A 227672-nucleotide genomic window follows, 5' to 3' on the forward strand; every position below is an offset into this window, starting at 1 on the left:
CGCGACCTCGTCGCGGACCTCGGCCTCGGCCTCGTCCGGATGGAACAGCGCAGGCACCACATCGCGGAGGTCTTCCACTCCGGTCAGTCCGATCAAGCCGATGACGCCGATCACGCCGATCACGAAGCAGAGGGGAAGGAGGCGGTCCGCCATGGCGGTTGAGCAGACCCCGGCACGCGCCGGTGAACAGACCCGGATCCACAACATCGGGTATCGCAACTACGACGGTCCGCGCCTTGGCCGCGCCTACGCCACCCGCTCGCTCTTCTCACAGAGCCTGCGCGGCGCGTACGGCCTGGGCCGCTCTGCCAAGTCCAAGGTCCTCCCCATGATTCTCTTCGCGGTGATGTGCGTCCCCGCAGCGATCATGGTGGCGGTCACCGTGACCACGAAGGCGAACGACCTCCCCCTCGACTACACGCGCTACGCGATCGTGCTGCAAGCCGTCATCAGCCTCTACCTGGCGGCCCAGGCCCCGCAGACGGTCTCCCGCGACCTGCGCTTCAAGACCGTTCCGCTCTACTTCTCCCGGCCCATCGAGCACAGTGACTACGTACGCGCCAAGTTCGCGGCGATGGCATCGGCCCTCTTCATCCTCACGGCCGCCCCGCTGCTCGTGCTCTACGTAGGGGCGCTGCTCGCCAAGCTCGACTTCGCGGACCAGACAAAGGGCTTCGCCCAGGGACTCGTCTCCGTGGCGCTGCTCTCGCTCCTCTTCGCCGGCATCGGCCTGGTCATCTCGGCGATCACCCCCCGCCGCGGCTTCGGGATCGCCGCCGTCATCGCCGTACTGAGCATCTCCTACGGCGCGGTGTCCACGGTCCAGGTGATCGCCTACGAACAGGGCAGCATCGACGCCATCGCCTGGCTCGGCCTCTTCTCGCCGACCACGCTCATCGACGGCGTACAGACCGCCTTCCTCGGCGCGACCTCCGCCTTCCCCGCAGGGGAAGGCCCCTCGTCCGGCACGGGCGTGGTCTACGTGATCGTCGTCCTCGCCCTCATCGCGGGCTGCTACGGCGCGCTGATGCGCCGCTACCGGAAGGTCGGACTGTGAGCACCATCAACATCGATCACACCTCACGCTGGTTCGGCAACGTGGTGGCGGTCAACGACATCACGATGGACGTGGGCCCCGGCGTCACCGGCCTCCTCGGGCCGAACGGCGCGGGGAAGTCCACCCTCATCAACATGATGGGCGGCTTCCTCGCCCCCTCCACCGGCAGCGTCACGCTCGACGCCAAGCCGATCTGGCGCAACGAACAGATCTATAAGGCCATCGGCATCGTCCCCGAGCGCGAGGCGATGTACGACTTCCTCACGGGCCGCGAATTCGTCGTGGCCAACGCCGAGTTGCACGGTCTGGACGAGCGCGCCGCCCACCGGGCGCTCGCCACGGTGGAGATGGAGTACGCGCAGGACCGCAAGATCTCGACGTACAGCAAGGGCATGCGCCAGCGCGTGAAGATGGCCTCCGCCCTGGTCCACGAGCCGTCCGTGCTGCTGCTCGACGAGCCGTTCAACGGCATGGACCCCCGCCAGCGCATGCAGCTGATGGACCTCCTTCGGCGCATGGGGGACGAGGGCCGCACGGTCCTGTTCTCGTCGCACATCCTCGAAGAGGTCGAGCAACTGGCCTCGCACATCGAGGTGATCGTGGCCGGACGGCACGCGGCGAGCGGCGACTTCCGCAAGATCCGCCGCCTGATGACGGACCGCCCGCACCGCTACCTGGTCCGTTCCAGCGACGACCGAGCCCTGGCCGCCGCGCTGATCGCCGACCCGTCGACCGCCGGCATCGAAGTCGACCTCAAGGAAGGCGCGTTGCGCATCCAGGCCGTCGACTTCGGCCGTTTCACCGCCCTGTTGCCACGCATCGCCCGCGATCACGACATCCGGCTCCTCACGGTCTCGCCCTCGGACGAGTCCCTCGAGTCGGTCTTCTCCTATCTCGTCGCGGCCTGAAGGGAGCCACCGTGTACGACCCCACTGTCGCCCGGCTCACCTACCGGGCCCTGCTCGGCCGCCGCCGGGCTCTGATCCTGTTCACCCTGCCCGTCCTGCTGATCGTGATCGCCGCGGCGGTCCGCGGATTCAGCGGCGCCGACGATCAGGTCGCCGTCGACCTCCTGGGCGGTTTCGCGCTCGCCACGATGGTGCCGATCATCGGCGTCATCGCCGGCACCGGCGCGATCGGTCCCGAGATCGACGACGGCTCCGTCGTCTATCTCCTGTCCAAGCCGGTCAAGCGGCCGACGATCATCTTTACGAAGCTGATCGTCGCCATCGCCGTGACCATGGCCTTCTCCGCGATCCCCACCTTCATCGCGGGCATGATCCTGAACGGCAACGGCCAGCAGATCGCCGTGGCGTACACCATCGCCGCCCTGGTCGCCTCCATCGCGTACGCGGCGATGTTCCTGTTCCTCGGCACGATCACCCGGCACGCGGTGGTCTTCGGCCTGGTCTACGCCCTCGTCTGGGAGGCCCTCTTCGGGTCGCTGGTCTCCGGAGCGCGCACGCTCAGCGTCCAGCAGTGGTCCCTCGCCGTCGCGCAGAGGACCGCGGAGGGCGATCTGGTCACCTCGGACGTCGGCCTGCCCGTCGCCACGGTCCTCCTCGTCGGCGTCACGGTGCTCGCCACCTGGTACGCGGGACAGAAGCTGCGGTCGCTGACGCTGGCCGGGGAAGAGTAGCCGCCCGTTCGGTCTTGACGGCGTCTTCACCCTCCTGCCAGGACACTGGTGGGAGGGTGCGCTGTTTCCAGGGAGGTGCCGTGATGGCAGCGGAGCCTTCAAAGGAACCTTCAGAGAAGCCTTCGGAGGACTGGGACGAGATCGTCCTGGACGAGGACTTCATACGTTCCGCGGGGACCGCGGAGCCGTCGGCGCGGGCCCGGATGCTCAGCGCGCGATGGCGTAAGAGCGGCGCTCCCGAGCCGCAGCCGTGGCGCTCCGACGAGCCGCCCGCAGGGTGGTTCTTCAGCCGGGCGCGGCGGCGGTGGCGTCGGCGGCGCCGCTAGGGCGGATTAATCGGTGGCGGTGAACTTCCGGCGCGGGCAGAGTAGTTGATGTCACCGCGCCACAGCCTGGCGCTCACCTTCTGGGAGAGGAGCCGACGTGTCCATCAGCAGTAGTCCGTCGAGTTCCCAGCAGGGCAGCCCGCGGCAGGCTTCGGAGTAGTCACTCACTCCGTAGAGCCCCGCCCACGGGGGAGTTGCCCGGGGCGGCCGCTTCGAGCGCGCACTTCGCTGCGCGGGCCGCCCACCCGGAGGATTGGCCGAGTGGTAAGGCAGCGGCTTGCTAAGCCGTCGTCGGGACCGGAAATCCCGCGCGCGTTCGATCCGCGCATCCTCCGCCAGACGTTGCACTGGGCTTGGGCCCCATCCAGGTGCCCGGGGGAAACCCCCTCAGCCCAGCATCCGTTCCAGCACCGCCGCGATTCCGTCGTCCTCGTTGGACGCCGTCACCTCGTCCGCCACCGCCTTGAGTTCCTCGTGGGCGTTGGCCATGGCTACGCCATGTGCTGACCAGCCGAACATCGGGATGTCGTTGGGCATGTCGCCGAAGGCGATCGTGTCCGCGGCCTTCGCGCCCAGGCGGCGGGCCGCCAGGGAGAGGCCGGTCGCCTTGGAGAGGCCGAGCGGGAGCAGCTCGACGATGCCCTCGCCGGCCATCGTCACGCCGACCAGACCACCTGCCACCTCCCGCGCCACAGCGGCCAGCGCGTCATCGCTCAGGCCCGGATGCTGGACGTACACCTTGTTCAAAGGCGCCGCCCAGAGCTCGGCGACATCGGTGAACGGGACGGCGGCCAGCGGGCCGTCCTGGACCGCGTACCCGGGACCGACGATCACTTCGCCGTCGAGGCCGTCACGGCTCGCGGCCAGTGCCAGCGGGCCGATCTCCGCCTCTATCTTGGCGAGCGCGATGCCCGCAAGCTGCCGGTCGAGCGTGACCGACGTCAGCAGGCGGTGCTCGCCCGCGTGGTAGACCTGCGCGCCCTGCCCGCAGACCGCCAGGCCCTCATAGCCCAGGTCGTCCAGGATGTGCCGGGTCCAGGGCACGGCACGGCCGGTGACGATGATGTGCGCGGCGCCCGCCGCAGTGGCCGCGGTGAGCGCGTCGCGCGTACGCGCCGAGACCGTGTCGTCGGAGCGCAGGAGCGTTCCGTCGAGGTCGGTCGCGACGAGTTTGTACGGGAAGGACGGGACGTCGGGAGCAGGGTGGCTCACTTGTTGATGGGCTCCAGGATCTCTCGTCCCCCCAGGTACGGACGCAGTACCTCGGGCACCCAGACGGAACCGTCGGCCTGCTGATGATTCTCCAGGATGGCGACGATGGTGCGCGGGACGGCGCAGAGCGTGCCGTTCAGCGTCGAGAGCGGCTGCACCTTCTTGCCGTCGCGGACCCGGATCGAGAGGCGGCGGGCCTGGAAGCCGTCGCAGTTCGAGGCGGAGGTCAGCTCGCGGTACTTGCCCTGGGTGGGGATCCACGCCTCGCAGTCGTACTTGCGCGACGCCGAGGATCCGAGGTCACCGGTGGCCACATCGATCACCTGGAAGGGCAAGCCGAGGCCGGTCAGCCACTGCTTCTCCCACTCCAGGAGCCGCTTGTGCTCGTTCTCCGCGTCCGCCGGGTCGACGTACGAGAACATCTCGACCTTGTCGAACTGGTGCACGCGGAAGATGCCGCGGGTGTCCTTGCCGTACGTGCCGGCCTCGCGGCGGTAGCAGGGCGAGAAGCCCGCGTACCGCAGGGGCAGCTTGTCGGCGTCGATGATCTCGTCCATGTGGTACGCCGCGAGCGGGACCTCGGAGGTGCCGACCAGGTAGTAGTCGTCCTTCTCCAGGTGGTACACGTTCTCGGCGGCCTGGCCGAGGAAGCCCGTGCCCTCCATGGCGCGCGGGCGGACCAGCGAGGGCGTCAGCATCGGGATGAACCCGGCCTCCGTGGCCTGCGCGATCGCCGCGTTGACCAGGGCCAGCTCGAGCAGCGCGCCGACACCCGTCAGGTAGTAGAAGCGCGAGCCGGAGACCTTCGCGCCGCGCTCGACGTCGATGGCGCCGAGCGCCTCGCCGAGCTCCAGGTGGTCCTTCGGCTCGAAGCCCTCGGCCGCGAAGTCGCGCGGGGTGCCGATGGTGTCGAGGACGACGAAGTCCTCCTCGCCGCCGACCGGGACGTCCGCGTGGACGATGTTCCCCAGCTGCAGCAGGAGGCGCTTGGTCTCCTCGTCGGCCTCGTCCTGCGCGGCGTCGGCCGCCTTCACGGCGGCGGAGAGCTCGCCGGCCTTCTTCAGGAGCTCGGCCTTCTCGTCACCCGAGGCCTTGGGGATCAGCTTGCCGAGCGCCTTCTGCTCGGAACGGAGCTCGTCGAAGCGGAGCCCGGACGACCTGCGCAGCTCGTCGGCGGAGAGCAGGGCGTCGACGAGGGCGACGTCCTCTCCACGGGCGCGCTGGGAGGCGCGAACACGGTCGGGGTCCTCACGGAGCAGGCGAAGGTCAATCACCCCACAAGGCTACCGGTGCCCGCTTCCGGCCCACGACTTGATATTCCTTTCTGTGTAGTTATGTCCCATTTGCCGGAGTGTGAATTCCGGGAAGAGGTGCGGCCGGAATGGTTCGCCATGGGGCGACAAGTGTCGATCGGGTGTCGGTCGGGCGCCGGTCAATAAAAAGGGCGTCATTCCCCGAAACGGGGCAGAGGAGGCGCACTGCCTTGACTCGATCCCCTTGTGGGAAGCGGGACTTGAGGGTGCCGTTGTCCACAGGAATGGGCGCTCCGGAAAAGTTATCCACAGGGTGTGCGAAAGATCTGTGGATGCCGGAAGTGATCATTCCGAAAGCCGCATGTGCGACGAAGGATTCCCGTCCCAAACCATCTTCACACCCACTTTCGAGTGGAAATGGTTCACTCCAAAGAGTTGATCAAAGGAAAAGGGTGGACGGGGGGTGACGTGCTCGGCTGTGGATGGACTTGTGGGGTGTAGGGCGATTTGTCGACCATGTCATGGATCGTTGTCGACTTGTCCCCAGGTCGAGAACCCAGCCTGTGGATAACTTTGTGGACAACGTAAATCTGCAGGTAAGACCGGACGGGAACGGAAGGACGGTCCGGTCAGAACCGGCCGTCCTGGCACTGCGTCAGCCAGTCCGACGCCGCAAGGAACTCGCTGTCGGACGTACCGGGCCGCAGCGTGCGTACGTCGTCGGGTGCGACCCCCGCACGCGGGTACGAGCCGAGGAAGCGCACCTGTGGGCAGATCCGCTTCAGGCCCATCAGGGCCTCGCCCACGCGGCGGTCCGTGATGTGTCCCTCGGCGTCCACGGAGAAGCAGTAGTTGCCGATGCCCCGACCGGTCGGCCGCGATTCGATCCGCATCAGGTTGACCCCGCGCACGGCGAACTCCTGGAGCAGTTCGAGCAGGGCGCCCGGGTGGTCGTCGCCGAGCCAGATGACCACCGAGGTCTTGTCCGCGCCGGTCGGCGCCGCGGGGCGGGCAGGGCGGCCGACCAAGACGAACCGGGTCTCGGCGTTCGCCGCGTCGTGGATCTCGCTGACCAGCGGCTGAAGGCCGTACGTCGCCGCCGCGAACTCGCCCGCGAAGGCCGCGTCGAAGCGTCCCTCCTGGACCAGGCGGGCGCCGTCCGCGTTCGAGGCCGCCGACTCCCACAGGGCGTCCGGCAGGTTCGCGGCGAGCCAGTTGCGGACCTGGGGCTGGGCCACGGGGTGGCCGGTCACCGTCTTGATGTCCTTGATCTGCGTGCCGGGCCGCACGAGCAGCGCGAAGGCGATCGGCAGGACGACCTCGCGGTAGATCATCAGCGGCTCGCCCTTGGCGAGCTCGTCGACGGTGGTCGTGACGCCACCCTCGACGGAGTTCTCGATCGGCACCAGCGCGGCCGCCGCGTCGCCGTTACGGACCGCGTCCAGCGCGGCCGGCACGGACACCATCGGGACGAGCTCCCGGGTGGCAGCTTCCGGGAGCGTGCGGAGGGCGGCCTCGGTGAAGGTGCCCTCGGGGCCGAGATAGGTGTAGCGCATCGCCGACATACCGTCACCCTAATGGGCTGCACGTGGCGCGGCTCACGCGTCTCACGGAGCGGCACCCGTCCCGCGTACGAGAAACCGCACAAGTCCCGCGTACGAGAATCTGCACAAGGGGCAGGCCTACGCCTCCAGCAGTCGCTGCCCCACGTACTCGCCCTTCGCGGCCCCGCCCGGCACCGCGTAGAGCCCGCTCGACTCGTGCCGGATGAACTCCGAGAGCGCGTCCCCCCGGTCGAGTTTCCGCTGCACCGGTACGAAACCGCGGAGCGGGTCGGCCTGCCAGCAGATGAACAGGAGCCCGGCGTCCGGCTCGCCGTCCTTGCCGAAGCCGTCGTGGTACGAGAAGGGGCGGCGCAGCATGGCGGCGCCGCCGTTCTGGTCGGGCCGCGTGATGCGGGCATGCGCGTTGAGGGCGATGACGTACTCGTTGTCCGCGCCGGCCTTCTCCAGCTTCGGCTCGGTCGTCTCCGTGCCGCCGGTCAGCGGTGAGCCGTCGGACTTGTGCCGCCCGATGACCGCCTCCTGATGCTTCAGGCCCAGCTTCTCCCAGTCGTCGAGGAGCATCCGGATACGGCGTACGACGGCGTAGGAACCGTCGGCCATCCACGCGGGGTCCCCGTCGCCCGGCACATAGATCCGCTGGTCGAAGTCCTTCTCGGACGGCTTCGGGTTGTTCGTGCCGTCGATCTGGCCCATCAGGTTGCGGGTCGTCATGGGCTGCGCGGTCGCGCCGGGTGAGCGGTTGAAGCCGTCCATCTGCCAGCGGATCCGGGCCGCGTCGCCCGCGTCCTTCTGGACGGCGCGCAGGGCGTGGAAGGCGACGAGCGCGTCGTTCGCGCCGATCTGCACCCACAGGTCGCCGTCGCTGCGGGCCTTGTCGAGACGGTCGGAGGAGAAGTCCGGCAGCGGGTCGAGCGCGGACGGGCGCTGTTTCTCCAGGCCGGTGCGCCCGAAGAAGCTGCGGCCGAAGCCGAAGGTGACCGTCAGAGACGAGGGGCCCGCGTCCCGCGCGACATCCGTGTCGTCACTCGCGGCGGCCTCGCCCGCCATCAGCCGCTCGGCCGTCGCCGACCAGCGGCGCAGCAGGGCCGCCGCCTCCTTGCGGCCGGCTCCCGCTTTCAGGTCGAAGGCGACGAGGTGGCCGCGGGACTGGTTGGGCGTCGTGATGCCCGGCTGATGTTTCCCGTGAAACATGACCTCGTCCGCGCCCAGCGACGTCAACGACGCCGCCCGGGACGGGCTGTCCGACGGCGCCGCGGCATATCCGGCCGCGCCGCCCGCCGCCCCGAGCGCGAGACCGGTGGCGCCCGCGGTGCCGAGCAGCCGCCGCCGCGAGATGGTGCGGTGGTTCTCGACGCGGTCCGCCTCGCGGGTCGTCTCGTTGTCCGCCATGGTCGTTCAGCCGATCTGCGCGTTCTTGTTCACGGTCACTTGGTCGATGTCGGAGGTCCGCACGGTCACCGCGACCTTCCACTTGCCGGCCATCGGGAGCTGGACGCCGGTCGCGGTCCAGTGTCCGGTGGCGATGCGGTCTGGGGCGACCGGCAGCGGGCCGAGGTCCTTCGACTTGAGGGTGAAGGAGACCTTCACCTCCGGGACGTCGAAGGCGCTGCCGTTGGGCCGCTTCACGTAGAGGTGGAAGTCATTGCTGCCGGTGCGGCCGGGGTCGAGGTCGAGTCGGACCGTGCCCTTGCCGTCTTCGGCGCCCGTGTCGAAGGGGATGGTGAGGATGAGCGGCCCGGACCGCTGGGCGGTCTCGGCGGCCGTCTTCGAGGCGGCCGCTTCCTCCTCCGTGCGCCCGGGCTCGGTGGAGGTGAGGACCGTCGTCACGGCGAGCAGGACGACGGCGACGCCCGCCTCGGCGAGCACGGAGCGGCGCAGGCCCGATCGGAGCGGGTCGGCGTCGCGGATCCGCTTCTCGCGGGCGGTGTTCATGGCGGCCTGCTGGCGGGCGAGCTGAGCGGCGCGCTGCGAGTCCTTGGCCTCCTTGGCGGGGGCCTTCGACGCGCTCTTGGAAGATGAGGCGTTCTTGGAAGACGACGCGCTCTTGGAAGACGACGCGTCCTTGGCAGGCGAGGCATCGGAAGACGGGCTGTCGGAATCCTTGCCCTCTGTAGACGGCGCCTCCGAAGACGTGTCCTCCTTAGACGGCGCCTTCGAGGACGAGCTCTCCGTAGACGGCGCCTTAGAAGATGCGCTCTCCGAAGACAGCGTCTTAGAAGGTGAGCCCTTAGAAGAGGTGCCCTTCGAAGACGAGCCCTCCGAAGACGAGCCCTCCGAAGAGGTGGCCTCAGAAGAAGCCTCCTTGGACCCCGCCCCAGAGTCACCGGCACCCCCGACAGGCACCGTCACCGGCTTCCTCCGCGCCCGCTGCTCGACCACCGCGGCGGCCGCCGCCTCGGGCGCCATTCCGCCCGCCGTGCCCGCGATACGCGCCGTCCAGCGCCGCGAGATCCAGGCGATGCCGACAAGGACGACGACCAGGCCGATCTTGACGAGGAGCAGCTGTCCGTACGACGTACCGGTGAGCGCCGACCACGAACCGACCTGCCGCCAGGACTGGTAGAGCCCGGTCGCCGCCAGGGCGACGACGCTGCAGAACGCCACGCGCGAGAAGCGCCGCACCGCCCCGGAGTCCACCGACGGCGCGAAGTAGAGGGCGACGACCAGGGCCGCGAGCCCGCCGAGCCAGGCGGCGACGGCGAGCAGATGGACGACGTCCACGGGCATCGCGATGCCCGCCTGGATGCCGGTCGACGCGTGCTCGGCCATTGCCCAGGTCGCGGCGAGCCCGATGGCGACGACGGTGCCGCCGATCCCGAGCCCGAACGCGAGGTCCTTGCGCTCCTTGGGGTCGGTTCGCTTTTCGTACGCACCGAAAAGGACCGCAATGAAGAGGGCGGCCGCGGCGAGCAGCAGCAGCCGGGAGACCAGCGCGGCGCCAGTCTTCGTCTGGAGCACGTCGCCGAGCTTGGCCATGTCGAAGGCGTCGGCGATCTTCCCCGACCCGGTGTAGGGCGCGCGGAGCAGCAGCATCACGAGGGTCGACGCGGTGAGCGTGAGCCAGCCGGACACCACCAGGCGCTGCACGGGTCGCACCCCGGCGCCGCGCGGCCAGCAGCCGAGCACGAACGCCGCCCCGCCGACGACGAGGATGAATCCGGCGTACGAGAGGTAGCGCGCGAAGCCGTAGAGGCCGCCGACGAATCCGCCGCCCACCTCCTGGTCCGGCAGCGCGACCTTCGTGTCGGACGGGGCGCCCACGGAGAAGGTGAACGCCCCGGAGATCGGATGGCTGTCGGCGGAGACGACTTGGTAGGCGACGGTGAAGGTGCCGTCGGGCAGCCCCTTGTGCAGCTTCACGCCGTACGTGTTGGACCCGAAGTCACTGGTCTTGCCCGAGTCGACGCGCTTGCCGGACGGGTCGAGCACCCGCACCGAGCCGTCGGACATGGCGACGTTCTCGGAGAAGGACAGCGTCACCCGGTCCGGCGCCTTGTCGACCACCGCTCCCTGCTTGGGGTCGCTGCCCGTCAGCGCGGCGTGCGCGGAGACGGGCGTCGCCGCGGCAAGCAGGGCGCCGAGGAAGAGGGCGACGACGAGCAGGAGCCGCCCGGCACCGGGAGTGATCCCGAGCCGGGAGACAGCTCCGGAGTGGGCTCCGAAGCGGGGAGCGATGGTCCGCATCAACGATCAGTCCCTCAGTGCGCCGAGTGCTTGCCGTGCTCGGGGTTGTACGTTGCGGCCTTCACCGGAACCTCAACCTCGATCGGATCCGACTTCTCGAAGCGCAACAGCACCGCGATCTTCTCGCCCGGCTTCGGCTTGTGGTTGAGCTTCTCGAACATGAGGTGGTTGCCGCCCCGGGCGAAGTCCAGCTCGCCGTCGGCCGGTACGTCGAACGACTTCTGCTCCCGCATCGCGCTGTTCTTGGTGCTGTGCAGCGTGACCTTCTTCGCGAAGGAGCTGGTCACCGAGACGAGCTTGTCGGCGCCGCCCTTGTTCGTGAGGGTGAAGAAGCCGGAGGCCATGGTGTCCATGACGGGCTCGGGGATGTAGGCCCCGCTGACCTTGAGCTCGGGCTTGTCCGATGTCGACACCGATGCCTTGCCGGCGGACGAGTCCGAGCAGCCCGCGAGGGTGAGCCCCGCCGTCAGCGCCATGGCACCGGCGAGGAGGGCACGGCGGTTTGCGGGGGTCTTCACGGGGTCTCTCCCTTGATGAGCTTGGGGAGGTCCTTGACGTAGTCGTCCACGGAGGCGTCCTCGCCGTACAGGACGTAGCCCGCGTCGGTCTTCGGGGAGAACGCGATGACCTGCTTGCCGTGCATCGAGACGATCTTGCCCTTCTCCTTCTTGGGGGGCTCGATGCTGATGCCGAGGGTGCGGGCGCTGGCCTGGATGGTGTCGAAGTCACCGCTCAGGCCGATGAAGTCGGTGTCCTGGGCCTTGAGCCACTTGCCGAGGGCGGCGGGGGTGTCCCGTTCGGGGTCGGTGGTGACGAAGACGACCTGGAGCTTGTCCTGCTCCGCCTTGGGCAGCTTCTTCTTGGCGACGGCGATGTTGTTCATCGTCAGCGGGCAGACGTCGGGGCAGTTGGTGTAGCCGAAGTAGACGAGCGTCGGCTTGCCCTTGGTCTGCGCGCGCAGGTCGTACTTCTTGCCGTGGGTGTCCGTGAGGACCATGTCCGGCTTCTCGAACGGCTTGTCGAGGACGGTCGCGGCCTTGTCTCCGTCGGACTCGACGGAGACGTCCGCGACGGGCTTCTTGCCGTCGTCACCGCCGCCGCAGGCGGAGAGGGTGAGGGCGGCCGCGGCCAGCATGGCGGCGGCGAGCAGCTTCTTCTTGCGCATACGAAAATGTCCCAGATGTGAGGAGGCCCGGCCGCACCGGGGCGCTGGAGCGCCCGCGGTGCGGTCCGATGGGTTGGCTCAGCTGTTGGCGCGCCGGCGGCCGGCGAGCACTCCGAAGGCCACGCCCGCGGCGCCGACGACGATGCCGACGATGCCGAGGACGCGGGCGGTCGAGTCGCTGCTGTCGGCGGACGCGGTCTCGCTCTTGTCGTCCGACTTGGCGTCTTCCTTGGCGTCGTCGTGCGATGCGGCGGCGCCGTGGCCGTCCTCGGACGCGGCGACCAGCGCGAGGGCCGGCGCCGGGTGCTCCGGCTCCTCCTGGCCCTTCTGCTGGGGCTCGATCCAGCGGACGACTTCCTTGTTGTCGTACGTCTGGACGGCCTTGAAGACGAGTTCGTCCGCGTCCTCGGGCAGCGCGCCGATGGAGAGCGGGAACTTCTGGAAGGTGCCCGGCTCGACGCCCTTGCCGTCAGCGGTCCAGGTGACCTTGGAGACGGCCTCGTCGATCTTCTCGCCGTGCATCTCGAGGGGCTTGTCGAGCTTCGTCTTGGTGACCTTGGCGGTCCAGCCGGGGACGGGCTGCGTCATGACGGACGCGAGCGGGTGGTCCATCGGGAAGGAGATCTCGAGCTTGTTCGTCGAGGCGTCGTCCATCTCGTTCGGCACCTTGAAGTTGACCGTGGCGTACCCGCCCTTGGCGGCCTCGCCCTCGGCGGTGACGCTGACATGCGCGAAGGCGGGGACGGAGAGCAGCAGGACGGCGGTGGCGGCGACGCCACCGACGACGGAGACGCGGGAAGCCTTCACGGAGGACAGAGCAGACAGAGCAGACATGGCGGAACACTCCACTTTCGGCAGCGGTGATCAGTCGGGGAGGGGCGCGCGGCGACGAACGGAGCGGGCACGCGCGCGTGGGGGCCACCGGCCGCGATGCGCCTCTCCGTAGTACTGCGTTGAAGTGAGTACGAGGGTGGAGTGCGTCGCGTCAGGCGGCGAGTACGAGTGCGGCGGCCGTCGGCGGGCCGCGCCTGATCACCGTGTGCTGGAGCGCCGTGGTGTGCGGCTTCGGCGGTACGAGATGTCCGGTGCGCGGGGTCAGGGGACCCGTCTCGGGCGCCCCGGGAAGGCCTGCCCGCAGGGCGCGCACAAGAGCGAGGGCCCCGCGCAGGGAACGTACGAGCGCTCCTTCGGCGACTCCATGCGCCCCGTCCGCCGAGAGCCGGACGAGCCGGAGCAGCGCGATGTCGCCGCGGCGCAGCAGCCATCCGGCGGCGACCGCGGCGAGCACGTGCCCGAGCAGCATGGGCAGCGAGGGAAGCAGCGACATCGAGTCCATCGCGGCGTCCGCGGTGGCTCCGGTGTCGTTGTGCGTGGCGTGGGCGGTGCCCTGTACGCCGGCGTTCGCCAGGATCCGCTGGGCCTCGGCGGGGCTGAGGGTCGCCGCGCCCGCACCGCACACGAGCCGCGCGGCCCGCTCCATCAGGGAGGCGTCGGCGGACTGCGGCACGGCGCCGCCGTGCTGGCCGACGGCGAACAGCGTGTGCAGGCCCACCTGGCCCGCGGCGAGCGCGGCGGCGATGCCGGGCAGCGAACGCTCACGCCCGGCCAGCGGCGCCGCGACGGCGAGAACGGCGAGGAAGCCCGCCCCGAGCGTCCACAGCGGGACGCTCGCGCAGGAAGCGAGCACATGGCCCCCGGCGGACAGCACGACGCAGAGCACGGCGAACACCGCGGCTCTCAGCAGCCGTACGTCGAATCCGGCGCGCGCTTCGCGCTGGTGGGGGGCAGTCATGGCCGGGCCATCATCGCACTGGGCCCACCGGCCGCACACGGCAGGTCCACAAGATCCCGGGGATGCCGTTCGGCACCGTTCGGTTCCGATGAATGGTCATGAGGGGGGAAATGCGTACCTTTGGGTGACCCGGCTACACCGTTGCGCGCGGTCCGCGCGTCGGCCGTATGGGCGGCATCACTTCAACTAAGCGCTTATTGACGGGCGCTTGCGGCAATACGTATCGGTATGTCGAGCCGCGGCCAGGAGGCTGGAGCATGAGCATGTGGTGGTCTCTCCATTTGCGGCGCGAAGCTGCGAGCGTCCCGCTGGCCCGTCGACTGCTGATCGGCACGATGGAGACCGCGGGGGTGGATCCGGACGTCTCCTACGACCTGTCGGTGGCTCTCAGCGAGGCCTGTGCCAACGCGGTGGAGCACGGCGGGGCGCCGGCCCCCGGGGGGCAGGCCGGGGCGTACCGGGTCACGGCGTATCTGGACGGCGAGAAGTGCCGTATCGAAGTGGCCGATTCCGGCCCGGGGTTCGTCCCCGTCACGCTGCCCGCCTCCGAGACGGCCGAGCACGGCCGGGGGCTGTGCCTCATCCAGGAGCTGGCCGATCATGTGCACTTCGGCAACAAGCCGGGCAGGGGCGGCGCGGTGATCAGCTTCGACAAGATCCTCAAATGGCGCGAGGACACGCCACTGGTCACCGCCTGACGCGGTCTGCTGCGGTCTGCTTCAGTCGGGCGGCAGCGCCCTGCACAGCGCCTCAAGTGCCGCGCCGTACGCGTGCTCCGGAGGCGTCGAGTAGCCGACCACCAGCCCGTCCGGAGCGGGCATCGTGGCGTCCGGGTGGCGGAAATCGGCGAGGCCGTCCAGCGCGAGGCCCTGCCAGGCGGCCGCCTTGGCCGTGGACTGTTCGGTGCCCGGCGGCAGCTGCAGGACGGCGTGCAGGCCCGCGGCGACGCCGGTCGGGCTGATGTGCGGGGCATGCGCGGCCAGGGCGTCGACGAGCTGGTCGCGGCGCCGCCGGTAGCGCTGACGCATCCGGCGGATGTGGCGGTCGTAGTGGCCCGACTCGATGAGGTCGGCGAGGGTCAGCTGGTCGATCACACTGGCCCACGCCTCCCGTTCCCCCTTGGCCGCGAGTACGTCGTCGATGAGGTGTTCGGGCAGTACCAGCCACCCCAGACGCACCCCTGGAGAGAGGCTCTTGCTGACCGAGCCCATGTAGATGACGTGTTCGGAATCCAAACCCTGTACGGCGCCCACCGGCTCCCGGTCGTAGCGGAACTCGCCGTCGTAGTCGTCCTCCAGGACGAGGCCGTCCTGGGTGCGCGCCCAGTCGATGACCGCCGTGCGCCGGGTCGGGTGCAGCGGGCCGCCGGTGGGGAACTGGTGAGCGGGCGTGAGCAGCACTCCGCGGACGCGCTGTCCCTCGGTCAGTTCGTCGATCCGGGCGCCCTGTTCGTCGAGGCCGAGCGGGACCGTGCGGACGCCCGCTGTCTCCAGGATCGAGCGGTGGAAGCCGAGGCCGTACGACTCCACGGCCAGCCGCCCTCGCAGCACGCCGCCTCTTCCGGCGCCGAACAGCAGCCGCAGGCCATGCGCGAACCCGGAGCACACCACGATCCGCTCCGGATCGGTGCGCACCCCACGCGCGCGCCCCAGATACTCGGCGAGCGCCCGGCGCAGCTCCACGCGCCCCTGCGGGTCACCGGGCCCGAAGGCCTCGTTCGGCGCCGAGTTGAGGGCACGCCGGGCCGCGGCGAGCCACGCGGCGCGCGGGAAGGACGCGGCGTCCGGCTGGCCCTGGCGCAGGTTGTACGTCGGCATGGCGGGCCGCGCGGGCGCCCGCTTGGGGACGCGGGCCCGCTGGGGCGGCGCCGCGCGGTCGGCCACCTGCGTACCGGAACCCTGCCGCGCGGTCAGCCAGCCCTCGGCGACGAGCTCGGCGTAGGCGTCGGCGACGGTGTTGCGGGCGATGCCCAGATCGGCGGCGAGGGAGCGGTAGGGCGGGAGCCGCGTCCCCGGAGCGAGCCGTCCCTCGCGCACGGCGTCCCGCAGGGCGCGGATGAGGACGGCGCGGCGGCCCCCTGACCCGGAGAGCTCCAGGTGCAGATCACTGCCGAGACGCTCCGCCAAATTGACCCATGGTTCTGGCACAGGAATGCACCCTACCCAAGGTCTATCCGCCCCGTAGATTCATGGTCATGACGAACAACGAGAACGCCGCGCAGACCCTGACCCGCATCAACTTCGCCAAGGCCGCCCCGAAGGCTTTCAAGGCCCTCATCGGGTTCGACGCCGCTGCGCGCGACGGTCTCGACCCGGCCCTGGTCGAGCTGATCCAGATCCGCGCCTCGCTCCTGAACGGCTGCGCGTACTGCCTCCACATGCACACCTCCGACGCCCGCAAGGCGGGCGAGGACGAGGCCCGCCTGCACATGGTCGGCGTATGGCGCGAGGCCCGGAACTTCTTCACGGAGAAGGAGCAGGCGGCGCTCGCCCTCACCGAGTCCGTCACGCTCGTCGACCGGGGCGGTGTCCCGGACGACGTCTACACCCGCGCGGCCGAGCACTTCGACGAGGAGGAGTTGGCCCGCGTCCTGGCGCTGATCTTCACGATCAACACCTGGAACCGCATCGCCCTGAGCACCGCCAAGGTCGCGGGCGAGGACGAGCGCTGACCCCCTCCCCCTGGGGGCAACGCGAAAGGGCCGGGCATCCCGCAGGATGCCCGGCCCCTTCTTAAGAAGATGCTCGGTTTGAGAAGCGGACCCTCAGCCCTTGAGCTCAGCCATCCACGCCTCGACGTCGTCGGCACGCCGCGGCAGCGCCGCGGACAGGTTCTTGTTGCCGTCCGCCGTCACGAGAATGTCGTCCTCGATCCGCACGCCGATGCCGCGGTACTCCTCCGGCACCGTCAGGTCGTCCGCCTGGAAGTACAGGCCGGGCTCGACGGTCAGGCACATGCCGGGCTCCAGGACGCCGTCCGCGTACGTCTCACGCCGCGCGACCGCGCAGTCGTGGACGTCCATGCCGAGCATGTGACCGGTGCCGTGCAGCGTCCAGCGACGCTGCAGGCCCAGCTCCAGGACCCGCTCGACCGGACCCTCCACCAGGCCCCACTCGACGAGCTTCTCGGCGAGCACGCGCTGCGCGGCGTCGTGGAAGTCGCGGTACTTGCCACCGGGCTTGACCGCCGCGATGCCGGCCTCCTGGGCCTCGTACACGGCGTCGTAGATCTTCCGCTGCAGCTCGTTGAAGCGGCCGTTGATCGGCAGCGTGCGCGTCACGTCGGCCGTGTAGTACGTGTGCGTCTCCACGCCCGCGTCGAGCAGCAGCAGCTCTCCGGAGCGCACCGCGCCGTCGTTGCGCACCCAGTGCAGCGTGGTGGCGTGCGGGCCCGCGGCGCAGATCGAGCCGTAGCCGATGTCGTTGCCGTCGACGCGGGCGCGCAGGAAGAACGTGCCCTCGATGTAGCGCTCGCTGGTCGCCTCGGCCTTGTCCAGGACGCGGACGACGTCCTCGAAGCCGCGGGCCGTCGCGTCGCACGCCTTCTGCAGCTCGCCGACCTCGAACTCGTCCTTGACCAGACGGGCCTCGGAGAGGAAGACGCGCAGCTCCTCGTCGCGCTCGGCGGTGACCTTGTCGGTCAGCGCGGCCTCGATGCCGGCGTCGTAGCCGCGGACGACCCGGACGGAACCGGTCGCCTCGCGCAGCGCCCCGGCGAGCTCACGCACGTCGGACGCCGGGATGCCGTACAGCGTCTCGGCCTCGGTGAGGGAGTGCCGGCGGCCGACCCACAGCTCGCCCTGGCCGTCCAGCCAGAACTCGCCGTTCTCACGGTTGGAGCGCGGCAGCAGGTAGATGGTGGCCTCGTGGCCGCTGGTCCCGTCCGCGAAGTCGGTGGGCTCCAGGACGAGGACGCCGTCCTCGGTCTGGTTGCCGGTGAGGTACGCGTATTCGACGGACGCGCGGAAGGCGTACTCCGTGTCGTTCGAACGGGTCTTCAAATTGCCCGCGGGGACGACGAGCCGCTCGCCCGGGAAGCGCGCGGAGAGTGCGGCGCGGCGGGCCGCGGTGTGTGCGGCCTGGGCGATCGGCTGCAGATCGTGCAGCTCTGTGTCGGCCCAGCCGGACTTCATGTTCTCGGCGAGCTCGTCGGAGACGCCCGGGTACAGACCGTTCTTGCGCTGCTTGATCGGCTCTTCTTCGGACTCGATCTCCAGGGTTTCCGGGGTCTCCGGGTACTCCGGAATGAGCTCCTCCGACACGATCTGCCTCCTATGTACGACACTGGGCCCCCTCCATCGTACGGGCGTACGGAAGGGGGCCCAGGGCCGGAAGGCCTGTTACATGCCGTATTGCGGGGGTCACTGTGACCCCGGTCCGGGCGTCACTCGAACCGGGCCGCCAGGAGGACCACGTCTTCGTCGCTCTCGATGGCGTCGAGCCCGTCCGGCAGGACGGTCCGCAGCACATGGTCGACGAGCGCGTCCGGGTCGGCGCGGACGGATCTCGGCACGCTCGCGGCGGCCGAGTGCAGCCGCGCGAAGGCCCGGTCCATCGGGTCCCCGGTGCGGTGCAACAGCCCATCCGTATAAAGAAGCACCGTTTCTCCGCGCTCCGGCTGGATCTCCACGCTCGGCGCCTCCCAGCACGCGAGCATCCCGAGTGGCGCCGAGAGCGAGGTCTCCACGAACTCCGTGCGCCGCTCGCCGATCACGAGCGGCGGGCTGTGCCCGGCCCCGGCCAGGACGATCTTGCGCAGGGCCGGCTCGCAGAACGCGAAGAGGGCCGTCGCCGACCGGGCGGGTTCGGTGAGACGCAGCAGCAGCTCCAGATCGGACAGTACGGCGACGGGGTCCTCGCCCTCCATCACGGCGTACGCCCGCAAGGAAGCCCGCAGCCGCCCCATCGCGGCGACGGCGCTTGGCCCGGACCCGGTGACGGACCCGACCGCGAGGCCGAGCGCGGCGTCGGGCAGCGGCAGCGCGTCGAACCAGTCGCCGCCTCCGCGCGCGCTGGTGCGGTGCCGGGCGGCGAGCTGCACCCCGGCGACCCGCGGCAGTCGCGAGGGAAGCAGCTCCTCGCGCAGCGTGGCCTCCGTGGTGCGGGCCCGGTCCAGCTCGATCAGCCGCGCCAGGTGCTCGGCGGCGTGCCGGGTGTAGAGGCCGATGAGGTGGCGCTGGCGCTCGACGGGCGCCGCGGGCTCGTCGTACAGCCAGACCGCGGCGCCGACCCGGCCCGCGGCCTCGGTGGTCAGCGGCAGCGCGTAGCTGGCGGCGTAGCCGAGCCGGGTGGCGACCTCGCGGTGCCGGGGGTCGAGGCCGTCGTCGGCGAGCAGGTCGGCGTCGACGATCTCGGTCTGGGTGCCGGGCGGCGCGGGCGGGGCGTCGAGCAGCCGCCCGAAGGGGGTGGCGCCGCGGGGCACCGTCTCGATGTGGCCGAGGTCGGCGCGGGCCAGGCCGAGGCCGACCGTGGTGTCGGGGCCGAGGCCGTCGGAGGGCTCCAGGACGACGAGGCCGCGGCGGGCGCCGACCAGGGCCGCGCCGGCCCGCAGGAGCTCCTGCAGGGCCTCGTCGAGGGTGGCCGTGCGGCCCAGGCGTTCGGTGAGTTCGTGCAGTGTCGTCAGATCGGAGACCCAGCCCGCGAGCCGGTCCTGGATCATGACGGTCGGTGCGGCCGAGGCGCTTTGGGCGTGCGGGACAGGCGCGACAGTGTGGGCTGGTGGCGGAACAGTTGAATCGATTCCGGCCACTTTCGGGAGGTGCGGAGCGTTCATGGCTGACGGCTTTCCGGCCGGTGCGTATTGCTCAATAGCATCGCAAACCCCCATGTCATTCTGCGCCGCTAGCAATGTTCTCCACATCTACACGCACTGGAGAGGGGATGTCCAGCATTGTCCAGCTGGGATTCCTGGTGTCCGTGGGAATTCTGTGGCGTTCTGGCGATCTTGGTAACTTGGCTCAAAAGTGCCTGAGGCGACGGCATATTGCGGTCGACTGACATTGTTCAGCAAGGGGTACCTCCCAGCCCTCAGGCACGGGAGGCGCGTCACAGCGGCCGTGTTGGGTACGTACTCGGTGATGACCAGGGGCAGTTGAGATCCGCCCGGAACCTGGCGACGGACCCGGGCGTCTTAACTCACGACGACCGTGCCCCATCCTCCCGTGGGGGAGGCGGCGAGTAATACGCGGGACAGCAATCGCCAGGCACCGCCACCCCACGCCACGTTAACGCTCGGCCCATAGGGGTTCCCCATGCCGCAGGCTGGGGTGTGATGCGCCAGTTGTACGCACAGCGAAGTGATCCACACATGGTGTGATGTGGCCCGCCGTGTTCCTCGGCGTGTAAACGGAAAGGAACGAGCGCTCATGCGCGAGATCCTCGGAAGGCGACGCAGGCTCCTGTCCAGGCTCATTGGGCTCACCGGGCTCACCGGGCTCACCGGGTTCACCGGCAGGAAGCGTGACCAGAGTCCCGGTCTGATCGGCGCGGCCCTGACCTTCGCGACGGCATGGAAATGGCCGGTGCTGCCAGGTGTCGGTCTCGACCGGCAGGACGGCACCCGCTGCGCCTGCCCCGACCCCGACTGCACGGTGCCAGGAGCGCATCCCCTCGACCCCGGCCTGCTGGCCGCGACCACCGACGCGCGCATGGTGCGCTGGTGGTGGACGAACCGCCCGGCCGCGCCCATCGTGCTCGCCACCGGCGCCGGCGCCCCGTGTGCCGTCAGCCTTCCTGCGCTCGCGGGCGCACGCGCCCTGGCCGCGCTCGACGAGGCGGGCATCAGGCTCGGCCCGGTCGTGGCGACCCCGGCCCGGCTCTTCCTGCTCGTCGCGCCCTACTCCATGGAGCAGTTGGGCGAGCTGCTGTACGCCAAGGACTGGGTGCCCGGCTCTCTGCGCTTCCACGGAGAGGGCGGATATCTCGCGCTGCCGCCCTCCGAGACGGGACAGGGGCCGGTGCGCTGGGAGCGGGCTCCGCTGCCCGGCTCCGCGGCGCCGTGGGTGCCCGATGTCGAGGCCGTGGTGGACGCTGTGGTGGATGCGCTCACTCGTACGGGTGTGAGCGCGCCCGAGTTGTAGGGGAAATGGGCGCGCGGCGAGCCGTGCGCCCATCAATCGTCGTTAATGTCAGGGCCCATGAACCCCCGCCTGATCGCGCTCATGGGCGTAGTGGCCATCACGGTTCTCCTGCCGTTCGCCGGCGCGTCCGCGGGGCCCGTGGGCGACGACGACGCCGGCGCCGGGCAAGCGGAGCGGCCGACGGATCCGGCGCCGAGTCCTGACGCGAAACAGCCCTCCAAGGAGCGGCCGTCTTCGAACCGGTCCGCTCCGGAGAGGCCGAATTCGAACCAGTCCGCCACGGAGGAGCCGTCGCTCCTCTCGGGGCTCGGACTCAGCAACACCGCCCGGTGCGGCCCCGAGCTCACCTCTCCGGAGGGCATCGAGGCCCAGACCTGCGTCCTGACCCAGGGGAGCGACACCTGGGCGCGCACGTACTACCGCAACGCGACTGGTGATGAGCTCAGCGCCGTACTGACCGTTATGGCCCCGGGCGGGCGCACCGTGCAGATGCATTGCGCGGTGAGCGCGGAGGACGAGCCAGGCGCGTGCGAGACGCCACGGGAGCGCACTGCGGGGAATGCAGCGGCGTATTCGGCGGTGGTGGAGTTCGCTGACGGGAGTGGCGGGCCGTTGCTCCTGCGCTCGGGGAGCAACTCGGCGCGGCCGAAGGCCAGTTGATACCGCAGGTCAGACCCGATGCGGGGCCGGACATGGAAGCGCCCGGTTGCTGGCGACGGGGGATGCACCAGCAACCGGGCTACCTGAACGGTAACAAGAGATCTGCTCTTGGCAAATTCGATCTCGGTTATCCGGACAGGGATTTACCTGCGACGACGGGGAGTTGTGACAGGAGTCACCCATTCCCCTCCGGCTGACTGGTGGGTCAGCTCAAGGTCACCTGGCGGTTGGTGAGACCCCCGCGAGCCCTGCGCTCCTCCGGGGTCAGCGGGGCGTCCGTGGCGAGCGCCGCGGCCAGCCGCTCGGCGAACTCGGCGGCGGGCTTCTCGATGTCGTCCGCGCCCATCCCGGTCGGCAGATCCCACACCGGCACGGTCAGACCGTGCGCCCGGAAGGAGCCGACGAGACGGGTTCCCTCACCGAGGCTCGACGTGCCGGCCGCGTGCAGCCGGGCGAGCGCGTCCAGGAGCTGCTCCTCGGGGTGCGGCATGACCCAGCGCAGGTGGTTCTTCTCCGGGGTCTCGCACCAGTAGGCGGATTCCACGCCGGAGAGCTTCACGGTGGGGATGGCGGCGGCGTTCGCCCGCTCCAGGGACGCGGAGACTTCCGTGGAGGCGTTCTCCGAATCCGGCACCCAGAATTCGAAGCCCTCGTGCACGACCGGCTCGAAGGCGCCAGCGGGGTCGAGGATGTCCTGCAGGCGCGGTCCGTCCGCGGGCGCGCGGCGGGACTGCACCGGCGAGCCCGGCGCGGCGGCGAGCGCCCGCTGGAGGGTGTCGGCGAGGTCGCGGCTGATGTCGCCGGACGCCGTGTCGTTCTGCAGGCCGAGCAGGACCGAGCCGTCGTCGCGGCGCAGGGCGGGCCAGGCCATCGGCAGGACCGTCGCCAGCGAGACGGAGGGCACCCCGTCGGGCAGCCCGTCCTTGAGCGGCAGTTCGACGGTCGCCGCGGGGACGAGCTCGCGCAGCGCCACCCAGTCGCCCTCACCGGCCAGGCCCTCGAAGGGGCGGTGCACCAGCTCGGTCACCGCGTGCGCGGCGGCCCGGCCGTGACAGGCCTTGTAACGGCGGCCCGAACCGCAGGGGCAGGGTTCGCGGGCGCCGACGACGGGGACCTCTCCGTCCTTCAGCTGCGGCTGCTGCTTGCCCTTGGTCTGAGGGCGCTTCTTGGCCATCTTGGGTGTCTCCCGGATGCGGCTCTCTTGCGTGGCTCTTCGTACGTCTTGGGCGTACGGGCGCGAGCCTAGCCGCTCGCCCAGGGGGCGTCGGGAACACACCGGAACGGCTGTCGGGCGAGGGACCGTCAGTCGAGATCGTCGAACGGGTCCGCGTACGCGAGGTCGGGTATCGCGGCGGCCGACGGGGCCGCGACGCGCGTAGCGAAATCCTCATGGCGGTGCCCGGCATGTACGACGACCCACACCGTGACCTCGCCATGGGTGTCGTCGCGCACACCCCAGGCATCCGCGAGAGCCGTGATGATGTTGAGCCCGCGGCCGCCGTGCGCGGTGACCGAGGGTGTGGCCGGAACGGGGCGGGTCGGTCCTCCGCCGTCCGTCACCTCGACCGTCAGCCGGCCCGCCGCGTCCACGCGCCAGGCGGCCCGGACATCACCGTCGCCGACCAGTCCCTGGCCCAGCGGCCTGCCATGCCGGCAGGCATTGCTGAGCAGTTCCGAAAGGATCAGTACTGCGTCGTCGACGACCGAATCCGACACCCCGCTCCTGCGCAATTGCTCGCGCATCCGGTGTCTCGCTTCCCCCACGCCCGCCGGGCCATGGGGTACGGCCATGCTCGACGACGCGGGCACCTCCCGTGCCACCACCAACGCCACCCCCGAGACCTCCTTCGCCCCACGCCACGGTGTGAATGCCCCAATGGACTGGACCGGAAACCGGCCAATCCCTGTGCGGTGACGCACTCGTAACGATCGAATACGGACCGAACGCGCCGGTGCACACCCTGTAACCGAAGGGGCTCCCGTTAGTCGCGGCCCAGTTGAGACAGGACTTGCTTGGGGCGGTTGGTGATGATCGCGTCGACGCCGAGTTCTGCGCAGAGCTCGACGTCCTCGGGTTCGTTCACGGTCCAGACGTGGACCTGGTGGCCGGCGCGCTTGAGTTTGGCCACGTAGGAGGGGTGGTTGCGCACGATCCGCATGCCGGGGCCCGCGATCCGTACGCCCTCGGGCAGGCGGCCGTCGCGGTGGCGCGGCGAGACGAACTGCATCAGGTAGACCGTGGGCAGGGTGGGGGACGCGGCCCGCACCCGGTGCAGGGAGCGCGCGGAGAAGCTCATGATGCGCACCGGGGACGGGCCTTCGGTGGGTGGGGAATCCAGACCGAAGCGCTTCAGTAGAAGCAGCAGCCTTTCCTCGACCTGGCCCGCCCAGCGCGTGGGGTGCTTCGTCTCGATGGCCAGCTGGACGTTGCGCCCCGAGGCGTTGCTGTCGGCCACCAGCTCAAGGAGCCGCTCCAGGGTGAGGACGGAGGTGTCCTCCCAGTCGGGGCCTTCGTCGGCCTCGGCGTGGTTTCTCTTCCAGGAGCCGAAGTCCAGCGTGGCGAGATCGGCGAGCTCCAGGGCGGAGACGGCTCCTCGGCCGTTCGACGTACGGTTGACGCGTCGGTCGTGGACGCAGACGAGATGGCCGTCCGCGGTCAGGCGTACATCGCATTCGAGGGCGTCGGCACCGTCCTCGACCGCTTTCTTGTACGCGGCCAGCGTGTGCTCGGGAGCGTCTTCGGATGCTCCGCGGTGGGCGACGACCTGGATCTGTTGCTGTCGTGCGAGGGTCACCGCGTCATCGTGCCATCACGGGGTACGCACAGGCTCGCCCGAGGTCGGGTGTACACGGTGCACACAGCGCCGGATCCACAGGATCGGCTTATGGTGCCCTGACAGCCCATGGGAAAAGCTGACTGCAGACAGAATCACAGTTGGCCACAGCCAGGCCGTGACCGAGAACGACAGCGTGGACCGAGGAGAGAGCTGTGAGCACCGAGAACGAGGGCAACGAGGTACCCAAGGCCCCGTCCGCACCTCCCGTGCCGGTGGACACTCCCGCTGCTTCCGCCGATCCCGCGCCCCCCGCAGGACCGGCGCCGCACGCGTCGGGCGCCGCGGCCGGGGCCTGGCCGCCGCCCCCGCCCCCGCCCGCCGTTCCTTCGTACGCGCAGGGCGGAGGAGCGGGCTCCACGTGGGGCGCCTCGTACGCGGCGCAGCACCCCGAAGGGCCGAAGCCCGCGGGCCGGCGCGGTGGCCTGATCGCAGCGGTGCTCGTGGCCGCGCTGGTCGCGGGTGGAATCGGCGGCGGCATCGGCTTCTGGGCGGCTGATCGCAACGACGACGACGCCACGGACTCGACCACGGTCTCCGCATCGGACACCCCGGCCGACCTCAAGCGCGAGCCCGGCTCGGTCGCCGGCATCGCCAACAAGGCGCTCCCCAGCGTCGTCACCATAGACGCCCAGGGGGGCAACGGCGAGGGCGGTACGGGCACCGGCTTCGTCTACGACAAGCAGGGCCACATCCTCACCAACAACCACGTGGTGGCCTCCGCCGCCGACGGCGGAAAGCTCGCGGCGACGTTCTCGAACGGCAAGAAGTACGACGCCGAGGTGGTCGGCCGTGCCGAGGGCTACGACGTGGCGGTCATCAAGCTCAAGAGCAAGCCCGCGGACCTGAAGCCGCTGGCCCTCGGCAACTCGGACCGGGTGGCCGTCGGCGACTCGACGATCGCCATCGGTGCCCCCTTCGGCCTCTCGAACACGGTCACGACCGGCATCGTCAGCGCCAAGGACCGCCCGGTGACCTCCAGCGACGGTGCCAGCAGCAAGAGTTCGTACATGAGCGCCCTGCAGACCGACGCCTCCATCAACCCGGGCAACTCCGGAGGCCCGCTGCTCGACTCGCGGGGCGCGGTCATCGGCATCAATTCCGCGATCAAGCCCGCGGAGAGCGGCGGCGGCCTCGGCGGCAGCGGCCAGTCCGGTTCCATCGGCCTGGGCTTCGCGATCCCGGTCAACCAGGCCAAGTACGTCGCCGAGCAGCTGATCAAGAACGGCCAGGCGGTCTACCCGGTCATCGGCGCCTCGGTCTCGCTGGGCGAGGACACGGGCGGTGCCACGATCTCCCAGGAGGGCGCGAGCGGTTCGCAGGCGGTCACCCCGAACGGCCCGGCGGACCAGGCGGGCCTCAAGCCCGGCGACGTCATCACGAAGCTTGACGACACGGTGATCGACAGCGGTCCGACCCTGATCGGCCAGATCTGGACCCACAAGCCGGGCGACAAGGTCAAGATCACGTTCGAACGCGACGGCAAGGAGCGCACGGTCGACGTGGTCCTGGGCCAGCGCAAGGGCGAGAGCTGACCCGCTACTCTTGACCCCGCACCGCCCTGACCGGCGGTGCGGGGTGGGTTGCCCGAGCGGCCTAAGGGAACGGTCTTGAAAACCGTCGTGGCGCGAGTCACCGTGGGTTCAAATCCCACACCCACCGCTTGAGGGGCCTGTTGGGCCTGGTGAGAAGGGGCGTCCGGAAGTCTCCGGGCGCCCCTTCTTCGTGCCGTCTCGCGCCGGTTCATCGCGCCGGTTCCCCATGCCGTCCTCGCGCCGGGGGTGGGGCTGGCGACACCCCCAAGAGGCCGGGGCGCCGTATGTCGGCGGGCGCGCGGATTCGCGAACGTGGAGGACATCAGCACGGCACGTCCCCACCCTCATCGCCGCGAAGATTCGAGGCCCCGCCATGAGCACAAGCACCCTGCCGTACGCAGCCGCTCCCTCTGCTCCGTCCGCTCCGTTCGCCGCGGGTCCTGCGCGGTCCCCCGGCTTCTGGCGGGCGCCGTTCGCCGCCGCGACCTACCGGGAGATCGGCTACACCGTCGCCTCGCTGCCCATCGCCGTCGTCGGTTTCACCTTCGCCGTGACGATGTTCTCGCTCGGCATGGGGCTGTTCGTCACCGTGCTCGGACTGCCGGTGCTTGCCGCCGCGTTGGCGGGCGCGCGGGGGCTCGGTGCCGCCGAGCGGGGGCGGGCGCGGGCCGGCCTCGGGCTCGACGTCGCCGGGCCCGCCCCGGTGCGGACCTCGCCGGGAGAGGGGGCGTGGGCCGGGAGGCGCGCCCGGCTCGCGGACGCCGCGGGCTGGCGGGCGCTGCTCTTCCAGGTCGTGATGTTCCCCGCGCGCGTGACGTCCTTCGTGCTCACCGTGACCTTCCTGGTCACCGGCTGGGTGGTCGCGCTCCTGCCGGCGTACTCCTGGGTGTTCCCGCACTACCTCGACTGGCCGGGCTACCGGGTGTTCGACTACACATCGGGCGGCGAGCACCACGCGTACTACCTGGAGTCGCCGTTGCAGATCGCCGGTGCCTCCTTGCTCGGCCTCGCCATCGTCTTCCTCACCCCGAAGCTGGTCCGCGCCCTGACGAACATCGACCGCGCGGCGGTGCGTTCGCTGCTCGGGTAGCGGCCCCCTAAGCGTGCCCGGTGAGGCGGGCTGCCGACGCGATCGTCGAGCGGGCCTCGTGTTCCGTCAGGCCGACCCGGATTGCGGCATCGGTGAGTTCGCCCGACAGGGTCTCGCCGATGCCGTTCTCGTACGCGCGGCAAGCGGCCCAGAAGAGACGGGTGTTGCGCTGGCCCTCGTGCGCGGCGAGCACGAACTGGACGAGCCCCTGGCCGTGCTGGACCGGCGGCTTCGAAGGCCCCGTGTGTGCGCGGGCCGGCGGCATGAGCAGCCGCAGGAGCGCGGGCGGGCAGGCGCCGGGCGGGAGTTGAGCGGTGCCCGGCACGGTGCTGTAGACGCCGTGTTCGGTGCGCGAGCCGGGGCCGACGAGATAGCCGCCGGCGCCCCGGATGTCGATGCCGGGGGCGAGGCGGCCCGCGGAGTTGGGGATGACGGCGTCGGGCGGGCCCGAAAGCCAGATGTGGCGGCCGCCGCTCGGGGTCACCACGACGACCGTGGCCGGGATGGTGAACAGGTGGCGCAGCGCCAGTTCCCGCAGGGCGGCCGAGGCGTCCGTACCGGACTTGGTGTCCAGGTCGATGCCGATCAGATGGTGTGGGGGAAGCCCGCAGGCGATGCCGTATCCGCTGGCCCAAGGGGCGGCGGCGAAGAGCTCGCGGATACGGCGCGGGTCGGTCGACGCGTCGTACACGCCGTGTCCGGGGCGGCCGCATTCGCCGTGGCAGGGCGTCGGTTCGGGCTGGTCGTGGTGGGGGGAGCGCAAGGCAGGCAGCTTGGTGCGGGAGAGCGGGATGACGGCGAGGCCGCGCTCTGCGGCGGACAGGGCGTGGGCGAGTGCGAGCGCTGTGGCATGGCGGTCGATGGTGGCCATGCCGCCATTTTCGTACAAGTGTTCGAAGAAGGGAAGAGGGGGAGGCCTCGACACGCGCCGGAAGCGCGGATGGGAGCCCTCTTCTTCGGGGGACGCCGGAACGCTTCAGCGCTTGCGGCGCCTGGGTTTGGGCGGGTTGCACGGGGCTGAGCTGGGGCTTTGGCGGCGCGAAGCGTGTTTATCGACTTGTACTCACGCTTGCGGGGGAATCGGGGCTTCCGGGGTGGTTCGCCGGGGATTCGGTGGGCAACTCTGGACTCGCGACGTCGTGCAGAACCCGAGGTGGTCGGCCAACTGCCTTGGAACAAGCCGTACTTCCGGTGCTCCCGGCACATTGCCGGTGCGTACCTCCCGTTCTGGAGGAATTGACATGGCAAGCATCCGTACCGCCCGCGTCATCGCCGCCGCCGCGGCCCTGCCCTTGGCCGCCGCGCTCTTCTCCGGTGTCGCGATGGCTGACAACGGCTCTTTCGCGGACGACGGATCGAACGCGGGCGTGGCCACCGTCAACGGCAGTGGCGTCGGCGACGACAACAGCGGCAACTCGAACACGACGCAGCAGCAGGCGGTCGGCAACGGCGCATCGAACCAGAACAACAACGCTCAGGTGAACGGCTCCGGGTTCACGGCGATCGACCAGTCGAACGAGAACGTCGCGTTCAACTTCACCAACCTCTGGTGAGGTAACGGCCGTCTGGGGTTGCTCCTTGGGTCGGCTCGATGGGGTGTGTGACGGTCTGCGCGGCGGTGCGATGCACCGCCGCGCAGGCGTGTTCGGCCCCGCGTTGCCGCCGGGGGCCCGCCCTTCGTATCCGGGGTGATCTCTTGACACTCGCACGGTTTCTGACGGACAGTCAGAAACCCTTGTCGGTGCGACGCCCGTACGCGAAGGAGAGGCCGCCGCCGTGCACCTCGCCCCCACCGAACGCCAGCAGCAGCTGCGCTCCGAACTGCGCGCGTACTTCCGCGATCTGATGCCGGGAGGACCGCCCGAAGGCGACGACCTGGAGGGGCAGCGCCGCCTGCTGCGGCGCATCGGGGCCGACGGAATGCTCGGCCTCGGCTGGCCCGTCGAGTACGGCGGGCAGGGGCGGGGCGCCGACGAGCAGTTCGTCTTCTTCGACGAGGCCTATCGCGCGGGCGCGCCGGTGTCGATGGTCACGCTGAACACCGTCGGCCCGACGCTCATGAAGTACGGCACACAGGAGCAGAAGGCCTCCTTCCTGCCGCGCATCCTCAGCGGCGATCTCGTCTTCGCGATCGGCTACAGCGAGCCGTCGGCGGGGACGGACCTCGCCTCGCTGCGTACGCGGGCGGTGCGCGTCAGCGAAGGATCCGACGAGGCGTGGCTCATCGACGGGCAGAAGATCTTCACGTCGAACGCGCAGAACGCCGACTGGATCTGGCTCGCCTGCCGCACCGACCCGCAGGCGCCCAAGCACCAGGGCATCTCGATCATCCTCGTGCCGACGGCGGCGCCCGGTTTCTCGTGGACGCCGATAGAGACCGTGGGCGGGCTGACCACGACGGCGACGTACTACGACGGGATACGCGTGCCCGCCACGAACCTCGTCGGCGAGGAGAACGGCGGCTGGGGGCTCATCACCAACCAGCTGAACCACGAGCGGGTGGCACTCGCCGCGATCGGCATGCAGGCCGAGGACTTCTACGCGGCGGCCCTCGCCTTCGCGCGTACACCCGATCCGGTGACGGGTGAGCGTCGGATTGACGCTCCGTGGGTCCGTTCCAGACTGGCCGAAGCGCGGGCGCGGCTCGCGGCTACGCGCCTGGTCAACTGGCGTTTGGTGGGCGAAGTGGGGGCGGGCCGGCTGGCGCCCGGAGACGCGAGCGGCGTGAAATTCATGGGAACCGAATCGGCCGTGGAGGTGTACCGAATATGTCAGGAAGTCACGGGCGGCGCGGGTCTGGTGCGGGCCGGATCGCCCGGGGCCCTGGCGCTCGGCACGGGCGGTGAGGGGGAGTTGGAGCGGATGAACAGGGCGGCGCAGATCAATACGTTCGGCGGCGGGGTGAGCGAGGTGCAGCGGGAGATCGTGGCGACGATGCGCCTCGGGATGCGGAGGGGACGGCGGTGAGCGATCTTTCGTACGAGGCGCTGAAGGTCTTCGAGGGCAGGGCGGCCGCGACCTCGGGCGTGGGCAAGGACCGGGTCAACGAGCCGATGATCCGGCACTGGTGCGAGGCGATGGGGGACGCCAACTCCGCCTATTCCGGGGCGGATCCGATCGCGCCGCCGACCATGCTCCAGGCCTGGACGATGGGCGGGCTCTCCGGGCACCAGGGGCGCTCGGCCGCCCACGACGAACTGTTCGCCCTGCTCGACGGCGCGGGCTACACATCGGTGGTCGCCACCGACTGCGAGCAGGAGTATCTGCGGCCGCTGCGGCCGGGGGACGAGATCACCTTCGACGCGGTCATCGAATCGGTCTCGGAGCGCAAGACGACGAAGCTGGGCACGGGCCACTTCGTCACGACGCGGATGGATGTCAGGGCGGGCGGCGAACCGGCGGGGACCCACCGCTTCCGGATCCTCAAGTACGCACCCGCGCGGCGCAAACCGCAGGGCAAGCGACCCCGCCCGGTCATCAACAGGGACAACGCCGGGTTCTGGGAGGGTGTGGCGCGCCACCAGCTCCTGATCCAGCGCTGCGGTGACTGCCGGGCACTGCGCTTCCCCTGGCTGCCGGGCTGCAACGCCTGCGGATCGCTGGAGTGGGACATGGTCGAGGCGAGCGGCCAGGGCACCGTCTACTCGTACGTCGTCATGCACCATCCGCCCTTCCCCGCCTTCGATCCCCCGTACGCCGTGGCGCTCATCGACCTGGCGGAGGGGGTGCGCATGGTCAGCAATGTGGTGGGCGTGCCCAGCGACAAGGTGCGGATCGGGCAGCCCGTCCGGCTCGAATTCCAGCGGGTGGACAAGGAGTTGGAGCTTCCGGTGTTCCGGCCCGTCGAGGCCATGGAAGGGGGCGGGGTCTGACATGGACTTCACACCCACGGACGAGCAGACGGCCGCGCGGGAGCTCGCGGCGGAGATCTTCGGGGACCTGTCCACGCCCGAGCGGCTCGCGGCGGCGGGGACGGCATCGGACGCCGAGCTGTGGAAGGCGCTGTGCGCCGCGGGGCTGCCGGGTGCGGTGGAGGACGTGGGGCTGCTGGGGCTCGTGCTGCTGCTGGAGGAGCAGGGGCGGGTGACGGCCCAGGTGCCGCTGGCGGCGAGTTGTGTCTACGGCCTGCTCGCCGTGGCGGTCCATGGCACGGAGGAGCAGCGGGGGCGGCTGCTGCCGGGGCTGCGGGACGGCACGGCGGTCGCCACCGGGGCGTTTCCGGCGGGCGGTGGTGCGGTGGTGGCGTCCGCGCAGGAGGGTGCGACGGGGTTGGCGGAAGGGCCGGCGGGGTCGCCGGAAGCGCCGACGGGTTCGCTGACCGGAGCGGTGCCATGGGTGCCGTGGCTGCGGGATGCCACACACGTCCTGGTGGCTGTGCCGGATCGCATACGGCGGGGCGGCCACAGCCTATGGATGGTGCGGGTGGCCGACGCGGCGACCGAGCCGGTCGAGCTGACGGCGCCCTGGGCGGCCGGGCGGCTGGTGCTCGACGGGACTCCCGGGGAGCGGATCGGCGGGGTCGGGGCCCACGCCGATGTGCTGGCGAGTGCGCGGACGGCCTTCGCGGGGCTGCAGGCCGGTGTGTGCGCCGGATCGCTGGCCCGCGCGGTCGCCCACACCAACGAACGGGAGCAGTTCGGCCGGCCACTCGCGGCCAAGCAGGGGGTCCAACTCCGGGCTGCGGACGCCTATATGGACACGGAAGCGATACGCGTCACGGCGTACGAGGCGGCTTGGCGGCGCGACGCGTCGTTGGCGTACGGCGAGCATGCGCTGACCGCGGCGTGGTGGGCGTCGGAGGCGGGCAAGCGGGTCGTGCACGCGGGCCAGCATCTGCACGGAGGCATGGGCGCCGACCTCGACCACCCCGTGCACCGGCACTTCCTGTGGGGGCGCCAGCTGGACGCGTATCTGGGATGCGGGAGCGAAGTCCTCGCGGAACTGGGCGACTTGATCGCTGAAGAGGAGTCGGTATGAGAGGAGGCGGTGAGATGAGCGGGGGTGAGGGGATGAGCAGGGGCGTCGGGGTGAGCGTGGGCGACAGGCTGCCCGAGCTCACCATCCCGGTGACCCGGACGCTGATTGTCTCCGGTGCGATCGCGTCGCGGGACTACCAGGACGTGCACCACGACGCGGTGGCGGCACAGGAGAAGGGCTCCCCGGACATCTTCATGAACATCCTGACCACGAACGGCCTGGTCGGTCGGTACGTCACCGATCATTTCGGGTCCGGTGCCGTGCTCCGCAAGGTGGCGATACGGCTCGGGGCACCCAACTACCCAGGGGACACGATGGTGTTGATGGGCTCCGTCGAGCAGGTCGAGGGCGACACGGCCACGGTCAAGGTGGTCGGGGCCAACGGCATCGGCAAGCACGTCACCGGGACGGTCACGGTCTCGGTCACGGCGCCGGCTTCGGGTGGCGCGTCGGCAGGAGGCACGGCATGAGCGTGCGGACGCGCGATCGGCTCGGCGGGAAGGCGGCCGTCGTCGGCATCGGGGCCACCGAGTTCTCCAAGGACTCGGGGCGCAGCGAGCTCAGACTCGCCGTGGAGGCGGTGGGCGCGGCGCTCGACGACGCGGGACTCGGCCCCGGCGATGTCGACGGCATGGTCACGTTCACGATGGACACCAACCCGGAGATCACCGTCGCGCAGGCGGCCGGGATCGGGGAGCTCTCCTTCTTCTCGCGTGTCCACTACGGAGGCGGCGCGGCGTGCGCGACCGTCCAGCAGGCGGCGCTCGCGGTGGCGAGCGGAGTGGCCGAAGTGGTGGTCTGCTACCGGGCGTTCAACGAACGTTCGGGCCGCAGATTCGGCTCGGGGGTGCAGCATCGTGAGCCGTCGGCCGAGGGCGCGGCGCTCGGCTGGTCCCTGCCGTTCGGACTGCTGACTCCCGCGTCGTGGGTGGCGATGGCGGCCCAGCGTTATCTCCACACCTACGGCCTGACTCCGGACGCCTTCGGTCATGTCGCGGTCACCGACCGGAAGTACGCGGCGACGAACCCCGCGGCCTACTTCCACGGCAAGCCGATCACCCTCGCCGATCACGCCGAGTCCCGCTGGATCGTCGAGCCCCTGCGTCTCCTCGACTGCTGCCAGGAGACCGACGGCGGCCAGGCGATCGTTGTGACGAGCGTGGAGCGGGCCCGGGATCTGCCGCACCCGCCGGCCGTGATCACGGCAGCGGCGCAGGGTGCGGGGCGGGCACAGGAGCAGATGACCAGTTTCTACCGCGACGACCTGAGCGGGCTGCCCGAAATGAGCGTGGTGGCACGGCAGTTGTGGCGGAGCTCGGGTCTGGCGCCCGGAGACATCGACGTGGGCATTCTCTACGACCACTTCACACCGTTCGTGCTGATGCAGCTGGAGGAGTTCGGCTTCTGCGGGCCGGGCGAGGCGGCCGGCTTCGTCGCGGAGGAGCGGCTGCCGCTGAACACCCACGGGGGACAGCTCGGGGAGGCGTATCTGCACGGGATGAACGGGATAGCGGAGGCGGTACGACAGGTGCGCGGCACGTCCGTGAACCAGATACCGGGCGCCGCACGCACCCTGGTCACCGCGGGCACCGGCGTCCCCACATCGGGGCTGATTCTGGGGTCGGACGGCTGAACGCGGCGCGTGTCCCGGGTGGGGCGGGGGATCCGGGCCCTTCACTCGGCGTATGCGCTGCCGAAAAGCGATCATGGGACTTGTCCTCGCTCTCGCCCTGACCACGCTGGCCCTGTGCGCGGTGCCGACGGGCGCCACGAACAGACCTGACGGCACGTCGGAGGCCGGGCGCGGCCGGGCGGCCGCAAGGGTGTCGACGTTCCACGGGCGGGGCTTCGACACCTGCCACACCCCGCCCGTGGGCACCATGCGCCGCTGGTTGAGCTCCGACTACCGAGCGGTGGGCGTCTACTTCGGAGGCCGGGGCCGGGCGTGCAAGCGGCAGGCCCATCTGAGCCGTGACTGGATGCGTGCGGTGCGGGGGATGGGCTGGCGGGTGCTGCCGCTGTACGTGGGGTCGCAGTCGCCCTGTGTCATCGCGAAGAACAAGCGGGGCGTACGCATCGGACGGAACGCCTGGAGGCAGGGGACGGGCGAGGGGCGCGACGCGGTCAGCAGGGCGAAGGCGCTCGGGATGCTGCGGGGCAGCGCTCTCTACTTGGACATGGAGGCGTATGGATACCGGAACGAGAAGTGCGCGCGCACCACGCTCGCCTTCGTGCGGGCGTGGGACAGGAAGGTGCGCAGGCTGGGGTACGTGCCGGGGTTCTACAGCGGCGCGGACTCCGGGGTGCGGCACATGGAGATGGCGCGGCGTGCGGGGGTGCCGGACCTGCCGGCGGTGATGTGGTTCGCACGCTGGCGCACACCCCGGCACCTGTACCGTGAGCCCGCGCTGCGGCGGGACGCCTGGCGCCCCGCGCGGCGCATCCACCAGTACGCGGGGAACGTGCAGGAGCGGCACGGCGGACGTTCCCTGATGATCGACCGGAACCTCGTGCACGCGCCCGTGGCCCGGATCCGCTGAGCACCGTCTCAGGGATGAACCCTCAGGGGTGCGCTTCGTCTCCTCCACCTTCAGGAGGTGGGGCTACCACCCTTCCTACAACCTGAGGCGGACACCGCTTCGGGACCTGCGGCCGATCCGCTGAAGTAGGGGGCGCTTCTAGCGTGGAGCCATGACCGTATCCATGGTGCCCGTGTGCACCAGCGCATCGAAGGCCGCGACGCGGACGGCGCGTCCTTCGGCGTATCCGTCGTTCGCGTCCTACGTACGGGCACGTCAGCCCGTGTTGCTGCGCACCGCACGCTCGCTGACCGCGAATCCGAGCGATGCAGAGGATCTGCTGCAGACCGCTCTCACCAAGACGTATGTCGCATGGGACCGCATCGAGGACCACCGTGCCCTCGACGGCTATGTGCGCAGGGCCCTGCTGAACACCCGTACTTCGCAGTGGCGCAAGCGCAAGGTCGACGAGTTCGCATGCGACGAGCTGCCCGAGCCCGAGGTGACGCCGGTCGGGGATCCGGCGGAGCAGCAGGTGCTCCGGGACGCCATGTGGCGCGCGATCATGAAGCTGCCGGCGCGGCAGCGGGCGATGGTCGTCCTTCGGTACTACGAGGATCTCAGCGAGGCCCAGACGGCCGAGGTGCTCGGGGTGTCCATAGGCACCGTCAAGAGCGCGGTGTCGCGTGCGCTCGGCAAGCTCCGCGAGGACCCGGAACTGACTCCTGTCCGGTGATCCACGCTGCTCCGCCGGACCTTTCTTCTCCCGGACTAGTGACATACCGAGCGGTATGCGGCAAGAATCTGGCGAGCCCTACTGCCAGGTAGGTCATCCGGGAGCCGCCCCGGATGAATGCCGCGCGCCCACCGGGAGGACGCCGTGCTGAGCACGATGCAGGACGTACCGCTGACAGTCACCCGCATCCTTCGGCACGGGACGACCGTGCACGGGTCGTCGCAGGTCGCGACGTGGACGGGCGAAGCCGCTCCACAGCGCCGCAGCTTCCGCGAGATCGGTGAACGCTCGGCCCGGCTGGCGCACGCGCTGCGCGAGGACCTCGGGGTCGACGGCGACGAACGCGTGGCCACCTTCATGTGGAACAACGCCGAGCATGTCGAGGCCTACTTCGCGGTCCCCTGTATGGGAGCCGTCCTGCACACCCTCAATCTGCGGCTGCCCGCCGACCAGTTGACCTGGATCGTGAACCACGCGGCCGACCGCGTCATCATCGTCAACGGCTCCCTCATCCCCCTGCTCGCGCCCCTGCTTCCGCAGCTGCCGACCGTCGAGCACCTGGTGGTCTCGGGCCCCGGCGACCGTGCCCCGCTGGCCGGAGTCGCCGCGCAGGTCCACGAGTACGAGGACCTGATCGCCGGAAAGCCCACGGTCTACGACTGGCCCGAGCTCGACGAGCGCACGGCCGCCGCCATGTGCTACACCTCCGGCACCACCGGCGACCCCAAGGGCGTCGTCTACTCGCACCGCTCCATCTACCTGCACTCGATGCAGGTCAACATGAGCGAGTCGATGGGGCTCACGGACGCGGACACCACCCTCGTCGTCGTCCCGCAGTTCCACGTCAACGCCTGGGGCCTGCCGCACGCCACGCTCATGGCGGGCGTGAACATGCTGATGCCGGACCGCTTCCTGCAGCCCGCGCCGCTCGCCGAGATGATCGAGTCGGAGCGGCCCACGCACGCGGCCGCCGTCCCCACCATCTGGCAGGGCCTGCTCGCCGAACTCACCGCGAAGCCCCGTGACGTCAGCTCGCTGGGCCAGGTCACCATCGGCGGCTCGGCCTGCCCGCCCTCGCTGATGGCGGCGTTCGACAAGCTGGGCATGCGGGTCTGCCACGCCTGGGGCATGACGGAGACCTCCCCGCTCGGCACGGTCGCCCGCCCGCCCGCCAAGGCGATCGGCACCGACGAGGAATTCACCTACCGCCTCACCCAGGGCCGCTTCCCGGCCGGCGTCGAGGCGCGCCTGGTCGGCCCCGGCGGCGAACACCTGCCGTGGGACGGCGAGTCGGCGGGTGAGCTGGAGGTGCGCGGCCCGTGGATCGCGGCGGCGTACTACGGCGGGGCCGGCGAGGACGTGCTCAAGCCCGAGGACAAGTTCAGCGCGGACGGCTGGCTGAAGACCGGCGACGTCGGTGTCATCACCTCCGACGGATTCCTGACCCTCACCGACCGCGCCAAGGACGTCATCAAGTCGGGCGGGGAGTGGATCTCCAGCGTCGAGCTGGAGAACGCGATCATGTCCCACCCGGATGTCGCGGAGGCGGCGGTCGTCGCCGTCCCCGACGACAAGTGGGGCGAACGCCCGCTCGCCACCGTCGTGCTGAAGGAGAACGCGAGCGTCGACTACCTAGCCCTGCGCGACTTCCTCGCGGGCACCATCGCCAAGTGGCAGCTGCCCGAGCGCTGGGCGATCGTGCCGGCCGTGCCGAAGACGAGCGTCGGCAAGTTCGACAAGAAGGTGCTGCGCAGGCAGTACGCGGAGGGGGAGCTGGACGTCACCCAGCTCTGAACCGGGCGCCGGGTGTCGGGTGCCGGGTGTCGAGTGATGCCGGGCGGCCTCAGGCCTGACCCGGCCGCCGACCGGCTGCACGACACCGGCCCCGCGCGATACGCCGCTCTCACGTGGAGCGGCGTATCGCCGTGACCCAGCCCAGGGCCAGCCACACCGTCGCGACGACGCACACCCCGCCCCAGCCGCCGTGGGTGAAGGCGGTCCCGGCGAGGGCCGAGGCCAGCGCGCCGCTCGCGAATCCACCCACCACATAGGCGGTGTTGGCGGTGGCGGGCAGGCTGGTGGTGGTCAGTGCCAGGGTCTGGTTGGCGACATGGCTCGCCACGAGCGCCGCGTGGATCAGGATCCCGGCCGCGCACAGCGCCCACAACTGCCGCCCGCCGAGCCAGAACAGCGGCAGACAGACGGCTGCACCCGCATAGGCGGTCGCCGTCACGCGCGCCGCCCCGAACCGGTCGACGAGATCGCCGGCCAGCGGCGCGACCACGGTCGCGGAGAGCCCGAGGAGGCCGAAGAGCCCCGCGGCGCCCGTCGACATGTCGTACACATCGCTCGTGAGGAGCAGGGCGAGCGAGGTCCACACCGCGCTCCACGCGCCGTACATCCCGCCTTGGCGCAGGCACGCGCGGCGCAGCTCGGGCGACTCCTTCAGGACTTGGGGCAGCCGGGCAAGACCGGCCAGGGCCGGACCGCTGTGCCGCGGCCGGGTCTCGGCGGGCAGCAGGGCGGCGGTGGCAAGGCCGAGCACCAGGGTCAGCGCGGCCGCGCCCACGAAGACGACGCGCCAGCCGTGCGCCTGCGCCACAAGGCCGCCGAGCACCCGCGCGGCCACGACCCCTGCGAAGAGCCCGGCGATCACGGCAGCCACATGCCGGGCCCGGCGGTCGGCGGGTGCGCGCTCGGCGACGAGCGGCACGAGGAGCTGCGGTATGACGCTTGCCGCGGCGGCCACGAACAGGGCGCAGGCGAGCGCGACGGGTCCCGGGCAGACGGCGGCCGCGCCCATGGCCAGGGCGGCGGCGGCCGACAGTATGCCGACGAGGCGGCGGCGGTTGGCCGTGTCGCCGAGCGGGGCGAAGAACAGCAGCCCCGCCGCGTACCCGAGAAGGGAGACCGAGGCGAGCCAGGCCAGGGCGGAGGGTTCGCTGCCGAAGCCGTGCGCGATGAGGGGCAGCAGGGGCGCGGCCAGGTAGATGTTGGCGACGGTCACCGCGGTGCAGATCGCCACCATGGCGAGCAGCAGCCCGGGCGGGACGGCGCGTCCGGGTGGGACGGCTCGCCCGAGCGGTGCGTCCGCGTCCCGGGCGATCACCGGCGTCCGGCTCCTGGTGTCTGAGGGCGGCATGAGGGGCGGCATGAGGGGCGGCATGAGGGGGCACGACTCCTTGCGCCAAGAGGCAACCAACTGGTTGGTTGGAAAAAGTCTGCGCCCGCGACCAGCGCACTGTCAAGCAACCAACCAGTTGGTTACCCGAAAGGATTGGCTACCCTGTCCCCATGGCAGTGAGAGACCCCGAGGCCACCAAGGCCCGGATCTTCGAGGCGGCGGTGGCCGAATTCGCGCGGTACGGCATCGCGGGCGCCCGCATGGACCGCATCGCGACCGAGGCGAAGGCCAACAAGCAGCTCATCTACGCCTATTTCGGCAACAAGGCCGAGCTCTTCACGCAGGTCCTCGAGAAGCGCATGCTCGACATGGCGGTCAGCAACCCCGTCGACGCCGACGACATGGACGGCTGGATGGACCGGCTGATGGATTACCACGCCACCCATCCCGAACTGCTGCGGCTGCTCTTCTGGGAGGGCATCGAGTACGGCACGGACGAGCTCCCGGACGAGCGGGAGCGGGTCGACCACTACGACCGGAAGGTCGCCGTGCTCGCCGACGCCCAGGCCCGAGGCGTCATCAGCGACGAGATCCCGGCCGCCCACCTGCTGTTCATGGTGGTCGCGCTGGCCGGCTGGTCCACGGCCGTACCGCAGATGCGGCGGATCCTCGTCGGCGACGAGAAAGCCGACAAGGAACGGCTGCGCGCCAGTATCAAGGCCGCGGTGCGCCGCATCACCGCCTGAGAACCGGGCGCTGGTTCCGTACCGGGCGCTAGTTGGTACCGATCTTCGCCAGCAGATCCACGATGCGCCCCTGCACCTCACCGCTCGTCGAGCGCTCGGCGAGGAACAGCACCGTCTCCCCCGCCGCGAGCCGCGGCAGCTCCGTCTCGTCGACGGCTGCCGTGTAGACGACGAGCGGGGTGCGGTTCAACTGGCCGTTCGCGCGCAGCCAGTCGATGATTCCGGCCCTACGGCGACGCACCTGCATCAGGTCCATCACCACCAGGTTCGGCCGCATCTGCGCCGCGAGCGTCACCGCGTCCGCGTCGCTCTCGGCCCGCGCCACCTGCATCCCGCGCCGCTCCAGCGTCGCGGTCAGGGCGAGCGCGATCTCCTCGTGCTCCTCGATGAGCAGGACGCGCGGCGGGTGCTGCTCGCTGTCGCGGGGCGCGAGCGCCTTCAGGAGTACGGCGGGGTCGGCGCCGTACGCGGCCTCGCGGGTCGCCTGGCCGAGTCCCGCCGTGACGAGTACGGGAACTTCCGCGGCGACGGCGGCCGTGCGCAGCGACTGCAGGGCCGTACGCGTGATCGGTCCGGTCAGCGGGTCCACGAAGAGCGCGGCGGGGAACGCCGCGATCTGGGCGTCGACCTCCTCGCGCGAGTGCACGATCACGGGACGGTAGCCGCGGTCGCTGAGCGCCTGCTGGGTGGTGACGTCGGGCGCGGGCCAGACGAGGAGCCTGCGCGGGTTGTCCAGCGGCTCGGGCGGCAGTTCGTCGTCCATGGGCTGCGGCTGGGGCCGGTTGGCGACCTCGACCGCACCGCCGGGACCGTCCAGTGGCTCCGGGCCCTCGTCGGCGTCCTCGTCCGGAGCGCCGATCGCGTACGCACGGCCCGCGCCCTCGGTGGCGGATCCGATACGGGACTGCGGCTGGGCACCGGGAGCGGCACCCGGGGTTGAGGCGGAAGCGGGAGCCGGAGCGGCCTGCGGATGCGCGCGCGCCGCCGTCTCGGGGCGCTCATCGGCGGTCGGCTCCGGAGGCGTGGACAGCCGGCGCCGACGACCGGAGCCGCCGAGGGTGTGCCCCTGGGCCGACGGCTGCGCGGGAGCCTGCTCCGGAAGCGGGCCTGCGGCCGGGGTGCCCGAGGCGGTGGCCGGAGACGGAGCCTGGGGCGGCAGCGGCCCGGCAGCTCCGGACGCCTGCTTGGCCTGCCCCGTCGCGGACTTGGCCGGCCCCTGGGCAGCCTGAGCAGGAGCTTGCGGAGGCTGCGGCGCCTGCGGGATACGCGGACTCTGCGCGCCCTGCGGCGACGCCTGCTGGGCCTGGCCCTGCACCGCCCCCGGCTGATTGCGCTGCTGCTCGGCGATCTGCTGGCCGAACGGCACGCCCTGCCCGAGCGTACGCACGCTTATCGCGCGGCCCTGCGTCGAGTTGGGGTCGCCGGGCGCGGCCTCGGCGGGCAGCGGCTGCGCGGCACGTGCCTGCGTCCCGCGCTCGGGCGGCAGCGCAACGCCTCGGCCGGGCGTCGGAACACCCTTGGCGGCAGCGGAAGTTCCTTCGCCGTACGTGGTGGCCTGCGTGGGCACACCCGCGGCCGGGGTGCTCCGCGCGGCGGCCTCCCCGGCAGGCGCCGAAGCAGGCGCGGCGGGAGCAGCCGCAGCCGAAGCAGGTGCAGCCGAAGGAGCCGGCGCCGCTGCCGGACGCGACCGTCGGCGTCCCGTCGGCGCATCCGCCGGGTGCGGCTGCGGCGGGGTGTGATCGTCGCCCGGGTGGTGCAGCGCCGCCTCGTGCTGCCCGGTGTCGTCCTGGTCCGCCGCGGCGGGCGGCAGCGCGAACACGCGCCCGCTGGGTGCCTCATCGGCGGCGGCCCGCTCCTTGGCGGCGGCCAGCGCACGGCGTCGACGCCCGGTCGGACGCGGCGCGGCCTCGCCGGATTCACCGGCAGGCGCACCGGCGACGGCAACAGCGGTACCGGCCCCCTCGGCGGCCCCGGCATCCTGCCCACCGCCCGAAGGCAACGCGGGCAACGCCAACTGATCACCGTCACGCCGCGCACGCCGCCCCGAAGCCGAAGCCCTCGGAGCCGACGCGCCCGCGGGAACGGGAACGCCCTGCGGCGGCACCGTCTCCCCCAGCGCCGCTGACCCGGCCGCATGCTCGGCAGCGGTCACCACCGAACCGACGGCGCCCACGGACTCCACGGCACCCGTTGCCCCACCGGCACCTTCCACCGCACTGGGCCGCGCACGCCGCCGCCCCGTACCGCCGGAGCCGGGGCCGGAGCCGGGGCCGAGGCCGAGGCCAGAGCCAGCGCCGGTTCCGGAGCCGGAAGTCTGCGCCCCCTCGCCCTGCCCAGCCGCACCGGCCACCTCAGAAGCACCCGGCACCTCAGCCCCAGCCCCAGCAGCAGCCGCAGCCTCAACACCCTGCCCAGCCTCAAGAACCTGCGGAGCCTCAGCCGCACGCCGCCCCCGACGCCGCCCTGTACCGCTGGAGCCGGAAGCTCCCCCCGAGGTGCCGTCGCCAGGAACTCCACTCTCCAAGAACGCGTCCACCGAAGGCCCGGAAGCCCGCCGCGCCCGCCGCCGCCCGCCACCGGAAGTGGTGGCCGAGGCCTGCTCGGGCACGGTGACCCCCGCGCCCACCGAGGCATCGGCGGCCTCAGAAGCGACGGCAGCCGCGTCGGCAACCGCCCCGGCCCCCGCCCCGATAGGCACCTCAAGCACATACGCACTGCCGCTCATCCCCGGCACTTCATGCGTCTGCAGCACGCCTCCGTGCGCCCGCACGATGCCCCGCACGATCGGCTCGTGCACCGGGTCTCCGCCGGCGTAGGGGCCCCGCACTTCGATGCGTACGACCTCACCGCGCTGAGCCGCGGCCACGACGATCGTCGAGTCCACGTACCCACCGGCGGCCGGGGCCGAAGCGCCCGCGCCCGCCCGGGCGTTCCCCGTGGCGTCGATCCCCGCGACATCCGCGACCAGGTGGGCCAGCGCCGTGGCGAGCCGCCCCGGGTCGACCTCGACCTCCAGCGGCGGCGCGTGCACCGCGAACTGCGCGCGGCCGGGCCCGATCAGCTCGACCGCGCCCTCCACGCCGCTCGCGACGACAGCGTCGAGCATGACTTTCGCGCACGAAAGCTGATCCGCACCCGAGTCGAGCAGCTGGAACCCCAGCACATTGTCGACAAGCGTGGTGATCCGCGCGTACCCGGCCGAAAGGTGATGGAGCACCTGATTCGCCTCGGGCCACAACTGCCCGGCGTCATCCGCCGCCAGAGCCGACAGCTCACGCCGCAGCTCGTCCAACGGGCCCCGCAACGACGAGCCGAGCACGGCGAGCAGCTGCTCGTGCCGGGCGGCAAGAGCGTCGTACCGCGTCTTCTCGCGCTCGGTCAGTTCCTCGAACCGGTCCTTCTCGCGCTCGGCGAGCGCCGCGTACCGCTCCTGTTCGGCGGCGGCCTCCTCGGCGCGCTGCTCGGCGGCGGCGGCCAGTTCGGCGGCGTGCTTCTCGGTGGCGGCCCGCAGCTCCTCCGTGCGCCGTTCGGTCGCGGCCCGCATCTCTTCGGCGTGCTGCGCGAGCGCGGCCTCGTGCTCCTCGGCAAGGGCGTCGTAGGGCCGCCGGTCGGTGAACGTCATGACCGCGCCGACGAGCTGGTCGCCGTCCCGCACCGGAGCCGTCGTCAGGTCGACCGCGACCCGGTCACCGCTCTTGGACCACAGGACCTGCCCGCGCACCCGGTGCTTGCGCCCCGAGCGGAGCGTGTCGGCGAGCGGGGATTCGTCGTACGGGAAGGGCTCGCCGTCGGCGCGCGAGTGCAGCACCAGGTTGTGCAGCTCCTGCCCACCCAGATCGCTGGCCCGGAAGCCCAGTATCTGCGCGGCGGCGGGGTTGACGAGAACGACCCGCCCCTCGGTGTCGGTCCCGACGACACCCTCGGCGGCGGCTCGCAGGATCATCTCGGTCTGCCGCTGGGAACGGGCGAGTTCGGCCTCGGTGTCCACGGCGCCCGAAAGGTCGCGGACGACGAGCATGAGCAACTCGTCGCCGGTGTAGCCGTAATTGTCGTAGGCGTCCCGAATGTCCTCGAGGTTCGAGCTGGTGACCTCGACAGGGAACTCGCTGCCGTCCGTGCGCCGCGCGGTCATCCGCTTCGGCTTGGTCCGCCCGCGCTCGTCGATGGAGTCGGGCCTGCGCATCGATCCGGGAATCAGCCGGGAGTCGAACTCCGGCAGCAGATCGAGCAGCCCGCGCCCCACGAGGGCGGTGCCCGGCGCCTCGAACGCCTCCAGCGCGATCGCGTTCGCGTTCACGACGGTCCCGTTGGCGTTGACGAGGACCAGCGCGTCCGGGAGCGCGTCGAGTATCGCTGCGAGGCGAGCAGCGCCTCGGGATGGCCTGCTGCTCACGACGACGCTTCCTCCCTGATTACTGCTGCTTGCCGACCCGCTCAGGCCATCTTGCCCCTCGGCCCGTGGCGTGTCACGGGAGGGAGTCTACGGGGAGTGGTTGTGCGTGCGAGGCCGGATGAGAGGGAGGTCGCACGCAGAAGATGTGAGCGGGGAATGAAGACGGGTGAACGCAAGGCCCTCTTGAGCTAGGCCGTGACCTCGGGCAACACCGGTACGAGCCGGTCCCAGCGGCCGATCTCGCAGCCGTTGCTGCGGTTGAACTTCGCGTCGACGGGCCGCCCGTTCCAGGTCCCGGTGATGTGCGCGGTGGCCGGCCCGCCGTACTGCATGGTGCAGATCGAGTCGGCCGGCACGGGTGCGAACGTGTCCCTCCCCCACGTCCCCTCGTCGAGCTTCGCGCAGGCCTTCGCCGCGTCCCGGTGCGTGCCGCCCGTCGGGTGGCATTCCAGCTTGTACGTTCCGTCCCCCGCGCGTCCCGATTCGGTGACCTTCACGGTGAGCCGGTCGGGGGTCGGCTCCGTGAGCGGCGTCGACAGGTGCAGCGGACCCATGTCGGCGTGGGCGGCGGCGGGCACGGCGCAGAGCGCGGCGACGGACGCGGCGGCGGTGAGGGCGATGCGGCGCAACATGACGGGGCTCCACTGGGTGCGGGGTACCGGGTACGCGAACACGTACGGGCTCTACCGCCTCTAACGCCGCCCGGCACGCGACGTTGCGGGCGCGCGGGACGCTTTGCCCTGTGGGCCTGACCACTAGTACCGTGGAGTCCGCGATTGGTGACACACCGCTCGGCTGTGTCATCATCTGCACGCACCCCTCGCGCTCGCGCAGGTGTGCAAGCTGGAGGCGTCGCCTAGTCCGGTCTATGGCGCCGCACTGCTAATGCGGTTTGGGACTTAAATCCCATCGAGGGTTCAAATCCCTCCGCCTCCGCTTCATGATCCGAAGCCCCGGTCCTGCTGGACCGGGGCTTCGGTGCTTCCTCGCCGTGAAGCGCGTTTCCGCAGGTCGCAAGGGGTGCGGCAAACGGATTTCACATGGCGGCGGCGGTCATGTAATGTTCTTCCTGTCGCCGCGAGCGGGCCGAAAGGCCGGGGAGCGAAGGCAGACAAAAGAAAAATCAAGCACTCGTAGCTTAACGGATAGAGCATCTGACTACGGATCAGAAGGTTGCAGGTTCGAATCCTGCCGAGTGCACAGCAGACCAGAGGCCCAGTCGAGTAATCGACTGGGCCTCTGGCTTTTGCGTTGACAGCAACGATTGACAGCAACCGCCTCAGCTCGCGGCTTCTGCTTCTGTGCCGTCGTGGCCGCCGTCATCACGGTTGCTGTCATCGGCCGCGAGGGCGTCGCCTACGCGGTCGAACGCTGCCCGCTGGGTGTCGAGCCGCACGAACGTGTAGATGTCCATCGTCACGCGGATTGAGCTGTGCCCGAGGACTTCCATGATCGTGCGGGCGTCGGCTCCCTGTTCGTGCAGGAGCGAGGCGCAGGTGTGCCGGAGATCGTGGAAACGGACCTGGCGGATATTCGCGCGGTTGCTCAGGGCCTCGAAGGCTCGGTTCAGGTTCCGAGGCTCCACGGGGGTCCCGTAGCGGGTGGTGAAGACCAGGTCCGAGGCTGTCCACCTGGTGCCAGCGGCCAGCCGGTCGGCCCGCTGCTGAGCCCTTCGTGCCCTGAGCGCTGTTACGCATTCCCCAGGCAGCGCCACCCGCCGAGTGGACCGTCGGGTTTTCGTCGCTGACAGGGACAGCTCGCCTTTGACTCGCTGGAGGCTCTTGCGGATGTGCACGACGCCTTCCACAAGATCCACGTCCTGCCAGGACAGTCCAAGGATCTCCCCGCGCCGCAGGCCCAGGCGCACCGCTAACTCGTACGCGGCCCACAGGCGATCGCCTCGCGACGCTGCGAGTAGCTTCCTGCCCTCCTGGACCGACAGCGGTTCGATCTCCCGTTGGGTTCCCATGCTCAGCTCCACGTTCCGGGCCACGTTGCGTGGCAGGTCGTCTTCGTTGACTGCGTGCTGGAGCGCTGCGCGCAGGAGCACGAGGAGGAATCGCACCGTGCGGTCCGACGGGTATTTCGCACAGCACTTGTTGAGCGCACAGCACCGCCGCTTGCTCTCCGGGCGGGCCTTGTCCTTGCCCTGCGCACAGCACTGGCAGGTGCGGGAGGTCCTGAGAAGGAAGGCACGTATATCGCGTGCGGCAAGACGCGCCACCTTCTTCGTACCGAGGTCCGGAAGGATGTAATTGCGGGTCAGCGACTCGTAGTTCACCCAAGTACCGCGCCGGACCTTCGGCCGGGAGACGTTCTCCAGCCAGTACGTCAGGTACTCCGAAACGGTTTGCTTCATGACGGAAACCGGGACGCCGCTCTGCGAGTCCGCCTTGAGGCGCGTGATCTTTTCGTGTGCCTCATCCCACGAGTTTCCGTAGACGTAGCGACGCTTGTACGTGCCGTCAGAGGTGAGGACATAGGCCGAACCCGTCCAGCGTCCGTCCTGCCGGACGTAGATGGAGCCCTCCCCGTTGGCGTTCTTCTTCGCCATTAGGCGCTTCCTTCTTCCGAGAGACGTGCGAGGTATTCGTGCAGGGCCGCTTGGCTTATCCGCCGGGACCGGCCGATGGTGACCGAGGCCAGCTCCCGTGAGCGGATCAGGTTGTAGACCGTCCAGCGGCTCACCTGGAGGCGAGCGGCTACCTGGTCCACCGTGAGCAGGAGCGGCGGTGCTCTGTGATCGGGTAAGTCCACTAGATCCAGTCCTCCTCCTCTGCCCTGAGATCCGCGAGGGCCGCGCGGCCTTCAATTCGGTTTTCCTCGATGGCATCGCGAATCCCTTCAGCGATCTGCTCTTCTGTCTTGCTGGCATATCCGGCCTTAGCGAAGGAGAGTTCGGAATCGACGATCAACTCTCCGACGAGTCCAAGGTGTTCCCGTAACTGTTCAGTCTTGAAGTCCGTACGGGCCTGACGAAGCGCCGTCATGGTCGTGCTGTAACTGCGGCTCTTCGTGGAGAAATGGCCGCCGTAGCCGAATTGGTGAGCCCAGCGGCGGAGCTTCAGGTCGCGATATTCGGAGAGCCCGCCGAGCCGGGCAGCCGTGCCGACCATGGATCGTGCGTGCAGTGATCCAGGGAGTTCGGCGGGAGATATCCGAAGGCCCGACCCGTGGCAGCGGGGGCAGGCGCCGCCGAGACCTGACCCGTGGCATTCCTTGCAGTACAGGGGGCGGTGGACGATGCCCGCGTCTTCCACTCCCTTGGTCACGTACTTGGCGATGTACGAGGCCACGGCGTTCGGGATCTGCCCTTCGTCCGCTGTGTTGATCACCGGCATGGGCTGGACGTCGACTTGGGCGCCGAACCCCAGCTCCCATTCCCCAGCGGGGCTGTACGGCGTGGTGAGCCGCGCCAGCGAGGCCGCCTGGTGGACCGCCGCCGAGATCAGCTCATGAGTGGCCCAGCCGGGCACCGTCCCGTCGGCCGCCGCCGGGTCCAGGCGGATCACCGCGTGGAAGTGCACCAGCCCGCGCCGCTGGTACTCGGCGACCTTGAAGAACGACACCCGCACCGCACGCGCGAACTCAGCCCGCGTGATGCCCGCCGCTCGCGGCAGTTCCTGGCGTCGCATGAGGTCTGTGAAGCGATGCCACAACCGGCTCGCGTGTGCGTTCCACAGCACGGCCCCGGCGTAGTCGTAGCAGCCGGGGCACAGGGCTTGCCCGACCAGAGGTGAGTCAGGTGAGTGCTGCTCCCAGCACGCCAGCGGGCGACCATGCTCACACTGGCCGCTGCCGCGCCGGGGGTGACAGGGGTCGTCTTCCGACACGACATGCACCGGGCCGAACGACGGTGCCGTGAGCGTCACGAACGCGCGAGGGTGTTCGGCCACTGACTCCGGCATGCCCTTGCCGCCGACGAGGCCCGCCTTCACCAGGTGCCAGGTGTCCCACTGGTAGACCCGCGAGCACGGGGCGCACCACTCTCGGCGTCGGTTGCTGCAGGGGACCATCAAGGTCGTTCGGCCGCCGTTGCCGAGTTCGCGGACGATCTCGCCGGTGATCGAGTCGACCAGGCGTACCGGTCCCGTCAGGTGGATCGGGTGGGCGCAGCCGCCGATCCGCTTTACCTCCTCCTCCCACTGCCTGTAGTCGGGAGCAAGAACTCGCTCCCACAACGCTTTCTCTGCCGCCCATTCCTTGGCCGTGACACCGGCCGGGGGCGGACCTAGGTCAACATGTACTACATCTCGAAGCACATGTTGACGGTACATCGCTTGTGCTACATGTTGTAGGCCCTTTTGTTGGCTTGGAGGATCGATGACCGAGACCGAAGACCCGGGCCCGGCCTGGAAGTTGATCGCAGACGCCTTGCGGTCCGATGTGGCCGACGAGGTCTATCCGCCCGGCAGCCCGTTGCCTGGCGAGAACCAGCTGGCCGAGCGTCATGGGGTGTCTCGCCCTACCGTTCGGCGAGCGATCAACGTGCTTGTCGGAGAAGGTCTGTTGACCGCCTCGCACGGGCGAGGGACGTTCGTGCGGACACGGCCTGACAGGCGCGTGATTCTGATCAACTCGGGTGATCCGGTTGACCTGTTGGCGGAGGAGTACGACCCGCTGACGCGAGGGTGGCAGCCCGGGGAAGGGTCGCGGTACGCCGGTGAGCAGGGCCGAGGATTCGACCTGTCGTCCGGGGTCGTGACCGCAATCGGGCGGGGCGAGGCGGAAGCCTTGGGAGTCCGCACGCTGACTCCGGGATTCTGCCGCTACCAGGTCTGGCGACTGCGCCCCACGTACCAGGCCATCGCCGTGCAGTCGGTCATCCCCTCTCATCTGCTCGGCATCTTCAGCGAGCCGGAACCCGAGGAGCCCGCGGACCTGGACGAGCGGATGGAGGCGGGTACGGCCGATCCGGTTCGCACCGGTGAGGACGACGATCAGTACGCCCCCGACGACGTGGAGTTGGGGACTCCCGAGGAGCCAGCAGACGGTGAGGGCGAGGGAGGGGCGGAGTCCGATTACGCGCGTCTCGCCAGGCAGCGCGGACCGGTTCGGTTCGTCACGTCGGTGACCGCTCGCATGCCCATCGGCGACGAGGTGGGGGACCTTGACGTAGCCACCGGTACGGCAGTCCTGGAGATCCGCCGCGTCATGACTGACACGAATGGCAACCCCCTGGAACTCACCACGATCACGGCACCCGCCGACCGGTTCGAAGTGGCTAACGCACCGGAGTGGCTCGCCGCGACCCGATCCACCGGGGGCGACGCTGCGGCCGTGCTGAGGCTGTAGGTTCCGCAAAGTTTCTTTACAAGGTCAAGGCGCGCCTTCGGCGCGCCGGGCGGCCTTCGCCGCCTCGGCCGGGCGTGCGGCCTTCGGCCGGTCCCGTCCGGTCGGCGAACCGCCCGTACGCCGAGTCACCTTGCCTTGCAAGCAACCGCGGGCCTAAGCCTCAGCGTCCTGTCGTTCCCCTGTGGCCGGGGGCGGCAGGCCCTCACGGCTTTACCCACCTCCCCGGGTCGGGGCCCGCGTCGGGCAAGGCCAGGGGGCCACTCGTTCAAATTCCGGGCAGATCCAAAGCCTGCCCGAGTTGCCGGGAAGCGTACGGCCCCCTGACCATGCCCGACCCCAACCCGGGCAGGACACCGGCCAAAGCCGTGAGTGCCGGCCGCGTGGGTACGCGCGCCTGTACTTGGGCCGAGCTACGAGAACTGGGCAGTTCACGAGGCCGGAACGGGCTTGCCTGCCGGGTCGGCCATGCTGGCGGTGAAGTACTGGAACGCCCACAGTTCATAGCCGCCGTGCCCAGTGATCCCGGCGTGCTTGAGACACCACAGTTGGGCGTCATCTCCAGCCGCCGTGTCGGCACATCGCTCTGAGCATGTGAGGCACTTGCCGACGTAGCGCACGGCGGATTCCGGGTCGGCTTTCAGCGTCCATTCAGCGAAGCGATAGATGCCGCGTGAGAGGCCGCCCGCGCTCATCCGAAGGCCTCAGCGGGGAGCTGTGGGCCGTCGTCGTGATCGTCGTCCTCCGCGTCGACCGAGCCGGGATCGTCGTCCGGCGCGGGCAGCCGTGAGCCCCTGCTGTCCGCGATCCGCTTTGTGTCGCGCAGTGCCTGGCTCATGCAGGCCAGCGTGAACCGGAGCTGATCAGCAGTGGCCTTACCGTCGTTGAGTAACTCGGCAACATGGTCGAGCAGGTCGCCTGCCATGCCGAGTTGCACGGACTCAACGTTGTCCGCCACGCGGTCCAAGTAGCCGCTGCCGTCGCTGGACAGGTAGCACGGCTTGCCCTCGGGGGTCGACCAAGGAAGCAGCCGTGCCGTGTGCGTCGTGACCGTCACGCCATCACCTCCGTACTAGCGGCAGGATCGTCACTCGGAGTCTCGCTGTAGCTTGAGTCATGTCGTCAACCTCCTGGGTTGATGGCCATGCCCCCGGGCCGTCCACCACGGTCGCGGGGGTCCTTGTTCAGCAAGACCCTTGCGCTGAACACCTGTTGATCCCATCCCACGGCCCTATAGAGCCGCCCTATATTGGAGATATGGGAGACACTCCCGAGAACCTGTGGTCGCACCCGCAGCTGGCAGCGGCGGTCACCAGTGAGGACTGGGGCGCCGTCTTTCGCAGGTACCGCAAACTCACCGGCTTGAGCCAGACGAAGCTGGGGGAACGGGTCGGCCTCGCTCAGCCTGACGTGTCCGACATCGAGCGGGAGCATCGCCGGATCACCTCCGTCGAGGTGCGGCAGCGCATCGTGGCCGGGCTGGGGATTCCGGTGAACCTCCAGGCCGTATCAGCAGATGCAGGCCCGGCAGAGATCCCGGTTCCGGGGCTTTCGCTTCCGGGGGCCACGCCGGATGAGGATCTACTGACCCGCGTGACGAGCGTGGTCGACTCCTCCCACCGAGTAGACGAGGCCACCCTCGATTGGCTTGACCGACTGCTCGCCGAGCACCGTCGGGCCGAAGATCTCATCGGCTCACGACCGCTGGTGGACGTGATGCGCCAGCAGCTCCGTACCGTCGTGGAACTGTACGCAGGCGCCCGTGGCCCGCTGGCTGACCGAGTGGTTCGGCTGGCCGCCGAGCACGCCCAGTTCCTTGCGTGGATGGCGCAAGACCAGGACGACACGGCCGCCGCGTTGGCCTGGTACGACCGTTCTCACGAATGGGCGTTGGAGGCCGGGGACGCCAACATGGCTGCCACGACGCTCAATATGAAGGCCCACATGGCGTGGTCCAAGGGGCGAGCCACCCGGTGCGTCAGGCTTGCGGAAGCGTCACGCTGGTCAGCCCCCGGCACGTCGCTTGGCGTGCAGGGCATGGCTACGCAGATGGCAGCCCGCGGGCATGCGCTCCAGGGTGAGGACGACAGCGCCCGCCGTCTGCTTGACGAGGCGCAGGGGCTGATGAGTCGGGCGGCTGAATATCCCGAAGACGAGCCGGTGTGGATGTACTTCTACGACGAGACGTGGTTCACCCTGCAACGCGGCATGGCATCGCTGCACTTGCGCGACTGGCACGGAGCCGTGGATCAGCTCACCGTCGGGTTGAGCGTGCTGCCGGACGAGTACCGGCGTGACAAGACGTGGTTCCGTGCTTGTCTGGCGCATGCGCTCGCTGCGGCGGGCGAGTCTGCGCAAGCCGTCTCCGTGGCTGTGGCGAGCGTCCCCGATGCCGCCGCTGTCGGCCGCCCTCACTCGTGGAATGAGCTGCACACCACGGCCGCTGTGCTGAAGCGCCGAGGAGCCAAAGAGGGCGCACAACTAGTGGCCGCGCTCCGCGAGTACGACTGACGGGACCGTTGCCGTCTGCCTGGGAGCGACGGCAACCCTGACGGCAACGACCCCACACGGGGCTGCATCCTGGTCCACCTCGGCCCACAGATCAGCCGCCCGACAGGCCCCGTTGCAGGCCCCCGCCCCAACCTACGGATCAGAAGGTTGCAGGTTCGAATCCTGCCGAGTGCACACAGTCGAAAGGCCCCCGGAGATGATCCGGGGGCCTTTCGCGTTGCCCCGGGCTACTCTGAGCGCCGTCCGAGCTATCTGGGGGAGTCATGACAAGCAGGTTCACCGAGTTGACCGTTGACTGCCATGATCCGGAGAGGCTCGCGGCCTTCTGGTGCGCGGTTCTGGACTTCAAGGTGATCGACCGGGGCGAGGGCAGGGTCGAGATCGGCTCCTGGGTGCCGACCGTCGAGGACATTCGGGCCCGCCAGATGCCGCCGACCCTGCAGTTCATCCAGGTTCCCGAGGGCAAGGCCGTCAAGAACCGGCTCCACCTCGACGTCAGCCCGATCGACGGCAGCACCGAGGACGAGGTGACCAGACTGCTCGCCCTCGGCGCGACCACGACGGACGTGGGCCAGGGCGCAGACCGAAACTGGGTGGTCATGGCTGACCCCGAGGGCAACGAGTTCGACGTCCTGCGCACCCTGGCACCGCAGAAGTAGGCCGCGAGCGGGCACCCGCACCATGACTGGACCAGGGTCCGTCGCCTGGCCGCCTGCCCCGATCGAGACCGAGCGGCTGGTGCTCCGCGAGTCCGAGTCCCGGGACCGTGCGGCGTTCATCGAGCTGTTCGCATCGCCAGAGGTGGGCACCTACCTGGGCGGTCCTCGACCGCGTGCGGAGCTCGAACGCTCAGTTCCTGAGGTGCCCGGGCGGCGCCCCGGCCTTTTCGTGATCGAGCTCGACGGAGCGATGATCGGCACCGTCGAGCTCAACCGGCGCGACGCGGAGCGGCGGAGTCATGTCCGCCTGGATGCCGGGGAGGCCGAACTCGGCTACCTGCTCCTGCCGGAGGCATGGGGACGCGGGTACGCCGCCGAGGCGTGCGCGGCGGCGCTCGACTGGTTCGCCGACGCCCTTCCCGGCGAGCCGGTGGTGCTCTGCACCCAGACCGCCAACGACCGCTCGATGCGCCTCGCGGCGAAGCTGGGGTTCACCGAGGTGCAACGGTACGAGGCGTGGGGCGCCGAACAGTGGATGGGCGTGTGGTCCTCGGGCACGCCGTCCGGCTAGCGATCACGACCGTCGGCGATCACCCGGAGCGGCCGTCGAGCCGCCGCCCCATGATCGTCAGTGTGATCGCCGGCACAGCGGAGGCATTGGCCGGCGGAGTCACTTATTCCGCACATAGCGTGATCAACGACCAAGTAAGTCCTGCTTTATTGGAGGATCGATGCGCAAGGTTTTGACGGGGAAGCGCAAGCTGGCGGTCGTGGCGCTGACGGCTGTGGCCATCGGGCTGCCGGCCGTGGGTGCGGTCGCGGGGGAGATCAACGGGAGCAGGCTTCCGTTCTCCATAGCCACCGCGGGCAACAAGGAAGACGGTGACCGCTGGAAGGGCAAGAGCAGCGGTCACGCCAAGGCCTGTGGCGATGTGCCGGTGAACGACACTCGGACGTTCAGCGCGTACATCTACCAGGACAAGAGCTTCCGCCCTGACCCGCAGATCGCCGGCACCTCCCGCAGCTACAAGCAGGCGTACGGCTGTGGTGGCTACAAGGGCACCAGCACGGGTGGCAAGTACTACACCAAGGCCACCTGGGCCGGGATCCCCGGCAGCCGGGCCTACGGTTACGTGAACGCCCAGAACTGATCAGGAATCAGGATCAGTAATCAGGAATCAGGAATCACGTGACCAGTAGCAACAGCGCTGCCGCGGCCGGCTTCCAGCCGGTCGCGGCGGTCGCGGCCGTGACCGTCCGGTATGGGTCCACGGTCGCCCTCGATGACGTATCCCTTGAATTCCCCTCCGGGGTCACCGGGCTGCTCGGGCCCAACGGGGCGGGGAAGAGCACCCTGTTGTCGCTGTTGAGCACGGCGCGCAGACCCAAGTCCGGCTCGGTCAGCCTCCTCGGGGACGAGGCGCCCGGGCGGGCCAGGGTGCAGCACATCAGACAGCGGATCGGGGTACTTCCGCAGTCCTTCGGGTTCTATCCCCGTTTCACCGTCCTGGAGTTCACCGAGTACGCGGCCTGGCTGCGCAAGGTGCCCGCCGCCCGGCGCCGTGAGCGGGCCCGCGAGGCGCTGCGGCTCGTGGAGATGGAGAAGCACGCAGAGAAGAAGATGGGTGCCTTGTCCGGTGGCATGCTGCGGCGCGTCGGCATCGCCCAGGCCATGGTCAACGAACCGTCCCTGGTGCTCCTCGACGAACCGACCGTCGGCCTCGACCCGGCCCAGCGCGTCGGATTCCGGGGTCTTATCCGGGAGTTGGGCGAGCGGTCCGCGGTCGTGATGAGCACCCATCTCGCCGAGGACGTCGCCCATGTGTGTGATCGGGTCGCCGTGCTGTTGGAGGGTTCGGTCCGGTTCACGGGGACGGTCGGCGAGCTGTGCGCACTCCCGGACGGGGACGGGGACGCGGACGGCAAGGAAGTCGACGGGGGAGCCGTGGAAGCCGGGTATCTGCATCTGGCCGGGACGGAAGCGGTGGCGACCTGATGCGTGTGCTGCTGACCGAGATGCGGCGCGGCGAGGCCAAGTGGGCCGCCGCGCTCATGGGCGCGATCGGCGTGTACTACTTCACCGCCGAGAGCCCCGCCGAGAGCGACTGGATCGGCTGGTGGACCCAGACCAGCCTGCAGGTCCAGCTCTACGCGGTGATCGTGATGGGCTCGGTGATGAGCGCCGCGGCCGCCTGGGGAGCGGGCCGCGCCTTCCGGCACCGGACGCGGGTCTGGGCGGACACCGCGGCCCGCGGCGGCTGGGCGCAGGCGCTGCTGCTCTGGCTCGCGGTGTGGCTGTGGGCGTTGATCGCGTACGCCGTGCTGATCGGTGTGGCGTTCTCGCGGACCGCGGGGGTCAGTGACGTCGGCGGGCCCTCGTGGACGCCGTTGTTGCTCGGGGCCGCGATGCTGGGCCTGGAGATCGCCGTGGGGATCGCGATCGGGTCGGCGCTGCCGTCCCGTGTGGTCGCGCCCTTCGCGGGGATCTTCTGGTACGGGCTTTTCGTTCTTGTGGCGTTCGTTCCGGACACTCCGCTCGACAAGCTCTTTCCCGCGATCGACGAGTTCTGGAGCTCGGAGTTCGAGCCGAACACCACGCGCATGCTGATCGCCGTCGCCTGGTGTCTCGCCTTCGGTCTGCTCCTGACCGCGCTGCCCGCGCTGCGGCGCCGTGCCGCGCTCGCGCCGCGGCCCCTCGCCCTGGGCGCGCTCGCCGTGGCCGCACTCGTCGCGGGCGGCACGCTGGTGGGCTTCCGTACGCCGGTGCCCGATTCGTACTGGGCGGTGCGCAAGGCCCAGCCCGCGCAGCCGCTGTGCGCCACCAGCGGGCGTACGAAGGTGTGCCTCTGGCCGGACGACCGCCATCTGCTGCCGCAGGCCAAGGGCGCCGTGCGGACCGTCGACGAGCGGCTCGGCTCGCTGAAGGGGCTCAACCGCGCCTTCTACGCGACCGGCCTGGACAGGCCCAAGGGCCACACCGCCGAGCTGTCCCTGATGACGCCCGCGGAGACCGAGGCCGACCTGACCGACGCCCTGTTCGCGGCCTCCCTGCCGCAGCCCGAGGCCACGGACTGCGAACCGCCGGTGCTCAAGGAGACCGGCGGCTACCCGGGCACCTTCCTCTTCGAAGCCGTCATCCGTGCCCGCGCCGGCGCGCCGAGCGACTACTACGGAGAGAAGTTCGGGCGGGCCCTGGAGCGCATCACCAGTGCCCCGCGCGAGAAGCAGGACACGTGGATCGAGGCGGCGGCGCAGGACATCCGTGCCTGCCGTGCGCTTCCGGAGCTGCCGCGGTGACCCCTGTGCGGACCCTCCTCGCGCCAAGGAGTCCTCAGACGTGGGCCGTGCTCGCCTTCGTGCGCTGTCGGGGCCTGCCCCGGGCCACCGGCGTCGCGCTGATCGTCGCCCTGGTGGCGACCGCGTTCGCGGGGCAGCGGATGGCGGTGCCCGAGTTCCGCTATCTGGTCGACTTCAGCGTGCCGGTGGCCGAGGTCGTGCCGCTGGCCCACGCGGTCATCCTCGCGACCACGCTGTTCTCGCCGATGGCGGACCTGGAGCAGACGTCGGCCCAGCCGATGACCCGCCACCGGGGCCTGTACCTGGTGGTGCTGCTCGCCCTCGCGGTCGGCCTGAGCGCGCTGCCGCTGCTCACCGGGGCGACCGCGGAGGTGTTCGGCTCCGCGGCGCGCAATGTCGTCGGCTATCTCGGCCTCGGCATGATCAGCGCCCGCTTCTTCGGCAGCGGGCTCGCGTGGCTGCTTCCGCTCGGCATGTTCGGGCCCACGCTGCTGCTTGGCGTCGACAGCGACAACACGCCGGAGCCGTGGGCCTGGTCGCTGCATGCGTCGTCCAGTACGTCGGCCGCTGTTGTGGCGGTGGCGCTGTGGGTGATTGGCGTGGCCGCGGCTGCCACCGGACGGCCCCGCCAGACGGAGCGTGCGGAGCAGTAGCGCTCCGCTGGGTGTGCGGTCTTCGGCTGCGGGGCCGTTGTGGCTGGTCGCGCCCACGCGGCGGAGCCGCACGTGTCACAGCCCCGCGCCCCTTCGGGGCGCTCCCGAACGGCTGCGGACTTCGACAAGACTGTCCCCATGGAGTGGCGCAGTGCGGGGTTGAGCTGGGCGGGCGGGGAGCCGGTGCTTGGCTGGGAGCGAGGGGACGTCAGCCCGTTGGTGGTGGGGCGGCACCTCGGGTTCCGGGCCGCCGGGCCGCGGCGGTGCGTGGGGGCGCGGGGGAATCCGTGCCCCGATGCCGCCGTGGTGGCGGGGCGGGCGACGCAGGCCCGGTGTGCGGAGTGCGCGCGGCTCGACCGGGCGCACTCGGTGGCCGCCGACACCATCGCCGACGATCCGCGGACCTATCGCGTCTACCTGGCGTGGTTCGGGCCAGGGATGGTGAAGGTCGGGATCACCCGGGAGGAGCGTGGCGCCGCGCGGCTGCTCGAACAGGGGGCGGTGGCCTTCGCCTGGCTGGGACGGGGGCCTTTGATGGCGGCGCGGCGGGCCGAGGAGCTGCTGCGGGTCGCGCTCAAGGTGCCCGACCGCATCTCGTACGCCAGGAAGCGCGCGATCAGGTCCGCGCTGCCGGGAGCGGCGGCGCGGCGCGGCGAGTTGGAGCGGATGCACGGCTTCGCCGTCGCGCTCGACGGGTGGCCCGAATCGTTGGAGCGGCTGTCCGAAGGGACCGTGGATCACGGGGAGGTGTTCGGAGTGGAGCGGCTCGCGGGGACCCGTGGTTACGCCGTCACGGAACTCGTCGACGGCGGGGTGGTCTCGGGGGAGCTGGTCGCCGTGGCGGGGCCCGATCTGTGTCTGGCTGACGCGGGGCGGCTCGTCGTGCTCGACAGCAGGCTGCTGCGGGGGTGGCGGCTCGAAGGGGTGCGGGGCGCGACGCGTACGACGGTTCCGGTGCGGGAGGTGCCGGTCGAGCAGGGCGGGCTGTTCTGAGACGTATGCCGTACGCCGCCGAAGCTGACCGGAGGGTCAAGTCTCGCTGCCCGTACGGCAATGAAGGCGGGGAAGGGGTGGACAGTGCGGGGCGCGTGGCCGAGCCTGAGGGACATGAGTGATCTTCCCGTGGCGCCTGTCCCGCCCTTTGAACCGCCTTACTACACCGTCGTGTTCACCTCTCTGCGGACCGAGGCAGACCACGGCTACGACGAGACCTCCGAGCACATGGAGGAGCTGGTCGCGAAGATCCCCGGCTTCCTGGGCATGGACTCCGCGCACACGCCCGGCGGCCTCGGCATCACCGTCGGGTACTTCCGCGACGAGGACGCGATCAAGGAGTGGCGTGCCGTGACGGAGCACCGTGCGGCGCAGCGGCGGGGGCGCGAGGAGTGGTACGAGACGTACTCCGTCCATGTCGCCAAGGTGGAGCGGAGCTATGGCTTTGAGCGGGGCTGACTCGGCGAGCCCGGACGGTAGGGGGGCCGCCGGCGTCGTCCGCTTCTGGGAGCGGCTCGGGCTGCCCGGACTCGTCGACGTACACACGCACTTCATGCCCGAGCGGGTCCTCGCGAAGGTGTGGGAGTACTTCGATTCGGCCGGGCCGCTGGTCGGGATGAAGTGGCCGGTGATCTACCGGCACGAGGAGGAGCAACGGATCGCGCTGCTCCGGGAGTTCGGGGTGCGGGCCTTCACGTCGATGGTCTATCCGCACAAGGCGGGCATGGCGCGGTGGCTCAACGGCTGGGCGGCCGAGTTCGCCCGCCGGACGCCCGACTGTCTGCACACGGCGACGTTCTATCCCGAGCCGGACGTCGAGGCGTATGTGCGCGAGGCCGTCGACGCCGGTGCGCGGGTCTTCAAGTCCCATGTGCAGGTGGGGGGTTATGACCCGGGCGATCCGCTGCTCGATCCTGTGTGGGGGCTGCTCGCCGAGGCCGGTGTCCCTGTCGTGGCGCACTGCGGGTCGGGGCCCGCGCCGGGCAAGCACACCGGGCCCGAGCCCATCGGCCGGCTGCTCGCCCGGCATCCCCGGCTGCGGCTTGTCGTGGCGCACATGGGGATGCCCGAGTACGCCGACTTCCTGACGCTCGCCGAGCGCTTCACGGAGGTCCGCCTGGACACGACCATGGTGTTCACCGACTTCACCGAGCGGCTCAGCCCCTTCCCGCGGGCACAGCTGCCGCGGCTCGCGGATCTGGGGGAGCGGATCCTGCTGGGCACGGACTTCCCGAACATCCCGTACGGGTACGTCCATCAGCTCGACGCCCTCGAACGGCTCGGCCTGGGGGACGACTGGCTGCGGGCCGTCTGCCACGGGAACGGGGCACGGCTTTTCGGGCTGCCCGTCGTCTAGGGCTGCCCGCCTAGCCGGGGCGCGTTTCTCAGGGAATTCACAGGTTCCGGCAAGGGGTCTCTCAGGGGCGCGGCGCAGGCTGTCGGCCATGACTACGACCTCGCCCCAGGGGCGTACCGAACTGCTCAGGCCGGACGGGAGTCCCGTACGCGTGCTCGTCGTGGACGACGAGGTGTCGCTGACCGAGCTGCTGTCCATGGCCCTGCGTTACGAGGGCTGGCAGATCCGCAGCGCGGGCGACGGGGCCGGTGCGGTGCGGGCCGCGCGGTCCTTCAGGCCCGACGCCGTGGTGCTCGACATGATGCTGCCCGACATGGACGGCCTCGCCGTGCTCGGCAGGCTGCGGCGCGAGCTGCCCGACGTACCGGTGCTCTTCCTGACGGCCAAGGACGCCGTCGAGGACCGCATCGCCGGGCTCACGGCGGGCGGCGACGACTATGTCACCAAGCCCTTCAGTCTCGAAGAAGTCGTGGCGCGGCTTCGCGGGCTCATCCGGCGGGCGGGGGCCAGCGGCCGACGCAGCGAGTCCGTGCTCGCCGTCGGGGACCTCACCCTCGACGAGGACAGCCACGAGGTGACGCGGGGCGGGGACTCCATCCATCTCACGGCCACCGAGTTCGAGCTGCTCCGCTATCTGATGCGCAATCCGCGGCGCGTGCTCAGCAAGGCGCAGATCCTCGACCGGGTGTGGAGCTATGACTTCGGGGGCCAGGCCAACGTCGTCGAGCTCTACATCTCGTATCTGAGGAGGAAGCTCGACGCAGGACGCGAGCCGATGATCCACACGCGGCGCGGGGCCGGGTATCTGATCAAGGCCGCCCCATCGGTCGAGGGCGCGGCCGCGTCATGAAGCAGGTCTCATGACGCGGCGGCGGCAGCCGCGGTCGCTGCGGACGCGGCTCGTCGTCTCGGCGGTGGCGCTGATCGCCGTCGTCTGCGCGGTGATCGCGACGGTGACGACCATCGCGCTGCGGTCCCATCTGTACGACCAGCTGGACGGCTCGCTCGGCACGGTCGCGATGCGCGCGTCGGGTCCGCTGCCGAAGCCGGGGGCCGACGAACACGGTGAGCCTCCCGCGGACCAGGGCGATCCGCTGAGGTTCGTCTCCAAGGGGCCCCAGGAGGTCGGCACCATCGGGGCCGTCGTCGAGGACGACGGCTCGGTCGGCCAGGCCCTGGTCAGCAACGAGCCCGACAGCGGATCCTTCGAGCCGCGGACCGAACGGCTCGACGCGGCGCAGTCCGACGCGCTCGGCTCCGTGCCACGCGACGAGGATCAGCACAACGTCGACATCCCCGGCCTCGGCGAGTACCGCGTGGAGTACGCGACAGGACCCAACGGCGACTTCCTCGTCGGCATCCCCACCGCCAAGGTGCAGAACACCCTCGAAACGCTGATCATCGTCGAGGTCAGTGTCACCGCCGCGGGCCTGGTCGCGGCCTCGCTCGCCGGTGCCGCCATGGTCGGCGTGGCGCTGCGCCCGCTGCGCCGGGTCGCCGCGACCGCGACCCGGGTCTCCGAACTCCCCCTGCACTCCGGCGAGGTGGCGCTGCACGAGCGCGTCCCCGACGCGGATGCGAGCACGGAGGTCGGGCAGGTGGGCGCGTCCCTCAACCGGATGCTCGACCATGTGCACTCTGCGCTGCACGCGCGCCAGGAGAGCGAGACGCGGGTGCGGCGGTTCGTCGCGGACGCCAGCCATGAGCTGCGTACGCCGCTCGCCTCGATCCGCGGGTACGCCGAACTGACCCGCCGGGGGCGGGAGACCACCGGGCCGGACACGCGGCACGCCCTCGGGCGCATCGAGTCCGAGGCGCAGCGGATGACGGGGCTCGTGGAGGACCTGCTGCTGCTCGCCCGCCTTGACGAGGGGCGGGACGGCGGCCTTCCCGGCGCGGCTGGTGCCGCCGGGGCCGCCGGTGCTGCCGGTGGCGCCGGGGCGAGACAACCGCTCACGTACGAGAGCACTGATCTCTCACCCCTGGTCGTCGACGCCGTAAGCGATGCGCGCGCCGCCGGCCTCGAACACCACTGGAGCCTCGAACTCCCCGACGAGCCCGCCCTGGTGCTCGCCGACACGGCCCGCCTCCACCAGGTCGTCGTCAACCTCCTCGCCAACGCCCGCACCCACACACCGCCGGGCACGAAGGTCACGGCCCGCGTGCTGCGGGACGCCGGGCACGGCGTACGCCTGGAGGTCCAGGACGACGGCCCCGGCATCGCCCCCGCCCTCCTCCCCCACGTCTTCGAACGGTTCGCCCGCGGCGACGCCTCGCGCTCCCGCACCGCCGGGTCCACCGGACTCGGCCTCGCCCTCGTGCACGCCATCGTGGCCGCGCACGGCGGCACCGTGGCGGTGGAGAGCGTGCCGGGACGGACGGTGTTCACGGTGACGCTGCCCGCCGCGCACGCCGCGAACTGCGAGGTCACGGACTCACAGTCGGACCACAGGCTCACCACACAGCCCTGACAGACCACTTGACGAATGTCGGTGGCATGCAAACCACCGACTCTTCCCCGGGCGGCGCTTGCTCGGTCACCCTGCCGGCGCGGGCGCACCTTCCCGCCGGATGGCGCGATGTGCCCGTCCTGGACATCGTGATCCCCGTCTACAACGAGGAGAAGGACCTCGGGCCGTGTGTGCGGCGCCTGCACGACCACCTCGTCCGCACCTTCCCCTACCCCTTCCGCATCACCGTCGCGGACAACGCGTCGACGGACGCCACGCCCCAGGTGGCCGCGGTACTCGCCGCCGCGAGCCCCGAGGTCGAGTACCGACGGCTCGAACAGAAGGGCCGCGGCCGGGCGTTGCGCGCCGTCTGGTCCGCATCGGACGCCCCCGTCCTCGCGTATATGGACGTCGACCTCTCCACCGACCTCAACGCGCTGCTCCCGCTGGTGGCGCCGCTGATCTCCGGCCACTCCGACCTGGCGATCGGGTCCCGGCTCGCGCGCAGCTCACGCGTGGTGCGCGGTCCCAAGCGCGAGTTCATCTCGCGTACGTACAACCTCATCCTGCGCGGCTCGCTGCACGCCCGCTTCTCCGACGCCCAGTGCGGATTCAAGGCGATCAGGGGCGATGTGGCGGGGGTGCTCCTTCCGCTGGTCGAGGACACCGGATGGTTCTTCGACACCGAGATGCTGGTGCTCGCCGAGCGCGCGGGGCTTCGCATCCACGAGGTGCCGGTCGACTGGGTCGACGACCCGAACTCCACCGTCCACCTGGTCAAGACGGCCACGGACGACCTCAAGGGGGTGTTGCGGGTCGGGCGCGCCCTCGCGGTCGGCGCGCTGCCGCTTGACCGGCTCGCCCGCCCCTTCGGCGACGATCCGCGGGACCGGCAGCTGACCGGCGTGCCCGGCGGACTCGCCCGCCAGCTGGTCGGCTTCTGCGTGGTGGGCGCGCTCTCCACGCTCTTCTATCTGCTTCTCTACTCCGGCTTCCGTACGTTCACGGGGTCGCAGGCGGCGAACGCGCTGGCCCTGCTGGTCTCCGCGGTCGCCAACACCGCGGCCAACCGGCGGCTCACCTTCGGGGTGCGCGGCCGCGACCGTGCGATGCGCCATCAGGCGCAGGGCCTGGTCGTCTTCGCCATCGGCCTCGCCCTGACCAGCGGTTCGCTGGCCGCCCTAGGCGCGGCTTCCGGCGACCCCTCCCACTCCACGGAGCTCGCGGTGCTCATCGCGGCCAACCTCGCGGCGACGGTCCTGCGGTTCCTGCTGCTGCGGGCGTGGGTGTTCCCGGAGCGGCGCTCCGACACCACATCCGCCGCACCGCCCGAAGCCTCGTACGAACTCACGCACGCACCCGACCACGCACCCGACCACGCACCCGACCACGCACCCGACCACGCACCCGACCACGCACCGGACTACGCACCCGACCCGAGGAACGCACGATGACGACAACTGCCCAGGTGGCTCAGCCACTTCACGAGGCGCCGGGTGAACACGCCCACCGGCGCTCCCGCGGGCTGCCCGCGCGGCTCTGGCGCGGTCGCGCCGACGATCCCCGCTGGGCGCGCCCCGCGTTCCTCGGTCTGCTGCTCGCCACCGCCGTCCTCTACCTCTGGAACCTCAGCGCGTCCGGTTACGCCAACTCCTTCTACTCCGCGGCCGTCCAGGCGGGCAGCCAGAGCTGGAAGGCGATGTTCTTCGGCTCGCTCGACGCGGGCAACGCGATCACCGTCGACAAGCCGCCGGCCTCGCTCTGGCCGATGGCCCTTTCGGTACGCCTCTTCGGGCTCAACTCCTGGGCGGTCCTTGCCCCGCAGGTCCTGATGGGCGTCGCGACGGTCGGCGTGCTCTACGCGGCGGTGCGCCGCCGCTTCAGCCCGGTGGCCGGACTGATCGCGGGCGCCGTGCTCGCGCTCACCCCCGTCGCCGCGCTGATGTTCCGCTTCAACAACCCGGACGCGATGCTCGCGCTCCTGATGACCGTCACCGTGTACTGCGTGCTCCGCGCCCTGGAGCACGGCCGCACCAAGTGGCTGGTCTGGGCGGGCGTGGCGGTCGGCCTCGCCTTCCTGGTCAAGACGCTGCAGGCGTTCCTGATCCTGCCGCCGCTCGCGGTCCTCTACGCGGTGTGCGCGCCGGTCCGCCTTCGCAAGCGCTTCGGTCAACTCGCCCTCTCCGGGCTCGCGATGGTCGTCGCGGGCGGCTGGTGGGTCGCGATCGTGGAGCTGTGGCCCGCGTCGTCACGCCCGTACATCGGAGGCTCGCAGAACAACTCCTTCCTCGAGCTGACCTTCGGCTACAACGGCCTCGGCCGCATCAACGGCGAGGAGACCGGCAGCGTAGGCGGCGGCGGAGGCCCCGGTGGCGGTGGCGGCGGCGGTCAGTGGGGCGAGACCGGCATCGGCCGGATGTTCAACTCCGAGATCGGCAGCCAGATTTCATGGCCGCTGCCCGCCGCACTGATCCTGCTCGTCGGCGGCATCATCCTCACCTGGAAGGCCCGCAGGACCGACACCACGCGCTCGGCGTTCGTGGCGTGGGGCGGCTCGCTGCTCATGACGGCCGCCGTCTTCAGCTTCATGGCGGGCATCTTCCACCAGTACTACACGATCGCCCTCGCCCCCTACATCGCGGCGCTGATCGGCATGGGCGCCACGGTCCTGTGGGAGGAGCGCGCCAAGTGGTGGGCGGGCGCGCTGCTCGGCGCGGCCGTCGCGGGCACGGCCTGGTGGGGGTACGTCCTGCTCGGGCGGACCCCGGACTATGTGCCGTGGCTGCGCTGGGCGGTCCTGACCGGCGGCCTCGCGGGCGCGCTCGGCCTGCTGCTCGCCGCACGCCTCGGGCGCCAACTGGCCATCGCCGCCATCGGGTTGAGCTTCGCCGCTTCGGTCGCGGGACCGGTCGCGTACACGCTCTCCACCGTGAACAGCGCGCACACGGGGTCGATCGTGACGGCGGGTCCGGCGTCGGCGGGCGGGATGGGCGGCGGACCCGGCGGCGGCGGTGGCGGCGGCCGGCCCGGCGGTGGTGGCGGGATGCAGCCGCCGGGCCAGAACGGTCAGCAGAACGGCGGGATGCAGCCGCCCACCGGAGGCCAGAACGGCGGCGGCATGGGCCAGCCCCCCGGCGGCCAGCAGGGTGGCCAGGGCAAGCAGCAGGGTCAGACCGGTCGCCAAGGCGGCATGCCCGGCGGCGGAACGGGCGAGCGCGGCGGCATGGGCGGAGGCGGCGGCATGGGCGGCCTCCTGAACGGCGCCCAGGTCAGCGCCAAGGCGAAGAAGCTCCTGGAGGCGAACGCCGAGGACTACACCTGGGCGGCGGCCGCCATCGGCTCGCAGAACGCCGCGAGCTACCAGCTCGCCACCGGCGACCCGGTGATGGCGATCGGCGGCTTCAACGGCAGCGACCCGTCCCCGACCCTGGCCCAGTTCAAGCAGTACGTGGCCGACGGGAAGGTGCACTACTTCATCTCGGGCGGCCAGGGCGGCCAGGGCGGCCAGGGCGGAGGCGGCGGCATGGGCGGCGACAGCGGCACCGCGTCGAAGATCACCTCCTGGGTGGAGGACTCCTTCAAGAAGGTCACGGTCGGCAGCGCCACGTTCTACGACCTGACGCAGCCCAAAACCTGACGCAGCCCAAGAGCTGACGGAAACCTTCTTGTACGGCGTACGGGAAATGCCTTACGGTGTACATCGCTCACCTCCCATACGCCGTACAAGAAGAAGGAGAGGGTATGACGGCAACGACGACCGCCGAGACCCCCACCACCCCCCAGGCGCACCCTCAGCGCTGGCTGATCCTCGGTGTCATCTGCCTCGCCACGCTCACCGTCCTCCTGGACAACACCGTCCTGAACGTCGCGATCCCCTCCCTCACCAAGGAGCTGGACGCGTCCACGGCCGACATCCAGTGGATGATCAACGCCTACTCGCTCGTCCAGTCCGGCCTCCTGCTCACCGCGGGAAGCGCCGCCGACCGCTACGGCCGCAAGAAGATGCTCGCCGCGGGCCTCGCCCTCTTCGGCATCGGCTCGCTGGTCGCCGGTCTCGCCCAGTCCTCCACGCAGCTCATCGCCGCGCGGGCCGGGATGGGCATCGGCGGCGCGCTCCTGATGACCACCACGCTCGCCGTCATCGTGCAGATCTTCGACGACAGCGAGCGGATGAAGGCGATCGGCCTCTGGTCGACCGTCAACTCCCTCGGCTTCGCGATCGGCCCGCTGGTCGGCGGCGTCATGCTCGACCACTTCTGGTGGGGCGCGATCTTCCTGATCAACATCCCCGTCGCGGTCCTCGGCTTCGTCGCCGTCGTGAAGCTGATCCCCGAGTCCAAGAACCCGCAGGGCGACCGGCCCGACCTGCTCGGCGCGGTGTTCTCCACCATCGGCATGGCGTCGGTCGTCTACGCGATCATCTCCGGGCCCGAGCACGGCTGGACGTCGACGCAGGTCCTTGTCGCGGCCGCGGTGGGTGTCGTGGTCCTCGGCGTCTTCGTCTGGTGGGAGCTGCGCATCCCGTACCCGATGCTGGACATGCACTTCTTCCGCAACCAGCGCTTCATCGGCGCCGTCGCGGGCGCCATCCTGGTCGCCTTCGGCATGGGCGGCTCGCTCTTCCTGCTCACCCAGCACCTCCAGTTCGTCCTGGGGTACGAGCCGTTGGAGGCCGGCCTGCGGACGGCGCCGCTCGCGGTCACCGTCGTCGCGCTCAACTTCACGGGCCTCGGCGCACGGCTTCTTAAGAAGACGAGCACTCCGGTCACCATCTTCATCGGCATGACCCTGCTCTCCGCGGGGCTCGCCGCGATCGCCGTGCTCGGCGGCGACAACTACGGCGGGATGCTGACCGGGCTCATCGTGATGGGCGCGGGCATCGCGCTCGCCATGCCCGCGATGGCCAACGCCATCATGAGCGCGATCCCGCCGGAGAAGGCGGGCGTCGGCGCGGGCGTCAACGGCACGCTCGCGGAGTTCGGCAACGGGCTCGGCGTGGCCGTCCTCGGTGCGGTCCTCAACTCGAAGTTCGCCTCGCTGGTGGCCGTGTCCGCGGCCTCGCTGCCTGCCGCGCTCGCCGCGGCCGATACGGAGGGCGAGCGGGCGAAGATCGCCGACGCCTTCTCGTCGGGCCTTGAGACCAGTCAGCTGGTGGGGGCGGTGGCGGTGTTCCTCGGAGGCGTTGTCGCCGCCGCGTTGCTGAAGCGGGCGGAAAGGGCAGACTCTGCCAAGACGGCGTCCGCTTAGCATCGAGTGCGGGCGGCGGAGTGGCTCATTCCGGCCGGTCCGCCGCCCGCTCCGGACCATCGGATATCGGTCATCGGTCATCGGTCATCGGTCATCGTGACAAGAGCTCAGGACCAGGAAGGTGCGCCATGGTGAAGGCAGCCGACCGCGCGAAGCGCCCCGCGCGGACCAGCGTCTGGCTGGAGGGCAAGGCCCCCCGGAACGGCGCGGGCCGCAGGAGTGATCAGCCGACAGGCCTGGACCGTGACCGCATCACCGAGGCCACGGTCCGCCTCCTCGACGAAGAGGGCCTCGCCAAGTTCTCCATGCGGCGCCTGGCCGCCGAGCTGAACGTCACGGCGATGTCCGTGTACTGGTACGTCGACACCAAGGACGACCTGCTCGAACTGGCCCTGGACGCGGCCGCGGGCGAGATGAACCTGCCGGACGCCGAGTCGGTCACGCCCGAGCGGTGGCGCGAGACGCTGCGCGAACTGGCTTCGGAGTACCGGGGGTTGCTGGTCCGGCACGCCTGGGTGTCACCGCTCGTCGGCAACTTCCTCAACATCGGCCCGAACTGGCTCAAGTTCGCGCTGACCGTGCAGGACGTGGTGCGCAAGACGGGTCTTCCGACGGAGAAGCAGACCGGTGCGATCGCCGCGGTCTTCCAGTTCGTGTACGGATTCGGCACCGTGCAGGGCCACTACCTCGCGCGGTGCGCCGCGGCCGGGATGACGCCCGCGGAGTACTTCAAGGAAGCCATGGGCGCGGTCAGGTCCGATCCGGGCCTTGAGGAGACCCTGCACAGCGCCTCCGAGATGATGGAGGCGCGGGGCGGGAGCACGGTCGAGGAGATGTGGGAACTGGACTTCGCAGTCGCCCTGGACCTGCTGGTGGCGGGCATCGAGGCACAGCTGTAGCGGGGCCCTGGGCCTGCGCCGTTGTGGCGCGGGGCTCAGCCCTGCGGCAGTGAATCCCCCTGCACCGCCTGGACGTCCAGCTCCACCCGGAGGGTCGTGCCGATCGCCGAGATGCCCGCCTGCACCACCTGGTTGTAGTTCATCGCGAAGTCCTCGCGGCGCAGCTCCGCCGTGGCCCGGAAGGCCGCCCTCGTGCCGCCCCAGGGATCCGCCCCCGTACCGAGATAGCTGAGCTCCAGGTCGACCGGGCGTACGACACCGTGCATGGTCAGTTCGCCGTGCACCGTCCAGCGGTCGGAGCCTGCGGGCGTGAGACCGGTCGAGCGGTAGGTGAGCTCGGGGTACTGGTCGACGTCCAGGAAGTCGGGGGACTTCAGGTGGCCGTCCCGCATGCCGTTGCCCGTGTCGATGGACGAGGACTTGATGACCGCCTCGACCCGGGACTTCTCGAGGTCCTCGGAGATGTCGATCCGCCCGCCGAACTCCGTGAACCGGCCGTGCACGCTGGTGATCCCCAGGTGCTGGGCCGTCGCGCCCACGGTGGAGTGCGCGGGGTCGATGGTCCACGGCCCCGGCGGCGGCAGCTCCGTGCCGCCCTGCCGGGCGAGGACGACGCTGCCGACCTCGGCACGGCCGCTCGCGGTGACGAGCGCGGTCGAGGCCACGGGCGCGTAACCGACCGCGGTGACGATCACCGTGTACGGTCCTGCCGGCAGCGCCGTGGTGTCGCGCACCGCGCCCTCCTCGTCCGCCGCGGCCCGCAGCACCTGCGTACCCGTCATGTCGGTGAGGGTGACGACGGCGTGGGATACCGCCCAGCCGTCTCGCGTCCGGATGCGCGCTGTAAGTCCCGGTCCCATCCCGTTTATCTCCTTGCCAAGCCAAGCTTCAAAAGAGTGCGGCCCCCGGCGGCGGTGACCCGGCCGTCCCCTGCCGTGTACGTCACCACCACCCGGGGGCCCTTTCCACACCGGCCCGCACGCGCGCATCCGCTCGAGTACGCGCGCACGGGCCGGGGTCAATCACTCGCCGGGGTGGGCGAGTTCGATGTCGTGGCCGTCGACGCCTTCTCCGGCGACGGTCAGGCCCGTCGCCACCGGCGGGTAACCGGTCGCGATGACCGTGTACTCGCCGTTGTCCAGGTCGGTGAAGGCGTACGCCCCGTCCGACCCCGTGGTGGCGGTGGCGACGACGTTGCCCGCCGCGTCCACCAGCGTGACCCGCGCGTCGTTCAGCGGCCCGCCCTTGGCCCGCACGGTGCCGAGCACCTGCGAACCGGACTTCAGCTCGACCTCGACCCGGGTGACGCCGACCGCGCCGACCTCGACCGGCAGCGCCATCGGCCGGTGCCCCGCGGCGTTCACCGCGATGGTCACCTGTCCCGGCACCAGCTCGGCGAAGGTGAACTCACCCTGGTCGGTGGTGAGTCCGGTGGCCAGCACATCGCCGCGTACGTCCGTCACGATGACCATCGCGCCGCCGACCGGCAGCTTGCCGTCGGAGGCCCGCACCACACCGGTGAGGCCGCTCGTGCCGCTCAGCAGGATGTCGTACGCGAGCGCATCGTCGGCCACGACGATCGTCGAAGCCTGCGGCTGGAAGCCGTCGGCCGACGCGATCAGTACGTACGAGCCCGCGCCCGGGGCGTCCACGGCGTAGGACCCGTCGCCCTGCGCCACCGCACGCCCCAGCTGCCGTCCCCCGAGGGAGATCAGCGTGACGGCGGCCCGCGGCACCGGAGCACTCTCCGCGCCCCGCACGAAACCGCGCACCGGAGTGCCGCCGCCCGTGGTCTGCACCGGGGCGTCCCCGGTGGCGGACGAGGCGACCGCGGCGAGCTTCTGCGTGCCCTCGGGCCCCGTCTCGGTGTGCGCCGCGACGGAGGCGAGGAGCGGCTGCTCGCCGGCGACCTCGGTGCCGGCCGGAGACTCGGACGGCTCGGACGACTCGGCGGCCTGGGCGAGGGCACCCGACGTACGCAGCGGGACCTCCTTGATGAAGAGCGTGATCAGGAAGGCGATCAGCGCCATCGGCGCGGCGATCAGGAAGACATCGGCGATGCCGTGCCCGTAGGCGCTCTCCATCACCGTGCGGAACGGCGCGGGAAGGGCGTCCAGATCCGGGATGCCGCCGCCACCGGTGCCGCCGTGACCCATGGCCGCGGCCTTCGGACCGAGGTCCTCCAGGCCGTCCTTCACGTAGTCGGTGATGCGCGTGGACATCACGGCACCGAGCACCGAGACGCCCATGGCGCCACCGAGAGAACGGAAGAAGGTGACGACGGAGCTCGCGGAACCGAGGTCCTCGGGAGCGACCTGGTTCTGCGTGGCGAGGACGAGGTTCTGCATCATCATGCCGATGCCGAGGCCCATGATCGCCATGAAGATCGCGATGTGCCAGTACTCGGTGTCGTACCGCATCGTGCCGAGCAGGCCGAGCCCCGCGGTCAGCAGCACACCGCCCGCGACCAGCCAGGCCTTCCACTTGCCGGTCTTGGTGATGATCTGCCCTGAGACCGTCGAGGAGACGAACAGACCACCGATCATCGGGATCGTCATGACGCCGGACATCGTCGGCGACTTGTCGCGCGCCAGCTGGAAGTACTGGCTGAAGAACACCGTGCCCGCGAACATCGCGACACCCACGAAGAGCGAGGCGAGCGAGGCCAGGGTGATGGTGCGGTTGCGGAAGAGCCGCAGCGGGATGATCGGCTCGCTCGCCTTGGACTCGACGAAGAGGAAGACCGCGCCGAGCAGCACCGAACCGCCGACCATCGCGTACGTCTGCCAGGACAGCCAGTCGTACTTGTCACCGGCGAAGGTGACCCAGACCAGGAGCAGCGAGACGGCCGCGGAGATGAAGAAGGCGCCGGCCCAGTCGACCTTGACGTCCCGCTTCACGACGGGGAGCTTCAGGGTCTTCTGCAGCACGATCAGGGCGATGATCGCGAAGGGCACGCCGACGTAGAAGCACCAGCGCCAGCCGAGCCAGTCGGTGTCGGTGATGACACCGCCGAGCAGCGGACCGCCGACGGTCGCGACGGCGAAGGTCGCGCCGAGGTAGCCGGAGTAACGCCCGCGCTCACGCGGGGAGATCATCGCGGCCATCACGATCTGCGCGAGGGCGGAGAGACCGCCCACGCCGATGCCCTGCACGACACGGCAGGCGATGAGCATGCCCGCGTTCTGCGAGAGCCCGGCGACCACCGATCCCAGGACATAAATGATCAGGGCTATCTGTACGAGCGCCTTCTTGCTGAAGAGGTCGGACAGCTTGCCCCACAGCGGGGTGGTCGCCGTCATCGCAAGCAGCGATGCGGTGACGACCCAGGTGTAGGCGGACTGGCCGCCGCCGAGGTCGCCGATGATTTCGGGCAGGGCGTTGGAGACGATCGTCGACGACAGGATCGCGACGAACATGCCGAGCAGCAAGCCGGACAGGGCCTCCATGATCTGGCGGTGCGTCATGGGGGCGCCGTCATCACGCGCCCCGTGCTTGGCGTGGCTGCCCCGCACACCGGATGGTGTGGTTGTTGCCATGGGCTTCCTCTTCGTTACGCGGGTGTACGGGTGGTCTCTTCAGAGGGGTGGGGAAGCCGGGCCGAAGCCGCACGGCAGTCCCCGAAGCTGTCGCGCAGTCGCGCGAGCAGCGTGCTGAGCTGGACGACCTCGTCGTCGGACCAGTCATGCAAGTAGTGGGTGAGCGTCTTGATCGACAGGTCATTCAGCTCTTCGAGCTTGGCCTTGCCCGCCGGGGTCAGGCGCAGGATCCGGGAGCGTTTGTCGGCGGGGTCGGGATCCCGGTGGATCCACTCCTTCTCCGCCACATGGGCCACGTGCCTGCTGGTCACCGACATGTCCACGGCGAGCAGCTCGGCGAGCCTGCTCATCCGCATCTCGCCGTGCCGGTCGAGCAGGACGAGTACGGCTGCGGATCCGCCAGGGCAGTCGGCCGGGAGGCCACGTCCCAGGCCGCGCTTCACGGCACCGATCGCGCTGAGCTGTCGGGCCAGCTCCTCGTACTGACGCTGCGCGGCCACGGCACCTCCTATGTTGTTGCTTAGGGCAACGATAGAGACAGTTGGTTGCCGCAGGCAAACTAAAACCGGACCAACGCCCTAAAGAGTCGGCAAAGGTCTGGGACCACCCTCGTAAAGTCCCTGGCCAGAGGGGGTTGGGCCGGGAGCGGAGGATTCGCTAGGGTCCTTCTCCATGGCACACAACCCCCAGGGTCCCCAGGGCAACCCCGACCCCGCCGGCAGCACACAGATGTTCCGCGCCTTCGTGGACGAGGAGCCGCAGGGCCGCGGCCAGCAGCAGACGGCAGCTTCCGCGGGCCCGCGCATCGGCTTGATCATCGGAATCGTGGTGGCGATCGCGGTGGTGGCGGGCGTGGCTTGGCTGGCCCTCAAGTAATTCAAGCGGCGGGGGCGCCCCTTTAGGGGCGCGGGGCTGTGACATGTGCGGCTCCGCCGCGTGGGCGCGACCAGCCACACGCGACCCGCAGTCGAAAACCCCGCTACTTCCACTTCACGGAGACGTCCCGAGTCTCCACATGCATGCCCAGCGGCACCCGCCACGCGTCCACGCACACGGACCAGGTCTTCTCCACCCGCTTCCCCGCGCCGATGGGCGCAGGCAGCTTCTCGGTGGACTCAAGCGTCGCCCAGTCGACGCCAAGTGCCCCGATGACGTGCGTCTCAAAGGTGACCGTGCCCGAACGCACCGCCGTTCCCCCGGTGTTGCGGAAGGCGACGGTCACCTTCTCGCACCACCGCTCATCCGCAGGCTTCAGCTCAGGTTCGCCGACACTCAGCTTCGCGGGCCCCGCAGGCGGCGCACTGCTGCCGGGCGCGGACGGAGGAGCCGAAGGACTCTCCGTACGACCGGAGTTGTCACCGCCGCTGTCAGGGGCCGAACCGCCGGGCGAGGCCGGAGCATCCGAACTCGCGCCGCCGTCAGACGGCTTGCCGCCAGGCGAGTCACTACCGGGCGACTCACCGACAGGACCGCCACCTGAGGAGTCACTCCCCTCCGGCGCCCGGGAGGAGTCATCCTTGCCGCCGGGCGGCGCCTCACTGCCGTCCAGTGGGACCAGCTCCACGTCTCCGGTAGGTGCCACGCCAGGACCAGCCTTCGCAGGGTTCTCCGCCGCTGCCCCGGTGGCGACATAGCCGTCGCCGCCCCCGCTGCCGCAGGCAACAAGCCCACCGCTCAGGCTGCCGCCCAGGCATAGCGCAGCCGCTACGTTCCGTACGCCACGTCGCATCGCGCCAGTGTGGCTGACGGTCCGTCACTTAGGAACCCCGTCAGCAACACCGGCCACCCCGCGGCGAATTGACCACCGGCGACAACCGGTGACCACTGGCGATCACCGGCGACTCAGTCGGAGATCAGCCCTTCCCGAAGCTGCGAGAGAGTCCGGGTCAGCAGCCGGGACACATGCATCTGCGAGATGCCGACCTCCTCGCCGATCTGCGACTGCGTCATGTTCGCGAAGAAGCGCAGCATGATGATGCGGCGCTCGCGCGGCGGCAGCTTGGCGAGCAGCGGCTTGAGGGACTCGCGGTACTCGACGCCTTCCAGGGCGCTGTCCTCGTAGCCGAGGCGGTCCGCGAGGGAGCCCTCGCCGCCGTCGTCCTCGGGGGCCGGGGAGTCGAGCGAGGACGCCGTGTAGGCGTTCCCCACCGCGAGGCCGTCGACCACGTCCTCCTCGGAGACGCCGAGCGCCTTGGCGAGCTCGGGCACCGTCGGGGAGCGGTCGAGCCGCTGGGCCAGCTCGTCGCTGGTCTTGGTCAGCGCGAGCCGCAGCTCCTGGAGGCGGCGCGGGACGCGCACCGACCAACTCGTGTCGCGGAAGAAGCGCTTGATCTCACCGACGACGGTCGGCATCGCGAACGTCGGGAATTCCACGCCGCGTTCGCAGTCGAAGCGGTCGATCGCCTTGATCAGACCGATCGTGCCGACCTGGACGATGTCCTCCATCGGTTCGTTGCGGCTGCGGAAGCGCGCCGCCGCGTACCGGACGAGAGGGAGGTTCAGCTCGATGAGCGTGTCGCGTACGTAGACGCGCTCCGGGCTGTCTTTGTCGAGTGCGGCGAGCCGCAGGAAAAGGGAGCGGGACAGGGTGCGGGTGTCGATGGCTCCAGAAGCCGTTGTCACGGCTTCGGCTGGAAGCGCGTCGGGCGCGGTTTCGCTCTTCGTGAGCGTGAGCACCTTCGAGCTGCCCTGGTCTGCGGACATGCCACCCCCTTGAGGTCGCGGACGGTCACGGCGGACGCTCCCGTCGGAGGAACGCAGCCTCCACCTGAATACCGGACGCGGGGCTGCGGCAAACGCGGTTCCAGCAGAATGTCACATGTCGGCAACACGCTGTAGTTACATGTCGACAAAGAAGAGTGACATCACCGCAGGAGAGAGGGGGTGCGGGGGATGTGGACGCGAAGGAGTGTCGAGAGGCGCGCGAGGCGCGATCCACTCGATCCGGTTACGCCTCGATCCGGTTTGCGGATCGCAGTCGCGCGAAGCTTCTGGCCAGCAGTCTTGACACATGCATCTGGGAAACGCCCAACTCCGCGCTGATCTGTGACTGCGTCAGATTGCTGTAGTAGCGCAGCAGAAGGATCCGCTGTTCGCGCTCGGGCAGTTGGACGAGGAGATGGCGGACGAGGTCGCGGTGTTCGACACCGTCGAGCGCCGGGTCCTCGTAGCCGAGCCGGTCGAGCAGACCGGGCGGGCCGTCGCCCTCCTGGGCCGCCTCCAACGACGTTGCGTGGTACGAGCGTCCGGCCTCGATGCAGGCCAGGACCTCCTCCTCGCTGATCCGAAGGCGATCGGCGATCTCCCCGGTCGTGGGCGAGCGCCCGAAGGCCGTGGTGAGATCCTCGGTCGCCCCGGTCACCTGCACCCACAGCTCGTGAAGGCGGCGCGGGACGTGGATCGTTCGTACGTTGTCGCGGAAGTACCGCTTGATCTCGCCGACCACGGTGGGCATCGCGAACGTCGGGAACTGCACGCCGCGCTCGGGGTCGAAGCGGTCGATGGCGTTGATCAGGCCGATCGTGCCGACCTGGACGACGTCCTCCATCGGCTCGTTGCGGCTGCGGAAGCGGGCCGCCGCGTACCGCACCAGCGGCAGATTCGCCTCGATGAGGGCGCCGCGCACCCGGCCGTGCTCGGGGCTGCCCGGTACGAGCACCTTGAGCTCGGCGAAGAGCACCTGCGTCAGGGCCCGGGTGTCGGCGCCTCGGGTGCTCGGGGTGCTCGGGGTGCTCGGGGTGCTCGGAGCGCTCGGGGTGCTCGGAGCGCTCGCTTGGGGCGTCACGGGTGGTGCTTCAGGCGCAGTACTGGCCGGCACGGTCAACGCCACCCCTTCTCGGTCAAGCCCAGTCGAGCTCAGTCAGGATCAGCCGACCTCGTTCAACCTATCCGTCAAAAGCGGTCATAGCATCACAAGACATGTGCACTGTGTGCAAGCACCCGATAACTACGTGTTGAGGGCAAGTTGGGGCTTAAGACGCAGAAAAGCCCCTCACCGTTCCGGTGAGAGGCTCTTTTGGCTGACGGCTCAGAATTCGTAGTCCGCGATCACCCACGTGGCGAACTCCCGCCACAGGGCGACGCCCGCCTGATGGGCCGGGTGCTCGATGTACCGCTTCAGCGCATCGGTGTCCTCGACCGCCGAGTTGATGGCGAAGTCGTACGCGATGGGCCGGTCGGTGATGTTCCAGTCGCACTCCCAGAACGTCAGCTCCGGGATCTGCTCGCCGAGCGCGCGGAAGGCCTTGACTCCCTCGACGACGCGCGGCTCGTCGCGCTGTACACCGTCGTTGAGCTTGAAGAGGACCAGATGGCGGATCATGCGGGACTCCTGGGAAGGCGGGGACGCGCCGCTCAGTCCTTGCCGCCGTTGGCGACCCACGTCATGAAGTCGCCGATGCTCTGAGCGGCACTCGAGACCGCCTCGAAGCCTATCTGCACGTAGTCGGCGGCCTTGGCCGGGTCAGTGATGATCACGTACAGGATGAAGACGACGACCGCGAAGAGCCCGACCTTTTTCCACTGCACCGCCACGCTCTTCGGCCTCCCCTTACGCGCGTCCCGTGTGACCCCTGTGACGGGCGAGAGTCTAACCCGGCGTGTCCTCACAGGGCTTTTAAGGACCAACGGCCCCATGGCACAGGCCCTTTGCCGGACTCCCCCCGGTACCGGGGGGAGCAGGATGGGTGATGTGCCCCAGCGGATCTGGCAGGAATCCGCGGGGCACGGGACTGGCCCCACTGCGGGGTCACGCGCCGTCGGCTTCCCCCCGGATGACGGCGCTGACTTGAGGGTTCCAGTCCTCATCGGGGGGAGCGGCTTGTCCCCCCGATGCCGCTTCCCCCGGCCTGACTTTCACGGCACATTCACCATGAACGACGAAGGGCCCCGTCCAGTGGACGGGGCCCTTCGTGTTGAGAGCGGTAGCGGAGGGATTTGAACCCTCGGTGAGTTTCCCCACACTCGCTTTCGAGGCGAGCTCCTTCGGCCGCTCGGACACGCTACCGAGAGGAACTCTAGCCCAAAGGTGCCTGTGGTCTGAAATCCGTTTGGCTCAGCGTGTGCGGAAGAAGCGGGTGAGAAGCCCCGCAGCTTCCTCGGCGAGGACCCCGTGGATCACCTCGGGCCGGTGGTTGAGCCTTCGATCGCGTACGACGTCCCAGAGCGAGCCCGCGGCGCCCGCCTTCTCGTCACGCGCTCCGTAGACGACCCGGTCGACGCGCGACTGCACGAGCGCGCCCGCGCACATGGTGCAGGGCTCCAGGGTCACGACGAGCGTGCAGCCGGTCAGCCGCCACTCGCCCAGCGTCTCGGCCGCCCGGCGGATGGCGAGCACCTCCGCGTGCGCCGTGGGGTCGCCGGTCGCCTCGCGTTCGTTGTGGCCCGTCGCGAGCACCGTCGTGCCGTCCGGGGACAGCACGACGGCGCCGACGGGCACGTCGCCGCCCCGGACGGCCAGTTCGGCCTCGGCCAGGGCGAGCCGCATGGGCGCCCGCCAGCGGTCGCGTACGGGGTCGGGTGTCTGGTCGGTCTGGTCGGTCACACCGGGAACCTAGCGGACGGTCTCCAGCACCTCCGCCGCCCCGAGGATCTCGGCGATGTCGTTGAGCGCGTCACCGGCCTCCAGAGCGAGCAGCTCCTTCTCCGGTACGCCGAGGTCGGTCAGGAGCTCCGTGTCGCCGAGCGGCCCCGCGGGCACGGCGTCGCCGCCGGAGCCCTCGGCGTCGTCATCGTCGCCGTCGGATCCCGCGCCGGCCTCGGACGCGGCGGGTTCGCCGTCCTCCGTGCCGTCGAGGTCGAGGGCGTCCAGGTCGACGTCCGGATCGTCGGCGCCCGGCTCACGGCCGAGCATCTCGTCGGTGAGCAGGATCTCTCCGTACGAACTGCGGGCGGCCGCGGCCGCGTCCGAGACGTAGATACGAGGGTCCTCCTCACCGTCCACGCGGACGACGCCGAACCACGCGTCTTCCTGTTCGATGAAAACGAGCACTGTGTCGTCGTCGTATTCGGCCGTGGCTTCACGGGCCAGGTCGGCCAGATCCGCCAGGGTCTCCACATCGTCGAGCTCCGTGTCGCTCGCTTCCCACCCGTCTTCGGTGCGCGCGAGCAGTGCGGCGAAGTACACCGTGACTCTCCCACTGGTCATAGACAGTGCCGGTTGACGGTTTGGGTGTCCCCCCGGCGAGTTCGGGGAGCGGGGGAGTGGTTCAAGCCCCGCCCACTCGGAATCGTGGCAGAAACCACGGCCTAAGGAGAGGTCTTCCGCCCGCTGTGTCCGCGTCGCGTTTCACGGACGGCTCCCCGTTGCCTGCCTGAGAGGTGGTCGCTACCAGCGGAACGTGCGCATACGCATCTGCTGACGCATCCGTGCCGCCCGGGCGCGGCGCGGCTTCACACGGTCACGCAGTTCGCGCGCCTCGGCCAGTTCGCTGAGGAACTGGGCGCGCCGGCGCCGGCGCTCGGCCTCGGTGTCGAGGTCGCTCTCGTGGGCGCCGCGCGGCGCCGCGTCGGCCGCGCGCTCCGGCTCTTGCTCCGCCATAGGCCACACCACCCCAGGTCGTACGTCCACTTTCCCCCGGATGGCGGGTTTGATGCCACCGCGAGGCAGTCGGAGCGCGAGGGAGTCCGGGCGGTCCGGGGCGCGGTTACTGTTGAGGGCATGCGGATCCACGTCGTCGACCACCCGCTGGTGGCGCACAAACTCACCACGCTGCGCGACAAGCGCACCGACTCCCCGACCTTCCGGCGCCTCGCCGACGAGCTGGTCACCCTGCTCGCGTACGAGGCCACCAGGGACGTGCGCACCGAGCAGGTCGACATCGAGACCCCGGTCACGCCGACGACGGGCGTCAAGCTGTCCCACCCGCGCCCCCTGGTCGTGCCGATCCTGCGCGCGGGGCTCGGCATGCTGGACGGCATGGTGCGGCTGCTTCCGACCGCCGAGGTGGGCTTCCTCGGGATGATCCGCGACGAGGAGACGCTGCAGGCGTCGACGTACGCGACGCGGATGCCGGAGGACCTCTCGGGCCGCCAGGTCTATGTCCTCGACCCGATGCTGGCCACCGGCGGCACGCTCGTCGCGGCCATCCAGGAGCTGATCAAGCGCGGTGCGGACGATGTGACCGCCGTGGTGCTCCTGGCCGCGCCGGAGGGCGTCGAGGTCATGGAGCGCGAGCTCGCGGGCACGCCGGTGACGGTCGTGACGGCGTCGGTCGACGAGCGGCTCAACGAGAACGGGTACATCGTGCCGGGGCTCGGCGACGCCGGGGACCGGATGTACGGGACCGCGGAGTAGCGCTCAGTAGTCGTAGCGCTCAGCAGTTCTTCTTGCCGCTGGACGTCGAGGGCGTCGGCTTGGGCTTGGCGAGTACCGCCAGGGCCTTGTCGGCGTCCTCTTTCTTTGCCAAATCCTTGAACTGCGTGCCCAGGATGAGGTCGACCTCGCCGCTCTTGCGGGCGTCCGTGCGCTGCTCGGTGCCGGCGAGCTGGGTGCCGAGTACGGGGATCGCGGTGTCCGTGGCGGCCTTGGCGCCGAGCAGTATCCCGGTGCCCTTGACCTTCTTGTCGAACTCCTTCGTCGCGTTGCCCACCTTGCCGATGGCGAAGCCGCGCTTCTTCAGCTCGGCCGCGGTGTTCTTGGCGAGGCCGCCGCGGGGCGTGGCGTTGAAGACGTTGACCTTGATCTGGCCCGGTTTGGGCAGCGGCTTCGGCGCGGGTGCCTTGGCCGAGGGGGCCGCCTTGGGGTCGCAGCCGGCTCGCGGGCCCGCGGCGGTGGCCTTGTCGCCGCCCGTGAAGACGTCGATGAGCTGCAGGGTTCCCCAGCCGACCAGACCGGCGGCGACGACGGACGCGACGACCGCGAGCACGATCCTGCGGGGGCCGCGGTTCCGGCGCATACGCGGATATTTGGCCCCCGTGATGCGGTACTTGCCGCCCATGCCGGGGGGAGTGAGCATGCTCATGGGCGCAGCGTAGTGCGGTAACGCCGTGATGCCTACTAAATGATCATTGCCTCGGGCGCAGTCCAACCCGAAAGGGCCAATAGGGGACTGCCGCGGGCCCCGGCCCTGGGGCTCAGCCCAGTTCGAGGACGCGGGCGTGCAGCACCTGGCGCTGCTGGAGCGCCGCGCGGACCGCGCGGTGCAGCCCGTCTTCCAGGTAGAGGTCGCCCTGCCACTTCACCACGTGCGCGAAGAGGTCGCCGTAGAACGTCGAGTCCTCCGCGAGGAGCGTCTCGAGGTCCAGCTGGCCCTTGGTCGTCACGAGCTGATCGAGGCGGACCGGGCGCGGTGCGACGTCCGCCCACTGCCGGGTGCTTTCCCGGCCGTGGTCGGGGTACGGCCGGCCGTTTCCGATGCGCTTGAAGATCACACGGAAAGCCTACCGGTCAAGGCTCTCCGGGCGCAGCCATGGAGACGGAGTGCGACGCTGGGAAAAACCGCAGGAAACCGGCGCAAACCGGGAACACTCAAGCCGGGAACAGGGGCCGAAGTGAGCGACAGCAAGCCGATGCCGTCCACGACGGGGGTCACAAACCCCTCTAACGTGTCTTCGCCTGTCACGGGGGTGACGGCCGGAACGGGGGCTTCCGGTGAGGCTTCCGGCGGGGCGTCCGGCGGGGCGTCCGGCGGGGCTTCGGGCGGCGCTCTGGCTCAGGAAGCGCTGGAGATCGTCTCCGGGTACGCCTTCGCCGGGCCCGCGCTCGATCTGGGCGCGCTCCTGTGGGACGGGCAGTGCCTGGCCGACGCGCAGATCCGTATCCCGCTGTCGATGCTCAACCGGCACGGGCTCGTCGCTGGCGCCACCGGCACCGGCAAGACCAAGACCCTCCAGCTCATCGCCGAGCAGCTGGCCGCGCAGGGCGTTCCGGTGTTCCTCGCCGACATCAAGGGCGACGTGTCGGGGATCTCGGCGCCCGGCGAGGGCGGCGGGAAGGTCGCCGAGCGGGCGCGGGAAGTGGGGCAGACGTGGGAGGCGACGGCCTTTCCGAGCGAGTTCTACGCGCTCGGCGGGATCGGCGCCGGCATCCCGGTGCGCTCCACGATCACGAGCTTCGGTCCAGTGCTCCTGTCGAAGGTGCTCCAGCTCAACCGGACCCAGGAGCAGTCGCTCGGGCTGATCTTCCACTACGCCGACCAGAAGGGCCTCGAACTCGTCGATCTGAAGGATCTGCGGGCCGTGGTCACCTTCCTGACCTCTGACGAGGGCAAGCCGGAGCTGAAGGGCATCGGCGGCCTTTCGACGGTGACGGCCGGGGTCATCCTCCGGGCGCTGACCGCGTTCGAGGCGCAGGGCATGGGCGAGTTCTTCGGGGAGCCGGAGTTCGACACGAGCGAGTTCCTGCGGGTGGCGGAGGACGGGCGCGGCATCGTGTCGGTCCTCGAACTGCCCGCCGTACAGGACAAGCCGCAGCTGTTCTCGACGTTCCTGATGTGGCTTCTCGCCGATCTCTACAACGACCTGCCGGAAGTGGGCGACGTCGAGAAGCCGAAGCTCGTCTTCTTCTTCGACGAGGCGCATCTGCTGTTCAACGGGGCCTCCAAGGCGTTCCTGGAGTCGATCACCCAGACGGTGCGGCTGATCCGGTCGAAGGGGGTGGGCGTCTTCTTCGTCACCCAGACCCCGAAGGACGTGCCCGGCGATGTCCTCGCCCAGCTGGGCAATCGCGTCCAGCACGCGCTGCGGGCGTTCACGCCGGACGACCAGAAGGCGTTGAAGGCGACGGTGCGGACGTTCCCGAATTCGGCGTACGACCTTGAGGAGACGCTGACTTCGATGGGGACGGGAGAGGCGGTGATCACCGTGATGAGCGAGAAGGGCGCGCCCACGCCGGTGGCGGTGACGCGGCTGCGGGCGCCGGAGTCGTTGATGGGTCCGGTGGCCGCGGAGACGCTGGCGGCGGCGGTGAAAGGGTCTTCGCTGTACGGGCGGTATGCGGAGGCGGTGGACCGGGAGTCGGCGTTCGAGCGGTTGGCTGCGAGGCCGGCGAAGAAGGAGTCCGGGGGCGGGGGTGTAGTGGGCCAGGTCGCCGGAAGCGGGATGTTCAAGTCCCTGGCGCGATCGCTGGGGACACAGCTCGGCAGAGAAATCTCCCGCTCACTCTTCGGCACGGCGAAACGCCGGCGCTGATCCGGGCGTGGACGCCTTTTGTCCGATGTGCCTTTGTGCGCCGCGCCCCCTCGTCCCGCCCACCCACCCGACCGATCACCCTGCGGGGCAATCGGGTGGGTGGGCGGGAAAGGCTTCTTCGTGGAGGCGAGGCCGCAGGGTGCCGGACCGCGTTACTTGCCGGAGGCCTTCGCCGCGGCCTTGAGCTGCTGCTTGTGGGTGCGGACCTTCTGGAGGGACTCCGGGCCCGTGATGTCCGCGACCGAGCGGTACGCGTCCGCCTCGCCGTAGGCGCCCGCCGCCTCCCGCCAGCCGGCAGGACGTACGCCCAACTGCTTGCCCAGCAGGGCGAGGAAGATCTGTGCCTTCTGCTTCCCGAAGCCGGGGAGTTCGTTCAGGCGCTTGAGGAGGTCCTTGCCGTTCGCGGCGCCCTCCCACACGGCGGTGGCCTCACCGTCGTAGTGATCCACCAGGTACTGGCACAGCTGCTGGATCCGCTTGGCCATCGACCCGGGATAGCGATGCACCGCAGGCTTGGCGGAGAGCAGCTCGGCGAACGCCTCGGGGTCGTACGCCGCGATCTCGTGCGCGTCCAGATCATCGGCACCGAGCCGCTGCGCGATCGTGTACGGGCCCGAGAACGCCCACTCCATGGGCACCTGCTGGTCGAGCAGCATGCCGACGAGCGCCGCCAGCGGACTGCGCCCGAGCAGCTCGTCCGCGTCCGGCTGCTGGGCAAGGTGAAGGGTCACGTCCATGAGCCGATGATCTCCCGCGGACGATGGCTCCGCACGCCGGCTCCCGCTGCGGCCCGCCGCCAGCTGCGTGATCGATCCCCCGGCGATCCCCCGGCGATCCCCCGGCGGCGGGCCGCTGCTGTGCGGGGCGCGCTACTCGATCTCGACCGGGCCCTCGCTCTTGCCGCCGCCGTCCGCGTCCTGGCGCTGCGCGGGCGCACCCAAGTACCGCTTGAGGTCCACGGATTCAGCCGAGCCCGTGCCCGTCCCCGCCGGCGTCCCCAAGTTGTTCCGTACCGATTCCAGGATCGTCAGGCCCTGGCCGACGAGCCCGGCCGCGATCTCGCCGAGGCCGTCAGCCCCGTTCAGTACGTTGACGTTGGCGCCGGAGAGGCCCGTCGCCGCCTCCTTCACGATCAGCGGCAGCTGGTCGATCAGCATCCGGTCGAGCGCGACACGGTCGTACGACGCCGCCGCCTCCGCCTGGATCTTCATCCGCTCGGCCTCGGCGAGGGCAAGGACCCTGATGCGCTCGGCGTCCGCCTCCGCGGGCTTGACCACCTCGGCCACCAGCTGCTGCTGGCGCAACTGGGCGGCGCGCTCGGCCAGTTCGGTCCGGGCGTCGAGCACCTCCTGCTGGGCGTGCGCCTCCGCGAGGGGGCCCGCCTGGGCGGCCTTGGCCTGGGCGCGCTCGACCTCGGCGGAGTACTCGGCCTGCACGATCGCGGTCTGCCGCGCGTACTCGGCCTGGTTCCGCGCCGCCTCCTGCTCGGCCTCGGACGAGGCCTGGGTGGCCTGCGCCTGGGCGATCAGGGCCTGGCGCTGGATGGCGGCCTTGTGCGGGGCGGACATCGCATCGATGTAGCCGGTGTCGCCGTCGTCGATCGACTGGATCTGCAGCGAGTCCACATGCAGACCGATCTTCGCCATCTCCGACTTCGAGGTGTCCAGGACCTCGATGGCCAGCTTCTGCCGCTCCGTGACGATCTCCTCGACGGTCATGGAGCCGATGATGGAGCGGAGATGACCGGCGAAGATACGCCCGGTCAGGACGGACATCTGCCCCTGGTCGGAGAGGAAGCGCTGCCCCGCGTTGACGATGCTCTCCGTGTCGTTGCCGACCTTGAACGCGATGACGGCGCGCACGCTGAGGGCGATGCCCTGCCGGGTCACGCAGTTCTCGACTACCTCCGCCTCGCACATCGACAGGGTCAGGAAGCGGGTCTTGCGGAAGACGGGCAGCACGAACTTGCCATGCCCTGTCACCACACGGAACGGGGCGCCCCCGAGACCTCGCCTGCCACCCGAGATCAGCATCGCCTGGTCAGGGGCGGGAACGCGGTAACCGAACATGGATCGACTCTCCTCAACCTGCGTCGCCGGCACCGTCGCCGGTCAACGCGTCCAACGGGTCCAATGGATCAGCCCACTTGATGACATCGACCTGACGGCTGCCCCGCGACTCGATCACGAGCACGGCGGCGCCGTGCGGCAGCGGCTCGTCGGACCAGGCGAGAAACGTCTCGGAACCCCCGCGGATCCGCACCAGGACCTCGCCGGGCCCCGCGGATCCGCGGGTGCCGATGACGAGTTCACCGGTACAACCGATCACAGCCTCATCCGGCGCCACCATTTCGCGGCCGCCTCCCCCATGTCATGCAGGCTCTGTTCGCCTCAGACTTTACGCGCCCGGTGTGCCTGCGGCCCATGTGCTTGCATACGTCGATGAGTCCCGCCCAAGACCTTCGCATCCGTTCCCGTCACGCGTCCGACCTCGACGCCTGTGTGCGGGCCCTCGCCCAGGTGCACGCGCTCGACGGCTACCCGACCGACTGGCCGGAGCGGCCCGCCGACTGGCTGGCCACGCCCGGCCCCGTCGGGGCCTGGGTCGCCGAGCTCGACGGGCGGATCGCCGGGCACATCGTGCTCAGCCCCGGCGCGCCGGACGACGTGGCGCCCGCGCTGTGGGGCAAGCGCGCGAGCGGGGAGGCGACTGCCGTGGTCAGCAGGCTCTTCGTCGCACCGGATGCCCGTGGGCACGGCATCGGGGCGCGGCTCCTGGAGCGCGTGGTGGCGGAGGCCGGGGAGCTGGGGCTCCATCCGGTCCTGGACGTCGTCGCGTCCGACACCTCGGCGACAGCGCTCTACGAACGTACGGGCTGGCGCTTTCTCGGTACGGGTGAGCAGTGCTGGGGCCCGCAGCGGTGGGTCACGGTGCGGTGTTACGCGGCACCGGCTCCTGCCCCGTCCCCCAGCTGAGCCACCGCGTCCCGCAGCGCGCCGACAAGACCCCGCAGCGCGGGACTGTCCGGCGCACCGCCGCGCACCGCCGCGTAGATCGAGCGGATCGGCACCGGGTTGTGGACCGGGCGTACGACCACGCCGGAGTGGTGGGCGTCCAGGCCCAGTTGGGGGACGAGGCTGACGCCGAGACCGGCGGCGACGAAGCCCTGCGCCGTGGCGTAGTCGCCGCTCTCCACCACGAAGTCCGGGCTGTAGCCGGCCGCGCCGCAGGCTTCGAGGATCGGGTCGAGGCAGGGGCCCGGCGATTCGCTGGCGACCCACGGCTCCTCGGCGAGGTCCGTCAGTTCGAGCAGCGGCTTGGCGGCCAGGCGGTGTCCCGCGGGCAGCACCGCGTGGTACCGGTCGTCCAGGAGATGGATGAACCGCACGCCGTCCACGTCGAGTTGGCCGCCGGGACGGACCACGAGCGCGATGTCGGCCTGCCGGCCTTGCACATCCGGCATCGGGTCGTCCGGGTCGGACAGCTTCAACTCGACCTTCACCCGCGGCTGTTCGCGCCGCAGCGCGGCGATCGCGGGCGCCACAAGGGCCGTGCCCGCCGTGGTGAAGTACCGCATCGAGACCCGCCCCGTCCGCCCGGCCCGCAGCTCGGCGAGGGCGGTCTCCGCCTCGGCGACGTGCTTGCCGATCGCCACCGCGTACTCGGTGAGCAGCCGCCCGGCGTCCGTCGGCCGCACCCCGCGTCCGGTCCGCTCCAGGAGGGCGATGCCCGCCTCCTTCTCCAGGGCGGCCATCTGCTGGCTGACCGCGGAGGGCGTGTACCCGAGGTTCCGTGCGGCGGCGGTGACGGAGCCACTGGTGACCACCGCCCTGAGCACCTGCATGCGCCGGATATCAAGCATGTAGCCCAGCTTAATCCTGCCCCGGAACGATTTCGTACAACTAACGAGATCGATGCCCCGGCGCTGGATAGGGTCGGCGCCGGGTGCCACACAACTGCCCGTGTCACGAACGAAGGAGCGGAAGATGTCCTATCCGGAGCCGCGCTACCTCGGCGAAAAGGGCGAAGTCAACGCGGTGTTCAGGTCGGCCGACCAGGAGCCCGAACTGGTCGGCGCCGGCGGCAACCGCACGCACTACCTCGCGACGCACGCCTCGACCGGCGGCGAATTCGGCCTCTACAAGGTGGACTTGGGCCCCAGGTCCCCCGGCCCGAGCACCCACTTCCACAAGTCGATCTCGGAGTCCTTCTTCATCCTGTCCGGCCATGTGCAGCTCTACGACGGCGACCGCTGGGTCACCGCGGGAGCCGGCGACTTCCTCTATGTGCCGGTCGGCGGGCTGCACGCCTTCAAGAACGACAGCGACGACCCCGCCTCCATGATCATGCTCTTCTCGCCGGGCGCCCCGCGCGAGGAGTACTTCGAGAAGGTGGCGGAGATGGCCCAGAAGGGCGGCGAGGAATTCGGCGAGTTCCTCGTCAAGCACGACAGCTTCTTCGTCTAGGTATTCGTCTGGGCAAGTGAGAGCCGTCTCGGAATGAGAGCCGCCCTGCCCGTCCTGGTGCGGCCCGCCCAAATTGCGGGCCCCGTCGGCCGGCGGGATGCTGGAGAGGTCAGCTCTGCGGCTGACGGGGGGCGCCAGGACGCCGGCGCACGAGCTCGGGTGGGGCAGCGGTCCGCGTATCGGCGTATCGGCAAGGAGCGACCGTCATGGACGGCACCACCCTCGACGACATGAGAAACGCTCTGCGCGGCCCGGTGATCGGCCCGCAGGACTCCGCGTACGACGACGCCCGCAAGATCTACAACGCGATGATCGACAGGTATCCGGCCGCCATCGTGCGCTGCTCGGATGCGGCGGACGTGATGGCCGCCGTCGACTTCCTCCGCGAACGGGACCTGGAGCTCGCAGTCCGGGGCGGCGGCCACAGCGGCGCGGGGCTCTGCGAGGTCGACGACGCCGTCACCATCGACCTGTCGCCGATGCGCTGGGCCCGCGTCGACCCCGTCGCGCGGACGGCCCGCGTCGGCGGCGGCAGCCAGCTCGGCGACCTGGACCACGCCGCGCACGCGTTCGGCCTCGCCACCCCCACCGGAATCATGTCGACGACGGGCGTCGGCGGCCTCACCCTCGGCGGCGGCCACGGCCACCTCACCCGCAAGTACGGCCTGACGATCGACAACCTCATCGCCGCGGACGTCGTGCTCGCCGACGGCAGCTTCGTCGTCGCGAGCGAGTCGCAGCACCCCGACCTGTTCTGGGCCCTGCGCGGCGGCGGCGGGAACTTCGGCATCGTCACGTCGTTCCGCTTCCGCCTGCACCCGGTGGGCGACGTGGTCGTGGCGGTGACCCTGTGGCCGGCCGACCAGACCCGCGAGGTCCTGCGCTGGTACCGCGATTTCCTTCCCCAGGCGCCGGAGGACCTGAACGGCTTCTTCGCCGCACTCGCCGTCCCGCCCGCCCCGCCGTTCCCGGAGGAGATCCACGGCCACCGGATGTGCGGCGTCGTGTGGTGCTGGCTCGGCGACCCGGAGGACGCCGACGACGCCCTCGCCGCCGTGCACGAACCGGGAAAGCCGATCTTCCACTTCACGGCGCCGATGCCGTACCCGGCGCTGCAGAGCATGTTCGACGAGCTGATCCCCACCGGCCTGCAGTGGTACTGGCGCGGCGACTTCTTCGACCGGATCACCGACGGCGCCGTCGACGTGCACGCCAAGTACGCCGAGAACCTCCCCACCGACCTGTCGACCATGCACCTCTATCCCGTCGACGGAGCCGCCGCCCGCGTCGACGAGGAGGACACCGCGTGGGCGTACCGCGACGCGGTCTGGTCCGGAATCATCGGCGGCGTCGACCCCGACCCGGCGAACGCGGAGACGATCAGACAGTGGTGCGTCGACTACTGGGAAGAGCTGCACCCGCACTCGATGGGCGGCGCCTACGTGAACTTCATCGGCGACGGCGAGGGCCAGGACCGCGTGAAGGCCACCTACCGCGACCACTACGCCCGCCTCACGGGCATCAAGAACGCCTACGACCCGGCCAACTTCTTCCACGCCAACCAGAACATCGAGCCGGACCGGTGACGAGCCTGACGCCCGAGGACTGCGCGGTCGTCATCGGGCGCCCGGCAGCAACCATTCGCCAAGCGCTCATCACCTCGACTCCCGTACACGGGAGTTGGCGACCAGGAAGAGCGACAAGCGGTGGAGTCGCTCACACGGGCTGCCAACGCTGCCAACGATGAATTCGGACCCGAAGGACGCACGATGCGGACATGAACCGCCGGCTCACGCCTGCGCTGCCTCACGGAGCGAGGCGATGGTCTGGTCCCCGGCACGCCGGAGCGCACCGGGAGGGTGACGCTCCGTCAGACCATGTCGTGCACCGCGTGTGATGCCGGTTCACGGTGAGCGCGTTGCTCGCGGACCACTGTGAGGATGACGTCCCGCAACCGCTCGAAGTACAGCCGCATGTTCTTGTAGGCGGCGTCGGTTTCGGGGTAGCGACAGGCGAACCACAGGCCTTCTTGGAGTCGGTTGAGCCAGACGCACACCTGGTCGCCGTAGGACACCCTGATGAGTCCGTAAGCCGTCAGCTCGTCCCAGCGCTCCGACCCGGGGATGCCTCGCGCGTCGACGTACGAGACGATCGAGTACAGGTCGGGCGAGGTCGGGCGGAAGTCCGAGCCGAGCAGGCGCAGTACTCGGGCGAGAGGCATACGTGCCAGCGACCTGTTGGCCCGCAGCTCGGCACGCACGGCTGTCAGGGCAGCGGGGAAATCGAGTGCCTGGTCCATGGGGATCTCGATCGGCGCGCCACCGACGTACCAGCCCACGGAGTCGCACCACGTCGACTTCACCCGGGTGTGGAACGGCATGACGGCGCGGTAGACGGGCTGTCCGCCGATCTCGTGGACGATGAGGCTGGTGGCGGCCAGGATGCCGACGAGGCTGCCACCGAAGGGTCGGCAGTACTCCTCGAACTCCGCGGCGGTGTCCGCGTCGACGAGCATCTCGCGCATGAGCTTCTGCGTGGGCAGGGGCCCGCCGGGCTTCAGACCGAGTTCGACGGGGAAGTTGGGCAGCTTCCCGTCGCACCGCCGGATGAACTCCCGCCAGCGGCCGACGATCGCGTGAGTGTCGTCGATCCGGTCCGCTTCCGCCCGCTCGATCTCGCAGAAGTCGACGTAACTGCCGACGGGCGGCTCCTGCACGGGGCGGCCCTCGACGGCTGCCGCGTAGAGCTCGTGGATGTCGGCGGGGAGGCGTTGGATGGAGTAGGCATCGACGTTGCTGTGGTCGAAGGCCATGTACACGCTGGCGCCGTCGTCCCTGATGACCGCCGTGTAGAGGAAGTTGGGCCAGCTCAGCGCGTTCGCGGCGGCGTCGAAACGGTCCTGCAGGTGCTGGACGAGCTGCTCCGCGTCGGGGAAGTCGCCGACCACCTCGCGGTGGAGTGACACGGCCTCGGTGTCGAGCGTGAACCGGCGCATCTCGTCGCCGTCCCAGCGGAAGCCGCTGCGCAGCGTCTCGTGCCGGAGCGTCCAGCCGCGCAGCGCGTCCTGCAGTGCGTCGAGGTCGACCCTGCCCGGGATATCGAATGCCGTACCGAGCCAGGTCGGCACGAACAGGCCGTCCTCCCGCACGGATCGGGCGGTCCTGATGTGCGACTCCTGGACGTACGCCGGCGGCCGGGGGTCCTCCGGAAGGCCCGCCGCCGCCGTGACGGTCGCCGGACTGAGCGCCCACTCGACAAGCCGTCCGGGCCGGACCTCACAACGCTGGATGTCGGTCATTCGCACGGGCGTCTCCGTTCGCAGTTGGAGCCCTGATCGGGTGGACCCGATCAAGGGAATGCCGTGAATGCGAACAGAGTCTCCTGGAACATGATGTTTTCCCACCTTTGAGTGGATTAAGTGATCGGCGGGTGTGAGCCAATTGGGCTGCCTGGCAACCGGTGGGGTCGACCCAGGCGTTTCAGCCCACGAGCCGGTCGCGCTTGAGGGCGCGCAGTTCCTTCTGGCCCAGGCCGAGGGCCTACTTCTCGTACGCGGTGAGGGAGCCGTTCTTCGAATGGAACTCGTTGAACCCGGAGTTGAGGCACTCGGGGGGTGCCCCTACGGGTTTGGTCAAGCTGTTGGGGCGGGTTGCGGGTCGTAGCTTCGCCGGCCAGGTCGTCGTCGAAGCCGACGATTCGCCGCATGGTCAGGCCGGCAGATAGGCGACCGGGTAGCCCAAGTCCCGGGCCACCGCCAGCGGCAGAGCACCGATCGAGGCCGGTTGGTCCACGACTGCCATCACGGTCTGGTGCTTGGCCTGCAGCTTGCCGAAGGCTTTCTTCCCGGCCGGAGTGATGGCGGTGGCGTGGTGTTCACCCTTGCCCACGTCCAGCCCGAGGAAAGCGCCGATGTCGCCGATGTCGCTGACGTCGATCACGTGCGTCCTCCGGTCATCCTCACCCGGCCGTCCCACAGCATCGATCGCCACATCCACATGACGAAAATCCTCCCGACCTTCAGCGTCCCCGTATGCACCCAAGTCCGCGCTTGGACACGGGACATGCGCCAGCTTGGAATCCCCCGGATAACTACTGCTAGTGTTCGCCCGGTCACGGTAGGCAATCAGCCTCAACGTACAGGCAATGAAGGACCGAGGTTCCATGGGTAAGTTTCAGCAGGCAGCCATGATCGCAGCGGTAGCGGCCGGCGGTCTGTCCGCCATCGGCGTCGCCGCCGGTACCGCCTACGCCGACGGCAATGCGAAGGCGTCCGACCTCTACCGCCCCTACCAGGAGTGCAGTCCGCAGACGGGGGGCGAGGCCAACGTCCCGCTCGCCGTGCTCGGTCTCGCCGAGACCTTCGACACCACCTGCGGCCAGTACAACAACGCCTTCACCACTCGGCTCTCTGACTGAGGTCGGCGGCGTAATCGTGCACGACGCTCCGCGCGAGCGGGGTCGCCCCTGAAGGGGCGCGTCGCACGGCGGACGTCGCGGAAGTCGCCCTCTGCAGCATCGCGTTCCTCGGCGCCGGTACCTCCCGCACTGACGGAGGTACAGGCGGCGACTATCGGCTCGGCGCGAAATGGACCCGAACGTCCCGGACATGGGTCGGACGCCGGAGCCCGCCCCTCCGATATCCCCAGGGCCCGGCGCGGCCGGTTGGCCGCGCGGGGCGCCCGGGGTACCCCCCACAAAGGAAACGCATAAATGTTCAGCACGAAGCAGATCGCGGCCGCCTCGGGGCTACTTGGCAGCCTCGTCGTGACCTTTACCAGCGGCGCCCAGGCGTCTGCCGCGGGCGCCTGCCCTGTCGACAGTCAGGGCAACACCACCTGCGTCCAACGGACCATCGTGTCGCCCGAGGGTGAACGGTTCGTCATCCGCTCGGACAAGTGCACGCCGGTGCAGCCCTTGACGTTGCCCGTCGTCGGCCTTCTGAGCGGTGGGCAGACGCGGCTCGGGCCCGAGGTGACCTGTAACCCCAACTCGCCCAACACGACGCCGGCACCCGTCAACTCGGCACCCGAAAACAGTGACGAGGTTCCGGTGGGACTGGTGCGCCTGCTGGGCTGAGCCCCGGGCGGAACCTTCTGGCGCCTTCCTCACCTTTCAAGCAGCGGATGGCCGGACCGGGGTAACCGGGGCCGGTCATCCGCTGCTTCTGCGTCCGCGCGTCGGCGGGCAAACGGGTGACTGTCCCTCACCTCCCGTGACTCGACCCCGAGGCAGTGTCGTTTCAAGGGAGAGCGGTGAGCCCACGACCAGCAGCCTTACCAGCCGCCTCATCCCCCTTCGAGTCCGCGGCCGGGCGGACGGAGGGGTGCCTCGCAATAGGCCGACACGCACAAAAAGGACCCAAGATCCCAGATGGCTACGATGCGTGTGTATATGCTCACATTAAGTAGTCAAGCCAGGGCGTCACGCCCAGCTAAGAAAGGGTCAAACTATGCGCAAGTTTCAGCGGGCCGCGGTTGTAGCCGCAGCGGTCGCAGGGCTCTCCACCCTCGGCGCCGGCATCAGCTTCGCTCACGGCGGCGACGACGGTGGGATCACCGCGATTGCTTCCTCGCAAGCCAACGCCGTGGCCAACTGGGGCGGCCCGCAGGGTCACCCGCACGGTGGCCCCCAGGCGGCTCCGTGGTTCGCGCCGCAGAACGGTGTCAGCTACACGCCGCAGGGTCACCACGGGTAAAGAAGCGCCGAGGGCCCGATGCGCAAGTTTCAGCGGGCTGCGGTCGTAGCCGAAGCGGTAGCGGGGCGAGTGGCTCCGTACCCCACGCCACAGTGGGCCCCATAAGCCGTTTCGCAGGTTCCGCGCCGCAGCCCGCACGCTGGTCGGCCCAGCAATCAGTCGCCTTGCGGACCATCGCGTCGCGCATCGCCTCGGAGCGCCACAACAGGCGCATCGACGTCTGCCAGAACACGGTAGGCACCGTACGCAAGTCGCACGATCTGAATGTCCATGTCCTGGATCAGCTCGGGCGGCTCAACGGTGTGCTGGACAACACCCTCAACAGCAAGGCAGCCCGGGCGCAGCAACCCCACGAGGGTGCGCGCCCGGGCTGCATCAAATGCCGTCGCCGGACGCAGCTGAAGACGCGTCAGGCGCTGGATCCCGTTAGTCGGAAGTTTTCCACGGCTCGGGCGCACGCCGATCAACGGCCCTGGCGCCCGGGCCTCGATTGTAAGGAGCGCAGCACATGTTCAGTCGGCAGAAGATCGCAGCCGTCTCGGGGCTCCTCGGAAGTCTCGCCGTAATCTGCGTCGGCGCCGAGCAGGCGTACGCCCATGAACGCCCAGGCGACTGCAAGACCAACGTCGCCAAGGGCGAAACCATCTGCATTCGCAAGAGCGAGACCGTCCACACCGACAAGCACGGCAGGTTTGTCGTCAGGCAGACGCAGGAATGCGAGACGGTCAGCCAGCCGCCCTATCCGTTGCCCAACGACAACGCGCTGAGCAAAGGATCCAAGCACGTCGGGCCGATTCTGGAATGCTCCAACAAGGCGCCCCTGCCCAAGGGTTTCAAGCGACCTCACTTCACGTTCTGAGGCGCAATCGGCGAATGTCGGGCCGGGATCCGCTCCCGGTCCGACATTTTGGATTTCCGGGATGACGTTCGACCGGAACCATCCCGTTCCTCGGCGATATGGGCCAGGGATTCCCGGCGATATAAAAACCTCGGTGCCACGGCCCGTGGCCGCGGCACCGAGGAAGCTTCCGACTTACTTGCCTACGCTGTTGTCGCAGCCCATGCTCGAGCCCAGAGAGGTCTCCTGCGCGCCCGAGTTGCCCTCGCCGTTCAGCAGGTTGCCGCCCAGGCCGTTGAGGATGCCGACCTGACCGAGGACGTCGATGTTCTGGTCGTGCGACCTGCAGGTGGTGCTCTGATTGATCTTGAGGTCATTGCCGTGCTTGCCCGAGCCCAGGCCGCCCCCGCCATCGGCGTGGGCGGTGCCGACACTCAGGAGTCCGACGCTGCTGAGGGCAGCGACCAGGACGGCGGCCTTGCGGAGCTTGTGCATGTCATCTCCGGTGAAGTGAGGTGAGTGCGATCTGCGATAGATCGACTTCGTTCAATTACGGAGACTAATAAGAAATATCCCCACACCATCGTGCGGCGCGCCGAATTCGGGGAATCCTCACCACCTTGGCCGATGGTCGGGAAATACCGTGCCCCGTGAGTGAATCGCGTCATTGGCACCAGGCCCCGTCGGCTCGGCCGCCGCCAACAATGCCGACCTGCTTGTCATTTCGACACAGGCACAGAAGAAGGCCCCGGCGCCGCGCCTGGAGGCTTGGTGCCGGGGCCATTTTCCCGCTCTCGGCCGTCTATGCGACCGTCACGGGCTTAGAAGGCGCTGTTGTTGCAGCCCATGCTCGAACCGAGGTGGGTGTCCTGCGCGCCCGGGTTGCCCTCGCCGTTGAGCGCGTTGCCCAGCAGGCCGTTGAGCAGCCCGACCTGGCCGAGGACGTCGAGGTTCAGGTCGTGCGACTTGCAGTTGGAGCTCTGGTGGATGTCGAGCTTGCCACCCTTGCCGTGGCCGCCGCCGTCGTTGGCGTGGGCGGTGCCGGCGCTCAGGAGTCCGACGGTGCTGAGGGCAGCGACCAGGACGGCAGCCTTGCGAAGCTTTTGCATGTCATCTCCGGTGGAGTGAGGTGAACGCGATCTGTAACAGATCGACTTCGTACAGTGATGGGAGATTAGTACGAAATACCCGCAAAACGGACTGCGACGCGCCGGATCTCGCGATCTTGTCGCGGAAGCATCCTGAAGCCGCATCGCACAACGAACGGGCCCTTCGGGGGCGATCCATCCCCGAAGGGCCCGTGCTGGGCGTTGGTGTCCGGCCGTCCGGCTGCCCTAGCTTTGGGCGCTCGCGGCGGCGTTCGCCTGGCTGTTGGCCTGGGTGCAGTCGACACCCCGGGTCTCGGCGGCGGCGAGCAGGGCGACCGGGAGATTCGCATCGAGCAGGGACTGCGGGCTGCACTCCTGGTACGGACGGAAGAGGTTGTGCTGGTTCTGCCCCTGCGCCTGCGCCTGTGCCTGCCCCTGCCCCTGCGCCTGGGGCGGCTGCGAGGAGAGCTCCGGGCTGATCTGGGGGTTCAGTTGGGGGCTGACCTGGGGGCTGACCTCGGCGGGCCGCTGCGGCGCCGCCTGCTGCGGGGTCGACGAGCCGGAAGTCTGCACACTGGCCTGCGAGTTGGTCATCGAGGCGGCCTGGGCGTCCGGCTGCGTGGCGGGGGGCGGAACAGCACCGTTGTATGTAACGGGAGTGGCGCCGATGGCGGAACCGGCACCGATGGCGGACAGACCGCTGGCAGCTGCGACGACGAGCGCGACCTGTTGAAACTTGCGCATGGAACCCTCGGCCCTTCATTGACCTGTGTTTGGAACGTACTGAAATGCTGATGAGACCAGTGCAGTTGTTGCTGTTCTTGCTGCCTCGTGCGGCTGTGATGGACCATCGTTCTAGCCGAGTGGGGAACGAGAACAGTACGGGCCCAGTCACGGGAGCCGGGGTGTGGTCACCCATTTGCCACAGGGTGTGAACCATCAGCGGAACGCCGGTCAGCCGGGGCCACATCGGACGGGAACAAAGCCGTTAATCCGATCGATCGCAAACGGGTGACGGAGTTTTGGGTCCCGTGACCGAGCCGGAGGAAATGTCGTTGCCAACTGGGAGAGGGCAGCGATCACGAATCCAGCAGAGAGACTCTGTCGGCTCCGGCGTGAAGTCCACGTGACAGCCCAGGATTGCCCTGTTGGGGCGCAGTACGAACATCAGGCTGGGCGCACGCAGGGCTGCACTCAAATACAACGGATTTCCCTGCACAGGTATTGAAGGGCCGAGGGTTCCATGCGAAAGCTTCACAAGGCCGTGCTCGTCGCAGCAGCGGCCGGCGGTCTGTCCGCCATCGGCGCCGGCGTCAGCCATGCCGACTCTCCCGTCGGGTACAGCGGCGCTCCGGCGCCTGCGCCCGATTACCCGGCGCCCCAGGCGGCAGCGCCCGCACCCGTGTACCAGCAGCCTGCGCCCCAGGCGCCAGCGCCCGCACCCGTGTACCAGCAGCCTGCGCCCCAGGCGCCAGCGCCCGCACCCGTGTACCAGCAGCCTGCGCCCCAGGCGCCAGCGCCCGCACCCGCCCCGCAGTGGCAAGCACCCCAGGCGCCAGCCCCCGCACCCGCCCCGCAGCAGAGCGGTTACGCCTCCGCCTCGGCCGTGTCGAGTGGCACTGCACACGCCTCCGGCTCGCCGTACGCCGCGCAGCATGCCGCCCCTCAGCAGCAGCCGGCGCCGGTCCTGCCGCAGGCCGCCCCGCAGCCGGCGCCGCAGGTCAACCCGCAGACGTCGCCGCAGGTCATGCCGCAGGTAGCCCCGCAGGTCGCCCTGCCCCAGGCCTTCCAGCCGGAGCCCGCGCCGCGTGTCGCCCCGCAGGTGAACCCGCAGGTGAACCCGCAGGTGAACCCGATCATCAATCCGCTGCTCGCGCCCGGCGCACCGCAGGTATCCCCGGTCGGCCTCGGACAGGTCGCGGCGCCTCCGGTGGGCCAACTCGGTCTGCCCCGACTCGGCTGATGGCCTCCCCGCAGTTGTCCACCCTCCCAACTCGATCTGCTGCAGATCAGATCCGTTCGACCAATGGAGAAAGAATGCGCATGCTTCAGAAGGCCGTCATCGTGGGCGCCGTCCTCGGCGGTGTAGGTTCCTTCGGCGCCGGCACCGCCCTCGCACACGGCGAGGCGGGGGCACACGACGGTTTCGACGTCACGCAGGGCATCGAGTGTCGCTCGCACGACATGAACATCGACGTGCTCGGCAGCGTCGGCGCCCTCAACGGGGTGCTGGCCAACGCGCTCAACGGCGAGGGCAGCCCGGGTGCACAGCCCAACCACCTCGGTTCGGACATGGGCTGCAACAGCCAGGCGTTCTGAGCCAGCCGCGCTACACGCTCCTCCCTCAAGGCCCTCCCCTCTTCATGTTCTTTGCGGTCCTGCGAGAGGTCCGCTGACCTCCGGGCCCGGCATATGGCTGCTCCCCCGGCCGATCGGATGGCCTGGGGTGGTGTCACCGGGCCCGAGAGGTGCCGTGGAGACGTGATGAGAGGTTCGACTGCCGCCCGGCCAGGTCGCGGGCGGCAGGTCTATTTCCAACGCGGCTGGTGTGAGGTGGCCGCCTGGCCGAGAGCCCCTTGCCGGGAACGGGGTACGGTCCCCTAGGACTCGTCTGCGGGCACTTGCCCCAACCGCCCCGCCTTGAAGTCATCAAACGCCTGGGCCAGTTCGGCGTGGCTGTTCATCACGAACGGCCCGTAGTGCGCCATCGCCTGATCCATCTGCGGGCAGAAACGACCAAGTTTCAGCGGTTCAGGGAAGTCGCCTCCCGTCTTCCACCAGGTACTCGTAGAAGGAACGTACGGCCACCAGGCGTTGCTCGACAGTCGCGTTCGCCAGACCCATCTCCGGATGCAGCGGCGCCTTCGCTGATCGCTGGCAGGGCCGTTCGAGCATGTCCCCGATCCAGCCAGCGACCGTGTCAGTACCGGCCAGTACGGGATCAGCCACCGGCGGGCCTGTTGATGTTTGGCGAGCGTGGGGAACTTGCCCCACGGCATGGGGGCCATGGCGACAGGCCAGCCCCGCTCGGTTCCACATCAGGCGCTACCTGCTGCACGACTTCCTGCCGTACACCGCCGTGTACTACTACTTCTACTTCGGCAAGTGGCGCGATGACGGCACCGATCAGGCCATCCACGACCTGCTGCGCCGGCAGGTCCGCGAGTCGAGGGGCCGTCACGAGGACCCGTCCGCGATCGTGATGGACGCGCAGACGGTGCACGCCTCGGTCAACGAACCCAAGGAGACGACCGGGCTGGATCCGGGCAAGAGGAGGCCGGGCCGCAAGCGCCACCGATGTGCTCGGCCTGCTCATCGCCGTGATCGTGGTCGCCGCGAGCTCCACGACAACGCGATCGGAATCACGCTGCCGGACAAGCTGGCCGCGCCAAACCCGCCGGTGACCAAGGGCTGGGTGGATGCCGGGTTCAAGAACGCTGTCGTCGAGCACGGCCGGTCGCTGGGCATCACCCGCCAGACCGTCCTTGAGATCGTCGAGGACAGCGACCCCGGCCGCCCCGAGCCGCCTACCGGCAGATCCTCGCCCTGTTCGAGGACGACGAGCAGGGCCTGCGGGCCAAGGCCCTCTGCGAAGCCCTGGGCTCACAGAACGCCCACTGAGAATCGTCGAAGGGCCCCACCGCGAACGGTGGGGCCCTTCGATTCGTGCCCCGTGAGGCACTGGCGGAGGATACGAGATTCGAACTCGTGAGGGGTTGCCCCCAACACGCTTTCCAAATGTTCGTCTGGGGGTTCTGGGGTGTGCGGGAGCGTCCTGACCTGCGGTGGAACTGGGGGTGGTGGGGCTTCTGAACGGTCCCGGACGTATGTGAATGAGACCAGAACTGAGACCACGGATCAGCGTGTTCTGCCAGGTCAGTGGCCCGATGCTGCAGGCGGTCGTTGCCTGCTACGGCGAGGCTTGTCACCGTATCCCCGCGCGCTGCTTCAGCCGTATCCTCCCGGGGTGACAACAGCCGGGCATGCGTACGAGCTGGCGGAAGCACTGCTGAGTGAGAGCCTGCCGCGGAGGTGGGCGCACACGCAGGGGGTGGCCTCCTGCGCCGGGCGGCTCGCGCCCCTTGTGGGGAAAGGAGCTGAGACCCTGGAGGCGGCAGCCGTTCTGCACGACGTCGGGTACGCGCCGCCACGCGTCGACACCGGCTTCCACCCGCTTGACGGTGCGCGTCATCTGCGGACACTCGACGATGGCGTACTCCGCCTCGTGGCGAACCACTCCTTCGCCCTCCTGGAGGCCGAGGAGCGTGGGCTTCGCGCTGAGCTGGCCGACGAGTTCCCGCTACTCGACGATCCTCTGCTGGTGGACGCACTGGTGTACTGCGATATGACCACCACGCCGGACGGTGGGCGTACGACGTCCGAGGAGCGGGTGAGCGAGATTCTGGGCCGCTACGGCGCAGACAGCGTCGTCGGGCGGTTCATCCGCCGGGCCGCACCTGAGATCCACGCCAGCGTGGGACGGGTACGGTCGGCGGCGGACGAAGCGGGTCTCGCGCTCTGAGTGAGCACGAAGCGGCCCTCGCTACCCGGTCTCAAACTGGGCAGCGAGGGCCGCATTTTTGCGTTTCTGGGGTTTTGTTTCCTCGCCTGCCTGCCTTGCGACGCCCGGGCCAGCTGTAGCCCGGGCAGCACAGTGGAGCGGCTTGACGGGGTGGAAGTGAGGGGCGCCCAGGATGCGCCATTACGGCGGGACGCGCAGGGGGCGGTGCCGGCGCAGTCGGGTCCCCGCGAATGTGGCGAGCTCGGTCGCACCGAGAGTCTCACTTACAGCCCGTGGAGACAGCTCAGGAGCAGCGGCGTCCCATCTTCGCCGACCGCCGGTTGTCCCCCTTGGTGTCCCACCACTCTTCCAAAAGGCCACGCACGAGCTCAACGAGTTGGCGAAGACGCTCAGGATCAGGGGCAGACGAGGTGAGCACGTCCACAAAGGACTTGTCGTCCCACGGGAGTGTGAACACCCAGCATTCGTCGGCGTGACCCTTCCGCTCGATGATGAGCCGGTAGGTCAACGTGGCGCTGCGGTCCGGTTGGTGGTCTACCGTCAGGTCGGTGACGTTGAACCTGGTCGCGCCATCATCGGTGGTGTGTGAGCGAGCCAGGGCGCGCTCAGCCGGCGTGTGAGTCGCCATATGCACCTCTCACCTCGTCTACGAGTATCCCGTATTAGTCGCTAACAGCTGGCGGCGGCGAGGCTCGAGACCTGGTATGCGGTCCGCAGGTCGTTGCGACCAGCGGGCGTTCCGATCTTGGTGCGGAACTTCTCACGACTTGGGCACGAAGCGGTCCAGGTCGAGAACCCACCCCCGTTGAACTTGCCGGACCATATAGCGGCACTGATCTTCTTATTCATCGTGTTGTTCCAGCCGTGCCCCGCCTTGATGTGCTTCCAACCCCACGAGCTCTTGCCGCAGCGCAACGTGTACTTGGTAGGTCCACGGAAGTACGTGCGTACGATGTAGTTCTTACCGTGATGCCTGCAGGCGGTGTTGGGATCAACGGCCCTCACCGTCACGACCGGTCCGCTCGAAGAAGCAGCAGCGGATCCAGCTGTCGGAATGAGCAGAGCCGACGCAACGACGCCAGCGGTAAGCGCCGCCTTGACGTTGCGGGATGTGTTGCCGAGCAAAGAGTCCCCCTCTGTGGATGGCCTCCGTGGTCACGGGAGGCGTGATCGGCCTCGACTTCGAAACCGAGCGTGATCGGACCACGTCGCTCCGTACACCGTCAATCGAAATATGATCATTCAGGCCAAATATGCGGATAGGCGCTAGCCGACGGCGAGCCGTCTTGCGTCTCCGCCTATATGAAGGGCTGGGGCTTCGCCAGAAGTTCCTCCGGCGAGATCCCCTCCGCGAAGGTCGGACGGCTGCGCCGCGTCCCGGTCGAGGCGGTGAACGACATCCTCCAACGCCGCCTCACCCGTGAAGGCTTCGGCACCGCGGCTTGAGGGGACGTACAGCGACACTGACGAGTGGTGATCTCACGCATGGCTCCGACCGTTCATGGTCGGGGCCATGCGTGCTATCAGGAGGAGGTAAGGGCCTCTGACGAGATGGGTGCTGCGTGGACGTCTACCGAAGGCCATGGGCCGCGGCGAGATGGGGCTTTGAGGCCAGGAGCGCTTCGAGCTGGCTTTCAGGCCATAGCTCCACGTAGGGTGCGGCGCCGCTGTTGTTGTGCTGCTCTGCCCACTTCACAGCATCTGCAGAGAAGCGCCCGCTCGTCGCAGTGATCAGGATCCTGATCGCTGGCGGCTCCCATAGCTTCACCGCTGCCACCGTCTCGGAGACCGCCGGTAGGTTCACGGGCTTCTTCAACCAGTGCTTGGCCCGGACAATGACCCGTTCGGTGCGGGTGCCGCCGGTGCTGTCGCGGAGTACGCGTTCCATCGACAGGTCACGTCCGCGGTCCGCAGCCCGCGTATGCGAGAGCCACTGCACGTTCTGATGCTCAGGGAAACTCCGAAGCAGATCGAACAGCAGTCGTTCAAACCCGTCGGCATCCAGGCGGCGCCAAGCCAACGGGACAGCTGATTGGCTCAGGTTCTCTCCCGATGCACTTGCGTCTCCGACGGTTTGAGGGGGAGCCGTATCTGCAGAGGCGCTGGCCGTGGGTGAAGGCTTGGGGGGAGTCACTCGAACCTGCGGTGGTGCGTGCTGCGCCGTCTGCTGCTGAGGTTGCCAGTCAGATGTCGGGGCGCCGTGCTTATGAGTGGGGGGCCGCTGGGCTGGGCGGCGTCGATGCGCGCGATATCGCCGGATGCGCAACCGGAACCACGCAGGAACCACCCCGAAAAGGACCGTGAAGGTGATCACAGCCAAGAGGATGTCCAGCCATCTGGGTAGTGATGTTGGCTCGTTGCTTGTCCCGATGGCGAAAGCCGTCATGCAGGCCATGCCGACCGTCGTCCAGAATGCCCAGTCACGGTACAGAGGCTTGTCGTACAGCAGTAGCGCCGTATTGAGGTGCTTCCCCGGACGCGGTGGGGGGCCAGCCTCCCTGTTCATACATCTATGGTGCCCATGTGAAATGCGCCATGTGGAGCTGTTGCGGGTGATTCATGCAGTAAGTGACCCTCTGGTTGCAGTGCCGGACTGGCGGTCACCGAGCTGCAGCTTGGCTCCTCGTGAACGGACGGGGGCGAGGTGCTGAGGGCTGTGCTCGGGCAACGGCGCAACTGAGACCAAAAAAATGAGACCAGGCAACGACGAAGGTCCCGACCGGAAACCGGTCGGGACCTTCGTCTGCCCTGCTGGGCGAGTGCGGAGGATACGAGATTCGAACTCGTGAGGGGTTGCCCCCAACACGCTTTCCAAGCGTGCGCCCTAGGCCACTAGGCGAATCCTCCGCCGCAAACAATACAAGACGTTGGGGAGTGCTCGCGAACACGATCCCGAGGTCGACGTCGTGATCGTCCTCGGGGGCGATCACGGCCGGGACCGGCTTCGCTTCCAGGGCGGGGGATCGGCTACTGTGGGGGCCAGCCCCTCACGTGGCGCTATCTGACTGAACTCCCCCAGGGCCGGAAGGCAGCAAGGGTAGGTTGGCTCTGGCGGGTGCGTGGGGGGCGCTTTGCGTTGGGGCGGTCCGGGTTGTCAGTGGTCGCCTATAACCTCGTATGCGTGTCGTCTCTCGCGCTGTACCGCCGTTATCGCCCGGAGTCGTTCGCCGAGGTCATCGGGCAGGAGCATGTAACCGACCCGCTGCAGCAGGCGCTGCGAAACAACCGGGTCAATCACGCCTACCTGTTCAGTGGCCCGCGCGGCTGCGGCAAGACGACGAGCGCGCGCATCCTGGCCCGCTGCCTCAACTGTGAGCAAGGTCCCACGCCCACGCCCTGCGGCGAGTGCCAGTCCTGCCAGGACCTGGCGCGGAACGGCCCGGGGTCGATCGACGTCATCGAGATCGACGCGGCTTCCCACGGAGGCGTCGACGACGCCCGTGACCTGCGGGAGAAGGCCTTCTTCGGCCCGGCGTCCAGTCGGTACAAGATCTACATCATCGACGAGGCGCACATGGTCACCTCGGCGGGCTTCAACGCCCTGCTGAAGGTGGTCGAGGAGCCGCCGGAGCACCTCAAGTTCATCTTCGCGACCACCGAGCCCGAGAAGGTCATCGGCACGATCCGGTCGCGTACGCACCACTACCCCTTCCGCCTCGTGCCCCCCGGGACCCTGCGGGAGTATCTGGCGGAGGTCTGCGGCCGCGAGCAGGTGGCCATCGAGGACGGTGTGCTTCCGCTGGTCGTCCGCGCCGGTGCAGGTTCCGTGCGTGACTCGATGTCCGTCATGGACCAGCTGCTCGCCAGCGCGGCGGCCGACGGTGTGACGTATGCCATGGCGACGTCCCTCCTCGGGTACACCGACGGGTCGCTGCTCGACTCCGTGGTCGAGGCGTTCGCGTCCGGGGACGGTGCGGCGGCCTTCGAGGTCGTCGACCGCGTCATCGAGGGCGGCAACGACCCGCGGCGCTTCGTCGCCGACCTCCTGGAGCGGCTGCGCGACCTGGTGATCCTCGCGGCCGTGCCGGACGCCGCCGAGAAGGGGCTCATCGACGCCCCCGCCGACGTCGTCGAGCGGATGCAGGCCCAGGCGGGCGTCTTCGGAGGCGCCGAACTGAGCCGTGCCGCGGACCTTGTGAACGAAGGGCTCACGGAGATGCGGGGGGCGACCTCGCCCCGGCTGCAGCTCGAACTGATCTGCGCGCGCGTGCTGCTTCCGGCGGCGTACGACGACGAGCGTTCCGTCATGGCCCGGCTTGACCGTCTTGAGCGCGGCGGCAACTTCATGGCGGGCGGCGGCCAGGGTGCCGCTCCCGCCATGGCGTACGTTCCGGGGCCCGAGGCCCATGCGGGGATGCAGCCGCAGCCGGGCGGCGGGGCGCCGGTGGCTCCGGTGCCTCCGGGTGGCGGACCTGCCGCCGCGCGTGCGGCGGTACGGGGGCCGGGGGCGCCGCAGGGCGACCAGGCACCGGCGGCTCCGCCTGCCCCTGCTGCTCCCGCGGCACCTGTCGCTCCTGAGCCTGCCGCCCCTGCTCCGGCGGGGGAGCGGCGGCCCGGTGGCTGGCCGACGGCTTCGGCGCCGGGCAGCGGTCCGGCGGCTCCCGCTGCTGCCCCTGCTCCCGCTCCCGCTGAGGCGGCCCCGCGGCCGGGCGGCTGGCCCACTGCGGCCCCCGCGGGGAGCGGAGCCCCGGCCCCGCAGGCCCCCGCACCGACGCCGTCCCCGGCACCAGCGGCCGCGCCGGCACCCGTGGCTGCCCAGGCGCCGCCCGCGGGCGGCCCCGACCCGCGCAGCCTGTGGCCGAACATCCTGGAGGCGGTGAAGAACCGCCGCCGGTTCACCTGGATCCTGCTGAGCCAGAACGCCCAGGTGGCGGGGTTCGACGGGACGACGCTCCAGATCGGCTTCGTCAACGCGGGAGCGCGGGACAACTTCGCGAGCAGCGGCAGCGAGGACGTGCTGCGGCAGGCGCTGTCCGAGCAGTTCGGCGTGCAGTGGAAGGTCGAGGCGATCGTCGACCCCTCCGGCGGCTCGGCCCCGCCCCCGGCGGCGGTCAACTTCGGGGGAAGCGCCCCCGCGCCCCCGCGCCCCGCCCCCCAGCACCAGCCGACACCCCCTCCGGCAGCGGCCCCGCAGCCCCCGTCCCGGCCGGCACCGGCCCCGACCCCCGCCCCGGCGCCACAGCCCCGCCCGGCCACCCCGGACCACGTCTCTCCGGAGGACGACACCCCCGCCGACGACGACCCCGACCTGGTCGAATCGGCCCTCTCCGGCCACGACCTGATCGTCCGCGAACTGGGCGCAACAATCGTCGAGGAATACACGAACGAGCCGTGAGCCGCCGGGGCCTGATCTGCAGGGGCCCTGAGCAGCCGAGCCCTGAGCCGCCGCCCATCACGCCGCTCCGCGCCGGGCTTTTCCCGCCCGCCCGGTGCAGGGCTGGGGGCTGTGGGCGTCGCCTGCCCGCGCAGGCTGTGCGGCCGCTCCGCGCCGGGCCTTTCCCGTCCGCCCACCCGTTCACCCCGCAGCGCGCGGTCAGACGGCCGCCGCCGGCTCCCCGCCCCTCGCTGCAGGGCAATCGGGTGGGTGGGCGGGAAACATCCGCCGCGGAGCGGCGGCTCAGTCCGGACACGGCCCGCACCCGAGTACCGGCCAGCCCCCCGGCAGGGGACCCTCAGCTCTGGCGGAATGCAGAACCCTCCCCGCAGGGGGGGACAAAGCACCCCCAGTTCTGGAGGAACGTACGACTCCGCCCCAGGGCCCGCCTCGGCCTCCCGCACAATCGTGAGCCCCGCGGCGGATAGGCTGACCACCGTGAAGGTCCTAGTCATCGGCAGTGGTGCCCGCGAACACGCCCTGTGCCGCTCTCTGTCCCTCGACCCCGACATCTCCGCCCTGCACTGCGCCCCCGGCAACGCCGGCATCGCGGACGTGGCCGAGCTGCACCCGGTCGACGCCCTCGACGGCACCGCGGTGGCCGCCCTGGCCACCCGCCTCGGCGCCGAGCTGGTCGTGGTGGGCCCGGAGGCCCCCCTCGTCGCGGGGGTCGCCGATGCCGTACGCAGCGCCGGAATCCCCTGCTTCGGGCCCTCCGAGGAGGCCGCCCAGCTGGAGGGCTCCAAGGCCTTCGCCAAGGAGGTGATGGCGGGCGCAGGCGTGCCCACCGCCCGCTCCTACGTCTGCACCACCCCCGAGGAGATCGACGAAGCCCTCGACGCCTTCGGCGCTCCGTACGTCGTCAAGGACGACGGCCTCGCCGCAGGGAAGGGCGTCGTCGTCACCGGCGACATCGAGGCGGCCCGCGAGCACGCCCTCGCCTGCGACCGCGTGGTCATCGAGGAGTTCCTCGACGGACCCGAAGTCTCCCTTTTCGCCATCACCGACGGCGTCACCGTCGTCCCGCTCCAGCCCGCCCAGGACTTCAAGCGCGCGCTTGACGGGGACGCGGGCCCGAACACGGGTGGCATGGGTGCGTACTCGCCCCTCCCCTGGGCCGACCCGAAGCTGGTCGACGAGGTCATGGAGAGCGTGCTCCAGCCGACCGTCGACGAGCTGCGCCGCCGGGGCACCCCCTTCTCCGGGCTGCTCTACGCGGGCCTGGCGATCACCACGCGCGGCGTACGTGTCATCGAGTTCAACGCCCGCTTCGGCGACCCCGAGACGCAGGTCGTCCTCGCCCGTCTGAAGACCCCGCTGGCCGGAGTTCTGCTCGCCGCGGCCAACGGCACCCTCGTCGACCTGCCCCCGCTGCGCTGGAGCGACGACGCCGCGGTCACCGTCGTCATGGCCTCGCACAACTACCCGGACACGCCGCGCACCGGTGACCCCATCGAGGGACTCGGCGACGTCGTGGCGCAGGATGCACCGGACGCGTACGTCCTGCATGCCGGGACGAAGCACGACGGCGACGCGGTCGTCAGCGCGGGCGGCCGTGTGCTGTCCGTGACGGCCACGGGCGCGGACCTGACCGAGGCGCGCGAGCGCGCGTACACGGCGCTGTCCCGCATCCGCCTCGACGGCTCCCAGCACCGCACCGACATCGCGGCGAAGGCGGCGGCGGAGGCGTAACCAAGGTCGCCCACGCGCCACCCGCGAACAGCTCACAGGCCCCGGATCCGCCACTCGATCCGGGGCCTGAGCGTCATCCACCTTTACCCAAAGCCATTCCATCGAGTGACCGCTGGCCCATCCGGCTGACGATGCCCGGCACCCCAACTAGGGTGCGGCGCAAGCGGTTCAGGTGCCCATAGCCAAACAGACCACCGGCATTGCGATGTCAGTGGCGGGTGCCACAGTGGGGGAGTGAGCAAATCCATCGGCGGCTGCCGTCCGCCCCTCGGCACCGGTCCCCACCGGCGGCGGGGCAGCAGGCGGACCAGGCAGCAGGGGGTGACGTAGGTCGTGTCAGGTACGGGTGTGGAGGTGGGCGTGCAGTCCGCGCGTTCCCAGGCGCTCGCCGTGCTGCGCATCCGCAGCAGGGCCCTTGCCGTCGCACTGCTGCCCGCGGCCGTCGCCGTCGTGCTGCTCGCGGGCGGGGCCACGGGCCATGTCATCGGCGGGAGTTGGGACGTGGTGCGCGGCATCGTGACGGCCGTCGCCGCCGTCGTGCTGCTCGCCGCGGCGGGCATCGCGCTCGTCGTCGCCCGCGCCAGGCCCGCCGTCAGCCCGACGGTCCCGATCACCGAGAGCTCGGCCCCCGATCTGTACCGCCTGGTGCGGGATCTGGCCGACCGCCTGGACGTCCCGGCACCATCGGCGATAGCGCTCACTCCCGACTGCGACAGCTGGCTCGAGGACCGCACCCACCCCGCGCACGGACCGCCCGCGGAGGCCTCGCCCCCGTCGGTCGCCGAGAGCAACGGCGTACGGGACGGCCGCCCCGCCCCGCGCCGCCAGTCCCCCGCGGCCCCGGTGCTCGTCATCGGGTCGCCGTTCCTGTGGTGGATGCGGGTCGGTGAGCTGCGCGCGGTCCTCGCCCCGGTCGTGGCCGGTACGGGACCCTCGGCGCACCCCGACATAGCCGCGGCCCGGCGCTTCGTGCGCGGGCTCGACGCGGCGGTCGCGGTCACCTCCGCACCCGGCCGCGGCCCGCTCACGCGCACGGTCCTCGGCGGTGTCGGCTGGGTGGCCCGGCTGCTCCTGCGCAGCTGCCGGGGGCACGCGGGCGAGATGGAGCGTGGCGTCGCGGCAGCGGCCGCCGAGCGCGCCCAGGCCGTGGACTACGGAGTGCGGATCGTCGCCCAGGAGCAGGTCGGCCTGGCGTACGCAGGGTGGGACCGCCTCCTGACCAAGGTCGCGCTGCCCGCCTGGCGGATGGGCCGCTGGCCGTCACGGCTCGACGCGGGCGTGGTCTCCGCCCTCACTGAGCTGTCCCGCAGGGACCGCCTGGCCGAGGGCTTCGCGTCCCGCCTGGGCGAGCGCCCCGCCTGCGATCTCCTGGAGGAGCCGGGCTCGGTGGACGAGGCGGCTTCCCTCCTTGCCGCCCGCCTCTTCCACGGCGGGCCCGCCGAGCCGGGTCCTGGCTGGGCGCCGGTGGCCTGGCAGGAGTATCCGGACGAGGTCGTCGACCGCAAATGGCGTACGGACGCCGCCCGCCTCCACCGGGTCCTCGACTCCCTGGGCGTGGGCCACGCCACGGACCCGACGGCCCGCGACGCCAAGGGCCCCACCCTGGGCCGGGTCCTCGACCACCTGACGGCGCCGGACACCGAGGCCACGGAGTCTGCCGCGGCCCCGCCCGCCCTGGACCCATCAGTCAACCCGGCATCCGCCGACCCCGCGGACGACATCGCTCTCGCCCCCGACGACGAAGTGGCCCCCGAAAGCCCCGGCGGGCTCCTGGCCGCAGGGCTCACCGCCGAGCTGTCCCGCGAGGAAGCCGCGGCCCCGCCACGCCCCGCCCCGGCGGGACAGGGCCCGGACGACGCGCTGTGGGACGACGGCATGTTGCCGCTGTTCCCGCTCCAACCGGTGCGCACGGGCCGGGAGTTGCTCGCCGACCACGTGACCGCGCTGGTCTGCTGTGCGGCCGTGGACACGGCGGGTGCGGCACCCGGACTCGACTGGCTGGACGGCCCGTCCCTGCTGGTGGACGGCGAGCGGGCGGCGGACCTGACGCCGCACGTCCTGAGCCTGGTGGAGGACGGCGATCCGACCCCCCTGAAGGGCTGGCTCGCCCGGCTCGGCGTCCGCCCGGAGAAGCCGGTGCGGCTCGTCTGAGCCGAGTACAAGCACCGGCCCGAGCACGACCCCGGCTTGGCCCCGGCCCGAGCCCGGGCCCGCCCCGGCGACCCCGTAGCAGTCCCCCACCCCACCGGAAGGATCTCTTCCGTTCTCGTCGATTAGCGACGAACGGTGACGGAGTGCGTGCGTAATGTGATGTGCTGGGACCGACCGCCGGACCGGACATGTCAGAGGCAACACCGCACGGGGGCAACGGACGGCACAGCGCAGCGCAATCCCGGGGGAGTGAGGGAGGGGTACACACATGGGGCCGGAGCAGATCCGCAGGTGGGAATCGGGCGCACTGGCGCACGCCGTGACCGACCCCTTCGGCCAGGGCCCGCTCCCCTGGCTCCGGGGCGCCGAGCACTACTTCGACGACACGGGCCAGGTCGTCCCCTGGTACCTCGACCACGCCCCGGCCCCCGGCGCGCGCAACATCCCCGCACCCCACACCCGTACCAACGGGCCCCGCACGGCAGACGACGTACACGGCCAGATCAAGGGCTTCACCTCCACCGGCGCCGCGGCCCCGGGCGAGGCGATCGACTTCCACGTGACGGTGGACCCGCCCCAGCAGTTCAGCGTCGACATCTACCGCATCGGGCACTACGGCGGGGACGGGGCATCGAAGATCACCACGAGCCCGCGCCTCTCCGGCATCGTCCAGCCGCCCCCGCTCACCGCCGACCGCACGGTCTCCTGCCACCACTGGTGGCTCTCCTGGCGTCTGCAGATCCCGAGTTACTGGAACATCGGGGCGTACGTGGCGGTCCTCACCACCGTCGGCGGCTACCGCTCGCACGTCCCCTTCACGGTCCGCGACAGCCACCCGGCCGATCTGCTGCTCCTGCTCCCGGACATCACCTGGCAGGCGTACAACCTCTATCCGGAGGACGGCCGCACGGGCGCGAGCCTCTATCACGCGTGGGACGAGAAGGGCCGGCTCCTCGGCGAGAGCGAGGCCGCGCACACGGTCTCCTTCGACCGCCCGTACGCGGGGGCGGGCCTGCCCCTGCACGTGGGCCATGCCTACGACTTCATCCGCTGGGCCGAGCGGTACGGCTACGACCTCGCGTACGCCGACACCCGCGACCTGCACGCGGGCCGCATCGACCCGACCCGCTACCGAGGCCTGGTCTTCCCGGGCCACGACGAGTACTGGTCGTCGAACATGCGCCGCACCACGGAGCTGGCCCGCGAGCACGGCACATCCCTCGTCTTCCTCTCCGCCAACACCATGTACTGGCAAGTCGAGTTGGGCCCTTCCCCGTCCGGCGTCGAGAACCGCCTGCTCACCTGCCGCAAGCGCCACGGCCCCGGCAGGCCCGCCCTCTGGCGCGAGCAGGACAAGGCGGAGCAGGAGCTCCTCGGCATCCAGTACGCGGGCCGCGTCCCGGACCCCGCCCCCCTCGTCGTACGCAATGCCGACCACTGGTTGTGGGAGGCGACGGGCGCGCACGAGGGCGACGAGATCGGGGGTCTGGTCGCGGGCGAGGCGGACCGCTACTTCCCGCGCACCGCCCTGCCCGAGCATCAGGGCCGCATCCTCCTGGCCCACTCCCCGTACGAGGACAGCGAGGGCGTCACCCGCCACCAGGAGTCGTCCCTCTACCGCGCCCCGTCCGGCGCCCTGGTCTTCGCGTCCGGCACCTTCGCCTGGTCCCCGGCGCTCGACCGCCCCGGCCATGTGGACACCCGCGTCCAGCGCGCCACGGCCAACCTCCTGGACCGCATCTGCAAACGGGACTGAAAGCCGATCGACGCCCACCGGCATCCCCTGGCCAAAAGCTGTCTCCCCATACGGGAGAATCGAGAGCACTTGGCCAGAACCACGGGGAGGAACCGTGTCCGGATTCGTAGAAAAGCCCGAGCCTGTCGAGGTCCCGGGCTTGGTGCATGTGCACACCGGCAAGGTGCGCGACCTGTACCAGAACGAGGCGGGCGACCTCGTGATGGTCGCGAGCGACCGCATGTCCGCCTACGACTGGGTGCTGCCCACGGAGATCCCCGACAAGGGCAGGGTCCTCACGCAGCTCTCCCTGTGGTGGTTCGATCAGCTCGCCGATCTCATCCCCAACCACGTCATCTCCACCGACGTCCCGGCCGGCGCCCCCGACGACTGGGAGGGCCGCACCACGGTCTGCAAGTCCCTGCAGATGGTTCCGGTCGAGTGCGTGGCCCGCGGCTATCTGACGGGCTCGGGCCTGGTCGAGTACGACGCATCGCGCACCGTCTGCGGTCTCGCGCTGCCCGACGGCCTGAGCGACGGCTCCGAGCTGCCCGCGCCGATCTTCACGCCCGCCACGAAGGCGGAGGTCGGCGAGCACGACGAGAACGTGAGTTACGAGGAAGTGGCGCGCCAGGTGGGCGCGGACACGGCGGTCCAGCTCCGCCAGGCGACCCTCGCGGTGTACGGCCGGGCCCGTGACATCGCCCGCGAGCGAGGCGTCATCCTCGCGGACACGAAGTTCGAGTTCGGCTTCGAGGGCGAGAAGTTGATCATCGCGGACGAGGTCCTCACCCCGGACTCGTCCCGCTTCTGGCCCGCGGACGAGTGGCAGCCGGGCCGCGCCCAGCCGTCGTTCGACAAGCAGTTCGTCCGCGACTGGCTGACCTCGCCGGCCTCCGGCTGGGACCGCAAGAGCGAGCAGCCGCCGCCCCCGCTCCCGCAGGACGTGGTGGACGCGACGCGCGCCAAGTACATCGAGGCGTACGAGCGTCTGACGGGCACGGCCTGGTAGTCGGCGTACGAAGAAGGCCCCGGTCGATTGACCGGGGCCTTTCATCTGGAGCGGACGACCAGGTTCGAACTGGCGACCTCAACCTTGGCAAGGTTGCGCTCTACCAACTGAGCTACGTCCGCACTGCGCCGAAGCGCGAAGCCAACTATACCCAACCTCGCTCGCGTGCGAGACGCACCGCGGCATGACGATTCTCCGCCCCGATCTTGGTGGCGGCGGACGAGAGGTAGTTCCGGACGGTCCCCTGGGACAGCGCGGCCCGCTCGGCGATCTCCGCGACGGGCGCCCCGTCGGCGGCGAGTTCGAGCACTTCGGCCTCGCGGACGGTCAGCGGGGAGTCCCCCGCGGAGATCGCGTCGGCGGCCAACTCCGGGTCCACGTAGCGGTTTCCGGCGTGCACGGTGCGGATGATCTCGGCGAGCCGCTGCGCGCTGACTGTCTTCGGCACAAAGCCCCGCACCCCCACCGCGAGCGCCCGCTTGAGATGCCCCGGTCTGCCATGACTCGTCACGATCATGGTGCGGCAGTACGGCAGTTCATCGCGCAGCGATGTGGCGACACTCACACCGTCGGCGCCCGGCATCTGCAGATCGAGCACGGCGACATCGGGCTGATGGGCCCGGGCCATGGCGAGCGCCTCGGGCCCGGTGGCGGCCTCGGCGACCACCACAAGATCGTCCTCGAGCCCCAGCAGGGCGGCAAGCGCCCCCCGGATCAGATGCTCGTCATCGGCGAGCAGCACGCGAACGGTCACCGGACAGCCTCCGTCTGCTCGGGCCGCCCTTGCTGTGGGCAGGCGTTCCGCACGGCGAGTGGGGTCTCCCCTGCTCGAGCGGAGTCGAGAGCTTGGGGAAGGGTGGGCACAGCTTCAGCCTCCGGTTCCGACGAACCAGCCAGAGGAACCTCCGCAGAAAGACGGAACTTCCCCCCGCCGGACGCGAAGTCCAGCACCCCGTCCACGACAGCCAACCGCTCCCGCAGCCCCGCGAGCCCGGACCCCGCCCCGGAGGGGACAACATCCGGCACCCCATCGTTGGAGACGTCAAGCACAGCCCGCTCAGGCCCGACCCGCAGGGTCACCGCACAGTGCCGCGCGTCACCGTGGCGGAGCACATTCGTCGCCGCCTCCCGAACAACCCACCCGAAGGCGGACTGCACCGCAGCAGGCAACCCCGCAGGGGATCCCACCACCCGGCAATCGATGCCCGCGGCTTCAAGCACCCCCTGCGCACCGGAGAGTTCGACCGCCAGATCGACCTCCCGATACCCCCGCACCACCTCCCGCACCTCCCGCTGCGACTCCCGCGCGATCCGCTGCACCTCGACCATCTGATCGACCGCCTCGGCCCGCCCCCGCCGCGCGAGCTGCACCGCGAGCTCGCTCTTCAGCGCGATGACGGCGAGATTGCGCCCCATCACGTCGTGCAGGTCACGCCCGAAGCGCAGCCGCTCCTCGGCGACGGCCAGCCTTGCCTGTACGTCGCGGGTGTTGTGCAGCTCGTACATCACTCTGAGCACCCAGGCCGAGCAGCGCACGGAGTAGGCCAGCGCGCAGCCGGCGTACGCGACCGTGAAGAAGGTGGGGACCACGAGCTGGACGCCCCCGCCGATCAGCCAGACCCCCGTGCACACCGCGGCCGTCGCGAGCGACTGCACGAGGAAGCTGAACCGCAATGGGGCCAACAGGCAGTACGCGGTGAGGAACGGCATCCCCGCAGCGGCCAGAGCGACGCTGAGCTGGGGGAACTCCTTGGGTCCTGTGATGGCCGCCAGGGCGAGGACGCCCGAGAAGGTCAGCACCATGAGGCCCGCCCCGACGGCGATCCACCGCCGGGGCGCGGGGTCACCGTCGAGGTACTCGTCGAGCCCCGCCCCGAGCAGCTTCGTGGACCAGACGCCCTGGGCGGCCGCGGCCACGGCGACGGCGCAGATCAGCACCCAGGGCACGTCGGAGTGGCGCACCGGCCGGGTCACCGAGAGGGCGATCACCAGGGGTACGGAGACCCAGACCAGGATGTGTACGGACGCGCGTGTGTAGTAGTCGACCTTGTCGAGGCCGCTGCGCCGGCGCCACTTCCGTATCCGTCCGAACACCGTGCCGCTCCTCGCGTCAGCGCCGCGGTTCCCAGCGGAACCACCGTCGTACAGCAAACACCGAGACCACGGTCCAGGCCACCGCCGTGGCGACGGCGCCCAGCGCCTCGTACCCGGAGAGATTCCCGGTCCAGCCGCCCCGCACCAGCGTGATCACCGGACTCAACGGCAGCAGCTCGCAGACCGAGGCCAGCTTGTCGGGCATGACCTCGAAGGGGACGAAGAGACCCGAGCCGAACATCGACCCGAACGCCAGCGGCGCGGACAGCACCTGCGCCGACTCCACGGACCTGCTGAGACTGGCGGTGACCGCGGCGAGGGCGGCGAACATCACCAGGCCGAGCAGTACGCCGATGACAGCGAGATGGGGCGCGCTCGGCGCCCCCGCGTCGAGCAGCGCGACACAGCCGGCCGCCAGGACGACGGCCTGCGTCAGGCCGATGCTGACCGAGGGCAGCGCGGCCCCCGCGAGGATCTCCGCGTCCCGCAGCTCCCCGGTACGCAGCCGCTTGAGCACGAGTTCCTCGCGGCGGGCCGCGAAGACGGTGGTCAGCGACGTGTAGACGGCGAAGAGCACGGAGACGCCGATGGCGCTGGGCACGACGACGGACCCGACCGAGAGGCCGGTGCCCTTCAGGTCCATGCCGTCCGCGGCCTGGTGCAGGCTGAACGGCATCACGAGCGGCACGAACAGCGCCGCGAACAAGGTGCCCTTGGTGCGCCCGAGCAACGTCAGCTCGGCCCGCGCGAGCGCCCGCATCCGCCGCGCGGGGGTCGTCAAAGCGGTGGTCCCGCTCACCGTCACCGCACTCATGCCACCGTCTCCTTCTCCGCCACACCCGAACCTGAACCCGAACCCGCACCCGAGCCACCCTCGGCATCCCGCGCGATCCGCAGGAACGCCTCCTCCAGCGATGCCGCCCGCACATCGAGCCCCCGCAGCTCCACCTGGGCGTCCCGCGCCCACACAAGGAGCCCCGTGGCGGCCCGCTGCAGCTCGTGCGTCCGCAGCCGGACCCGCCCGCCGGTCACCTCGTGCCCGCTCACGCCGAGCTCGCCGAGCGGCGGCAGATCCCCGACGAAGTACCCGTCGGGCAGTTCGAAGGAGACGTGCGACGGCTGCGCGGCCACCACGTCGGCGACGCGTCCCTCGGCCGCGATCCGCCCCTCGTGCAGGATCGCGAGCCGGTCGGCGAGGTTCTCGGCCTCTTCGAGGTAGTGCGTGGTGAGCAGCACGGTCGTGCCGTTGTCGCGCAGGGCCCGCACCAACTCCCAGGTCTCGCGGCGCCCTTCGGCGTCGAGCCCGGTCGTGGGTTCGTCGAGGAAGAGCACCTCGGGCTGCCCGATGAGCGCCGTCGCCAGATCGAGCCGCCGCTTCTCACCCCCGGACAGCATCTTCACGCGGACGCCGGACCGCTTGCCGAGCCCCACGATCGCCAGGGCCTCATCGGCCGGCCGCGCCCCACTGGTGCACCCCGCCCACATCCGTACGGTCTCCCCGACCGTCAGCTCGGAGGGAAAGCCGCCCTCCTGGAGCATCACGCCGATCCGGTGCCGCACGGCGCTGCGCTCGGAGTAGGGGTCGTGCCCGAGTACGCGCACCCGCCCTCCGGCGGGTGCGGCGAGCCCTTCGAGGAGTTCGACGGTGGAGGTCTTGCCGGCCCCGTTGGTCCCGAGCAGCGCGAAGAGCTCACCGCGTCCGACGGAGAACGACACCCCCCGGACCGCCTCGAAACCGCCCCCGTACACGCGCCGAAGATCGGTCACGTCGATCACTTGGTCAGTCTTGGTCATGAGAAGAGCGTCCCCCGGCCCCGCGCGCCGGAGCAGTGCGCGCTGTCACCGGCTCACATGACAAATGTCAGAAGCCCGGCAGCCCTGAGACACGAAGAAGGCCCCGGTCGCGATGACCGGGGCCTTCTTCAATGGAGCGAACGACGAGGTTCGAACTCGCGACCTCAACCTTGGCAAGGTTGCGCTCTACCAACTGAGCTACGTTCGCATTGCCTCCGACCAGCTCTCACTGATCGGTGCGAGCACCAGCCTACCGCACCCAGAAGGGCGCCTGATCGGCGATGCAGAGCGGGTGACAGGAATTGCACACTGCGCCTTCCCCCTGGAAGGGGGATGTTCTACTACTGAACTACACCCGCAAGACTCCGTGTGGTTCGGCCTTTCGGCCTTGCCCCTCGGCGTGCTCCAGACTTTAGCCGACCGGCGGGGGTGCAGGTCAAGTCGGTTGCCGAGGGGCCCTCCTGGCCGGCTGTCCGTCCAGGTCGGCGCGGCCGCGGGCCAAGGCTCAGTTGGCCGCCTCGAACGCCTCGTAGACCTTCTTCGGGATGCGGCCGCGCGGCGGCACGTCCATCTGGTTCGAGCGCGCCCAGGCGCGGACGGCCGCCGGGTTCGCGGCCACCGTCGTGTGCCGGAAGGCCTTGCCGGACTTGGACTGCTTGCGGGCTGCGTCGAGGAACGGGGCGAGCGCCGTGCGCAGTTTCTTGGCATTGGTTTGATTGAGGTCGATCTCGTACGACTTGCCGTCAAGACCGAAAGCGATGGTTTCCGCCGCTTCCCCGCCGTCGATGTCGTCAGAGAGAGTGACCACGACACGCTGCGCCACGAATATCGGTCCCTTCGTGCGGCCTCGCCGCGTTGACGTGCGGTGATGCCGACTGTCCGGCTGTTAGGGGCACTGTTATGTGCAAAGCATCGGCTAATGCCATTTCCTTTGTACAGTGCCCGGCATTGCATTGTGAAGCCCGACTAAATCCCCCCGCGTGTCCGGGAGCAATGCCGATGCGTGATCTTTTCCTGGATTTTTCGCGAAGGTGCCCCGTTCGATACGTGGATGAGTGTGGGAACGTGACCGTCCTCACGTAGGTTTCTACGAATCTACGCGAGTAGAATTTTTGTGCAGGTAGTCTGAAGGGACCGCTCAGCCAGCACCACACACCGGGAGTGCCAGTGGCACGCGTCGTAGTCGACGTCATGCTCAAGCCGGAGATCCTCGACCCCCAGGGCCAGGCGGTGCAGCGTGCACTGCCGCGCCTCGGATTCAAGGGGATCGCCGACGTACGTCAGGGAAAGCGCTTCGAACTCGAGGTGGACGGGCCCGTCGATGACGCAGCCCTCGCCCGTATCCACGAGATGGCGGAAACCTTCCTCGCCAACACCGTGATCGAAGACTTCTTCGTAAAGGTGGAGGAAGAGAAGTGACTGCTCGAATCGGAGTCGTCACTTTCCCCGGAACCCTCGACGACCGCGACACCCAGCGCGCCGTCCGGGTCGCCGGCGCCGAAGCCGTGCCGCTCTGGCACCGGGACAAGGACCTCAAGCAGGTCGACGCCGTGGTGCTCCCCGGCGGATTCTCGTACGGCGACTATCTGCGGGCCGGGGCCATTTCACGGTTTTCGCCCGTCATGGAGTCGGTCATCGAGCAGGCAAAGGCCGGGATGCCGGTCCTCGGCATCTGCAACGGCTTCCAGGTGCTCACCGAGTCTCACCTGCTCCCCGGCGCGATGCTGAAGAACAACCACCTGCACTTCATCTGCCGCGACCAGAAGCTGCGCGTGGAGACGGCCGACACCGCCTGGACCGCCGACTATGACGCCGGCCAGGAGATCTCCGTACCGCTGAAGAACATCGACGGACGGTACGTCGCCGATGAGCGGACCCTGGACATGCTCGAGGCCGAGGGGCGGGTCGTCTTCCGCTACCTCGACGTGAACCCGAACGGTTCGCTGCGGGACATCGCCGGTGTCTCCAACGCCGCGGGCAACGTCGTCGGCCTCATGCCGCACCCCGAGCACGCGGTCGAGCCGCTGATCGGGACCGGCCGCACCGACGGCCTGGGATTCTTCACCTCGATCCTGAAGAAGCTGGTCAACGTCTGATGACTCTGGACACCGTCAAGCACGCCGCCGAGACCCCCGAGGTCAAGCTGCCCTGGGCCGAACTGGGCCTGAAGGAAGACGAGTACGCGCGCGTACGCGAGATCCTGGGCCGCCGCCCCACCGGCGCCGAGCTCGCCATGTACTCCGTCATGTGGTCCGAGCACTGCTCGTACAAGAGCAGCAAGGTGCACCTGCGCCAGTTCGGCGAGAAGGCCCCCGAGAACGACGCGATGCTCGTCGGCATCGGTGAGAACGCGGGCGTCGTCGACGTCGGCAACGGCTACGCGGTCACCTTCAAGGTCGAGTCGCACAACCACCCCTCGTACGTCGAGCCCTACCAGGGTGCGGCGACCGGTGTCGGCGGCATCGTCCGCGACATCATCGCGATGGGCGCGCGCCCGGTCGCGGTCGTCGACCCGCTGCGGATGGGCGATGCCCACCACCCCGACACCAAGCGCGTGCTCCCCGGTGTCGTCGCGGGCATCGGCGGCTACGGCAACTGCCTGGGCCTGCCGAACATCGGCGGCGAGCTCGTCTTCGACGCCTGCTATCAGGGCAATCCGCTGGTCAACGCCGGTGCGATCGGCGTGATGCGGCACGAGGACATCCACCTCGCGAAGGCGTCAGGACCCGGCAACAAGGTCATCCTCTACGGGGCCCGCACCGGCGGCGACGGCATCGGCGGCGCCTCGATCCTGGCCTCCGAGACCTTCGACGACACCAAGCCGTCGAAGCGTCCTGCCGTCCAGGTCGGCGACCCCTTCCAGGAGAAGCTCCTCATCGAGTGCACCCTGGAGGCCTTCGCCGAGAAGCTGGTCGTGGGTATTCAGGACCTCGGTGCGGCCGGACTCTCCTGCGCGACCTCGGAGTTGGCGTCCAACGGCTCCGGCGGCATGCGCGTCGAGCTCGACGACGTACCGCTTCGCGACTCCACGCTCACTCCCGAGGAGATCCTCATGAGTGAGTCGCAGGAGCGGATGTGCGCGGTCGTCGAGCCGGAGAAGGTCGAGCGCTTCCTCGCCATCTGCGAGAAGTGGGACGTCATCGCGACGGTCGTGGGTGAAGTGACCGACGGCGACCGGCTTGAGATCTTCTGGCACGGCGAGAAGATCGTCGACCTCGACCCGCGCACCGTCGCCCACGACGGCCCGGTCTACGAGCGTCCCTACGCCCGCCCGTCCTGGCAGGACGCCCTGCAGGCGGACGACGCCAACAAGCTGCCCCGCCCGGTGAGTTCGGACGAACTGCGCGACCAGATGCTCGCCGTCGTCGCCTCGCCGAACCAGGCATCCAAGGCGTGGGTGACGGATCAGTACGACCGTTTCGTGCAGGGCAACACGGTGCTCGCGCAGCCCGAGGACTCCGGCATGGTCCGCATCGACGAGGAGACCGGCCTCGGTGTCGCCCTCGCCAATGACGGCAACGGCCGCTACTCGAAGCTCGACCCGTACGCGGGCGCGCAGCTCGCCCTGTCGGAGGCGTACCGCAACGTCGCCGCGACGGGCGCACGGCCGCTCGCCGTCTCGGACTGCCTGAACTTCGGTTCGCCCGAGGACCCGGACGTCATGTGGCAGTTCGCCGAGACCACCCGTGGCCTCGCCGACGCCTGCCAGATCCTGGGCACCCCGGTGACCGGCGGCAATGTCTCGCTCTACAACCAGACGGGCGAGGCGGCGATCCACCCGACGCCGGTCGTCTCCGTCCTCGGTGTGATCGACGACGTCGCACGGCGCACGCCGATCGCCTTCGCCGAAGAGGGCCAGCTGCTCTACCTGCTCGGTGACACCTCCGAGGAGTTCGGCGGCTCGGCCTGGTCGCAGGTCGTCCACGACCACCTCGGCGGCCTGCCCCCGAAGGTGGACCTGGAGCGCGAGCGGCTGCTCGCCGAGATCCTGATCTCGGCCTCGCGCGACGGCATGATCGACGCCGCGCATGACCTGTCCGACGGTGGCCTGGCGCAGGCCGTCGCCGAGTCCTGCCTGCGGGGCGGGAAGGGCGCGCGCCTGATCGTCCCGGACGGTCTCGACGCGTTCACCCTCCTGTTCAGCGAATCGGCCGGGCGCGCGGTCGTCTCCGTGCCGCGGAGCGAGGAGCTGCGCTTCACCGACATGTGCGGGGCGCGGGGCCTTCCCGTGACGCGTATCGGTGTGGTCGACGGTGACGCCGTGGACGTACAGGGCGAGTTCACCCTCTCCCTGGCCGAGATCCGCGAGGCGCACGCGGGGACCCTGCCGGGGCTCTTCGCCTGATCCGCCGCTTCTCGAAGCCCCCGCCCGGACCTGGTCCGGGCGGGGGCTTCGGCGTTCCCACACCCCCATCGGCATCGCGCTCGACCTCGAGACGCTCACCGTGGGGGAAGGAGTCGTCCCGGTACCGTGACCTGCATGACTGAGGAGCTCGGGCTGCGCGAGCGCAAGAAGAGGCAGACCGCGTCGCGGATCTGGCGGGCGGCGGTGGACCTCTGCTCCGAGCGCGGTTTCGACCATGTCTCCGTGGCGGAGATCGCCGAGGCGGCCGAGGTGTCGAAGATGACCGTCTTCAACTACTTCGGCACCAAGGAAGGCGTGATCGTCAGCCCCATGGAGGAGCACGTCGGCGACGCCGCCGACGCGGTGCGCGCCCGCAGGCCCGGCGCCTCCGCGGTCACGGCGATGCGCGAGGTCTTCCTCGAACAGGTCGCCGCGCGCGACCCCGCGGTCGGCCTCAGCGGCGACCCGCGCGCCATGAAGGTGCGCCAACTGGTCGGCGATACACCGACCCTGGCGCATCGCATGGTCGTCTTCCACATGCGCGCCATGCAGCTCCTCACGGAGGCCCTCGTCGAGGAGACCGGTGACCGTGTCCTCGCGGGAGTCGCCGCCGCGCAGCTGCTCGGCGCCCGCAACGCGCTCATCATGGAGAACCACCGCCGCACCCTCGAAGGCGATCCGCTCGACACGATCGCCGAGGACTGCGCCGCCCACGCCGAGCGCGCCTTCGAGCAGGTCGAAAAGGGTCTCCAGGGCTACCCGGGACCGCATTAGGCTCGGCCTCATGCCACCGGCCAAGAAGCGCACGCGTACGTACGATCCCGCCAAGATCCGCACCGCCGTGCGCGCCCAGTTCGGGAACGTACGGGAAGCGGTCGCCGCCTTGGAGCCCGAGCAGCTCGCCCTGCCGACCCTGCTCGGGGACTGGACCGTCCGCGAGCTCGCCGCGCACACCACCATGGCGCTCGGCGCGGTCAGCAGGTTCCTCGCCATGCCGGAGCCCCCGGCGCGCGAAGTGGCCCTGCTGGACTGGCCGTTCGCGACCGCCTCGGCCGCCGCCCAGGTCGACGAGGCGTCGCGGGCCTTCGCCGCGCAGGACCTCGGCGAGCTGTACGCGCGGACCCTGACCGCCTATGACGAGGCACTGGACGGGGTCGTCGCCGGCCGTCTGACGCCGACCCGGTTCGGCGCGATGAGCCTCGACGACTTCCTGGTCACCCGCACCGTCGAACTGATCGTCCACACCGACGACCTGAACGACGCCGTGCCGGGCCTGGATGTCGCGTACGACCGTCAGGCCCTTGCCGCCTGCACCCGGCTGCTCGCCGACGCCCTCGCCGTGAAGGCCCCCGGCGGCGCCGTCGAGGTCAGGGTGCCGCCGTTCGCCGTGGTCCAGTGCGTGCAGGGCCCCCGGCACACCCGCGGCACCCCGCCGAACGTCGTCGAGACCGATCCGCTGACCTGGATCCGCCTGGCGACCGGCCGCACGGACTGGAAGTCGGCGCTCGACGAGGCGAAGGTCAGCGCGAGCGGGGAGCGCGCGGACCTGGCGGGGCTGCTGCCGGTCATGAGCTAGCCGCTGCCGGTGCTGTCGGCGGGACCGGGGGAACCAGAACCCCCACTTGTCCCGTCACAGCGGCATGCAGAAGACGCGACTGACCACCACCGCCATAGCTCTCGCCGCCGCGGGCCTGCTCACCGCGTGCGGCACCGAGACCGGATCGGGCAACGGCAAGAGCGACGGTTCCGTCGCGTCCGAGCTGCCCATCACCGGAGTGCACTGGAACGTCGAGAGCCTCACGGTGGACGGCAAGAAACAGCGGGCCCCGGGCGGCACCTACGTCACGATCGACGACAAGGGGAAGGCCAAGGGCAACTACGGCTGCAACGGCTTCTCCGCGGACGTCTCCGTCGACGGCGACAAGGTCGACTTCGGCAATGCCACGTCGACCGACATGGGCTGCGACAAGCTGGACTTCGAGGAGACGCTCACGCGCACCCTCGGCAACGGCAAGCTGAAGGCCGAGGCCGACGGGGACAAGCTGACGCTCACCACCGAGAAGGGGGACCGCGTGGCCTTCACATCGGAGCCCGACGCCCCGCTGACGGGCACCAAGTGGACCGTGAACGCCGTCGGCGACGGCAAGGTGACGACCTCCCTGCCGAAGGAGGTGGACGGCAAGGCCCATCTGACCTTCGGCAAGGACGGCACCGTCCGCGGCAACCTCGGCTGCAACAACGTCTCGGCCAAGGCCGATGTGCGGGGCGACGAGATCACCCTGGGCACGCCCCGGAGCACCCGGATGATGTGCGAGGGGCCTGCCCGGGAGACCGAGCAGAAGCTGCTCAAGCTCTTTGACGGCAAGGTAAGTTACAAGCTCTCCCACCGGGGGCTCTCGCTCACCTCCGCCGACGGAACGGTCGTCGTCAGCGCGAATGCTGACCTGAAGAAGCGCTAGCGCCGTCTTTCGGCTGCGGCGCCGTGGGGGCTTGTCGCGCAGTTCCCCGCGCCCCTACGGGGCGCTCAGCCTCGGCGGCGTGATTTCAGCAGGAACGCGCCGCCCGATGCCAGGAGCAGTGCGCCGCCGATGGAGTAGGCGAGGGTGGTGTCGGAGTCGCCGCCGGTTTCGGCGAGTTCGGTGGAATCGCCTTCGGGGCGGGTGTCGTTGGGCTTCTCCGCGGCCTGCTCGGGCTTGGCCGGAGCCGCCACCCCGTTCAGGCTCACCTCGACCGTCGCGGACTCCGCCCCCGCCTTCACGACCTCGACCTTCACCTTCCGCGCCTTGTCCGTCAGCGCCGTCCCCGCTTTCAGCGCGTCCGCATCGGCGTCCGAAGTCGGGTCCAGGAGCGCGGACTTGGCGTAGTCGCCGCCCGGCACCCGGTAGGCGTGCACGCCCTGGATTTCGCCGTCGACCGTGCCGGACTCGTGCCGCAGCTCCACGACCAGGCGGTCGTCGCCCAGCGGGATGTCGAGCGCCCGGACCCCGCTTCCGCTCCCGTACAACGGACGCAGCGTGTACGTACCCGACTTGCCGACCTTGGCGACCTCGCCACCCGAAAGCCACTTGTTGTGCAGCAGCTCGGGCGAGGTGAGCCCGGCCTCCCAACCGCCGCCGCCCATCGGGGTCTTGTGGCTGGTGCCGGCCTCCTTGCAGCCCGCCCCGAGGTCCCCTTCGGGGCAGCGGAGCCGCATGTGGTGGCTGTAGCCGAAGTTGTGGCCGAACTCGTGGACCAGGGCGGTCATCGACATCTTGCCGTCGGCGCCGATCGGCATCCAGGTGGTGCCGCCGCCGACGGTGCCGAGCGCGAGCCAGTCGCAGCCGGCCTTCTCCGAGGGGAAGACGAGCGACAGATGGTCGTAGCTGTCCTCGGCGACGCCCTGCGCGGCGAGGGCCTTCCGCGTCAGTTCGTTGATCTTGCCGGTGTCGCAGCCGGTGGCCGCGAGATCGATGTCGACGGGTCCGGTGACGCCGTCGCCCTCGGCGGCCTTGAAGGTGGTCGCACCGCCGGTGACCTCGTTGTAGTACGAGGTGAGGGAGCCGGAAGCCCCGAAGTAGTTGTCCTTCAGGGCGGTTTCGAGCTTGCCCGCGTCCGATATCCGGCTGTCCGTGAAGTTCACCATGGCGACCTGTACGCGCCGCTCCGGCTCGTCGGCGGCGGTGGCGGGCGCGGCGACGGATGTCAGGGCGGCCACTGAAGCCACTACGGCCACTGCGGCGGGTATGAGGCAGCGGCGCGGGGACGGTGTCATGGGGGGACCTTCCAAGTGGGGGTTCGCGCGGGTCTGGTGATCAACTCAGGGGCGCGCGAGGCACGCTAGCGATCACACCGGCCCGCGCGAACCCCCGGGAAGGGTTCTTAGGCCGCACTTAAGGCTCAGTTCAGGCAGCGGGACACCCAACAGACTCAGGCAGCGGGGTACGGCAGCAGCCCCGCATTAGTCCGCTCCCACGCCGCCTTCAGCTCGGCGAGCAGCTTCGGCTCGCCCGGCGCCCGGTCGGCCTGCTCCCGCTGATCAGCGGCAAGGTTGAACAGCTGGTCCTTGCCGCCCTTGCCCCGGTAGTACTTCCACTCCCCGCGCCGCAGCGCCCGCTCTCCACGCACCCGCCAGAACAGCTCACGCTCGGCGAGCTCCTCGCCCTTCAGGAGATAGGGCGCGAGGCTGGTCCCGTCCAGCTCGTATGCGGGGTTCGGCCGCGCCCCGCCGATCTCCAGGAGCGTCGCCGTCCAGTCGGGCGTGAACACCGGCTCATGGCTGACCTGCCCGCCGTCGAGCCGCGCGGGCCACCGCACGATGGTCGGCACGCGGATGCCGCCCTCCTGGAGCGAGGCCTTGTTGCCCGAGAGCGGCCAGTTGTACGAGAAGCGCTCACCACCGTTGTCGGAGGCGAAGAAGACGAGCGTGTCCCGCTCCTGCCCGGACTTCTTCAGCGCCTTCAGGACCTCGCCGACCGACCGGTCCAGGTCCTGCACCATCTCGGTGTACTTCTCGACGGACCCGCCGTCCTGATGCCAGAGCGCACCCTTCTCGCCCGCCTTGATCCTCCGTACGATCTCGGCGCTCTCCTCGGTGTCCCCGTCGGCGATCCACGGCCAGTGCGGGGTGGTGAAGTTCAGATTGAGCAGCCAGGGCGTGTCTCCGTGGTCCCGCAGGACGTACTCGCTCGCCCGCTCGGTCAGGATCCGCGTGTAGTAGCGCAGGTCCTTGTACTCGGCATCGCCCTCGTAGAGGTCGTACTCACCGCCGAGCCCCAGCTTCGAGTAGTACTCCAGGGCCCCGCCGAAGTTCCCGAAGAACTCGTCCCAGCCCGACCTGGTGGGCGAGTAGTCCGGCAGATACCCGCAGTGCCACTTCCCGATCAGCGCCGTCGCGTACCCGGCATCCCGCAGCAGCGACGCCAGCGTGGGATGCGTCGGGTCGAGCCCGGCGGACTTGTCAGCTATCGGCTCCGCGAGCCCACCCTTCGTACGCCCCGGAAAGCGCCCCGTGTAGAGGCTGAAGCGGGTCGGCGAGCAGGTCGCGGACCCGGAGTAGGCATCGGTGAACCGCACGCCCTGGCGCGCGAGGCGGTCCAGGTTCGGCGTCTTGATGTGCGGCGACCCGTAGGAGGAGAGATCCGCCCACCCCAGGTCGTCGCCGAGGATGAACAGGATGTTCGGCCGCTTGCCGCCGGGGCGCCAGGCCGCACGGAAGGGCCGCTCGCGGGCCTCGGCCGCGGCGGGCAGCCCCACCGCGGCGGCGGCACCGGCTCCCACCGCGCCCCCGAAGGCGCGCCGGGACAGAGCGGACTGGTCGTACGAAGACATGGCTGCGCTCCTGAAGAGAGGCCCCGCACAGGGGCCCCGAAGAAGGGAAGGAAAGGCGGCTTCAGGCAGCGCGGCGACAGATGGCGCTCGCGACACGGACCAGGTCGACGTGGCGGCGCTCCACAAGGGTGACCGTCGGGTCACCGAGGGGCTGCTGGGGCATGGATCAGGAGCCTCACGGGCGCCCGGGCCCCTGTCAACGCTGCCCGTCACCTGTTCACACGGACTTAGCACTCAGGTGCGTACAGTCACCGTGTTCACGCTCCGTAGAGGGCCTGTATCCCCAATTCGGACCAGTGGTCGATCTCGCCTACACTCGGAGGCGTGCCACGTGGTGACGGTCGACTCAATCACGATCTGCTCCCCGGCGAGAAAGGCCCCCAGGACGCTTGTGGCGTCTTCGGTGTCTGGGCTCCGGGCGAAGAGGTCGCAAAGCTCACGTACTTCGGGCTCTACGCCCTCCAGCATCGGGGCCAGGAATCCGCGGGAATCGCGGTCAGCAACGGCTCCCAGATCCTCGTCTTCAAGGACATGGGGCTCGTTTCCCAGGTCTTCGACGAAACCTCTCTCAGCTCGCTCCAGGGTCATATCGCGGTCGGTCACGCCCGCTACTCGACCACCGGGGCCTCCGTATGGGAGAACGCCCAGCCGACGTTCCGTGCCACCGCGCACGGCTCCATCGCGCTCGGGCACAACGGCAACCTCGTCAACACGGCCCAGCTCGCCGAGCTGGTCGCCGAGCTGCCCAAGGAGAACGGCCGCGCGACCCAGGTCGCGGCGACCAACGACACCGACCTGGTGACGGCTCTCCTCGCGGGCCAGGTGGACGACGACGGCAAGCCGCTGACCATCGAAGACGCCGCCATGAAGGTCCTCCCGGACGTACAGGGCGCCTTCTCCCTCGTCTTCATGGACGAGCACACGCTGTACGCGGCCCGCGACCCGCAGGGCATCCGCCCGCTGGTCCTCGGCCGCCTGGAGCGCGGCTGGGTCGTCGCATCGGAGTCCGCGGCGCTCGACATCTGCGGCGCCAGCTTCGTCCGCGAGGTCGAACCGGGTGAGTTCATCGCGATCGACGAGAACGGACTGCGAACGTCCCGATTCGCGGAAGCGAAGCCCAAGGGCTGTGTCTTCGAGTACGTCTATCTGGCGCGCCCCGACACGGACATCGCCGGCCGGAACGTCTACCTCTCGCGCGTCGAGATGGGTCGGAAACTCGCCAAGGAAGCTCCCGTCGAGGCCGACCTCGTCATAGCGACCCCGGAGTCCGGAACGCCCGCCGCGATCGGTTACGCGGAAGCCTCCGGCATCCCCTTCGGCGCCGGTCTGGTCAAGAACGCCTATGTCGGCCGGACCTTCATCCAGCCCTCGCAGACGATCCGCCAGCTCGGCATCCGTCTCAAGCTGAACCCCCTCAAGGAAGTCATCAAGGGCAAGCGTCTGGTCGTCGTCGACGACTCGATCGTCCGCGGCAACACCCAGCGCGCCCTGGTCAAGATGCTCCGCGAGGCCGGGGCCGCCGAGATCCACATCCGGATCTCGTCCCCGCCCGTGAAGTGGCCCTGCTTCTTCGGCATCGACTTCGCGACCCGCGCCGAGCTCATCGCCAACGGCATGACGATCGACGAGATCGCCACCTCCATGGGCGCCGACTCGCTCTCGTACATCTCCATCGACGGCATGATCGAGGCCACGACCATCGACAAGCCGAACCTCTGCCGCGCCTGCTTCGACGGCGAGTACCCGATGGACCTGCCCGACCCCGAGCTGCTCGGCAAGCAGCTTCTGGAGACGGAGCTGGCCGCCGGTCCGGCGTCCACGGCAGCGGCCGACGCGATCCGTCGCCCGTAAGCCACCCGTAGTAACGACACGAAAGCTCTCAATCACCATGCCTGAGACCACTGGTGCCAGCTACGCAGCCGCAGGCGTAGACATCGAGGCGGGCGACCGCGCCGTCGAGCTGATGAAGGAATGGGTCAAGAAGACCCAGCGCCCCGAGGTCGCGGGCCTCGGCGGCCTCGGCGGCTTCGCCGGGCTCTTCGACGCCTCGGCCCTCAAGCGCTTCGAGCGCCCGCTGCTCGCCTCCGCGACCGACGGCGTCGGCACGAAGGTGGACATCGCCCGCCAGCTCGGCGTGTACGACACCATCGGCCACGACCTCGTCGCGATGGTCATGGACGACATCGTCGTGTGCGGCGCCGAGCCGCTCTTCATGACCGACTACATCTGCGTCGGCAAGGTCCACCCGGAGCGCGTCGCGGCCATCGTGAAGGGCATCGCCGAGGGCTGTGTCCTCGCCGGCTGCTCGCTCGTGGGCGGCGAGACGGCGGAGCACCCGGGCCTGCTCGGCCCGGACGACTTCGACGTCGCGGGCGCCGGCACGGGCGCCGTGGAGGCCGACCGGCTGCTCGGCCCCGATCGCATCCGTAAGGGTGACGCGGTCATCGCCATGGCGGCATCGGGTCTTCACTCGAACGGGTACTCGCTCGTCCGTCACGTGGTCTTCGACCGCGCGGGATGGACCCTGGACCGGAAGGTCGAGGAGTTCGGCCGCACGCTCGGCGAGGAGCTCCTGGAGCCCACCAAGATCTATTCCCTGGACTGCCTGGCGCTCACCCGCACCACGGACGTCCACGCGTTCAGCCACATCACCGGCGGCGGCCTCGCGGCGAACCTCGCCCGGGTCATCCCGGACGGGCTGCACGCGATCGTCGACCGCGAGACGTGGACGCCCGGCGCGGTCTTCGACGTGGTCGGCAAGGCGGGCCAGGTCGAGCGCCTGGAGCTGGAGAAGACGCTGAACATGGGCGTCGGCATGATGGCGATCGTCCCCGAGGAATCGGCGGACGCGGCCCTGACGACCCTCGCGGACCGTGGCGTGGACGCCTGGATCGCCGGTGAGATCACCGAGCGCGGCGAGCACACCACGGGCGCTGAGCTCATTGGCGACTACGCGAAGTAACACCGCCCGGCAGCCCTCTCGGGGGCTGCCCTCAGGGCAGCACAAAACCCGGTCCGGCGTGATGACCACCCCGGACCGGGTGAAGTGCAGTTGCTATGAGAACTGCGAATGCTGCAAGTGCTGCGATTGCAACGAGGTCAAGCGCCGCGGCGCTGCGACGAAGGACCGGACTCGTCGGCAGAGTCGTCGTCCTCGTCGTCGTTATACAGATCCGCGTACTGGGCGTACGGGTCGTCTTCCTCGTCGTCGTCCTCGAACGGCTCGCCATTCGGCGGCTGTTGCGAAGTCGAAGCGCCCAGCTCATTGGCCAGACGCGACAGGTCAGTCCCGCCGCTGCTGTACTTCAGCTGGCGGGCGACCTTCGTCTGCTTGGCCTTTGCCCGGCCGCGCCCCATGGCTCGACCCCCTCGGATATGGGGCTTGGTGACCCCAGAGTCTTGACACGCGTTCATGATCAGGAACGGGCTCTCCGTAGAGAGGCCGGTCCGTAGGGCTTCCACGGTACCTGCTCCTGCGGCCATACGGTACGTCGCCCGCAGGACGCGCCTCGGCGCAGAACCCGCGAGGAGCCCCGTCCTCGCTGGTCAACTGCGATTTTAACCTCTTCTTGTCGGGCGACCCGCCGACGGGGGTGAGTCTTGTCTCGCCTGTACGTCGACGGGGCCCTGTCAAAGCCTCTGCGGGGTCAGCGGCGGCGGGCCTCCGCCATCCGCTGCTCGGCGATCCTGTCGGCCGCTGCGGCCGGCGGAATGCCGTCGTCCTTCGCACGAGCGAATATGGCGAGAGTGGTGTCGAAGATCTTCGACGCCTTCGCCTTGCACCGGTCGAAGTCGAAGCCGTGCAGCTCGTCCGCGACCTGGATCACGCCGCCGGCGTTCACCACGTAGTCCGGCGCGTAGAGGATCCCGCGGTCCGCGAGGTCCTTCTCGACGCCCGGGTGCTCGAGCTGGTTGTTGGCGGCGCCGCAGACCACCTTCGCGGTGAGCACCGGCACGGAGTCGTCGTTCAGGGCGCCACCGAGCGCGCACGGGGCGTACACGTCGAGGCCCTCGAAGCGGATCAGCGCCTCGGTGTCGGCGACGGCCGTCACGGACGGGTGCTTGTCGGTGATCCGGCGTACGGACTCCTCGCGCACATCGGTGATCACGACCTCGGCGCCGTCCGCCAGGAGGTGCTCCACGAGGTGGTGGCCGACCTTGCCGACGCCGGCGACGCCGACCTTGCGGCCGCGCAGCGACGGGTCGCCCCACTGGTGCTGGGCGGAGGCGCGCATGCCCTGGAAGACACCGAAGGCGGTGAGCACGGAGGAGTCGCCCGCGCCGCCGTTCTCGGGGGAGCGGCCGGTCGTCCAGCGGCACTCCCGCGCGACGACATCCATGTCCGCGACGTACGTACCGACGTCGCACGCCGTCACGTAGCGGCCGCCGAGCGAGGCCACGAAGCGTCCGTAGGCGAGAAGCAGCTCCTCGCTCTTGATGACGTCCGGGTCGCCGATGATCACGGCCTTGCCGCCGCCGTGGTCGAGCCCGGCCATGGCGTTCTTGTACGACATCCCGCGCGCGAGGTTCAGCGCGTCCGCGACGGCGGCTTCCTCGCTCGCGTACGGATAGAAGCGGGTGCCGCCGAGGGCGGGGCCCAGGGCGGTGGAGTGGATGGCGATGACGGCCTTGAGGCCGCTGGCGCGGTCCTGGCACAGCACGACTTGCTCGTGTCCCCCCTGCTCCGAGTGGAACAGGGTGTGCAGGACGCCGTTGTCTGCTTCGGTCACTGTGGTGACTCCCGGTCGAGTGGCGGCGGTTGGGTGGGCTCCCGTGCGGGTGGCGGGGGCCCGATGGGCATGAGACTAGAGCCTGTCCACCGCCCCGGACCGCGCAGTGCCGAGGATCACCCTCTCCCGGCACAGGATGGAGTACGGCGGAGTTCGGCCATGGCACGATTTGCAGTGTTTTCCAGCCGGTGTGCGGGGGAGGGAGCAGCCGTGCCCAAGGTGTCCTCGTTGATCGTCCCGTACGCGTCCTACTTGCGCGTCTATGAGCCGCTGGCGGCCTTCCCGGAGCCGGAGCGCGGCCGCTGGGAGCGCTACGCGCGTCGCAAGGACCGCCCCTCGTACCAGGACGAACTCCGTGGCTCCCTGGCCGACTTGCTGCCCACACCGCCGATCCCGGTCCCGGTGCACGAGAGCGGCGACGCGTTCGTGGTGGAGGCCGACGGGGTGGTGTGCGTCTGCCCGTGGCGCACCCGGCTGCGCGGCTGGCAGGCGCTCGGGGAGCTGCCGGGGCAGTTGCCCGTGCCGGTCCTCGACGCGGTCCTGCCGCCGGTGGTGCGCCGCCAGACGGCCGCCGACTACGAACAGTGGCTGGCCCGCAATCCCGACGCCCGCCCCTGGATCCGTACGTCGAGGTGGCAGGTCCCGCTGAACTGGTTCGTGCTCGTCGCGGACGAGGAGCGGCAGTACGAGAAGGGGACGGCGGAGTCGCCGCCCGTCCTTCGCTACCGGACGCCGATGGTGCAGGCGCGGCGGCGGGTGGCCCGCGGCCTTCGGACGCTGCGGGACACGATCGAGGAGGGGCCGCTCGTCGACGGGCTCACGGATGTGGGGCGGTGGCTGGAGGAGTTCCACCCGCGCTCGCTGGTGGAGCTCGACTACGGCGGGCTCGTGCACGCCCTGTCGGAGGAGCTGCTCGACGACGACCACTCCGCGGCGGATGTGGCGGAGGGGATCGAGGCGCTGCGCAACGGCGACGGCGAGGGTGCCGGCGAGGCGTATGCGAGGCTCATGGAGCGGTGGCGCGCGGTCCGGGACCGTCAGTTCTCGAACTGAGGCCCAAGGCGCCTCTCGAACTGAGGCCTGAACCCTGAGGCCTTATGGTCTTCCCTACGTGCCGCCTACACGGGACGTAGGTCCCGATCCGGGCTTATGTCTCAAGCGTGACGGACCGCACTTAGCGGGGCCTTGCGCCCATCGCCCCCCCTCGTGCCAAAATAGGACAAGGAGTCCGGGGAGGGCTCCTTCCGCCCATGTATGGGCGGAATACTCGGCATTGCACGCTATGGGGGGTCTGTTGACTCCTGATCGCTCTGTGACTGATCGTCACTGTGGCGTGACTGTCCGCTATGGCATGGTCCATCGGCTTCCGTCGCTGATAGACACCTGGGAGGGCAATTCCATCGGTTTGGCCGACGTGGCTGGACGGATGGTGTAGTTGTAGTGCCGAGGACAAGCCGTTCGTCCTATAACCGACTCGACTCGCGTCCGCCATTTCGGGCAACGCGGGTCAAGGTGCAGAATTTAGAGGAATGAACCGAGAAGGTTCGGTTCTCCGAGGAGGCCGCTCATGACCGCTCGCACCCCTGATGCCGAGCCGCTGCTGACCCCGGCTGAGGTCGCCACGATGTTCCGCGTCGACCCCAAGACGGTGACGCGCTGGGCCAAGGCTGGCAAGCTCACGTCGATTCGCACGCTCGGCGGGCATCGCCGTTACCGCGAGGCTGAGGTCCGCGCACTGCTCGCGGGTATCCCGCAGCAGCGCAGCGAGGCCTGATTTACCGCATAACCGCAGTATCCAGGACGAAGCGCACGACCGCTGTCGGGTCCCCCAATCCGGCCGCACCGTCCGACCTTTAGCTACACGCGACGCGGGTCCCGCCCCAACGGGTCCCACGCCTGAGCCTCATGGGTGAGTCGTTTCGATCGCGCTGGACTCCGCCGGGTCCAGCGCGATCTTTTTTGTGCGCCCTGGAGGTGCTGGTGAGCGGCCCTGTGGGCGGGCTTGTTGGTCTCTGAGGAGTGCCGTTGCGCTACCGACGAGTCGGCTGGGCGGAGGCCGTCGGAGGGTCGCTCAGGGAGGTGCAATTGCACATATTAAATTGACCTGTTGTAGGACGGGTGTAAGTTCCGGGGTTCTGAAAACTTCCTCGGTGACACCCGTCACACGCCGTGACTCTTGTTGCCCATGATGCCTCTGGGCTAGAGGAGCTGCCGGATTCGCGTTCCGCGCCCACGAGTTCAGCCTCCCATCACGGAGGCGGGTCCCGGGGCGGCTTTGGTCATGCGTTGGGGGGACCTTCGTCCTCGCCGCTCTCACGGCCGCCCTGAGGGGCGGGGGCGGCCTCCAGGGCGAGCCGCTGCAGCCGGTGGCAGATCGGGCAGTGCCGGGTCAGATGGCGGTACCCGGTCGCGGCCGCCAGGTGGGCGCGCAACAGGGCGCGCGTCTCGTGCTGTGCGGACATAGCCATGCGCCACCTCCGTACCTCTACGGGGAGCGTCCCGCTCGCTCCCTGTTGTCTGGCGTACCGGTGGAATGTGACGCAGTCAAGGTGCGGGCACGACAACGGGCCGCATCCTCAAGGGGATACGGCCCGTTGTCGTACACCAGAAGGGGCCGCATCCGTTGCGGGATGCGGCCCCTTCTCCACTGCGGTCCTGACGGGATTTGCTGTATCGGATTGCGGCTGCGCCGCGGGCGCGGCCTCCACCTTGACAGGGCGGGCTGTGGGGCGGGGTGTCGCGGTGGCGCACGAGTAAGGGCCGCATCCTCAACCGGATGCGGCCCTTACTCTTAACTGCGGTCCTGACGGGATTTGAACCCGCGGCCTCCACCTTGACAGGGTGGCGAGCACTCCAAACTGCTCCACAGGACCTTGCGTTTGCGGCGCTTTTTTCTGCGTTGCGCTGCGAGAAGAGACTGTACAGCAGCCCTGGCCCACCGGTCGAACTCACGCTGCGCGATGGGCCCGTCACGCCTGGAGGGGCTACGGCGCGGCCGCGTCGATCGCCTTCACGATCCGCTTGTCCGAGACCGGGTACGCCGTGCCGAGCGCGTGCGCGAAGTAGCTGACGCGGAGCTCCTCGATCATCCAGCGGATGTCCAGGACCTCCTGGGGCACGGGGCGGCCCTGCGGCAACTGCTCCAGGAGCCAGGCGTACTCGTCCTGCATCTCGTGGACCTTCTCCATCCGCGAGGTGTCCCGCTGGACGTTCGTCGGCATCTGCTGGAGGCGCCGGTCGGCGGCCACCATGTACCGCATCAGGTCCGGCAGCCGGCGCAGCCCCGTCGCCGTCACGAAGCCCGGCCGGATGAGCGCGTCCAACTGGGCGCGTACGTCCGTGAGGTTGGCGAGCAGCGTCGGGCTCTTCGTCGACTTCAGGCGCCGCTCACAGGCCTGCCAGGCGGCGAGGACCTGCTGGACCTGGCCGACCGTCCGCACCGTCGCGTCGACGATCTCGGCGCGCACCTTCTCGTACAGCTTGCGGTACGACTCCTCGTCCCAGGCGGGACCTCCGAAGTCGCCGATCAGCTTGTCCGCGGCCGCCATCGCGCAGTCGTCGAAGAGCGCCTGGATGGAGCCGTGCGGGTTCGCGGACAGGGCGATCTTCTGGGCGTTGGTCAGTTTGTCGGAGGCGAACTTGGCCGGATTTACCGGGATGTTGCGCAGGATGAGGCGACGCGTGCCCTTCCACATCGCCTGCTGCTGCTCCGCCTCCGTGTCGAAGAGGCGTACGGACACGGTGCCTGCCGCGGAGCCGTCGTCCACGAGTGCCGGGTACGCCTTCACCGGCTGGCCCGCCCGCCGGGTCTCGAAGACGCGGCTGAGGGTGCCCAGGGTCCAGTCCGTGAGGCCCGTCCGCTCGACCGCCGAGCCGCCCGTCCGCTCGGCCGTCGCGGCAGCCGCCTGGGAGAGGGCCTTGCGGGCCTTCGGGCGGAGCTGGAGCTTCAGGGCCTCCAGGTCCTTGTCCTCGGCGAGCTTCTTGCGCCGCTCGTCGGTGATCCGGAAGGTGATCTTCAGGTGGTCCGGTACGCGGGTGAGGTCGAAGTCGTCCGGTGAGACGGGGACGCCGACCATCCGCTGCAACTCGCGGGCGAGAGTGACGTGCAGCGGCTCCTGCAGAGGCACCGCGCGGTCCAGGAACGCCTTCGCGTAGTTGGGCGCCGGGACGTAGTGCCGGCGGATCGGCTTCGGCAGGGAGCGGATCAGCTCGATCACGACCTCCTCGCGCAGGCCCGGGATCTGCCAGTCGAAGCCCTCGTCCGTGACCTGGTTGAGGACCTGGAGCGGGACGTGGACCGTCACGCCGTCCGCGTCCGCGCCCGGCTCGAACTGGTACGTCACCCGGAACTTGAGCTGCCCCTGCCGCCACGAGTCGGGATAGTCGTCCTTGGAGACGTCCCCCGCCTTCTCGTTGATCAGCATCGAGCGCTCGAAGTCGAGCAGTTCGGGCTCTTCCCGCTGCTTCTTCTTCCACCAGGAGTCGAAGTGCGCCCCGGAGACGACCTCTTCGGGCACCCGCTGGTCGTAGAAGTCGAAGAGCGTCTCGTCGTCGACCAAGATGTCGCGGCGCCTGGCCCGGTGCTCCAGCTCCTCGACCTCGGTCAGGAGCTTGCGGTTGGCGGCGAAGAACTTGTGGTGCGTGCGCCAGTCGCCCTCTACAAGCGCGTTGCGGATGAACAGGTCGCGGGAGACCTCGGGGTCGATGCGGCCGTAGTTCACCTTGCGGTCGGTGACGAGCGGGACGCCGTACAGCGTGACCTTCTCGGTCGCCATCACCGCCGCCTGGTCCTTCTCCCAGTGCGGCTCGCTGTAGGTGCGCTTCAGGAGGTGCTGGGCGAGCGGCTCGACCCACTCCGGTTCGATGCGCGCGTTGACGCGGGCCCAGAGCCGGGAGGTCTCCACCAGCTCCGCCGACATGATGAAACGCGGGGGCTTCTTGAAGAGGGCCGAGCCCGGGAAGACCGCGAACTTGGCGTTGCGGGCGCCCAGATACTCGCTCCGCCCGCCGCGCTGCTTGGGATCGCTGTCCTTCGACTCCTTCACGTCCTTCATCCCGATGTGGGAGAGGAGACCGGCGAGGAGGGAGATGTGGACCTGCTGCTCGGGGGCGTCGTCCTCGTTGAGATGGATGCCCATCTGCTTGGCGACCGTACGCAGCTGCGTATAGATGTCCTGCCACTCGCGGATCCGCAGGAAGTTCAGGTACTCCGACTTGCACATCCGGCGGAAGGACGACGAGCCGCGCTCCTTCTGCTGCTCGCGGACGTACCGCCACAGGTTCAGGAAGGCGAGGAAGTCGCTCGTCTCGTCCTTGAAGCGGGCGTGCTGCTGGTCCGCCTGCGTCTGCTTCTCGGCCGGGCGCTCACGCGGATCCTGGATGGAGAGCGCCGCCGCGATCACCATGACCTCGCGTACGCAGCCGTTCTTGTCGGCCTCCAGGACCATCCGGGCAAGGCGCGGGTCCACCGGCAGCTGGGCGAGCTTGCGGCCCTGCGGGGTGAGGCGCTTGCGTACGTCCTTCTGCGTGGGGTCGAGCGCGCCGAGCTCCTGGAGGAGCTGGACGCCGTCGCGGATGTTGCGGTGGTCCGGCGGGTCGATGAAGGGGAACTTCTCGATCTCGCCGAGGCCGGCCGCCGTCATCTGGAGGATGACGCTCGCCAGGTTCGTGCGCAGGATCTCCGCGTCCGTGAACTCCGGGCGTGAGACGAAGTCGTCCTCGCTGTACAGCCGGATGCAGATGCCGTCCGACGTACGGCCGCAGCGGCCCTTGCGCTGGTTGGCGCTGGCCTGGCTGATCGCCTCGATGGGCAGCCGCTGCACCTTCGTACGGTGGCTGTAGCGGGAGATGCGGGCTGTGCCCGGGTCGATGACGTACTTGATGCCCGGGACGGTCAGGGATGTCTCGGCGACGTTCGTGGCGAGGACGATCCGCCGGCCCGTGTGCTGCTGGAAGACGCGGTGCTGCTCGGCGTGCGAGAGGCGGGCGTAGAGGGGGAGGACCTCGGTGAATCTGTAGTTCTTCTTGTTGAGCGCGTCCGCCGTGTCGCGGATCTCGCGCTCCCCGGAGAGGAAGACGAGGATGTCGCCTTTCCCCTCCGACTGGAGTTCCTCGACGGCGTCCGTGATCGCGGTGATCTGGTCGCGGTCCGTGTCGTCCGAGTCATCCTCCAGGAGCGGGCGATAGCGCACCTCGACGGGATACGTACGACCGCTGACCTCGACGATCGGGGCTTCCCCGAAGTGTCGGGAGAACCGCTCCGGGTCGATCGTCGCCGAGGTGATGACGACCTTCAGGTCCGGGCGCTTGGGAAGCAGCTGGGCGAGATAGCCCAGCAGGAAGTCGATGTTGAGCGAGCGCTCGTGGGCCTCGTCGATGATGATCGTGTCGTACGCGCGCAGCTCGCGGTCCGTCTGGATCTCGGCCAGCAGGATGCCGTCCGTCATCAGCTTCACGTACGTGTCGCCGCCGACCTGGTCGGTGAAGCGGACCTTCCAGCCGACCGCCTCGCCCAGCGGGGTGTTCAGCTCGTCGGCGACGCGCTCGGCGACCGTGCGGGCGGCGATGCGGCGGGGCTGGGTGTGCCCGATCATGCCGCGGAGGCCACGGCCGAGTTCCATGCAGATCTTGGGGATCTGCGTGGTCTTGCCGGAGCCCGTCTCGCCCGCGACGATCACCACCTGGTGGTCGCGGATCGCTGCCGCGATGTCGTCCTTCTTCTGGCTGACCGGCAGTTCTTCCGGATACGTGATCGCGGGCAGGCGGCTGCCCCGCTCGGCCATCCGCGCCGCGGCCTTGTCGACTTCCGCCGAGATCTCGGCGATGACGGCGGCGCGGGCCTCGGGCTTGCGGATCCGGCGCGCACCCTCGAGCCGGCGGCCGATCCGGTGCTCATCGCGCAGCGAGAGCTCGGACAGACGTGGGGCGAGGGTGTCGAGGGTGAGGGCAGGCTGCGTAGACATACGGCGTCCAGGATCTCACTCGCCGCTCGGAGGTGGCGAACCGATTTATCGGGCGGGGCGCCCCGGGACGTACGATTCCGGGGATGTTGTCCCGAGTGCGTACGCGATGGTGCCCCCTGCTGGCGGTGCTGCTCGTCGTGCTCGGCGGATTCTGCGCACCCGCGGTGGCCGCGCAGCCGGTGGCGAAGGTGACGAAGCCCGCGGCGGCCGTGCAGGCCAAGGAGTCCGCGGGCGCCCCCGGCTGCGGCAAGAGCGGTCAGCAGGACGCCGGTCAGGGCCCCGCGGCCCCGGCGCGCTCCAGCTCCGCGTACGAGCTGCTTCCGGCCCTCCACCAGGCCCATGCCGCGTCCGGCGCCTGGGGTGCCGACCAGCCGGTGCTGTCCCTCGCCCCGGATCGCGGTCCGCCGCCGCTCGCACCGCCGTCGCCGATAGATCTCTCGATCCTGCGCGTGTAGATGCCCCTGCCCGGGGCCCCTATAACGACGTACCAGGAACGAGAGAGAACTCCCTCATGCCCAAGAAGAACAACAACAAAAAGAAGAACATCGGCATCGGCGCGGGTGTCGCCGTCGCCGCCCTGCTGCTCGGCGTCGCCTCCTACACCGCGACCAAGCCCGACGAGCCCTCCTCGGTCACCGCCAAGGAGGAGCCCGCGGCGGGCGTCTCGGCCGACCCGCAGACCGGGGTCTACCCGGAGCTTGCGAAGCTGGCCCGCCGCGAGGCCAAGGACCCGCTGGCGCAGGGCCGCGCGGACGCGCCCGTCGTGATGATCGAGTACGCCGACTTCAAGTGCGGCTACTGCGGGAAGTTCGCCCGCGACACCGAGCCCGGCCTGGTGAAGAAGTACGTCGACGAGGGCACCCTGCGCATCGAGTGGCGCAACTTCCCGATCTTCGGCGAGGACTCCGAGCGGGCCGCGCGGGGCGCGTGGGCCGCGGGGAAGCAGGGGCGCTTCTGGCAGTTCCACGAGGCGGCGTACGCGGAGGGCTCGAAGGAGCAGGGCTTCGGCGAGGACCGGCTGAAGGAGCTGGCGCGCGAGGCCGGCGTCAAGGACGTCGACCGCTTCTCGGACGACGTGCAGAGCGCTGCCGCCACGGCTGCCGTGAAGAAGGACCAGGAGGAGGCGTACGGCCTGGGGGCCACGTCCACCCCGTCCTTCCTGATCAACGGGCGGCCCATCTCCGGCGCCCAGCCGGACGAGGTCTTCGACCAGGCGATCGAGCAGGCGGCGAAGAGCGCGAAGGCGGGCAAGAAGTGACCGCCGATGTGGGGTACTTCGCGGCGTTCCTGGGCGGTCTCCTCGCCCTGGTGAGCCCGTGCAGCGCGCTGCTCCTGCCCGCCTTCTTCGCCTACTCGATCGACTCGACCTCACGGCTCCTCGCGCGCACCGGCATCTTCTACGCCGGGCTCGCGACGACGCTCGTGCCGCTGGGGGCGGCCGGTTCGGTCGCCGGGCGGTTCTTCTTCGGGCACCGCGATCAGCTGGTCCTGTTCGCCGGGTGGCTGATCATCGCGCTCGGGGTGCTGCAGATCGTGGGGATGGGGTTCGCCTCGCGGCGGATGGCGGAGCTCTCGGGCCGGATCCGGCCGACGACGGCGTTCTCCGTGTACGCGCTGGGCGCGGTGTACGGGCTCGCGGGGTTCTGCGCGGGCCCGATCCTGGGCAGCGTCCTGACGGTGGCGGCGGTCAGCGGCAGCCCGGTCTACGGCGGGCTGCTGCTCGCCGTCTACGCCCTTGGCATGGCCGTGCCGCTGTTCTTGCTCGCGCTGCTCTGGGAGCGGTTCGACCTGGGGCGGCGGCGGTGGCTGCGGGGCCGTGCCTTCCGGCTCGGCCGCTTCGAACTGCACACGACCTCGCTCCTGTCGGGCCTCTTCTTCGTGGCCCTCGGGGCGCTCTTCCTCGCGTACGACGGGACCACGGCGCTGCCGGGTCTCCTCGACGTGGACGACTCGTTCGCGGTGGAGCGGTGGGCCGGTGGAGTGGGCAGGGCGGTGCCGGACTCCGTGCTGATCGCGGGGGTGGTGGTCCTGGTGGCCCTGCTGTTCGCGGCACGGGCCTGGCGGGGGCGTGCCGCGGCGAAGGGGGAGGCCGAGCGGGGGTAGGCCGCCTCGCCTTTGCCGGGAAACGGCGAAGGCCCCGTCCACTGGACGGGGCCTTCGGGGAAGTGGCTGGGGCCGGGATCGAACCGGCGACCTATCGCTTTTCAGGCGATCGCTCGTACCAACTGAGCTACCCAGCCACGCAGTTCGAGAAGAACTGCAAGCGGTCCTGACGGGATTTGAACCCGCGGCCTCCACCTTGACAGGGTGGCGAGCACTCCAAACTGCTCCACAGGACCAAGCGTTGTGCGAGCACTAGTCTCGCACAAGGTGTTGCGTGCCCCCAACGGGATTCGAACCCGTGCTACCGCCTTGAAAGGGCGGCGTCCTGGGCCACTAGACGATGAGGGCTAAGGGCCCACCTGGGCGCTTTGCAGCGCGTCGGGGACGTGAGAAGCATATGGGATGCGGGGAGCTATCGCCAAAACGGTTATCGGGGGGCCGGGGAACCGCTCCCCGGAGAGCGGTCCGGAGGGGGCGGCGACGGCGTCGCGCCCGGCTGGTTCTCCTTGGGGAGATGGCGGCTGACCTCCGCCTTCGTCAGCCCGAGGCCGCCCAGTCTGATCTCGTCCCAGGCCTGCAGGCGGCGGGTGTCGCGGTCCAGGTAGAGGACCGACGCCTCGACCGGGTCGGGGTACTTGCCCTCCACCGCCCGCAGCCCGCTGCCGCCCGTCGAGCCCTCGATGCGCAGCCGCGTGCCGCCCTCCATGACCTCCATCTCCTGGTGGTGGACATGGCCGGCCAGGACCAGCGGCACCTCGCCGTCCGTCTCGCGCGCCGCGTCCGGGTTGTGGGCGATGGCCACGTCGACGGGCGTGCCCGCCGCCTTCTGGTCGCGCAGGGCCGATGCGAGGCGGATGCCCGCCATCACCTCGACGGGCTTGCCCTCGGCCGCGACCGAGCGGTCGGGGGTGTACTGCGGATCGCCCGTCCCGGCGAACCGCAGGCCCGCGACCGAGACCGCCCGGCCCTCGTCCAGGACGTGCACGTTCTTCATGCGCTGCAGATAGCGCTGCGTGGTGCGCGAGTCGTGGTTGCCGCGGACCCAGACGTAGGGGGCTCCCAAGTCCTCGATCGGGTCCAGGAAGGCGTTCTCCGCCGCGCTGCCGTGGTCCATCGTGTCGCCGGAATCGACGATGACGTTGATGTCGTACTGCTCGACGAGCGAGGCGATGATCTTCCAGCTCGCGGGGTTCAGGTGGATGTCCGAGACGTGCAGGACCCGGATCGTGGTCGGGTCCGGCTGGTACGCGGGGAGCGTCGACGTCACGTCGTACAGCTTCGTCACGTTGGTGACCAGGCGCGCCAACTCCTGTTGGTAGACGTCGAATTCGCTCACGATGCTGCGGGCGTTGCCGACCACGGAGGGCGCGCTGCTCAGCAGGCCCGAGAACTTCGGCTCAAGGACCGACTTGGGGTTCCACGTCGCGTACGCCGCCGTGCCCGACGCCGCGAGCAGGGCAAGGGCCAGACCGCCCGCCGCCAGTGCGCGGCGCGGCCGGCGGTAGACGGCGAGGCCCAGTGCGGTGGCGCCCGAGACGACGGCGGCGCAGGAACGTACGGCCAGGTCGAGGGCTCCGTGCTCGACGTCCCTCGCCACCTCGTCCTGGAGCCCGGAGATCCGCTCGGGGTGGTCGACCAGGGCCTGCGAGCGCACCGGGTCGAGGCGGTCGACGTCCACGTCGAGGCGGATGGGCGCGACGTGCGAGCGCAGTTCGAGGGCGCCCAGCGGCGACACGTCGATCTTCGTGCCGCCGGTCGCCGATGGGCGCAGCGTCATCCGGGTGTCCATCGGGCCCACGGGCACGTGCACGCTGCCCACGATCAGCAGTCCGAGCCATGCGCCGAGCACGACGACCGCGACCAGGCCGATGGCGCGGCCGTACGGGTGCGGCGGGCTGATCAGTTCGCCGACCGGGTGCGTGTGGCGTGCGCGGTAGTGGCGTACGAGGGCGGCGGGCGCCCTTCGTATGCCCTTGATCCTTTTCATCCCCTGCATGACGACTGTGACGTCGCGGGTCATTGGTCCCGTATGCCCACGGCGACGGGTGGCCATGCGGGACCGTGGCCGACAATGGGGGTGTGCTGGAGATGACGCGGGAAGAGTTCGAGGAACTGGTCGCCGAGGCGCTCGACCGGATTCCGCCGGAGTTGACGCGGTTGATGGACAACGTGGCGGTGTTCGTGGAGGACGAACCGCCCGCCGAGGATCCCGAGCTGCTCGGGCTCTACGAGGGAACTCCGCTGACCGACCGGGGCGAGTGGTACGCGGGAGTGCTGCCCGACCGCATCACCATCTACCGGGGGCCGACGCTCCGGATGTGTGAGTCGCGCGAGGACGTCGTGGCGGAGACGGAGATCACCGTGGTGCACGAGGTCGCTCATCACTTCGGGATCGACGACGAGCGGCTGCACGCGCTTGGCTACGGCTGACGGGACGGCGTCGCGGTCCGTGTCCTCTTGCGGGGCAGGGGAGTTGGGCAGGGCGTCCCGATTTCCAGCGCCTCGGAGGTGCTCGGCCGTGCGCCAGTTGTACGTTCCTGTCCGGTGGGCCGCGGCCGCGGTGGCCGTCATGGCGACCGCGGGCTGTATGAGCATCGGTGACGACGGGCGCGATGCGCCGGGGCCCGCGCGTTCCGCGGGGCAGCGCGACGGGGCGGCCGCCCCGGACAGCGGGGGCGTCTCGCCGGGTGGCGGCTCGGCCGGCGGCGGTTCCGGCGGCGGGCACGGCGACGCCAAGGGCGACGGGCAGGGGAAGCGGGCGGGCAAGGGCAAGGGGCGGGCCGCCGGCGCGGGTGATGCCGCGTCGGGCAGCGCAGCCCCGGCTTCCGCCTCCGCGTCCGGGAGCGCCGCAGCCCCCGCGTCGCCGACGAAGGGCGGCGGGCCGAGTCCCACCGCGCCCAAGCCGCCGAAGCCGTCCCCCACGCCGACGCCAACGCCGCCGAAGCCCTCTCCCACGCCGACGCCCACGCCGCCCACCCCGGAGCCCTCATCCTCGGCGCACGAGGAGCCCAAGCAGGACGCCCAGCTCGGGCAGCGGTCGACGGAGCCGGTGTCGCGGGAGCCCTCTCCGGAGGCCGGGCCCGCGTAGACCGGCGTACTCCGGAGGTGGATCGACGTAGATCGGCCGCTGTCCGAAACCCGCTTCGTCGCAGGTGAGCCCGGCCGTGAGGCCTGGAATCGAAGGTGCCTCGGGCAGCTCGGTTTGCCTTAAGGGGTGGTGGGTGCGTATGGTGGTAGATCGTTTGATCCCATTTGCCCGGCGCCGACACAGAAGAGCGCCGCGTGGCGCGTACTCTCCCTTGCCGTGGCTGACCGCATAGAGGCGGTCCATTGCGAAATCACGGAGTTGACGGGCGCGTGCCGAGACTCCGGAAGGTTTCGCATTTCGCATGTCCATTTTCAGTTCTGACCACGCCGTCCTGCCCGAGAACGAGACGGTCGAGGCCGTCGCCGAGGCTGTCGAGACCGTCGAGAACGACGCCGTAGAGGTTGTCGCCGAGACCGTCGAGATCGTCGAGGCCATCGAGGCCGAGGACGTCACCGAGGTCACCACCGACGCCGACGCTGATGCCGTTGAGGCTGAGGCCGACGTCGACGCCGAGCCCCAGATCACCTTCGGCGACCTCGGTCTGCCCGACGGTGTCGTCCGCAAGCTCGCCCGCAACGGCGTGCACAGCCCCTTCCCGATCCAGGCAGCGACCATCCCGGACGCCCTGGCCGGCAAGGACATCCTGGGCCGCGGCCGCACCGGCTCCGGCAAGACCCTCTCCTTCGGTCTGCCGATGCTGGCCCAGCTGGCCGAGGGCCACACCGAGAAGAAGAAGCCCCGCGGCGTCATCCTGACCCCGACCCGCGAGCTGGCGATGCAGGTCGCCGACGCGCTTCAGCCGTACGGCGACGTACTCGGCCTGAAGATGAAGGTCGTCTGCGGCGGTACGTCCATGGGCAACCAGATCTACGCCCTCGAGCGCGGCGTCGACATCCTCGTCGCCACGCCGGGCCGTCTGCGCGACATCATCAGCCGCGGCGCCTGCTCGCTGGAGAACACCCAGATCGCGGTGCTCGACGAGGCCGACCAGATGTCCGACCTGGGCTTCCTGCCCGAGGTCACCGAGCTGCTCGACCAGGTGCCGTCCGGCGGCCAGCGGATGCTGTTCTCGGCCACGATGGAGAACGAGATCTCCACGCTGGTCAAGCGCTACCTGAACAACCCGGTCACGCACGAGGTCGACGCCGCCCAGGGCGCCGTCACGACCATGACCCACCACATCCTGATCGTGAAGCCCCGCGACAAGGCGCCGGTCACCGCCGCGATCGCCGCGCGCAAGGGCCGCACGATCATCTTCGTCCGCACCCAGCTGGGCGCCGACCGCATCGCCGAGCAGCTCTGCGAGTCCGGTGTGAAGGCCGACGCGCTGCACGGCGGCATGACGCAGGGCGCTCGTACGCGCGTTCTTGAGGACTTCAAGAAGGGCTACGTCAACGCGCTCGTCGCGACCGACGTCGCCGCCCGCGGTATCCACGTCGACGGCATCGACCTGGTCCTGAACGTGGACCCGGCCGGCGACCACAAGGACTACCTGCACCGCTCCGGCCGTACCGCTCGCGCGGGCCGCTCCGGCACGGTCGTCTCGCTGTCCCTGCCGCACCAGCGCCGCCAGATCTTCCGCCTGATGGAGGACGCGGGCGTCGACGCCTCGCGCCACATCATCAACGGCGGCGGCACCTTCGAGCCGGAGGTCGCCGAGATCACCGGCGCCCGTTCGATGACCGAGGTGCAGGCCGACTCCGCGGGCAACGCCGCGACCCAGGCCGAGCGTGAGGTCAAGGACCTCACCAAGGAGCTGGAGCGCGCCACCCGCCGCGCGACGGAGCTGCGCGAGGAGGCCACGCGCCTCACCGCGCGTGCCGCCCGCGAGCGCGGTGACGACCCGGAGGTCGCGGTGGCCGAGGCCGCCGCCGCTGCCGAGGCCGCCGTCGAGGCCGCCGCCTCCGTGCCCGAGCAGTCCGCCCCGGTGCGGGAGGAGCGTTCCTCCTCGTACGAGAACCGCCGTCCGCAGCGTGACGAGCGCGGCAACTACGAGCGTGAGCGCCGCGACGACCGTGGTGGCCGTTCCTTCGAGCGTCGTGACGACCGCGGTGGCTCCGGCTTCCGTGGTGGCGACCGTCGTGAGGGTGGCTTCCGTGGCGGTGACCGCCGTGAGGGTGGCGACCGTGGTGGCCGTTCCTTCGAGCGTCGTGACGACCGTGGCGGCTCCGGCTTCCGTGGTGGCGACCGTCGTGAAGGCGGCTTCCGTCGCGACGACCGTCCGTCGGGCGACCGCGGTGGCTTCCGCCGTGAGGAGCGTCCCTCCGGCGACCGTGGCGGCTCCTTCCGCCGTGACGAGCGTCCGTCGGGTGACCGTGGCGGCTTCCGTCGCGACGAGCGTCCCTCCGGTGACCGTGGCGGCTTCCGCGGCGGCGACCGTCGTGACGACCGTGGCGGCTCCTTCCGCCGTGACGACCGCCCCTCCGGCGGCCACCGCGGCAGCGACCGTCCGTTCAACCGTGACCGCCGCGACGACCGCCCCTCCGGCGGCGCCCGCTCCGGTGGCCACGACCGCCCGGCGTTCAACCGCGACCGCTCCGGCACCGGCACCGGTTCCTTCGGCCGCCGCGACGACAAGCCGCGCTGGAAGCGCAACGGCTGAGTCATCGGCTGATGCCCGAGTGACTGACTGAACGGCAGCGGGCCCGTCCCTTCGGGGGCGGGCCCGCTGCCGTATGCCAAACGTGACGTGTGTCATGTCCCTGCCGTGGGCAACGCTGCTGCATGACGACCACTGACGGAAAGAACGGCGAACCACCACCCGGCTCCGACGAGGAGCGCCTGGCCGAGCTCGGCTACACCCAAGTGCTCGCGCGCCGCATGTCCGCGTTCTCCAACTACGCGGTCTCCTTCACGATCATCTCGGTCCTCTCCGGCTGCCTCACGATGTACCTGTTCGGCATGAACACCGGCGGCCCGGCCCTGATCACCTGGGGCTGGGTCGGTGTCGGCCTGATGACCCTCTTCGTCGGCCTCGCCATGGCGGAGATCTGCTCCGCGTACCCGACGTCGGCCGGGCTCTACTTCTGGGCGCACCGCCTCGCACCGCCCCGCACGGCGGCCGCCTGGGCGTGGTTCACGGGCTGGTTCAACGTCCTCGGTCAGGTCGCCGTCACCGCGGGCATCGACTTCGGCGCCGCGTCGTTCCTGGGCGCGTACCTGAACCTGCAGTTCGACTTCCAGGTCACCGAGGAGCGCACGATCCTGCTCTTCGCCGCCATCCTCGTACTGCACGGACTCCTGAACACCTTCGGCGTACGCATCGTCGGCCTGCTGAACAGCGTCAGTGTCTGGTGGCATGTCATCGGCGTCGCGGTCATCGTCGGCGCGCTCGCCTTCTCGCCGGACTCGCACCAGTCGGCGTCCTTCGTCTTCACGGAGTTCGTGAACAACACGGGGTGGGGCAGCGGCCTCTACGTCGCCCTCATCGGCCTCCTGATGGCCCAGTACACCTTCACCGGGTACGACGCCTCCGCGCACATGACCGAGGAGACCCACGACGCGTCCACGGCGGGCCCGCGCGGCATCGTCCGCTCCATCTGGACGTCCTGGATCGCGGGCTTCGTGCTGCTGCTCGGCTTCACCTTCGCCATCCAGTCGTACGAGGGTGCGCGGGGGTCGGCCACGGGAGCACCGCCCGCGCAGATCCTGCTCGACGCCCTCGGGGCGACCACCGGCAAGCTGCTCCTGCTCGTCGTCATCGGCGCGCAGCTCTTCTGCGGCATGGCGTCCGTGACCGCCAACTCCCGCATGATCTATGCCTTCTCGCGGGACGGGGCGCTGCCGTTCTCGCACATCTGGCACACGGTCAACCCGCGTACGCGCACCCCCGTCGCGGCGGTCTGGCTGGCCGCGCTCGGCGCGCTGGTGCTCGGACTTCCGTACCTGATCAACGTCACGGCGTACGCGGCGGTGACCTCGATCGCGGTCATCGGGCTCTACATCGCGTACGTCGTCCCGACCCTCCTGCGGCTGCGCAAGGGCGACCAATTCGAGCGCGGGCCCTGGCACTTGGGCCGCTGGTCGCGCCCGATCGGCATCGTCGCGGTGACCTGGGTCGGAGTGATCACGGTCCTCTTCATGCTCCCGCAGGTCTCGCCGGTCACCTGGGAAACCTTCAACTACGCCCCGATCGCGGTCCTGGTGGTCCTCGGCTTCGCCGCGACCTGGTGGCTGGCATCGGCCAGGCACTGGTTCCTCAACCCGGATCACGAGCGCACCCTGGCCCGCGAGGCGGCCCGCTCCGGGGCGCCCGCCAAGACCGATCCCTGACCGTCCCGGCCCGCTCGAGGGCCCGGCGCGGAACTTCGCGACGGGCCCAGAGGCGATACCCGATCGGACGACGGTGCCCGTCCCGCTATGCTCGTGGGGTGCGTCGGCACGGACCGTTAGCTCAATTGGCAGAGCAGTGGACTTTTAATCCATTGGTTGTGGGTTCGAGTCCCACACGGTCTACCAAGAGCGGGAGAGGGAAACCCCCCTCTGACCTGCTACGGAGCGTCCGGGTCCACTTCGGTGGGCTCGGACGCTTCTTCGTTTTCCGGCTCGCGCGTGAGCGGGCGGGGCATCATCAGGCGTGTGCGTGTCCGAGGTGAGCGTGGTGGTGGAATGCCGCAGGGTCTCCTTCACCGCGTGGATGTCACCGCCCCCGCCTTGGGTGAGGGTCCCCGCGACGTGGCGCAGGTCGCGGAGCGTGATGGGCGGGAGGTCGGTCGTCGCGAGGATGCGGCGGAAGGCCTCGGAGACCGTCTCGGGATGCAGCCAGGAGCCGTCCTCCTGGGTGAAGACCTTGCCCGTGTCCTGCCAGGCGGGGCCCCAAGTGGCCTCCAGCGCGGCGGCGCTGACCCACAAGCGAGCGGAACATGGCCGACGAGCCCGCGCCCATCAACGTGGACCCTGGCCCCCGCACACGCCGCAGGCCCGACTGGAAACCTCTTCCGGCCGGGCCTGCGGCGAACCCGCGTCAAGTTGTGGCGCCAGCTCCAGCCTGCGGCCTTGGGCCCGCCAGCAGGCCGATCCGGCCTTCAAGATCTCCGTCTGTAGCTCAGGGGGGAGTGAACCCCAGGCAGCGCCGTTTGGAGAAGCCGTCATACGGCTGTGGCGTGTGCCCAGTGCTGGCCCTCGACGAGGTCGCGGTAATGGGAGCTGTTGGCCATCAGTTCGGCGTGGGTACCTGTTTCCGCGACAGTGCCGTCTGCCAGCACGACGACGTGGTCGGCATGCATCACCGTGGACAGGCGGTGGGCCACGACGAGAACCGAACGGTCTCGGGCAAGGGTGTCGATCACGTCGCGCAGGCGCATCTCGTTGAGAGAGTCCAGTTGCGAGGTGGGCTCGTCGAGCAGGATGACATCGGAGGACTGGAGCAGAGCCCGGGCCAGGGCGATGCGCTGCCGCTGGCCTCCCGAGACGTCCACTTCGCGGCCGATGACGGTGTCCAGGCCGCTCGGGAGGGCGCGTACCACGTCCGCCATGCCGACGTCGGCGAGCGCTGACATGAGCGCGGCGTCGTCGGTGCCCGAGTCCGTACGTCCGAGGAGGAGGTTCTCACGGACGGTGCCCTCCAGAAGCGTGAAGGACTGGTCGACATAGCCGATTCGGGAGCGCAGCGCGTCGAGCGACCAGTCACGGACGTCTTGCCCCAGCACCGTGATGGACCCGCTGGAGGCGTCCTCGAACCGTTCGATCAGGGTGAGCAGGGTGGACTTCCCCGCCCCCGAGTGTCCGACGACAGCGGTCAGCCCGCGCCGCGGTATCCGCAGAGAGACCTCCCGCAGCACCGGCTCACCGTCGTACCCGAAGGACACGCGGTCGAACACCACGGCGTCACTGCCGGCGTCGGGCCGGGGCGCGACGGGTTCGCCTGCCGTTTCGACGGGGGCGCTGAGCAAGTCCTCGAACCGTCCCTTTGCGGCCAGGCCCGTCTGCAGACGCCCCAGGCCCATCACCATGATGGTGATGGGGGTGACGAGCTGGAGCAGATACAGCAGGAAGGCGATGAAGTCGGAGAGGCTGAGATCTCCGTGCGAGATCCGTACGCCGCCCGCGATCACGATGCAGGCGAGGGCGACTTCCTGACCGAGCGACATGACGGGGATGACGACGGACTGGAGTCGCGCGGCGGAAATCATTCCGTCGGTGATGTGTTCGGCGTCACGGGTCAGGGATGCGCTGGTGGGCTTCTCGGCGCGGTGCGCTTTGACGGTGACCAGCGACGAGAGCACCGTGGTGAAGCGCTGGGCGAGCGCGCCGGTGGCTATCTGAATCCCCTCGAAACCCTTGCGAACCCGGCGCAGCAGCAGCCAGATGACGCTGCCGGCCACGGCGAACACGGCCAGGGTCAGAAGTACCAGCATCCAGTCCAGCAGGGCCATGAGGACGAGGGTCGCGAGGGCCGTCACGACGGCGACGGGCAGCTGGACGACGCCGACGTCGATCACTGACCGCAGCAGCGCCGCGTCGGAGGTGATGCGGGCGACGAGGTTTCCGGCGCCGGCCGCGCGCACTGCCTGGAGCGGCATGCGCAGGGTGTGCTCCATGACCTTGCCCCGCAGCCGCAGGATGAACTGCTCGCCCGTCTTGGCCAGGAGGTAGCCGGAGACCGACGCGGCCAGCGCCCCGGCCAGCGCCAGCGGCACCATGATCGCGAGCCACTGCAGGATGCTCTCCCGCCGGGCGAGGGCATCGATGAGCTCCCTCACCAAGAGCGGCACCGCCAGGGTCGCCGCGGTAGCAGCCAGGCTCAGCAGGACCGCGAGCGAGATCTGGATGATGTGGCCGCGGGACAGTTCGCCGAGGAGGCGCAGGCGTCTCGGGTGTTGCGGGGACGGCTTCGGCCCTGTCGGCACGGGAGGCCCTTTCCGGATCGACATGATGTGCGGCGTGAGCGGTGGTCCGGGGCGCCAGCAGGTGACGCCCCGGACCGGGCCCGGGATTCAGCAGCCCTTGGCCAGCGTGAAGCCCGCGCTGAAGCTGGCGGCACCGCCGGCCGACGCCAGGATGCTCTCGACGGAGACGACCGTGACCGAGGTCGTCGGGGTGATCGCGGGGGCGTCGGCAGAGGAGGCCGCGCCGATCTCGGCCGAGTCGGTGTAGGCGGTGTAGCCCGAGATCAGCTGGTCGGCAGTGTTCACTGTTGCTCCTATGGGTAATTCGAAACTGACTAGAGAGTTTCTCTCACAAATCGACGCCAACGCCCAGCCCATTTTTTTCCGGAGAAGCCCCCTCAACTGCGGTCATGCCTCCGGAAGAATTTTTATTGGCGCAGTTAAGGACAGATGTTTCTTTAGAGGGTGAGGCTGCGTGGGCGGCTACTTCCAGCTTTCGTCCCAGAGGGCCCGGATGTCGTCGCCCAAAGCACCGTGCTGCCCTACCAGGACGCCGGAGAAAGCAGCCGGCCGGTAGTAACGACGTACCGCGTCGGACACCTGTTGCGGGGAAACGGAGCGGAGCTGTTCGGGGAAATCGGCCAGCCATGTGAGCGGAAGGCTGTATCCGATCACACCGGCCAGCGTGGAGGCCATCCCTGCTTGGGATGTCTGACCTATGCTCGTGATTCCGGTCATGTAGGTGCCGGCTGCGTGAATCTCCTTGGCCGACGGGGGGTCATCGCAGAGACGGCGCAATGCTTGGCTTATTTCTCCGAGTGCTCTGGGCGCCGATTCGGTGGCGGTAGCCGATTCGATGAAGCCGACCTGTCTGCCCAGAACGTCTTCGATGCTTGATTCGACCTGGTAGACGAGTCCGGTGTCTTCGCGCAGCCGGGTGAACAGTCGGGAGGAGAAGAAACCACCGAGCACGCAGTTGCCGATGCTGAGCGCGGGGAAGACGGCGTCGATGCGGGCGGCCGCCGGCGCCATGAGGGTGATGTGGGTCTGCGTGGCGTTCGGGCGGTCGATCACATGGAGCCCGGCACTGGTCATCGGCGGCGGGGGTGCGAAGGATCGCGGAGACGGCGGGGGGCGCCAGGCTTCCAGTGCGGATGCGGCGGCACCGGCCGTGGCGGCCGGGTCGGCCGAGCCGACGACGACGAGGTATGCCCCGTCGGGCCGCACCACCTTGCCGTGCAATGCGCTGAGCTGCTCGGCGGTCATGGCTGTTACGGCTGCTTCGTCGGGAGGCCCGCTCGTGCTCAGGCCGGGGCAGCAGTGCCGTTGGAGGGCGTCGCGCGCCATCGCGGCGGGCTGGGCGGCCCTTGCCCGGACATGGCCGACGACCTTGCGGATTGCTGCGCGGCCTGCGGCGCCGCCGTAGGCGGGAGCGGTCAGGACCTCGCTGAGCAGCGCGAGCAGGTCCGCCAGATACTGCTGTGGAAGCGAGCAGTTCACGGTGAGCTGGGAGCCGGTCCAGCTGACGTCCAGCGTCGCTCCCCGACGTCCCAGGATGTCGTCCATCTGCTCGGGGGTGTGCCGGGCCGTGCACCGGCCGAGCGCGGCGGCGAGCACGGATGCCGCCGCAGGATCAACGGTATGGGCAGGCAGTGGGATCGCGAGGCGTATTTCTGCCATCGGCACGGACGGCGCGTGCACGGTGACCACTCGCAGCCCGTTGCTCAGGCAGGTGTCGACAAAGGGAGGGAGGGCGAAGTGCTGGTCGCCGTCCGGCTCGGGCAACAGCGCGGACTGTGTCATCGCAGCGCTCCGACCGCAGGTGTCAGGGCGAGCACACCCCTGGCGTCGGCGGCAAGTCCTCCCGCTGCCCGGGCCACTTGCCCGGCGTCCACCGCCCGCAGCAGGTCCGGGAGTTCGTCGACCAGTTCGGCCCGTCCGTGGAGTACCTCGAACGCACCCTGGTGGCGTGTGCGTACCAGGAGGTTGTCGTAGCCGCGAGCCGCCGCGGTGAACGACCGGGCCGAGGCCCGTGCCAGTTCGGGCTCATCGGGCCCGGTGGCGGCCAGGTCCGCGAGTTCGGCGTCCGTCTCGCCCAGGACGTCGTCGAGAGCCGTGTGCGGGGGGTGGGCGGCCACCAAGTGGAAGGTGTCGGGATTGCGCGCTTGAAGGGGGCCGAAGAATCCGCAGCCGGTCCGCACCGACGCAGCCACGCCCCTCTCCCGTACGAGCCTTCGAGTCAGCCGGGCGTTCTCGCCTCCCGTCAGGAGTAGCGAGAGCACGATATGGGCGAGATAGTCGGCGCGTTGGGTCACCGGATCGGGCATTCGGTATCCGAGGGCGACGGCGGGCAGCGCAGCGTGCAAGTCGTGGTGGGTGTCCCGGCGTTCCCCGGTCAGCGGGGGTTCGCACAACTGGGGCTGCGACGGTACGGGCCGGGCAGGGATCCGGCCGAAGTGGCGCTGGATCATGTCGGTGACCCGGTCAGGAGCGAAGGAGCCCGAGACGGTGAGCACGGCGTTGCCCGGCGCATAGTGCTGGGCATGGAAGGCCGCGCAGTCGTCGAGGGTTGCTCCGTCGAGGTCCCCGAAGTGCCCATAGCCGTTGTGCGCGTTGGGGAAGGTCCCGTAGAGGACGGCAGGAAGCACCGTCCAGGGAAAACCGCCGTATGCGCGGTTCGTCACATTTGCACGGACCTCTTCCTTGACGACGCTGAGCTGAGTGCGCAGGTTCCTCTGCGTCAACCGCAGCGAGGCCATTCTGTCTGCTTCGAGGAAGAGCATCCGCTCCAGCGCGGAGGTTGGGCAGACCTGGTAGAAGTCGGTGTAATCCTGGTGCGTGGAGGCGCCCGAGGTACCGCCCGCGGCCTGGACGTGCCGGAAGTGCTCACTCGGGCCCGTGTTCTGACTTCCCTGGAACATCAGGTGCTCGAAGAGGTGGGCGAATCCGCTACGGCCTTCCGGCTCGTTGCGAAACCCCACTGCGTAGTGCACCGCCATGCCGACCGCCGGGGCCATGGGGCGAGGATCGAGCACCACGCGAAGGCCGTTGTCCAGAGTCAGTCTTCGCATATTCCTGTCCGCTTGTTCACCTGGTACCGCTGTCGGCGAAGAAAGGGCGCCATGCCGGTACCAGCCATGCCGGTACCGGCGCGTGGCCAGAGGCTCAGCAGCCCTTGCCGAACGTCACACCGGCGCTCATGCTGATGCCGGCACTCAGGGCGTAGGAGCCCTCGGTGATCACAACGGTGGCGGACAGGGCCACCGGGCTGGCCTCCGGAGCACCAGTCATCTGGCCGGCGCCGATCTCCTCGGCCGTCGCGTAGGCCGCGTACCCGGAGATCAGCTGGTCGGTGGTGTTCATTGAATTCTCCTCAATGCTTCGAAATTCGGCGAAATAGCTCCGCCTGCAGGAATTTCTAACACGCCGGGAAGAGAACTGGCCAGTTTGAAAGGTTAGTGGCTCAGAAGGCTCAGGGGCAAAATTTGGATAGCGCGGGATCAGTGGTGGGTGAAAAGCTGGTTGGAGAGAAGGCGGCGGGGGTGAAACCCGTCGGCTCCACCCCCGCCTGCACAACATCACTGCCCCCTACAGGCCGTCAACATACTTCTTGGCGATAGCCATCGAAGCCAGCGGATAGTTGTCGCGTACCGCCTTCACGGCCGCGATGTCACCGCGGTCACGCTGCACGGAGCGAATCCTCTGCTCGTCCACCTGACTGCGGAATCCCTCGTAGGAACCGTACTCATTCCAGAACGCTTTCTTCCGCTTGCGTACGGCCTGGTCCCCGACAATCCCCAGGGCGCCGGTGACGCCCGCTGCGATGAGTCCGGATATACCGTTCATTTTTCTCCCCTGTCCCTAGGGTCGATGGTGAGTAAATGCCGTTCAGTCTGTCCGCTCGTACACGGATACATGCCGAGGGCTGGTCACTGAGTACGGTTCCTGGTACCACCCGCTCCAGCGTTCCACCAAACGCAGACCGGCCAGTTCGGCCAGCAGGTCGATCTCGAGGGGGAACGCGTACCGCAGCACGTGGTGCGTGGTCGACGGCGGACCTCCGTCGACGATGGTGTGCGTTGCCACCATGAGCTGCTGGGTCTTGTCCACGGTGAGCGTGTCGAGCATCACCGTGCTCTCGTTGAGGTAGCGCATGGAGAAGTCGGGCTTCTCCATGACGTGGTACGGCGACGGGTCGAACGCTTCAAGGACGAACCGCCCGCCCGGCGCCAGCCGTTCGCGTGCGTTGCGCAGGCAAGCCACCTGCGCCTCCTTCGAGACAGCGACGAAGAACGTGTTCAGCACCAGCGTGACGAGGTCGTACGACTCGTCGAAGTCCGTGAGCGGCTGGGTGAAGTCGCCGAGGGCCGCCGTGATCGCTCCGTGCGGATCCTTCTCCCGGAGTCGTGCCAGCATCGCCTCGGAACCGTCGACGCCGTGGACTTCGTGTCCCCGTTCGGCCAGGGGCAGGGCGATCCGTCCGGTGCCGATGCCCAACTCCAGCACTTTGCCGCCGGGTTCGAGCATTCCGTCGAGGAACTCCACTGCGGCCGTGGTGTCGAAGCCGATCGGATACATCTGTTCGTAGACGCCGGCGAGTTTCTCGTTGTAGTGCGCGTTCTGCGCGATCATGCCTTCTCCAAGTCGGTCGGCTCGTAAGGGCCTTCGGCGGATGTGCCGGCGGCAGCGGGGGTGTCGATCAGTTCGGCCAGCAGGTCCAGGTAGTCCAGCAACTGCTCGGTCCAGCCGACGTACGCCGCGTAGTCGTGGGCATGGACGAGCACGCGAAGTACCGCGGCGCGTGCCACGGCCTCGGCGTCCACCGCCTCGGGGCCGTACCCGTGCAGCACCGCACGGGCGGCCGCCGCGCAGAGGGCTGCCGCCTCTGTGTGCTGGGGGCCGGTGAAGTGCAGCAGCCGGAACTCGGCCAGCTCGCCCAGCAGCCATCCCAGGTCGTAGGCGCGAGGGCCGCGCGCCAGTTCTTCGCCCGCCAGCAGGACACCGGCCTGGGGCGGACGTGCGGGGATCACCGCGCCGAGGCCGACCGTGCCGAGCACGAGGACGTCATCGGGACGCTCCTGTTCCCACTCGACCAGCCAGTGGCGAACGCGGTCCGTGCGTCGCCGACCCAGCCGGTGCCCGGCTGCCTCGAACAGCCGGGCTGCCCCGCCAGGGCCGTCACGCCGGGCCAGCCACCGGGACAGGCGCAGGCCACCGCTGGGGCGCCGCACGACCGGGCCGGTTCGTACCTCGTCGTGCACCCGTCGCACCGTGGCCCCGACGTCGTGGAGCAGCCGGGGCATGGCTGCCCACCTGTCAGGGGCCTCCGGCAGGGTGGTGAGCACATGGGCGAGCGTGTAGGGCAGCGGCACGGGATACCGGCGCTCTGCCCGACCGCCACGGCCCAGCTCCACCCGGACACCCGAGGGGCCGAGCGCGACTGTGGCCGCACGGACGGACTCCGGTACCGAAGTGAAGGCGTCCTCGCGGTCGGGACCAGGAACGCGGGTCCACTGGTAGCCGACGCCATTCCCGAGTATCCGCGTGGTCAGAAAGCCTGTGCCGAAGTCCGCTACCGGCGTCTCCGGCGGCTCCGGCGTCTCCGGCGTCTCCGGCGTCTCCGGGGTTCCCGGCGTCTCCGGCGTTCCCGGGGTGAGGGCGTGCGCGCTCACGCGGCTCTCCCGGTGCCGGCCCGCAACGCCTCCAACGCTGTGATGACATCGGGCAGCGGGGCGTTCAGCGCGGCATCGTTCCGGCCGGTGGTGACGCTCAGACCCATGACGGGAGGGGCGAGCACCACATTGCGGCGCGCGCGCAGCGCCGCTGCGTGCTTCGCAAATGCTTCGGAGTCCACCCCACCGGGCGGCAGCGATGGTGCCACCGCCACTGCCGCGCGCGTGCACTGCAGAGCCAGCATGACGGGAGTGTCCGCAAGGCCGGTGGCCAACCGTGCGACGAAGCTGAAGGTGGCCGGGTTCACGACCACCGTGTCCGCCCACTCGGCGAGCTCGACATGAGGCGCGACCGTGGATGCCTCCGAAGGCCACGCGTCGGTGAACACGTCCCCTGGGGTGATGGGTGCCAACGCCTGGCGCGTCACGAACCGTTCGGCGCTGCGCGTGACAGCGACCCTGACCTCCAGCTCGGGGTAGCTCATGCCCAGCCAGTTCACCCAGAACGGGGTGTGCGCGGCGCTGAGGGCGCCCGTCACCACATACAGGAGCCGACGGCCGCCGAAGGGCGGCAGTCCGCCGTTGCCGGCCGCGTTGTCAGGGTCAGTCATCGTCCGCGACCGCCTCAAGGATCTCGCGCAGGTCCCGCAGGCCGGCCTGGGTGCCCTCGGTCAGGTAGACGCCGCAGACGTTGATGATCACTTCGTCCACACCGCTCTCCCGGTGCGCCCGGACGACGTTGGCGATGTCCTCCACCGTGCCGGAAGCGAAGACCTCCCTGCGCAGCAGTTCTTCGGCGCCCTTGAGCGGGTCCGAGGCGCTGACCTCCACTCCGGCACGCCGCAGCATGTCTGTGTAGTGCTCCGAGGTGAGGTGCGGTCCTGCGGCGGCGAACACGATCCGCCGCAGGTTGCGGCCGGGCCGGGTGACCGCGGCGTGCACGACGCTGGCAACGCGCGGGGTGTCGGTGCGGCCTGCCCGCCGAACGCCTTCACCGATCGCCGGGATCAGCTGGTCGGCGATGTACCAGTGGGGAGTGAGCCAGGTGATGGCGACGTCGGCGACCTCGCCCACGGTCCGGGCCATGCCGGGCCGCAGGACACCGAGGCCCACCTCGGCAGCGGGCGCGGGCACGTGCAGCATTCCGGTGGTGGCGGTGAAGTAGTCGCCCTGGTGGGAGAGCACCTCGCTGTCCAGCAGTTTGCGCACCAGGGTGGCGTATTCGGCCACCATCTTCAGCGGGCGCTCGTAGGGCTGGCCCAGGAGCGACGCCTGGAAGTTGCGTGCCCCCGGACCGAAGCCGGCCACATACGGGGCGCCCGACAGCGCGCTGATCGAGCGGGCCTCGACGGCCGCCTGGTAGGGGTGACGCAGCATCGTCAGCGCGACGCTCGTGCCCAGGGACACTCCCGGCACACGCGCCGCGAAGGCCGCGAGCGCCTGGTGCGTCTCGATACGCAGTGACTGGCCGAGCCAGATCCGGCGCACACCCAGGTCACGGGCGAAGGTGCCGAACTCCACCATGGGGTCAAGCGAGTCGGGCTGGATGGGGAAGATGGTGGAGATGTGGTTCATGGTGGTGCTCATCGCGCGGACTCGCTCTTCTTCAGTCGGCTGCCGGACTCCCGGCGGGTCATCCGGTGCAGCACTCGGGGGGCGAACAGGAAGCCCACGACGGCCCACACACCAACGACCAGGTGCACCTTGCCCAGTTCCCAGCTGTTCGTCGTCTCGGCGGTCAATGCCGAGTCCGGCAGCAGCGCGGCGCGTACGCCCTGCGCGATCCACTTCAGCGGGAATGCCTCCACCACGTTCTGGGCGAGCTCCGGGAGGACCGTGACCGGGAAGTAGATGCCCGAGAACATCATGAGCGCGAACAGCGGGATCATCACCGTGCCAAGCGCCTCCCGCGAATTCGGCAGAAGCGACCCGATGATCGCGCCGATCGGTGCGACGGCGACGAGTCCCAGCACGAGCACCGACACCAGCGTGAGCCAGCGTGTGGCGTCCGACGGCAGCGAGGAGCCGAGTACTACGGCCCCGCCGAGCAGCATCAGGGCTGCGCCGCCCAGTGCGGTCACGACCATGACGAACGTCTTGGCGATGAGGTAGGCGCGAATTCCACCGGGAAGCGTCTTCACGCGCAGCAGGGTGCCGTCCTCCCGCTCCACGGCCAGAGCCTGAGTCAGCGTCAGGAGTCCGGCCTGGATGACCATGGTCGCGACCCCTCCGGCGACCATGAGTTCGGCCATGGGGACGGTGCTTCCGGGGATGTCGCCGTCGAGGACCGATCCCAGGACGATGAACATGAGGGGGGTGCTCAGCTGGGTGAACACCTCACGGGGGCTGCGCAGCAGTTGCCGGAGCTCCAGTACGCCGCGGTCGAATCCGGCGGTCAGTGCACGAGTCATGGTCACTTCACCTCCGCGATCATGCGCAGGTAGGTGTCCTCGAGGGTGGGCCGATGGACCTCCAGCTCGGGCACGGGCCCACCGAATTCGTTGTGCAGCTGCCAGGCGCGCGCGGAAGGATCGGAGGTCTGCTCCTCCTGCCGGCCGCCGTCGGCCGACCAGATCACCCGGGCCTGGGAACGGGCCTGTTCACTGAGTTCCTCCGACGTCCCGGATGCGGCTATCCGGCCGTCGATGAGGATGGCGATACGGTCGGCGAGACGCTCCGCCTCGTGCAGGTCATGTGTGGTGAGAACCATCGTCATGCCGTCTGTCTTCAAACGCGTGAGCAGATCGTGGAACTCGCGCCGTACGACCGGGTCGAAGCCGGTCGTCGGTTCGTCGAGGAACAGCAGCTGCGGGTCGCCGATGATGCCGAGGGCGACGTCCAGCCGTCGCCGCTGGCCTCCCGACAGCTTCTGGCACTGCTGGTCGACCTGGTCACCGAGCTGAAGGGCCTCCAGAACCTCGGTCACATCACGGGGACTTCGGTAGTAGGAGGCGAAGTGGTGCAGCAGTTCCCCCACCCGCCAGCGAGAGTGATCGCGCCAGGACTGGAACACGATGCCGAGCCGCCCCCGCCACTCCTCGTCGCCGTCGTCCGGGTCCCGTCCCAGGACCGTGACGGAACCGCTGGTGCGCCGCCGGAACCCCTCCAGCACCTCCACGGTGGTCGTCTTCCCCGCGCCGTTGGGGCCCAGCAGAGCGAGGACCTCTCCGTGGTTGACGGTGAGATCCACCCCGCGAAGGATGTCCTTGCTCCCGTACCGCATGGTCAGGTCGGCAACGGATATCGCAGGTGTGCCTACCTCAGACGGATTCCGAATTTTCCTGCCCCTTCTGTGTGGTGCTCTGCGCTCTGTGCTGCTGGAGTCGTCGGGTGTAGGTGCGGCGGGGTATGCCGAGGATGGTGCAGAACCTCGAGATGCTGACTCCTGTTTCATTCCGGACTACCTCGAGGTACCAGAAGGGACCCGCCGGTAGTCCCCTGTTCTGCGCCAGGTCATCAGTTCCACATACGCCTCGCCGAGCGCCTGCTTCAGCTTCCTGACCTCTTCGGAGAGGGCCTGCTCGCGCTGGGCCGTGCTGTGGCTGATCAGGTTTCCCCCCATGGCCGCGCTGCCGCCCTGGAGGAACTGCCGTCGCCAGTTCGAGATGGACTGCTCGGAGACCTGGGCTTCCCGGGCCGCCTCGGCGACGGTCCGGTCCTTGGAGAGGACGGAGACCACGATGCGCACCTTCTCCTCGGACGGGAGTGCAGGAGGACGGGCCATGACTCACACCCCTTCGAGGACGGGGAGCTCGGGGGAAACGAGGTCACGCGCGGGCTGCCGGGGGTCGATACCCGCCTGTGCCAGGGCCGAGGCGACTGCCTCGACGCGGGATGAACGGGTCGGGGCGAGGACATGGTTGAGCAGTCCCTCGGCCACGGCGGCCGCGCGGTGCTCACCGAAGCTCATGTGCGACCGGCCCGGACGAGTGTCGGTCGGTTCCCACGCGCAGCTGAGCCCGGGAGCCAGTTCGTGCGTGAACGGGGAGGTGGCGCTGCCCAGTCCGGGGGACGCGGCAGCTGCCTGGACGACGGCGTCCGCTACGTGCAGCACCTCGCTGCCCAGGTAGACGACCAGGGCATCGCGCCGCGGATACAGCAACGGTGAGGAGCTGATCTTCGCCCGGTAGGGGGCACCCGTGGCTTCGAGCGCCGTCAGGATGGTGTTCCAGACGTCGGGCGCGTACGAGCTGTCTGTGACGTGGACATACAGCCTGAGCAGTTCCTTGCCCTCAGGGCGACCGGCGGAGCCGTCGGCGAGGAAGAAGCCCGGGGACAGCGCGGGGCGAACCGCCTGAAGGGCCACGTCAACGGCCCCTTCGGGGGCGGCTTCCGTGCAGATCTCCATCGGTACCCGCACCCGCAGGCCGTCGAGCTCCACGATCGCCTGCCCCGCGTCACTGCCGAGCAGGCGGGTACGGCGGACGGTGGTCGGGTGCGGTGTGGCCTGGGCCAGCAGCCGCTCAAGGTCTGCGTCGCGCAGCGTACGGGGCAGACCTCCCGCCAGCTCGGGCCGCCCGGCATGCAGGCACTCGTAGATCAGCATCGTGAGCCGATCCCTGAGGGCGAGTGCGGTGTCGGCCTCGATGTCGCGCTCACCGATCCGCGCGGAGAGGCCGTTCCCGGTCTCGGCGATGTGGATCGCGTCGAGGGCGCTGCAAAGCGTGTCACTGAGCATGTCGCTCATGCCTCATCCCCCAGTCCGAGCGTGGACACGAACTTCTCGGGTTGCAGGAGCGCGTTCCTGCCGATCCCCATGGCCGCGCGGGATACGGCCGGCAGCCTGCTGCCCCGCATGGCCGTGGCCATGGCCCGGTCGATCATGTGCCAGCCGGCGTAGGCGGTGGCGCGAGTCGCGAGGCCGGTGTCGGCCCGGCCGCGAGCGGAGCGGTAGCCGGACCAGAACGAGGCGATCAGGGGGCGCACCCGGTCCATTTCACGCACTCCGCGAGCAACTATCTCGGCGTGGTCGGGTTCCTCCCCCAGGGCGTCGCCGCTCTCGTCCACGGTGCGGCCGGCCATGCCGGTGATGGCCCGGTACAGCCACTCACCCGCGATGGCGCCCACGTCCCGGGCCCCGTCCGCGAGCCGGAACTCCTCGCCGTCCGTCAGGAACAGCGTTCCGTCACCGACGAGGAACTGATCGAGCCTGAGGTCACAGTGGGTCGGCACCTTTGGCGCCTCTTCTTCGCTCCTCCGCAGAGCCACGAGGGCCTCAGCGAGGACCGCGTCTCCTTGAAGGATGTTCCACAGGGTCACCTCGGCGAACGTGAGCCCCAGGTACGACTGGAGCGGAAGTGCCTGGAGCAGGTGCAGGTCGGGAAACGGGAACGGTGACGTATCCAACGGAAGGGCCGCGTCGGCAGAGCCAAGACAGTGCAAGGTGCCGATGGCGTGCCCTGCCCTGCCGGTCCACTCGTCCTCGGCTTCACCGTCCGCGAAGTGCTCGGCCAGCGTGCGGCCGTCCTCGACCAGGTCGAACACGAGGATCCGTGCGTCCTCGTCGTACCCGATGAGTTCAGGCGTGCTGAGACCGGCGCGTCGGGCATGACGGATCAGCGAGTCGAAGGCCCTGGAGCGGTGGATGCGCTCCACGGCGTCCGCGCCACCGCCGTCGAGGTGCTTGACGAACACGCCGAAGCCGGCCGACGTGGTACCTGCCCAGTTCTCATTGCGCCCGAGGAGTGAGTCGACGTCCTCGGAGCGCAGTTCGCCCAGGCCGAGACCGGCGAGGAGGTGGTTCACCTCCGGGACTCTTCGAAGCTCAAGTGGCGCAAAGGCGCTGCGTCCGGAACGCACGTATTCCCCCCAGTTGTTCCTTGCGAATCGGGTTCCGGCACACATGATCAGGTTCGTGTGAACGCGCCCGCATCCGCTACCGGGCTGGTTTCAACCCCTCCGGTTGGAGGGGGGGCACCCCCCACCGAGGGCATGGCAGCGACGTTCCCCGGCGCTCCCGTGGCACTACTGGAATAGACCATTCCAAGACTCGGGGGAAAGTTTTGGCTCAACTTGATTTGCTGATTAATCAAGGGCAGGCTAAGCGGCGAGAACACGGCTGACCTCGTGTTTCTCACGGATGGGGGGATCTGTGATCAACGTAGTGATCGCGCATGATCAAGCGCTGCTACAAGCAGGGTTGCGCAACGTTCTTGGAGACGAACTCAACATCAGAGTGGTGGGGACGTGTCGAAGATCCGACGTGACCGAGACAGTTGAACGTCACCGGCCGAAAGTCGTTGTTCTCGGCGACCACGCGTCACGCGCCCGGACCCTGTCGTCCATCGACGTGCTGCACAGCATCCGCACTCCGCCCAAAGTCGTCCTGCTCGCCAGCCGACTCGACGATTCCCTCACGGCGGATGCCCTGATGAAGGGCGCGTCCGGAGTCCTTGAGCAGGACTCCACCCCAGAGATGCTCGTGAGTGCCATACGCGTCGCTGCCACCGGTGGCCAGGTGCTGGCAAACCCGGCGTCCCCGACGGTCGTCAGTCTGCTCAACCAGGGAGGAATCGCGCCCGCGATCCGGGAGCGTGCCGGAACCCTGACTCCGAGGGAGATCGAGGTCTGCGCCCTGCTGGCGGAAGGCCTTTCCAACACGGAGATCGCCCTGCGCCTGCACCTCAGCGCGGCGACGGTGAAAGACCACACAAGGGCCATCTACATCAAACTCGGCACGCCCAATCGTGTGCGTGCCGCCATCCTGATGTACCAGTTGGGCATGCTCGCTCCAGCCAACGCCACCGTGGCGAGCTGACACTCGTACGCGGCGAACCAACGCCCCCACCCCCGCACATGCCGCCTCCTGCACCGGGCCGTTGTTCCAAAGCAAGCTGGCGCGACTGCGCGAACAGACTGCTTCTCCAGATGCGTAAACCGCCCCGGCCGCCGACCCACCGATCAGACAGCTGACCTGCTACGCAGCGTCCGGGGCCACTTCGGTGGGCTCGGACGCTTCTTCGTTCACGCTGGTCGTGGTCAAGATCCCCCGAGACTTACGTGTTGCGGCTCCGGGCCTCGACGTGGCGCTGAAGATCTCGAAGCACTTCGGGTTGCCGGTGGAGGCATTGTTCTCCCTCGATCCGTTCCGGCCGCTCACGGAAAAGGTCTACGGGACGAACCAGTCATGATGACGGCCTTGATAAACCGCCAGGTCATTGCGTTGGACAGGGCTGTTTCAGAGGACCGGCGAGAAGGCGTGCGCCGCCCCAAGTGCGCGAAGGCGACGCCGACTTCAACGGCAAGTTCACCCAGCAGCGGCGGCCCGAGGGCGCGGACGGTCTCTTCGTGGCCTGGGAGACCCTGACGCACGCCGAGAACGCCTGGCGACCTGCGGTTTCGCCCCTCCCGCCAACCGGTTCGCTTTTATCCCGCCACATGGCGTACTGTTCATTTCAACGGCGCGGGGTGGAGCAGCTCGGTAGCTCGCTGGGCTCATAACCCAGAGGTCGCAGGTTCAAATCCTGTCCCCGCTACTGAAGTCCGAAGGCCCGGATCCAGATCATGGATCCGGGCCTTCGGCATTCCCCCTGACGTCATCCGGTCGGCCCACACCGCTCGCAGCCCGCCGCCGCTGCGGGAAACCTGGACAGGTGCGGTCATGGGGCTGGTCCCGGGCGCGGACATCGGCGGGAGACGAGCGGTGGGGCAGCGAGGAGGACGTCCGAGAAACCCCGGAGAGGGGTCGGACACGAGTCCGGACGTCACCCACGAGCGGGCCCTCGTGCGGGCCCTCCCGTGGCTCCTCCTGGTCATCGGGGTCGTGTACGACATGTCGACCCCTCCGGAGTTCACCGCGGCGCCCCTGTTCACCGCCGCCCCGCTGATCGCCGCCCCGTTCTACTCGCTCCTCAGCACCGCCCTCATCGGCGCCGCCTCCTGCCTCGCCGTGCTCGCCCTGCACTTCGGCAACAGCACCACCACCGACGTCGAGGCCGTCACCGAGCTGCTCACCGTGCTGACGGTCGCCGTGCTCGCCGCCCTCATCAACCGCGTCGTACGCCGCAGCGACGAACAGCTCGCCTCCGCCCGCTCCATCGCGGAGACCGCCCAGCGCGCCGTGCTGCCGCAGCCGGATCACCGGATCGGGGGGCTCGACATCGCGGCGCGGTACGAGGCCGCGGACGCCGACGCGTTCATCGGTGGGGATCTGTACGCCGTGCAGGACACCCCGCACGGCGTACGCGTCATCGTCGGTGACGTACGCGGCAAGGGGATGGGCGCGGTGGCGGCCGTCGCCGTCGTCATCGGGGCGTTCCGGGAGGCGGCCGAGCAGGAGGCGACCCTTGAGGCGGTGGCGCAGCGCCTGGAGCGGGCGCTCGCGCGGGAAGGCATGCGGCGCGAGGGGCTCGACGCCTTCGAGGGGTTCACCACCGCCGTCCTCGCGGAGATCCCGCGCGGCGACGGAGTCATCCGCATCCTCAACCGCGGGCATCCCGAGCCGCTGCTCCTGCGCGGCGACGGACGGCTGTGCGTGCTGTCCGCGAGCGAGCCAGCGCTGCCGCTCGGGATGGGCGACCTGGGGGTCTGGCCGGACCGCGCCGACGAGGCGGAGTTCCCGCCGGGGGCGATGCTGCTGCTCTACACCGACGGGCTCTCGGAGGCGCGGGACATCCGCGGCGAGTTCTACAACCCGGCGGCCCGGCTCGGCGGCCGGATCTTTCCCGGACCCCACGGTCCGGACTCGCTGCTTGCGACGCTGGCCGAAGAGGTGCGCCGGCACACCGGCGGGGGAGGGACGGACGACATGGCGCTGCTCGCGGTGCGGCGGCCGGAATCCGGCGACGCACCGGCCGCTGCACCGCCCGATGTCACGGGCCGTGACTGAATCGCACCACTCCGCATAACAACTGACGCACTGTCAAGGTGGTGTGAAGGTCCGGTGTGTGAAGAAGTGCGGTCAACTCGCCCCGTTCCCGCCCCTGGTGTCCCGTTAAGTACAGGCCAACGGCGTTAACGATCAGTCGGAACGGCTTGGAATACGGCCCTGCCGTCTATTAACGTTCGATAACGCAGCGCGGTCGTCCCAGCCGTCACTCGAGTCGGCTCCGTGCGCACGCGCCTAATCCCGAAAGGGAGCCGGGGAACCACCAATTGGGGTGAATCGGGCATCTGTGCATCCGTGCCAGATGTTCGTAGGAGACCTTCCTGCTCCGAACCCGTCAGCTAACCCGGTAGGCGAGAAGGAAGGAAAGGAGCGCGCCCCAGTGGCGTCCAACCGGCCTGCCCCCCAAGCCGTTTACGTACCGAGTGACGACGACCTCGGTGCCCATGACGATGAGACTTGGGAGGAGTGGAATCCCACCGAGGAGTCCATCCGTCCCGTTCGCGGCAGGCACCGCGTCCACAAGAAGGGCGGCGGCGGGCTCGCCCGCAGCTCCACCGTCCTCGGCGTGGGCGTCATCGCCGCCGTCGGCGCGGGCGGCATCGCCACCGCGCAGGGTGGCAAGCCCCCGGTCTCCATCGAGATGCCGGACATCTCGGCCGTCACGGACTCGCTGCCGGAGGCCAAGTCCCTTCCCGGCGTGGGCTCCCTGATATCCGACGACTCCGACTCGGGCTCCTCCGACGCCGGCGTGACGACCGCCGCCGCCCCGCTCACCGCCGCAGGTGTCAGCACCGCCGACGCCGAGCAGGGCACCACCGACGCCGGTGAGGCGCTGCGGGCCCGCATCATGCAGCAGGCCGAGAACCAGCAGGACCAGGCGGACGACGCGGTCCAGAAGGCGGCGGAAGAAGCCGCCGTCAAGAAGGCCGCGGAGCAGGCCGCCGCCGAGCAGTCCGCGGCCGAGAAGAAGATCGCCGCCGAGAAGGCCGCCGCGAAGAAGAAGGCGGAAGAGGAAGCCCGGCGCAAGGCCGAGGCGGAGCGCCTGGCCAAGCTCGCCAAGAGCTACACCCTGCCCCTCAGTTCGTACACGCTCACCAGCACCTTCGGGCAGGCCGGCTCCATGTGGTCCTCCGGCTACCACACCGGCCTCGACTTCGCGGCGCCGACGGGCACGCCCCTCAAGGCGATCCACTCCGGCACCATCAAGGAGGCCGGCTGGGCGGGGTCGTACGGCTACCGCACCATCCTGGAGCTCGAGGACGGCACCGAGATCTGGTACAACCACCAGTCCTCGATGGGTGTCAGCGCCGGCCAGAAGGTCACCACCGGCGACACCATCGGCCGCGTCGGCGCCACCGGCAACGTGACCGGACCGCACCTCCACCTGGAGATCCACCCCGGCGGCGACTCCACCGGGGTCGACCCGGCCGCCTGGCTGCGGGACAAGGGCCAGTCGCTCTGAGGTCGAGGCACTCCCTGTGAACTCCGGCGGTCCTGGCGGCAACCCCCCGACGTCAGGGCTGCCGGCTCGGCATGCCCACATCCGGTAGCGCGGAACTGACATCCCGCTGTACGGAATGCTGGGATCCGTAAGGGTGTTGAGCCCCGTATGACTTCTCTACGCAAGCTCGGCCCGTCCGACCTCGAGGTCTTCCCGCTCGCCCTCGGCGGCAACGTCTTCGGCTGGACGGCCGACGAGGCGCAGTCCTTCGCGGTGCTCGACGCCTACACCGCGGCGGGCGGCAACTTCGTCGACACCGCCGACGTCTACTCGGCCTGGGCGCCGGGCAACAAGGGCGGTGAGTCCGAGACCGTCATCGGCAACTGGCTCGCCGCGCGCGGCCATCGCTCCGACGTCGTGATCGCCACCAAGGTCGGCGCCCACTCCGACTACAAGGGCCTGTCCGCGAACACCATCAAGTCCGGTGCCGAGGAGTCGCTGCGCCGGCTGCGCACCGACTACATCGACCTCTACTACACGCACTTCGACGACCCGACCGTCCCCGTCGAGGAGATCATCACCGCGCTCGACGATCTGGTGACGTCGGGCAAGGTGCGCGCGATAGCCGCCTCCAACCTGACCGCAGAGCGGCTCCAGGAGTCCATCGACTTCTCCGACCGCGAGGGCCTCGCCCGGTACGTGGCGCTGCAGCCGCACTACAACCTCGTCTCCCGCGGCACCTACGAGGGCCCGCTCCAGGAGGTCGCGTCGCGCTCCGGCCTGGCAGCGGTGCCGTATTACGCGCTCGCCTCCGGCTTCCTCACCGGCAAGTACCGCCCGGGGGCGCAGGTCGACAGCGCGCGGGCCGAGGGCGCGGGCAAGCACCTGGAGACCGACCGTGGCGTGAAGGTGCTCGCCGCCCTGGACGAGATAGCGGCCGAGCGTGGCGCCGAGGTCGCGACCGTGGCCCTGGCCTGGCTCGCCGCGCAGCCGACGGTGGCCGCGCCGATCGCATCGGCCCGCACGGTCGAGCAGCTGCCCGCGCTGCTCGCGGTGGGCGATCTCGAACTGACGGAGGCCGAGGTGACCGCGCTGACGAAGGCCTCCGCCTGATCAGCCGCGGTAGGGGTTGTACGGGGCCTGGTAGGCGGGATATCCCGCCGCCGGTCCGGCGTACGCGTATCCCTGCTGATGGAGAATCCGGTACCCGTACGGCGGCGGCATCGGTACGGGCACGGGTGCCGTCGCCCGCGCCGCATAGGCGAGCGCGGGCCTGGCCAGTTCGCGGCGCTCCCACAGCGCGTGCAGCAACTCCCGCTCCCGTACGACGAAATCGGCGCCCGCGCGGCCGCGTCGGCCCCGGTGCCGGAGCAGGGCGAGCGACGTCGCGTACGCCTCGTACTCCGCGACCGTGCGCGCCGCGGCCTTGCCCTGCATGTACGAGGCGTAGTCGCGGGCGATGGTGCGGGCGCGCATCGTGCCGAGCGCGTACGGCTCGGGCGGCGTGAGCCAGCCCGCGAGCGCGTACGCGGGCAGCTCCGTGCGCACCACGCGCAGGCCGCGCTGCCTGAGCCAGATCACCAGCCAGGTCAGCAGCCCGAACGCGGGCAGCATGAAGAGCGCGTACACCGCGAAGAAGCCGCCGAAGGTCGTCGAGCCGTTCCACAGGGCGTGCAGGCCCATCGCGAGGAGCAGTCCGGCGAGCGGAAGCAGCACGCGGCGCAGCCGCCCGCGGCCGGTGCCGAGCGCGGCGATGCCGAAGCCGATGCCGGTGAGCACGGTGAACAGCGGGTGCGCGAAGGGCGACATGACGATGCGTACGAAGAAGGTCGCCGCCGTCACGGACGCGAGCCCGGTGCCGCCGTTGAGCTGGTCGGTGCCGAACGCGCTGCCGAGATAGAGGATGTTCTCGGTGAACGCGAAGCCGGTGGCGGTCACTCCGGCTATCACCACGCCGTCGAGGACGCCGGTGAACTCGCGTCTGCGGAAGAGGAAGACGAGCAGGACGGCCGCGGCCTTGGCCGTCTCCTCGACGATCGGCGCTATGACGGTCGCGCCGAGGGTGTCCGCGCTGCTCGGGTCGGCGGTGGCGGTGGCTATCCAGCGGGTCGCGAAGCTGTTCGCGACGATCGCTATGAGGGCGGCGGCGCAGGCGCCCCAGGCGAAAGAGAAGAAGAGGTTCCGCCAGGGTCCCGGCTGTACCCGGGACAGCCAGCGGAAGGCGGCTATGAGCAGCGGCACGGGCAGCGTGGCGAGCCCGAGCCCGACCAGGAACCCCTCGGTGCCGGTCTGTTCGCGCACCAGGGCGAGGATGACGAGCCCGGAGAGGGCGAGCAGGGTGACCAGCGCGGCGGCGCGGATGGCCCGCCGCTGCCACCAGCGCGCGTGGCGCAGCCCGGGGGGCCCCGCCGGGGGCATGGGGTGCGCGTGCGGAGAACTGGTGGCCACGCCGTTGACCCTAACGAGGGACAGGGGTGGCCCGCGACGGTGCGTTTTCGCCCGGGCGGCTACTGGTCCTCTGTTACCCGGCGGAACAGCAGGTCATGGACCACGTGCCCCTTGTCGATGCCCTGGCCTTCAAAGCGGGTGAAGGGCCGGAAGGCGGGACGAGGCGCGTAGCCGCCGTCGGGCCGGGTGTTCTCGAAGAGGGGGTGCGCGGTGAGCACTTCGAGCATCTGCTCGGCGTACGGCTCCCAGTCGGTCGCGCAGTGCAGCAGCGCGCCGGGCTTGAGGCTGGGCGCGGCGAGGTCGAGGAACTCGGGCTGGATGATGCGGCGCTTGTGGTGACGGGCCTTGGGCCAGGGGTCGGGGAAGTAGACGCGCAGGCCGTCGAGGGAGGCGGCCGGGAGCATCTCGCGCAGCAGGATGACGGCGTCCCCGTTGGCCACGCGGACATTGCTGAGGCTGTTGCGATCGGCGAGACCGAGCAGATTGCCCTGCCCGGGGGTGTGCACGTCGACGGCGAGGATCCCGGTGTCCGGATCATCGGCGGCCATCTGCGCGGTCGCCTCGCCCATGCCGAACCCGATTTCGAGCACCACGGGCATCTCGCCGCCGAACAGCTCACCGAGGTCGAGGACGCGCTGCCCGTCGATGTCCAGGCCCCACTTGGGCCACAGCCGCTGCAGGGCATCGGCCTGGCTCGTCGTGACCCGGCTCCTGCGGGGCTGGAAGCTGCGGATCCGCCGCTCGTGGTGCGACCCGGCGGGGTCGGGCGAGGGGCCGCCCGGGAAACGGGGCTCGGCCTTGGGGCGGGGGGCGTGGGGCCCGGCGGGGGTGGGGTTCGACTCAGACACAGTGGGGGCGATTTTACTTGCCCGCAGGGCAGCCCCTACAGCAGCGCAAGGACCCGCCTGGCCACCGCGCGTCCGATCGGCAGTGAAGCCGTGGCGGCAGGCGAAGGCGCGTTCAGGACGTGCACCGTCCGCGCCCCCTCCCGGATGAGGAAGTCGTCGACCAGCGTCCCGTCCCGCAGCACGGCCTGCGCCCGCACCCCCGCGGCCACAGGGATCAGGTCGGACTCGGTCACCGCGGGCAGCAGCCTGCGCACCGCGGAGGTGAACGCGCCCTTGGAGAGGGAGCGCCGCAGTTCCCCCGCCCCGTACCGCCAGTGCTGCCGGGCTATCCGCCAGGAACCCGGCCAGGCCAGCGTCCCGGCGAGCTCCAGGGGCCGTACGACACCCCATCCGTATCCCTCGCGGGCGAGCGCCGGCACCGCGTTGGGCCCCACATGGACCCCGCCCCCGATGCCCCGCGTCAGATGCACCCCCAGGAAGGGGAACGCCGGATCCGGCACCGGGTACACGAGCCCCCGCACCAGCTCGGGCCGCGCAAGATCGAAGTACTCCCCCCGGAAGGGCACGATCCGCATCTCCGGGTCGTCCCCGGCAAGCATCGCCACCCGGTCGCACTGCAACCCCGCACAGTTGACCAGCGCCTTCCCCCGCACCACGGCCCCGTCGGCGGTCCGCACGGCCACCCCGAGCGCCGCCCGCCGGTCGATGCGCACGACCTCCGCGCCGTACCGCACATCCGCCCCGGAAGCGTCCGCGAGGCGCTCCGCCACCGCGCCGTAGTCACAGATCCCGGTGGTGCCGACCTGGATGGCGGCGAGGCCCCGCACCTCGGGTTCGTACTCGGTGATCTGGGCAGGGCCGAGCTCCCGCACCGGAATGCCGTTCTCCCTGCCGCGCTGCACGAGCGCGTGCAGGCGGGGCAGCTCGGCCCGCTCCGTGGCGACGATCAGCTTGCCGGTGACCTCGTGCGCGATGCCGTACTCCGCGCAGAACTTGACCATCTCGGCGGCGCCCCGCACCGCGTACCGCGCCTTCAGGGAGCCGGGGCGGTAGTAGATCCCGCTGTGGATCACGCCGCTGTTGCGTCCCGTCTGATGCCGGGCGGGGCCCGGCTCCTTCTCCAGGACCGTGACCCGCGTCCCCGGGGCGGCGCGCGTGATGGCATACGCCGTCGAGAGACCGACGATCCCGCCGCCGATCACCAGCACATCGCAGTCGTACGCCACGTCCCGGACCATCCCGCATCACCTCCCGACCAGATCGCCCAACCGGATCTCCCACACCAGATAGTGCACTGCGCCACTGACAACGCCCTCAAACCCGACGAGGACCGGAGGGTTACGGAGTGCGTAACTGCTGTTGCCGATCAGGCTGTGTGTAGAGGGCATGAAACGGGGCGGGGCCGACATCTGGCCTACGCGGGCGCCACGAGCAGCGGCCGGGCGCGCTCGCGCAGCTCCACCACTCGGGGCTCGTCGCCGTACGGCTCCAGGCGGTGCAGCAGGTCCTTCACGTACTCCGTCGTCCGCGCGGACGAGATCCGCCCGGCGACCTCGAGGGCCCGCGTGCCCTGCTCGCACGCCGCGTCCAGGTTCCCGGACTCCAGCTCGGCGACCGCCGACACCACGAGCCGCAGCCCGTGCGAGCGGACGAACTCCTCCGTCGGCTTGGAGAGCGCCTGCTCGGTGAAGCGGCGCACCTGCCGGGGCGCCTTCAGGTCGCGGTAGCACTCGGCGGCGTCGGCCGCGAAGCGGTCGTACGAGTAGAAGCCGAGCCACGACGGGTCGTTGTCGCCGTCCCGTGCCCGCTCCAGCCACCCCTCGGCGGCCCGCAGTGCCGCCCCGGCGGCCTGTGCGTCACTGGCGCGCGCGTGCGCGCGTGCCTCGACGAGTCGGAAGAAGCTCATGGTGCGCGCGGTGGCCAGACCGCGGTTGCGCTCAAGGGCGGCCTGCGCGAGGTCGACGCCCTCGTCGCCGAAGCCGCGGTAGGTCGCCTGGAGGGACATCGAGGCCAGTACGTATCCCCCTAAGGGGACGTCGGCGGCCGCGCGGGCCAGGCGCAGGGCCTGGATGTAGTAGCGCTGGGCGGCCTCCTGCTGGCCGGTGTCGAAGGCCATCCACCCGGCGAGGCGGGTGAGTTCGGCCGAAGCGCCGAAGAGCGAGCGGCCCACCTCGTCCGAGTACGAGCCGAGCAGCAGGGGCGCCGCCTCGACCCGCAGGCACTCCGGGACCATCGACGAACGCCAGTCGCCGCCCCCGTACTTGGAGTCCCAGCGGCGGGCGTCCTCGGCGGCCTCCCGCAGCTTCACCACGTCGCTGTGGCCGACCTTCATCGGCGGCCCGCCGTCCTCGGGGTGCCCCGTCTCGCGGGGCGCCTCGCCGGTGACGTCACGGGCGACCGAGCTGTCGGCCGGGGTTATCAGCCAGCGTGACGCCGGCGTCGCGTACGCGCTCACCGCGAAGGAGCCCGCGAGCGACTGCCAGATGCCGCCGCCGCCCGCGCGCCGGCCCGCCAGATCGAGGCGGTACAGCTCCGTCGCCGACTTCACGGCGGCGCCCACGTCACGCGGGAAGGCGAGGCCCACCTCGGGCGCGGGATCGGCGTCCGCGAGGCCGATCTCGTGCAGCGGCACGGGCCGGCCGAGCTTCTGGCCGATGGCGGCGGCGATGAGGTGCGGGGCGGCGCCCTGCGGCACCATGCCCTTGGACACCCACCGGGCCACCGATGTCTTGTCGTAACGAAGCGTCAACCCGCGTTGTGCGCCGAGGTCGTTGACCCGGCGGGCGAGTCCCGCATTGCTGATTCCCGCGAGGGCGAGAACGGTGCCGAGCTTTTCGTTCGGCCCGCGTTGCTCCCTGGACATGCGCCACCCCTCGACACAGACGGCTGCCGTGCGATGGCTTGACCGCGCGGCATTCGTGCTGCGTTCCCCCAGGGGCAGCGGCGATCGTGACGACGACCTCCGTGGCCCGGAACCTCGGCCGCAAGAGCATTTGGCCGAGCCCCCAGGTATATGCCTCCGCGAAAACATCAGCACACACAGCGTAGTTCGCCGCATCCCAAGCGTTAAGAGGCCCAGTTCCGGATGGCGAGATTGTTGCCGGTAGGGAAGAGCGGGGGTGTCGGGGTGTGCTCCGGGTGTGTGGCCGTGCGCCTGCGTGTGCGCTCTTCACCGGCCATAAGGGGAGCGCTTCCATGGATGGTGCGTGGGTCGGCCCGCTGCGCTGGAGTCAGTGGGCTGGGGGACACCGCCGCCTCCATCCCCGCGGGCGGCGGACCGGTCCGGGGGGCGAACTCCGCCTCCCGGACTGAGTGTTGCGTTTGACCGTTCCCCCACGCGGGCGCCCATCGACGATTTGGCCGAAAATCGCCTCCCCGGAGGTCGGGGCAATTCGCCCACACGCAAGGGGAAGGGCGTTGTTGAGCCCTTCAAGTACCGCTCCCTCCAGGGATATCAAGGGGAGCGCGAGCAACCCCGTAGCCACTCCCGCGCGCCTCCTTCGTGGCAGCATGGGACCCCAGTTCTTCGGTGCACTGGTTGTCCACAGCCTGTGGAGGCAGCGATGCGGTGGTTGGTGGGGTGGAGCAGCACTGCCGCGAAGCCTTCGACGGTCGGTTCGGCCGGGGCCACCGGTGAGAACGGCGAGACCGTCCATCCCGTGGGTTCCCAACTCCTGTGGGGCGACCCGGATCCGCTCTGGGCGGTGGGGGACTGGCGCCCCGACGAGGTGCGCACGGTCAAGGCCGACGAGCAGACGCGGATCGCGGTGCTCGGCACCTGCGGCGCCAGCGACGAGGAGCTCAGGGTCGGCCTGTTCGCCGCCCGCGGCGGCGCCCTGCGGCATCTGACCGCCTGGTCCGGCAGTTACACGGCGGTCGTCCAGGTCGGGCGCCGCGTCATGATCGCCGGCGACCTCGCCGGCGCGCGCCCCGTCTTCTACACCCCCTGGGCCGACGGCACCGCGTACGCGACAGCCGCGCTGCCGCTCGCGGACCTCATCGAGGCCCACCTGGACATCGGCCACCTCGCGGCGCTGCTCGCCGCCCCCGACGTACCGGAGGCGCTGCAGGACTCGACGCCCTACCAAGGCGTGCGCCGCGTGCCGCCGGGGCACGCGCTGATCCTGCGCGCGGGCGCGAAGGAGATCGCCGGTTACGAAGCGGTGGCCTCCCTCGCGGTCGCGGCGCCGTCGGCCGACGAGACCAGCGCCGTGGACGGCGTGCGCGACGCGCTCGTGGAGGCCGTACGCGCCCGTCTCGGCGCCCCGCGCCACGTCCCCGGAACGGGACCGGACATCGACCCGGGACCCGTGCCGGGCATGGGCCCCGCCGAGCGGCGAGCGGCGCGCGGGATGCCGGTGCCCGGCATCGGAGCCGACCTCTCCGGAGGACCCGCGTCCGGCACCCTCGCCCTGCTCGCGGCGGGCCTCCCGGGGATGCCCGGTACGGTCCTCGGCCACGGCACGGGCGCGGGGGAGCGGCTCCTGGCCGTCACGTTCAACGACCTCGCGATCAACGGCCGGGAAGCCGAGCTGGAGCGGGCCGGCGCCATCGCGGCCAACCCGCGCCTGCACCACGTGGTCGTCGCCGCGGGCGAAGAGGCCCTCCCCTACGCGGACTTGGACGGCCCTCTGACGGACGAGCCGAGCGGCGCCCTCGTCACGGCCCAGCGCCACCGCGCGCGGCTCTCGTCCGGCAGCGCGGACCACTTCACGGGGTACGGCGCACGGCAGGTCATGGACGCGCATCCGGCCCGCCTCGCCGACCTCCTGATGGACCGCAGACGGCGCCATCTGGTGCGGCCCGTCGCGGCGCTCGCCAAGGCGGACGGCTCCGTCATGGTCCCCGCGCGCGTGTACGGCGCCGCGCGCAAGCTCTCCCGGATGCCCTACCGCGCGGGCGTCGACTCGCTCGCCGACCGCCTCCTGCAGCGCCGCTTCGACGAGCCGGGCGGGGCCGTGGGGGCGTCGCTCGCCGCGCTCGCGTGGGCCAGACCCGGACCGGCCGCGCGCTGGCTGACCGGCGAGGCCCTCGCTGAAGTATCGGTTCGCCTCCACGACACGACGGGCCGGCCCGGGGCAGGGCCCGGCCAGCGGCCCGGTGAGTTCCGCGCCCGTGCGGCGCTCGCCCGGCACGCGGCGGACCTGCGCATCCTGGAACAGGCCGCCGAGGTCCGCTTCCAGCGGCTGCACGCGCCCTTCCTGGACAACCAGGTCGTCCGGGCCTGCCGCGCGCTCCCCGTGGCCCTGCGCGTCCAGCCGGGGGCCCGTGCCGCGATCCTGCGTACGGTCCTTGAAGGCGCCGGAGTCGCCGAACTGCCGCCCGGCTGGGGGGCTCCCTCCCACGCGTCCTCCGCGGCCGCGGCACGGACGGGCCTGCGGGTGGCCGTCGACGACCTGATCGCCCTCTTCGACACGCCTCTCCTCGCCCAGGCGGGCCTGGTCGAGGCCCGCGTGGTCCGCAAGGCCCTGCGCTCGGCCGCGGAGGGCGAGCCGCTCCCCCTGGACGGCCTGGCAGAGCTGGTCTCCACAGAACTGTGGCTCCGCCGCCTGCTGTCCCGCAGGGGGACGTGCTGGACGGGGACACCCGCTCGGCAGCGGGCGGTGCCTACGGGGAGCGTGGTGCCGCAGCGGGGGGCGTTGGGGGCGGGGCGGTAGTCGGGGGCGCCCGCAGTGCGCTCGGCGCGCTCGGGGAAAGGAAACCCCCGCGCCTCAACCCACCCCACCGGCGAGAATGACCCCGTGCGGTACAGAATCCTGGGCGCCACCGAGGCGTACGACGAGCAAGGGGCAACCCTGCCCGTAGGGGGACGACGGCTCCGTGCGCTGCTTGCGGCCCTCGCCCTCAACCCCCACCGCACCGTCCCCGCGGAAACCCTCATCGCCGAGGTATGGGCGTCGGACGACCCGCCTGCCGACGCCCCCGCCGCCCTCCAGGCCCTCATCGGCCGACTGCGCAGAGCCATCGGCAAGGACGCCATCGCCTCCACCCCTGGTGGCTACCGCCTCACCGCCACACCCGAAGACATCGACCTGCACCGCTTCGAGCGCCTCGTACGTGAGGGGAAGCAAGCCTTGGCCCGCCACGACCCGGCGGCAGCCTCCCGCACCCTCCGCGAAGCCCTCGCCCTGTGGCGCCACCCCGCCCTCGCCGACCTCCCCGACCGCAGCGCGGCCACCCGCCCCGAAGCGCTGCTCGCCGAGGCCACGCGCGCGCGGGTCGAGGCGGACCTTCTCCTGGGGCACGCCTCCGACGTCGTACCGGAGTTGAAGGAACTCACCACGGTCCAGCCGTACGACGAACCGCTGCACGCCCTGCTCATCCGTGCCCTGCGCGACGCGGGCCGCGGCGCCGACGCCCTGGCCGCGTACGAGAACGCACGCCGCACCCTCGCCGAGGGTCTTGGCGCCGACCCCGGCCCGGAACTCCGGGCCCTGTACGTGGAGTTGCTCGACGGGGGCACGCCGGGCGCACCCGGCGCACCGGGCACATCAGGCGCACCCGGCACTCCGCCCGCGAAGCCGCTACGCAAGGGGAATCTCCGCCCCCGCCTGACCTCTTTCGTCGGCCGGGAACCGGAACTCGCCGCCATCCGTTCGGATATGCAGAGAGCACGCCTGGTCACCCTCACCGGACCCGGCGGCTCCGGCAAGACCCGCCTCGCCGAGGAAGCCGCCGCCGGGCATCCGCAGGCCTGGCTGGCCGAGCTGGCCCCGCTCGACCAACCGGAGGCGGTGCCCGGCGCTGTCGTCAGCGCGCTCGGTCTGCGCGAGACCGTGCTGATGACCAGCGAGTTGGTGGCGACGCAGAACGACCCGGTCGCTCTGCTCGTCGAGTACTGCGCCTCGCGCGGACTGCTCCTGATCCTTGACAACTGTGAACATGTCATCGGCGCCGCGGCCGACCTCGCGGAGACGCTCCTCACCCGCTGCCCGGGGCTCACCATCGTCGCCACCAGCCGCGAACCCCTGGGCGTGCCGGGCGAGTTGGTCCGCCCCGTCGAACCGCTGCCGCCCGACCCGGCGCACCGCCTCTTCACCGAGCGCGCCCTGACGGTGCGCCCCGGCTTCGACGCCGCCCAGGAGCAGGCCGCCGTCGCCGAGATCTGCCGCCGCCTCGACGGCCTGCCCCTGGCCATCGAACTGGCGGCCGCGCGGCTGCGGATGCTCACCCCGCGGCAGATCGCCGACCGCCTGGACGACCGCTTCCGCCTGCTGACCAGCGGGAGCCGCACGGTCCTGCCCCGCCAGCAGACCCTCCGCGCGGTCGTCGACTGGTCCTGGGACCTCCTCGGCGAACCGGAGCGGACCGTCCTGCGCGAGGTGTCCGTCTTCGCCGGCGGCTGGGACCTCGCGGCCGCCGAGGCCGTCTGCACCGGGCCCGCCGCCGACCTGACCGGCGCCCTGGTGGACAAGTCCCTGATCGTCGCCGAGCCCACCGCCGATGGCGACATGCGCTACCGCATGCTGGAGACCATCCACGAGTACGCGTCCGAGAGGGCCGCCGAGACGCCCGACCTCAGCGCCGCCGCGGGCCGCCGCCACACCGCGTACGTCCGCGCCCTGGTCGAAGAGGCCGAACCGCTGCTCCGTTCCGCGGACCAACTCCCGTGGATCCAGCGCCTGGAGACGGATCTTGACAACATCCGCGCGGCCCTGCAGCGCGCCGTCGCGTCCCACGACGAGGAGCAGGCTCTGGCGCTCGCCCTGGCCATGGGCTGGTTCTGGTGGCTGCGGAACTACCGCAGGGAGGGCACGGAGTGGATCGACCGCATCCTGCGGCTGATCCCCGGGGCGCCCGCCCCCGCCGCTCCGCCCGCCCCTGAAGACGGGTCCACCGCCCCCGCAGGCCCCGCCTTCTGGGCCGTGGCGCCGGCCCCCGAGTCCGACCTCGAGTCCGCCCCCGCCGCCTCCATCGCCCCTTCCGTCCTCGACGCCGCCAAGTCGAGCTTCGACCACGCCCCCGTCGGACTGGACGGCAACGAGGACGCCCTCTTCTGGCAGCGGATGAACCTGCGCCTCCTGCACATCTTCCTCGTGGCGGAGTCCAGGGCTAAGGACGTGCTCTCCGGGGACGGCGACCGCGAGTACATCACCCGGATCCGGGACATGTTCGCCCGGCCGGTGCCCGCCGCCGCGCGCTTTCCGGGGCTCATCTGGCCGCTCACCGCGTACTTCCTCGAAGGTTCGGCGCCGGACGCGCGGTCCGCCCTGGACGAGGGGATCGCCAACTGCCGTAGGTACGGCGGGGACTGGGAGATCGCGATCGGCCTGATGTTCCGTACGCACATGGCCGTCGACACACCGGGCAACCTGACCGGCGTCGACGAGGACCTCGCCGAGCTGCGCGCGCTGAGCGGGCGCGCCGGCGACCGCTGGCTCCGCGCCCAGGTGTCCAGCGCGGCGGGCGAGGCCGCGATGGTCCGCGGCAGGCACGAGGACGCGCGCGCCGCGTACGAGGAGGCGCTGCAGCTCGCCCACGAAGTGGGCGCCCACGCCGAGACGCCGTTCCTGATCGTCCGGCTCGCCGAGATCGCGTACCGCGAGGGCGACCCGGCCGCGGCGGCGAAGGCCCTGCACGAGGCCGGAGTCGAGTCCGATCGCTACGGGGTGGCGGACCCAAGGGCGTTCATGCGGCTCCTGCAGGGGCTGATGGCCCTGGAGGACGGCGACATCGCCCGGGCCCGCGCGATGTGCGACGCGGCGTACGCGGAAGCGGCCCGCGGCACACCGCCCCCGCAGTTCGACGCCGCGCTGCGCGGCTTCGAGGCCCAGGTCGTATCCGCCGAGTCGGGCCCCCGCAAGGCGCTGCCCCTGCACGTCGAGGCCCTGCGCGGCGCGCTGGAGAGCCATTGCGCGGAGGTGGTGATCGCGGCGCTCGTGGACAGCGGGGCCGCCCTGGTGAGCCGCACCGGCGACCATCGGCGCGCCGCCCGGCTGCTCGCCTTCGGCACGCGGCTGAGGGGCGGCAACCCGCGCCCGATGCCGGACCTCGGCCATGCCGAACAGATCGAGGCCGAGGCGATCGCCGCGCTCGGCCCCGAGCGTTACGAGACCGAGCGGGCCGCGGGCGGCGAGCTCACCGCGGCCGACGTGCTCGCCGAACTCACCGCGGCGTTCTGACAGAGGCGTTCACTACGTACTACGTACAGCGGAACCGCGACTGCGCCCAGTCCGCGAGCGCCCCGGTGTCGAACGGCGAGTGCGGCTCGACGACCAGGCGGATCGTCTTGCGCCCGGTCAGGTTCACCTGGACCGGCACCGCCGGGTCCCCGCCCTTGATCAGCGGCGACTGCCACAGCCGTGCGTCGTCGGCGAAGACGGAGAACCGCACCTTGCCGAGGCCCATCGTCATGTCGTCGACACCGACGAGCGCGTCGTACGTCGAGCACTTTCGGTTCAGGTCGATGGTGACCGAGGACTGGCCGTGCACCGTCACGCCGTGGGCGTACCGCGTGTCCGCAACGGACAGGCCCCAGCGCTGCCAGACCCAGCTGCTCTCGCCGAGCCGCATCTCGGGCTTGGTGCCGTCGCCGAGACCGGCGTACTGCAGCTCGCTCCACTGGTAGACCTTCGGCGCGGGCGGCGGCGGAGGCGTCGGCTTGGGCTTCGGCGGCGTCGGTGTGGGAGTCGGCGTCGGCTTGGGCTTCGGCGGCGTCGGCTTGGGTGTCGGAGTGGGGGTCGGCGTCGGCTTCGGCTTGGCCGCCGGGGGCGGCGGAGGCTTGGGCGCGGGGGCCGGCGGCTCGGGCTTGGGCTTCGGGGGCGGCTTGCTCGGCACGACGGGCTCCACGGCCGGCGGCTTCTCGGCGCTCGGCAGGTCCTTGGGCCTCTCGTCGTTCCCGGCGAGGGCGAGCGCCACGGCGGCCGCGGCGGCGACGGCCACACTCGCGGCGATACCGGCCTTCGCGGGTGCGCCAAGCCCTTCAGAGGCCGCCGCACCGCCCGCGGCGCCACCGGACGAGCCACCGCTCGCCGCCGCCGCGCCGGCCGCACCGGCGCCCGCGGCACCGGCGGCGCCACCGCCGACGAGCGCGGCCACCTTCGCGTACCCGGCGGCACCGAACCAACCGATGACCGCGATCGGCACGACGCCGGGGATGCCGCTTGCGACTTCCTTGATCTGGCCCGCGGCCAGGCGGCACTTGGCGCACTCCTCCAGGTGCTTGCGCAGGCCGCGCTCGGCCCGGGTGCGCAGGCTGCCGCGCGCGTAGGCGCCGAGCCGGTCGGCGTAGCGCGCGCACTCCTCGTTCTGGGTGAGTGTGGTGCTCACGTGCGCCTGGAGGTATGCCTCTTTCAGGCCCTCACGCGCGCGCTTGGCGAGTACGCGGGTGCCGTTGGCGTCGAGCCCGAAGAGCGTGGCGACGTCACTGGGGGACTCGTCCTCGATCTCCGTGTGCCACAGCACGGCCTGCCAGCGCTCGGGAAGGCTCCGGAACGCCTGCATGGCCATCGACTGCTCGGCCTCGTGCATCGCGCGCACGTCCGCGCCCAGGTCAAGCGTGTCGTCGTCGGAGACCTCGGAGCTGCGCGCGGCCTGCGCGGCGAACACCGCGAAGTCCTCGACCAGTTGCTCCCGCTTTGCCGACTTCGTCCATCCCGCGGCGACCCGGCGCACCGTGGTGAGCAGATAGGCGCGCACGGCGTGCTCGGGCCCGCTGCCGCCACGGACGGCCTGCAGCATCCGCGCGAAGACCTCGGCGGTGAGGTCGTCGGCGGTGTGCGCGTCCCGGCAGCACGTGCGCGCGTACCGGCGGACCGCCTCGGCGTGCCTGCGGTACAGCTCCTCGTACGCGCTGTCGTCGCCCGCCCGCATGCGGGTGATGAGGTCGCTGTCGGCCGACGCGCCGCCCGCGGCCGGCGTCTCGCCCCGGCCGGGCTCCCGCTGCGGCGGAACGCTGGGATCCGTGCCGCCGGGACTGCCGGGACCGGTGGTGCTGCCACCGCGCCCACCCTGACTCGGCACCTGCCGATGGGGCAGCCTGCCGGCCTCTTCGCCCACGGCGGGGGACGACTCGTCCCGCCCGTCACCACTCATCGCGGAAAGCCCCCGCTTGCACACTCAGATCTGGACACCGGGGGGATGGCCCCGGACATCCGGAAAGAGTGCCACACGGTCGCGTTCCGGTGGATGGCGATGACCGTCAACCACCCGTCCGAGGTGACTTCGCGCGATCGAGCACTACGGTTCACCCTTTTGGGAAGGCTCAACATCCTTGTGTTTAAACGGAGTTGAGCCCTCCCTCGGGTGAATCACGCCGTGGGGCGCGACCGCAGCCCTTCGAGCAGGATGTCCAGGAGCCGTGAGGAGGCCGCCGCCTGCTGCGCCGCGTCCGGCAGCGAGGGCGCCGCCGTGGCTATCACCAGGAGCACGTCGGAGACGGTCACATCGGCGCGCAGCTCGCCCGCCGTACGCGCCCGCTCCACCAGACGCCCGACGACGTCAAGCAGCGCCACCGCCCCCGGATCGTCCGGCAGTGACTCCTCCGCGGGCGCCGAGCGCTGCTCGACGAGCCGCAGCTCGGGACCGCCCGGCGCCGACTGCCGCTGCTGCGGCACCCGCGCCTCGTCCTCCCGCACACCACCGGCGACTTCGTCGGCGACACCCACCCGCAGCACCTGCGGCGGGAGCAGCCGGCCCGCGCCCGACGCGACGGACGTCCGCAGGAAGCGCGAGAGCGCCGACCACGGCTCGTCCTCCTGACCGAGCGCGGCACGCGCCTGGTCGGTCAGCCGGGCGGTCTCCTCCTCGGCTATCCGCCTGACCAGTACGTCCTTGCTCGGGAACCGCCGGTACACCGTCCCGACACCGACCCGCGCGCGCCGCGCGACGTCCTCCATCGGGGCGCCGTACCCCAGCTCGCCGAACACCTCGCGCGCCGCGCGAAGGACATGCTCGAGATTGCGCTGTGCGTCCACACGCAGCGGCGTCGTACGCGGTCCGTCCCCCATGTCGCGTCCGTTCCCGCTGGTGGCGATGGCCGGTGCCGTCGCCGTCGTAGAAGTCCAGTGAGATTCCTGCATATGCATACGCGTTCCCCCGGTAATGACGTCTCCCCCCGGAGACACTCCCCGTCATTGACTACCGAAGTGTGAGGAGCGAGCCCAGTTCCCGGGTCCCGTTGAACCGGACCCGACGAGCGCATCCCCCGACACCCCGACGACACACGAACATAGTTGAGCCAGAGTCAATTCAGAAGAGGTGGGTTCCGCACGGAGCGCCCCCCGATCGGAGTACGCACCGATTCCGACCCGATTGCACCCCTGTGCCTCACCCCTCTCCCACCCGCTGACCTGCACTCCTGTCGATCGCCCCGGCAAAGCCCCGACGGCGCGTCGCGCATCGCGGCCGGTCACACAAATTGCCGAGCCTGTGGACAAACGCCAGAGCTGGGTGCGTCATGGGATGGTGAAGGAACCTGTGCGCATTCTCGTTGTGGGCGGCGGCTACGTCGGCATGTACACCGCGCTGCGCCTCCAGCGGAAGCTGAAGCCGGAGCTGAAGCGGGGCGAAGCGGAGATCGTGGTGGTGACGCCCGAGCCGTATATGACCTATCAGCCGTTCCTGCCCGAAGCCGCCGCGGGCTCCATCTCGCCGCGGCACGTCGTCGTCCCACTGCGCCGCGTCCTGGACAAGTGCCGGATCGTCATCGGCGAGGTCACGGCGATCGACCACGCCAAGCGGTGCGCCTCCTTCACGACCCTGGCCACCAAGGATGAGGGAGAGGGGCCCGTCGACATCACGTACGACGAACTGGTCCTGGCCCCCGGCTCCGTCTCGCGCACCCTGCCCGTCCCCGGCCTCGCCGACCACGGCATCGGCTTCAAGACCGTCGAAGAGGCGATCGGCCTGCGCAACCACGTCATCGAACAGATGGACATCGCCTCGTCGACACGCGACCCCGCGGTCCGCGACGCCGCCCTCACCTTCGTCTTCGTAGGAGGCGGGTACGCGGGCGTGGAGGCGCTCGGCGAGCTGGAGGACATGGCCCGTTACGCCGCGCGGTACTACCACAACGTCAAGGCCGAGGACATGAAGTGGATCCTCGTCGAGGCCTCCGGGCGGATCCTGCCCGAGGTCGGCGAGGAGATGGGCAAGTACACCGTCCGTGAGCTGCGGCGCCGCAACATCGACGTACGCCTGGAGACCCGACTCGACTCCTGCGAGGACCGGGTCGCCGTGCTGAGCGACGGCGCGCGCTTCCCCACCCGCACGCTGGTGTGGACCGCGGGCGTCAAACCGCACCCGGTGCTCGCCGCGACCGGCCTGCCGCTGAACGAACGCGGCCGCCTGAACTGCACTGCCCAGCTGACCGTGGACGGCGCCACGCACGCGTGGGGCGCGGGAGACGCGGCAGCCGTCCCCGATGTCACCGCCGACGAGCCCGGCAAGGAGTGCGCCCCCAACGCCCAGCACGCCGTACGCCAGGCCAGGACGCTCGGCGACAACATCGCCGCGTCCCTGCGCAAACAGCCCCTCAAGGAGTACACGCACAAATACGTGGGCTCCGTGGCCTCCCTGGGACTGCACAAAGGCGTCGCACATGTCTACGGACGGAAGTTGAAGGGCTACCCTGCCTGGTTCATGCACCGCGTCTACCACCTGAGCCGGGTGCCCACCGTCAACCGCAAGTCCCGGGTCCTCGCCGAGTGGACCCTGTCCGGCCTGTTCAAACGGGAGATCGTCTCCCTGGGGTCGCTCGAGCACCCGCGTGCGGAGTTCGAACTCGCGGCCGGGGGCAGAAGCCCGAAGGAGTCCTCCTGACCGGAGGCCGGAACTCCGCGCGCGCCGCCGGCGTCTGACGGATGTCAGTCCGGTCGGCCAGACTGTTCGTGTGACCATGGGCGGGCCAGGACCGCCGGAAATCCCCGCCCGATCCAGAAGCGACATCACGAGGCCTACCGCAGTGAACTTCACGCGCTGGAGCGCCCGGCTCCCCGGAACGCAGCGCCGCGCCGCAGCGCGGACCGACCTGGGGCTCTCCCCGGCACGAGCCGAAAGCTCCGTCCCTGCGGCCCGCGCCGAGGGCCGCACGGACGGCCCGGACGGCCCGGACGGCCCGTCACCCACGCCCACCGGCGGCGTCGACGAACTGCCGACCCGCGAGGTGCTCGACCACATCCCGGCCCTCGTCGCCCTGGTGCATGGCCCCGACCACCGCATCGCGTACGTCAACGACGCCTACACCTCCGCCTTCGGGGAGCGCCCAGTCGGCGAACCGGCCCGCGAGGCGCTGCCCGAGCTGGAGGAGCTCGGCCTGCTGCCGCTCCTCGACCAGGTCCTGCGCAGCTCCAAGCCACGCACCGTGAAGTCCCGCAAGGCGCCCAGCGGCCGCTCCTACACCTTCACGTGCACCCCCGTAGACGCCCTCAAGGACGGCGGCGTACTCGTCTTCGCCGCCGACGTCACCGACCACGCGGAGGCCGCCGAGCGGCTGCGCGCCAGCGAGCGCACCCAGCGCGAGACGGCCGTCACCCTTCAGCGCTCGCTGCTGCCCCAGGAGTTGGAGCAGCCCGACGACCTGCGCATCGCCGCCACGTACCAACCGGGCGGCACGGAGGCCGCGGTCGGCGGCGACTGGTACGACGTGATCACCCTCGGCGGCGGCCGCACCGCCCTGGTCATCGGCGACGTCATGGGCCGCGGCGTCCGCGCGGCGGCCGTCATGGGCCAGCTCCGCACGGCCGTGCGCGCCTACGCCCGCCTCGACCTGCCACCGCACGAGGTCCTGCAGCTCCTGGACGGGCTCGCCGCCGAGATCGACGCCAGCCAGATCGCAACGATGGTCTACGCCGTGCACGACCCGAACGAGGGCAGCCTCGTCTACGCGTCCGCCGGGCATCTGCCGATCCTCGTACGGGACGAGAGCGGCACGATCCACCGCGCGGAAGAACCCACGGGACCGCCGCTGGGCACCGGCGGCTGGCTGCACACATCGGGCTCCGTCCCGCTCGGCCCCGGCTCGACCGCCGTCCTCTACACGGACGGCCTGGTCGAGCGACGCAGCGAGGACATCGACGAGGGAGTCGCCGCCCTGGAGCGGGCCCTCGCCGGCGCCACCGGCACACCCCAGGTGGTCTGCGACCGCCTGATCCGCGCCCTGGGGGTGACGGCCGACCACGACGACGACGTCGCGGTCCTTGTCCTCCAGCACCCGGCACGCACGGGCCTGGACGCCGAACTGTTCCGGAACGCAGCCCTGGAGCTGCTCGGCGGCGTGGAAGCGGCGCCACGTGCGCGTGCCTTCGCCACCGGCGTCCTCGCCAGCTGGCGCTTCCCGCCGGAACTGCACGACCTGGGAGTCCTCGCGGCCAGCGAACTGGTCGCCAACTCCCTCCAGCACGGCACACCGCCCATGCGCCTTCGCCTGCGCCGCACGGACCGCCGCCTGATCATCGAGGTCACGGACGGCGACGACCACCTGCCCAGGCGCCGCCGCGCGGAGCCCGCGGACGAGGCGGGCCGAGGCATCGCGATCGTCGCGACGATCGCCTCGAACTGGGGCTCGCGGCGAACTCCGGGCGGCGGCAAGGCGGTCTGGTGCGAATTCGCCCTGCCGCGCTGACTTCTTAAGCGGACTTCTTAAGAAGAAGCGGCCGGTACGGGCTCGGGGGCGCCCTGGGCGACCACCCGGCTCTTCGCGAGGGACGGCTGGTTCTGCACCGGCGTGAGCTGCCGGCCGAGCCGGATCGCAAGGACGCTGATACCGAGCGAGAACAGCAGGAACGTCACGATGTACGGCCCGTGCAGCGAGGCCCCCATCGGCCCGCCCACGGCAGGACCGACCGCGAGCGCCAGCTGCTTCACCAGGGCGAAGGCCGAGTTGTACTGACCGACCATGCCGGCCGGCGCCAGATCGGCGACCAGCGGCGCGACGGTCGGCGACAGCATCGCCTCACCGAGCCCGAAGAGCGCGTACGTGGAGATGAACGCGGCGGTCGCCATGGCCTGGCTGCCGTGCCCGAGGCCGGCGTACCCGGCCGCGATCCACGCGACGGCCCAGATGAGACCGACGGCGGCGATCACCCGGGACCGCTTGCGGCGCTCGACGAACTTCAGGACGGCGAACTGCGCGATGACGATCACGGCCGTGTTGGCGGCGAGCGCGATGCCGAGCGTCGACGGCGAGATCCCGGCCGCCTCCACGCCGTACGCGGAGAGCCCCGACTCGAACTGTCCGTAGCAGGCGAAGAAGAGCACGAAGCCGAGCACGCACAGCTGCACCATCGCCTTGTGCTTGAGCAGCGCCCGCAGCCCGCCCCGCGGAGCGTCCTTCGGCAGCGTGCCCTGGAGCGCCGGCGAGTGCGGCAGCCGCACGGTGACCGCGATCGCGGCGAGCACCAGGAACATCACGGCCTCGATGGAGAACAGCAGAGTGAAGCTGCTCGCCCGGTGCTCGTCGACGATCTGGCCGCCGATGAGCCCGCCGATGCCCAGGCCCAGGTTCTGCAGGAAGAACTGCATCGCGAAGGCACGCGTGCGAGTGCTCGGCGTCGAGCACCAGACGATCATCGTGGCGAGCGCGGGCTGCATCACCGCGGTGCCCGCGCCGAGGAGGGCCGCCGAGACGATCGCGGTCGCCTCACTGTTCGCGAAGCCGAGGGCGAGGGCCCCCACCGAGGCGACCAGCGCCGCTCCGACGAGTACGGGGAGGGGGCCGCGGCGGTCGATGACGCGGCCGGTGATGGGCAGGACGATCAGCGCGGCCATGGCGAACGCGGCGAGCACGATGCCCGCCGCACCGGACCCCAGACCCCGCACCTGCGCCACATAGACGTAGAGGAACGGAACCGTGAACCCGACACCGAACGCGCTCAGCGCGCTGCCTGCCTGAATGCGACGCATCGCTGCGCCCATCGCCCTGGTCACTTTCACCCACCTTAGGAGTTAGACGTGAAGACTTCGAAGCTAAAGTTAGAACCTAAACAATACACATGGAAGGACTTCAACGCCAAGCGGGCCCGTGCCATACTGCGGCCATGGGTGACACTCCCGGCCCCAGTGAGCCGACTCTCGACGAGCAGATCGCCGCCTACCAGCGGGAGTTTCAGGACCTCGACCCCCAGGTCGAGGAGATCGTCTCGGCCCTCGGCCGCCTCAACCGCCGTATGAACGTCGCCTACGGGCGGCAGACCGCGACCCTCGGCATCAGCAACGCCGAGTGGGAGGTCCTCAAGGCCCTCGTCCTCTCCGGCGCCCCGTACCAAATGGGCCCCGGCGAACTGGCCAAGCGCCTCGGCCTCACGCCGGCCGCCATGACCCACCGCATCGACCGGATGGTGGCGGAGGGCCTGGTCACCCGGGATCGCGACGAGTCCAACCGCGTACGCGTGATCGTGGAGCTCACCGCGGAGGGCCGCGAGAAGTGGCTGGAAGCCATGCGCCTCGCCACGGTCTTCGAGGAGGACCTCCTCCAGGACCTGTCCCCCAAGGAGCGGGGCGCCCTCGGGGAAGTACTGACCCGCCTCCTGCGCAGGGTCGAGGACGCCCAGCCGGACGCCGGCGGCCGCCTCACCGACCTGGGCTGAGCGCCCCACCTCGGGGTTTGACAGTCACCCGGCCGATCCGTAAAGTTCTTCGGGTTGCCACGGAGCCGTAACGGTTCTGCGACAGCAACTCCCGCCGCTGAGACGCGGCAAACCAAACTCTGCACGACATCCCACCGGGAGCGAATTCGGCGTGCCCGAATTCATTTCCAAGGCTCGATTATGAGTCGCCGGGAAAACCCGCTAGAGTTTGAGACGTCGGAACGGCCCAACAGCCGGGAAGACAAACCCCGCTGACTGGGAATCAGGCCCGAAAGGATCTGATAGAGTCGGAACCGCCGGAAAGGGAAACGCGAAAGGCCGAGAGGCCGGAGCGGAAACCTGAAAGGCACCGAGGAAATCGGACACGAAAGAGTCTGATAGAGTCGGAAACGCAAGAACGAAGAACAGAAACACCGAAGGGAAGCGCCCGGAGGAAAGCCCGAGAGGGTGAGTACAAAGGAAGCGTCCGTTCCTTGAGAACTCAACAGCGTGCCAAAAGTCAACGCCAGATTGACAACCCCGTCTCGGCCGTCATGGTCGGACGCGGTTCCTTTGAAAAGTCCACCCCTTGGGGTGGCAACATCAGCGAGGACGCTGTGAACGAGGGGATTATTCCTCCCCTTTGTTCCGCTCAACGCGGATGCGCACCCGATTACGGGTAAACATTCACGGAGAGTTTGATCCTGGCTCAGGACGAACGCTGGCGGCGTGCTTAACACATGCAAGTCGAACGATGAAGCCCTTCGGGGTGGATTAGTGGCGAACGGGTGAGTAACACGTGGGCAATCTGCCCTGCACTCTGGGACAAGCCCTGGAAACGGGGTCTAATACCGGATGACATCCCCTCTCGCATGGGAGGGGATTGAAAGCTCCGGCGGTGCAGGATGAGCCCGCGGCCTATCAGCTTGTTGGTGAGGTAGAAGCTCACCAAGGCGACGACGGGTAGCCGGCCTGAGAGGGCGACCGGCCACACTGGGACTGAGACACGGCCCAGACTCCTACGGGAGGCAGCAGTGGGGAATATTGCACAATGGGCGAAAGCCTGATGCAGCGACGCCGCGTGAGGGATGACGGCCTTCGGGTTGTAAACCTCTTTCAGCAGGGAAGAAGCGAAAGTGACGGTACCTGCAGAAGAAGCGCCGGCTAACTACGTGCCAGCAGCCGCGGTAATACGTAGGGCGCAAGCGTTGTCCGGAATTATTGGGCGTAAAGAGCTCGTAGGCGGCTTGTCACGTCGGTTGTGAAAGCCCGGGGCTTAACCCCGGGTCTGCAGTCGATACGGGCAGGCTAGAGTGTGGTAGGGGAGATCGGAATTCCTGGTGTAGCGGTGAAATGCGCAGATATCAGGAGGAACACCGGTGGCGAAGGCGGATCTCTGGGCCATTACTGACGCTGAGGAGCGAAAGCGTGGGGAGCGAACAGGATTAGATACCCTGGTAGTCCACGCCGTAAACGGTGGGAACTAGGTGTTGGCGACATTCCACGTCGTCGGTGCCGCAGCTAACGCATTAAGTTCCCCGCCTGGGGAGTACGGCCGCAAGGCTAAAACTCAAAGGAATTGACGGGGGCCCGCACAAGCAGCGGAGCATGTGGCTTAATTCGACGCAACGCGAAGAACCTTACCAAGGCTTGACATATACCGGAAAGCATCAGAGATGGTGCCCCCCTTGTGGTCGGTATACAGGTGGTGCATGGCTGTCGTCAGCTCGTGTCGTGAGATGTTGGGTTAAGTCCCGCAACGAGCGCAACCCTTGTTCTGTGTTGCCAGCATGCCCTTCGGGGTGATGGGGACTCACAGGAGACTGCCGGGGTCAACTCGGAGGAAGGTGGGGACGACGTCAAGTCATCATGCCCCTTATGTCTTGGGCTGCACACGTGCTACAATGGCAGGTACAATGAGCTGCGAAGCCGCGAGGCGGAGCGAATCTCAAAAAGCCTGTCTCAGTTCGGATTGGGGTCTGCAACTCGACCCCATGAAGTCGGAGTTGCTAGTAATCGCAGATCAGCATTGCTGCGGTGAATACGTTCCCGGGCCTTGTACACACCGCCCGTCACGTCACGAAAGTCGGTAACACCCGAAGCCGGTGGCCCAACCCCTTGTGGGAGGGAGCTGTCGAAGGTGGGACTGGCGATTGGGACGAAGTCGTAACAAGGTAGCCGTACCGGAAGGTGCGGCTGGATCACCTCCTTTCTAAGGAGCATCTAGACTGCCAGGCTTGCTTGGTGGTCCAAGAGCCATTACGTCGGCAAATGTTCGACGGTGGTTAGCTCATGGGTGGAACGTTGACTACTCGGCACGGTCGGTTGGCTTCACTAGTACTGCTTCGGCGTGGAACGTGAATGTTGATGGATCGGGTCGGGCACGCTGTTGGGTATCTGAAGGTACGGCCGGGTTTTCGGCTGCCTTCGATGCCGACCCCAGTGAAGCACTGTGAATGCAGTGTGTGATGGGTGGTTGGTCGTTGTTTGAGAACTGCACAGTGGACGCGAGCATCTGTGGCCAAGTTTTTAAGGGCGCACGGTGGATGCCTTGGCACCAGGAACCGATGAAGGACGTGGGAGGCCACGATAGTCCCCGGGGAGTCGTCAACCAGGCTTTGATCCGGGGGTTTCCGAATGGGGAAACCCGGCAGTCGTCATGGGCTGTCACCCGCTGCTGAACACATAGGCAGTGTGGAGGGAACGCGGGGAAGTGAAACATCTCAGTACCCGCAGGAAGAGAAAACAACCGTGATTCCGGGAGTAGTGGCGAGCGAAACTGGATGAGGCCAAACCGTATACGTGTGATACCCGGCAGGGGTTGCGTGTGCGGGGTTGTGGGATCTCTCTTTCACAGTCTGCCGGCTGTGAGACGAGTCAGAAACCGTTGATGTAGGCGAAGGACATGCGAAAGGTCCGGCGTAGAGGGTAAGACCCCCGTAGTCGAAACATCAGCGGCTCGTTTGAGAGACACCCAAGTAGCACGGGGCCCGAGAAATCCCGTGTGAATCTGGCGGGACCACCCGTTAAGCCTAAATATTCCCTGGTGACCGATAGCGGATAGTACCGTGAGGGAATGGTGAAAAGTACCGCGGGAGCGGAGTGAAATAGTACCTGAAACCGTGTGCCTACAAGCCGTGGGAGCGTCGCGCATTGAGTTTACTCAATGCGTCGTGACTGCGTGCCTTTTGAAGAATGAGCCTGCGAGTTTGCGGTGCGTTGCGAGGTTAACCCGTGTGGGGAAGCCGTAGCGAAAGCGAGTCCGAATAGGGCGATTCAGTAGCGCGCTCAAGACCCGAAGCGGAGTGATCTAGCCATGGGCAGGTTGAAGCGGCTGTAAGAGGTCGTGGAGGACCGAACCCACCAGGGTTGAAAACCTGGGGGATGACCTGTGGTTAGGGGTGAAAGGCCAATCAAACTCCGTGATAGCTGGTTCTCCCCGAAATGCATTTAGGTGCAGCGTCGTGTGTTTCTTGCCGGAGGTAGAGCACTGGATAGGCGATGGGCCCTACCGGGTTACTGACCTTAGCCAAACTCCGAATGCCGGTAAGTGAGAGCACGGCAGTGAGACTGTGGGGGATAAGCTCCATGGTCGAGAGGGAAACAGCCCAGAGCATCGACTAAGGCCCCTAAGCGTACGCTAAGTGGGAAAGGATGTGGAGTCGCAGAGACAACCAGGAGGTTGGCTTAGAAGCAGCCACCCTTGAAAGAGTGCGTAATAGCTCACTGGTCAAGTGATTCCGCGCCGACAATGTAGCGGGGCTCAAGCGTACCGCCGAAGTCGTGTCATTCCAGCAGATACCCCCAACGGGGGCTGGGATGGGTAGGGGAGCGTCGTGTGCCGGGTGAAGCTGCAGCGGAAGCTAGTGGTGGACGGTTCACGAGTGAGAATGCAGGCATGAGTAGCGATACATACGTGAGAAACGTGTGCGCCGATTGACTAAGGGTTCCTGGGTCAAGCTGATCTGCCCAGGGTAAGTCGGGACCTAAGGCGAGGCCGACAGGCGTAGTCGATGGATAACCGGTTGATATTCCGGTACCCGCTGTGAAGCGTCAAACATTGAATCAGGCGATGCTAAGTCCGTGAAGCCGTCCTGGAGCCTTCGGGCAAAGGGAAGTGGTGGAGCCGACGGACCAGACTTGTAGTAGGTGAGTGATGGGGTGACGCAGGAAGGTAGTCCAGCCCGGGCGGTGGTTGTCCCGGGGTAAGGGTGTAGCCCGTCATCTAGGTAAATCCGGATGACTTGAGGGTGAGACCTGATGCCGAGCCGATTGTGGTGAAGTGGATGATCCTATGCTGTCGAGAAAAGCCTCTAGCGAGTTTCATGGCGGCCCGTACCCTAAACCGACTCAGGTGGTCAGGTAGAGAATACCGAGGCGTTCGGGTGAACTATGGTTAAGGAACTCGGCAAAATGCCCCCGTAACTTCGGGAGAAGGGGGGCCATCACTGGTGATCGGATTTACTCCGTGAGCTGGGGGTGGCCGCAGAGACCAGCGAGAAGCGACTGTTTACTAAAAACACAGGTCCGTGCGAAGCCGTAAGGCGATGTATACGGACTGACGCCTGCCCGGTGCTGGAACGTTAAGGGGACCGGTTAGTCCGACTTCGGTCGGGCGAAGCTGAGAACTTAAGCGCCAGTAAACGGCGGTGGTAACTATAACCATCCTAAGGTAGCGAAATTCCTTGTCGGGTAAGTTCCGACCTGCACGAATGGCGTAACGACTTCTCGACTGTCTCAACCATAGGCCCGGTGAAATTGCACTACGAGTAAAGATGCTCGTTTCGCGCAGAAGGACGGAAAGACCCCGGGACCTTTACTACAGTTTGATATTGGTGTTCGGTTCGGCTTGTGTAGGATAGGTGGGAGACTTTGAAGCGGGCACGCCAGTGTTCGTGGAGTCGCCGTTGAAATACCACTCTGGTCGTGCTGGATGTCTAACCTCGGTCCGTGATCCGGATCAGGGACAGTGTCTGATGGGTAGTTTAACTGGGGCGGTTGCCTCCCAAAGAGTAACGGAGGCGCCCAAAGGTTCCCTCAGCCTGGTTGGTAATCAGGTGTTGAGTGTAAGTGCACAAGGGAGCTTGACTGTGAGACCGACGGGTCGAGCAGGGACGAAAGTCGGGACTAGTGATCCGGCGGTGGCTTGTGGAAGCGCCGTCGCTCAACGGATAAAAGGTACCCCGGGGATAACAGGCTGATCTTCCCCAAGAGTCCATATCGACGGGATGGTTTGGCACCTCGATGTCGGCTCGTCGCATCCTGGGGCTGGAGTCGGTCCCAAGGGTTGGGCTGTTCGCCCATTAAAGCGGTACGCGAGCTGGGTTTAGAACGTCGTGAGACAGTTCGGTCCCTATCCTCTGTGCGCGTAGGAATATTGAGAAGGGCTGTCCCTAGTACGAGAGGACCGGGACGGACGAACCTCTGGTGTGCCAGTTGTCCTGCCAAGGGCATGGCTGGTTGGCTACGTTCGGAAAGGATAACCGCTGAAAGCATCTAAGCGGGAAGCCTGCTTCGAGATGAGTATTCCCACCCCCTTTGAGGGGTTAAGGCTCCCAGTAGACGACTGGGTTGATAGGCCAGATCTGGAAGCCCGGTAACGGGTGGAGGTGACTGGTACTAATAGGCCGAGGGCTTGTCCTCAGTTGCTCGCGTCCACTGTGTTGGTTCTGAAACCACGAACAACCCCATGCCCGGGGCCACCGGGTGTGGTGCGGTTGACAGTTTCATAGTGTTTCGGTGGTCATAGCGTGAGGGAAACGCCCGGTTACATTCCGAACCCGGAAGCTAAGCCTCACAGCGCCGATGGTACTGCAGGGGGGACCCTGTGGGAGAGTAGGACGCCGCCGAACTATTTTTGAATGGGAAACCCCCGCACCGGGATACGGTGCGGGGGTTTTCTGCGTTCAGGCCACAAAGGCCTTAAGGCCTTACGACGGCCTCACCAATTTCGTGTCGTACGCCAGAATTACCGCCTGCACCCTGTCCCTCGCCCCCGTCTTGGCGAGAATGCGGCCCACGTGCGTCTTCACCGTGGATTCCGCGAGGTGCAGCCGCGTCGAGATCTCCGCATTCGTCCAGCCCTGGCCGATGACCGTCAGGATCTCGCGTTCGCGGTCCGTGAGAGAGGTCAGGCGTGGGTGTGCAGATGGATCGGCGGGGGCCGAGCCGGCCGTCGGGAGATGGCCCGCGTACGTGTCGAGGAGGCGGCGGGTCAGGCTCGGGGCGACCACCGCGTCGCCCGATGCGACCGCGCGGATTCCGGAGAGGAGTTCCTCGGGCAGGGCGTCCTTGATGAGGAAGCCGGAGGCGCCGGCGCGCAGGCCTTCGTAGGCGTACTCGTCCAGGTCGAACGTCGTGAGGATCAGTACGCGGGTGCGGTCGCCCGAAGCGACGATGCGGCGCGTGGCCTCGATGCCGTCGAGGCCGGGCATGCGGATGTCCATCAGGACGACGTCCGGGTGGAGCTCGGCCGTCATGCGGATCGCCTCGCTGCCGTTGCCGGCCTCGCCCGCCACCGTCATGTCGTCCTGGCTCTCCAGGAGCATGCGGAAGCCGAAGCGCTGCATGGGCTGGTCGTCGACGATGAGCACGGTCGTCACGTTGTCGTCTCACTGTCCTTGGGGAGATGGAGGTGGACCCGCCAGCCGCCGGGTGGATGGGGGAGTGGTCCGGCCTCAAGTGTGCCGTCGTACAGGGAAGTTCGCTCACGCATTCCGGTCAGCCCGCGGCCGCTGCCGGGGGGCTTTCCGACCCCGACGCCGACGCCGCCGCCGATCCCGGTGTCCGTGACGTCGACCGTCACGCCGTCCGCGGTGTAGCTGACGTCCACGGTCGCCGTGGCGTCCGGGCCCCCGTGCTTGAGGGTGTTCGTCAGGGCTTCCTGGACCACGCGGTAGAGGGTGAGCTGGCGGCCCGCGGGGACCGAGTCCGGGCGGCCGCGGACCGTGCTGCGGACGGGGAGGCCCGCGGCCCGTACGCCGTCGATGAGTTGGTCCAGGTCGGTCAGGGCGGGCTGTGGAGAGCGCTCGGCCGTGGCGGGGGCCTCGTCGCGCAGGACGTCGAGGAGGCGGCGGAGTTCGGAGAGGGCCTGGCGGCTTGTGGTGCCGATGGCTTCGAGGGCCTGGGCGGCGCGTTCGGGGGACTTGGCGGCGGCGTACGAACCGCCGTCCGCGAGGCCGGTGATGACGGAGAGGTTGTGGCCGATGATGTCGTGCATCTCGCGGGCGATGCGGGTGCGTTCGGCGGCCGTGGCGAGCTGGGCCTGCTGGTCGCGCTCGACCTCGAGCTGGCGGGCGCGTTGGACGAGGGCCTCGGTGTAGTCCTGGCGGGAGCGCACCGCGATGCCGAAGAGCGCGATGAGGGCGTACGCCCATACGTTCGGGATGATCTGCTGGTCCCAACTGCCCTCCGGGTAGCGGATGGTGCCGACGACGAGGGGGACCGTCATCATGAGGCCCGCCCAGCCGAGTGTCTTCAGGGGCAGCCGCATCGCGACGTTGAACAGGACGATCATCTGGATGAGGGCGGCCTGGAGCATGGCGCCGCTCCAGCTGCTGACCACGCCCGTCGCCGTCATGACCGCGAGGACCGTCATGGGGTGGCGGCGGCGCCACAGCAGCGGGACCGAGAGGCCCACGCTCATCAGGAAGATCAGCCAGCCGGGTACGTCCGTGTTGGGCGCGATGTTGCGCCAGCCGCCGTTGGCGTCGACGAGGGCGGCGACCAGGAAGAAGCCGGTGACCAGCAGGTCCCAGACGAGCGGGCGGCGCCTGTCGAAGGCGCGCACCCGCTGGGTCCAGCGCTGGAGGAACTGGGTGATGGGCAGCGGCTCGGTCACGGCCTCATCCTCGTACAGAGACTCGTCGTACAGAGGTTCTTTATGCGTAGCCTCATGGGGACGTCATACGTCGCGACGCTTGAGGAGTGCCGACGCCGCCGCGATGATCACGGCCGCCCACAGGGCGAGGGTGAACAGGGCCGTGCCCGGGGCGATGGTGTTCTCCACCCGGGTCACCGAGCCGAGCGAGCTCGCCGCCTGGGCGGGGAAGTACCTGATGGCGGTGTCCACGGCGCCGAAGGGCAGCATCGCAAGGACCTCGGGCAGGATGAGGACCGCGCCGACGAACGCGCCGATCGCACCGGGCACCGAGCGGAGCAGGGCGCCGAGGCCGAGCGCGATGAGGCTCAGGAGGGTGATGGCCGCGGCGCTGGTCGCGAGGGCGCCAAGGACGCCGTCGTCCGTGAGGGAGAGTTCCTTGTCGCTGCCGGAGAGCCAGATCTGGGCGGTGAGGAACGTGACGACGTTGGTCACGAGGCACACCGTGAAGGCGATGGCCGTGAAGATGCCGGCCTTGGACCACAGGACGGGCAGGCGGTGCGGGACCGCGGTGAGCGACGCGCGGATCATGCCGGTCGAGTACTCGCCCGCGGTGACGAGGATGCCGAGGACGGCGAGGCAGATCTGGGAGAGCTGGGTGCCGAAGAGGGTGAAGACGACCGTGTCGATCTCGGCGTCGTCCCCGTCGTAGGTGGCGCCCATCGTGATGCCGACGGCGAGCACCAGGGCGGTTGCCGTGAGCAGGGTGATCCAGGTGGAGCGGAGCGTCCACAGTTTGTGCCACTCGGAGCGCAGCACGCCCTTGGTGGTGAGGCGGTAGGGCGCGGGGGACGCGGCGTTCGCGGGGTGCTGGAGGGTGCTCATGCCGCTGCTCCTTCTCGCTGGGGGAGGGGTGTGGAGGCGATGTACTCGACCGAGTCCCGGGTGAGGTCCATGAATGCCTGCTCCAACGAGGCGGTGTGCGGGGTGAGTTCGAAGAGGGGGATGCCGTGTGTGGCGGCGGTGCGGCCGATGTGCTCGGCGTCCGTGCCGCGCACGTCGAGGGTGCCGGGGGTGTCCACGGTGATCTCCACACCCGGCCCCGCGAGCAGCTCGCTCAGGACGCCCGCCTCGGGGGTCACGACCTTCACGGCGCCGGTGCCGGACTCGCGTACGAAGCGCTCGACGGTGGTGTCGGCGAGGAGCCTGCCCCGGCCGATGATGATCAGGTGCTCGGCGGTCAGCGCCATCTCGCTCATGAGGTGCGAGGAGACGAGGACCGTACGGCCCTCTGCGGCAAGGGACTTGAGGAGGTTGCGGATCCACAGGACGCCCTCGGGGTCGAGGCCGTTGACGGGCTCGTCGAGGATGACGGTGGCCGGGTCGCCGAGCAGGGCGGCCGCGATGCCCAGGCGCTGCCCCATGCCGAGGGAGAAGCCCTTGACGCGCCTGCGGGCGACGTCGTGGATGCCGGCCAGGTCGAGGACGGCGTCGACGCGGCTCTTGGGGATGGAGTGGGTGTGGGCGAGCGCCATGAGGTGGTTGTACGCGGAGCGGCCCGGGTGGACGGAGCGGGCTTCGAGCAGCGCGCCGACTTCGTGCAGGGGCGCGGGGTGCGTGGCGTAGGCGCGGTCGCCGATGGTGGAGCGGCCGCGGGTCGGTGCGTCGAGGCCGAGGAGCATCCGCATGGTGGTGGACTTGCCCGCCCCGTTGGGGCCGAGGAAGCCGGTGACGGTGCCCGGAAGGACCTCGAACCCGAGGTCGTCGACGACGGTCTTGTCGCCGTAGCGTTTGGTCAGTCCGTATGCCCTAATCATGGTTACGATGCTGGCGCTCGCGGGAGCGCGGATCGTCGGACCGGGGGCGGGAAGTGGCGGCGGCGGGTAGTACCCGGGTACGACGGTGACCCTGAGGGGGAGCTCCTAGGAGGTGCCCGGCAGTTCGCGGTCCGGCCAGCGGGATCTGCCCTGTTCCTGTGAGCGGAGCAGGGCCAGGGTCGGGAGGCCTTGGTCGGCGCCGTTCGCGAGCAGGTCCGGCAGCTGGGGCAGCGGGGCCACCGCGGCGACATCGTCGAGGACCAGCGTCATTGGTGGGTCGAGCCGACCGGAGGATGACCGTTCGGCCATGCGCCGGCCGTGCTCGACCACGCTTGCGGCGAGTGCCGTGAGAAGCGGCATCGCGCCAGGTCCCTTGGGTGACTTGGGGTCTTCGATTGCTTCACCCACCACGAAAAGCGTGCCCCCTTCATCCACGAAGGAATCCAGCGTGAGGGCATCAGTTCGGTTTGGGGTGCAGGCTTCGCGGATGTTGACCGTGAAGAGGGCGGAGAGGGCTCGGGCGGTCAACTCCTGGGCCATGTCGCGGCGTTCGGGGTACGCCGTGAGCGCCGCCTCCAGTTCGCCGGCGGAGCCGGATGCGGCCTTCTGGTGCGTACGGAGGATCCGTACCGCCTCTTGCACTTGCGTGCCCTGGGACCAGCGGTGGACGTGCTTGATGGGGCGGTTGTCCACCGCGGCGGCGTGCAGGAAGCTGCGGAGGAGGGTTTCCGCGGTGTCTGCGACGGCTGTGTCCAGCTTGGCGCTCGGCCTTATGGCGGCCAGCAGGGCGGTGGCTCGGTGGGCCGCCGTTGCTTTGTCCTCGCAGTTTCTGGTCGGGGACCAGTGGAGTCTTGCGGGGGTGTCGCAGAGGTGGGTGGGGTCGTAGACGAGGACGGGGCCGAGCTTGGCTCGGGCGTCTTTTGTCTCTTCCCAGAGGGTGGGGTCCGAGGTGATGACCAGGGCTGCGGCTTCGGCGTCCCGGATGGCCTGTACTGCCAGGGGTCTGCGGGTCTCTTGAGGGCCGAGTACCAGGGGGGTACGGGGGCTGGGGACTGACGGGGTCTCGGTGCTCGGGGGTGAAGTGCCGTCCCCGGTGTCCTGCTCGACGCCCTGTTCATCGGTGCCCGGCGGTGTGGCGCCGTCCCCCGAGTCCTGCTCGACGCCCGTGTCATCGGTGCCCGGCGGTGTGGGCTGTGCCCACCCGTTCCGCCCTGCGGAACGCCTGCCCACAGCAGGGGCGGCCGATTTCTCGTCGGCGGCTGTACGCCTGCCCACAGCGGGAGCGGCAGCAGCCTGAGCAGCGGCCGCCTGAGCAACCGGCATCCGCCGCGCCCTCCGCACCGCCCGCCACCGCGTGAACGTACCCATCACGAAGATCGTCAAGACCACCAGCACCATCAGCTGGCCGATCAGCAGGCCCCAGAAGAGGCCGTAGCCCGAAAGCTGGTCGGCCGGGGTCTGCGGCCATGCTCCCGCCACGTCGTGGGGCTGCTGGATCAGGTGCCGCATGGCCGGCGGCGTACGACCGAACGTCACTGCACGCGGCCAGGAGCCCTGCGTGAACCAGCCCGCGAGGCCCGTCGCCGACCAGGTGAGCACCGTCATGCCGAGGACGAAGGCCAGGCCGCCGACCAGCAGGCCGTCGGGGATGCCGCGCTCGCGCGACTCGCGGCGGCCGCCCCGCTCCCGGTACTCGGCCTCAGAGTCCCGGTACTCCCGGTCCCGGTACGGCATCGCTCACGCCACCCCGGAACGCGACGACGAGGGATCGTTCATCTGCTGCTCCATGTACGCCGCCCGCTCCTCCGCCTCCAGTTCGGCGGCCCGCAGCGGATCGTCGTCCGGGAGATCCGTGAGGTCCGCCGAGGATTCCGTCATGGCCCGGTCGGTGAAGACCAGCGGCCGTTCCGTCTCCGTGATCAGGTGCTTGACCACTTGGACATTGCCGTTCACGTCCCACACCGCGATGCCGGGAGTGAGCGTGGGGATGATCTCCACCGCCCACCGGGGCAGCCCGAGCACCCGCCCCGTCGCTCTCGCCTCGTCCGCCTTCTGGGCGTAGATCGTCCTCGTGGACGCCATCTTCAGGATCGCGGCCGCTTCCTTGGCCGCCGCCCCGTCGACCACGTCGGACAAGTGGTGGACGACCGCCACGAAGGAGAGACCGAGCCGTCGGCCGAACTTCAGCAGGCGCTGGAACAGCTGGGCGACGAAGGGCGAGTTGATGATGTGCCACGCCTCCTCGACCAGGAAGATGCGCTTCTTCCTGTCCGGGCGGATCCACGTGTGCTCCAGCCAGACGCCCACGATCGCCATCAGGATCGGCATCGCGATCGAGTTCCGGTCGATGTGGGAGAGGTCGAAGACGATGAGCGGCGCGTCCAGATCGATGCCGACCGTCGTCGGGCCGTCGAACATGCCGCGAAGGTCACCGTCGACAAGGCGGTCAAGGACCAGCGCCACGTCCAGACCCCAGGCCCGTACGTCGTCTATGGCGACGTTCATCGCTTCCGCGGACTCCGGCTCCGGGTGGCGAAGCTGTTCCACGATGTCCGTCAGGACCGGCTGCCGCTCGACGATCGTCTCGTTCACGTACGCGTGCGCGACCTTCAGCGCGAAGCCCGATCGCTCGTCGAGCCCGTGACCCATCGCGACCTCGATGATCGTCCGGAGCAGCGCGAGCTGACCGGTCGTCGTGATCGCCGGGTCGAGGGGGTTCAGCCGGATCCCCATGTCCAGGGCGGCCGTCGGGTCGAGCCGGATGGGAGTTATCCCCAGCTCCTGGGCGATGAGGTTCCATTCGCCGACGCCGTCCTCGCCCTGCGCGTCCAGGACGACGACCTGCCGGTCCTTGAAGCGCAACTGCCGCAGTACGTACGTCTTCTCCAGGGCCGACTTGCCGTTGCCGGACTCGCCGAGCACCAGCCAGTGCGGCGCCGGCAGCTGCTGCCCGTACAGCTGGAAGGGGTCGTAGATGTAGCCCTTGCCGGAGTACACCTCGCGCCCGATGATCACGCCCGAGTCGCCGAGGCCCGGCGCGGCCGTCGGCAGGTAGACCGCCTGGGCCTGCCCCGTCGACGTACGGACCGGAAGCCTGGTCGTCTCGACCTTCCCGAAGAGGAAGGACGTGAAGGCGTCCGTGAGGACGGTCAGCGGATCCCGCATCTCAACAGCCTGCCTCTGCGTCTAGCGTCGGATGCCGGTCGCGAACGGCAGCGTATTGACGAAGGCCCTGTGGTGCTCGCGGTCGCACCACTCCAGCTTCAGATACGACTTCCCGGCCGAGGCCCGGATGGTGCGCTTGTCGCGGGCGAGGGACTCCGGGGACCGGGACGAGACGGTGATGTAGCCGACCAGATTGACGCCGGCCGCGCCGCTCGCCAGGTCCTCGCCGCGCTGGTCGAGGCGGGAGTGCGAGGCGACGTCGCGCGGGTCGACCGTGCGGTTCAGCTTGGCCTGGCGGCTGGCCTCCGCCTCGTCGTTGGTCTTCTCCGTCAGCATGCGCTCGATGGCGACCTCGGTGGGTTCGAGGTCCATCGTCACGGCCACCGTCCTGATGACGTCCGGGGTGTGGACGAGCAGCGGGGCGAGGAAGTTGACGCCGACGGGCGTCATCGGCCACTCCTTCACCCAGGCCGTGGCGTGGCACCAGGGCGCGCGGGATGAGGACTCGCGGGTCTTGGCCTGGAGGTAGGTGGGCTCCATGGCGTCGAGCTCGGCGGGCCAGGCGTTGCGTTTCGTCATGGCCTGGATGTGGTCTATGGGGTGGTCCGGGTCGTACATCGAGTGCACGAGGGACGAAAGCCGCCCTTGCCCCAGCGGCTGTCGTACGCGGATGTCGGCTTCCTGGAGCCGCGAGCAGATGTCGGTGAGCTCGCGCGCCATGACGACGGCGAGACCGGCGTCCTTGTCGAGCTTGCGGGAGCCGTGCGGGCGGGCCGCGCGCGCCATGGCCTGGGCCTCGGCGGCGAGGTCGCGCGAGTAGTGCATACAGGCCACCAGATAGGCGCGGTGCTGCTCGCTGCTGGTGGAGACCATCGACTGGAGCTGTTCGTACGACTGCTGCAGCCAGGGCAGCGCCCGGTCGTCGCCGCGCACGCTGACGTCCTTGGCGTGGGCGTCCGGGTCGGCGGGGAGGGTGCGGGCAAGCATCTGAAGCCGCGTCACAAACCCATCACCATTGGCGACATGCTTGAGCAGCGTCCCGAACCGGTCGACGAGCGCTTCCTGGTCCTCGGAGTCCCGGAGCCCGACTCCCGGACCCTCGATCTCGATGGCGGCGGTGACGGTCCGCCGGTCGGCGTGCAGCAGTACGGCGATCTCATCCGGACCGAAGGGCGCTGCGAGCCAGCTGATGCGGCCGATGCCGGGCGGCGGGCCGACCTCGACCTCCTTGCCGTCGAAGCGGACGCCCGCTTCGGGCGCGGCGGAGCGGTAGGCGGTGCCGCGCTTCAGCGACCGCTTGTAACTCCGGTTGATCTCGAACCACTTGAAGAAGGTCCGGCCTTTGTACGGGACGTACACCGCGGCGATGGCCAGCATCGGGAAGCCCATGAGCAGCACGATGCGCAGGGAAAGGACGGGGACGAGGAGCCCGCACATCATCCCGAGGAAGGCTCCCGCGATGATCAGCGCGATCTCTCCGGTCTCCCGGTTCTTGCCGACGATCGCATTCGGCCGCGCGCGGCCGATCAGATATGTGCGGCGGGGCGCGACCGGTTGCGACACGTGGGACTGGGTCGTCAACGCCCTTCACCTCCCGTGCGTTTGTTGCCTGAGCCGTTTCCGGTGTTGCCTGAGCCGCGGTTGCGCGCGTGCGGCGTGCTGGTCGCGCTGTTGCTGCGCGGCGCGGGTGCGGCGGAGGGGACAGATCCGCCGCCGTTCGATGAGCCGCCGCCTCCGCCTCCGCCTCCGGAGGGGCGGCTGCTGTGGGCGGCCATTCCGCCGCTCGTCGCGTTGGCGGGCCGCGCCTGACCGCCGCCACCTCCACCGCCGTTGCCCCGGGAGCTGTGGGTCTTGATGCCCTGGGAGACGAGGGACGCGGGGGAGCTGATGACGGCGGCGGCCTTGTTCTCGGCGCCGCGCATGATCCGGTTGTTCCGGGAGTTGGCGATCTCGTCCCCGAAGCCCGGCACGAAGCGGTAGATCATGGCGCTCGCGAAGATGGCGAGCAGGATGATCGAGAGCCCGGAGACGACGGCCGAGAAGGAGTCGGGCCCGTCGTCGGCGGAGAGTGCGCCCGCGAGGCCGAGCACGATGACGATGATGGGTTTGACGAGGATCACCGCGATCATGATCCCGGCCCAGCGCCGGACGTGCGTCCACAGGTTCTTGTCGACGAGCCCGGCGTACACGACCGTGCCGAGCAGCGCTCCTACGTAGAGCAGGGCGGCCCGGATGACGAGCTCAAGCCAGAGCACGCCGGCCGCGAGGATCGACACGAGCGAGACGACGATCAGCATGATCGGCCCGCCGCCGATGTCCTCGCCCTTCTTCAGCGCACCGGAGAACGTCCCGAAGAACGTGTCCGTCTGACCGCCCGTCGCCTTCGCGATGACGTCCGTGACGCCGTCGGTCGCGGATACGACGGTGTAGAGGATCAGCGGCGTGAAGGCGGAGGCGAGGACCGTCAGCCAGAGGAACCCGATGGCTTCGGAGAGCGCGGTGGTGAGGGGGACGCCTCTCACTGCGCGTTTGGCGACTGCGAGGAGCCAGAGGAGCAGGGTCAGGATGGTCGACGCGGCGAAGACGACCGCGTACTGCTTGAGGAAGGTGGGGTTCGTGAAGTCGACCTCGGCGGTCTCCTTCACGGCGGATGACAGCTTGTCCACCGTCCAGGAGGCGGCGTCCGCGCAGCCCTTCGCCAGGGAGGAGAGGGGGTCGAGGCTGGAGTTCAGGGGGTCGTCGGTGGGGTACTTGCCGTCACCGCCGGAGCTGCCGCCGTCTTGGCCTTTTTCGCAGTACTTCTTTGCGGGGCCGACGATGAGGTCGCACTTGTCGTCGTCCGGTTCGGGCGCCGCGTAGGCACGCGAGGCCAGCAGGATCACTGCGGTCTGCACGGCCGCCGCGGTTGCGGTGAGCTTGAGGGCACGTCGGCTAGCGGGCATACGTGAACCCTCCGTACTCCTGTACAGCCTTCGCGATCTCGTCGGCAGTGGAGACCTTGTTGTCGCCGTTCACGGGCGACGGGCCGTCCTTCGAGGAGTACCGCTCGACCTTCCAGTCGCCGTCGGCCCACTGCAGCTTGAGTGTCATGGTGAACCAGTCGTTGGCCACTGGGTTCGTCGTGTTCTGCCCCGCCGTGCCGAAGGCACCGGTGCACCAGACCTGCACGGTTGCCGAGCTGTCCGCGTAGGCGGTGGTCTTGGCGCCGACGGGCACAGTGCGAGAGACGTACGTCTCGCCGGGCGCGGAGTTACCGTTCTCGTCCAGGCCGACCTTGTCCAGGAAGTCCTTGGAGTACGTCTTGTTGAACTGGGCCTCCAGCTCGTTCACCTTGTCGGCGACGAACAGCTGCCGGACGATCTCGCCCCGGCGTGCGGGCTTGAGGATGTCGGCGGAGACCAGCGCAACGGCATAGTTCGACGCCGCGCTCTGTGCACCCTGCTCACTGTGTGCGAACCCGGAGGGAATTCCCGAAGCCTTGCCGTCGACCGGCTCCACCCCGGACGCGGCAGTGGGATCCGCCCCCGCCTTCTTGCCCTCCCCGCCCTCCGAAGAGGACTCCCCTCCCCGGTTCGCGAAAGCGATCGCCGCGATCAGCAGGACCACCACACCCACCACCGTCACAAGACTCCGCGACGAGGACCGTGAAGAACGGCCGGATCTGCGCGCTCCCCCGTAGACGTCCTGGCCGCCCCCCTCGCCCTCGGGGAGCCGCGTCCGCGTCTCGCCCGATCCGCCGAAGAGGCCATCGTTCCGCTCGTCGTCGGGACTCATGCCGCGTACGCCCCCTCAACCTCTCGGTGAACCGCCACGTACGACGGTAGCCGTGCTGGTTCCCGCGCGGGCGCGGTGTGGTGACTCGACATCAGGGAGTTGCAACCTCAGCCGGTGGGCACGACGGATGGGTGGTGTGGAGGGGGACAGGGGGAGGGGACAGGGGAGAAAGCGGGGGACGTGGACGGGGACGTGAGGGAGGGGGGACGAGGCGGCTAGACCGCCATCCCGTACACGATGGTGAAGACCGTGCCGAGCGAGCCGATGATGAAGACGCCGGTCAGGCCCGCGATGATCAGGCCCTTGCCCTGCTCGGCGCTGAAGGTGTCGCGCAGAGCCGTCGCGCCGATCCGCTGTTTGGCCGCGCCCCAGATCGCAATGCCGAGACAGAGGAGGATGGCGATCGCCATCACGACCTCGATCATCACCCGTGCCTCGTTGCCCAGGCTCCCGAAGGGACCCCAGTCGGGGGCGATCCCGCCGATGATGGTGGTGATGTCGCCCTTTTCGGCTGCCATAAGCATGTGTAACTCACCGCCCCTAGTGGGTTGTTCTGTCACCTCTGCCTACCGCAGTACAGAGGACAGCTCATTCTCGCCGACAAACGGGCCAGTGCATGTCGACTTGGCGTCATTCGTTGGCTGAAACGCATGATCACTCTGTGTATCACGCTGGGTGACGCCGGGCAATGACGGCCCGGCGTGCCCTCTGACCAGGTCTCACATCATGCTTCACGTAGGCGAGTCGGCGTTATCCAGGCCGTCGGCACCGTCGAGGCCGACCAGATCGTCCAGGTCGCCGAGTCCGCCGCCCGTCACGACGTACGAGCAGTCGGTGTAGCGGTAGCCGGGCTTGACCTGGCTGCCCTCGGTGTTGTTGCGGACGCTTCCCGCGCTGCCCGCACCGCGCTTGTAGAGGAAGTGGTACTCGCCGGGCGGCAGCCGCAGCGTCTTCTTCGGGTGGCCCTTGCCCGCGAGGCAGGCCTTCTTGCCCTGGGCCCTGGTCGTGTACGTCTTGCAGTTGCCGCAGGACGTGAGCTTGAGGGTGCCGGTGGTGGGCCCGGTGTAGAGGACCTCGAGCGGTCCTGGGCCGCCGTTCTCGACGACGTACTCCAGTTTCGTGCCGCCCGGCGACTTGGTGGGCGGCAGGCTCCGTCCCGCCTGGGGGCGGTCGGCGGCGATCTCGGCGGCGATGGCGATCTGCTTGGCGCGGTCGCGTTTGCCGTTGCCCCGGTAGGTGTCGGTGAAGTCGTTGAGCGTCTTGGCGGACGCGGCGAACTTGCCGTCCTCGAACTCGTCGACCCCGCAGGCGTAGGCCCCGGACTCCACCGCGCTCTCGGCATCCCCGCTGAGCCCGTCGCCCGCGTCGTCCGGGAGAGCCTTGGCGGTGGAGCCGATGTTGCGGAGCTCGTCGGTGGCCTTGCAGGGGTCGGCGCCCTTCAGATCGGACGACCGTTCATCGATGGCGTCGCGGATGGCGGGCTCGACCTTCCCCGCCTGGTCGGAGTCGGGGAACGTACGCAGCAGCTCACCGAACTGACCGCTGCCGCCCGCGGCCGTCCCGAGGCCTTGGGCGCCGCATTCGTAGAGCGAGGTGGCGAGGCGGTCGTCGGGCCAGGCGGCGAGGGAGCCGAGGCGGTCCTTGCCGAGGTCGTCGGGGAGGGTGCGGAGGTATTTGAGGGGTTCGAGGGCGTCGCAGTACTTGCGCTCCTCGTACGGGGTTGCGACCGACTCGTAGTACGTCTTCAGGCTGTCCGGCACGCGGTCGGCGGCCTTCGAGCCGGGGTGGTCGTCGCCGAGGTCGCGGTAGATGGCGAGGGCGGAGCGGTAGTCGTCCTTGGCGGAGTCGAAGGGCCGGCCGTCGGCAGCGCTGACGATCTTGTCGGCCTTCTCCAGACGATCGAGCAGCATCTCCTCGATGGCGTCGTCGCGCGCGCCGTCGTACGCGATGACGCCGCCGGCCGGCACGGCGAGCAGTACGAGGCCGAGCCCGAGGGCGAGGGGTGCGCGCAGCGGCCAGGTGCGCCGGGGGCTGCGCAGGGCGCGGCGTGCACCGTCGGCGGCGGCCAGGGCGAGGAAGGCCACATAGCCGATGAGTACGCCGCCGGGTACGCCGTCCACGTCGGCGGGCAGCGCCACGAAGAGCAGCCCGGCGGTCGCGGCCCAGCAGAGGGCGGCCGGGAGCCACCGCTTGAGCAGGACGTAGCCGAGGCCGAGGCCGGTGAGGTTGAGCAGGGCGGTGGAGAGGGCTTGGAGGGCGTCAGGGGGTGGAGGGGGTGGAGAGGGCGGACCGGCCGGGGGTGGCCCGACGGTGGGCGGGGCGCCGGGCGGCGGTGGAATGACGGGCGGCGGCGGCCCGAACTGACCGCCTGGGCCGCCCTGACCACCCTGGCCGCCTTGAGGCGTTTCCCCTTGATTGGCGCCCGGTACCGAGTCGTGCGGCTCCCCAGGTTGCATTTGCGGCTCCCCCCAGCCGGTGCATGCAGTGCAGTGCGCGTTGATTTGCGCCCAATTCCCCTACGATCGGGGAAAGTTGGACACCCGTCAACTGCGCCGGCCCAGCGCCTTCGCCCGGGTGTGGGACCAGCTGGTCAGGAGGACTCCGGCGGCGAACGCCACGGTGTAGGCGGTCAGGAGGGCGGGGAAGCCGCCGGGTATCCAGCCGAGGAAGCCGTTGTAGTCGTGGTCGATGAGCAGTCGGATGAGGCCTTGCGCGGAGAAACACATCAGGACTGCGCCGAGGATCTGCAGGATGTCGTACTTCACGTTACGAACGTATCAGCGAGACAGGCGAAATCCCCTTGCTGCAAGCCGAGATATCTAGATTACGTCACACATTCTAAGTTCTATAGTGGGTGGCGTGCGTGACGAAAAGAATGCTCGGGAGACGGCCCGCTGCACGGTCTGCCGTGCGGAAATGAGCACGGCGGGCAAGCGCGGCCGCCCCGCCCTCTACTGCTCCCGCAGCTGCCAGGCGAGGGCCTACCGACGCCGGAAGCTGCCCCCCGCCCCCGAAGTCGCCCGCCCCGCGGACACGGTGACGAGCGCGCAGTCGCGCAAGCGGCGCCGCCAGATCGCCGAGGCGGTGTGGCGCATCGCCGCCGAGCGGGGCCTGGACGCGGCGAGCATGCGGGAGATCGCGGCGGAGGCCGGGGTGTCGCTCCGCGTCGTCCAGTACCACTTCGGCAGCAAGCACCAGCTCCTGGTGACCGCCCTGCACCTGCTCCACCGCGAGAACGAACGCCTGGCCAGGACCCGCGTCCACTTCGACCCCGCGAACCTGCGCGGGGTCCTGAGCGCGATGCTCGACGAGTTCCTGCCCCTGGACGCCCAACGGGCCATGGCGCTGCGGGTGTTCTCCGCGTACTACGCCCGCAGCCTCACCGACCCGGCCATCGCGGCGGTCTTCCTGAGCGACGAGCACCCTCTGGAGGACCTGATCGCCGACTTCATCGCCATGGCCCAGACGAACGGCCAGACGGCCCCGGGTCTGGACGCCCACCGAGAGGCGGACCTGCTGGTGGCGGCGGCGGTGGGACTCGGCGGGGATGTGCTCCACGAGCGCCGCACGCTGGAGAACGTACGCGCCACGCTCGACTATCACTTGGCGAAGATCTTCAGCCCGGTGGCCTAGCCGTGGCTCGGGCTTCTGGAGTACGTCGTCGGGATGAGCGGGCTTGGGACTCGGGCCCGATTCCCTTGCGGGCAAGCCCAATTAGCGTCCTGCCCATGCGAATTGGACTGCTTGGAACCGGAAATGTGGCGCGTGCGGTGGCAACTGGCTGGAGTGCGGCCGGACATGATGTCGTGCTGGGGTCGCGGGACCCCAAGGAGCGGGGAGAGGCCGAGGAGCTGAAGGGGTTCACCCTCGTCGGACTCGGTGAGGCGGCCGCGCACGCTGAGGTGCTGGTGAACGCCACGCCGGGCACGGCTTCGATGGACGTACTGAAGGAGATCGGCGCGGCCGCTCTCGCCGGGAAGGTGCTTGTCGACATCGGGGTCGGCTACACCTTCACCGACGCCATGGAGCTGTCCCACCCCAACTACAGCCTCAGCGAGGAGATTCAGCAGGAGTACCCCGAGGTGCGGGTGGTCAAGACGCTCGCCACCGTGGACCGGTTCGTGATGGTGGACCCGGCGAGTCTGGTTGGTCCGAGCACGATCTTCCTCTCCGGTGACGACGAGGCCGCCAAGGGGGTCACCCGTGGCCTGCTCGGCGACCTGGGATGGCCCGATGCCTCCCAGTTGGACCTGGGAGGCATCGTGACCGCGCGCGGTCAGGAACACTTCGCGCTGCTCTTCTCGGGCATCGCGGTGGCGATCGGCTCGTACGAGTTCGGCATCCAGGTGGTGCCGCAGCGGACCGCCTCTTAGCGAGGGGCGAGGCGGTGGCGCCGGGTTCAGCCGGCCGGGGAGTCGCTGACCTTCCCGACCGGGCTGATCTCCAGCTTCACGGCGCCCTCGCCGTCCGAGACCGGGAGCGTGCCCGCGGGCCAGTCGAGCGTGACGTGCTTCGTCTCGTTCGGGGGCGTCACGACGAGGTTGGTGATGCGGATGCCGGAGCCGCCCGTGTTGTTGTACGGGAACGTGATGTTGAAGGCGGCGGACTCGCCGTCCTTCAGGATGTCGGGCACCGGCTTCTCGCCGTTGCGGCTGACCGAGAGGGTGTCGCCCGTGGACGCCGTCAGGTCGGCCCCCGCGTAGCCGTTGATCGAGCAGTCGCGGCCGCCGCCGTTCTTGAAGACGACGGTGACGACGCCTTCCGTCTTGTCGGTGGTGTTGTCCGTGGCGTTCACTTCGAGCTCGTCCGTACGGCAGATGTCGATCTTGCCGTCGCTGTTGTCGCCGGTGCCGGCGGCGGTCCCCTGCGCGGCTTCACCACCGCCGGTGGAGCCTTCACCGCCGGTCGAGGCTTCGCCTGATCCGCCGCCGGTGGTGCCTCCGGTGCTGATGCCCTTGTCGTCGCTGCCCTTGTCTCCGCCCTTGTCCGCCGACGCGGCGGGGGACGTGGTCGAGGTGTCCGCCGACGCGTTGTCGTCGCCGTTGCAGGCGGTGAGCGAGAGGGTGGCGACGAGGCCGATGACGGCGGCGACTGCCTTGCGGGTGTGCTTCATGGGGTCCCCCCGGAGTAGCTGTGCTGGTCTGTCTTGATCACAGCTAAGGGGGCGGGTCCCGGCGGGGGCAAGGAACGCCGGGTCATCCGGGACGCTGGAATGCTTCCAGGGGGTCTGACCTGCGGGGATGCCCCTTGCCTGGAACGCCGGGGTGGGATGCTCGAAGCCCGGTTTGATCATGGACATGCGGTTGCTCTAAGGTCCCCGCGTCATGACTCGGCGGGGGAACGGATCACACCATCATGCGTACGCGCTTCAGGCTGGCGGCGGTTGTCGGGGCGGCGGCTCTTGTTCTGACGGTCACCGGGTGTGAGGGGGATGAGGGGGGCAAGAGGGAGTACGGCGGCGCGGACAGGGCTGCGGGGTCCTCCTCGCCCTCCTCGTCCTCCGGTGAAGGATCCGCTCGTAACGGCGGGGCCAGCGGTGGGCCCGAGGTCCGGCAGAAGATGATGCTGGACAACATGCCGGAGGCGAAGACCGTCATGGCGGCGGGCGAGTACCTTCAGCGATTCACCACGTGCGACACGTACAGCATCGACCCGTCTGATGAGCGGTACTACCCCATGGACGAGAAGTTCGATCTGTCTTGGGGTGTGCAGTTCCGGGGGACCTGTGACGACGGTGCGGACGGCTGGATCCGGGTCTTCAAGACCAGCGACATGGAGAAGTTCCAGACGGCGTACAAGGCGGACCTCGCCGAGGAGATGAAGGGTGACGCGCTCGCGGACGTGGAGGGCGGGTTCGCCATCGGCAAGGACTTCGCGGTGATCGCACCGGACAGCGAAACTCTCCGCGATCTGTCGGCCTCGGGGCTCCTGGAGCTGAACTGCAACCCGAACTTCCGGGTGCGGGGGGATGTGTCGACGGCGCCGGCGCTGGTTGATGGGTGTGTGCTGACGGACGAGTTTGTGGAGCCGGAGTAGGGGGCTTTGGTGGGCCGGTGGTGGTGTTCGTACCGGGGCCGCCCGGTTGTCCCGAGGTTGGCGGTTCCGGGCCGGGTGTAAAGGGCGCTCCGCTGCGCTGCGCGTCGGCTGCGCCGATTCCGCTTCGCTCCACCCTTGACACCCAACCCTCCACCGCGAGAAGCCTGATGACCGGGCGGCCACGAAGCGGGGCTCTCGGGGCTGCGGGGATGGGTCATCCGGCTTGAGCGCCGGGTGCGGACTAGTCCGTCGCAGCGCACCGCCGGCTGAAGGGGCGGGAGGGGTGCGCGGTCCGCTCGGGAATGGGTCCTGGCTTCGTCAAGCGTCTGCCGACCGGATCTTCCGGGGCGGGCCTCAGGTGTCAGGCGTCAGGAGTACAATTCACCGATTGCAAGGCTCAGTTGATCCCCGGACCTGGCCGTGAGGGGGGTGGGGGACCTACTTCGGCAAAGTTGCGTTTCGTAGTGCCGCGCGCCCCCCTTGTGCCAGAACACTACTTCTCCAAAGTAGGTCCCCCCCCACCTGTCCATGAGCGTGACGGTCGCCCCGGAGGATCCGGCGGGTAGAGGCTTGACGAGACCGGTGCCGATCCCCGGGCTGGCCGGGGGAGGGGGGAACCTACTTTGGCAAAGTTGCGTTTCGTGGCGGCGCGCGCCCCCTTGTGCCAGAACACTACTTTTCCAAAGTAGGTCCCCCACCCCCCACCTGCCCATGACCGTGACGGTCACCCCGGAAGATCCGGCTGTCAGACGCTTGACGAGACTGGCACCCATCCCCGGACCGGCCGCGCACCCCTCCCACCCGGCTGCACTGATACGAACTAGTCCGCACCCGGCAGGAAAGCCGGATGGCCCGCCGGGTGGTCCCCGTGAGCCCCGTTTCGTGGCCGCCCGGTCAATTGGCTTCTTGCGGTGGAGGGTTGGGTGTCAAGGGTGGAGCGAAGCGGAATCGGCGCAGCCGACGCGACGAAGGAGCGCCCTTTACTCCCGGCCCGGAACCGCCACTCTCGGGAGAACCGGGCGGCCCCGGTACGAACACCACCACCGGCCCGGCAAAGCCCCCGCCGTTGTCAGTCGACGCCCTCTACGAAGTGGTCGAACTCGCCTGCCTGTACGCCGAGTACAAAGGCATCCCACTTCTTCTGGGTGGTGGTGACCACGTTCTCGGGGTCGCTGGTTTCCCGTAGGTAGACGGCGTCGTCGTCCTTGCCGTAGGCGATCTCGATCCAAGGGCCCGGCCCTTCTTCCCCTTCGGGGGCGGCGCGGATCCAGTCGAGGTCTGCGGGGATGTTGTTGCCTTCAGGCATGGGGAGGGTGGTCCTTTCCTCAAGCGCCGGACGGGCTGGGAGAGTTGAGAGTGCGTATCAGGGCTGCGAAGGCTGCAGGTCGGGCGGTGAGTATCGCTCCGGCGGGGTCCGCGCTTTCGGTTAGCTGGACAGCGCCAGTAGAGGCCGTGGTGACGTGTACGCACGAGTCGCCCTCGCCGCAGTAGGAGGACTTCTGCCAGGTGTCCGCGGGCATCCGGGTTCCCTTCACAGTTCTTGGGCGATGGTGTGGATGAGGTCCCGCGACTTCTTGGGCGCGAGCGCCTTTGCCTCCATGCGTTCCAGAAGCACGCGGTACTTGCTGAGCTGGGCCTCCGCGTCCAGGAACGCTGGGCCGTGGGACTGATCGAGGTGCACGGTGTCGAGCTGCGGAACCGCACCCTTGGAGTAGAAGAGCGACTGGCCGGACCCGGGGAAGGACCCGGCGGCGAAGGGCAGGACCTTGACAGTGATGTGGTCCCGCTCGCTCATGTCCATTAGGTGGTGCAACTGGCTTCTGGTTACGTCGGCTCCACCGAACTGCATCCGTAGGGCAGCCTCGTGGATGATCGCCAAGTACGGGGTGGGGGCATTCCCGAACAGGACTGCCTGCCGCTTGATGCGGTACGACACCCGGTGTTCGACATCGGGCGGAGAGAGCTCAGGCACCACCTGGCGGAACAACTCACGTGCGTGGTCCGTGGTCTGGAGCAATCCGGGGACGTGCGCGGTGATGGCGGTGCAGAGGTGCGTGGCATGGTGTTCGACCTCGGCGAGGTCCAGCAGTCCAGCGGGGAGGATCTCGCGGTACTCCTCCCACCAGCCGCGCTTGCGGGCGCCGGTCATGTTGGCGATGGCCTCGATGAGTTCCTTGTCGGGGCAGTCGTAGTGGCAGGCCAGGGTCCGTACGCGCTCGGCGCTCACTCCGACCCGTCCGGTTTCCATGTTGCTGACCTGGGCCTGCTTCATGCCGAGGAGCTGAGCCGCTGCGGTGGAGGTCAGCCCCGCGCGCTCCCGCAGCTTGCGCAGCTCGGCACCGAGGCGGAGTTGACGACCCGTCGGGTTGTTCCTCACGGCCATGGCTGCTGCTCCTGTGCTGTCGCGTCACCCACATGGGTGGTTGCTTTTAGTCTCACCCCGAATGGGGTGAAGAATATATCCGGCAGCGCTACTTTGAGGTTCAGGCGCCAACGCCCGGAAGCACCCCGCTCGACGGAGCGGCATCGTCACTGGGTACCCCCATGAACTACCGCCCCTGAACGGAGAGTTCCATGCTGCCGACAACCGTATCCCCGCCCTGGAGCTACACCCTCACCCTCCCGCACGACCCCCGCGCCCCCGGCATCGCCCGCACCACCCTCCGCGCCGTCCTCGCCACGTACGGCCTCGCCGAACTCGCCCCCACCGCCGAACTCCTCGCCGCGGAGATGCTCAGCAACGCCCACTGCCACACCCAAGGCCCCTACGCCCTCCGTCTCCGCGAGGCCACCCCGCAGGGGATCCGTGTCGCCGTGTGGGACTCCAATCCGCAGATCCCGCCCGGATTCGGGACCACCGGAGGGCCGCCCGCCCCGCTGGACGCCGAGAGCGGGCGCGGGCTGCAGCTCGTACACGCCTGCGCGGACGCGTGGGGTGCGTACCGGCTCGGCGACGCCCCAGCCGCGCACCACGGCAAGCTGCTGTGGGCCGAGTGCGGGTCTCGGTAGACCCACTGGCCTACGTCAGGTCGACGCACCCCGTCACCCACCCTACGGTTGGCCCAAACCTGCAGAGAACTACGCAAATTCGCCAGGCACTTTCACCCTCCCTAGTCGAAAGATCTGCCTCGCCATGCCCAGAATCACCCCCCGGCGCCGCCTGCTCCGCGTCTGGTTCACATCTGTCCTCTCCGCGCTCCTGCTCATCGCACCCGGCTCGCTCACCGCCGTCTCGGCCGCCCAGCCCTCGGCCACGCTCAAGGTCATGACCCGCAGCCTCTACTGGGGAGCGGATCTCGCGCCTGTCTTCACCGCCGGCAACTTCGGCGAGCTCACCGAGGCCGTGGACGAGGTGTTCACCGGCGTCCAGGACACGAACTTCCCCGAGCGTGCCGAGGCACTGGCCGACGAAGTCGCCGACACCGACCCCCAGCTCGTGGGCCTGCAGGAGGTCGCACTGTGGCGCAGTGCGCCTTTCGACTTCAGTCCCACGCCTAACGCCGGACATGTCGAATACGACTTTCTGGAGATCCTGCTCGACAAGCTGGCGGCCCGGGGCAAGCACTACGCGGCCGTGTCCTCCGTGACCGACGGCGACTACGAGGCCCCCCGGGCGACGCCGAGCGGCTTGCAGGACATCCGCCTCACCGACCGCGACGTGCTCCTGGCCCGCACCGACCTGCCCGCGAGGAATTTCTCCGTCGCCCATCCTCAGGCGGCGCAGTTCACGAACCACGTGAGCCTCCCCAACCCGATCAGCCCGGCGCTCCCCGCCATCAGGGTCCTGCACGGCTGGGTCGGCGTCGATGCCACCGTTCACGGCCGCACCACCCGCGTGGTCAGCACGCACCTGGAGAATCTCAGCCCCGCCGTGCAAGAAGCGCAGGGCCAGGAACTGCTCGACGGGCCGCTCGACACCGGACTCCCCACCGTGTTGCTGGGCGACCTCAACTCGCCTGCCCCCGGCGGGCAGACCTACCAGAACCTGGTCGACGCCGACTTCCGCGACGCCTGGACTTCCACGCACCGCAACCAGCCCGGCTTCACCTGCTGCCAGGCCGCCGATCTGCGCAACCCCACATCCACCCTCAGCCGGCGCCTCGACTACGTGCTCTTCCGCGGCGGCTTCACCGCCTCGGCGAGCAATCGGGTGGGGGAGCAGCCTGCCGACCGCACCCCGTCCGGCCTGTGGCCCTCCGACCACGCCGGCGTCTGGAGCGTGCTCCGGCTGCGCACCGCGTAGACACGGGCGAACCGTCACTCGGCCTCTACACTGATCCGCGGTGGACTCCCGCGCGGTGAGGGGTGGTTGACGGTGCGTAAGGCGTGGCTGGTCGCAGCCGTCGGCATCGGTGGGGCGATGAGTTTCATCGCCCTGCTCGTCGTGGGGACGTACATGGCCGCCGGCAGCATCGCCAACGGCGCCGGGCAGGGGAATGTGGGGCTCGCGAAAGGTGCCGTGCCCGCCACCTATCAGCCCCTCGTCCAGAAGTGGGGCAACCTGTGCAAGGCCATTAATCCGGCTCTCCTCGCCGCGCAGCTCTATCAGGAGAGCGGGTTCAATCCGAACGCGAAGAGTCCGGCCAAGGCTCAGGGGATAGCGCAATTCATTCCGGGGACCTGGGCCACGCACGGGGTCGATGGGGATGGGGATGGCGACAGGGATGTGTGGGATCCGCAGGATGCCATTCCGTCCGCCGCCTCGTACGACTGCAAACTCGCCGGATATGTGAAGGATGCGCCCGGCAGCCCGACCAAGAACATGCTCGCCGCGTACAACGCGGGTGCCTACGCCGTCATCAAGTACGGCGGCGTGCCCCCTTACCGCGAGACCCAGAATTACGTGAAGACCATCACGACTCTCCAGAAGAGCTTCGCCCGGCCCACCAGCCGCGTGCAGCCCTCGCAGCAGGCCGCCGGGGCCATCTACTACGCACAGAAGAAGCTCGGCACCGAGTATCTGTGGGGCGGTAATGGGACGGCTGATCAGAACGGCCGATTCGACTGTTCCGGGCTCACGCTGGCCGCCTATCGCAGCGTGGACATCACCCTGCCCCGGGTCGCCAACGACCAGTACAACGCCGGGCCGCACCCGAAACGGGACGAACTGCTCCCGGGTGACCTGGTGTTCTTCTCGGACGACCTCACCAATTCCCGTGCCATCCGTCACGTGGGAATCTACGTCGGCGGCGGCTACATGATCGACGCACCGCGGCCCGGTGCCGTCATCCGCTTCGACCCGATCGATACACCGGATTATTTTGGCGCGACTCGCGTCACCGAGGACGGGGCGAAGGCCCTGCCCGACAAGGCATCGGCGGCCTGAGGAAAGCTGAACGGGGGGCGTACGCAGGGCGTACGCGTGGTGTGATGTGGCTTGAACTCTCCGTCAGCGCACTCCTCTGAGCTGCGGCGATGAGTCTCTCTTCGGTAACGTCTGAGTGATCATTCGGTGGAGAGCGGAACGTAGTGGATGGGGTCGCACGTTCCCTTGACTGGAGCGCGAGACCACCCAGCAGGCAGCACTGACCACGCAGCGAGCGGCACTGATCACGGGGGTTGATGGAAGGGCGTACAAATCGTGCGCCCACGGCGAGTAGACCGAGAAGACAAGGGGCCGCGGCACCATGGCTGGACTCGACACAACAGGGTCGAACCCCGACGTCAGCCTGCTCTACGACATCAACGGCCTGGCCAAGGATTCGCCCGGCTGGCTGGCGAAATCGATGGAATTCGTGGGTGAGTACGGGCTGTTGCTCGCCCTTGTTCTTCTTGTCGTCTGGTGCTGGTGGGGGCAGCGGAAGCGGGATGCGCTCGAGGAAGCGGCCTCTTCCGTGGCCGCCGTTGTCTGGGTGCCGCTCGCCGCCGGGATCGCGGTCCTTGTGAATGTCCCGATCCGCGGATTTGTGGAACGCCGTCGGCCTTTCATGGACCATGACGGCCTTGAGGTCCTTGTCGACGGAAAGACCGACTTCTCCTTCGTGAGCGATCACGCGACGCTGGCGATGGCTCTGGGGGCCGCGCTATTCGTCGCCAACCGGAAGTTCGGGCTGGCCGGCATTGCGATCGCACTGCTCGAAGGCTTCTGCCGGGTCTTCATGGGCGTCCACTATCCGACGGACGTCGTGGGCGGGTTCGCGCTCGGCACGGCGGTGGCACTGCTGCTCTCGCCGCTGGCGATGGCCGTGCTCACGCCGTTGGCTACGGCTGTCGGGCGTTCCGGGCGGGTCGGGCGGCTGGTGTGGGCGCGGCCTGCGGATGTGGCGGAGGTGGCTCGTCCGGCGTCGGCGTCGGCGTCGGAGCCGAAGTCGACGCCGGACGACCGCGACCTGGCGGCGTAGCCTCCCGCCTGCCGCGCCGGAGCAGCCACCAGCCGACTCCGCCCGCGACGGCGGTGACGCCCGCGGAGGCGACGGCGAGGGGGCCCGCGGCGGGGTGGTCGTGGGTGGCCGCGTGGGCGGCGGGCGGCGCGGAGAGGGCCAGCAGGGCTGCGACGGCCGCCGTGGCGGCACCTATTCGTCGAGTACGCATACCCCCAGGGCAACGGGCCCCCGCGCACTAGTCCACCCGAGGGCGTGTCGCGGGGGCCGTTCGAGTCGCGGGACCGGCTGTTCGGGGTACGACGACTGGCGGGGCGCCCTCCGTGCGCTAAATCGCCTGGGGGAAGTCGAAGAAGCGCTTCGGGTCGTACTGCTGCTTCAGCTTCTTCAGGCGGGGGGCCGCGTCGCCGTAGTACGCCTTGCGCCAGTTCGTCAGGGTGGGGTCCGCGTAGTTCTGGTAGGCCGCGCCCGAGGCGTAGCGGGACATGGCTCCATGGGCGGTTTTCAGCCAGGCCTGGGCCGGCTTGCCGGACGTGCCCGGGCGCCAGGACGCGATGTACTGCGCGAGCATCCGCGAGCGCCGGTGCACGAAGGCCGTGGCCCCCGGGTCCACCCGGTTGATCGCGCCGCCCAGAGCCGTCAGCGCGATGCTGCCCGCGCTCGCCCCCGTCACGTTCTCCACCTGGGTCAGGAGAGCCCGCACACCCGCAGCCGAGAGCGAGCGGTCGAAGAAGTCGGAGCTTGCCGCGTACGTCTCGCGGTTCAGGGCTCCCTGCGGGCTACGGCCCGGAGTCGCCCCCGGCAGATGGCACTGGGCGTCCGACGTGAAGGAGGAGCAGCCCGCGTAGACCTCCATCGACTCCTTGTACGAGCGGCGCTTCAGCGAGACGCTGCGCGCCGGGGCGCCGACCTTGTCGGCCAGGCGGTCCACCGCGTTCTGCAGATCCCCGTACGTACCGAGTGAGAAGCACGCGACCGAGACCGTGGGTGTGCCGCCCGGCGTGTTCGCCAGATGGGCGGAGGACCAGATCTCGTCCGGCTGGTCGGGGCCCCACTCCTGCCACGCCTTGATGACCGCCGCCGCCTTCGACCACGGCCAGGTCAGGTAGGCCGAGACCCCTTGCGGGGCCTTGTGGGTGCGGAAGGTCAGTTCCGTCACCACCCCGAAGTTTCCGTTCCCCGCGCCGCGCAGGCCCCAGAACAGTTCCTTGTTCTCGCGCGCGCTCGCCGTCACCAGCTTGCCGTCCGCCGTGATCAGCGTCGCCGACGTGAGGCTGTCGCAGGTCAGGCCGTACGCGCGGGAGACCACCCCGTGGCCGCCGCCGAGCGTCAGGCCCGAGACGCCCACCGTCGGGCAGGAGCCCGCGGGAATCGTCACGCCCTTCGCGGCGAGCGCGCGGTAGACGTCGATCAGCTTCGCGCCCGCGCCGACCGTCGCCGTCGTCCCGCTCGCCCGCGTCTTGTTCAGTTTCGATACGTCGAGGATCAGGCGGCCCGTGCCTGACGACCAACCCCCGTAGGAATGGCCGCCGTTGCGTATGGAGACCGGGACGTCGTGGGCGCGGGCGTAGGCCAGCGTCGTGCGGATGTCGTCGGGGCCCGCCACGTACGCGACCGCCGTGGGCTTCAGCGTGTCGTAGCGGGTGTTGTAAAGCTGCCTGGCCGCCGCCCACTTGGCCTCGCCGGGCTTGACCAGCGTGCCGTCCAGGTCCTTGGCGAGGGCGGTGAGGTTCGCCGCGGCGGACGCGGCGGCGCTCGACGTACGGATGGGAGTGCTTGAGCCCGCGGCGCTGCGGGACGTGGCACCCCCGCCGCCCCCGCTCCCGCCGCCGGAACCGGAGCAGCCGGCCGCCGTCAGAGCGGTGCCGGCGGCGGCCGCCGCGGATGTGCTGATGAACGTACGTCGTTCCATGACGCCCCTCCCGTTGCTTCCCGGAGTACGAGACGGCGTATAGGACCTCGGGGTTCCGGGAGAGGGGAGACGGAAGGAGAGGGAGGGCTTACGCCTCCGACACGTGGGACGCCGCGTCCGTCCGCGCCTTGCTGCGCGCTCTGCGGGCGGGTCCGCGCCAGCCACAGCTGCACCTGGCCGCGCAGAAGCGGCCCTGTTCGACCGTTGTCGTGCGGTGCGGTTCCTGTCCTTGTTCCTCGGCCACCGCTCCACGGTACCGATGCCGGGCCGGTGCTCTTCCGCGTGACGGGGCAACGTACCGGTCGTTACACGGGACGACAGGGGGACTCGGCTCCGCACGGGAAGGCTTGGGGGTAGGCAGGCGATGGGTCAGCTGCACAAGCGCACAGGCGGGGCGGTGGTCACGGCCGCCGCGGTGGGTCTCTTGGCCGTCGCAACGGGCTGTTCGGGGAGTGGGGCCGCCGCCGACGACAACCCGAGCGCAGAGGACTCCGTCGACGCGGTGCGCGGCTCCGCGGACTCCCTGGTGCGGGCCGGGAGCGCCAAGGCCCGTACGTCCATGGAGATGGCGAGCGGCGGGACCCGCGTGACCATCCGCGGGCACGGCTCGTACGACTTCAAGCGGCAGCTGGGGCGGTTCGTGGTGGTGCTGCCGAAGGACCCCGCGGGGACGGAGGAGCACCGGCCCATCACCGAGCTGATGGCCGGCGGCGCGCTCTACATGAAGAACCGGGGGGCCGGGGTGCCCTCCGACAAGTGGGTGCGGATCGACACGGCGTCGCTGTCGGACGGCAACCTCGTCACCGGGGGCGCGACCGATCCGCTCGCCGCGGCGGAGCTGCTGCGGGGTGTGAGCAAGGCGACGTACGTGGAGGAGACGCGGGTGGCCGGGGTGAAGGTGCGGCACTTCCGCGGGAGGGCCGACCTGCCGCGCGCCGCGAGGTCCGCGTCTCAGGGGCAGCGCAAGGCCCTGGGGGCGGCGGCGAAAGGGTTCAGCAAGGGCGGGGTGCCGTTCGACGCGTACCTCGACGAGCAGGGCAGGCTGCGGAAGCTGCGCCAGCAGTTCAGCGTCTCGAACGCGGAGGTGGCGTCGACCACCCTGCTCTTCGACTTCGGGGTGAAGGTCGATGTGCGGCTTCCGGCGAGCGAGGACATCTTCGCGGGGAAGATCGCCGAGCAGTAGGTCTAGTCGCGTCCGGCCGTGTGGAAATGGTCCGTCCGTGCCATGCGCGGTGTGTAGGCCGCTCCCTACTCTAGGAAGTCGGTACGGGCGCAGGAAGCAAGGTCAGGAAGAGGTGATGAACGTGGCTCTGGTGCGCGGTACGACAGTTCAGGACCACGTCGCCCTCGCCGAGATCGAGCTGTGCGGCGAACTCATCATCGCGGCGAGTGCCACCGGCGAGGAGCGGCTGAGCCCCGACCGGATCGACGAGGTCCTGAAGGTCTCAACCGTCGTGGAGCAGCGGTCCGACGACTAGAGCTTTACGTGCGCATCTAGACCTTCACGTACGCATCCAGAGCTTTACGTGCGCATCATGCGGGCGATCGCCTTCGTGGCTTCCTCGACCTTCGCGTCGATCTCGGCGCCGCCCTTGACCGCCGCGTCGGCCACGCAGTGCCGCAGGTGCTCCTCGAGGAGCTGCAGGGCGAAGGACTGCAGGGCCTTCGTGCTCGCCGAGACCTGGGTGAGTATGTCGATGCAGTAGGTGTCTTCCTCGACCATCCGCTGCAGACCCCGGATCTGGCCCTCGATGCGCCGCAGGCGCTTGAGGTGCTCGTCCTTCTGCTTGTGGTAGCCGTGCACACCCTGGTCGTGGCCGCCGGGCTCGGAGGGCGCTTCGGTGGTCATGGCCGCGTCGGCCGCCTCGGTGGTCGTCATCGCGTCCTCCTGCTGGACAGTCCCTGGACAGTCACTGGCTTCTCTATACCCCGGGTGGGTATAGGTTACTCGATTCCTCGGGGGGTGTGCTGATCACTGTGCCTGATGGGCGACACTGGGTCCCGGCCGGTTAGCCGTGGCCGGATGATGCGCCTAGCATCAGCCTGACCGAATCCAAAGCACCCCGAGGACCCCACGTGCGCTTTCGTCTGACCCCCAGGGAGACGAGCTTCTACGACATGTTCGCCGCATCCGCGGACAACATTGTCACGGGCTCGAAGCTCCTGATGGAACTGCTCGGGGCCGATGCCTCCGCCCGAGCCGAGATCGCAGAGCGTATGCGGGCCGCGGAGCACGCTGGAGATGACGCGACCCATGCGATCTTCCACCAGCTGAACTCCTCCTTCATCACGCCGTTCGACCGCGAGGACATCTACAACCTGGCCTCGTCCCTCGACGACATCATGGACTTCATGGAGGAGGCCGTCGACCTGGTCGTCCTTTATCAGGTCGAGGAACTCCCCAAGGGAGTCGAGCAGCAGATCGAGGTCCTGTCGCGAGCCGCCGAGCTCACGGCCGAGGCCATGCCGAATCTGCGGACGATGGACAACCTCACCGAGTTCTGGATCGAGGTGAACCGTCTGGAGAATCAGGCCGACCAGATTCACCGGAAGCTCCTCGCCCAGCTCTTCAACGGCAAGTACGACGCCATCGAGGTGCTGAAGCTCAAGCAGATCGTGGATGTGCTGGAAGAGGCCGCCGACGCCTTCGAGCACGTGGCGAACACTGTGGAGACCATCGCGGTCAAGGAGTCCTGACCCCTCCATGGACACCTTTGCTTTGGTCGTGACCATTGGCGTCGCGCTCGGATTCACGTACACAAATGGCTTTCACGACTCGGCGAACGCCATTGCCACATCCGTTTCCACGCGTGCGCTGACGCCGCGCGCCGCGCTCGCGATGGCCGCGGTGATGAACCTCGCCGGTGCCTTCATGGGCAGCGGGGTCGCCAAGACCGTGAGCGAGGGGATCATCGAGACCCCGCACGGCAACAAGGGGATGTGGATTCTCTTCGCGGCGCTCATCGGCGCGATCGTGTGGAACCTCATCACCTGGTACTTCGGGCTTCCCTCGTCCTCGTCGCACGCGCTCTTCGGCGGCATGGTCGGAGCGGCGCTCGCGGGCGGCATCGGTGTGATCTGGTCCGGGGTCCTCGACAAGATCGTGATCCCGATGTTCCTTTCGCCGCTGGTCGGCCTTGTCGCCGGCTATCTGGTGATGTGCGCGATCATGTGGATGTTCCGCAAGTCGAACCCGCACAAGGCAAAGCGCGGATTCCGTATCGCGCAGACCGTCTCGGCGGCCGGAATGGCTCTCGGTCACGGTCTGCAGGACGCGCAGAAGACGATGGGCATCGTGGTGATGGCCCTGGTCATCTCCGATGTGCAGGATGCCGACGCGCCCATTCCGATCTGGGTCAAGATCGCCTGTGCGCTGATGCTCTCCGCCGGTACGTATGCAGGTGGCTGGCGCATCATGCGTACGCTCGGCCGCAAGATCATCGAGCTTGACCCGCCGCAGGGATTCGCCGCCGAGACCACCGGCGCGGGCATCATGTTCACCACCGCCTTCATGTTCCACGCGCCGATCTCGACGACGCATGTCATCACTTCCGCGATCATGGGTGTGGGTGCCACGAAGCGGGTGAACGCGGTGCGTTGGGGCGTCGCGAAGAACATCATTCTGGGCTGGTTCATCACGATGCCTGCGGCCGCGCTTGTTGCTGCGCTCAGCTTCTGGATCGTGAATCTCGCGTTCCTGTAGGAATGCAGGAAAGCAACGGAAAGGCCCGCCCCCGGGAGCCAGGGGCGGGCCTTTCTTGTTGCCCCTGCGGTGGCACCGCCATGCAGCACCGCAAGGAGTCGGAGGGGTCGATCAGCTTTATCCGAAGCGGCCCGAGATGTAGTCCTCGGTCGCCTGCACGGACGGGTTGGAGAAGATCCGCTCCGTCTCGTCTATCTCGATGAGCTTGCCGGGCTGGCCGACCGCCGAGAGGTTGAAGAAGGCCGTACGGTCCGAGACGCGCGCCGCCTGCTGCATGTTGTGCGTCACGATGACGATCGTGAAGCGCTCCTTCAGCTCGCCGATCAGGTCCTCGATGGCGAGGGTCGAGATCGGGTCGAGGGCCGAGCAGGGCTCGTCCATGAGGAGGACCTGGGGCTCCACCGCGATCGCCCGCGCGATGCACAGACGCTGCTGCTGACCGCCGGAGAGGCCGGAGCCCGGCTTGTTCAGGCGGTCCTTGACCTCGTTCCAGAGGTTGGCGCCCTTGAGGGACTTCTCGACGACGGCGCTCAGTTCGCTCTTCTTGTACGAGCCGTTGAGCCGCAGGCCCGCAGCCACGTTGTCGAAGATCGACATCGTGGGGAACGGGTTGGGGCGCTGGAACACCATGCCGACCGTGCGGCGCACCGCGACCGGGTCGACGCCGGAGCCGTACAGGTCCTCGTCGTCGAGGAGCACCTTGCCCTCGACGCGGCCGCCGGGGGTGACCTCGTGCATGCGGTTCAGGGTGCGCAGGAAGGTGGACTTGCCGCAGCCGGAGGGGCCGATGAAGGCGGTCACGGAGCGGGGCTCCACGGTCATCGAGATGTCCTCGATGGCCTTGTGGGCGCTGTAGTAAGCGGTCAGGCCCGATACGTCGATTCGCTTGGCCATGGGGATCACTGCTTCTTTCAAGACTTTGGGGAGTACGAGAGGGTCGCTGAGTGGCCGCGTCAGCGGCCCGTCTTGGGGGCCTTCCAGCGGGCTACGCCGCGGGCCGCCAGGTTGAGGATCATGATGAAGCCGATGAGGGCGAGCGCCGCGGCCCAGGCGCGGTCGTAACCGGCCTGATTGCCCGCCGCGTACTGCTGGTAGACGTACAGCGGCAGCGAGGCCTGCGAGCCTTCGAACGGGTTCGTGTTGATCATGGGGTTGACCCAGACCAGGAGCAGCACCGGTGCGGTCTCGCCCGCGATACGGGCGACGGCGAGCATGACGCCCGTCGTGATGCCGCCGATCGCGGTGGGCAGGACCACCTTGAGGATGGTCCGCCACTTCGGGATGCCGAGGGCGAGTGACGCCTCCCGCAGCTCGTTCGGGACGAGCTTGAGCATCTCCTCCGTGGAGCGCACGATCACCGGCATCATCAGGATGGCGAGCGCCATGGCGCCGGCCCAGCCGGAGAAGTCGAAGCCCAGGATCAGGATCCAGAAGCTCAGGACGAACAGGCCCGCGACGATCGACGGGATGCCGGTCATGACGTCCACGAAGAACGTGACGACCTTGGCGAGCTTCCCGCGCCCGTACTCGACGAGGTAGATCGCGGTGAGCAGGCCGATCGGCACGGCGATCAGGGAGGCCAGGAGCACCTGCTCCAGGGTGCCGATGATCGCGTGGTAGATGCCGCCGCCGGGCTCGTCGTCCGCTACGACGCCCATGGAGTGGGTCAGGAAGTAGCCGTTGAAGACCTTCGTGCCGCGCTCGACGGTCTCGTAGATCAGCGAGGCGAGCGGGACGACGGCCAGCAGGAAGGTGGTCCACACCAGCGAGGTGGCGAGGCGGTCCTTGGCCTGGCGGCCGCCCTCGACGGCGACCGCGACGACGTACGAGACGACGATGAAGAGGATGGCCGCGATCAGGCCCCATTGGATACGGCTGTCGAGGCTCGCCCCCACGCCGATGCCGACGCCGGCGGCGGCGGAGCCGAGCGCGACGACCAGCGAGGTCCAGCGCGGCAGGCGGGCGCCCTGCAGGGTGCTCGTGGGCTTGACGATGGTGGCGCTCATGCGTTGGCCCCCGAGTACTCCTTGCGGCGCGCGATGATCAGGCGGGCCGCGCCGTTGACCAGCAGGGTGATGATGAAGAGGACCAGGCCGGAGGCGATGAGCGCGTCACGGCCGTACTCGCTGGCTTCGTTGAACTTGCTGGCGATGTTCTGCGCGAAGGTGCCGCCGCCGGGGTCGAGCACGGACGCGCTGATGAGGAAGGTCGGGGAGAGCACGGTGGCGACGGCGATCGTCTCGCCGAGCGCACGGCCCAGGCCCAGCATCGAGGCGGAGATCACGCCCGAGCGTGCGAAGGGGAGCACCGACATGCGGATGGTCTCCCAGCGCGTGGCGCCGAGCGCGAGCGCGGCCTCCTCGTGCATCTTCGGGACCTGCAGGAAGACCTCGCGGCTGACGTTCGTGATGATCGGCAGGATCATGATGGCGAGCAGGATTCCGACGGTCATCAGGGAGCGCGGGGCGCCGCCCTGGTACTCGAAGATCCCGGTCCAGCCGAAGTAGTCGTCGAGCCAGCTGTAGAGGCCGGTCAGATTGGGTGCGACCACGAGGGCGCCCCACAGGCCGTAGACGATCGAGGGCACTGCGGCGAGCAGGTCGATCACGAAGGCGATGGGGGTGGCCAGCTTGCGCGGCGCGTAGTGCGAGATGAACAGCGCGATGCCGATGGCCACGGGGACGGCGATCACCAGGGCGATCACCGAGCTCACCACCGTGCCGAAGACCAGGACCGCGATGCCGAAGAACGGCTTGCCGCCGGTGGTCGCACCGGCCGGGTCCCACTCGAAGGTGGTGAGGAAGTTGCCCGTGTTGTCGGCGAGCGCGAGGGCCGCACGGTAGGTCAGGAAGGCCGCGATGGCGGCCATGATCACGAGCAGCGTGATGCCGGAGCCACGGGAGAGCCCGAGGAAGATCCGGTCACCGGGGCGGGTCGCGCCGCGGGCTGCGCGCTTGGGCGTGACGGCCGACGGCTTCACGTGGTCGAGGGGTGGAGGTGTCGTCGTACTGCTTGGTATATCCATGGGATTCTCCGGTCTGCGGAGCCGACCAACGCTTCGTCAGCGGGAGTCGCTCCTGGCGGCGGTGCACCGGACGGTGCGGCCGGCCCTGAATCGCGGGGCCGGCCGCACTCGGTTCAGCTAGCTCAGGCCCGCGACGGTCGTGCGGACCTTGGAGATGATCTCGGCCGGGATCGGCGCGTAGTCGTTCTCCTTGAGGACGTTCTGGCCGTCCTCGCTGGCGATGTAGGTCAGGAAGGACTTGGTCGCGGCCAGGGTCTCGGCCTTGTTGCCCTTCTCGCAGAGGACCTCGTACGTCACCAGGGTGATCGGGTAGGCGCCCTCGGCGGTGGGCTTGTAGTTGAGCTCAAGGGCGAGGTCGTTGCCCTTGCCGACGACCTTGGCCTCGGAGATGGCCTTGGAGGCGTTGTCGACGGTGGCCTTCACCGGCTCCTTGGCGTCCGTCTGCAGGTCGACGGTCTTGATGCCGTCGGCGGCGTAGGAGAGCTCGAAGTAAGAGATGGCGCCGGCGGTCTGCTTGACCTGGCCCGCGACACCGGAGGAGCCGTTGGCGGACTGGCCGCCCTTGGCCTCCCAGGACTTGCCGGGCTCGTACTTCCAGGCGTCGGGAGCGGCGCCCTTGAGGTACTTGGTGAAGTTGTCCGTGGTGCCGGACTCGTCCGAGCGGTGGAAGGCCTGGATCTTGGTCTTCGGCAGCTTCGCGTCGGGGTTCAGCTTCGCGATGGCCTTGTCGTTCCAGGTCTTGATCTTGTCGTCGAAGATCTTGGCGAGGGTCTCGGCGTCCAGGACGAGGTTGTCGACACCGGGCACGTTGTAACCGACGGCGATCGGGCCGCCGACCATCGGCAGGTCGATGGCCTGGCTGTCCTTGCAGACCTTCTTCGACGCCGTGATCTCCTCGGGCTTCAGCGCCGAGTCGGAGCCCGCGAAGGCGGTCTGGCCCTGCATGAACGCGGTGATGCCGGCGCCGGAACCCGTCGGGTTGTAGTTCAGCTGAACGTCCTTGCAGGTGGTCGAGTAGACCTTCCGCCAGGCGTCGATCGCGTTCTTCTGCGCGGACGAACCGGAGGCCGCGAGCTGGCCCTTGGCGTCATCGCACTTGATGTTGGCGTTGGCGTTGGTCTCCTTGCCGCTGCCACCGCTGCCGCCGCTGGTGTCGTCCGAGCCGCACGCCGTGAGGGCCAGGGCGCCGGAGACGGCGATGGCGCCGAGCGAGAGGGCGCGGAGCCGGTTCTTGCGCTGAAGCTTCACTTTCGGAGTTCCTTCCGGGAGCCGCCGTCCTTGGGGTGGCGGCGTGCGAGGTCGTGCGTCTTTGCTTCTTGCGGTCTTACGTCGTGTTGTAAGGCCGAAATTAGGCAGGACAGGTGAAGCGGCTGATGGGCACGAGTGAACGGGGGGTGAACCTCGGCGGTCGGCCTGGTTAGGTCTCGCACCACGGAACGTATCCGAAAGGTCACGCAGGGTTGAGGACGCTGAGCAGGGCGTCGACAAGGCGCTGGTCACGGGGTTGCGTGAGGCGGTTGCGGGCGGCGGGCGGGGCCAGCCAGCGGATGCGGTCGACCTCGCTGTTGGGCGTGAAGTGACCTTCGGTCGCCTCGGCCGCCCAGTAGCTGACCTCTTTGGGGCGGCCCTGGGCGAGGTAGCGGACCGTGGGGAGCCGGGCGCCGGGGACGCAGCGGAAGCCGGTCTCCTCCTCGACCTCGCGCAGGGCGGCGGCGAGGGGCTCCTCTGCGCGCTTCAGCTTGCCCTTGGGGTGGGACCAGTCGTCGTACTTCGGCCGGTGGACCAGGCAGATCTCCAGCTGGCCGTCGTGCGGGGAGTGCCGCCACAGGACGCAGCCTGCGGCCAGTACGACTCCTGCGGTGCCCGTCACGGTGTGCGCACCGCCTCCCGCAGCCATGCCTGGTGGAAGTCGAACCTGGCCGCCTCGACCTCGTGGCGCTGGTCGGCGTGCAGGACGCCGAGGGCGTACGCGGTGGCCGGGGCGATGCGGGGGGTCCGGGCGGCCGACGCGGCTGCGGATGCGGCGTCGGCGGCTTCCCTGTGGCGGTCGAGGGCGTGGCCCGCGTCCGCGAGGCGGAGGTCGTCGCCGCTCGCCCGGAGGACCTCCTGGGCGTACCTGTGCAGGCGCAGGAGGGCGCGGGCCTTGAGCCAGGGGGCGTCCTGGGCCTCGTTCGCGGCCTCTGTGGCGAGGCCGTGGACCAGGGCTTCGGCGTTGTACGGGTGGCCCGCCTGGCCCAGGGGCAGTGCGGCGACGGCTTCCGCGAGGTTCGACTCCGCTTTGGCCGCCAGGGGTTCCAGGGCTTCCCTGCTGGTGCTGAGGGGGACCTCGCTCGCCAGTACCGCCACGTTGTCCGCCACGGCGTGGAAGCGGGAGGAGCCAAAGGCTTGGAGGGCGGCGGAGTGGGCCCGCGTCCTTGCGAGGGTGAGCTGCCGCTCCAGCAGGGCTGCGGCCTTGGCTGCGCCTACCGTCAGGCCCCTCGGAGCGCCGCCCTGGTCATCGGCACCCTGCGGTGAGGGCTGTGCCCACCCTCCCCCAAGCTCTCGGCTTCGCTCGAGCAGGGGGGACCCCCCTCGCCGTCCGGAACGCCTGCCCACAGCCTGAGCGTCAACGGCATCCGAGGGAGCCGGCACCCCCGGCGCCCCCGACAAGCGATGCAGCGCGTCCAGCAACCGCTCCAACCGCGTCGCGTACGCATGTTCGCGGGCCAACGTGCCGGAGAGCCAGGCCAGTTCGGGGCGCAGGTCGGTCACCCACTCCTGGTCCAGGAGCGGGCGGAACGTGTGCAGCGTGCCCCCGATGCGGCGGGCCGCGCGGCGCAGGGCCCTGGCCGCCTCCAGGGACTCCTCGGCGCCCTGCGCGTCCGTCGTCGACTCGCGGTGCAGCCGCAGCGAACGCAGGAACTCCGTGGCCTGGGCCCGGAGATGGGCCGCCAGGACCTCGCCCGCCGTCGACTCGTCAAGGTGTTGCTGTGCCACGCCGGCGCCTCCGGGCGTCTATGAGCATCTCCTGTACGTTGCGCAGGGGCTGGCCCTCCGGATCCAGCGCGTGCCGGGTCCAGTTGCCGTCCGCGCCCAGGTGCCAGGAAGCGGTGGTGTCCGACATGCCGGTCTCCAGGAGCCGGTTGAGTGCCGCCCGGTGTGCCGGGTCGGTGACCCTGACCAGCGCCTCGATACGGCGGTCGAGGTTGCGGTGCATCATGTCGGCGCTGCCGATCCACACCTCGGGCTCCCCGCCGTTGCCGAAGGCGAAGACCCGGGAGTGCTCCAGGAAGCGGCCGAGCACGGAACGCACCCGGATGGTCTCCGAGAGCCCCCCGACCCCCGGGCGCACCGCGCAGATCCCGCGCACCCACACGTCCACCGGCACACCGGCCTGCGACGCGCGGTAGAGGGAGTCCACCACCGCCTCGTCGACCATCGAGTTGACCTTGATGCGTACGTAGGCGGGGCGGCCCGCGCGGTGGTGCTGGATCTCCTTGTTGATGCGGGAGATCAGGCCGTCGCGCAGGGACTTGGGGGCGACGAGCAGCCTGCGGTAGGTCTCACGGCGCGAGTAGCCGGAGAGCCGGTTGAAGAGGTCGGAGAGATCCGCGCCCACCTCTTGCTTGGCGGTGAGCAGGCCCAGGTCCTCGTACAGCCGGGCCGTCTTGGGGTGGTAGTTGCCCGTACCGACATGCGAGTAGCGGACCAGCGCCTCGCCCTCCTGGCGGACGACGAGCGACAGCTTGCAGTGCGTCTTGAGGCCGACCAGGCCGTAGACGACGTGGCAGCCCGACTCTTCCAGCTTCCGCGCCCACTTGATGTTCGCCTGCTCGTCGAAGCGCGCCTTGATCTCGACCAGGACGAGCACCTGCTTGCCCGACTCGGCGGCGTCGATCAGCGCGTCGACTATGGGGGAGTCGCCGGAGGTCCGGTACAGCGTCTGCTTGATCGCGAGGACGTCAGGGTCGGCGGCAGCCTGCTCCAGGAAGGCCTGCACCGAGGTGGAGAAGGAGTCGTACGGGTGGTGCAGGAGTACGTCGCGTTCGCGAAGGGCCGCGAAGATGTCGGGCGCGGACGCCGACTCCACCTCGGCCAGGTCGCGGTGCGTGCCCGCGATGAACTTCGGGTACTTCAGCTCGGGCCGGTCAAGGGCCGCGATGCCGAAGAGGCCGGTCAGGTCGAGCGGGCCCGGCAGCGGATAGACCTCGGCCTCGCTGATCTTCAGCTCGCGTACGAGCAGGTCCAGGACGTTCCGGTCGATGGACTCCTCGACCTCCAGGCGCACCGGCGGCCCGAAACGGCGCCGCATGAGCTCCTTCTCCAGGGCCTGGAGGAGGTTCTCGGCGTCGTCCTCCTCGACCTCAAGGTCCTCGTTCCGGGTGAGCCGGAACATGTGGTGCTCCTGGATCTCCATGCCCGGGAACAGCTCCGCGAGGTGCGCGGGGGCGGCGATGACGTCCTCGATGGGGACGTACCGCTGCGGGGAGGCCTCAAGGAAGCGGGAGAGGAGAGGCGGGACCTTTACGCGCGCAAAGTGCGTGTGTCCCGACACCGGGTTGCGTACGACCACGGCGAGGTTCAGCGAGAGCCCCGAGATGTACGGGAAGGGGTGTGCCGGGTCGACCGCGAGGGGGGTCAGGACGGGGAAGATCTGCTGCCGGAAGAGCGTGAAGAGGCGGGACTGCTCCTTCTCGGTCAGCTCGTTCCAGCGGACCAGGTGGATGCCCTCGTCGGCCAGGCCGGGGGCGACGTCCTCCTGGTAGCAGGCGGCGTGCCGGGCCATGAGCTCGCGGGAGCGGTTCCAGATCAGTTCCAGGACCTCGCGGGGCTGCAGGCCTGAGGCCGAACGGGTGGCGACGCCGGTCGCGATGCGGCGCTTGAGTCCTGCCACCCGGACCATGAAGAACTCGTCCAGGTTCGAGGCGAAGATCGCAAGGAAATTGGCCCGCTCGAGCAGCGGGGTGTTCGGGTCCTCGGCGAGCTCCAGAACACGTTCGTTGAAGGCGAGCCAGCTGCGCTCCCGGTCCAGGAAACGGCCCTGCGGAAGCTCGGCGCCGTCGTGTCCTACCTGGCCGTCCTCGTCGTACGCGTCGAGATCCGCGTCGATGTCGGGGTCCAGGTCCGACACGGCGGCCGCGAGTGTGTGCGGCCGGTGCGCGGCGATGGAGCCGACGGACGGCTGGGCGTGCTGGACCTGTCCTTGCGTGCTGGGCTGGCTCATGGCCCCATTCTTCCGCGCCGGGGCCCCGATGGGCGCGTCGGAGAGTGCCGGGGTGAGGCGGAGCTTCCCGTTCATGGGGGGAGGGTCGGGCACGGCGGGCTGCATTGAGTGAGCGTCGCAAGCCAGTCTGAATCACTGGTTACGGCGACATGACGTGCGGGACATGTACCGGAGACCCCCGGACATCTACACATCCGGGGGTCTGTCCTTCCGGGTGCCCGTTTGTCAGGGCGTACGGCGCCTGAGCACCCGGAACGCGGCATATCCGGCCGCCGCGGTGAGGGCGAGGACGATCCCGGTCTCGATCAACTGGACGTACCAGAAGTGGGAATGGGGATGGAATTCCGCGTACCAGCCGGTGATGCGGGTGTCGGACGGGCAGGGAAAGTTGGCCATCTGGCCGGGGGAGCACTGGCCGGCGATGAAGCGTTCACCGGCCGCGTTGTGGACGCCCGTGTCCATGATGAGGGAGTTCTGCGGGAGGCCATGCATCGTGTAGCTCAGGGGCGTGCCCGAGGCGCGCCCCGAGACCGTGCTCACCGGGAACAGGTCCCAGCGCAGGCTGCCCAGGGCCAGGAGGACGCCGCCGGTGACGAGGCCCGTGAGGGACATGGCGAGCAGCGTGCGGCGTACGAGCAGTCCGGCGAGCGCGCCGACGGCCACGGCGAGCAGGCAGTACGCGACGAGCGTGGGTCCCGTCGCCTCGTACACGCCCCGGTCGGCCCACGAGAGGTTCCAGCGGCCCGGAATGCCGGAGGCGCCGAGCTGGAAGACCCCCATGAGGGCGAGCGTCCCGGCGACGCCCAGTGTCGCGGCCACCGTGAGTTTCGAGGCGAGCCAGCGCGCCGGGGTGACCGACTGGGTCCAGGCGAGCCGGTGCAGTCCGGCCTCCAGCTCGCGGCCGGTCATCGGGCCCGCGACGAAGACGCCGATCAGCACGGGAAGGAGCAGGAAGGCCTGGGAGGCATTCCTCATGTACTCGTTCAGGAGGGACTGGGCACTGGCGAAGCCGAGGAACGAGTTCTCGCAGGGTCCGATCCCGCAGCCGTCGAGCGCCGTCGGGTAGGTCTCGGCGGCCCACCGGAAGTAGCCGGTCAGCGCCGCCGCGAAGACGATGAGGCCGCCCGCCGTCCACAGGGCGGTGCGGTGCAGTCGGACGTCCGCCCAGCGCGGACCGCGGAGGAGTGGAGAGCTCATGCCGCCACCTCGCGCCCGGCGGGGGCCGTGGTGCCGGGCAGCATGAGCGGCTCGGCGTCGGGGGAGCGCAGATGGGCGAGCAACAGTTCCTCCAGGGACGGCTCTTCGGCGTCCCAGCCGTCGCCGACCGGTCCTTCGGGCCGGATCAGCGCGGTCAGGCCGCGCCCGGTGGCGCGGGACTCGACGACGGTGTGCGGGGCGAGTTCGGCGAGCGGGCCGCGCCCGGTGACCAGGGCGTGTGCGGTGACAAGGTCGTCGATGCCGCCGCCGAGCCGCACCTGCCCGCCGGATACGAGGAGCAAGTGGTCGCAGGCGTCGGCGAGTTCGCCGACGATGTGTGAGGACATCACGACGGTGGTGCCGTGCTCGGCGGCCTCCGCCATCAGCGTCCCCATCAGCTGGTGGCGGGCGAGCGGGTCGAGGTCGGCCATCGGCTCGTCCAGGAGCAGCAGTTCGGCCCGCTTGCCGAGCGCGAGGGCGAGTGCGACTCGGGTGCGCTGGCCGCCGGAGAGGGCGCGGATGCGGGTCCTCTGGTCCAACTCCCCTTCAGATACGACGCGTTCGGCGATGGCGGCGTCCCAGCACCCGGGGTTCAGCTCCGCGCCGAGCCGCAGGGTGTCGGCGATGCTGAGCTGCGGATACAGGGGCTTGTCCTGGGCGACGTACGCGATGCGCTCGCGGGCGGCGGCCGGGTCGGTGCCGAGGACGGTGATGCTGCCCCCGGTCGG

At 69.5% G+C, this 227672-nt stretch carries 206 protein-coding genes, 15 tRNA genes, 3 rRNA genes, 1 other RNA gene, 4 pseudogenes and 1 riboswitch (2 of these 230 running past the window's edge); of the genes and pseudogenes, 106 read left to right on the forward strand and 123 right to left on the reverse strand.

The annotated features are described in order from the left end of the window. The 6 genes from OG453_RS04080 to OG453_RS04105 form a co-directional block, all read left to right on the forward strand. Positions 1–162 carry the end of an ABC transporter ATP-binding protein gene (locus tag OG453_RS04080; RefSeq protein WP_266869701.1) on the forward strand. The gene continues 840 nt to the left of window position 1, outside the view, so only the last 162 of its 1002 coding nucleotides appear in the window; the start codon falls outside the window, past its left edge; its stop codon occupies positions 160–162. Next, positions 152–1057, forward strand: coding sequence for an ABC transporter permease (locus OG453_RS04085; RefSeq protein WP_266864576.1), 906 nt, complete (start codon positions 152–154; stop codon positions 1055–1057). Before OG453_RS04080 ends, OG453_RS04085 begins: the two co-directional genes overlap by 11 nt. Further along, positions 1054–1965, forward strand: coding sequence for an ABC transporter ATP-binding protein (locus OG453_RS04090; protein ID WP_266864577.1), 912 nt, complete (start codon positions 1054–1056; stop codon positions 1963–1965). Before OG453_RS04085 ends, OG453_RS04090 begins: the two co-directional genes overlap by 4 nt. 11 nt (positions 1966–1976) lie before the next feature. Next, positions 1977–2696: an ABC transporter permease gene (locus tag OG453_RS04095; RefSeq protein WP_266864579.1), complete on the forward strand. Its 720-nt coding sequence runs from the start codon at positions 1977–1979 to the stop codon at positions 2694–2696. 83 nt (positions 2697–2779) lie between these two features. Further along, complete coding sequence (locus OG453_RS04100) at positions 2780–3022, forward strand: hypothetical protein (RefSeq protein WP_266864581.1); 243 nt, start codon at positions 2780–2782, stop codon at positions 3020–3022. 247 nt (positions 3023–3269) lie between these two features. Beyond that, positions 3270–3360: transfer RNA gene (locus OG453_RS04105), tRNA-Ser, on the forward strand. Positions 3361–3409: 49 nt separating this feature from the next. Here OG453_RS04105 and OG453_RS04110 read toward each other — a convergent pair. From OG453_RS04110 to OG453_RS04150, 9 genes are all read right to left on the reverse strand, one after another. Next, entirely contained in the window at positions 3410–4234 is an 825-nt protein-coding gene (locus OG453_RS04110) for an HAD family hydrolase (protein WP_266864583.1), read from the reverse strand. Continuing rightward, positions 4231–5508: a serine--tRNA ligase gene (gene serS / locus OG453_RS04115; protein WP_266864585.1), complete on the reverse strand. Its 1278-nt coding sequence runs from the start codon at positions 5506–5508 to the stop codon at positions 4231–4233. Before serS ends, OG453_RS04110 begins: the two co-directional genes overlap by 4 nt. Before the next feature lie 608 nt (positions 5509–6116). Continuing rightward, on the reverse strand, positions 6117–7052 hold the full coding sequence (gene pheA / locus OG453_RS04120; RefSeq protein ID WP_266864587.1) for a prephenate dehydratase: 936 nt from the start codon (positions 7050–7052) through the stop codon (positions 6117–6119). Positions 7053–7169: 117 nt separating this feature from the next. Continuing rightward, entirely contained in the window at positions 7170–8441 is a 1272-nt protein-coding gene (efeB, locus tag OG453_RS04125) for an iron uptake transporter deferrochelatase/peroxidase subunit (protein WP_266864589.1), read from the reverse strand. 6 nt (positions 8442–8447) lie between these two features. Beyond that, complete coding sequence (locus OG453_RS04130; protein WP_266864591.1) at positions 8448–10736, reverse strand: copper resistance CopC/CopD family protein; 2289 nt, start codon at positions 10734–10736, stop codon at positions 8448–8450. A gap of 14 nt (positions 10737–10750) precedes the next feature. After that, entirely contained in the window at positions 10751–11212 is a 462-nt protein-coding gene (locus tag OG453_RS04135; protein ID WP_266869702.1) for a copper chaperone PCu(A)C, read from the reverse strand. Between the two features lie 38 nt (positions 11213–11250). Further along, complete coding sequence (locus tag OG453_RS04140; protein WP_266864593.1) at positions 11251–11901, reverse strand: SCO family protein; 651 nt, start codon at positions 11899–11901, stop codon at positions 11251–11253. A gap of 78 nt (positions 11902–11979) precedes the next feature. After that, a complete protein-coding gene (locus OG453_RS04145) occupies positions 11980–12708 on the reverse strand; it encodes a YcnI family protein (RefSeq protein WP_266869703.1) in 729 nt (242 codons plus the stop codon). Positions 12709–12886: 178 nt separating this feature from the next. Beyond that, positions 12887–13693 carry a hypothetical protein gene (locus tag OG453_RS04150; RefSeq protein ID WP_266864595.1) on the reverse strand — a complete coding sequence of 269 codons (807 nt, stop codon included), beginning with the start codon at positions 13691–13693 and terminating at the stop codon, positions 12887–12889. A gap of 257 nt (positions 13694–13950) precedes the next feature. Between OG453_RS04150 and OG453_RS04155 the strand changes: the two genes are divergently transcribed. Next, a complete protein-coding gene (locus tag OG453_RS04155) occupies positions 13951–14391 on the forward strand; it encodes an ATP-binding protein (protein WP_266864596.1) in 441 nt (146 codons plus the stop codon). 21 nt (positions 14392–14412) lie between these two features. On the opposite strand, the gene OG453_RS04160 is transcribed toward OG453_RS04155, so the two are convergent. Further along, positions 14413–15840: a PLP-dependent aminotransferase family protein gene (locus OG453_RS04160; RefSeq protein ID WP_266864598.1), complete on the reverse strand. Its 1428-nt coding sequence runs from the start codon at positions 15838–15840 to the stop codon at positions 14413–14415. A 47-nt stretch (positions 15841–15887) separates the two neighbouring features. Between OG453_RS04160 and OG453_RS04165 the strand changes: the two genes are divergently transcribed. Further along, entirely contained in the window at positions 15888–16364 is a 477-nt protein-coding gene (locus OG453_RS04165) for a carboxymuconolactone decarboxylase family protein (RefSeq protein WP_266864600.1), read from the forward strand. 93 nt (positions 16365–16457) lie between these two features. Here the strand turns inward: OG453_RS04165 and OG453_RS04170 are convergent, their stop codons facing one another. Continuing rightward, positions 16458–17954 (reverse strand): aminopeptidase P family protein, encoded by a 1497-nt coding sequence (locus OG453_RS04170; protein WP_266864603.1) that lies wholly within the window; start codon positions 17952–17954, stop codon positions 16458–16460. Positions 17955–18076: 122 nt separating this feature from the next. Next, positions 18077–19519: a PP2C family protein-serine/threonine phosphatase gene (locus OG453_RS04175; protein WP_266864605.1), complete on the reverse strand. Its 1443-nt coding sequence runs from the start codon at positions 19517–19519 to the stop codon at positions 18077–18079. Between the two features lie 538 nt (positions 19520–20057). On the opposite strand from OG453_RS04175, the gene OG453_RS04180 reads away from it, so the two are divergent. Together OG453_RS04180 and OG453_RS04185 are read left to right on the forward strand one after the other, a co-directional pair. Further along, positions 20058–20771 carry a bifunctional DNA primase/polymerase gene (locus OG453_RS04180; protein ID WP_266864607.1) on the forward strand — a complete coding sequence of 238 codons (714 nt, stop codon included), beginning with the start codon at positions 20058–20060 and terminating at the stop codon, positions 20769–20771. A 57-nt stretch (positions 20772–20828) separates the two neighbouring features. Beyond that, positions 20829–21431, forward strand: coding sequence for a hypothetical protein (locus OG453_RS04185; RefSeq protein WP_266864609.1), 603 nt, complete (start codon positions 20829–20831; stop codon positions 21429–21431). A gap of 205 nt (positions 21432–21636) precedes the next feature. On the opposite strand, the gene OG453_RS04190 is transcribed toward OG453_RS04185, so the two are convergent. The 3 genes from OG453_RS04190 to OG453_RS04200 all read right to left on the reverse strand — a co-directional run bounded on the left by OG453_RS04190 (position 21637) and on the right by OG453_RS04200 (position 24226). Continuing rightward, the gene (locus OG453_RS04190; RefSeq protein WP_266864610.1) at positions 21637–22605 is read right to left on the reverse strand and encodes a DUF5926 family protein; all 969 of its coding nucleotides are present in this window, start codon (positions 22603–22605) and stop codon (positions 21637–21639) included. Positions 22606–22733: 128 nt separating this feature from the next. Then, positions 22734–23351: an ATP-binding protein gene (locus OG453_RS04195; protein WP_266864611.1), complete on the reverse strand. Its 618-nt coding sequence runs from the start codon at positions 23349–23351 to the stop codon at positions 22734–22736. A 62-nt stretch (positions 23352–23413) separates the two neighbouring features. Continuing rightward, entirely contained in the window at positions 23414–24226 is an 813-nt protein-coding gene (locus OG453_RS04200) for a glycerophosphodiester phosphodiesterase (RefSeq protein ID WP_266864612.1), read from the reverse strand. Positions 24227–24420: 194 nt separating this feature from the next. Here OG453_RS04200 and OG453_RS04205 point away from each other — a divergent pair, with 194 nt between their 5' ends. The 3 genes from OG453_RS04205 (at position 24421) to OG453_RS04215 (ending at position 26890) form a co-directional block, all read left to right on the forward strand. Beyond that, positions 24421–25800 carry a S1C family serine protease gene (locus tag OG453_RS04205; protein WP_266864614.1) on the forward strand — a complete coding sequence of 460 codons (1380 nt, stop codon included), beginning with the start codon at positions 24421–24423 and terminating at the stop codon, positions 25798–25800. A gap of 42 nt (positions 25801–25842) precedes the next feature. After that, positions 25843–25927 (forward strand) — tRNA-Ser (locus OG453_RS04210). 246 nt (positions 25928–26173) lie between these two features. Next, positions 26174–26890: a sensor domain-containing protein gene (locus OG453_RS04215; protein WP_266864616.1), complete on the forward strand. Its 717-nt coding sequence runs from the start codon at positions 26174–26176 to the stop codon at positions 26888–26890. Between the two features lie 7 nt (positions 26891–26897). Here the strand turns inward: OG453_RS04215 and OG453_RS04220 are convergent, their stop codons facing one another. Next, positions 26898–27761, reverse strand: coding sequence for a bifunctional DNA primase/polymerase (locus OG453_RS04220; protein WP_266864618.1), 864 nt, complete (start codon positions 27759–27761; stop codon positions 26898–26900). A gap of 370 nt (positions 27762–28131) precedes the next feature. Between OG453_RS04220 and OG453_RS04225 the strand changes: the two genes are divergently transcribed. The 9 genes from OG453_RS04225 (at position 28132) to OG453_RS04265 (ending at position 36916) form a co-directional block, all read left to right on the forward strand. Further along, positions 28132–28443, forward strand: a complete 312-nt coding sequence (locus tag OG453_RS04225; RefSeq protein WP_266864619.1) for a hypothetical protein — start codon at positions 28132–28134, stop codon at positions 28441–28443. Between the two features lie 223 nt (positions 28444–28666). Continuing rightward, positions 28667–29857 carry an acyl-CoA dehydrogenase family protein gene (locus OG453_RS04230; RefSeq protein WP_266864621.1) on the forward strand — a complete coding sequence of 397 codons (1191 nt, stop codon included), beginning with the start codon at positions 28667–28669 and terminating at the stop codon, positions 29855–29857. Continuing rightward, positions 29854–30762 carry a bifunctional MaoC family dehydratase N-terminal/OB-fold nucleic acid binding domain-containing protein gene (locus tag OG453_RS04235; protein ID WP_266864623.1) on the forward strand — a complete coding sequence of 303 codons (909 nt, stop codon included), beginning with the start codon at positions 29854–29856 and terminating at the stop codon, positions 30760–30762. The genes OG453_RS04230 and OG453_RS04235 overlap by 4 nt, the downstream gene beginning before the upstream one ends. Position 30763: 1 nt before the next feature. After that, the gene (locus OG453_RS04240) at positions 30764–31867 is read left to right on the forward strand and encodes an acyl-CoA dehydrogenase family protein (RefSeq protein WP_266864625.1); all 1104 of its coding nucleotides are present in this window, start codon (positions 30764–30766) and stop codon (positions 31865–31867) included. A gap of 50 nt (positions 31868–31917) precedes the next feature. Then, positions 31918–32337, forward strand: coding sequence for a MaoC family dehydratase (locus OG453_RS04245; protein ID WP_323178649.1), 420 nt, complete (start codon positions 31918–31920; stop codon positions 32335–32337). Then, the gene (locus OG453_RS04250; protein ID WP_266864629.1) at positions 32334–33500 is read left to right on the forward strand and encodes a lipid-transfer protein; all 1167 of its coding nucleotides are present in this window, start codon (positions 32334–32336) and stop codon (positions 33498–33500) included. The genes OG453_RS04245 and OG453_RS04250 overlap by 4 nt, the downstream gene beginning before the upstream one ends. 73 nt (positions 33501–33573) lie before the next feature. Beyond that, positions 33574–34407 carry a glycoside hydrolase domain-containing protein gene (locus OG453_RS04255; protein ID WP_266864631.1) on the forward strand — a complete coding sequence of 278 codons (834 nt, stop codon included), beginning with the start codon at positions 33574–33576 and terminating at the stop codon, positions 34405–34407. A 151-nt stretch (positions 34408–34558) separates the two neighbouring features. Further along, a complete protein-coding gene (locus OG453_RS04260; RefSeq protein WP_266864633.1) occupies positions 34559–35122 on the forward strand; it encodes a SigE family RNA polymerase sigma factor in 564 nt (187 codons plus the stop codon). A gap of 144 nt (positions 35123–35266) precedes the next feature. After that, a complete protein-coding gene (locus tag OG453_RS04265) occupies positions 35267–36916 on the forward strand; it encodes a long-chain fatty acid--CoA ligase (RefSeq protein WP_266864635.1) in 1650 nt (549 codons plus the stop codon). 109 nt (positions 36917–37025) lie between these two features. On the opposite strand, the gene OG453_RS04270 is transcribed toward OG453_RS04265, so the two are convergent. Then, positions 37026–38150, reverse strand: a complete 1125-nt coding sequence (locus tag OG453_RS04270) for an MFS transporter (protein ID WP_266869704.1) — start codon at positions 38148–38150, stop codon at positions 37026–37028. Positions 38151–38416: 266 nt separating this feature from the next. Here OG453_RS04270 and OG453_RS04275 point away from each other — a divergent pair, with 266 nt between their 5' ends. Continuing rightward, positions 38417–38992: a TetR family transcriptional regulator gene (locus OG453_RS04275; RefSeq protein WP_266864637.1), complete on the forward strand. Its 576-nt coding sequence runs from the start codon at positions 38417–38419 to the stop codon at positions 38990–38992. A gap of 28 nt (positions 38993–39020) precedes the next feature. Here OG453_RS04275 and OG453_RS04280 read toward each other — a convergent pair whose 3' ends face one another. Together OG453_RS04280 and OG453_RS04285 are read right to left on the reverse strand one after the other, a co-directional pair. Beyond that, on the reverse strand, positions 39021–43385 hold the full coding sequence (locus OG453_RS04280; protein WP_266864639.1) for a PAS domain-containing protein: 4365 nt from the start codon (positions 43383–43385) through the stop codon (positions 39021–39023). Positions 43386–43573: 188 nt separating this feature from the next. Further along, the gene (locus OG453_RS04285) at positions 43574–44017 is read right to left on the reverse strand and encodes an SSI family serine proteinase inhibitor (protein ID WP_266864641.1); all 444 of its coding nucleotides are present in this window, start codon (positions 44015–44017) and stop codon (positions 43574–43576) included. Positions 44018–44230: 213 nt separating this feature from the next. Here OG453_RS04285 and OG453_RS04290 point away from each other — a divergent pair. Together OG453_RS04290 and OG453_RS04295 are read left to right on the forward strand one after the other, a co-directional pair. Further along, a tRNA-Ser gene (locus OG453_RS04290) sits at positions 44231–44321 on the forward strand. 191 nt (positions 44322–44512) lie between these two features. Further along, positions 44513–44585, forward strand: a tRNA-Arg gene (locus tag OG453_RS04295). 79 nt (positions 44586–44664) lie between these two features. Here OG453_RS04295 and OG453_RS04300 read toward each other — a convergent pair. From OG453_RS04300 to OG453_RS04310, 3 genes are read right to left on the reverse strand one after another with little or no spacing between them, the layout of a single operon-like run. Then, positions 44665–45939 (reverse strand): site-specific integrase, encoded by a 1275-nt coding sequence (locus OG453_RS04300; protein WP_266864642.1) that lies wholly within the window; start codon positions 45937–45939, stop codon positions 44665–44667. Next, positions 45939–46142, reverse strand: a complete 204-nt coding sequence (locus OG453_RS04305) for a helix-turn-helix domain-containing protein (RefSeq protein ID WP_266864643.1) — start codon at positions 46140–46142, stop codon at positions 45939–45941. Before OG453_RS04305 ends, OG453_RS04300 begins: the two co-directional genes overlap by 1 nt. Then, on the reverse strand, positions 46142–47662 hold the full coding sequence (locus OG453_RS04310) for a replication initiator (RefSeq protein WP_323178602.1): 1521 nt from the start codon (positions 47660–47662) through the stop codon (positions 46142–46144). The genes OG453_RS04305 and OG453_RS04310 overlap by 1 nt, the downstream gene beginning before the upstream one ends. Before the next feature lie 46 nt (positions 47663–47708). Here OG453_RS04310 and OG453_RS04315 point away from each other — a divergent pair, with 46 nt between their 5' ends. Then, a complete protein-coding gene (locus OG453_RS04315) occupies positions 47709–48680 on the forward strand; it encodes a GntR family transcriptional regulator (protein ID WP_266864647.1) in 972 nt (323 codons plus the stop codon). 428 nt (positions 48681–49108) lie between these two features. On the opposite strand, the gene OG453_RS04320 is transcribed toward OG453_RS04315, so the two are convergent. Next, positions 49109–49372 carry a hypothetical protein gene (locus tag OG453_RS04320; protein WP_266864649.1) on the reverse strand — a complete coding sequence of 88 codons (264 nt, stop codon included), beginning with the start codon at positions 49370–49372 and terminating at the stop codon, positions 49109–49111. Continuing rightward, entirely contained in the window at positions 49369–49734 is a 366-nt protein-coding gene (locus tag OG453_RS04325; RefSeq protein ID WP_266864651.1) for a hypothetical protein, read from the reverse strand. Before OG453_RS04325 ends, OG453_RS04320 begins: the two co-directional genes overlap by 4 nt. A gap of 200 nt (positions 49735–49934) precedes the next feature. Between OG453_RS04325 and OG453_RS04330 the strand changes: the two genes are divergently transcribed. From OG453_RS04330 to OG453_RS04405, 16 genes are all read left to right on the forward strand, one after another. Next, entirely contained in the window at positions 49935–51188 is a 1254-nt protein-coding gene (locus OG453_RS04330) for a helix-turn-helix domain-containing protein (protein WP_266864653.1), read from the forward strand. A gap of 263 nt (positions 51189–51451) precedes the next feature. Further along, positions 51452–51847, forward strand: coding sequence for a VOC family protein (locus tag OG453_RS04335; protein WP_266864655.1), 396 nt, complete (start codon positions 51452–51454; stop codon positions 51845–51847). A 22-nt stretch (positions 51848–51869) separates the two neighbouring features. After that, a complete protein-coding gene (locus tag OG453_RS04340; protein ID WP_266864657.1) occupies positions 51870–52418 on the forward strand; it encodes a GNAT family N-acetyltransferase in 549 nt (182 codons plus the stop codon). A 160-nt stretch (positions 52419–52578) separates the two neighbouring features. After that, positions 52579–52998, forward strand: coding sequence for a hypothetical protein (locus tag OG453_RS04345; RefSeq protein ID WP_266864659.1), 420 nt, complete (start codon positions 52579–52581; stop codon positions 52996–52998). 38 nt (positions 52999–53036) lie between these two features. Next, positions 53037–53843: an ATP-binding cassette domain-containing protein gene (locus tag OG453_RS04350; RefSeq protein ID WP_266864661.1), complete on the forward strand. Its 807-nt coding sequence runs from the start codon at positions 53037–53039 to the stop codon at positions 53841–53843. Then, on the forward strand, positions 53843–55144 hold the full coding sequence (locus OG453_RS04355; RefSeq protein ID WP_266864663.1) for a hypothetical protein: 1302 nt from the start codon (positions 53843–53845) through the stop codon (positions 55142–55144). Before OG453_RS04350 ends, OG453_RS04355 begins: the two co-directional genes overlap by 1 nt. Beyond that, complete coding sequence (locus OG453_RS04360; RefSeq protein ID WP_266864665.1) at positions 55141–55797, forward strand: hypothetical protein; 657 nt, start codon at positions 55141–55143, stop codon at positions 55795–55797. Before OG453_RS04355 ends, OG453_RS04360 begins: the two co-directional genes overlap by 4 nt. A 138-nt stretch (positions 55798–55935) precedes the next feature. Then, positions 55936–56790: a DUF2797 domain-containing protein gene (locus OG453_RS04365; protein ID WP_266864666.1), complete on the forward strand. Its 855-nt coding sequence runs from the start codon at positions 55936–55938 to the stop codon at positions 56788–56790. Between the two features lie 114 nt (positions 56791–56904). Beyond that, positions 56905–57249, forward strand: coding sequence for an antibiotic biosynthesis monooxygenase (locus OG453_RS04370; protein ID WP_266864668.1), 345 nt, complete (start codon positions 56905–56907; stop codon positions 57247–57249). After that, entirely contained in the window at positions 57230–58147 is a 918-nt protein-coding gene (locus OG453_RS04375; protein ID WP_266864670.1) for an amidohydrolase family protein, read from the forward strand. Before OG453_RS04370 ends, OG453_RS04375 begins: the two co-directional genes overlap by 20 nt. 88 nt (positions 58148–58235) lie before the next feature. Continuing rightward, positions 58236–58997, forward strand: a complete 762-nt coding sequence (locus OG453_RS04380; protein WP_266864671.1) for a response regulator transcription factor — start codon at positions 58236–58238, stop codon at positions 58995–58997. A gap of 10 nt (positions 58998–59007) precedes the next feature. Further along, on the forward strand, positions 59008–60618 hold the full coding sequence (locus OG453_RS04385) for a cell wall metabolism sensor histidine kinase WalK (RefSeq protein ID WP_266864673.1): 1611 nt from the start codon (positions 59008–59010) through the stop codon (positions 60616–60618). 26 nt (positions 60619–60644) lie between these two features. After that, on the forward strand, positions 60645–62051 hold the full coding sequence (locus OG453_RS04390; protein WP_266864675.1) for a bifunctional glycosyltransferase family 2/GtrA family protein: 1407 nt from the start codon (positions 60645–60647) through the stop codon (positions 62049–62051). Further along, positions 62048–64234, forward strand: coding sequence for a glycosyltransferase family 39 protein (locus tag OG453_RS04395; protein WP_266864677.1), 2187 nt, complete (start codon positions 62048–62050; stop codon positions 64232–64234). The genes OG453_RS04390 and OG453_RS04395 overlap by 4 nt, the downstream gene beginning before the upstream one ends. Positions 64235–64338: 104 nt before the next feature. Continuing rightward, positions 64339–65844: an MFS transporter gene (locus OG453_RS04400; RefSeq protein ID WP_266864679.1), complete on the forward strand. Its 1506-nt coding sequence runs from the start codon at positions 64339–64341 to the stop codon at positions 65842–65844. 128 nt (positions 65845–65972) lie between these two features. Next, a complete protein-coding gene (locus OG453_RS04405) occupies positions 65973–66743 on the forward strand; it encodes a TetR/AcrR family transcriptional regulator (protein WP_266864681.1) in 771 nt (256 codons plus the stop codon). A gap of 35 nt (positions 66744–66778) precedes the next feature. Here the strand turns inward: OG453_RS04405 and OG453_RS04410 are convergent, their stop codons facing one another. The 3 genes from OG453_RS04410 to OG453_RS04420 all read right to left on the reverse strand — a co-directional run bounded on the left by OG453_RS04410 (position 66779) and on the right by OG453_RS04420 (position 70782). Continuing rightward, a complete protein-coding gene (locus tag OG453_RS04410; RefSeq protein ID WP_266864683.1) occupies positions 66779–67603 on the reverse strand; it encodes a YceI family protein in 825 nt (274 codons plus the stop codon). A 162-nt stretch (positions 67604–67765) separates the two neighbouring features. Continuing rightward, complete coding sequence (locus OG453_RS04415) at positions 67766–70282, reverse strand: MFS transporter (protein WP_266864685.1); 2517 nt, start codon at positions 70280–70282, stop codon at positions 67766–67768. Positions 70283–70296: 14 nt separating this feature from the next. Beyond that, the gene (locus tag OG453_RS04420; RefSeq protein WP_266864687.1) at positions 70297–70782 is read right to left on the reverse strand and encodes a MarR family winged helix-turn-helix transcriptional regulator; all 486 of its coding nucleotides are present in this window, start codon (positions 70780–70782) and stop codon (positions 70297–70299) included. A gap of 172 nt (positions 70783–70954) precedes the next feature. On the opposite strand from OG453_RS04420, the gene OG453_RS04425 reads away from it, so the two are divergent. Beyond that, positions 70955–71158, forward strand: a complete 204-nt coding sequence (locus tag OG453_RS04425; protein WP_266864689.1) for a hypothetical protein — start codon at positions 70955–70957, stop codon at positions 71156–71158. 103 nt (positions 71159–71261) lie between these two features. On the opposite strand, the gene OG453_RS45095 is transcribed toward OG453_RS04425, so the two are convergent. The 9 genes from OG453_RS45095 to OG453_RS04470 all read right to left on the reverse strand — a co-directional run bounded on the left by OG453_RS45095 (position 71262) and on the right by OG453_RS04470 (position 76820). Next, positions 71262–71504: a hypothetical protein gene (locus OG453_RS45095; protein WP_323178603.1), complete on the reverse strand. Its 243-nt coding sequence runs from the start codon at positions 71502–71504 to the stop codon at positions 71262–71264. Positions 71505–72124: 620 nt separating this feature from the next. Further along, complete coding sequence (locus tag OG453_RS04435; RefSeq protein WP_266864693.1) at positions 72125–72985, reverse strand: RNA polymerase sigma factor SigF; 861 nt, start codon at positions 72983–72985, stop codon at positions 72125–72127. A gap of 244 nt (positions 72986–73229) precedes the next feature. Then, positions 73230–74111: an RNA polymerase sigma factor SigF gene (locus tag OG453_RS04440; protein ID WP_266864695.1), complete on the reverse strand. Its 882-nt coding sequence runs from the start codon at positions 74109–74111 to the stop codon at positions 73230–73232. Between the two features lie 198 nt (positions 74112–74309). Then, positions 74310–74603: a Dabb family protein gene (locus OG453_RS04445; protein WP_266864697.1), complete on the reverse strand. Its 294-nt coding sequence runs from the start codon at positions 74601–74603 to the stop codon at positions 74310–74312. 32 nt (positions 74604–74635) lie between these two features. Further along, complete coding sequence (locus OG453_RS04450; protein ID WP_135331551.1) at positions 74636–74815, reverse strand: hypothetical protein; 180 nt, start codon at positions 74813–74815, stop codon at positions 74636–74638. 387 nt (positions 74816–75202) lie between these two features. Next, a tRNA-Ser gene (locus tag OG453_RS04455) sits at positions 75203–75287 on the reverse strand. Positions 75288–75335: 48 nt separating this feature from the next. Further along, positions 75336–75767, reverse strand: a complete 432-nt coding sequence (gene tadA / locus OG453_RS04460; RefSeq protein ID WP_266869705.1) for a tRNA adenosine(34) deaminase TadA — start codon at positions 75765–75767, stop codon at positions 75336–75338. Between the two features lie 66 nt (positions 75768–75833). Continuing rightward, entirely contained in the window at positions 75834–76406 is a 573-nt protein-coding gene (locus OG453_RS04465) for a hypothetical protein (RefSeq protein ID WP_266869706.1), read from the reverse strand. A 201-nt stretch (positions 76407–76607) separates the two neighbouring features. After that, positions 76608–76820 (reverse strand): hypothetical protein, encoded by a 213-nt coding sequence (locus OG453_RS04470; protein WP_266864701.1) that lies wholly within the window; start codon positions 76818–76820, stop codon positions 76608–76610. Between the two features lie 120 nt (positions 76821–76940). Here OG453_RS04470 and upp point away from each other — a divergent pair, with 120 nt between their 5' ends. Further along, the gene (gene upp / locus OG453_RS04475) at positions 76941–77576 is read left to right on the forward strand and encodes a uracil phosphoribosyltransferase (RefSeq protein ID WP_160505979.1); all 636 of its coding nucleotides are present in this window, start codon (positions 76941–76943) and stop codon (positions 77574–77576) included. A 19-nt stretch (positions 77577–77595) separates the two neighbouring features. Here upp and OG453_RS04480 read toward each other — a convergent pair whose 3' ends face one another. Both OG453_RS04480 and OG453_RS04485 read right to left on the reverse strand, forming a co-directional pair. Next, entirely contained in the window at positions 77596–78243 is a 648-nt protein-coding gene (locus OG453_RS04480; RefSeq protein WP_266864705.1) for a LytR C-terminal domain-containing protein, read from the reverse strand. 112 nt (positions 78244–78355) lie between these two features. Then, positions 78356–78652, reverse strand: coding sequence for a type II toxin-antitoxin system VapB family antitoxin (locus OG453_RS04485; RefSeq protein ID WP_003955420.1), 297 nt, complete (start codon positions 78650–78652; stop codon positions 78356–78358). Between the two features lie 138 nt (positions 78653–78790). Here OG453_RS04485 and OG453_RS04490 point away from each other — a divergent pair, with 138 nt between their 5' ends. After that, entirely contained in the window at positions 78791–80410 is a 1620-nt protein-coding gene (locus OG453_RS04490; RefSeq protein WP_266869707.1) for a helicase HerA-like domain-containing protein, read from the forward strand. Between the two features lie 152 nt (positions 80411–80562). Here OG453_RS04490 and OG453_RS04495 read toward each other — a convergent pair whose 3' ends face one another. From OG453_RS04495 to OG453_RS04505, 3 genes are all read right to left on the reverse strand, one after another. Then, on the reverse strand, positions 80563–81147 hold the full coding sequence (locus tag OG453_RS04495) for an HhH-GPD-type base excision DNA repair protein (protein ID WP_266864707.1): 585 nt from the start codon (positions 81145–81147) through the stop codon (positions 80563–80565). Positions 81148–81279: 132 nt separating this feature from the next. Next, positions 81280–82479, reverse strand: coding sequence for a flotillin family protein (locus OG453_RS04500; protein ID WP_266864709.1), 1200 nt, complete (start codon positions 82477–82479; stop codon positions 81280–81282). Between the two features lie 13 nt (positions 82480–82492). Beyond that, positions 82493–82756, reverse strand: coding sequence for a hypothetical protein (locus OG453_RS04505; protein ID WP_266869708.1), 264 nt, complete (start codon positions 82754–82756; stop codon positions 82493–82495). Positions 82757–82851: 95 nt separating this feature from the next. On the opposite strand from OG453_RS04505, the gene OG453_RS04510 reads away from it, so the two are divergent. Then, positions 82852–83385: a GNAT family N-acetyltransferase gene (locus OG453_RS04510; RefSeq protein ID WP_266864711.1), complete on the forward strand. Its 534-nt coding sequence runs from the start codon at positions 82852–82854 to the stop codon at positions 83383–83385. On the opposite strand, the gene OG453_RS04515 is transcribed toward OG453_RS04510, so the two are convergent. Continuing rightward, on the reverse strand, positions 83349–84272 hold the full coding sequence (locus tag OG453_RS04515; RefSeq protein ID WP_266864713.1) for a LysR family transcriptional regulator: 924 nt from the start codon (positions 84270–84272) through the stop codon (positions 83349–83351). The two genes, OG453_RS04510 and OG453_RS04515, sit on opposite strands and share 37 nt — an antisense overlap. Before the next feature lie 124 nt (positions 84273–84396). Here OG453_RS04515 and OG453_RS04520 point away from each other — a divergent pair, with 124 nt between their 5' ends. Both OG453_RS04520 and OG453_RS04525 read left to right on the forward strand, forming a co-directional pair. Beyond that, on the forward strand, positions 84397–84876 hold the full coding sequence (locus OG453_RS04520; RefSeq protein WP_266864715.1) for a cupin domain-containing protein: 480 nt from the start codon (positions 84397–84399) through the stop codon (positions 84874–84876). A gap of 206 nt (positions 84877–85082) precedes the next feature. Beyond that, on the forward strand, positions 85083–86462 hold the full coding sequence (locus tag OG453_RS04525; protein ID WP_266864717.1) for an FAD-binding oxidoreductase: 1380 nt from the start codon (positions 85083–85085) through the stop codon (positions 86460–86462). Positions 86463–86746: 284 nt separating this feature from the next. Here the strand turns inward: OG453_RS04525 and OG453_RS04530 are convergent, their stop codons facing one another. After that, on the reverse strand, positions 86747–88180 hold the full coding sequence (locus OG453_RS04530) for a condensation domain-containing protein (RefSeq protein WP_266864719.1): 1434 nt from the start codon (positions 88178–88180) through the stop codon (positions 86747–86749). A gap of 389 nt (positions 88181–88569) precedes the next feature. Continuing rightward, positions 88570–88811 (reverse strand): annotated as a pseudogene (locus tag OG453_RS04535) (IS110 family transposase); the annotation flags it as partial. A gap of 226 nt (positions 88812–89037) precedes the next feature. On the opposite strand from OG453_RS04535, the gene OG453_RS04540 reads away from it, so the two are divergent. The 4 genes from OG453_RS04540 (at position 89038) to OG453_RS04555 (ending at position 91430) form a co-directional block, all read left to right on the forward strand. Next, complete coding sequence (locus OG453_RS04540; protein WP_266864721.1) at positions 89038–89292, forward strand: hypothetical protein; 255 nt, start codon at positions 89038–89040, stop codon at positions 89290–89292. 294 nt (positions 89293–89586) lie between these two features. Further along, complete coding sequence (locus tag OG453_RS04545; RefSeq protein ID WP_266864723.1) at positions 89587–89952, forward strand: hypothetical protein; 366 nt, start codon at positions 89587–89589, stop codon at positions 89950–89952. Positions 89953–90325: 373 nt separating this feature from the next. After that, entirely contained in the window at positions 90326–90571 is a 246-nt protein-coding gene (locus OG453_RS04550) for a hypothetical protein (protein WP_266864724.1), read from the forward strand. Between the two features lie 508 nt (positions 90572–91079). Next, on the forward strand, positions 91080–91430 hold the full coding sequence (locus OG453_RS04555) for a hypothetical protein (RefSeq protein ID WP_266864726.1): 351 nt from the start codon (positions 91080–91082) through the stop codon (positions 91428–91430). 174 nt (positions 91431–91604) lie between these two features. Here the strand turns inward: OG453_RS04555 and OG453_RS04560 are convergent, their stop codons facing one another. From OG453_RS04560 to OG453_RS04570, 3 genes are all read right to left on the reverse strand, one after another. Further along, on the reverse strand, positions 91605–91904 hold the full coding sequence (locus tag OG453_RS04560; protein ID WP_266864727.1) for a hypothetical protein: 300 nt from the start codon (positions 91902–91904) through the stop codon (positions 91605–91607). A gap of 326 nt (positions 91905–92230) precedes the next feature. Next, entirely contained in the window at positions 92231–92518 is a 288-nt protein-coding gene (locus OG453_RS04565) for a hypothetical protein (RefSeq protein WP_266864728.1), read from the reverse strand. Between the two features lie 225 nt (positions 92519–92743). Next, a complete protein-coding gene (locus OG453_RS04570) occupies positions 92744–93241 on the reverse strand; it encodes a hypothetical protein (RefSeq protein WP_266864730.1) in 498 nt (165 codons plus the stop codon). A gap of 862 nt (positions 93242–94103) precedes the next feature. Here OG453_RS04570 and OG453_RS04575 point away from each other — a divergent pair. Next, positions 94104–94460 (forward strand): hypothetical protein, encoded by a 357-nt coding sequence (locus OG453_RS04575; protein WP_266864732.1) that lies wholly within the window; start codon positions 94104–94106, stop codon positions 94458–94460. Between the two features lie 74 nt (positions 94461–94534). After that, positions 94535–94816: a hypothetical protein gene (locus tag OG453_RS04580; protein WP_266864734.1), complete on the forward strand. Its 282-nt coding sequence runs from the start codon at positions 94535–94537 to the stop codon at positions 94814–94816. A 281-nt stretch (positions 94817–95097) separates the two neighbouring features. On the opposite strand, the pseudogene OG453_RS04585 reads toward OG453_RS04580, so the two are convergent. Next, a pseudogene (locus OG453_RS04585) lies at positions 95098–95217 on the reverse strand (pirin-like C-terminal cupin domain-containing protein); the annotation flags it as partial. A 31-nt stretch (positions 95218–95248) separates the two neighbouring features. After that, a complete protein-coding gene (locus tag OG453_RS04590; protein WP_266864736.1) occupies positions 95249–95392 on the reverse strand; it encodes a hypothetical protein in 144 nt (47 codons plus the stop codon). Positions 95393–95576: 184 nt separating this feature from the next. On the opposite strand from OG453_RS04590, the gene OG453_RS04595 reads away from it, so the two are divergent. Beyond that, positions 95577–96209, forward strand: coding sequence for a hypothetical protein (locus OG453_RS04595; protein WP_266864738.1), 633 nt, complete (start codon positions 95577–95579; stop codon positions 96207–96209). Between the two features lie 255 nt (positions 96210–96464). Continuing rightward, on the forward strand, positions 96465–97019 hold the full coding sequence (locus tag OG453_RS04600) for an HD domain-containing protein (protein ID WP_266864740.1): 555 nt from the start codon (positions 96465–96467) through the stop codon (positions 97017–97019). Positions 97020–97302: 283 nt separating this feature from the next. On the opposite strand, the gene OG453_RS04605 is transcribed toward OG453_RS04600, so the two are convergent. Then, entirely contained in the window at positions 97303–97647 is a 345-nt protein-coding gene (locus OG453_RS04605) for a hypothetical protein (RefSeq protein ID WP_266864742.1), read from the reverse strand. Between the two features lie 41 nt (positions 97648–97688). Beyond that, positions 97689–98144 carry a hypothetical protein gene (locus OG453_RS04610; protein WP_266864744.1) on the reverse strand — a complete coding sequence of 152 codons (456 nt, stop codon included), beginning with the start codon at positions 98142–98144 and terminating at the stop codon, positions 97689–97691. A gap of 177 nt (positions 98145–98321) precedes the next feature. On the opposite strand from OG453_RS04610, the gene OG453_RS04615 reads away from it, so the two are divergent. Continuing rightward, positions 98322–98465 carry a hypothetical protein gene (locus tag OG453_RS04615; RefSeq protein ID WP_266864746.1) on the forward strand — a complete coding sequence of 48 codons (144 nt, stop codon included), beginning with the start codon at positions 98322–98324 and terminating at the stop codon, positions 98463–98465. A 124-nt stretch (positions 98466–98589) separates the two neighbouring features. Here OG453_RS04615 and OG453_RS04620 read toward each other — a convergent pair whose 3' ends face one another. Both OG453_RS04620 and OG453_RS04625 read right to left on the reverse strand, forming a co-directional pair. Further along, a complete protein-coding gene (locus OG453_RS04620; protein ID WP_266864748.1) occupies positions 98590–99525 on the reverse strand; it encodes a restriction endonuclease in 936 nt (311 codons plus the stop codon). Between the two features lie 256 nt (positions 99526–99781). Beyond that, positions 99782–99866: transfer RNA gene (locus OG453_RS04625), tRNA-Ser, on the reverse strand. 131 nt (positions 99867–99997) lie between these two features. On the opposite strand from OG453_RS04625, the gene ffs reads away from it, so the two are divergent. The 6 genes from ffs (at position 99998) to OG453_RS04655 (ending at position 108983) form a co-directional block, all read left to right on the forward strand. Further along, positions 99998–100096, forward strand: an RNA gene (gene ffs, locus OG453_RS04630) — signal recognition particle sRNA small type. A gap of 44 nt (positions 100097–100140) precedes the next feature. Then, positions 100141–102354 carry a DNA polymerase III subunit gamma and tau gene (locus OG453_RS04635; protein WP_266864750.1) on the forward strand — a complete coding sequence of 738 codons (2214 nt, stop codon included), beginning with the start codon at positions 100141–100143 and terminating at the stop codon, positions 102352–102354. 477 nt (positions 102355–102831) lie between these two features. Then, the gene (gene purD / locus OG453_RS04640; protein WP_266864752.1) at positions 102832–104085 is read left to right on the forward strand and encodes a phosphoribosylamine--glycine ligase; all 1254 of its coding nucleotides are present in this window, start codon (positions 102832–102834) and stop codon (positions 104083–104085) included. A 333-nt stretch (positions 104086–104418) separates the two neighbouring features. After that, complete coding sequence (locus OG453_RS04645; RefSeq protein ID WP_266864754.1) at positions 104419–106236, forward strand: hypothetical protein; 1818 nt, start codon at positions 104419–104421, stop codon at positions 106234–106236. Positions 106237–106504: 268 nt separating this feature from the next. Further along, on the forward strand, positions 106505–107992 hold the full coding sequence (locus tag OG453_RS04650; protein ID WP_266864756.1) for a N,N-dimethylformamidase beta subunit family domain-containing protein: 1488 nt from the start codon (positions 106505–106507) through the stop codon (positions 107990–107992). Between the two features lie 94 nt (positions 107993–108086). Continuing rightward, positions 108087–108983 (forward strand): phosphoribosylaminoimidazolesuccinocarboxamide synthase, encoded by an 897-nt coding sequence (locus OG453_RS04655; protein ID WP_266864758.1) that lies wholly within the window; start codon positions 108087–108089, stop codon positions 108981–108983. A gap of 46 nt (positions 108984–109029) precedes the next feature. On the opposite strand, the gene OG453_RS04660 is transcribed toward OG453_RS04655, so the two are convergent. From OG453_RS04660 to OG453_RS04695, 8 genes are all read right to left on the reverse strand, one after another. After that, positions 109030–109105, reverse strand: a tRNA-Gly gene (locus OG453_RS04660). 23 nt (positions 109106–109128) lie between these two features. Further along, on the reverse strand, positions 109129–109737 hold the full coding sequence (locus OG453_RS04665) for a response regulator transcription factor (protein WP_266864760.1): 609 nt from the start codon (positions 109735–109737) through the stop codon (positions 109129–109131). Then, positions 109734–111077, reverse strand: a complete 1344-nt coding sequence (locus OG453_RS04670) for a sensor histidine kinase (RefSeq protein WP_266864762.1) — start codon at positions 111075–111077, stop codon at positions 109734–109736. Before OG453_RS04670 ends, OG453_RS04665 begins: the two co-directional genes overlap by 4 nt. 16 nt (positions 111078–111093) lie before the next feature. After that, positions 111094–111891, reverse strand: coding sequence for an ABC transporter permease (locus OG453_RS04675; RefSeq protein WP_266864764.1), 798 nt, complete (start codon positions 111889–111891; stop codon positions 111094–111096). Then, positions 111888–112871, reverse strand: a complete 984-nt coding sequence (locus OG453_RS04680; protein ID WP_266864766.1) for an ABC transporter ATP-binding protein — start codon at positions 112869–112871, stop codon at positions 111888–111890. Before OG453_RS04680 ends, OG453_RS04675 begins: the two co-directional genes overlap by 4 nt. 132 nt (positions 112872–113003) lie before the next feature. Then, positions 113004–113079: transfer RNA gene (locus OG453_RS04685), tRNA-Gly, on the reverse strand. A gap of 79 nt (positions 113080–113158) precedes the next feature. Next, positions 113159–113230, reverse strand: a tRNA-Gly gene (locus tag OG453_RS04690). A gap of 146 nt (positions 113231–113376) precedes the next feature. Then, positions 113377–113694, reverse strand: a complete 318-nt coding sequence (locus OG453_RS04695; protein WP_266864768.1) for an Lsr2 family protein — start codon at positions 113692–113694, stop codon at positions 113377–113379. Between the two features lie 344 nt (positions 113695–114038). Here OG453_RS04695 and purS point away from each other — a divergent pair, with 344 nt between their 5' ends. The 6 genes from purS to OG453_RS04725 all read left to right on the forward strand — a co-directional run bounded on the left by purS (position 114039) and on the right by OG453_RS04725 (position 119675). Next, complete coding sequence (gene purS, locus OG453_RS04700) at positions 114039–114290, forward strand: phosphoribosylformylglycinamidine synthase subunit PurS (RefSeq protein ID WP_135332092.1); 252 nt, start codon at positions 114039–114041, stop codon at positions 114288–114290. After that, a complete protein-coding gene (purQ, locus tag OG453_RS04705) occupies positions 114287–114967 on the forward strand; it encodes a phosphoribosylformylglycinamidine synthase subunit PurQ (protein ID WP_266864772.1) in 681 nt (226 codons plus the stop codon). Before purS ends, purQ begins: the two co-directional genes overlap by 4 nt. After that, entirely contained in the window at positions 114967–117216 is a 2250-nt protein-coding gene (purL, locus tag OG453_RS04710) for a phosphoribosylformylglycinamidine synthase subunit PurL (RefSeq protein WP_266864774.1), read from the forward strand. The genes purQ and purL overlap by 1 nt, the downstream gene beginning before the upstream one ends. Positions 117217–117351: 135 nt before the next feature. Continuing rightward, the gene (locus tag OG453_RS04715) at positions 117352–117990 is read left to right on the forward strand and encodes a TetR/AcrR family transcriptional regulator (protein WP_266864776.1); all 639 of its coding nucleotides are present in this window, start codon (positions 117352–117354) and stop codon (positions 117988–117990) included. A gap of 10 nt (positions 117991–118000) precedes the next feature. Continuing rightward, the gene (locus OG453_RS04720; protein ID WP_266864777.1) at positions 118001–118792 is read left to right on the forward strand and encodes a maleylpyruvate isomerase family mycothiol-dependent enzyme; all 792 of its coding nucleotides are present in this window, start codon (positions 118001–118003) and stop codon (positions 118790–118792) included. Between the two features lie 64 nt (positions 118793–118856). After that, on the forward strand, positions 118857–119675 hold the full coding sequence (locus OG453_RS04725) for an META domain-containing protein (protein WP_266864779.1): 819 nt from the start codon (positions 118857–118859) through the stop codon (positions 119673–119675). Between the two features lie 65 nt (positions 119676–119740). Here OG453_RS04725 and OG453_RS04730 read toward each other — a convergent pair whose 3' ends face one another. From OG453_RS04730 to OG453_RS45100, 3 genes are all read right to left on the reverse strand, one after another. Further along, positions 119741–120967, reverse strand: coding sequence for an LPXTG cell wall anchor domain-containing protein (locus OG453_RS04730; RefSeq protein WP_266864781.1), 1227 nt, complete (start codon positions 120965–120967; stop codon positions 119741–119743). Between the two features lie 155 nt (positions 120968–121122). Then, a complete protein-coding gene (locus OG453_RS04735; RefSeq protein ID WP_266864783.1) occupies positions 121123–122523 on the reverse strand; it encodes a sulfatase in 1401 nt (466 codons plus the stop codon). Positions 122524–122584: 61 nt separating this feature from the next. Further along, entirely contained in the window at positions 122585–122686 is a 102-nt protein-coding gene (locus OG453_RS45100; RefSeq protein ID WP_323178604.1) for a putative leader peptide, read from the reverse strand. Positions 122687–122847: 161 nt separating this feature from the next. Between OG453_RS45100 and purF the strand changes: the two genes are divergently transcribed. Both purF and purM read left to right on the forward strand, forming a co-directional pair. Beyond that, positions 122848–124374: an amidophosphoribosyltransferase gene (purF, locus tag OG453_RS04740; protein ID WP_135332083.1), complete on the forward strand. Its 1527-nt coding sequence runs from the start codon at positions 122848–122850 to the stop codon at positions 124372–124374. A gap of 37 nt (positions 124375–124411) precedes the next feature. Next, positions 124412–125485 carry a phosphoribosylformylglycinamidine cyclo-ligase gene (gene purM / locus OG453_RS04745; protein ID WP_266864786.1) on the forward strand — a complete coding sequence of 358 codons (1074 nt, stop codon included), beginning with the start codon at positions 124412–124414 and terminating at the stop codon, positions 125483–125485. 137 nt (positions 125486–125622) lie between these two features. On the opposite strand, the gene OG453_RS04750 is transcribed toward purM, so the two are convergent. Beyond that, positions 125623–125880, reverse strand: a complete 258-nt coding sequence (locus OG453_RS04750; RefSeq protein ID WP_135332081.1) for a DUF3073 domain-containing protein — start codon at positions 125878–125880, stop codon at positions 125623–125625. A gap of 290 nt (positions 125881–126170) precedes the next feature. Then, the gene (locus tag OG453_RS04755; protein WP_266864789.1) at positions 126171–127253 is read right to left on the reverse strand and encodes a Glu/Leu/Phe/Val dehydrogenase dimerization domain-containing protein; all 1083 of its coding nucleotides are present in this window, start codon (positions 127251–127253) and stop codon (positions 126171–126173) included. 210 nt (positions 127254–127463) lie between these two features. Between OG453_RS04755 and OG453_RS04760 the strand changes: the two genes are divergently transcribed. Beyond that, positions 127464–128306, forward strand: coding sequence for a hypothetical protein (locus OG453_RS04760; protein WP_266864791.1), 843 nt, complete (start codon positions 127464–127466; stop codon positions 128304–128306). Positions 128307–128820: 514 nt separating this feature from the next. After that, the gene (gene bldC, locus OG453_RS04765) at positions 128821–129027 is read left to right on the forward strand and encodes a developmental transcriptional regulator BldC (protein ID WP_003949541.1); all 207 of its coding nucleotides are present in this window, start codon (positions 128821–128823) and stop codon (positions 129025–129027) included. A 505-nt stretch (positions 129028–129532) separates the two neighbouring features. Here bldC and OG453_RS04770 read toward each other — a convergent pair. The 3 genes from OG453_RS04770 to hrpA form a co-directional block, all read right to left on the reverse strand. Then, the gene (locus OG453_RS04770; protein WP_266864793.1) at positions 129533–129721 is read right to left on the reverse strand and encodes a DUF6274 family protein; all 189 of its coding nucleotides are present in this window, start codon (positions 129719–129721) and stop codon (positions 129533–129535) included. A gap of 330 nt (positions 129722–130051) precedes the next feature. After that, positions 130052–130126: transfer RNA gene (locus tag OG453_RS04775), tRNA-Asp, on the reverse strand. 111 nt (positions 130127–130237) lie between these two features. Further along, a complete protein-coding gene (hrpA, locus tag OG453_RS04780; protein WP_266864795.1) occupies positions 130238–134215 on the reverse strand; it encodes an ATP-dependent RNA helicase HrpA in 3978 nt (1325 codons plus the stop codon). An 83-nt stretch (positions 134216–134298) separates the two neighbouring features. Between hrpA and OG453_RS04785 the strand changes: the two genes are divergently transcribed. From OG453_RS04785 to OG453_RS04795, 3 genes are read left to right on the forward strand one after another with little or no spacing between them, the layout of a single operon-like run. Continuing rightward, positions 134299–134670 carry a hypothetical protein gene (locus tag OG453_RS04785; protein ID WP_266864796.1) on the forward strand — a complete coding sequence of 124 codons (372 nt, stop codon included), beginning with the start codon at positions 134299–134301 and terminating at the stop codon, positions 134668–134670. Positions 134671–134726: 56 nt separating this feature from the next. Beyond that, on the forward strand, positions 134727–135473 hold the full coding sequence (locus tag OG453_RS04790) for a DsbA family protein (RefSeq protein WP_266864798.1): 747 nt from the start codon (positions 134727–134729) through the stop codon (positions 135471–135473). Then, entirely contained in the window at positions 135470–136318 is an 849-nt protein-coding gene (locus tag OG453_RS04795; RefSeq protein WP_266864800.1) for a cytochrome c biogenesis CcdA family protein, read from the forward strand. Before OG453_RS04790 ends, OG453_RS04795 begins: the two co-directional genes overlap by 4 nt. A gap of 63 nt (positions 136319–136381) precedes the next feature. On the opposite strand, the gene OG453_RS04800 is transcribed toward OG453_RS04795, so the two are convergent. The 4 genes from OG453_RS04800 to OG453_RS04815 all read right to left on the reverse strand — a co-directional run bounded on the left by OG453_RS04800 (position 136382) and on the right by OG453_RS04815 (position 138314). Continuing rightward, positions 136382–136455: transfer RNA gene (locus OG453_RS04800), tRNA-Phe, on the reverse strand. 24 nt (positions 136456–136479) lie between these two features. Then, positions 136480–136554, reverse strand: a tRNA-Asp gene (locus OG453_RS04805). Positions 136555–136593: 39 nt separating this feature from the next. Next, a tRNA-Glu gene (locus OG453_RS04810) sits at positions 136594–136666 on the reverse strand. A gap of 79 nt (positions 136667–136745) precedes the next feature. Then, positions 136746–138314 (reverse strand): metallophosphoesterase, encoded by a 1569-nt coding sequence (locus tag OG453_RS04815; protein ID WP_266869710.1) that lies wholly within the window; start codon positions 138312–138314, stop codon positions 136746–136748. Between the two features lie 83 nt (positions 138315–138397). Between OG453_RS04815 and OG453_RS04820 the strand changes: the two genes are divergently transcribed. The 5 genes from OG453_RS04820 (at position 138398) to OG453_RS04840 (ending at position 143864) form a co-directional block, all read left to right on the forward strand. Next, entirely contained in the window at positions 138398–138748 is a 351-nt protein-coding gene (locus OG453_RS04820; RefSeq protein ID WP_190082831.1) for a metallopeptidase family protein, read from the forward strand. Positions 138749–138836: 88 nt separating this feature from the next. Beyond that, entirely contained in the window at positions 138837–139406 is a 570-nt protein-coding gene (locus OG453_RS04825; protein WP_266864803.1) for a hypothetical protein, read from the forward strand. Positions 139407–139707: 301 nt separating this feature from the next. Then, positions 139708–142008 carry a DEAD/DEAH box helicase gene (locus OG453_RS04830; RefSeq protein WP_266864805.1) on the forward strand — a complete coding sequence of 767 codons (2301 nt, stop codon included), beginning with the start codon at positions 139708–139710 and terminating at the stop codon, positions 142006–142008. Positions 142009–142130: 122 nt separating this feature from the next. Continuing rightward, positions 142131–143678, forward strand: coding sequence for an amino acid permease (locus OG453_RS04835; protein WP_266864807.1), 1548 nt, complete (start codon positions 142131–142133; stop codon positions 143676–143678). A gap of 110 nt (positions 143679–143788) precedes the next feature. Continuing rightward, positions 143789–143864 (forward strand) — tRNA-Lys (locus tag OG453_RS04840). 117 nt (positions 143865–143981) lie between these two features. Here the strand turns inward: OG453_RS04840 and OG453_RS04845 are convergent. From OG453_RS04845 to lxmK, 16 genes and pseudogenes are all read right to left on the reverse strand, one after another. Further along, positions 143982–144224 (reverse strand): annotated as a pseudogene (locus tag OG453_RS04845) (site-specific integrase); the annotation flags it as partial. A gap of 269 nt (positions 144225–144493) precedes the next feature. Further along, positions 144494–146254, reverse strand: a complete 1761-nt coding sequence (locus OG453_RS04850; protein ID WP_266864809.1) for an ABC transporter ATP-binding protein — start codon at positions 146252–146254, stop codon at positions 144494–144496. A gap of 87 nt (positions 146255–146341) precedes the next feature. Then, positions 146342–146539, reverse strand: coding sequence for an LxmA leader domain family RiPP (locus OG453_RS04855; RefSeq protein ID WP_266864811.1), 198 nt, complete (start codon positions 146537–146539; stop codon positions 146342–146344). 177 nt (positions 146540–146716) lie between these two features. Next, complete coding sequence (locus tag OG453_RS04860; protein ID WP_266864813.1) at positions 146717–148036, reverse strand: pitrilysin family protein; 1320 nt, start codon at positions 148034–148036, stop codon at positions 146717–146719. Further along, positions 148033–149304, reverse strand: coding sequence for a pitrilysin family protein (locus tag OG453_RS04865; protein WP_266864815.1), 1272 nt, complete (start codon positions 149302–149304; stop codon positions 148033–148035). Before OG453_RS04865 ends, OG453_RS04860 begins: the two co-directional genes overlap by 4 nt. 94 nt (positions 149305–149398) lie before the next feature. Next, positions 149399–149596: an LxmA leader domain family RiPP gene (locus OG453_RS04870; protein ID WP_266864817.1), complete on the reverse strand. Its 198-nt coding sequence runs from the start codon at positions 149594–149596 to the stop codon at positions 149399–149401. A gap of 225 nt (positions 149597–149821) precedes the next feature. Beyond that, a complete protein-coding gene (locus OG453_RS04875; RefSeq protein WP_266864818.1) occupies positions 149822–150079 on the reverse strand; it encodes a hypothetical protein in 258 nt (85 codons plus the stop codon). Between the two features lie 42 nt (positions 150080–150121). Further along, positions 150122–150865, reverse strand: coding sequence for a bifunctional 2-polyprenyl-6-hydroxyphenol methylase/3-demethylubiquinol 3-O-methyltransferase UbiG (locus OG453_RS04880; RefSeq protein WP_266864819.1), 744 nt, complete (start codon positions 150863–150865; stop codon positions 150122–150124). Further along, positions 150862–151905 carry a hypothetical protein gene (locus OG453_RS04885; protein WP_266864821.1) on the reverse strand — a complete coding sequence of 348 codons (1044 nt, stop codon included), beginning with the start codon at positions 151903–151905 and terminating at the stop codon, positions 150862–150864. Before OG453_RS04885 ends, OG453_RS04880 begins: the two co-directional genes overlap by 4 nt. Then, complete coding sequence (locus OG453_RS04890) at positions 151902–152516, reverse strand: flavoprotein (protein WP_266864822.1); 615 nt, start codon at positions 152514–152516, stop codon at positions 151902–151904. Before OG453_RS04890 ends, OG453_RS04885 begins: the two co-directional genes overlap by 4 nt. Next, a complete protein-coding gene (locus OG453_RS04895; RefSeq protein WP_266864824.1) occupies positions 152509–153492 on the reverse strand; it encodes an LLM class flavin-dependent oxidoreductase in 984 nt (327 codons plus the stop codon). The genes OG453_RS04890 and OG453_RS04895 overlap by 8 nt, the downstream gene beginning before the upstream one ends. Continuing rightward, a complete protein-coding gene (locus OG453_RS04900) occupies positions 153489–154316 on the reverse strand; it encodes an ABC transporter permease (RefSeq protein WP_266864826.1) in 828 nt (275 codons plus the stop codon). The genes OG453_RS04895 and OG453_RS04900 overlap by 4 nt, the downstream gene beginning before the upstream one ends. Positions 154317–154318: 2 nt before the next feature. Further along, entirely contained in the window at positions 154319–155095 is a 777-nt protein-coding gene (locus OG453_RS04905; RefSeq protein ID WP_323178605.1) for an ABC transporter ATP-binding protein, read from the reverse strand. 210 nt (positions 155096–155305) lie between these two features. Then, positions 155306–155629 carry a transposase gene (locus OG453_RS04910; RefSeq protein ID WP_266864829.1) on the reverse strand — a complete coding sequence of 108 codons (324 nt, stop codon included), beginning with the start codon at positions 155627–155629 and terminating at the stop codon, positions 155306–155308. 3 nt (positions 155630–155632) lie between these two features. Next, a complete protein-coding gene (locus OG453_RS04915; protein WP_266864830.1) occupies positions 155633–156592 on the reverse strand; it encodes a T3SS effector HopA1 family protein in 960 nt (319 codons plus the stop codon). Further along, on the reverse strand, positions 156589–157650 hold the full coding sequence (gene lxmK / locus OG453_RS04920; RefSeq protein ID WP_266864831.1) for a class V lanthionine synthetase subunit LxmK: 1062 nt from the start codon (positions 157648–157650) through the stop codon (positions 156589–156591). Before lxmK ends, OG453_RS04915 begins: the two co-directional genes overlap by 4 nt. A gap of 346 nt (positions 157651–157996) precedes the next feature. On the opposite strand from lxmK, the gene OG453_RS04925 reads away from it, so the two are divergent. From OG453_RS04925 to OG453_RS04950, 6 genes and pseudogenes are all read left to right on the forward strand, one after another. Beyond that, a complete protein-coding gene (locus OG453_RS04925; RefSeq protein WP_266864833.1) occupies positions 157997–158662 on the forward strand; it encodes a response regulator transcription factor in 666 nt (221 codons plus the stop codon). A 253-nt stretch (positions 158663–158915) separates the two neighbouring features. Continuing rightward, positions 158916–159035, forward strand: a pseudogene (locus OG453_RS04930) (transcriptional regulator); the annotation flags it as partial. A 271-nt stretch (positions 159036–159306) separates the two neighbouring features. Then, a tRNA-Met gene (locus tag OG453_RS04935) sits at positions 159307–159380 on the forward strand. A 125-nt stretch (positions 159381–159505) separates the two neighbouring features. Beyond that, entirely contained in the window at positions 159506–160732 is a 1227-nt protein-coding gene (locus OG453_RS04940; protein WP_266864835.1) for a PP2C family protein-serine/threonine phosphatase, read from the forward strand. Between the two features lie 221 nt (positions 160733–160953). After that, a riboswitch (cyclic di-AMP (ydaO/yuaA leader) is annotated at positions 160954–161100 on the forward strand. 11 nt (positions 161101–161111) lie between these two features. After that, positions 161112–162194 (forward strand): M23 family metallopeptidase, encoded by a 1083-nt coding sequence (locus OG453_RS04945; protein WP_266864837.1) that lies wholly within the window; start codon positions 161112–161114, stop codon positions 162192–162194. A gap of 147 nt (positions 162195–162341) precedes the next feature. Then, the gene (locus OG453_RS04950; RefSeq protein WP_266864839.1) at positions 162342–163286 is read left to right on the forward strand and encodes an aldo/keto reductase; all 945 of its coding nucleotides are present in this window, start codon (positions 162342–162344) and stop codon (positions 163284–163286) included. On the opposite strand, the gene OG453_RS04955 is transcribed toward OG453_RS04950, so the two are convergent. From OG453_RS04955 to OG453_RS04970, 4 genes are all read right to left on the reverse strand, one after another. Beyond that, positions 163287–164621, reverse strand: a complete 1335-nt coding sequence (locus OG453_RS04955) for a PrsW family intramembrane metalloprotease (protein WP_266864840.1) — start codon at positions 164619–164621, stop codon at positions 163287–163289. Positions 164622–164680: 59 nt separating this feature from the next. Continuing rightward, a complete protein-coding gene (gene trmB, locus OG453_RS04960; protein ID WP_266864841.1) occupies positions 164681–165469 on the reverse strand; it encodes a tRNA (guanosine(46)-N7)-methyltransferase TrmB in 789 nt (262 codons plus the stop codon). A gap of 35 nt (positions 165470–165504) precedes the next feature. Next, entirely contained in the window at positions 165505–166707 is a 1203-nt protein-coding gene (lhgO, locus tag OG453_RS04965; RefSeq protein ID WP_266864842.1) for an L-2-hydroxyglutarate oxidase, read from the reverse strand. A gap of 176 nt (positions 166708–166883) precedes the next feature. Beyond that, positions 166884–168332, reverse strand: a complete 1449-nt coding sequence (locus OG453_RS04970) for an MFS transporter (protein ID WP_266864844.1) — start codon at positions 168330–168332, stop codon at positions 166884–166886. A gap of 700 nt (positions 168333–169032) precedes the next feature. Between OG453_RS04970 and OG453_RS04975 the strand changes: the two genes are divergently transcribed. Together OG453_RS04975 and OG453_RS04980 are read left to right on the forward strand one after the other, a co-directional pair. Beyond that, entirely contained in the window at positions 169033–171126 is a 2094-nt protein-coding gene (locus tag OG453_RS04975) for an asparagine synthase-related protein (RefSeq protein WP_266864846.1), read from the forward strand. 84 nt (positions 171127–171210) lie between these two features. Then, positions 171211–174591, forward strand: a complete 3381-nt coding sequence (locus OG453_RS04980) for a BTAD domain-containing putative transcriptional regulator (RefSeq protein ID WP_266864848.1) — start codon at positions 171211–171213, stop codon at positions 174589–174591. Positions 174592–174610: 19 nt separating this feature from the next. Here OG453_RS04980 and OG453_RS04985 read toward each other — a convergent pair whose 3' ends face one another. After that, a complete protein-coding gene (locus tag OG453_RS04985) occupies positions 174611–176503 on the reverse strand; it encodes a sigma-70 family RNA polymerase sigma factor (protein ID WP_266864849.1) in 1893 nt (630 codons plus the stop codon). Positions 176504–176718: 215 nt separating this feature from the next. After that, positions 176719–177495: a TetR/AcrR family transcriptional regulator gene (locus tag OG453_RS04990; protein ID WP_266864851.1), complete on the reverse strand. Its 777-nt coding sequence runs from the start codon at positions 177493–177495 to the stop codon at positions 176719–176721. Positions 177496–177871: 376 nt separating this feature from the next. Between OG453_RS04990 and OG453_RS04995 the strand changes: the two genes are divergently transcribed. Together OG453_RS04995 and OG453_RS05000 are read left to right on the forward strand one after the other, a co-directional pair. After that, positions 177872–179230: an NAD(P)/FAD-dependent oxidoreductase gene (locus OG453_RS04995; RefSeq protein WP_266864853.1), complete on the forward strand. Its 1359-nt coding sequence runs from the start codon at positions 177872–177874 to the stop codon at positions 179228–179230. A 142-nt stretch (positions 179231–179372) separates the two neighbouring features. Then, positions 179373–181031, forward strand: coding sequence for a SpoIIE family protein phosphatase (locus tag OG453_RS05000; RefSeq protein ID WP_266864854.1), 1659 nt, complete (start codon positions 179373–179375; stop codon positions 181029–181031). Positions 181032–181048: 17 nt separating this feature from the next. Here OG453_RS05000 and OG453_RS05005 read toward each other — a convergent pair whose 3' ends face one another. Continuing rightward, entirely contained in the window at positions 181049–182323 is a 1275-nt protein-coding gene (locus OG453_RS05005) for an MFS transporter (protein WP_266869711.1), read from the reverse strand. A 122-nt stretch (positions 182324–182445) separates the two neighbouring features. Here OG453_RS05005 and OG453_RS05010 point away from each other — a divergent pair, with 122 nt between their 5' ends. From OG453_RS05010 to rrf, 4 genes are all read left to right on the forward strand, one after another. Further along, positions 182446–182994, forward strand: coding sequence for a MarR family winged helix-turn-helix transcriptional regulator (locus tag OG453_RS05010; protein ID WP_266864856.1), 549 nt, complete (start codon positions 182446–182448; stop codon positions 182992–182994). 665 nt (positions 182995–183659) lie between these two features. Then, positions 183660–185185: ribosomal RNA gene (locus OG453_RS05015) — 16S ribosomal RNA — on the forward strand. 307 nt (positions 185186–185492) lie between these two features. After that, positions 185493–188616 (forward strand): 23S ribosomal RNA (locus tag OG453_RS05020). Between the two features lie 92 nt (positions 188617–188708). After that, positions 188709–188825: ribosomal RNA gene (gene rrf, locus OG453_RS05025) — 5S ribosomal RNA — on the forward strand. The 16S, 23S and 5S rRNA genes sit together here, the layout of an rRNA operon. Before the next feature lie 78 nt (positions 188826–188903). On the opposite strand, the gene OG453_RS05030 is transcribed toward rrf, so the two are convergent. The 12 genes from OG453_RS05030 to OG453_RS05085 form a co-directional block, all read right to left on the reverse strand. Beyond that, positions 188904–189575, reverse strand: a complete 672-nt coding sequence (locus OG453_RS05030; RefSeq protein WP_266864858.1) for a response regulator transcription factor — start codon at positions 189573–189575, stop codon at positions 188904–188906. Further along, entirely contained in the window at positions 189572–190813 is a 1242-nt protein-coding gene (locus tag OG453_RS05035; protein WP_323178606.1) for a histidine kinase, read from the reverse strand. The genes OG453_RS05030 and OG453_RS05035 overlap by 4 nt, the downstream gene beginning before the upstream one ends. A 63-nt stretch (positions 190814–190876) precedes the next feature. Continuing rightward, positions 190877–191677: an ABC transporter permease gene (locus tag OG453_RS05040; protein WP_266864860.1), complete on the reverse strand. Its 801-nt coding sequence runs from the start codon at positions 191675–191677 to the stop codon at positions 190877–190879. Then, on the reverse strand, positions 191674–192609 hold the full coding sequence (locus OG453_RS05045; protein ID WP_266864862.1) for an ATP-binding cassette domain-containing protein: 936 nt from the start codon (positions 192607–192609) through the stop codon (positions 191674–191676). Before OG453_RS05045 ends, OG453_RS05040 begins: the two co-directional genes overlap by 4 nt. 105 nt (positions 192610–192714) lie before the next feature. Further along, the gene (locus tag OG453_RS05050) at positions 192715–194343 is read right to left on the reverse strand and encodes a type VI secretion protein (RefSeq protein WP_266864864.1); all 1629 of its coding nucleotides are present in this window, start codon (positions 194341–194343) and stop codon (positions 192715–192717) included. Between the two features lie 3 nt (positions 194344–194346). Continuing rightward, positions 194347–195774, reverse strand: a complete 1428-nt coding sequence (locus OG453_RS05055) for an ATP-binding protein (protein ID WP_266864866.1) — start codon at positions 195772–195774, stop codon at positions 194347–194349. A 21-nt stretch (positions 195775–195795) separates the two neighbouring features. Continuing rightward, positions 195796–197355, reverse strand: a complete 1560-nt coding sequence (locus OG453_RS05060) for an SCO6880 family protein (protein WP_266864868.1) — start codon at positions 197353–197355, stop codon at positions 195796–195798. Then, positions 197352–198716 (reverse strand): hypothetical protein, encoded by a 1365-nt coding sequence (locus tag OG453_RS05065; protein WP_266864870.1) that lies wholly within the window; start codon positions 198714–198716, stop codon positions 197352–197354. The genes OG453_RS05060 and OG453_RS05065 overlap by 4 nt, the downstream gene beginning before the upstream one ends. Continuing rightward, complete coding sequence (locus OG453_RS05070) at positions 198706–199548, reverse strand: hypothetical protein (protein WP_266864872.1); 843 nt, start codon at positions 199546–199548, stop codon at positions 198706–198708. The genes OG453_RS05065 and OG453_RS05070 overlap by 11 nt, the downstream gene beginning before the upstream one ends. A 215-nt stretch (positions 199549–199763) precedes the next feature. Beyond that, positions 199764–200072, reverse strand: coding sequence for a hypothetical protein (locus OG453_RS05075; protein WP_160505898.1), 309 nt, complete (start codon positions 200070–200072; stop codon positions 199764–199766). Positions 200073–200279: 207 nt separating this feature from the next. Further along, the gene (locus tag OG453_RS05080; protein WP_266864874.1) at positions 200280–202004 is read right to left on the reverse strand and encodes a hypothetical protein; all 1725 of its coding nucleotides are present in this window, start codon (positions 202002–202004) and stop codon (positions 200280–200282) included. Positions 202005–202091: 87 nt separating this feature from the next. Next, positions 202092–202313, reverse strand: a complete 222-nt coding sequence (locus OG453_RS05085; protein ID WP_266864876.1) for a hypothetical protein — start codon at positions 202311–202313, stop codon at positions 202092–202094. Between the two features lie 94 nt (positions 202314–202407). Here OG453_RS05085 and OG453_RS05090 point away from each other — a divergent pair, with 94 nt between their 5' ends. Together OG453_RS05090 and OG453_RS05095 are read left to right on the forward strand one after the other, a co-directional pair. Then, a complete protein-coding gene (locus OG453_RS05090) occupies positions 202408–203181 on the forward strand; it encodes a TetR/AcrR family transcriptional regulator (RefSeq protein WP_266864878.1) in 774 nt (257 codons plus the stop codon). A 95-nt stretch (positions 203182–203276) separates the two neighbouring features. Continuing rightward, a complete protein-coding gene (locus tag OG453_RS05095; protein ID WP_266864879.1) occupies positions 203277–203921 on the forward strand; it encodes an NADPH-dependent F420 reductase in 645 nt (214 codons plus the stop codon). 26 nt (positions 203922–203947) lie between these two features. On the opposite strand, the gene OG453_RS05100 is transcribed toward OG453_RS05095, so the two are convergent. After that, positions 203948–204661: a DUF4232 domain-containing protein gene (locus OG453_RS05100; RefSeq protein WP_266864881.1), complete on the reverse strand. Its 714-nt coding sequence runs from the start codon at positions 204659–204661 to the stop codon at positions 203948–203950. A 461-nt stretch (positions 204662–205122) separates the two neighbouring features. Here OG453_RS05100 and OG453_RS05105 point away from each other — a divergent pair, with 461 nt between their 5' ends. Further along, positions 205123–205584, forward strand: coding sequence for a hypothetical protein (locus OG453_RS05105; protein WP_266864883.1), 462 nt, complete (start codon positions 205123–205125; stop codon positions 205582–205584). Between the two features lie 1069 nt (positions 205585–206653). Here OG453_RS05105 and OG453_RS05110 read toward each other — a convergent pair. Genes OG453_RS05110 through OG453_RS05120 form a run of 3 tightly spaced genes read right to left on the reverse strand, consistent with a single transcriptional unit; the run spans position 206654 to position 207967 of the window. Further along, positions 206654–206890, reverse strand: a complete 237-nt coding sequence (locus OG453_RS05110) for a DUF397 domain-containing protein (protein ID WP_266864885.1) — start codon at positions 206888–206890, stop codon at positions 206654–206656. A 19-nt stretch (positions 206891–206909) separates the two neighbouring features. Further along, the gene (locus tag OG453_RS05115) at positions 206910–207104 is read right to left on the reverse strand and encodes a DUF397 domain-containing protein (RefSeq protein ID WP_266864887.1); all 195 of its coding nucleotides are present in this window, start codon (positions 207102–207104) and stop codon (positions 206910–206912) included. A gap of 11 nt (positions 207105–207115) precedes the next feature. Further along, entirely contained in the window at positions 207116–207967 is an 852-nt protein-coding gene (locus OG453_RS05120; RefSeq protein ID WP_266864888.1) for a helix-turn-helix transcriptional regulator, read from the reverse strand. A gap of 191 nt (positions 207968–208158) precedes the next feature. Between OG453_RS05120 and OG453_RS05125 the strand changes: the two genes are divergently transcribed. The 4 genes from OG453_RS05125 (at position 208159) to OG453_RS05140 (ending at position 211925) form a co-directional block, all read left to right on the forward strand. Further along, positions 208159–208593 carry an ATP-binding protein gene (locus tag OG453_RS05125; RefSeq protein ID WP_266864889.1) on the forward strand — a complete coding sequence of 145 codons (435 nt, stop codon included), beginning with the start codon at positions 208159–208161 and terminating at the stop codon, positions 208591–208593. Between the two features lie 124 nt (positions 208594–208717). Further along, positions 208718–209827: an endonuclease/exonuclease/phosphatase family protein gene (locus tag OG453_RS05130; protein WP_266864891.1), complete on the forward strand. Its 1110-nt coding sequence runs from the start codon at positions 208718–208720 to the stop codon at positions 209825–209827. A 72-nt stretch (positions 209828–209899) separates the two neighbouring features. Then, positions 209900–210910, forward strand: coding sequence for a bifunctional lytic transglycosylase/C40 family peptidase (locus OG453_RS05135; RefSeq protein WP_266869713.1), 1011 nt, complete (start codon positions 209900–209902; stop codon positions 210908–210910). 301 nt (positions 210911–211211) lie between these two features. Then, a complete protein-coding gene (locus OG453_RS05140; RefSeq protein ID WP_266864893.1) occupies positions 211212–211925 on the forward strand; it encodes a phosphatase PAP2 family protein in 714 nt (237 codons plus the stop codon). 307 nt (positions 211926–212232) lie between these two features. Here OG453_RS05140 and OG453_RS05145 read toward each other — a convergent pair whose 3' ends face one another. Next, complete coding sequence (locus tag OG453_RS05145; RefSeq protein ID WP_266864895.1) at positions 212233–213816, reverse strand: FAD-binding oxidoreductase; 1584 nt, start codon at positions 213814–213816, stop codon at positions 212233–212235. A 364-nt stretch (positions 213817–214180) separates the two neighbouring features. Here OG453_RS05145 and OG453_RS05150 point away from each other — a divergent pair, with 364 nt between their 5' ends. Both OG453_RS05150 and OG453_RS05155 read left to right on the forward strand, forming a co-directional pair. Beyond that, entirely contained in the window at positions 214181–214999 is an 819-nt protein-coding gene (locus tag OG453_RS05150) for a hypothetical protein (RefSeq protein WP_266864897.1), read from the forward strand. Positions 215000–215114: 115 nt separating this feature from the next. Beyond that, the gene (locus OG453_RS05155) at positions 215115–215294 is read left to right on the forward strand and encodes a hypothetical protein (RefSeq protein ID WP_266864899.1); all 180 of its coding nucleotides are present in this window, start codon (positions 215115–215117) and stop codon (positions 215292–215294) included. Between the two features lie 44 nt (positions 215295–215338). Here the strand turns inward: OG453_RS05155 and OG453_RS05160 are convergent, their stop codons facing one another. Continuing rightward, complete coding sequence (locus OG453_RS05160) at positions 215339–215695, reverse strand: metal-sensitive transcriptional regulator (RefSeq protein ID WP_323178607.1); 357 nt, start codon at positions 215693–215695, stop codon at positions 215339–215341. Positions 215696–215892: 197 nt separating this feature from the next. Between OG453_RS05160 and OG453_RS05165 the strand changes: the two genes are divergently transcribed. Both OG453_RS05165 and OG453_RS05170 read left to right on the forward strand, forming a co-directional pair. Then, positions 215893–216513, forward strand: coding sequence for a DUF47 domain-containing protein (locus OG453_RS05165; protein ID WP_135330927.1), 621 nt, complete (start codon positions 215893–215895; stop codon positions 216511–216513). Positions 216514–216520: 7 nt separating this feature from the next. Continuing rightward, positions 216521–217519, forward strand: a complete 999-nt coding sequence (locus OG453_RS05170) for an inorganic phosphate transporter (RefSeq protein ID WP_266864903.1) — start codon at positions 216521–216523, stop codon at positions 217517–217519. 117 nt (positions 217520–217636) lie between these two features. Here the strand turns inward: OG453_RS05170 and pstB are convergent, their stop codons facing one another. From pstB to OG453_RS05215, 9 genes are all read right to left on the reverse strand, one after another. After that, positions 217637–218413, reverse strand: coding sequence for a phosphate ABC transporter ATP-binding protein PstB (gene pstB, locus OG453_RS05175; protein WP_266864905.1), 777 nt, complete (start codon positions 218411–218413; stop codon positions 217637–217639). Between the two features lie 59 nt (positions 218414–218472). Next, positions 218473–219525, reverse strand: a complete 1053-nt coding sequence (gene pstA / locus OG453_RS05180; protein ID WP_266864907.1) for a phosphate ABC transporter permease PstA — start codon at positions 219523–219525, stop codon at positions 218473–218475. Continuing rightward, positions 219522–220544 carry a phosphate ABC transporter permease subunit PstC gene (gene pstC, locus OG453_RS05185; RefSeq protein WP_266864909.1) on the reverse strand — a complete coding sequence of 341 codons (1023 nt, stop codon included), beginning with the start codon at positions 220542–220544 and terminating at the stop codon, positions 219522–219524. Before pstC ends, pstA begins: the two co-directional genes overlap by 4 nt. Positions 220545–220661: 117 nt before the next feature. Continuing rightward, positions 220662–221792 (reverse strand): phosphate ABC transporter substrate-binding protein PstS, encoded by a 1131-nt coding sequence (gene pstS / locus OG453_RS05190; RefSeq protein ID WP_266864911.1) that lies wholly within the window; start codon positions 221790–221792, stop codon positions 220662–220664. Positions 221793–221994: 202 nt separating this feature from the next. After that, entirely contained in the window at positions 221995–222441 is a 447-nt protein-coding gene (locus tag OG453_RS05195) for an NUDIX hydrolase (RefSeq protein WP_266864913.1), read from the reverse strand. Continuing rightward, a complete protein-coding gene (locus tag OG453_RS05200; RefSeq protein ID WP_266864915.1) occupies positions 222411–223520 on the reverse strand; it encodes a CHAD domain-containing protein in 1110 nt (369 codons plus the stop codon). The genes OG453_RS05195 and OG453_RS05200 overlap by 31 nt, the downstream gene beginning before the upstream one ends. After that, positions 223501–225747, reverse strand: coding sequence for an RNA degradosome polyphosphate kinase (locus OG453_RS05205; protein WP_266864917.1), 2247 nt, complete (start codon positions 225745–225747; stop codon positions 223501–223503). Before OG453_RS05205 ends, OG453_RS05200 begins: the two co-directional genes overlap by 20 nt. A gap of 225 nt (positions 225748–225972) precedes the next feature. After that, entirely contained in the window at positions 225973–226944 is a 972-nt protein-coding gene (locus tag OG453_RS05210) for an ABC transporter permease (RefSeq protein WP_266864919.1), read from the reverse strand. Beyond that, on the reverse strand, positions 226941–227672 hold the 3' portion of the coding sequence (locus OG453_RS05215) for an ABC transporter ATP-binding protein (protein ID WP_266864921.1). It continues 174 nt past the right edge of the window; 732 of the gene's 906 nt are visible here — the last part of the coding sequence; the start codon falls outside the window, past its right edge — the gene reads right to left on this strand; the stop codon is at positions 226941–226943. The genes OG453_RS05210 and OG453_RS05215 overlap by 4 nt, the downstream gene beginning before the upstream one ends.

It is taken from the genome of Streptomyces sp. NBC_01381 (assembly GCF_026340305.1).
Lineage (GTDB): Bacteria > Actinomycetota > Actinomycetes > Streptomycetales > Streptomycetaceae > Streptomyces.

Coding starts and splice junctions, on each gene's coding strand:
- OG453_RS04085 (WP_266864576.1), top strand. CDS start 152: ATGGCGGTTGAGCAGACCCCGGCACGCGCCGGTGAACAGACCCGGATC.
- OG453_RS04100 (WP_266864581.1), top strand. CDS start 2,780: ATGGCAGCGGAGCCTTCAAAGGAACCTTCAGAGAAGCCTTCGGAGGAC.
- pheA (WP_266864587.1), bottom strand. CDS start 7,052: ATGTCGGCGATGCGCTACACCTATCTCGGCCCCGAGGGCACCTTCACC.
- efeB (WP_266864589.1), bottom strand. CDS start 8,441: ATGGCGGACAACGAGACGACCCGCGAGGCGGACCGCGTCGAGAACCAC.
- OG453_RS04130 (WP_266864591.1), bottom strand. CDS start 10,736: ATGCGGACCATCGCTCCCCGCTTCGGAGCCCACTCCGGAGCTGTCTCC.
- OG453_RS04135 (WP_266869702.1), bottom strand. CDS start 11,212: ATGGCGCTGACGGCGGGGCTCACCCTCGCGGGCTGCTCGGACTCGTCC.
- OG453_RS04140 (WP_266864593.1), bottom strand. CDS start 11,901: ATGCGCAAGAAGAAGCTGCTCGCCGCCGCCATGCTGGCCGCGGCCGCC.
- OG453_RS04150 (WP_266864595.1), bottom strand. CDS start 13,693: ATGACTGCCCCCCACCAGCGCGAAGCGCGCGCCGGATTCGACGTACGG.
- OG453_RS04155 (WP_266864596.1), top strand. CDS start 13,951: ATGAGCATGTGGTGGTCTCTCCATTTGCGGCGCGAAGCTGCGAGCGTC.
- OG453_RS04165 (WP_266864600.1), top strand. CDS start 15,888: ATGACGAACAACGAGAACGCCGCGCAGACCCTGACCCGCATCAACTTC.
- OG453_RS04175 (WP_266864605.1), bottom strand. CDS start 19,519: ATGGGGGTTTGCGATGCTATTGAGCAATACGCACCGGCCGGAAAGCCG.
- OG453_RS04180 (WP_266864607.1), top strand. CDS start 20,058: ATGCGCGAGATCCTCGGAAGGCGACGCAGGCTCCTGTCCAGGCTCATT.
- OG453_RS04185 (WP_266864609.1), top strand. CDS start 20,829: ATGAACCCCCGCCTGATCGCGCTCATGGGCGTAGTGGCCATCACGGTT.
- OG453_RS04190 (WP_266864610.1), bottom strand. CDS start 22,605: ATGGCCAAGAAGCGCCCTCAGACCAAGGGCAAGCAGCAGCCGCAGCTG.
- OG453_RS04215 (WP_266864616.1), top strand. CDS start 26,174: ATGAGCACAAGCACCCTGCCGTACGCAGCCGCTCCCTCTGCTCCGTCC.
- OG453_RS04220 (WP_266864618.1), bottom strand. CDS start 27,761: ATGGCCACCATCGACCGCCATGCCACAGCGCTCGCACTCGCCCACGCC.
- OG453_RS04225 (WP_266864619.1), top strand. CDS start 28,132: ATGGCAAGCATCCGTACCGCCCGCGTCATCGCCGCCGCCGCGGCCCTG.
- OG453_RS04240 (WP_266864625.1), top strand. CDS start 30,764: ATGGACTTCACACCCACGGACGAGCAGACGGCCGCGCGGGAGCTCGCG.
- OG453_RS04250 (WP_266864629.1), top strand. CDS start 32,334: ATGAGCGTGCGGACGCGCGATCGGCTCGGCGGGAAGGCGGCCGTCGTC.
- OG453_RS04255 (WP_266864631.1), top strand. CDS start 33,574: ATGGGACTTGTCCTCGCTCTCGCCCTGACCACGCTGGCCCTGTGCGCG.
- OG453_RS04260 (WP_266864633.1), top strand. CDS start 34,559: ATGACCGTATCCATGGTGCCCGTGTGCACCAGCGCATCGAAGGCCGCG.
- OG453_RS04270 (WP_266869704.1), bottom strand. CDS start 38,150: ATGGTGGCGATCTGCACCGCGGTGACCGTCGCCAACATCTACCTGGCC.
- OG453_RS04275 (WP_266864637.1), top strand. CDS start 38,417: ATGGCAGTGAGAGACCCCGAGGCCACCAAGGCCCGGATCTTCGAGGCG.
- OG453_RS04285 (WP_266864641.1), bottom strand. CDS start 44,017: ATGTTGCGCCGCATCGCCCTCACCGCCGCCGCGTCCGTCGCCGCGCTC.
- OG453_RS04300 (WP_266864642.1), bottom strand. CDS start 45,939: ATGGCGAAGAAGAACGCCAACGGGGAGGGCTCCATCTACGTCCGGCAG.
- OG453_RS04310 (WP_323178602.1), bottom strand. CDS start 47,662: ATGTACCGTCAACATGTGCTTCGAGATGTAGTACATGTTGACCTAGGT.
- OG453_RS04315 (WP_266864647.1), top strand. CDS start 47,709: ATGACCGAGACCGAAGACCCGGGCCCGGCCTGGAAGTTGATCGCAGAC.
- OG453_RS04320 (WP_266864649.1), bottom strand. CDS start 49,372: ATGAGCGCGGGCGGCCTCTCACGCGGCATCTATCGCTTCGCTGAATGG.
- OG453_RS04330 (WP_266864653.1), top strand. CDS start 49,935: ATGGGAGACACTCCCGAGAACCTGTGGTCGCACCCGCAGCTGGCAGCG.
- OG453_RS04335 (WP_266864655.1), top strand. CDS start 51,452: ATGACAAGCAGGTTCACCGAGTTGACCGTTGACTGCCATGATCCGGAG.
- OG453_RS04340 (WP_266864657.1), top strand. CDS start 51,870: ATGACTGGACCAGGGTCCGTCGCCTGGCCGCCTGCCCCGATCGAGACC.
- OG453_RS04345 (WP_266864659.1), top strand. CDS start 52,579: ATGCGCAAGGTTTTGACGGGGAAGCGCAAGCTGGCGGTCGTGGCGCTG.
- OG453_RS04355 (WP_266864663.1), top strand. CDS start 53,843: ATGCGTGTGCTGCTGACCGAGATGCGGCGCGGCGAGGCCAAGTGGGCC.
- OG453_RS04365 (WP_266864666.1), top strand. CDS start 55,936: ATGGAGTGGCGCAGTGCGGGGTTGAGCTGGGCGGGCGGGGAGCCGGTG.
- OG453_RS04370 (WP_266864668.1), top strand. CDS start 56,905: ATGAGTGATCTTCCCGTGGCGCCTGTCCCGCCCTTTGAACCGCCTTAC.
- OG453_RS04375 (WP_266864670.1), top strand. CDS start 57,230: ATGGCTTTGAGCGGGGCTGACTCGGCGAGCCCGGACGGTAGGGGGGCC.
- OG453_RS04380 (WP_266864671.1), top strand. CDS start 58,236: ATGACTACGACCTCGCCCCAGGGGCGTACCGAACTGCTCAGGCCGGAC.
- OG453_RS04385 (WP_266864673.1), top strand. CDS start 59,008: ATGACGCGGCGGCGGCAGCCGCGGTCGCTGCGGACGCGGCTCGTCGTC.
- OG453_RS04390 (WP_266864675.1), top strand. CDS start 60,645: ATGCAAACCACCGACTCTTCCCCGGGCGGCGCTTGCTCGGTCACCCTG.
- OG453_RS04395 (WP_266864677.1), top strand. CDS start 62,048: ATGACGACAACTGCCCAGGTGGCTCAGCCACTTCACGAGGCGCCGGGT.
- OG453_RS04400 (WP_266864679.1), top strand. CDS start 64,339: ATGACGGCAACGACGACCGCCGAGACCCCCACCACCCCCCAGGCGCAC.
- OG453_RS04405 (WP_266864681.1), top strand. CDS start 65,973: ATGGTGAAGGCAGCCGACCGCGCGAAGCGCCCCGCGCGGACCAGCGTC.
- OG453_RS04410 (WP_266864683.1), bottom strand. CDS start 67,603: ATGGGACCGGGACTTACAGCGCGCATCCGGACGCGAGACGGCTGGGCG.
- OG453_RS04415 (WP_266864685.1), bottom strand. CDS start 70,282: ATGGCAACAACCACACCATCCGGTGTGCGGGGCAGCCACGCCAAGCAC.
- OG453_RS04425 (WP_266864689.1), top strand. CDS start 70,955: ATGGCACACAACCCCCAGGGTCCCCAGGGCAACCCCGACCCCGCCGGC.
- OG453_RS04435 (WP_266864693.1), bottom strand. CDS start 72,985: ATGTCCGCAGACCAGGGCAGCTCGAAGGTGCTCACGCTCACGAAGAGC.
- OG453_RS04445 (WP_266864697.1), bottom strand. CDS start 74,603: ATGATCCGCCATCTGGTCCTCTTCAAGCTCAACGACGGTGTACAGCGC.
- tadA (WP_266869705.1), bottom strand. CDS start 75,767: ATGCGGCTCGCCCTGGCCGAGGCCGAACTGGCCGTCCGGGGCGGCGAC.
- OG453_RS04470 (WP_266864701.1), bottom strand. CDS start 76,820: ATGGCGGAGCAAGAGCCGGAGCGCGCGGCCGACGCGGCGCCGCGCGGC.
- upp (WP_160505979.1), top strand. CDS start 76,941: ATGCGGATCCACGTCGTCGACCACCCGCTGGTGGCGCACAAACTCACC.
- OG453_RS04480 (WP_266864705.1), bottom strand. CDS start 78,243: ATGAGCATGCTCACTCCCCCCGGCATGGGCGGCAAGTACCGCATCACG.
- OG453_RS04490 (WP_266869707.1), top strand. CDS start 78,791: ATGCCGTCCACGACGGGGGTCACAAACCCCTCTAACGTGTCTTCGCCT.
- OG453_RS04495 (WP_266864707.1), bottom strand. CDS start 81,147: ATGGACGTGACCCTTCACCTTGCCCAGCAGCCGGACGCGGACGAGCTG.
- OG453_RS04500 (WP_266864709.1), bottom strand. CDS start 82,479: ATGTTCGGTTACCGCGTTCCCGCCCCTGACCAGGCGATGCTGATCTCG.
- OG453_RS04510 (WP_266864711.1), top strand. CDS start 82,852: ATGAGTCCCGCCCAAGACCTTCGCATCCGTTCCCGTCACGCGTCCGAC.
- OG453_RS04515 (WP_266864713.1), bottom strand. CDS start 84,272: ATGCTTGATATCCGGCGCATGCAGGTGCTCAGGGCGGTGGTCACCAGT.
- OG453_RS04520 (WP_266864715.1), top strand. CDS start 84,397: ATGTCCTATCCGGAGCCGCGCTACCTCGGCGAAAAGGGCGAAGTCAAC.
- OG453_RS04525 (WP_266864717.1), top strand. CDS start 85,083: ATGGACGGCACCACCCTCGACGACATGAGAAACGCTCTGCGCGGCCCG.
- OG453_RS04540 (WP_266864721.1), top strand. CDS start 89,038: ATGGGTAAGTTTCAGCAGGCAGCCATGATCGCAGCGGTAGCGGCCGGC.
- OG453_RS04545 (WP_266864723.1), top strand. CDS start 89,587: ATGTTCAGCACGAAGCAGATCGCGGCCGCCTCGGGGCTACTTGGCAGC.
- OG453_RS04550 (WP_266864724.1), top strand. CDS start 90,326: ATGCGCAAGTTTCAGCGGGCCGCGGTTGTAGCCGCAGCGGTCGCAGGG.
- OG453_RS04555 (WP_266864726.1), top strand. CDS start 91,080: ATGTTCAGTCGGCAGAAGATCGCAGCCGTCTCGGGGCTCCTCGGAAGT.
- OG453_RS04560 (WP_266864727.1), bottom strand. CDS start 91,904: ATGCACAAGCTCCGCAAGGCCGCCGTCCTGGTCGCTGCCCTCAGCAGC.
- OG453_RS04565 (WP_266864728.1), bottom strand. CDS start 92,518: ATGCAAAAGCTTCGCAAGGCTGCCGTCCTGGTCGCTGCCCTCAGCACC.
- OG453_RS04570 (WP_266864730.1), bottom strand. CDS start 93,241: ATGCGCAAGTTTCAACAGGTCGCGCTCGTCGTCGCAGCTGCCAGCGGT.
- OG453_RS04580 (WP_266864734.1), top strand. CDS start 94,535: ATGCGCATGCTTCAGAAGGCCGTCATCGTGGGCGCCGTCCTCGGCGGT.
- OG453_RS04590 (WP_266864736.1), bottom strand. CDS start 95,392: ATGCTCGAACGGCCCTGCCAGCGATCAGCGAAGGCGCCGCTGCATCCG.
- OG453_RS04605 (WP_266864742.1), bottom strand. CDS start 97,647: ATGGCGACTCACACGCCGGCTGAGCGCGCCCTGGCTCGCTCACACACC.
- OG453_RS04615 (WP_266864746.1), top strand. CDS start 98,322: ATGAAGGGCTGGGGCTTCGCCAGAAGTTCCTCCGGCGAGATCCCCTCC.
- OG453_RS04620 (WP_266864748.1), bottom strand. CDS start 99,525: ATGAACAGGGAGGCTGGCCCCCCACCGCGTCCGGGGAAGCACCTCAAT.
- OG453_RS04650 (WP_266864756.1), top strand. CDS start 106,505: ATGGGGCCGGAGCAGATCCGCAGGTGGGAATCGGGCGCACTGGCGCAC.
- OG453_RS04675 (WP_266864764.1), bottom strand. CDS start 111,891: ATGAGTGCGGTGACGGTGAGCGGGACCACCGCTTTGACGACCCCCGCG.
- OG453_RS04680 (WP_266864766.1), bottom strand. CDS start 112,871: ATGACCAAGACTGACCAAGTGATCGACGTGACCGATCTTCGGCGCGTG.
- purL (WP_266864774.1), top strand. CDS start 114,967: ATGACTCTGGACACCGTCAAGCACGCCGCCGAGACCCCCGAGGTCAAG.
- OG453_RS04715 (WP_266864776.1), top strand. CDS start 117,352: ATGACTGAGGAGCTCGGGCTGCGCGAGCGCAAGAAGAGGCAGACCGCG.
- OG453_RS04720 (WP_266864777.1), top strand. CDS start 118,001: ATGCCACCGGCCAAGAAGCGCACGCGTACGTACGATCCCGCCAAGATC.
- OG453_RS04725 (WP_266864779.1), top strand. CDS start 118,857: ATGCAGAAGACGCGACTGACCACCACCGCCATAGCTCTCGCCGCCGCG.
- OG453_RS04730 (WP_266864781.1), bottom strand. CDS start 120,967: ATGACACCGTCCCCGCGCCGCTGCCTCATACCCGCCGCAGTGGCCGTA.
- OG453_RS04735 (WP_266864783.1), bottom strand. CDS start 122,523: ATGTCTTCGTACGACCAGTCCGCTCTGTCCCGGCGCGCCTTCGGGGGC.
- OG453_RS45100 (WP_323178604.1), bottom strand. CDS start 122,686: ATGCCCCAGCAGCCCCTCGGTGACCCGACGGTCACCCTTGTGGAGCGC.
- purM (WP_266864786.1), top strand. CDS start 124,412: ATGCCTGAGACCACTGGTGCCAGCTACGCAGCCGCAGGCGTAGACATC.
- OG453_RS04750 (WP_135332081.1), bottom strand. CDS start 125,880: ATGGGGCGCGGCCGGGCAAAGGCCAAGCAGACGAAGGTCGCCCGCCAG.
- bldC (WP_003949541.1), top strand. CDS start 128,821: ATGACCGCTCGCACCCCTGATGCCGAGCCGCTGCTGACCCCGGCTGAG.
- OG453_RS04770 (WP_266864793.1), bottom strand. CDS start 129,721: ATGGCTATGTCCGCACAGCACGAGACGCGCGCCCTGTTGCGCGCCCAC.
- hrpA (WP_266864795.1), bottom strand. CDS start 134,215: ATGTCTACGCAGCCTGCCCTCACCCTCGACACCCTCGCCCCACGTCTG.
- OG453_RS04785 (WP_266864796.1), top strand. CDS start 134,299: ATGTTGTCCCGAGTGCGTACGCGATGGTGCCCCCTGCTGGCGGTGCTG.
- OG453_RS04790 (WP_266864798.1), top strand. CDS start 134,727: ATGCCCAAGAAGAACAACAACAAAAAGAAGAACATCGGCATCGGCGCG.
- OG453_RS04815 (WP_266869710.1), bottom strand. CDS start 138,314: ATGCAGGGGATGAAAAGGATCAAGGGCATACGAAGGGCGCCCGCCGCC.
- OG453_RS04830 (WP_266864805.1), top strand. CDS start 139,708: ATGTCCATTTTCAGTTCTGACCACGCCGTCCTGCCCGAGAACGAGACG.
- OG453_RS04835 (WP_266864807.1), top strand. CDS start 142,131: ATGACGACCACTGACGGAAAGAACGGCGAACCACCACCCGGCTCCGAC.
- OG453_RS04860 (WP_266864813.1), bottom strand. CDS start 148,036: ATGACACAGTCCGCGCTGTTGCCCGAGCCGGACGGCGACCAGCACTTC.
- OG453_RS04865 (WP_266864815.1), bottom strand. CDS start 149,304: ATGCGAAGACTGACTCTGGACAACGGCCTTCGCGTGGTGCTCGATCCT.
- OG453_RS04870 (WP_266864817.1), bottom strand. CDS start 149,596: ATGAACACCACCGACCAGCTGATCTCCGGGTACGCGGCCTACGCGACG.
- OG453_RS04875 (WP_266864818.1), bottom strand. CDS start 150,079: ATGAACGGTATATCCGGACTCATCGCAGCGGGCGTCACCGGCGCCCTG.
- OG453_RS04880 (WP_266864819.1), bottom strand. CDS start 150,865: ATGATCGCGCAGAACGCGCACTACAACGAGAAACTCGCCGGCGTCTAC.
- OG453_RS04890 (WP_266864822.1), bottom strand. CDS start 152,516: ATGACTGACCCTGACAACGCGGCCGGCAACGGCGGACTGCCGCCCTTC.
- OG453_RS04895 (WP_266864824.1), bottom strand. CDS start 153,492: ATGAGCACCACCATGAACCACATCTCCACCATCTTCCCCATCCAGCCC.
- OG453_RS04900 (WP_266864826.1), bottom strand. CDS start 154,316: ATGACTCGTGCACTGACCGCCGGATTCGACCGCGGCGTACTGGAGCTC.
- OG453_RS04910 (WP_266864829.1), bottom strand. CDS start 155,629: ATGGCCCGTCCTCCTGCACTCCCGTCCGAGGAGAAGGTGCGCATCGTG.
- OG453_RS04915 (WP_266864830.1), bottom strand. CDS start 156,592: ATGAGCGACATGCTCAGTGACACGCTTTGCAGCGCCCTCGACGCGATC.
- OG453_RS04940 (WP_266864835.1), top strand. CDS start 159,506: ATGGGGCTGGTCCCGGGCGCGGACATCGGCGGGAGACGAGCGGTGGGG.
- OG453_RS04950 (WP_266864839.1), top strand. CDS start 162,342: ATGACTTCTCTACGCAAGCTCGGCCCGTCCGACCTCGAGGTCTTCCCG.
- lhgO (WP_266864842.1), bottom strand. CDS start 166,707: ATGGTCCGGGACGTGGCGTACGACTGCGATGTGCTGGTGATCGGCGGC.
- OG453_RS04970 (WP_266864844.1), bottom strand. CDS start 168,332: ATGTCCAGGGAGCAACGCGGGCCGAACGAAAAGCTCGGCACCGTTCTC.
- OG453_RS04975 (WP_266864846.1), top strand. CDS start 169,033: ATGCGGTGGTTGGTGGGGTGGAGCAGCACTGCCGCGAAGCCTTCGACG.
- OG453_RS04985 (WP_266864849.1), bottom strand. CDS start 176,503: ATGAGTGGTGACGGGCGGGACGAGTCGTCCCCCGCCGTGGGCGAAGAG.
- OG453_RS04990 (WP_266864851.1), bottom strand. CDS start 177,495: ATGCATATGCAGGAATCTCACTGGACTTCTACGACGGCGACGGCACCG.
- OG453_RS04995 (WP_266864853.1), top strand. CDS start 177,872: ATGGTGAAGGAACCTGTGCGCATTCTCGTTGTGGGCGGCGGCTACGTC.
- OG453_RS05005 (WP_266869711.1), bottom strand. CDS start 182,323: ATGGGCGCAGCGATGCGTCGCATTCAGGCAGGCAGCGCGCTGAGCGCG.
- OG453_RS05010 (WP_266864856.1), top strand. CDS start 182,446: ATGGGTGACACTCCCGGCCCCAGTGAGCCGACTCTCGACGAGCAGATC.
- OG453_RS05040 (WP_266864860.1), bottom strand. CDS start 191,677: ATGAGCACCCTCCAGCACCCCGCGAACGCCGCGTCCCCCGCGCCCTAC.
- OG453_RS05045 (WP_266864862.1), bottom strand. CDS start 192,609: ATGATTAGGGCATACGGACTGACCAAACGCTACGGCGACAAGACCGTC.
- OG453_RS05050 (WP_266864864.1), bottom strand. CDS start 194,343: ATGCCGTACCGGGACCGGGAGTACCGGGACTCTGAGGCCGAGTACCGG.
- OG453_RS05055 (WP_266864866.1), bottom strand. CDS start 195,774: ATGCGGGATCCGCTGACCGTCCTCACGGACGCCTTCACGTCCTTCCTC.
- OG453_RS05065 (WP_266864870.1), bottom strand. CDS start 198,716: ATGCCCGCTAGCCGACGTGCCCTCAAGCTCACCGCAACCGCGGCGGCC.
- OG453_RS05070 (WP_266864872.1), bottom strand. CDS start 199,548: ATGAGTCCCGACGACGAGCGGAACGATGGCCTCTTCGGCGGATCGGGC.
- OG453_RS05075 (WP_160505898.1), bottom strand. CDS start 200,072: ATGCTTATGGCAGCCGAAAAGGGCGACATCACCACCATCATCGGCGGG.
- OG453_RS05080 (WP_266864874.1), bottom strand. CDS start 202,004: ATGCAACCTGGGGAGCCGCACGACTCGGTACCGGGCGCCAATCAAGGG.
- OG453_RS05095 (WP_266864879.1), top strand. CDS start 203,277: ATGCGAATTGGACTGCTTGGAACCGGAAATGTGGCGCGTGCGGTGGCA.
- OG453_RS05100 (WP_266864881.1), bottom strand. CDS start 204,661: ATGAAGCACACCCGCAAGGCAGTCGCCGCCGTCATCGGCCTCGTCGCC.
- OG453_RS05105 (WP_266864883.1), top strand. CDS start 205,123: ATGCCGGAGGCGAAGACCGTCATGGCGGCGGGCGAGTACCTTCAGCGA.
- OG453_RS05110 (WP_266864885.1), bottom strand. CDS start 206,890: ATGCCTGAAGGCAACAACATCCCCGCAGACCTCGACTGGATCCGCGCC.
- OG453_RS05115 (WP_266864887.1), bottom strand. CDS start 207,104: ATGCCCGCGGACACCTGGCAGAAGTCCTCCTACTGCGGCGAGGGCGAC.
- OG453_RS05120 (WP_266864888.1), bottom strand. CDS start 207,967: ATGGCCGTGAGGAACAACCCGACGGGTCGTCAACTCCGCCTCGGTGCC.
- OG453_RS05125 (WP_266864889.1), top strand. CDS start 208,159: ATGCTGCCGACAACCGTATCCCCGCCCTGGAGCTACACCCTCACCCTC.
- OG453_RS05130 (WP_266864891.1), top strand. CDS start 208,718: ATGCCCAGAATCACCCCCCGGCGCCGCCTGCTCCGCGTCTGGTTCACA.
- OG453_RS05140 (WP_266864893.1), top strand. CDS start 211,212: ATGGCTGGACTCGACACAACAGGGTCGAACCCCGACGTCAGCCTGCTC.
- OG453_RS05145 (WP_266864895.1), bottom strand. CDS start 213,816: ATGGAACGACGTACGTTCATCAGCACATCCGCGGCGGCCGCCGCCGGC.
- OG453_RS05150 (WP_266864897.1), top strand. CDS start 214,181: ATGGGTCAGCTGCACAAGCGCACAGGCGGGGCGGTGGTCACGGCCGCC.
- OG453_RS05155 (WP_266864899.1), top strand. CDS start 215,115: ATGAACGTGGCTCTGGTGCGCGGTACGACAGTTCAGGACCACGTCGCC.
- OG453_RS05160 (WP_323178607.1), bottom strand. CDS start 215,695: ATGACGACCACCGAGGCGGCCGACGCGGCCATGACCACCGAAGCGCCC.
- OG453_RS05170 (WP_266864903.1), top strand. CDS start 216,521: ATGGACACCTTTGCTTTGGTCGTGACCATTGGCGTCGCGCTCGGATTC.
- pstB (WP_266864905.1), bottom strand. CDS start 218,413: ATGGCCAAGCGAATCGACGTATCGGGCCTGACCGCTTACTACAGCGCC.
- pstA (WP_266864907.1), bottom strand. CDS start 219,525: ATGAGCGCCACCATCGTCAAGCCCACGAGCACCCTGCAGGGCGCCCGC.
- pstC (WP_266864909.1), bottom strand. CDS start 220,544: ATGGATATACCAAGCAGTACGACGACACCTCCACCCCTCGACCACGTG.
- OG453_RS05195 (WP_266864913.1), bottom strand. CDS start 222,441: ATGGCTGCGGGAGGCGGTGCGCACACCGTGACGGGCACCGCAGGAGTC.
- OG453_RS05205 (WP_266864917.1), bottom strand. CDS start 225,747: ATGAGCCAGCCCAGCACGCAAGGACAGGTCCAGCACGCCCAGCCGTCC.
- OG453_RS05210 (WP_266864919.1), bottom strand. CDS start 226,944: ATGAGCTCTCCACTCCTCCGCGGTCCGCGCTGGGCGGACGTCCGACTG.